Origin of the sequence: Streptomyces sp. NPDC021225 (assembly GCF_044332865.1) — a bacterium.
In the GTDB taxonomy this organism is placed as follows: domain Bacteria; phylum Actinomycetota; class Actinomycetes; order Streptomycetales; family Streptomycetaceae; genus Streptomyces.
Window position 1 is genome coordinate 1 of sequence record NZ_JBIRPV010000019.1, and the last position, 180,431, is coordinate 180,431.

The 180,431-nt window shown below is 70.0% G+C and carries 144 protein-coding genes and 13 pseudogenes; 87 read left to right on the plus strand and 70 right to left on the minus strand.

What is annotated here, in order from left to right; all coding sequences use genetic code 11:
* The 5 genes from ACH4S9_RS43920 to tal form a co-directional block, all read right to left on the minus strand.
* Window positions 1-548 (minus strand): NAD(P)-binding domain-containing protein (locus tag ACH4S9_RS43920; RefSeq protein WP_398377161.1); only part of this gene is annotated, 548 nt, incomplete at its 3' end.
* A gap of 1 nt (window position 549) precedes the next feature.
* Window positions 550-2,214 (minus strand): glucose-6-phosphate isomerase, encoded by a 1,665-nt coding sequence (pgi, locus tag ACH4S9_RS43925; protein ID WP_311728102.1) that lies wholly within the window; start codon window positions 2,212-2,214, stop codon window positions 550-552.
* Entirely contained in the window at window positions 2,207-3,172 is a 966-nt protein-coding gene (gene opcA, locus ACH4S9_RS43930; RefSeq protein WP_311728101.1) for a glucose-6-phosphate dehydrogenase assembly protein OpcA, read from the minus strand. Before opcA ends, pgi begins: the two co-directional genes overlap by 8 nt.
* Entirely contained in the window at window positions 3,169-4,710 is a 1,542-nt protein-coding gene (zwf, locus tag ACH4S9_RS43935; protein ID WP_311728100.1) for a glucose-6-phosphate dehydrogenase, read from the minus strand. Before zwf ends, opcA begins: the two co-directional genes overlap by 4 nt.
* Before the next feature lie 3 nt (window positions 4,711-4,713).
* Window positions 4,714-5,832, minus strand: coding sequence for a transaldolase (tal, locus tag ACH4S9_RS43940; RefSeq protein ID WP_398377164.1), 1,119 nt, complete (start codon window positions 5,830-5,832; stop codon window positions 4,714-4,716).
* Between the two features lie 221 nt (window positions 5,833-6,053).
* On the opposite strand from tal, the gene ACH4S9_RS43945 reads away from it, so the two are divergent.
* Together ACH4S9_RS43945 and ACH4S9_RS43950 are read left to right on the plus strand one after the other, a co-directional pair.
* On the plus strand, window positions 6,054-7,274 hold the full coding sequence (locus tag ACH4S9_RS43945; RefSeq protein WP_385342868.1) for a serpin family protein: 1,221 nt from the start codon (window positions 6,054-6,056) through the stop codon (window positions 7,272-7,274).
* 59 nt (window positions 7,275-7,333) lie between these two features.
* Window positions 7,334-8,026 (plus strand): ribonuclease H, encoded by a 693-nt coding sequence (locus ACH4S9_RS43950; RefSeq protein WP_398377165.1) that lies wholly within the window; start codon window positions 7,334-7,336, stop codon window positions 8,024-8,026.
* A gap of 66 nt (window positions 8,027-8,092) precedes the next feature.
* Here ACH4S9_RS43950 and ACH4S9_RS43955 read toward each other — a convergent pair whose 3' ends face one another.
* The gene (locus ACH4S9_RS43955; RefSeq protein WP_311728096.1) at window positions 8,093-8,533 is read right to left on the minus strand and encodes an Lrp/AsnC family transcriptional regulator; all 441 of its coding nucleotides are present in this window, start codon (window positions 8,531-8,533) and stop codon (window positions 8,093-8,095) included.
* Between the two features lie 228 nt (window positions 8,534-8,761).
* Between ACH4S9_RS43955 and ACH4S9_RS43960 the strand changes: the two genes are divergently transcribed.
* From ACH4S9_RS43960 to ACH4S9_RS43975, 4 genes are all read left to right on the plus strand, one after another.
* Window positions 8,762-9,901 carry an acyl-CoA dehydrogenase family protein gene (locus tag ACH4S9_RS43960; protein ID WP_311728095.1) on the plus strand — a complete coding sequence of 380 codons (1,140 nt, stop codon included), beginning with the start codon at window positions 8,762-8,764 and terminating at the stop codon, window positions 9,899-9,901.
* Between the two features lie 83 nt (window positions 9,902-9,984).
* A complete protein-coding gene (locus tag ACH4S9_RS43965; RefSeq protein WP_311728094.1) occupies window positions 9,985-11,082 on the plus strand; it encodes a branched-chain amino acid aminotransferase in 1,098 nt (365 codons plus the stop codon).
* Window positions 11,083-11,157: 75 nt separating this feature from the next.
* Window positions 11,158-12,216, plus strand: a complete 1,059-nt coding sequence (locus ACH4S9_RS43970; RefSeq protein ID WP_311728093.1) for an NAD(+)/NADH kinase — start codon at window positions 11,158-11,160, stop codon at window positions 12,214-12,216.
* Window positions 12,217-12,300: 84 nt separating this feature from the next.
* Complete coding sequence (locus ACH4S9_RS43975) at window positions 12,301-14,151, plus strand: glycoside hydrolase family 15 protein (protein ID WP_398377168.1); 1,851 nt, start codon at window positions 12,301-12,303, stop codon at window positions 14,149-14,151.
* Window positions 14,152-14,168: 17 nt separating this feature from the next.
* On the opposite strand, the gene ACH4S9_RS43980 is transcribed toward ACH4S9_RS43975, so the two are convergent.
* From ACH4S9_RS43980 to ACH4S9_RS43995, 4 genes are all read right to left on the minus strand, one after another.
* Window positions 14,169-14,462 carry a hypothetical protein gene (locus tag ACH4S9_RS43980; protein WP_311728091.1) on the minus strand — a complete coding sequence of 98 codons (294 nt, stop codon included), beginning with the start codon at window positions 14,460-14,462 and terminating at the stop codon, window positions 14,169-14,171.
* Window positions 14,459-14,743, minus strand: a complete 285-nt coding sequence (locus ACH4S9_RS43985) for a hypothetical protein (protein ID WP_358845579.1) — start codon at window positions 14,741-14,743, stop codon at window positions 14,459-14,461. The genes ACH4S9_RS43980 and ACH4S9_RS43985 overlap by 4 nt, the downstream gene beginning before the upstream one ends.
* A 113-nt stretch (window positions 14,744-14,856) precedes the next feature.
* Complete coding sequence (locus tag ACH4S9_RS43990) at window positions 14,857-15,735, minus strand: S1 family peptidase (RefSeq protein WP_311728089.1); 879 nt, start codon at window positions 15,733-15,735, stop codon at window positions 14,857-14,859.
* 51 nt (window positions 15,736-15,786) lie between these two features.
* Entirely contained in the window at window positions 15,787-18,027 is a 2,241-nt protein-coding gene (locus ACH4S9_RS43995) for an NUDIX domain-containing protein (protein WP_398377169.1), read from the minus strand.
* Between the two features lie 139 nt (window positions 18,028-18,166).
* On the opposite strand from ACH4S9_RS43995, the pseudogene ACH4S9_RS44000 reads away from it, so the two are divergent.
* Window positions 18,167-18,238 (plus strand): annotated as a pseudogene (locus ACH4S9_RS44000) (kinase); the annotation flags it as partial.
* A 47-nt stretch (window positions 18,239-18,285) separates the two neighbouring features.
* Here the strand turns inward: ACH4S9_RS44000 and ACH4S9_RS44005 are convergent.
* Both ACH4S9_RS44005 and ACH4S9_RS44010 read right to left on the minus strand, forming a co-directional pair.
* Entirely contained in the window at window positions 18,286-18,807 is a 522-nt protein-coding gene (locus tag ACH4S9_RS44005; RefSeq protein WP_311728086.1) for a hypothetical protein, read from the minus strand.
* An 86-nt stretch (window positions 18,808-18,893) separates the two neighbouring features.
* Window positions 18,894-19,397, minus strand: coding sequence for a hypothetical protein (locus tag ACH4S9_RS44010; RefSeq protein WP_398377170.1), 504 nt, complete (start codon window positions 19,395-19,397; stop codon window positions 18,894-18,896).
* 147 nt (window positions 19,398-19,544) lie between these two features.
* Here ACH4S9_RS44010 and ACH4S9_RS44015 point away from each other — a divergent pair, with 147 nt between their 5' ends.
* Window positions 19,545-20,393: a hypothetical protein gene (locus tag ACH4S9_RS44015; protein WP_398377172.1), complete on the plus strand. Its 849-nt coding sequence runs from the start codon at window positions 19,545-19,547 to the stop codon at window positions 20,391-20,393.
* Between the two features lie 97 nt (window positions 20,394-20,490).
* Window positions 20,491-21,081 (plus strand): class I SAM-dependent methyltransferase, encoded by a 591-nt coding sequence (locus tag ACH4S9_RS44020; protein WP_385343084.1) that lies wholly within the window; start codon window positions 20,491-20,493, stop codon window positions 21,079-21,081.
* 78 nt (window positions 21,082-21,159) lie between these two features.
* Here the strand turns inward: ACH4S9_RS44020 and ACH4S9_RS44025 are convergent, their stop codons facing one another.
* Window positions 21,160-21,645: a hypothetical protein gene (locus tag ACH4S9_RS44025; RefSeq protein ID WP_398377173.1), complete on the minus strand. Its 486-nt coding sequence runs from the start codon at window positions 21,643-21,645 to the stop codon at window positions 21,160-21,162.
* Window positions 21,646-21,773: 128 nt separating this feature from the next.
* On the opposite strand from ACH4S9_RS44025, the gene ACH4S9_RS44030 reads away from it, so the two are divergent.
* Window positions 21,774-24,017 carry an MMPL family transporter gene (locus ACH4S9_RS44030; RefSeq protein ID WP_398377175.1) on the plus strand — a complete coding sequence of 748 codons (2,244 nt, stop codon included), beginning with the start codon at window positions 21,774-21,776 and terminating at the stop codon, window positions 24,015-24,017.
* Window positions 24,018-24,093: 76 nt separating this feature from the next.
* On the opposite strand, the gene ACH4S9_RS44035 is transcribed toward ACH4S9_RS44030, so the two are convergent.
* The 3 genes from ACH4S9_RS44035 to ACH4S9_RS44045 form a co-directional block, all read right to left on the minus strand.
* On the minus strand, window positions 24,094-24,591 hold the full coding sequence (locus ACH4S9_RS44035) for a hypothetical protein (RefSeq protein WP_398377177.1): 498 nt from the start codon (window positions 24,589-24,591) through the stop codon (window positions 24,094-24,096).
* A 94-nt stretch (window positions 24,592-24,685) separates the two neighbouring features.
* The gene (locus ACH4S9_RS44040) at window positions 24,686-25,339 is read right to left on the minus strand and encodes a class I SAM-dependent methyltransferase (RefSeq protein WP_398377179.1); all 654 of its coding nucleotides are present in this window, start codon (window positions 25,337-25,339) and stop codon (window positions 24,686-24,688) included.
* Between the two features lie 313 nt (window positions 25,340-25,652).
* A complete protein-coding gene (locus ACH4S9_RS44045; protein WP_311728079.1) occupies window positions 25,653-26,402 on the minus strand; it encodes a maleylpyruvate isomerase family mycothiol-dependent enzyme in 750 nt (249 codons plus the stop codon).
* Between the two features lie 39 nt (window positions 26,403-26,441).
* Between ACH4S9_RS44045 and ACH4S9_RS44050 the strand changes: the two genes are divergently transcribed.
* Complete coding sequence (locus ACH4S9_RS44050) at window positions 26,442-27,350, plus strand: MerR family transcriptional regulator (RefSeq protein ID WP_398377181.1); 909 nt, start codon at window positions 26,442-26,444, stop codon at window positions 27,348-27,350.
* Between the two features lie 19 nt (window positions 27,351-27,369).
* Here the strand turns inward: ACH4S9_RS44050 and ACH4S9_RS44055 are convergent, their stop codons facing one another.
* On the minus strand, window positions 27,370-27,681 hold the full coding sequence (locus tag ACH4S9_RS44055; protein ID WP_385342897.1) for a hypothetical protein: 312 nt from the start codon (window positions 27,679-27,681) through the stop codon (window positions 27,370-27,372).
* Between the two features lie 429 nt (window positions 27,682-28,110).
* Here ACH4S9_RS44055 and ACH4S9_RS44060 point away from each other — a divergent pair, with 429 nt between their 5' ends.
* The 13 genes from ACH4S9_RS44060 (at window position 28,111) to ACH4S9_RS44120 (ending at window position 55,434) form a co-directional block, all read left to right on the plus strand.
* Window positions 28,111-28,860, plus strand: a complete 750-nt coding sequence (locus ACH4S9_RS44060; RefSeq protein ID WP_398377183.1) for a M20/M25/M40 family metallo-hydrolase — start codon at window positions 28,111-28,113, stop codon at window positions 28,858-28,860.
* 52 nt (window positions 28,861-28,912) lie between these two features.
* Window positions 28,913-30,355, plus strand: a complete 1,443-nt coding sequence (locus tag ACH4S9_RS44065; RefSeq protein ID WP_398377185.1) for a M1 family metallopeptidase — start codon at window positions 28,913-28,915, stop codon at window positions 30,353-30,355.
* Window positions 30,356-31,003: 648 nt separating this feature from the next.
* Entirely contained in the window at window positions 31,004-34,141 is a 3,138-nt protein-coding gene (locus ACH4S9_RS44070) for an amino acid adenylation domain-containing protein (protein ID WP_398377187.1), read from the plus strand.
* Entirely contained in the window at window positions 34,138-36,783 is a 2,646-nt protein-coding gene (locus ACH4S9_RS44075; RefSeq protein WP_398377189.1) for a beta-ketoacyl synthase N-terminal-like domain-containing protein, read from the plus strand. Before ACH4S9_RS44070 ends, ACH4S9_RS44075 begins: the two co-directional genes overlap by 4 nt.
* Window positions 36,780-40,247: an amino acid adenylation domain-containing protein gene (locus ACH4S9_RS44080; RefSeq protein WP_398377190.1), complete on the plus strand. Its 3,468-nt coding sequence runs from the start codon at window positions 36,780-36,782 to the stop codon at window positions 40,245-40,247. Before ACH4S9_RS44075 ends, ACH4S9_RS44080 begins: the two co-directional genes overlap by 4 nt.
* Before the next feature lie 56 nt (window positions 40,248-40,303).
* Window positions 40,304-47,437 (plus strand): amino acid adenylation domain-containing protein, encoded by a 7,134-nt coding sequence (locus tag ACH4S9_RS44085; RefSeq protein ID WP_398377191.1) that lies wholly within the window; start codon window positions 40,304-40,306, stop codon window positions 47,435-47,437.
* On the plus strand, window positions 47,434-48,465 hold the full coding sequence (locus ACH4S9_RS44090) for a MupA/Atu3671 family FMN-dependent luciferase-like monooxygenase (RefSeq protein WP_311728069.1): 1,032 nt from the start codon (window positions 47,434-47,436) through the stop codon (window positions 48,463-48,465). The genes ACH4S9_RS44085 and ACH4S9_RS44090 overlap by 4 nt, the downstream gene beginning before the upstream one ends.
* On the plus strand, window positions 48,462-49,280 hold the full coding sequence (locus ACH4S9_RS44095) for a thioesterase II family protein (RefSeq protein WP_398377193.1): 819 nt from the start codon (window positions 48,462-48,464) through the stop codon (window positions 49,278-49,280). The genes ACH4S9_RS44090 and ACH4S9_RS44095 overlap by 4 nt, the downstream gene beginning before the upstream one ends.
* A gap of 10 nt (window positions 49,281-49,290) precedes the next feature.
* Window positions 49,291-50,667 (plus strand): MATE family efflux transporter, encoded by a 1,377-nt coding sequence (locus tag ACH4S9_RS44100; protein ID WP_398377195.1) that lies wholly within the window; start codon window positions 49,291-49,293, stop codon window positions 50,665-50,667.
* Between the two features lie 119 nt (window positions 50,668-50,786).
* Window positions 50,787-52,532, plus strand: coding sequence for a non-ribosomal peptide synthetase (locus ACH4S9_RS44105; RefSeq protein ID WP_398377196.1), 1,746 nt, complete (start codon window positions 50,787-50,789; stop codon window positions 52,530-52,532).
* 41 nt (window positions 52,533-52,573) lie between these two features.
* Window positions 52,574-53,770: an acetyl-CoA carboxylase biotin carboxylase subunit family protein gene (locus tag ACH4S9_RS44110; protein WP_398377198.1), complete on the plus strand. Its 1,197-nt coding sequence runs from the start codon at window positions 52,574-52,576 to the stop codon at window positions 53,768-53,770.
* A gap of 20 nt (window positions 53,771-53,790) precedes the next feature.
* Window positions 53,791-54,969 carry an argininosuccinate synthase-related protein gene (locus ACH4S9_RS44115; protein ID WP_398377200.1) on the plus strand — a complete coding sequence of 393 codons (1,179 nt, stop codon included), beginning with the start codon at window positions 53,791-53,793 and terminating at the stop codon, window positions 54,967-54,969.
* A gap of 33 nt (window positions 54,970-55,002) precedes the next feature.
* The gene (locus tag ACH4S9_RS44120; protein WP_311728063.1) at window positions 55,003-55,434 is read left to right on the plus strand and encodes a VOC family protein; all 432 of its coding nucleotides are present in this window, start codon (window positions 55,003-55,005) and stop codon (window positions 55,432-55,434) included.
* An 18-nt stretch (window positions 55,435-55,452) separates the two neighbouring features.
* On the opposite strand, the gene ACH4S9_RS44125 is transcribed toward ACH4S9_RS44120, so the two are convergent.
* Complete coding sequence (locus tag ACH4S9_RS44125; protein ID WP_358845599.1) at window positions 55,453-56,205, minus strand: helix-turn-helix domain-containing protein; 753 nt, start codon at window positions 56,203-56,205, stop codon at window positions 55,453-55,455.
* A gap of 87 nt (window positions 56,206-56,292) precedes the next feature.
* Between ACH4S9_RS44125 and ACH4S9_RS44130 the strand changes: the two genes are divergently transcribed.
* The gene (locus tag ACH4S9_RS44130) at window positions 56,293-57,207 is read left to right on the plus strand and encodes an NmrA family NAD(P)-binding protein (RefSeq protein ID WP_398377201.1); all 915 of its coding nucleotides are present in this window, start codon (window positions 56,293-56,295) and stop codon (window positions 57,205-57,207) included.
* A gap of 131 nt (window positions 57,208-57,338) precedes the next feature.
* Entirely contained in the window at window positions 57,339-58,073 is a 735-nt protein-coding gene (locus ACH4S9_RS44135) for an alpha/beta fold hydrolase (protein ID WP_398377202.1), read from the plus strand.
* A gap of 42 nt (window positions 58,074-58,115) precedes the next feature.
* Here ACH4S9_RS44135 and ACH4S9_RS44140 read toward each other — a convergent pair whose 3' ends face one another.
* Complete coding sequence (locus ACH4S9_RS44140) at window positions 58,116-58,634, minus strand: GNAT family N-acetyltransferase (protein ID WP_398377204.1); 519 nt, start codon at window positions 58,632-58,634, stop codon at window positions 58,116-58,118.
* Here ACH4S9_RS44140 and ACH4S9_RS44145 point away from each other — a divergent pair.
* The 6 genes from ACH4S9_RS44145 to ACH4S9_RS44170 all read left to right on the plus strand — a co-directional run bounded on the left by ACH4S9_RS44145 (window position 58,633) and on the right by ACH4S9_RS44170 (window position 65,905).
* Window positions 58,633-59,223: an XRE family transcriptional regulator gene (locus ACH4S9_RS44145; RefSeq protein ID WP_311728058.1), complete on the plus strand. Its 591-nt coding sequence runs from the start codon at window positions 58,633-58,635 to the stop codon at window positions 59,221-59,223. The genes ACH4S9_RS44140 and ACH4S9_RS44145 overlap by 2 nt on opposite strands.
* Complete coding sequence (locus tag ACH4S9_RS44150) at window positions 59,220-60,641, plus strand: MFS transporter (protein ID WP_398377205.1); 1,422 nt, start codon at window positions 59,220-59,222, stop codon at window positions 60,639-60,641. Before ACH4S9_RS44145 ends, ACH4S9_RS44150 begins: the two co-directional genes overlap by 4 nt.
* A complete protein-coding gene (locus ACH4S9_RS44155) occupies window positions 60,547-61,602 on the plus strand; it encodes an alpha/beta fold hydrolase (protein ID WP_385342927.1) in 1,056 nt (351 codons plus the stop codon). Before ACH4S9_RS44150 ends, ACH4S9_RS44155 begins: the two co-directional genes overlap by 95 nt.
* Window positions 61,603-61,706: 104 nt before the next feature.
* The gene (locus tag ACH4S9_RS44160; RefSeq protein ID WP_385342929.1) at window positions 61,707-63,380 is read left to right on the plus strand and encodes an NAD-dependent malic enzyme; all 1,674 of its coding nucleotides are present in this window, start codon (window positions 61,707-61,709) and stop codon (window positions 63,378-63,380) included.
* A complete protein-coding gene (fumC, locus tag ACH4S9_RS44165) occupies window positions 63,377-64,837 on the plus strand; it encodes a class II fumarate hydratase (protein ID WP_385342931.1) in 1,461 nt (486 codons plus the stop codon). The genes ACH4S9_RS44160 and fumC overlap by 4 nt, the downstream gene beginning before the upstream one ends.
* A 114-nt stretch (window positions 64,838-64,951) precedes the next feature.
* Window positions 64,952-65,905: a DUF5996 family protein gene (locus ACH4S9_RS44170; protein ID WP_398377207.1), complete on the plus strand. Its 954-nt coding sequence runs from the start codon at window positions 64,952-64,954 to the stop codon at window positions 65,903-65,905.
* Here ACH4S9_RS44170 and ACH4S9_RS44175 read toward each other — a convergent pair.
* From ACH4S9_RS44175 to ACH4S9_RS44205, 7 genes are all read right to left on the minus strand, one after another.
* The gene (locus ACH4S9_RS44175) at window positions 65,893-68,577 is read right to left on the minus strand and encodes a family 78 glycoside hydrolase catalytic domain (protein ID WP_398377208.1); all 2,685 of its coding nucleotides are present in this window, start codon (window positions 68,575-68,577) and stop codon (window positions 65,893-65,895) included. The genes ACH4S9_RS44170 and ACH4S9_RS44175 overlap by 13 nt on opposite strands.
* Before the next feature lie 36 nt (window positions 68,578-68,613).
* On the minus strand, window positions 68,614-69,963 hold the full coding sequence (locus ACH4S9_RS44180) for an MFS transporter (RefSeq protein WP_398377209.1): 1,350 nt from the start codon (window positions 69,961-69,963) through the stop codon (window positions 68,614-68,616).
* Window positions 69,964-70,108: 145 nt separating this feature from the next.
* Entirely contained in the window at window positions 70,109-71,134 is a 1,026-nt protein-coding gene (locus ACH4S9_RS44185) for an SDR family oxidoreductase (protein WP_311728050.1), read from the minus strand.
* Between the two features lie 80 nt (window positions 71,135-71,214).
* Window positions 71,215-73,041 carry a beta-glucuronidase gene (gene uidA, locus ACH4S9_RS44190; RefSeq protein ID WP_311728049.1) on the minus strand — a complete coding sequence of 609 codons (1,827 nt, stop codon included), beginning with the start codon at window positions 73,039-73,041 and terminating at the stop codon, window positions 71,215-71,217.
* Window positions 73,042-73,109: 68 nt separating this feature from the next.
* The gene (locus ACH4S9_RS44195) at window positions 73,110-73,934 is read right to left on the minus strand and encodes an SDR family NAD(P)-dependent oxidoreductase (protein ID WP_398377211.1); all 825 of its coding nucleotides are present in this window, start codon (window positions 73,932-73,934) and stop codon (window positions 73,110-73,112) included.
* 32 nt (window positions 73,935-73,966) lie between these two features.
* On the minus strand, window positions 73,967-75,169 hold the full coding sequence (locus ACH4S9_RS44200; protein ID WP_385342944.1) for a glycoside hydrolase family 1 protein: 1,203 nt from the start codon (window positions 75,167-75,169) through the stop codon (window positions 73,967-73,969).
* Window positions 75,170-75,516: 347 nt separating this feature from the next.
* Entirely contained in the window at window positions 75,517-76,119 is a 603-nt protein-coding gene (locus ACH4S9_RS44205) for a TetR/AcrR family transcriptional regulator (RefSeq protein ID WP_358845613.1), read from the minus strand.
* A gap of 286 nt (window positions 76,120-76,405) precedes the next feature.
* Between ACH4S9_RS44205 and ACH4S9_RS44210 the strand changes: the two genes are divergently transcribed.
* From ACH4S9_RS44210 to ACH4S9_RS44260, 11 genes and pseudogenes are all read left to right on the plus strand, one after another.
* Entirely contained in the window at window positions 76,406-80,038 is a 3,633-nt protein-coding gene (locus ACH4S9_RS44210; RefSeq protein WP_398377213.1) for a family 78 glycoside hydrolase catalytic domain, read from the plus strand.
* Between the two features lie 185 nt (window positions 80,039-80,223).
* Window positions 80,224-81,393: a mandelate racemase/muconate lactonizing enzyme family protein gene (locus tag ACH4S9_RS44215; protein WP_398377216.1), complete on the plus strand. Its 1,170-nt coding sequence runs from the start codon at window positions 80,224-80,226 to the stop codon at window positions 81,391-81,393.
* Window position 81,394: 1 nt separating this feature from the next.
* Window positions 81,395-82,441 (plus strand): LacI family DNA-binding transcriptional regulator, encoded by a 1,047-nt coding sequence (locus ACH4S9_RS44220; protein WP_398377218.1) that lies wholly within the window; start codon window positions 81,395-81,397, stop codon window positions 82,439-82,441.
* Between the two features lie 55 nt (window positions 82,442-82,496).
* A complete protein-coding gene (locus ACH4S9_RS44225; RefSeq protein WP_398377221.1) occupies window positions 82,497-83,867 on the plus strand; it encodes an MFS transporter in 1,371 nt (456 codons plus the stop codon).
* 46 nt (window positions 83,868-83,913) lie between these two features.
* Window positions 83,914-84,210, plus strand: a pseudogene (locus tag ACH4S9_RS44230) (aldehyde dehydrogenase family protein); the annotation flags it as partial.
* 25 nt (window positions 84,211-84,235) lie between these two features.
* A pseudogene (locus ACH4S9_RS44235) lies at window positions 84,236-85,132 on the plus strand (aldehyde dehydrogenase family protein); the annotation flags it as partial.
* A 42-nt stretch (window positions 85,133-85,174) separates the two neighbouring features.
* The gene (locus ACH4S9_RS44240) at window positions 85,175-86,086 is read left to right on the plus strand and encodes a transketolase (RefSeq protein WP_398377222.1); all 912 of its coding nucleotides are present in this window, start codon (window positions 85,175-85,177) and stop codon (window positions 86,084-86,086) included.
* Window positions 86,087-86,103: 17 nt separating this feature from the next.
* A pseudogene (locus ACH4S9_RS44245) lies at window positions 86,104-86,346 on the plus strand (transketolase family protein); the annotation flags it as partial.
* A gap of 121 nt (window positions 86,347-86,467) precedes the next feature.
* A complete protein-coding gene (locus tag ACH4S9_RS44250; protein ID WP_398377223.1) occupies window positions 86,468-87,526 on the plus strand; it encodes a cytochrome P450 in 1,059 nt (352 codons plus the stop codon).
* A 34-nt stretch (window positions 87,527-87,560) separates the two neighbouring features.
* On the plus strand, window positions 87,561-88,757 hold the full coding sequence (locus ACH4S9_RS44255) for a cytochrome P450 (protein ID WP_398377225.1): 1,197 nt from the start codon (window positions 87,561-87,563) through the stop codon (window positions 88,755-88,757).
* A gap of 229 nt (window positions 88,758-88,986) precedes the next feature.
* Window positions 88,987-89,313 (plus strand): helix-turn-helix transcriptional regulator, encoded by a 327-nt coding sequence (locus ACH4S9_RS44260; RefSeq protein ID WP_311728036.1) that lies wholly within the window; start codon window positions 88,987-88,989, stop codon window positions 89,311-89,313.
* Here ACH4S9_RS44260 and ACH4S9_RS44265 read toward each other — a convergent pair.
* Window positions 89,303-90,679 carry an FAD-binding oxidoreductase gene (locus tag ACH4S9_RS44265; protein WP_398377227.1) on the minus strand — a complete coding sequence of 459 codons (1,377 nt, stop codon included), beginning with the start codon at window positions 90,677-90,679 and terminating at the stop codon, window positions 89,303-89,305. The genes ACH4S9_RS44260 and ACH4S9_RS44265 overlap by 11 nt on opposite strands.
* A gap of 160 nt (window positions 90,680-90,839) precedes the next feature.
* Between ACH4S9_RS44265 and ACH4S9_RS44270 the strand changes: the two genes are divergently transcribed.
* From ACH4S9_RS44270 to fabG, 9 genes are all read left to right on the plus strand, one after another.
* Window positions 90,840-91,859, plus strand: a complete 1,020-nt coding sequence (locus tag ACH4S9_RS44270) for a beta-ketoacyl-ACP synthase III (protein ID WP_311728034.1) — start codon at window positions 90,840-90,842, stop codon at window positions 91,857-91,859.
* A 43-nt stretch (window positions 91,860-91,902) separates the two neighbouring features.
* Window positions 91,903-92,145, plus strand: a complete 243-nt coding sequence (locus tag ACH4S9_RS44275; protein ID WP_311728033.1) for an acyl carrier protein — start codon at window positions 91,903-91,905, stop codon at window positions 92,143-92,145.
* Window positions 92,142-93,365 (plus strand): beta-ketoacyl-ACP synthase II, encoded by a 1,224-nt coding sequence (locus tag ACH4S9_RS44280; protein WP_311728032.1) that lies wholly within the window; start codon window positions 92,142-92,144, stop codon window positions 93,363-93,365. Before ACH4S9_RS44275 ends, ACH4S9_RS44280 begins: the two co-directional genes overlap by 4 nt.
* 61 nt (window positions 93,366-93,426) lie before the next feature.
* Window positions 93,427-95,268 carry an acyl-CoA dehydrogenase gene (locus tag ACH4S9_RS44285; protein WP_398377231.1) on the plus strand — a complete coding sequence of 614 codons (1,842 nt, stop codon included), beginning with the start codon at window positions 93,427-93,429 and terminating at the stop codon, window positions 95,266-95,268.
* 5 nt (window positions 95,269-95,273) lie between these two features.
* Window positions 95,274-95,696, plus strand: a complete 423-nt coding sequence (locus ACH4S9_RS44290; RefSeq protein ID WP_311728030.1) for a thioesterase family protein — start codon at window positions 95,274-95,276, stop codon at window positions 95,694-95,696.
* A gap of 1 nt (window position 95,697) precedes the next feature.
* Window positions 95,698-96,612 (plus strand): fumarylacetoacetate hydrolase family protein, encoded by a 915-nt coding sequence (locus tag ACH4S9_RS44295; protein ID WP_398377233.1) that lies wholly within the window; start codon window positions 95,698-95,700, stop codon window positions 96,610-96,612.
* Window positions 96,609-98,207 carry an acyl-CoA carboxylase subunit beta gene (locus tag ACH4S9_RS44300; protein ID WP_398377235.1) on the plus strand — a complete coding sequence of 533 codons (1,599 nt, stop codon included), beginning with the start codon at window positions 96,609-96,611 and terminating at the stop codon, window positions 98,205-98,207. Before ACH4S9_RS44295 ends, ACH4S9_RS44300 begins: the two co-directional genes overlap by 4 nt.
* 34 nt (window positions 98,208-98,241) lie before the next feature.
* The gene (locus ACH4S9_RS44305) at window positions 98,242-99,324 is read left to right on the plus strand and encodes a branched-chain amino acid aminotransferase (protein ID WP_311728027.1); all 1,083 of its coding nucleotides are present in this window, start codon (window positions 98,242-98,244) and stop codon (window positions 99,322-99,324) included.
* 52 nt (window positions 99,325-99,376) lie between these two features.
* A complete protein-coding gene (gene fabG / locus ACH4S9_RS44310) occupies window positions 99,377-100,096 on the plus strand; it encodes a 3-oxoacyl-[acyl-carrier-protein] reductase (RefSeq protein WP_311728026.1) in 720 nt (239 codons plus the stop codon).
* A gap of 3 nt (window positions 100,097-100,099) precedes the next feature.
* Here fabG and ACH4S9_RS44315 read toward each other — a convergent pair whose 3' ends face one another.
* Window positions 100,100-100,678 carry an XRE family transcriptional regulator gene (locus ACH4S9_RS44315; RefSeq protein WP_311728025.1) on the minus strand — a complete coding sequence of 193 codons (579 nt, stop codon included), beginning with the start codon at window positions 100,676-100,678 and terminating at the stop codon, window positions 100,100-100,102.
* A gap of 68 nt (window positions 100,679-100,746) precedes the next feature.
* On the opposite strand from ACH4S9_RS44315, the gene ACH4S9_RS44320 reads away from it, so the two are divergent.
* Genes ACH4S9_RS44320 through ACH4S9_RS44330 form a run of 3 tightly spaced genes read left to right on the plus strand, consistent with a single transcriptional unit; the run spans window position 100,747 to window position 102,381 of the window.
* A complete protein-coding gene (locus ACH4S9_RS44320; protein WP_311728024.1) occupies window positions 100,747-101,430 on the plus strand; it encodes an AzlC family ABC transporter permease in 684 nt (227 codons plus the stop codon).
* Between the two features lie 26 nt (window positions 101,431-101,456).
* On the plus strand, window positions 101,457-101,750 hold the full coding sequence (locus ACH4S9_RS44325; protein ID WP_311728140.1) for an AzlD domain-containing protein: 294 nt from the start codon (window positions 101,457-101,459) through the stop codon (window positions 101,748-101,750).
* 52 nt (window positions 101,751-101,802) lie between these two features.
* A complete protein-coding gene (locus ACH4S9_RS44330; protein WP_358846781.1) occupies window positions 101,803-102,381 on the plus strand; it encodes a YceI family protein in 579 nt (192 codons plus the stop codon).
* A gap of 50 nt (window positions 102,382-102,431) precedes the next feature.
* Here ACH4S9_RS44330 and ACH4S9_RS44335 read toward each other — a convergent pair whose 3' ends face one another.
* Genes ACH4S9_RS44335 through ACH4S9_RS44345 form a run of 3 tightly spaced genes read right to left on the minus strand, consistent with a single transcriptional unit; the run spans window position 102,432 to window position 106,043 of the window.
* A complete protein-coding gene (locus ACH4S9_RS44335) occupies window positions 102,432-103,325 on the minus strand; it encodes a geranyl diphosphate 2-C-methyltransferase (protein ID WP_385342976.1) in 894 nt (297 codons plus the stop codon).
* A gap of 17 nt (window positions 103,326-103,342) precedes the next feature.
* Window positions 103,343-104,581 (minus strand): family 2 encapsulin nanocompartment cargo protein terpene cyclase, encoded by a 1,239-nt coding sequence (locus tag ACH4S9_RS44340; RefSeq protein ID WP_398377237.1) that lies wholly within the window; start codon window positions 104,579-104,581, stop codon window positions 103,343-103,345.
* The gene (locus ACH4S9_RS44345) at window positions 104,568-106,043 is read right to left on the minus strand and encodes a family 2B encapsulin nanocompartment shell protein (RefSeq protein ID WP_398377239.1); all 1,476 of its coding nucleotides are present in this window, start codon (window positions 106,041-106,043) and stop codon (window positions 104,568-104,570) included. Before ACH4S9_RS44345 ends, ACH4S9_RS44340 begins: the two co-directional genes overlap by 14 nt.
* A 260-nt stretch (window positions 106,044-106,303) precedes the next feature.
* On the opposite strand from ACH4S9_RS44345, the pseudogene ACH4S9_RS44350 reads away from it, so the two are divergent.
* The 3 genes and pseudogenes from ACH4S9_RS44350 to ACH4S9_RS44360 all read left to right on the plus strand — a co-directional run.
* Window positions 106,304-106,453, plus strand: a pseudogene (locus ACH4S9_RS44350) (oxidoreductase); the annotation flags it as partial.
* 110 nt (window positions 106,454-106,563) lie between these two features.
* Window positions 106,564-107,577, plus strand: coding sequence for a BtrH N-terminal domain-containing protein (locus ACH4S9_RS44355; protein ID WP_398377241.1), 1,014 nt, complete (start codon window positions 106,564-106,566; stop codon window positions 107,575-107,577).
* A 50-nt stretch (window positions 107,578-107,627) separates the two neighbouring features.
* Window positions 107,628-108,041, plus strand: coding sequence for a hypothetical protein (locus ACH4S9_RS44360; RefSeq protein ID WP_311728019.1), 414 nt, complete (start codon window positions 107,628-107,630; stop codon window positions 108,039-108,041).
* A 341-nt stretch (window positions 108,042-108,382) separates the two neighbouring features.
* Here ACH4S9_RS44360 and ACH4S9_RS44365 read toward each other — a convergent pair whose 3' ends face one another.
* The 3 genes from ACH4S9_RS44365 to abc-f all read right to left on the minus strand — a co-directional run bounded on the left by ACH4S9_RS44365 (window position 108,383) and on the right by abc-f (window position 112,090).
* Complete coding sequence (locus ACH4S9_RS44365; protein ID WP_398377243.1) at window positions 108,383-109,681, minus strand: erythromycin esterase family protein; 1,299 nt, start codon at window positions 109,679-109,681, stop codon at window positions 108,383-108,385.
* Between the two features lie 86 nt (window positions 109,682-109,767).
* Complete coding sequence (locus tag ACH4S9_RS44370) at window positions 109,768-110,421, minus strand: CatB-related O-acetyltransferase (RefSeq protein WP_385342986.1); 654 nt, start codon at window positions 110,419-110,421, stop codon at window positions 109,768-109,770.
* Window positions 110,422-110,470: 49 nt separating this feature from the next.
* Window positions 110,471-112,090, minus strand: a complete 1,620-nt coding sequence (abc-f, locus tag ACH4S9_RS44375; protein WP_398377245.1) for a ribosomal protection-like ABC-F family protein — start codon at window positions 112,088-112,090, stop codon at window positions 110,471-110,473.
* A 153-nt stretch (window positions 112,091-112,243) separates the two neighbouring features.
* On the opposite strand from abc-f, the gene ACH4S9_RS44380 reads away from it, so the two are divergent.
* A complete protein-coding gene (locus ACH4S9_RS44380) occupies window positions 112,244-112,894 on the plus strand; it encodes a TetR/AcrR family transcriptional regulator (RefSeq protein WP_385342990.1) in 651 nt (216 codons plus the stop codon).
* 424 nt (window positions 112,895-113,318) lie between these two features.
* The gene (locus ACH4S9_RS44385; RefSeq protein ID WP_398377247.1) at window positions 113,319-114,212 is read left to right on the plus strand and encodes a virginiamycin B lyase; all 894 of its coding nucleotides are present in this window, start codon (window positions 113,319-113,321) and stop codon (window positions 114,210-114,212) included.
* Between the two features lie 656 nt (window positions 114,213-114,868).
* On the opposite strand, the pseudogene ACH4S9_RS44390 reads toward ACH4S9_RS44385, so the two are convergent.
* Window positions 114,869-114,988: pseudogene (locus ACH4S9_RS44390) on the minus strand (IS5/IS1182 family transposase); the annotation flags it as partial.
* 40 nt (window positions 114,989-115,028) lie between these two features.
* The gene (locus ACH4S9_RS44395) at window positions 115,029-115,214 is read right to left on the minus strand and encodes a hypothetical protein (protein ID WP_311728014.1); all 186 of its coding nucleotides are present in this window, start codon (window positions 115,212-115,214) and stop codon (window positions 115,029-115,031) included.
* Between the two features lie 469 nt (window positions 115,215-115,683).
* On the opposite strand from ACH4S9_RS44395, the gene ACH4S9_RS44400 reads away from it, so the two are divergent.
* On the plus strand, window positions 115,684-116,814 hold the full coding sequence (locus ACH4S9_RS44400) for an NAD(P)/FAD-dependent oxidoreductase (protein ID WP_311728013.1): 1,131 nt from the start codon (window positions 115,684-115,686) through the stop codon (window positions 116,812-116,814).
* A gap of 15 nt (window positions 116,815-116,829) precedes the next feature.
* On the opposite strand, the gene ACH4S9_RS44405 is transcribed toward ACH4S9_RS44400, so the two are convergent.
* Window positions 116,830-117,762: a LysR family transcriptional regulator gene (locus ACH4S9_RS44405; RefSeq protein WP_398377249.1), complete on the minus strand. Its 933-nt coding sequence runs from the start codon at window positions 117,760-117,762 to the stop codon at window positions 116,830-116,832.
* A 50-nt stretch (window positions 117,763-117,812) separates the two neighbouring features.
* On the opposite strand from ACH4S9_RS44405, the gene ACH4S9_RS44410 reads away from it, so the two are divergent.
* The 4 genes from ACH4S9_RS44410 (at window position 117,813) to ACH4S9_RS44425 (ending at window position 120,552) form a co-directional block, all read left to right on the plus strand.
* Complete coding sequence (locus tag ACH4S9_RS44410; protein ID WP_398377251.1) at window positions 117,813-118,781, plus strand: nitrilase-related carbon-nitrogen hydrolase; 969 nt, start codon at window positions 117,813-117,815, stop codon at window positions 118,779-118,781.
* 77 nt (window positions 118,782-118,858) lie between these two features.
* A complete protein-coding gene (locus ACH4S9_RS44415) occupies window positions 118,859-119,383 on the plus strand; it encodes a hypothetical protein (RefSeq protein WP_361184609.1) in 525 nt (174 codons plus the stop codon).
* Between the two features lie 280 nt (window positions 119,384-119,663).
* A complete protein-coding gene (locus ACH4S9_RS44420) occupies window positions 119,664-120,062 on the plus strand; it encodes a helix-turn-helix domain-containing protein (RefSeq protein WP_398377252.1) in 399 nt (132 codons plus the stop codon).
* On the plus strand, window positions 120,007-120,552 hold the full coding sequence (locus ACH4S9_RS44425) for a hypothetical protein (RefSeq protein WP_398377254.1): 546 nt from the start codon (window positions 120,007-120,009) through the stop codon (window positions 120,550-120,552). Before ACH4S9_RS44420 ends, ACH4S9_RS44425 begins: the two co-directional genes overlap by 56 nt.
* A 156-nt stretch (window positions 120,553-120,708) precedes the next feature.
* Here the strand turns inward: ACH4S9_RS44425 and ACH4S9_RS44430 are convergent, their stop codons facing one another.
* From ACH4S9_RS44430 to ACH4S9_RS44455, 6 genes are all read right to left on the minus strand, one after another.
* Complete coding sequence (locus ACH4S9_RS44430; protein WP_398377256.1) at window positions 120,709-121,491, minus strand: DUF899 domain-containing protein; 783 nt, start codon at window positions 121,489-121,491, stop codon at window positions 120,709-120,711.
* Between the two features lie 216 nt (window positions 121,492-121,707).
* The gene (locus tag ACH4S9_RS44435; protein ID WP_398377258.1) at window positions 121,708-122,922 is read right to left on the minus strand and encodes a hypothetical protein; all 1,215 of its coding nucleotides are present in this window, start codon (window positions 122,920-122,922) and stop codon (window positions 121,708-121,710) included.
* The gene (locus tag ACH4S9_RS44440) at window positions 122,919-124,115 is read right to left on the minus strand and encodes a hypothetical protein (RefSeq protein WP_398377260.1); all 1,197 of its coding nucleotides are present in this window, start codon (window positions 124,113-124,115) and stop codon (window positions 122,919-122,921) included. Before ACH4S9_RS44440 ends, ACH4S9_RS44435 begins: the two co-directional genes overlap by 4 nt.
* A gap of 2 nt (window positions 124,116-124,117) precedes the next feature.
* Window positions 124,118-127,957, minus strand: a complete 3,840-nt coding sequence (locus ACH4S9_RS44445) for a hypothetical protein (RefSeq protein ID WP_398377262.1) — start codon at window positions 127,955-127,957, stop codon at window positions 124,118-124,120.
* A 28-nt stretch (window positions 127,958-127,985) separates the two neighbouring features.
* The gene (locus tag ACH4S9_RS44450; protein ID WP_385343011.1) at window positions 127,986-130,298 is read right to left on the minus strand and encodes a hypothetical protein; all 2,313 of its coding nucleotides are present in this window, start codon (window positions 130,296-130,298) and stop codon (window positions 127,986-127,988) included.
* A 42-nt stretch (window positions 130,299-130,340) separates the two neighbouring features.
* The gene (locus ACH4S9_RS44455) at window positions 130,341-133,736 is read right to left on the minus strand and encodes a DUF6603 domain-containing protein (RefSeq protein ID WP_398377265.1); all 3,396 of its coding nucleotides are present in this window, start codon (window positions 133,734-133,736) and stop codon (window positions 130,341-130,343) included.
* 328 nt (window positions 133,737-134,064) lie between these two features.
* Between ACH4S9_RS44455 and ACH4S9_RS44460 the strand changes: the two genes are divergently transcribed.
* Complete coding sequence (locus tag ACH4S9_RS44460; RefSeq protein WP_398377267.1) at window positions 134,065-135,777, plus strand: hypothetical protein; 1,713 nt, start codon at window positions 134,065-134,067, stop codon at window positions 135,775-135,777.
* A 349-nt stretch (window positions 135,778-136,126) separates the two neighbouring features.
* Here the strand turns inward: ACH4S9_RS44460 and ACH4S9_RS44465 are convergent, their stop codons facing one another.
* On the minus strand, window positions 136,127-136,468 hold the full coding sequence (locus ACH4S9_RS44465) for a MazG nucleotide pyrophosphohydrolase domain-containing protein (protein WP_361184585.1): 342 nt from the start codon (window positions 136,466-136,468) through the stop codon (window positions 136,127-136,129).
* Window positions 136,469-136,714: 246 nt separating this feature from the next.
* Between ACH4S9_RS44465 and ACH4S9_RS44470 the strand changes: the two genes are divergently transcribed.
* A complete protein-coding gene (locus ACH4S9_RS44470; RefSeq protein WP_398377268.1) occupies window positions 136,715-137,299 on the plus strand; it encodes a class I SAM-dependent methyltransferase in 585 nt (194 codons plus the stop codon).
* Window positions 137,300-137,468: 169 nt separating this feature from the next.
* Here the strand turns inward: ACH4S9_RS44470 and ACH4S9_RS44475 are convergent, their stop codons facing one another.
* The 4 genes from ACH4S9_RS44475 to ACH4S9_RS44490 all read right to left on the minus strand — a co-directional run bounded on the left by ACH4S9_RS44475 (window position 137,469) and on the right by ACH4S9_RS44490 (window position 140,814).
* Window positions 137,469-138,053, minus strand: coding sequence for a GNAT family N-acetyltransferase (locus ACH4S9_RS44475; RefSeq protein WP_311728000.1), 585 nt, complete (start codon window positions 138,051-138,053; stop codon window positions 137,469-137,471).
* A 162-nt stretch (window positions 138,054-138,215) separates the two neighbouring features.
* Window positions 138,216-139,346, minus strand: coding sequence for a sensor histidine kinase (locus ACH4S9_RS44480; RefSeq protein ID WP_398377270.1), 1,131 nt, complete (start codon window positions 139,344-139,346; stop codon window positions 138,216-138,218).
* Window positions 139,339-140,034, minus strand: a complete 696-nt coding sequence (locus ACH4S9_RS44485; RefSeq protein ID WP_398377272.1) for a response regulator transcription factor — start codon at window positions 140,032-140,034, stop codon at window positions 139,339-139,341. The genes ACH4S9_RS44480 and ACH4S9_RS44485 overlap by 8 nt, the downstream gene beginning before the upstream one ends.
* 75 nt (window positions 140,035-140,109) lie before the next feature.
* Window positions 140,110-140,814 (minus strand): VanZ family protein, encoded by a 705-nt coding sequence (locus ACH4S9_RS44490; protein WP_311727997.1) that lies wholly within the window; start codon window positions 140,812-140,814, stop codon window positions 140,110-140,112.
* Window positions 140,815-141,189: 375 nt separating this feature from the next.
* On the opposite strand from ACH4S9_RS44490, the gene ACH4S9_RS44495 reads away from it, so the two are divergent.
* From ACH4S9_RS44495 to ACH4S9_RS44505, 3 genes and pseudogenes are all read left to right on the plus strand, one after another.
* Entirely contained in the window at window positions 141,190-141,423 is a 234-nt protein-coding gene (locus tag ACH4S9_RS44495) for a DinB family protein (protein ID WP_398377273.1), read from the plus strand.
* 44 nt (window positions 141,424-141,467) lie between these two features.
* Window positions 141,468-141,827 (plus strand): OsmC family protein, encoded by a 360-nt coding sequence (locus ACH4S9_RS44500; RefSeq protein ID WP_398377274.1) that lies wholly within the window; start codon window positions 141,468-141,470, stop codon window positions 141,825-141,827.
* Window positions 141,828-141,873: 46 nt separating this feature from the next.
* Window positions 141,874-141,990: pseudogene (locus ACH4S9_RS44505) on the plus strand (FAD-dependent oxidoreductase); the annotation flags it as partial.
* A 361-nt stretch (window positions 141,991-142,351) separates the two neighbouring features.
* Here ACH4S9_RS44505 and ACH4S9_RS44510 read toward each other — a convergent pair.
* Window positions 142,352-143,224 carry an aldo/keto reductase family oxidoreductase gene (locus ACH4S9_RS44510; RefSeq protein ID WP_385343038.1) on the minus strand — a complete coding sequence of 291 codons (873 nt, stop codon included), beginning with the start codon at window positions 143,222-143,224 and terminating at the stop codon, window positions 142,352-142,354.
* 212 nt (window positions 143,225-143,436) lie between these two features.
* On the opposite strand from ACH4S9_RS44510, the gene ACH4S9_RS44515 reads away from it, so the two are divergent.
* The gene (locus ACH4S9_RS44515; protein ID WP_358848936.1) at window positions 143,437-144,300 is read left to right on the plus strand and encodes a LysR family transcriptional regulator; all 864 of its coding nucleotides are present in this window, start codon (window positions 143,437-143,439) and stop codon (window positions 144,298-144,300) included.
* A gap of 178 nt (window positions 144,301-144,478) precedes the next feature.
* Here the strand turns inward: ACH4S9_RS44515 and ACH4S9_RS44520 are convergent.
* A pseudogene (locus ACH4S9_RS44520) lies at window positions 144,479-144,702 on the minus strand (hypothetical protein); the annotation flags it as partial.
* A 90-nt stretch (window positions 144,703-144,792) separates the two neighbouring features.
* Entirely contained in the window at window positions 144,793-145,488 is a 696-nt protein-coding gene (locus ACH4S9_RS44525) for a class I SAM-dependent methyltransferase (protein ID WP_398377276.1), read from the minus strand.
* Between the two features lie 263 nt (window positions 145,489-145,751).
* Here ACH4S9_RS44525 and ACH4S9_RS44530 point away from each other — a divergent pair.
* Window positions 145,752-145,939, plus strand: a pseudogene (locus ACH4S9_RS44530) (MBL fold metallo-hydrolase); the annotation flags it as partial.
* A gap of 135 nt (window positions 145,940-146,074) precedes the next feature.
* Here ACH4S9_RS44530 and ACH4S9_RS44535 read toward each other — a convergent pair.
* Window positions 146,075-146,332: pseudogene (locus ACH4S9_RS44535) on the minus strand (hypothetical protein); the annotation flags it as partial.
* Between the two features lie 26 nt (window positions 146,333-146,358).
* On the minus strand, window positions 146,359-147,156 hold the full coding sequence (locus ACH4S9_RS44540) for a thymidylate synthase (protein WP_385343047.1): 798 nt from the start codon (window positions 147,154-147,156) through the stop codon (window positions 146,359-146,361).
* 329 nt (window positions 147,157-147,485) lie between these two features.
* Here ACH4S9_RS44540 and ACH4S9_RS44545 point away from each other — a divergent pair, with 329 nt between their 5' ends.
* The 3 genes and pseudogenes from ACH4S9_RS44545 to ACH4S9_RS44555 all read left to right on the plus strand — a co-directional run.
* Entirely contained in the window at window positions 147,486-147,836 is a 351-nt protein-coding gene (locus ACH4S9_RS44545; protein WP_398377278.1) for a hypothetical protein, read from the plus strand.
* 27 nt (window positions 147,837-147,863) lie between these two features.
* On the plus strand, window positions 147,864-148,415 hold the full coding sequence (locus tag ACH4S9_RS44550) for a YciI family protein (protein ID WP_311730844.1): 552 nt from the start codon (window positions 147,864-147,866) through the stop codon (window positions 148,413-148,415).
* Between the two features lie 326 nt (window positions 148,416-148,741).
* Window positions 148,742-148,927: pseudogene (locus ACH4S9_RS44555) on the plus strand (IS701 family transposase); the annotation flags it as partial.
* Here the strand turns inward: ACH4S9_RS44555 and ACH4S9_RS44560 are convergent.
* Window positions 148,912-149,196 (minus strand): YciI family protein, encoded by a 285-nt coding sequence (locus tag ACH4S9_RS44560; RefSeq protein WP_311730843.1) that lies wholly within the window; start codon window positions 149,194-149,196, stop codon window positions 148,912-148,914. The pseudogene ACH4S9_RS44555 and the gene ACH4S9_RS44560 overlap by 16 nt on opposite strands.
* 23 nt (window positions 149,197-149,219) lie before the next feature.
* On the opposite strand from ACH4S9_RS44560, the gene ACH4S9_RS44565 reads away from it, so the two are divergent.
* Window positions 149,220-149,921 (plus strand): Crp/Fnr family transcriptional regulator, encoded by a 702-nt coding sequence (locus ACH4S9_RS44565; RefSeq protein ID WP_398377280.1) that lies wholly within the window; start codon window positions 149,220-149,222, stop codon window positions 149,919-149,921.
* A 982-nt stretch (window positions 149,922-150,903) separates the two neighbouring features.
* Here ACH4S9_RS44565 and ACH4S9_RS44570 read toward each other — a convergent pair.
* The 7 genes from ACH4S9_RS44570 to ACH4S9_RS44600 all read right to left on the minus strand — a co-directional run bounded on the left by ACH4S9_RS44570 (window position 150,904) and on the right by ACH4S9_RS44600 (window position 157,078).
* Window positions 150,904-151,764 carry a hypothetical protein gene (locus ACH4S9_RS44570; protein WP_398377282.1) on the minus strand — a complete coding sequence of 287 codons (861 nt, stop codon included), beginning with the start codon at window positions 151,762-151,764 and terminating at the stop codon, window positions 150,904-150,906.
* A gap of 14 nt (window positions 151,765-151,778) precedes the next feature.
* Window positions 151,779-153,275 carry an alkaline phosphatase D family protein gene (locus tag ACH4S9_RS44575; protein ID WP_398377284.1) on the minus strand — a complete coding sequence of 499 codons (1,497 nt, stop codon included), beginning with the start codon at window positions 153,273-153,275 and terminating at the stop codon, window positions 151,779-151,781.
* Between the two features lie 713 nt (window positions 153,276-153,988).
* Complete coding sequence (locus ACH4S9_RS44580) at window positions 153,989-154,183, minus strand: hypothetical protein (RefSeq protein ID WP_398377286.1); 195 nt, start codon at window positions 154,181-154,183, stop codon at window positions 153,989-153,991.
* A gap of 270 nt (window positions 154,184-154,453) precedes the next feature.
* The gene (locus ACH4S9_RS44585; RefSeq protein ID WP_398377288.1) at window positions 154,454-154,813 is read right to left on the minus strand and encodes a hypothetical protein; all 360 of its coding nucleotides are present in this window, start codon (window positions 154,811-154,813) and stop codon (window positions 154,454-154,456) included.
* Window positions 154,810-155,094 carry a hypothetical protein gene (locus tag ACH4S9_RS44590; RefSeq protein ID WP_398377289.1) on the minus strand — a complete coding sequence of 95 codons (285 nt, stop codon included), beginning with the start codon at window positions 155,092-155,094 and terminating at the stop codon, window positions 154,810-154,812. Before ACH4S9_RS44590 ends, ACH4S9_RS44585 begins: the two co-directional genes overlap by 4 nt.
* A 464-nt stretch (window positions 155,095-155,558) precedes the next feature.
* A complete protein-coding gene (locus ACH4S9_RS44595; RefSeq protein ID WP_311730837.1) occupies window positions 155,559-156,653 on the minus strand; it encodes a hypothetical protein in 1,095 nt (364 codons plus the stop codon).
* A gap of 155 nt (window positions 156,654-156,808) precedes the next feature.
* Complete coding sequence (locus ACH4S9_RS44600) at window positions 156,809-157,078, minus strand: hypothetical protein (RefSeq protein ID WP_398377291.1); 270 nt, start codon at window positions 157,076-157,078, stop codon at window positions 156,809-156,811.
* Window positions 157,079-157,181: 103 nt separating this feature from the next.
* Between ACH4S9_RS44600 and ACH4S9_RS44605 the strand changes: the two are divergent.
* Window positions 157,182-157,313: pseudogene (locus ACH4S9_RS44605) on the plus strand (IS5/IS1182 family transposase); the annotation flags it as partial.
* A gap of 67 nt (window positions 157,314-157,380) precedes the next feature.
* Here the strand turns inward: ACH4S9_RS44605 and ACH4S9_RS44610 are convergent.
* The 3 genes from ACH4S9_RS44610 to ACH4S9_RS44620 all read right to left on the minus strand — a co-directional run bounded on the left by ACH4S9_RS44610 (window position 157,381) and on the right by ACH4S9_RS44620 (window position 159,189).
* Window positions 157,381-157,722 (minus strand): transposase, encoded by a 342-nt coding sequence (locus tag ACH4S9_RS44610; RefSeq protein WP_398377322.1) that lies wholly within the window; start codon window positions 157,720-157,722, stop codon window positions 157,381-157,383.
* A complete protein-coding gene (locus ACH4S9_RS44615; protein ID WP_398377293.1) occupies window positions 157,616-158,509 on the minus strand; it encodes a hypothetical protein in 894 nt (297 codons plus the stop codon). The genes ACH4S9_RS44610 and ACH4S9_RS44615 overlap by 107 nt, the downstream gene beginning before the upstream one ends.
* Before the next feature lie 329 nt (window positions 158,510-158,838).
* Window positions 158,839-159,189, minus strand: a complete 351-nt coding sequence (locus ACH4S9_RS44620; RefSeq protein WP_398377295.1) for a hypothetical protein — start codon at window positions 159,187-159,189, stop codon at window positions 158,839-158,841.
* An 867-nt stretch (window positions 159,190-160,056) separates the two neighbouring features.
* Between ACH4S9_RS44620 and ACH4S9_RS44625 the strand changes: the two genes are divergently transcribed.
* Complete coding sequence (locus ACH4S9_RS44625) at window positions 160,057-163,308, plus strand: DUF4132 domain-containing protein (RefSeq protein WP_398377299.1); 3,252 nt, start codon at window positions 160,057-160,059, stop codon at window positions 163,306-163,308.
* Window positions 163,309-163,754: 446 nt separating this feature from the next.
* On the opposite strand, the gene ACH4S9_RS44630 is transcribed toward ACH4S9_RS44625, so the two are convergent.
* Entirely contained in the window at window positions 163,755-164,096 is a 342-nt protein-coding gene (locus ACH4S9_RS44630) for an ankyrin repeat domain-containing protein (protein WP_398377301.1), read from the minus strand.
* A 409-nt stretch (window positions 164,097-164,505) separates the two neighbouring features.
* Between ACH4S9_RS44630 and ACH4S9_RS44635 the strand changes: the two are divergent.
* Window positions 164,506-164,877, plus strand: a pseudogene (locus ACH4S9_RS44635) (DUF6879 family protein); the annotation flags it as partial.
* A gap of 797 nt (window positions 164,878-165,674) precedes the next feature.
* Window positions 165,675-166,346, plus strand: coding sequence for a hypothetical protein (locus ACH4S9_RS44640; RefSeq protein ID WP_358842865.1), 672 nt, complete (start codon window positions 165,675-165,677; stop codon window positions 166,344-166,346).
* Here ACH4S9_RS44640 and ACH4S9_RS44645 read toward each other — a convergent pair.
* A complete protein-coding gene (locus ACH4S9_RS44645; protein ID WP_398377303.1) occupies window positions 166,343-166,651 on the minus strand; it encodes a hypothetical protein in 309 nt (102 codons plus the stop codon). The two genes, ACH4S9_RS44640 and ACH4S9_RS44645, sit on opposite strands and share 4 nt — an antisense overlap.
* Before the next feature lie 108 nt (window positions 166,652-166,759).
* Here ACH4S9_RS44645 and ACH4S9_RS44650 point away from each other — a divergent pair, with 108 nt between their 5' ends.
* The 4 genes from ACH4S9_RS44650 to ACH4S9_RS44665 all read left to right on the plus strand — a co-directional run bounded on the left by ACH4S9_RS44650 (window position 166,760) and on the right by ACH4S9_RS44665 (window position 171,840).
* The gene (locus ACH4S9_RS44650) at window positions 166,760-168,085 is read left to right on the plus strand and encodes an AAA family ATPase (protein ID WP_398377305.1); all 1,326 of its coding nucleotides are present in this window, start codon (window positions 166,760-166,762) and stop codon (window positions 168,083-168,085) included.
* Window positions 168,086-168,273: 188 nt separating this feature from the next.
* Window positions 168,274-169,983 (plus strand): Mu transposase C-terminal domain-containing protein, encoded by a 1,710-nt coding sequence (locus ACH4S9_RS44655; protein ID WP_398377324.1) that lies wholly within the window; start codon window positions 168,274-168,276, stop codon window positions 169,981-169,983.
* The gene (locus ACH4S9_RS44660; protein WP_398377307.1) at window positions 169,980-170,726 is read left to right on the plus strand and encodes an AAA family ATPase; all 747 of its coding nucleotides are present in this window, start codon (window positions 169,980-169,982) and stop codon (window positions 170,724-170,726) included. Before ACH4S9_RS44655 ends, ACH4S9_RS44660 begins: the two co-directional genes overlap by 4 nt.
* 13 nt (window positions 170,727-170,739) lie before the next feature.
* The gene (locus tag ACH4S9_RS44665) at window positions 170,740-171,840 is read left to right on the plus strand and encodes a hypothetical protein (RefSeq protein ID WP_398377309.1); all 1,101 of its coding nucleotides are present in this window, start codon (window positions 170,740-170,742) and stop codon (window positions 171,838-171,840) included.
* A 20-nt stretch (window positions 171,841-171,860) separates the two neighbouring features.
* Here ACH4S9_RS44665 and tpg (ACH4S9_RS44670) read toward each other — a convergent pair whose 3' ends face one another.
* Window positions 171,861-172,415, minus strand: coding sequence for a telomere-protecting terminal protein Tpg (gene tpg / locus ACH4S9_RS44670; protein WP_398377311.1), 555 nt, complete (start codon window positions 172,413-172,415; stop codon window positions 171,861-171,863).
* Between the two features lie 279 nt (window positions 172,416-172,694).
* Here tpg (ACH4S9_RS44670) and tap point away from each other — a divergent pair, with 279 nt between their 5' ends.
* The 3 genes from tap (at window position 172,695) to ACH4S9_RS44685 (ending at window position 176,499) form a co-directional block, all read left to right on the plus strand.
* A complete protein-coding gene (tap, locus tag ACH4S9_RS44675) occupies window positions 172,695-174,917 on the plus strand; it encodes a telomere-associated protein Tap (RefSeq protein WP_385351142.1) in 2,223 nt (740 codons plus the stop codon).
* Window positions 174,918-174,927: 10 nt separating this feature from the next.
* Window positions 174,928-175,485, plus strand: coding sequence for a telomere-protecting terminal protein Tpg (gene tpg / locus ACH4S9_RS44680; RefSeq protein ID WP_385351139.1), 558 nt, complete (start codon window positions 174,928-174,930; stop codon window positions 175,483-175,485).
* A 234-nt stretch (window positions 175,486-175,719) separates the two neighbouring features.
* A complete protein-coding gene (locus tag ACH4S9_RS44685) occupies window positions 175,720-176,499 on the plus strand; it encodes a hypothetical protein (protein ID WP_398377314.1) in 780 nt (259 codons plus the stop codon).
* Between the two features lie 77 nt (window positions 176,500-176,576).
* On the opposite strand, the gene ACH4S9_RS44690 is transcribed toward ACH4S9_RS44685, so the two are convergent.
* The 3 genes from ACH4S9_RS44690 to ACH4S9_RS44700 are packed head-to-tail and all read right to left on the minus strand — an operon-like array spanning window position 176,577 to window position 179,972.
* Window positions 176,577-179,252 carry a Helicase associated domain protein gene (locus ACH4S9_RS44690; RefSeq protein WP_398377316.1) on the minus strand — a complete coding sequence of 892 codons (2,676 nt, stop codon included), beginning with the start codon at window positions 179,250-179,252 and terminating at the stop codon, window positions 176,577-176,579.
* Window positions 179,253-179,289: 37 nt separating this feature from the next.
* On the minus strand, window positions 179,290-179,601 hold the full coding sequence (locus tag ACH4S9_RS44695) for a hypothetical protein (protein WP_385351130.1): 312 nt from the start codon (window positions 179,599-179,601) through the stop codon (window positions 179,290-179,292).
* Between the two features lie 17 nt (window positions 179,602-179,618).
* Window positions 179,619-179,972 carry a hypothetical protein gene (locus ACH4S9_RS44700; RefSeq protein WP_398377320.1) on the minus strand — a complete coding sequence of 118 codons (354 nt, stop codon included), beginning with the start codon at window positions 179,970-179,972 and terminating at the stop codon, window positions 179,619-179,621.
* Between the last annotated feature and the right edge of the window lie 459 nt (window positions 179,973-180,431).

Genomic DNA, 180,431 nt, shown 5'->3' on the forward strand with positions numbered 1-180,431 from the left:
TCCCAGCCCTCGGCGTAGGCCTGCATCATCGCGTACTCGATGCCGTTGTGGACCATCTTCGCGAAGTGGCCGGCACCGACCTTCCCGGCGTGGACGTAGCCGAAGTCGCCCTCGGGCTTGAGCGCGTCGAAGACGGGCTTGACGACGGCGATGTGCTCGGGATCGCCGCCCACCATCAGGGCGTAACCGTTCTCCAGGCCCCAGACGCCGCCGGAGACGCCCGCGTCGACGAAGCCTATGCCGCGCGTGGCCAGCTCCTCCGCGTGCTTCTCGTCGTCGGTCCAGCGGGAGTTGCCGCCGTCGACCACGATGTCGCCCGGGGACAGAAGGCCGGCGAGCTCGTCGATGACGGCCTGGGTGGGACCGCCGGCGGGGACCATCACCCACACCACGCGCGGGCCTTCGAGCGCGCCGACGAGCTCGGCGAGGCCGGAGACATCGGAGAGGCCGGGGTCGCGGTCGTAGCCGATGACGGTGTGGCCCGCGCGGCGGATGCGCTCGCGCATGTTGCCGCCCATCTTGCCCAGGCCGATGAGTCCAAGCTCCATGTCAGCTGTTCCTTTGCTGTGCTCGCAGCGAGCGGTAGGCGGCGACCAGGGCGGCGGTGGAGGCGTCCAGGCCGGGCACGGCGGCGCCCTCGGTGAGCGCGGGCTCGACCCGCTTGGCCAGGACCTTGCCGAGCTCGACGCCCCACTGGTCGAAGGAGTCGATGTTCCAGATCGCGCCCTGTACGAACACCTTGTGCTCGTACAGCGCGATCAGCTGGCCGAGCACCGAGGGAGTGAGCTCGGCGGCCAGGATCGTGGTGGTGGGCTTGTTGCCGTGGAAGGTGCGGTGCGCCACCTGCTCCTCGGCGATGCCCTCGGCGCGCACCTCCTCCCCGGTCTTGCCGAAGGCCAGCGCCTGGCCCTGGGCGAAGAGGTTGGCCATCAGCAGGTCGTGCTGGGCGGCCAGTTCGGGGCCGAGTTCCGCGACCGGACGGGCGAAGCCGATCAGATCGGCCGGGATCACCTTGGTGCCCTGGTGCAGCAGCTGGTAGTAGGCGTGCTGGCCGTTGGTGCCCGGGGTGCCCCACACGACCGGGCCGGTCTGCCAGCCGACCGGATTGCCCTCGCGGTCCACCGACTTGCCGTTGGACTCCATGTCCAGCTGTTGCAGATACGCGGTGAACTTCGACAGATAATGGCTGTACGGCAGTACCGCGTGCGACTGGGCGTCGAAGAACGCGCCGTACCACACCCCCAGCAGCCCCAGCAGCAGCGGCACGTTGGCCTCGGCGGGGGCGGTGCGGAAGTGCTCGTCGACCAGGTGGAAACCGTCGAGCAGCTCGCGGAACCGCTCCGGGCCGATCGCGATCATCAGCGACAGACCGATGGCGGAGTCGAAGGAGTAGCGGCCGCCGACCCAGTCCCAGAACTCGAACATGTTGGCGGGGTCGATGCCGAACTCCGCCACCTTCTCCGCGTTGGTGGACAGCGCGACGAAGTGCCTGGCCACCGCCTCCTCACCGGCGTCGGCGCCGAGCCCGGCCAGCAGCCAGCCGCGGGCGGAGGTGGCGTTGGTGATGGTCTCGATCGTGGTGAAGGTCTTCGACGCGACGATGAACAGCGTCTCGGCCGGATCCAGGCCCCGCACGGCCTCGTGCAGATCGGCGCCGTCCACATTGGACACGAAGCGGACGTCCAACTCCCGCGCGGAGTACGGGCGCAGCGCGTCGTACGCCATCGCGGGGCCCAGATCCGAGCCGCCGATGCCGATGTTGACGACAGTCCGGATGCGCTTGCCGGTGGCGCCGGTCCACTCGCCCGAGCGGACCCGCCGCGCGAAGGCGGCCATTTTGTCCAGCACCGCGTGCACGGCCGGGACCACGTTCTCGCCGTCGACCTCGATCACCGCGTCGCGCGGGGCGCGCAGCGCGGTGTGCAGCACCGCCCGCTTCTCGGTGACATTGATCTTCTCGCCGCGGAACATCGCGTCCCGCAGCTCCGCGACGCCGCGCGCCTTCGCCAGCTCCCGGAACAGCCGCAGCGTCTCGTCGGTCACCAGGTGCTTGGAGTAGTCGAGGTGCAGGTCCCCGACGCGCAGCACATAGCGGTCGGCGCGCTCGGCGTCGGCCGCGAACAGGTCGCGCAGATGGACCCCCGCGAACTCCTCGCGGTGCTTCGCCAGCGCGGCCCACTCGGGCAGCCGGTCGAGGCGGACGGGGTCAGACATCCTTCTGCTCCTTCTTCGCGGAGACCTTCTCGGCGACCGCAGGGGCCGTGACCCGGGCGCGGAGGGCGGCGGCGTACGCCTCGTCGGGGTCGAGCCGGCGCAGTTCCTCGGCGATCAGCTCGGCGGTGCTGCGCACCTTCAGCGCGAGGGTGCGGGTGGGCTGCCCCGGGATGGACAGCGTGGCCACCGGGCCCTCCGGCCGGTCGATGTGGATCTCTCCGGCGGCGGTGCGCAGCCGGACCGCGGTGACCACCGGGCCGTCCGTGACGACCTGCTCGACGGGCACCTTCAGCCGGTTCGCGAACCAGCGGGCCAGCAGCTCGGCGCTCGGATTGTCCGCCTCGCTCTCCACCACCGCCGAGGTGACCTCCGTGCGGGCCTGGTCCAGCGCGGCCGCGAGCATGGCCCGCCACGGGGTGAGCCGGGTCCAGGCCAGGTCGGTGTCGCCGGGGGCGTACGAGGCGGCGCGGGCGGCCAGTTGTTCCAGCGGCTGCTCGACGGCGTACGTGTCGGTGATCCGCCGCTGCGCGAGCGCGCCCAGCGGGTCCTGTGCGGGCCGGGCCGGGGCGTCGACCGGCCACCAGACCACGACCGGGGCGTCGGGCAGCAGCAGCGGCAGCACCACCGAGTCCGCGTAGTCCGCGAGTTCGCCGTGCAGCCGCAGGACGACGGTCTCGCCGCCTCCGGCGTCACCACCGACGCGCACCTCGGCGTCGAGGCGGGCGCCGCGGCGGTCGCGCGGCGAGCGGCCGGGCCGCTTGATGACCGCCAGGATGCGCGAGGGGTGCTCCCGGGAGGCGTCGGCGGCGGCCTTGAGCGCGTCGTAGTGGTTGCCCTCATCGGTGACGATCACCAGTGTGAGCACCATGCCGACGGCGGGGCTGCCCGCGGCCCGGCGGGCCTCCACCAGGGCCGCGTTGATCTTGCTGGATGTGGTGTTGGTCAGATCGATGTTCATGGCCGGCGCCAGTTCCGTCCGTCTCGTGCGAGCATGTCGTCCGCGGCCTTGGGGCCCCAGGTCCCGGCGGTGTACTGCTCGGGCCTGCCGTGGGTGTCCCAGTAGTCCTCCACGGGGTCGAGGATCTTCCAGGACTCCTCGACCTCCTCGGTGCGCGGGAACAGGTTGGCGTCGCCGAGCAGCACATCGAGGATCAGCCGCTCGTACGCCTCCGGGCTTTCTTCCGTGAACGACTCGCCGTAGGCGAAGTCCATCGTCACGTCCCGGATCTCCATGGAGGTGCCGGGCACCTTGGAGCCGAACCGGACGGTGATGCCCTCGTCCGGCTGCACCCGGATGACCAGGGCGTTCTGACCCAGCTCCTGGGTGTCGGTGGTGTCGAAGGGGGAGTGCGGGGCGCGCTGGAAGACCACCGCGATCTCGGTGACCCGCCGCCCGAGCCGCTTGCCGGTCCGCAGATAGAAGGGCACGCCGGCCCAGCGGCGGTTGTCGACCTCCAGCTTGATGGCCGCGTAGGTGTCGGTCCCGGACGTCGGGGCGATCCCCGCTTCCTCCAGATAGCCCGGCACCAGCTCGCCGCCCTGCCAGCCGGCCGCGTACTGCCCGCGCACCGTGTGCGCGCCGAGGTCGGCGGGGAGCTTGACGGCCCCCAGGACCTTCAGCTTCTCGGTCACCAGCGACTGGGCGTCGAACCCGGCGGGCTCCTCCATCGCGGTCAGCGCGAGGAGCTGGAGGAGGTGGTTCTGGATGACGTCCCGGGCCGCGCCGATGCCGTCGTAGTACCCGGCGCGCCCGCCGATGCCGATGTCCTCGGCCATGGTGATCTGCACATGGTCGACATACGACCGGTTCCAGATCGGCTCGAACATCTGGTTCGCGAAGCGCAGCGCCAGGATGTTCTGGACGGTCTCCTTGCCCAGGTAGTGGTCGATGCGGAACACCTGGTCGGGCGCGAACACCTCGTGGACGACCTGGTTCAGCTCCTCGGCGGAGGCCAGGTCGTGTCCGAAGGGCTTCTCGATGACCGCGCGCCGCCAGGAGCCGCCGGGCGCGTCGGACAGGCCGTGCTTCTTGAGCTGCCGTACGACGGTGGGGAAGAACTTGGGCGGCACGGAGAGGTAGAAGGCGAAGTTGCCGCTGGTGCCGCGCGCCGCGTCGAGCTCGTCGACGGTCTCGCGGAGCGTCCTGAACGCCTTGTCGTCGTCGAACTCACCGGGTACGAACCGCATGCCCTCGGCGAGCTGCCGCCAGACCTCCTCGCGGAACGGCGTCCTGGCGTGCTCCCTGACCGCGTCGTGCACGACCTGGGCGAAGTCCTCGTCCTCCCAGTCGCGGCGGGCGAAGCCCACGAGGGAGAAGCCCGGCGGCAGCAGGCCGCGGTTGGCCAGGTCGTAGACGGCCGGCATCAGCTTCTTGCGCGACAGGTCGCCGGTGACACCGAAGATGACCAGGCCGGACGGGCCCGCGATGCGCGGCAGACGGCGGTCCTCCGGGTCGAGCAGCGGGTTGGTCCACCGGCCGGGTGTGGCGGTCGACATGGCTCAGACCTCCTCGGGCGCCAGGCGCCGGAGCTCGTGTTCGGTGGAGGTGAGCAGGTCCATCCAGGCCTGCTCGAACTTCGCCACGCCCTCGTCCTCCAGCAGCTGGACCACCTCGTCGTACGAGATACCCAGTTCGGCCAGCCGGTCGAGGACGGCCCGGGCCTCCTCGTAGGTGCCGTGGACGGTGTCGCCGGTGATCTCGCCGTGGTCGCCGGTGGCGGCCAGGGTGGCCTCGGGCATGGTGTTGACCGTGTCGGGGGCGACCAGCTCGGTGACGTAGAGGGTGTCGGGAAGGGCGGGGTCCTTGACGCCGGTCGAGGCCCACAGCGGACGCTGCCGGTTGGCACCCGCCTGCTCCAGGGACCGCCACCGGTCGCTGTCGAAGGCCTCCTCGTACGCCTGGTAGGCGAGGCGGGCGTTGGCGAGGGCGGCCCGGCTCTTGAGGGCCCGGGCGGCGTCGGTGCCCAGCGCGTCGAGGCGCTTGTCGATCTCGGTGTCCACGCGGGAGACGAAGAAGGACGCCACCGAGTGGATCCCCGACAGGTCGATCCCCGCCGCCCGGGCCTTCTCCAGGCCCGCCATATAGGCGTCGATCACGGCCCGGTACCGGTCGAGGGAGAAGATCAGCGTGACGTTCACACTGATGCCCGCGCCGATGACCTCGGTGATCGCGGGGAGTCCGGCCTCGGTGGCCGGGATCTTGATCAGGGTGTTGGGGCGGTCGACCAGCCAGGCGAGCTGCTTGGCCTCGGCGACGGTGGCGGCGGTGCGGTGGGCGAGCCGCGGGTCGACCTCGATGGAGACCCGGCCGTCCCGGCCGCCCGTGGACGCGAAGACCGGGCGCAGGATGTCCGCGGCGTCGCGCACATCGGCGGTGGTGACCATGCGGATGGCCTCGTCCACGGTCACCCCGCGGGTGGCCAGATCGCGGAGCTGGTCCTGATAGCCGTCGCCGCCGGAGATCGCCTTCTGGAAGATCGATGGATTGGTGGTGACCCCGACCACATGGTCCCGGTCGATCAGCTCGGCCAGATTCCCGGAGGCGATGCGCTTGCGCGACAGGTCGTCGAGCCAGATCGCTACGCCTTCGTCGGCCAGGCGCTTGAGTGCGTCAGTCATTGTTTTCGGTCCGCTTCTCCCGCAGGATCGCGTGCATGTGGGCCCGATCCCTTTATGTTCAGCTATGAAACAATCACCTGAACGTGAGGCCCTCCGCCCCTATTCCGGGGGCCCGTGTGATCTGGCGCACGGCCCCCTGGGCGGCCCCCAGGAGATCGTTAAGCTGCTCCCGCAAGGCGGTCGCGAGCCGCCGTTCCGCAGCACAGCACACGGGGGAGCACATGGTCACCGAGGACACCACGGCGGTGCGGGCCGTCAACGCGATGACGGCGAACTGGGCCCGGGAGGCCGTGGGCGAGCGCGGCACCGTCCTCACCGCGGCCGGCGTCTGGCCGGCCCTCGCCCTGCTCGCCGACGCCGCCGACGGCACGGCCCGGCGGGAGCTGGAGCGGGCGCTGGGCATCGGCGCGGACTCCGCGCTCGCCCAGGGCCGGCACCTGCTCACCGCGCTGGGCGAGCTGCCGGGCGTCGACTCGGCGCTCGGGCTGTGGACACGTCAGGAACTGCCGCTGCGCCCCGAGTGGCTGAACCGGCTGCCCCTGGACACCCACGGAGCCCTCACCGGCGACGTGGACGCCGACCTCGCGCGGATGAACGCCTGGGCGGCCCGCCACACCGACGGCATGATCGAGAAAATGCCCCCCGTGGTCGACCCGGACACGCTGCTGGTGCTGGCCACCGCCCTGGTCGTACGGACCACCTGGCGCCGGCCCTTCGACCCCTCCCTGACGGCCCCGCGCCACGGCCCCTGGGCCGGGCGCACGCTGGCCGGACTGTCCAGGACCGGCCCGCTGTCCGAGGACATCGGCGTCGCGCACACCCCCGACGGCCCGCTGACCACGCTGCGGGTCGCGGGAGACAACGGCCTGGACGTCCATCTGCTCCTCGGTGCGGAGGGCGCCCCGGGCGGGCAGGTGCTGCACACGGGCGTGGCCGCGCTCGCCGGGACGTACCCGGCCACCGCGGTCGAGGCGCTCCCGCCCGGCACCCCCGCCCCCGGCCTGACCGTCGAGACCGTGCAGAGCTGGGACCAGACGCCCGTACTCCGCGTCACCGCGGTGCCCTTCACCGTGAACGGCGAGCACAATCTGCTCGACCACGCGCCGCTGTTCGGGCTCGGCTCCGCGCGCAACGCCTCGCACGGCCACTTCCCCGGCATCAGCGGGGCGCCGCTGGCGATCTCGGCGGCGCGGCAGAGCGCGACGGCGACCTTCGGCGCCCTCGGCTTCCGGGCCGCCGCCGTCACCGCGCTGGCCGCGGCGCCCGGGGGCGTCCCGATGGCGCCCCCGCACCGGGCCAAGCTGGTCCACGCGCGCTTTGACCGGCCCTTCGGCTTCCTGGCGGTGCACCGGGCGTCCGGCCTGGTCCTCATGGCCGGGTGGGTCGGGGAGCCGGAGGAGTACGGGGCGCCGCCCCGGCCCGGGATGCACATCAGCCGCTGACCACCCGCCGGGGTGCGCGAGGTTCGGGACGCGTCCGCCGGGGTGGCAGTATCGGGGGAATGACAACACGGATCATCGCCGCGTGCGACGGCGCCTCGAAGGGCAACCCCGGGCCCGCGGCCTGGGCATGGGTCATCGCGGGCGCCGACGGCACGGTGGCGCGGTGGGAGGCCGGGCCGCTCGGCACCGCCACCAACAACGTGGCCGAACTGACCGCGCTGCTGCGCCTGTTGGAGGCCACCGACCCGGCCGCGCCGCTCGAGGTGCGGATGGACTCCCAGTACGCGATGAAGGCGGTCACCACCTGGCTGCCGGGATGGCGCAGAAAGGGCTGGAAGACGGCCTCGGGCTCACCGGTGGCCAACCGCGATCTCGTGGTGAGCATCGACGAACTGCTGGGCGGCCGGGACGTGGAGTTCGTCCACGTGGCGGCGCACCAGGTGGGCGGCGACCCGTTCAACGCGGCCGCGGACCAGGCGGCCAGCGACACGGCCCGCACCCAGCAGGCCATCGGCAGCTCCCTCGGCTCGGCCCTGCCCGAGCCACAGGCCCCCACCGGGCCCGCCCGCCCGGCGGGGCGCGGCGGCAAGCAGGCGGCCAAGCGGGGGAGCGGGGCGCGCTCGGGCGGCTCCATCACGGCGAAGTTCCCCGGCCGCTGCCGCTGCGGAGCGCCGTACGCGAAGGGGGAGACCATCAAGAAGAACCCCGACGGCTGGGGCCACCCCGCCTGCGCCATCGCCGCCACCACCTGACCGGGGGCCGGGGGCCGGGCGGCCCCACCCCACGAGCCCGCGGCCCGCGGGGCCGGTAGCGCCTCCTCAGGCGTTTCTCGTCCAGGAGCCCAGCACCATCAGCGTCTTGGTGCCGGTGACCTGCCCCGCGCGGCGCAGCCCGTCGATGGTCTGCTGTAGATGCTCGATGTCCCGCACCCGGACATGAACCAGCGCGTCGGGGTCGCCCGCGATCGTGAAGACCGCCTGGACCTCGGGCACCTTGTACGCCGTGCGGACGATCTCCCCGACGGGGGTGGTGCCCGTGTACGACAGCTCCACGAACGCCTCGATCCCCCAGCCCAGCTTGGCGTGATCGACCTGCACCGTGAAGCCCGTGATCACGCCGCTGTTCCGCATCCGGTCCACCCGGCGCTTGACCGCGGCCACCGACAGCCCCACCTCGGGCGCCATCTCGGAGTAGGTGCGCCGCCCGTCCTCGCGCAGCATCCGCAGCAACTGGCGGTCCACATCGTCGATCTCGGTCATGCCGACCCCCTGCCTCCCGGCCCCTGCCGCGGCCGATAAAACAACCCCTCGCGCGCAATCGAACCTACCTGAGCGGCCCGCTCGTAGAAATGCTTTGCGTCTTCCACCCGACATCTCGCAAGGTCCTTGTGCCCCACGGCACCATATTGACGCCGCACCGAGCTCCTCGATCCCGTCGCCGCCCGACCTCGTTCACCCGCCCGCACGCACGCACCCTGGAGCACCGCCATGCCCGTCGATCGCCTGCTGCCCACCCGGGAGGCCGAGGACCTGCTGGACCTCGTCCGCGACATCGCCGACAAGGAGCTCGCCCCCCGGGTCGACGAACACGAACGCGCCGAAACCTATCCCGAGGGGCTGTTCGCCCTGCTCGGAGAGGCGGGCCTGCTGGGCCTGCCGTACCCGGAGCAGCACGGCGGCGGCGACCAGCCGTACGAGGTCTACCTCCAGGCCCTCGAGGAGCTGGCGGCGCGCTGGGCGGCCGTCGCCGTCGCCGTGAGCGTCCACACCCTCGCCACCTTCCCCCTCCTCACCTTCGGCACCGCCGCTCAGCTCGGCCGCTGGGCCGAGGACACCCTCAGCGGCCGTCTCATCGGCGGCTACAGCCTCTCCGAACCACAGGCCGGCTCGGACGCCGCGGCCCTGACCTGCCGGGCCGACAAGGACGCCGACGGCTACCGGATCAACGGCGCCAAGGCCTGGATCACCCACGGCGGCAAGGCCGGGTTCTACGCCCTCTTCGCCCGCACCGCCCCGGGCGGCGACGGCATCTCCTGCTTCCTCGCCCCCGGCCACGCCGACGGCCTCACCTTCGGCCGGCCCGAGGAGAAGATGGGCCTGCACGCCATCCCCACCACGGCCGCCTACTGGGACGGCGCCCTGCTCGACCCCGACCGGCTCATCGGACGGGAGGGCCAGGGCCTCCAGATCGCCTTCAGCGCCCTGGACTCCGGCCGGCTGGGCATCGCCGCCTGCGCCACCGGGCTGGCCCAGGCCGCCCTGGACGCCGCCGTCGCGTACGCCGGTGAGCGCACCGCCTTCGGCCGCAAGATCATCGACCACCAGGGGCTCGGCTTTCTGCTGGCGGACATGGCCGCCGCCGTCGACTCCGCACGGGCCACCTACCTCGACGCCGCCCGCCGCCGTGACGCGGGACGTCCGTACAGCCGGCAGGCCAGCGTCGCCAAACTCATCGCCACCGACGCCGCCATGAAGGTCACCACCGACGCGGTCCAGGTCTTCGGCGGCTACGGATACACCCGCGACTACCCCGTCGAGCGCTATATGCGCGAAGCGAAGATCATGCAGATATTCGAGGGCACCAACCAGATCCAGCGGCTGGTCATCAGCCGCCGGCTCGCCGACTGACGCGCGACGGCGGGGCCGCCCGCGCGGACCGGACGCTCCGCGCGGACGGCCCCGCCGACCGACCCCGCCTGTGAGGACCGCCCATGACACACCTCGCCTTCGAGCGGCTGCCGCACCCCTCACCCCGCCCCGCCGCCGACCGCCAGGCGATCCTGGCCGACCCCGGCTTCGGCCGCCACTTCACCGATCACATGGTGACCATCGGCTGGACCGCGGACCGCGGCTGGCACGACGCCCGGCTGGGCCCGTACGCCCCACTCGCCATGGACCCGGCCAACATGACGCTGCATTACGGGCAGGCGATCTTCGAAGGGCTCAAGGCCTATCCGCAGCCCGACGACACCGTCGCCCTCTTCCGGCCCGAGGCCAACGCCCGCCGCTTCCAGCACAGCGCCCGCCGGCTGGCCATGCCCGAACTGCCGGTGGACACCTTCGTCCAGGCATGCGAACTGCTGGTCCGCCAGGACCGGGCGTGGGTCCCCCGCGGCGCCGAACGCTCCCTCTACCTGCGACCGTTCATGATCGCCACCGAGAACGCCCTCGGGGTCAAGCCGGCCTCCTCCTACCTCTTCGTGGTCATCGCCTCCCCGGCCGGCGCCTTCTTCCCCGGCGGCGTCGAGCCGGTGTCCGTCTGGGTGACCCAGCGATATGTGCGCGCCGCCCCCGGCGGCACCGGCGCGGCCAAGTGCGCCGGAAACTACGCCGGTTCGCTGATCGCACAGGCCGAGGCCGCGGAACACGGCTGCGACCAGGTCGTGTGGCTCGACGCGCTGGAGCGCCGGTGGATCGAGGAAGTCGGCGTCACCAACCTGTGCTTCGTCCACGGCACCGGCAGCGAGGCCCGCGTCGTCACCCCACGGCTGACCGACACCCTGCTGGCCGGCGTCACCCGCGACTCCCTGCTCACGATCGCGGACGAACTCGGCTACCCGACCCACGAGACCCGCATCAGCCTCCAGGAGTGGCAGGAGGGCTGTGCCGACGGCTCCATCAGCGAGGTCTTCGCCTGCGGCACGGCCGCCGTCATCACTCCCGTCGGCCACGCCCGGACCGAGGACACCGCCTGGACTGTCGCCGACGGACGCCCCGGCCCCGTCTCGATGCGCCTCCGGGAAGCCCTGCTCCAGCGGCAGACCGGCCTGACCGCCGACCCCCACGGCTGGCTGCGCCCCTGCGCCTGACCGCCGTGGTACGCCGTCGGGCCCCGCGCCACCGCGACCTGCGGCACCGACAGGCGCGGGCTACCGTGGGAATCGATGCCTCTGACCCGGCTCGGACTCGTCGTCCACCAGGGCCGTCCCGCCGCCGTCGCGGCGGCGCAGACCGCCCGGGCGTGGTGTGCCGCGCACGATGTCGTGTGCGCCGACATCGACGTGTGGCGGGAAGGGGTGCCCCGGCGCGGCGGCCAGGACGAGGCGGTGGCCGCGGGCCACCCGGGGGCGGTCATGACCTTCGGCGGCGACGGCACCTTCCTCCGCGGGGCGCGGATCGCCGCCAAGGACGGGGCGGCGGTGCTGGGGGTCAACGTGGGCCGGGTCGGCTTCCTCACCGAGATCGCCACCGACCAGGTCGAGGGCGCCCTGGACATCCTCCACCGGGGCCAGGCGGTCATTGAGGAGCGGATGGTGCTCACCCTCCGGGCGTCGCGCCCGCTGGAGACGCCCGTCGGCCTGGAGGAGCCGCTGTGCTACGGGCGCGGCCCCGCGCTGCCCGCCCCCACCGTGCGCCCCGGCGTCGTCACGGAGTCCGGCTGGGGCATCGCCCTGGACGTCACCGCGGTGAACGACGTGGTCTTCGAGAAACTCGCCCGGAACCGGCAGGCGAGCCTGGCCGTGTATCTGGCCGGACAGCTGCTGGCCTGCTACTCGGCCGACGCCGTCATCGTGGCGACCCCCACCGGCTCCACCGCCTACAGCTTCGCCGCCGGAGGCCCCGTCCTGGCCCCCGAGACCGACGCGATCGTCTTCACGCCGGTCGCTCCGCACATGGCCTTCGACCGCACCGTGATCGCCGGGGCCGACGAGATGGTCGCGGTCCGCGTCCTTCCGCACTCCGGGCGCGTGGCCGTCAGCATCGACGGGCAGCTGCGCGGGGTGCTGGACCCCGGCGACTGGATGGCGGCCTACCGGGCCCCGTACCGCCTGCGCCTGGCGCGGCTGGCGCCGCTCCAGTTCTACCGGCTCCTGCGCGGCCGCTTCCAGCTGGCCGACGCCCCCGCGACCGCCGTCGACCAGACCCCGCCCGTCTACCGACCCGGCACCCCGCCCCCCGACGACCTGGCCCATCTGCACCGGCCCTGGCCAATTGCGGGGTGATTTACTCTGTTATAGGAGCATTCGCCGCGCGCTGGCGGAGGCGCTGCTCCGATAGCAGGGAGGCCCGGCACAGGGAGGCCCGGCATGGTGTTCGACATCACCGAATACGGACAGCAGACGGGCTGCCCGACGGCCTCCTCGCGCTATCTGCCGATCGCCGATCACGGACTGATCGGCGACCTGCGCACCGTCGCCCTGGTCGGCACCAACGGCACGATCGACTGGTACTGCTGCCCGCGCTTCGACGCGCCCAGCGTGTTCGGCTCGATCCTCGACGCGGAACGGGGCGGATCCTTCGAGCTGGCCACCGACGTCCCCGCGCGGACCCGCCAGTTCTACTTCCCCGACACCAACGTGCTGATCACCCGCTTCTCCTCCGCCGACGGCGCGGGGGAGATCCAGGACTTCATGCCCGTCGTCGACGAGTCCCGCGACTCCGTCCGGCACCGGCTGATCAGACGGGTGCGCTGCGTACGAGGCACCCTCCCGTTCACCGCGCGGGTGGCGCCCCGCTTCGGCTACGGGGCCGAGCCGCACACCGCGAGCCTCCAGGGCGACCGGGTGCTCTTCGAGTCCCGCTCCCTGTCCCTGGCCCTGACCTCCACCGTGCCGCTGGAGTGCGACGGCCAGGACGTGCGGTCACGCTTCAAACTGCTCGAAGGCGAGTCCGCGGTCTTCGCCCTCGACCGGGTCGGCGACGAGATCGCCCTCCTCGGCTGCGCCCGGCGCGAGGCCGGGGCCGAGTTCGAGGCCACGGTGCGCTTCTGGCGCACATGGCTGAGCGCCTCGCGCTACCACGGACGGTGGCGCGAAATGGTCCAGCGCTCCGCGCTCACCCTCAAACTCCTCACCTACGCGCCCACCGGCGCCATCGTGGCCGCCGCCACCACCAGCCTGCCGGAGGCGATCGGCCGCGAGCGCAACTGGGACTACCGCTACATGTGGGTCCGCGACGCCGCCTTCTGCGTCTACGCCCTGCTCCGCCTGGGCTTCACCTCGGAGGCCGAGGCGTTCATGGGCTTTCTGTCCGAGCACTGCATCATGTGCGAGGACGGCCCCGCCGGGCCCCTTCAGATCATGTACGGCATCGACGGGCGCCGCGAGCTCGCCGAGCGCGAACTGACCCATCTTGAAGGCTACTTGGGGTCGTCCCCGGTCCGGGTGGGAAACGGCGCCGTGAACCAGCTCCAGCTGGACATCTACGGAGCGCTCATCGACTCGGTCTATCTGTACGACAAGTGGGGACACCCCATCAGCAGCGACCACTGGGACGAGGTGGGCTACCTGGTCAACTGGGTCTGCGATCACTGGGACCAGCCCGACGAGGGCATCTGGGAGATCCGCGCCGGACGGCAGAACTTCCTGTACTCGCGCCTCATGTGCTGGGTGGCCATCGAGCGCGCCATACGCGTGGCCAACCGCCGTGGCCTGCCCGCCGACCTTCCGCGCTGGCGGAGCAGCCGCGACGCCATCTACCGGCAGATCATGACACGCGGCTGGTCCCAGCAGCGCGGGGCCTTCGCCCAGCAACTGGACCACGACGCCCTGGACGCCTCGGTGCTGATGATGCCGCTCGCCAAGTTCGTCTCCCCGGTCGACCCCAAGTGGCTCGCGACGCTGGACGCCCTGACGGCGGAGCTCGTCTCCGACTCCCTGGTCTACCGCTACGACCCCTTCCTCAGCTCGGACGGCCTGCCCGGCACCGAGGGCACCTTCTCGATCTGCTCCTTCTGGTACGTCGAGGCCCTCACCCGGGCCGGCCGCCTGGAAGAGGCCCGGCTGGCCTTCGAGAAGATGCTCACCTACTCCAACCACCTGGGCCTGTACGCCGAGGAGATCGGCCCCACCGGCGAACAGCTCGGCAACTTCCCCCAGGCCTTCACCCATCTCTCCCTCATCAGCGCCGCCTTCAACCTCGACCGCGCCCTGGGCTGACCCGCCCCACCGCCCGGTCAGTCGATCCAGACCACGACCGGAATCCGGATCGCCCGGACGTCGTGGTGGACGCTGTACTCGATGATGACGGGCTCGCCCGCGACCTGGATGCTGAACCGCGTGCCGTGGTCGTCCATCGGGTCGCCGGGCGGCTGCCTGAGCCGGTCGAGCGCGCCGCCCGCTTCGAGCGCCAGAGCGGCGATGTAGTTGGCGACCTTCTTGGCCAGATCCGAGGGCATCGCCAAGATGGCGGCGGCCGGAGTCTCCTCGATATAGGCAGCCCAGCCCGGCCGGGGGCGCTCACGGTTCACCCGTGGGCTCCCTCGAGCCGGGTCAGGAGGTCGTCGATGCTGACGAGATTCCGCCCGGCGGCGGCATTCGCGCGGCTGTGCTCGGCGGACGGGGCCTTCGCGAGCATCGCGATCTTCCACCACGAGCGCATCACCGCGGGAACGACGGCCTCCTCGGCGGCCAGGACCTCCCCGTAGAAGCGGGCCCGCTGCTCGCCGCTCAAGGCCTCACCGATGGCGTTGATCGTGTGGGGAATGGCGGCGACCTTGCGGTCGACGGAGTGGTCGGGCTGTGCGCTCATGCGCACCTCCTCGAGGTCGGGGCCAGGGCCTGCCGATGACGGTACCCCGCGGCGCGCCGTCGATGGCACCGCTCGCGGCACCCGGCCCCGACGTCTCCTCCGGCGCGGTCCGGTCAGTAGACGGTGAGGCCGTAGGCGCTCAGCACTTCCTGGATGGGCTGGTAGTAGGTGCTGCCCCCCGTGGCGCAGTCCCCGGTGCCGCCGGACAGAATGCCGATGATCTTGTCGCCCGCGTAGAGCGGGCCACCGCTGTCACCGGGCTCCGCGCAGATGTTGGTCTGGATCAGGCCGTAGACGATGTCACCGCCGCCGTAGTTGACGGTGGCGTTGAGCCCCGTCACCCGGCCGCAGCGGACGCCGGTCGTGGCACCCCGAGTGCAGACCTGCTGGCCGACGTAGGCGGTCGCGGTTCCGGTGATGTCGACGGTGCCGACGGTCCCGGGGTGCGGCACGGCCGTGTTGGCATAGCGGACCACGCCGTAGTCGTCGCCGGGGAAACTGGTCGCGGTCGTCGGGCCGACGGCGGTGGCCAGATCGGAGCCCGTGTACCAGGTCGGCAGGGTGTCGGTGCAGTGGCCGGCCGTGATGAAGTAGTACGTGGAGCCGCTCTGGACATTGACCCCGACCGAGCAGCGCGCGCCCCCGGAGGAATAGACGCCGTCGCCTCCCGAGAGGAAGGTCCGCAGCGTGCCGCCGAGCCGTTCCACGGCCACGGCGCCGCCGAAGCGCTCGGCAGTACGGTCGAGCCTCGCCAGGTCGTCGCCGGAGACGCTGGAGCCGGCGAACACACGCAGCGTCCCGGTGCGTTCGTCCACGGTCCAGGCGGTGCCCGCGACGTCCAGGGACTCGACGGCCGAGGCGGCGGCGGTGGCGGAGGCCGATGAGGGAGCGGCCGCGCTCGTCCCGACCGTGGCGAGGGCAGCCGCGGTGAACAGGCCGGACACCGCGGCGATCAGCCGGAAGCGTCTCCAGGTACGGCGTACGGTCTTCACCCGAACCTCCTTGAGCGGCCGCCGATGCCCGGCGGATGTGGTCCAGCCGCTTCATTGTGCCGTTGGTTCGGCCGATGCGGTACCCAACTCCCCAGCCGCCAAAGGGAGAAGAGGCGTTCGAGGCAGGCGCCACGTCAGCGGATGCGCCCCCGCGCCGCCGTACACCCGCTGGACAGCGGGATCGGCGAGGTCGAGACGGTAGTGGTCCGGTCGGCCGGCCCGGAGCCAGCGGCGGTGGACGCTCTCCACCTCGGCCCAGATGTCCCGGGGGCCCGTGCGCTCGACGCACCAGGAGTCGCCGTCGGAGCGGACGACGACACACGACTCCTCGGCCGGGGCGTACAGGGTCAGCCGGTCGGCGCCGACGACCCGTACCAGACCGGGCACGAGATGGCCGACGGCGAGCCAGAACCCGGCCTCCTCGGGCGGGGCGGGGCGATCGCGGTGAACGGTGACCGGGCCGACGGGCATCCGGTCGGGCGCGACGACCAGGTCCACGCCCAGGCCCGGCCGATACCCCGTGGGGACCGGCCGCAGCACGGCGTCGAGCGCGTCGCCGGTGCGCCGGACCACGGCCTGGGCCGGCCAGCCGACCGCGCCGGTGGTGACCGGCGCCAGCAGCGTCCCGCCGTCGGCCAGCTGCGCCGTCAGGGCGGGCGGCAGACCGCGCGCCGCGAACGACACCAAGATCTTGTCGAAGAGCTCACCGCGACAGCCGTCCAGCCCATCACCCCGCACCACCCTGGGCCGATACCCGAGGGCGGCCAGGCGCGAGCGGGCGGCGGCGGCCTGATGAGGATCGACCTCGATCGTGGTGACCGAGGCGTCACCGAGGATCTCGCACAGCGCGGCCGTCACCAGCCCCGGGCCGGTGCCCGACTCCAGCACCCGGTCCCCGGCCGTCAGGCCCAGCGCCTGAAGGCCCTTGACCACGGCGGCCATGCCGGTGGACATCCCGGTGAACCCGCCGCCCGTGACGATCTGGCCGCGCCGAGGGGCGTCCAGCGGCTCACCGCGGTGCTGGACCATCACCGAGTCCCCGTCGTGGATCCAGGCCAGCCACTCGTCCCGGTCGCGGGGGTCCGCGCCGTCCAGCAGCTGCCAGGCCTTCGGCTGCCCGGCGGCGGTGGGGCGTCGGATGTAGCAGCGGGGGAGCAGGACTTCACGCCGCACCGCGAGCAGGGCCTGTCGGACGCCGGGGTCGGTCAGTACCCCGTCGGCCGTCAGCCGGTCGACCATCGCCGCGCGGGCCTGGGCCGCCCGCTCCTCAACGGCCGCCTCGGCCGACGGGGCGGCCGGCTCGCCCCGCTCCAGGTGGATGACGCCGCCCGCCGCCAGGGCGTCAAGACCGGCCGACACCCGGGCGGCCAGCCGGGCGGGCAACCGCCGCGCGGCCGCACCGCGGTCCAGCCAGTACGCGGCGCGGATCTCCCCGTCCGGGAAGCTCAGTCGCTCGGCCCGGTCGGGACTCAACGGCGGCGCGGCGAAGACCATGCAGGTGAGGGCGCGGCCATGCCGGCCGGCCGCCGCGGAGGTGTCCACCGCCAGCAGCCGCCCGACCGGAACGGTCAGCCCCAGCTCCTCCGCCAGCTCGCGGGCGGCCGCCTGCGCGGGCGACTCGTCGGCCTCGACCATCCCCCCGGGCAGCTCCAAGTGGTCCTTGTAGGTCGGCTCGAGCACCAGGACGCGCCCGGCCGTGTCGGTGACGAGCACGGTGGCCGCCATCATCGGCGCGGGCAGCAGCGCGTAGTGGTCGCGCCGCCGAGGTGGCGGCCGATGGCCGTCGCGCAACACCGCCGTGTGCGAGCCGCGCTCGGCGGCGAGCGCGGCGGCCAGGCGGCGGCGCAGCGGCGGCGGCAGCAGCTCCAGTGCCTTCCCTTCGGGGAGGAATTCGGCCGTACGGATCTCACCGTCCTGTGGGACCAACGCCGTCGGGGCCTGGTCGTCGGGCAGGTGGCCGGCGTAGACGAAGGCCAGAACGGTGCGCCCGTACACCGAGGCGGGGATGCTGTCGACGGCCAGCAGCCGGCCGACGTCCACCCCGAGGCCGAGCTCCTCACCCAGCTCCCGGACCAGCGCGGAAGCCGGTTCCTCGTCCTCGAGCATCCCGCCGGGCAGGTCCCACCCGTCCTTGTACACCGGGTCGACCAGCAGGATCCGCCCCTGGCCGTCGCGGATCAGCGCGTCGGCACAGACGGCCGGGGCCGCGTGCTCGGCCATATAGCGCGCCAGCTGAGGATCCACGAGCGGAGCCCCGGCATCGAGGGAGGAGACCGGAGTGGAATCGGACAAGGACGACCTCCCGCGACGGACAGCGTGACCAGCCCATTGTGAGGTGCGCAAAAGGGCTTCAACAGGGCGCGTTGGCGCGTAACGGCCCGCCCTCGGGCCGCCTCGACGGCCGGCCACCACCGGTAGCGTGACGCGGGTGATGGTGGGCAATGGAGCAACCCGGCTGGTCGTTCTGCGCGGCAACAGCGCCTCGGGCAAGTCGAGTGTCGCGGGATGCTCGACACCGGCCTGAACGCGCTTTTTGAACCGGATGGCCAGTCAGTGGTGGAGCGAGACCTTGAGGACCACGATGACGAGCCCGAGGAGAAGATTGACCGTGCCCGCGAGCATGGTGAGGCGGACTGAGGCGCCTGCCCGGACGGCGGCGAGGCTCGCCCAGCCGACCTGCTCGGCCAGGGCGACGGCGAGCGCCAGCCATGCCGCTCCGGGGACCCCCAGTCCGAGGAGCGGACTGATCGCCACGGCAGCGGCCGGTGGCACGGCCGCCTCGACGATCGGCCGCTCGTCGGCACACACGCGGCGGACCTGCTTCCAGCTCAGCGACTGACGCACCATCCGCGCCCCGAAGAGCCGGGAGAAGACGTGCGCGGCCCAGAACACCACCCCGGTACACAACAGCAGCAAGGCGAGTTCCAGCCGCGGGAACGAGCCGAGCGTTCCGGCGCCGGCCACCACGGAGGCGGCGAGCAGCGAGCCGTAGACGGCGCCGCTGTAGTCGGCATGCGCGGCACCCGTGGGCGGCCGGGGCTGCGAGTCCTGCGGGCTGGTCCGGTGTGTCATGCCTCCAGGGTTGCCGAGCGGACCGCGCTCCGCGTGGTTCCGGCATGCGGCGCCCGGGGGAAAAAGCGCCGACGCGACGTGCGCGCTCAGACATCGGCCTCCGGGAGTTCTTCGGCACAGATCGTGAGGAGTCCGGTCGCCGCGCGTTCGAGCTCGGCGCGTGGCATCGGCTGGCAGTCCAGTGGCGCGCACACTTCGAAGGCGAGGTGGCGCACCGGCGTCTCGCCGAACAGCAGCACCTGAAGGAACTCGGGCCCGCCGGGTTGTTCGCGGCCCATCAGCAGCTCGACCGTCAGCAGGGTGCCCTCCGCGATCTGCCGCGTTCCGGCCTGTGGCTCGCCGCGAACGAGCACGAACTCCGTCTCGTACGGGCCATCGGGCGGGGCTGCCAGCAGCCACCGGGCGAACGCGGCAGCCCGTGCCACGCCACCGCGCAACGGCACGCGTCCGATGAAATACGCGTCGAACCACCACACCCCGTCCAACGTCTTGAGGACGGCCAGCCACATGTCGTCGACGGGCGTGCCGGAATAGTGGTTGCCGCGCCAGGCGAGCCGGAAACCCGGTACGGGTGTGTCGATCGTGTCCACGGATCTATAGTCCCCGGCATGGCGTCACGAGTTCCCCTGTTGTCCACCACGTGTCCGCACGGCTCTGTAGAGGATTTCGATGTTGTCCATGTCTCCGGCCGCCCCCTGGCGGTCTGTGCCTGCGGCCACTCGGCGGCCATGTGGTCCTTGCTCGATGACCGGTGGACCGAACACCAGTTGACGGATGAGGTGGAGGTGACCACGGTCGGCGCCACCGTCGCCGGAGGACGGATCGTGGTCGGTGGCGGAGGGGAACATCAGGGTTTCGCGCAGTGGTATCTCGACAGCGGCGCTGTGCGGGCCTCGGAGCGGGACGACCTGGCCGGCGTGGCCTCGACGACCACGGTGGAGCTTGACGGCCGCACCTGGTTCGCCGGCGGCGGCACGGGCTCGGTGATCCTCCTGTCCGACCCCGTGGAAGAGGTCGACCCTGAAGAAGGCGAGCCGGAGTCCATGGAGCTGTCCCTGTCGGACCACGGCTCGTATGCCGGCGTCGGTGCCGTCGCGGCGGGGAGGCTCGGGGATCGCTCCCTCCTCGTGTCCGGCAGCTGGGACGGCGAGGTGTGGCTGTGGGACCTCCGCGAAGAGGCCCCGGTGATGACGTTCGAAGAGCTCGACAGCGTCGTCGAGGGAGTCGCCGTGGTGTCCGTGGACGGCCGCCCGTGCGTCCTGGCCGCCGGCGGCACGACCCTGCGACTGGGCGACCTCGGCACGGGCCGGTGGGAGGATCCTCTCCCCGTGCCAGGGGGCGACATCAGCTGCATGGACGTCGCGTGGCTGAAGGGCCGCCAGGTGGCCGTGGTCGGCGCCGAGGACGGCACCGTCCACACCTGGGATCTCGAGAACCGGCGCCCGTTGGCAGAGCCCTTCACAGCCCACACCGGCGACAGCCGGCAGCGCCGCATTCCGGCCATCCGCATCATCGAACTGCACGGTCGCCCCGCCTTCGTCACATCGGGCGGCGACGGCCTCCGAGTCTGGCCCCTGGGCGGGTAGTCGACGCGAGGCGGCCCGCTGTCTCCGAGGACTCGGTAGGGTCCGCCGTGTGTCTGCATCCTCGTATCTGAGTGTTACGGCGTCGGCCTACGATGCCATGGCCGTTCCGTATGCCGAATTCGTTCGAAATGAACTCGACGATCTCCCCTTGGATCGCGCGGTACTCGCCGCGTTCGCCGACTCCGTGCGGCCCGACGACGCCGGGCTCGTCGCGGAGCTCGGATGTGGCCCGGGCCGTGTGACGGCGCACCTGCGGAACCTGGGGCTGAACATCTTTGGCGTCGATCTGTCGCCCGTGATGATCGACCTTGCCCGCGAGGCATACCCCGACCTGCGTTTCGAGGTCGGTTCGATGGACGCCCTGGACCTGGCCGACGGTGCGCTGGCCGGCATCGTGTCCTGGTATTCGCTCATCCACACCCCGCCCCGGGAAATACCGTCGTACTTCGAGGAGTTCCGCCGGGTGCTGGCCCCGGGCGGCTACCTCCTGCTCGGCTTCTTCGAGTCCGAGGGCGGCCCGGTGGAGGAGTTCGACCACAAGGTGGCGCCGGCCTATCAGTGGCCGATCGATGAGCTTGCCGGCCTGGCTCGCGCGGCGGAGTTCACCGAAGTCGGCCGGATGCTGCGCGAGCCGCGTGAGGGAGAGAGGCGCCGCAGGGGGCATCTGCTGATGCGCGGCAAGCTGTAGGTCCGGACGCAGTCGGCCGGGCGGGTCCGCGCGGAGGGCCTGCCCGGTCCGGGGCGCGGGACGGCACAAGGCCGGCCATCAGGCCGGGCGGCAGGACGCACAGACGTGGCCGTCGATCGCGGCCGCCAGACCGCGAGCCGCCACCCGCACCGCGGGATCCTCGTCACCGGTCAGCACGCCCGCCGTGCTCCTTCCGTCGAGCACGGCACGGTGAGCCGCGTGCTGGACCTCGATCTGGGCAGCGTTCGCGTGTTCGAGGATCGCCTGAAGCAGTTCGATCACCCCAGGCCGATCGGTGACGCCATCGGCCACCGCGAGATCCCACAGGAACGGAACCGCCGCGACGGTCGCGTCGAAGACCGCCAGCTCACCCAGCCACAGGCCGAGATCGCTCAGCGCCTCAGCGCTCGTCCTGGCGTCACCCCACGCCACCCGCGACAGCCGGCCCGGAACGTCTTCCGCGGATCCGTACGCATGTGTCAACTCATGCCACCGAACGCGGTGCATCCCCTTGAGGATCGTCCCCATCACACTCCCGACCCCAGCGCTGTCCGGGCCGGTCAACGTATCAGCCACCGACGACGAGCGATCCCGGTCGGCTGCCGGGGACCCGTGATGTCACATCCGGGGCGGCCCGGTCCGTCCAGAGGGCGGTAGTGCTCCACATACCGAGTTCTGGAAAGGACAGAAAAATGTTTGACGGACTGGCCGGACTGGTCATCCGGCGCCGAGTGGCGGTTCTCGTCGTCAGTCTTCTGCTCGCCGTGGCCGGGGGAGCGGCGAGTACCACCCTCTTCGGCAAATTGGCCGCCGGAGGGTTCGACGACCCGAACTCGGAGTCCGGGCGCGCTGTCAGGACGCTCTCGAGCACATTTGGCCAAGGTCAGCCCAACCTCACCGTGCTCGTCGCCGTCGACGGCAGTGTGGACGATCCCGCCGTCGAGGCCACGGCCGGCAAGCTCACCCGGGAGCTGAGCGAGGAGCCCGGAGTCGAGAACGTCACCTCCTATTGGGCGGCGGGCAAACCGCCCCGGATGAAGAGCCGAAAGGGCGACAAGGCCCTGATCACCGGCATGGTGACCGGCGATGATTCCACGGCGCAGAAGCGCGTGGCCGAGCTGGCCGATGCCTATGAGGGCGAGCGAGCCGGTCTCGACGTGACGTTCGGCGGCAATACGAAGTTCCAGGTCGAGTTTCTGGAGCAGGGGCAGAAGGACGCCCAGACCGGCGAGGCCATCGCCATCCCCCTCACCCTGGTCGTGCTGGTCTTCGTCTTCGGAAGCCTGATGGCCGCCGCCCTGCCGCTGATCGTCGCCATTGTCGCCATGGCGCTCTCCATGGGGCTGATGTGGATCCTGGCCGAGGTGACAACCATCGGGGCCCTCTCCGCGAGCATCGTGACCCTGCTGGGGCTGGGGCTCGCGATCGACTACAGCCTGCTCTTCGTCAACCGCTACCGGGAGGAGCTGGCCTCCGGGAAACAGACCGAGGAGGCGCTGCGGGCGACGATGGCGTCGGCCGGCCGGACGGTGCTCTTCTCGACGCTCACGGTCGCGGTGGCCTCCAGCACCATGGTGTGGTTCCCGCTCATGGCCGTGCGGTCCATGGGCTATGCGGGTGTGCTGACCGCGGTGGTGTCCGGCGCGGCCGCGCTGCTCGTGCTTCCCGCGGTGCTCGTCATCCTGGGTGACCGGATCGAGCGCGGCCGGGTCTTCGGCCGCAAGAAGCGCGCCGCCGGGGCCGCGGACGGTGAGGGTGCCGCCGCCTCGAACGGCTTCTGGCACCGCCTGGCGACACTGGTGATGCGGCGTCCCCTGCCGATCGCCACGATGGCCACGCTCTTTCTGCTGCTGCTCGGCGCGCCGTTCCTCGGTATCAACATCGGCATGCCGGACGAGCGCGTGATGCCGGAGTCGTCATCCGCTCGCCAGGTCGCGACCGCCGTCAAGGAGGACTTCGTCGGCAGCGGACAGAACGCGCTGGTGGTCGTCGCGCCCGAGAGCGGATCGGACGGGAAGGCCGTCGAGGGGTACGCGAAGCGGTTGTCGTCGCTGCCCGGTGTTGCCGCGGTGCGCACATCCACCGGCGGCTACGCGGAAGGAGCCCTTGTCACGCCCCCGGACGAGCGGTCACGAGGCTTCGCGGCCAAGGGCGCCGTCTACTTCTCGGTGACACCGGCGTCGGACAGCCCGGACGAGGCACGGCAGCTCGTCGGCGAGATCAGGGACACCGAGGCGCCGTTCGAGGTCCTGGTGGGCGGCATGGCGGCGACCAACAAGGACGCGTCGGCCGCCTTGATGGAGTCGCTGCCGTACGCGCTGGGCACGCTGATGCTCGCGATGCTGGTGCTGCTGTTCCTGGTCACCGGAAGTGTCCTGCTGCCCTTCCTGGCCGTGGTGCTCAGCCTGCTCAGCCTGACGGCGACGTTCGGCGCCCTGGTGTGGGTGTTCCAGGACGGCCATCTGGCCGGGCTGTTCGGCGACTTCACTACGACCGGCAACATCGCGGCGACGATCCCGGTGATCCTCTTCGGCCTCGCCTTCGGCCTGGCCATGGACTACCAGGTGTTCCTGCTGTCCCGCATGCGGGAGGAGTACGAGCTGACGGGTTCCCCGACGAAGGCCGTGACCCACGCTCTGGAGCGCACGGGGCGGATCGTGACCGCCGCCGCCGTGGCCATCTCGATCGTCTTCCTCGCGTTCACGGCGTCGGACATCTCCCTGGTGAAGGCGTACGGCGTCGGGCTGCCGCTCGCCGTCCTGATGGACGCGACACTCATCCGCGGTGTGCTGCTCCCCGCCGCGATGCGACTGGGCGGCAAGGCCACGTGGTGGGCGCCCCCGGGGCTACAGCGGCTGTACACCCGCTTCGGCCTGCGGGAGGAGGCGAACCCGCAGTCGCAGCGGAAGGAGCGCGAGCGGACGCCGACCGGCTGACCGCCGGCCGCGTGTCCGCAGGCGGTGCTGCCCCGGCCGGTCGGGGCAGCACCGGGTCACTTCGACGCGGGGAGTGCTATGCGCCGGCACCGGGCGCGGAGGCCCGCGCGGCGGTGTCCCGCCGGTCGATGGCCTCGGCCACCTGATCGATGGCCTCGCGAAGAAGGTCACCGTAGGAGTCCTGGGGGAGGTTCGGCGCATGCTCCTTGGCCGCGTCGATGTGCTCGATGGCGGCCTCGAAGGACCCGAGCCGGCGGTGGTTGTCGGCGAGGTTGAGATGCAGGGACGGGTAGAAACCGGCGATATGAAGGCCGGCGTGGTGCTCCTGGACGCGCTGCTCGGTCACGGCGTCGGCAGCGTCCAAGGCCCGAATGTCCCAGATCAGAGCCTGGGCGGGGTCTTGGTGGAGATCTGCCAGATGGTGCGCGATGGTGCAGCGGTGCAGTGGGTCGCCGGTGACACCGGTCGCGGACCACAGGTCCAGGAGTTTCCGGCGGGCGGAAGCGGTGTCGCCGGCTCGGCCTTCGGCGACGGCTTGGCCGATGGCGTCCATAGTCGGGTCGGGGGTCGGCATGTGTTCGGAATGTGGCACCCGGCGATCATTGAGCTTCAACCAACTCGAAGGTCAAGTCCGACCTGTACGGCTCGGGCGCCGCGGCCGCGGCTTCTCAGCCGGCGGTGGCCGGCGGTTCCGCGATGCCGATGAAGTTCCCGGCCACGGGCCGGATGCGGACCGACCAGCCCAGCGCCGTGAGGTCGTCCGTGAGCGTCCGGACATCGTGGAACACCTTCACGATGCGGTACTGACTGCCGTCATCGAGCCGGCGCAGCGCCGCGGGGGCGGGCTGGTTCGCGAGAACCTCCTCCTCCGCGGCAGCGGCGGGGCCGTCGTCGATGAAGATCGCTCTGCCGCCCGGCGCGAGCGCGGCGGCGACGGTGTTCCAGAAGTCGGGCAACCGCGTCGGCGGGACGTGCGAGAGCCAGAAGGCGAAGAACACCGTGTCGTAGCGCCGTGGTGGCCGCCACGTGAACAGGTCGGCCTCAAGGAACCGGACAGTGGGGGACGCGGTGCGCGCCCGGGCGAGGGCCAGCACCTCGGCCGCCGCGTCGACAGCCGTCACCGACCGCGCCCGCGCGGCGAGCCTCGGAGTCCACTGGCCCGTTCCGCAGGCCAGCTCCAGCACATCCCCGGCGATCGGGAGTTCATCGACGGCAGCCAGCAACCGCTTCAGCTCTTCGCGCTCCGCGTAGGGCCGGTCGTATTCGGCCGCGCCCGCCCTGTAGTAGGCCATTTGCTCTGCCAGGAGAGCGTCGTCATCCATATGCGGGTTCCTCTCATCCGGGTTCGGCCGGAGCCGAGCGGGCTCAGCTCGCGGCCTGGTTGCCACGGACACTGTCGGCCTTCACCTTCGGGCAAGGTCAAGTGGCTCCGCGGGCGTTCCACCCGCACCGTGCAGGGCCGCGAGGAGTGGTCACCGCTGTGGCGGCTGGGACGTGTGAGGCCCAAGTGATGGATATATGCGAGATTTACTGCCCGGATCGGGTACTTCGGTGCTTATTCTGTGCCACACTGAGTATGGCTCTCACCGCATCCCCCGTCGGTGAGAGCCATACTCTGTTCAGCCGGACTGCCGCCTACAGCGCCGAATGGGCTAGCCAGTGGTCGAACAGCCGCTCGTCCCCATCGATCGCCACGCGTTGTGGCGGCAGGCGTCGCATCAGCACCAACAGCAGGTCTTCCACCGCCCCCGTCACGGTGACGTCCGTCGACCCCGGGCCCCGTCGCCACGACACCCCCGTCGGGGTGCATGTGATCACCCACCCCTCGATCGACTCTTCGGAAGGCCGCAGCCCGATCGAGCCCGCACCCCACAACAAGGCCACCGCGGGCTTCAATGTCGCGGCCGCCGGCGAGGACAGCAGCTCCAGGTACTGGGTCACCGCGTCGGCCGCCAGGTCGGGCTCGAGGGCGTACGGCACACCGGCGGGCAACGCGGCATCGACGGCGTGCACCGAGGTGTCGTGTGTCGCCTGCCGCAGCCAGAACGACGCCGGTCCCGGCCCGACGAGCGTCCATACCGGTGTGTCAGGACCGACCGCCAGCACTGCCTCGACAAGCTCCGAAGCCCCCGCGAGCAGCCATGTCCGCCAGTCCTGCGGGGGCATCGCTTCATGCGGATCAGGGATGCCATCGGCCGAGCCGCCGCGTACGATTCCCGCCGCCCAGCGCGGTGCCTGCCCGAGGTGTCCGACGAGGACCCGAAGGCGCCACTCGGGGCACGTCGGTACGAAGGCGTCCCAGTCGGCGCCGTCCACGGCATCCGCGAACGCCGCTGTCTGTGCGAGCAGGCCCGAGGCCAGTCGGTCGATATCCGTCTGTGTCATGCGGCGTAGGGTAGGAACTCCACCCGGGTGGAGGTTCAAGTGCGCGAGGACACCCTGTCCATCGGCGAGCTCTCACAGCTGACCGGTGTGCCCGTGCGCACGATCCGCTTCTACTGCGACGAGGGCTACGTCGAGTCGGTCCGCAGCACCGGTGGGCACCGTCGCTTCCCCGCGGATGTGGTCGACCGGCTGGCGCTGCTGCGTCGGCTGCGCGCACTCGGGCTCGGGCTGACGGCGATCGACGCCGTGCTCAGCGGCCGCAGATCCGTCGCCGAAGCCGCCGCACAGGAACGCGCCGAGATCGATGTCGAGTTGGCGACGCTGGCCTGGCGCCGCGCCTCGCTCCGCGCCGTCGAGGAAGCGGCACCGGCCGAGCGGGCCGCGAGGTTGGAGCTGCTGGCCACGGTCGCCGACGGCCGGGCGGCACAGCACGTGCTCGAGGTGTTCTGGAGCCGCCTCGCCCTGCCCGCGATGCCCGAGGACGGCGCCAGCATGTTCATCTCCGTCAGCGTCCCCGAGCCACCGAACGACCCCACCCCCGAGCAGGTGGTCGCCTACGCCACGCTGGTCGCGATCGTCGACGACCACCGGCTCCGGCAACAGATCTGGGCACGCACACGTACCGGCACAGAGTTCGTCGCCTACCAGAACGCCTTGCTCGACGGGGGAATCGGCGAGGCGTGCGAACTCGCCCGCCCACTTGTGCGAGCGGGCGAGCAGCCGGGCCCCGGACCGTTGCTCGACCGGTTCGTCGAGGCGCACGCGACGAGGCAGGGCACGCCTGACAGCCCGACGTTCCGGCGCGCCCTGCTACGCGTCGCGGCGGTCGATCGAGGCCCGAGCATGCGCCGCTACTGGGAGCTCGTCGGCGACATCACGGGCGAGGACGTCACCGTCGGCGAGGCGCACTCCTGGTTGCTGGACTCGCTCGACCGCGCGGTGGCGTAGACGCCACCCCGAGGTTTCATCAATCGACCCAGACGGCTCGGCCCAGAACGGCGATGGGGCCCTCCGCGGAGCGACCGCCGGGCGGGATCACATCGATGACCGGTCCGGTGCAGGTGATGTTCTGGTAGGCGAGGGCGTATTCGTTGGTGGAGTTGTACACGTGGAACCTGTTGTCTTCCAGCGGTACCACGACACAGCCGCTGGGGTTGACGATGTGCCAGGTGCTGTTGCGGAGGTCGCCGTGGGCGGCGGAGGCCGAGGTGGCCATGGAGAGGGTGAGGACTCCTGCGGCGGCCAGAATCCCGGCAGTGGTGGTGATGCGTCGCATCATGCCTGACTCCTTCGGAGCGCTGCGGTCGGTGTGGCAGTTCCAGACCGGCTGACGGCCCTCTGGGTACCCGTGCGCACAGGAATTTCGGTGGAGCCGTACGGGAGGGGCGGGGTACGGGCTCCGGCACTTTGTGATCTCTTTACAACCGACGTCGGGGGCACCCCGTCTCTCCGTCTGGGCGCCAGGCCACCGCAACCGCCCTGGCGCACTCGCCATCGCCCCATCACGGAGAGGCCCATACCGATGGACCCGATCAGCACACCTGGTCGCCGTACAGCCGGCCCTCGCACATCCCGATCGCGCGCGTCGTCCCGGATCCGCCACGCGGCCGTGGCCCTCGGCCTGTGCGCCGCGCTCGTGGGTGCCTCAGCCGCAGCGGCCGAACCGCGCGCGGATCTGGTTCCGCCTGTCGTCACCGCGGACCAGGTCATGCCGCACCTCGACGCCCTCCAGCGGATCGCGGACCGCGACGGGGGCAACCGCGCGCACGGCACCCGGGGCTACCGCGACTCGGTCGCCTATGTGAAGGCCGCGCTGGACAAGGCGGGTTTCCGTACCACCCTGCACCGCTTCACGCACGACGGCGCCACCGGCTACAACCTCGTCGCGGACTGGCCCGGTGGCGATCCCGGGCATGTCGTGTTCGCCGGGGCGCACCTCGACAGCGTGGCGGCCGGTCCCGGCATCAACGACAACGGCTCCGGCTCCGCCGCCCTGCTCGCCACCGCCCTCGAGGTGTCCAGGGCGGGTCTCACGCCGGACCGCCGTCTGCGGTTCGCCTGGTGGGGCGCCGAGGAGGCCGGCATGGTGGGGTCCACCGCCTATGTGCGGGATCTGTCCGCCGCCGAACGCGACCGGATCGACGTCTACCTGAACGTGGACATGGCCGGCGCGAAGGACATCCGGCAGTGGCTCGTCGTCCACGACGACCCCGCGGCGGCCGCGGCGTTCGAGGGCTGGTTCGCGGCCCGGAACCTTCCTACGTTCGAGATCGGCATCGGCGGCAGCGACCATGTGTCGTTCGGCGACGCCGGCATCCCGGTGGGCGGCTTCGCCACGGGGATCGACGACTGCACTCACGACGCGTGCGACCGCGTCGCGAACGTGGACCCGCAGACCGAGACCCTCAGCACCAACGCGTTCATCAGCGCGGTCTGGCAGCTCGCCGCGCGCCGCTGACCCCCGCCCCTCCTCCCGGCCCCTCGACGACCCGCCCCCGAAGGAGCAGACCATGCCCGCCCGCTGGAAACGGCAACGCCGCACCACCACCCTGGCCACGGCTGTGGCCGCCGGCATCGTGCTCACCACGCTGCCCGCCTCCGCCGCCCCGGGCGGCCCCGGCGTCGGTGACCCGTACTACCCCGACGACGGGAACTCCGGCTACGACGTCACGCAGTACGACGTGCGCGTGAACTACGACCCGGCCCGCCCCCGCCACCTGGAGGGCGACACCACGGTGCAGGCCGTCGCGGCGCAGGACCTGGACCGGTTCCACCTCGACCTGGAAGGCTTCCAGGTCACCTCCGTCACCGTGGACGGCACACCCGCACGCGCCGTCTCCCGCGAGGGCGCGCATGAGCTCGTCATCACCCCCGCCCGGCCGCTCGCGGAAAACGCGCGCTTCTCCGTCCGCGTCCGCTACTCCGGCGAACCGGTCGGCGAGGGCTGGCACACCCTCGCCGACGGCGGCGCGAACGTGTCGGGCGAGCCGCACGCCGCCACGGCCTGGTACCCGGCCAACGACCACCCCTCGGACAAGGCGACCTTCCGGCTCACGGCCACGGTCCCCGACGGCTGGACGGTGGTCGGCAACGGGAGGCCGGGCGCCACCACCACCGGCCGGGGCACGACCACGTTCCGCTGGTACGAGGACCGGCCGATGGCCACGTTCCTCAGCACCATCGCCATCGACAAGTTCACGCTGCACACCTCGGAGCTCTCGGACGGCACCCCCGTCGTCCACGCCTACAGTCCCGGGGCCACCGCCGACCCGGAGACGGAGGACCTGCTGCCCGACGTCATCGACTTCCTGGCCTCGAAGTTCGGCCCGTACCCGTTCTCCTCGGCAGGCGCGATCGTCATCGCCGGCGACGACGGCAGCGGCCCGTTCGCCCTGGAGACGCAGAGCCGCCCGACGTACCACGGGGGGTTCTTCGACGTCTCCATGGTCCACGAGAACACCCACCAGTGGTTCGGCGACAGCGTCTCCCTCTCCGACTGGCGCGACGGCTGCCTGGCCGAGTGCTTCGCCCAGTACGCCGTCCAGCTGTGGTACGAGGAGAAGTCCGGAGACGACCTGGACACCGGCTTCTACCGCTCCATGGTGGAGGAGAGCGGGGAGGACCCCGACTTCTGGACGACGAGGCTGTACGACCCCGGTCAGGGCAGCGAACTGGCCAGTGCCCTGTACAGCAAGGGGTCCATGATGCTGCACGCCCTGCGCCGCACGGTCGGGGATCGGGCGTTCTTCGGCACCCTCAAGCGGTGGCAGCGCGACCACCGCTACAACAACGCGTCCTGGCCGCAGTTCGAGGCGCTCGTCGAGGAGGTCTCCGGCGAGGACCTCACCGGCTTCTTCGGCGCCTGGGCACACGGCACCACCACCCCGGCGAGGAAATACCTCTTCCCGGGGTCCCTCGGGTCGCTCGACCCGGACGGCGCCACGGCACGCTGAACGCATCCCGGGCGCCCTCCTCGGGAGGGGGCCCGGGGTCGGCGGGCATCCCTCGACAGGAAGGTGCCATCGGTCGTCACACCGGCAGTTTCCAAATTGCCCCTGCTCCTCAGATCGAGCCTCCGGGGGTTCGGGCCCGTCCCCCTTGAGGATGTCCGCGAAGAAGGCGTTCAGCAGCCCCGGAATGATCACGGCCAGAGCGCGGACAGGCCTCCTGATCAGCCATTGCGTGCGCGGTCGAGCTGGTAATCGAGCCGGTTGGCCGCGGCCTATCCGCTCGTACGTCACGGGACTCACCGCATTTCCCGTCCCGCGCACCTTCGGACCAGAGTGACTGAACAGGGCGATGCGCGATATCCGGGGATCATCGCGCCCTATCGGACGGTGGGCCATCCAATCCAAAGGCTTGGCGTGATTTAGGTCACTTGCCATTTGTGGTCGTTGCTGCTGTCCTTGTTACCGCTTGGAACGGATGAGATTTCAGATTTGCTGACTGACCTTCGCATCTGAATCAGCCGCCTTTCGGAGCGGCTTGGCGGGGGTTGTCCGGTTGAGCGGGGGCAAGCTGATGACGCACGTTCTGATTGATGATGATCTTTCCTTTCGGTTTGTTGAGCAGCGATTCTCGATGATTCCCGGAGTTTCGCCGTGACCGGCCCCTGGGCCCCGCTCAGTCAACAGCAGCGAGCGGTGTGGGCGGCGCAGCAGCTGAATCAGGGCAGCGACCTCTATAACGTGCCAGTGGCATTCCGTCTCAACGGGCCAATTTCCCAGGCGGCGCTGGAGGAATCCGTCCGGCAGGTGATGGAGCGCCATCCGTTGTTACGGGTGTCCATGGGGGAATCCGAGGACGGCGTCCCGCGTCAGCAGGTCTGCGGCCTTCCTGCCGAGGTGCTGAGCGTGCACGACGTGCCCACGGAGGAACTCGACGAGCGCATCGCCGAGGCGGCCCGGGCGCCCTTCGGGCCGGACGCCGAGCGCCGGCTGCGCGCTCACCTGTTCCGCACCGCGCCTTGTGAGGCCGTGCTGCTGCTGGTCTTCGACCATGTGGCGGTGGATGCCGCCTCCATCCCCCTGATCACGCAGGATCTGGCGCGTGGATACTCGGCCGGTCCGCAGGGCGCCGGTCGGCTCGGTCGGCCGACATCCACGGCGGAGTACTTCGACTACATCGCGGAACAGCAGGAGCGCTTTGCCTCCCCGGCGGGGCATCAGCAGGCGGAATTCTGGGGCAAGTATCTCGACGGGATGAACGGCATCGCCGCCCCCGTGCGCAACCCCGGCCTTTCCCAGGCGGGTTTACTCCGCACTTCCTCGGTCCCGGTCGAGCTGCCCGGCGATCTCGCGGCGGCCGGTGAACGATTAAGGGTCACCCCTTTCTCCCTTCTGCTGTCCGCTCTCTCGGTGACGCTGCAACATTTTCTGCGGTCTGAGGACGTGGCGATCGCCTATCCGGCCGTGGACTGGCGAAGAGGTGAATACGGCCAGACGGTCGGCCTGTTCACCGATATGCTCCTCTTCCGTTGCCTCCCTCAGGAGGAACTGAGCCTACAGAGATATGTGCGGGCGGTTCAGGATTCACTTTTCGAGTGTTTCGATCATCAGGAAGCCCCCTTGGGCCAGTTATGGGCGTGCATGCGTACGCTCCAGGCCAGGGGAGGCCATTCGGGTATACCCGTGATGCTGTCCCTGAACGATGCGCCCGAGTCGGAACTTCGACTTCCGGACATCGAGGTCGAGCGAATCCCGCTGGCTCCCCGTGACGGCAAGGCGGATCTCCTGCTCTCCGTCAACATGATCGGCTCCGAGATCAGCGGTCGGCTCGACTTCAAGACCCAGCTCTATGACACCGACACGGCACGGCGTATGGCCCGGGCCTTTCATGAGGTGCTCACGCGAATTCTCGCTGGATGGGACGGTCCCGTCCGCGCCGTAGAGCTGGCCCCGGAGGAGGACCGTTCCCAGGTGCTCGACACCTGGAATGCCCGTATCACATCGGAGCCCGACCAGTTGGTTCCCGCGATGTTCGCGCGGCAGGTGAAGCGATCCCCCCAGACGATCGCCCTGATCGAGCAGGGACGCGAGATCACCTACCGGGAACTGGACGAGACCAGCCGGAACCTCGCCGCTCGCATCGCCCGCCTCGGGCTGCGCCCGGGCAGTCCGGTGGCGCTGTGTCTGCCCAGGTCGGCCCGGTTCGTCGCCGCGGCGCTGGCCGTGATGCGCTGTGGCCTCGCCTTTCTGCCCGTGGACCTGGAGCAGCCCGCGCGCCGACGCGCGTTCGTGGTCTCCGAGGCGGGAGCCGCCGCGGCAGTGGTCCAAGGAGCCACAGGGGACCACGGGCTACCGGGGACCCTCCCATTGGTCGACACCGCCACCGACACCGACGCCGAGTCGGTCGGTCCCGGACTCGCGTTCGACGACGTCCCCGTCTCGGGCGGGGATCCGGCCTACCTCATCACCACCTCGGGCAGCACGGGTCTGCCCAAGGCCGTGGCGGTTCCGCACCGGGCCCTCGCGAACAACCTGAACTGGAAACGCCGCGACTTCGGCTTCCATGGCCAGGACCGTTTCTACTTCAAGACGCCACCCGTCTTCGACGCCTCCCTGTGGGAGTACCTGGCTCCGCTCACCGTGGGGGCGCTCGCCGTGGTCGCACCGCCTTCCGCGCACCGCGACCCGGCGTACCTGCTGCGGGAGATGCGTCAACACGCGGTGTCCGTGGTGCAGTTCGTCCCCACGCTGCTCAAGGCCGTGCTGGCGGAGGACGGGCTGGGCGAGTGCGCCGCCCTGCGCCGGGTGTTCTCCGGTGGCGAGCAGCTGGAGCAATGGGTGGTCGACGCCGTCCACCGCGCGTGCGGCGCCCGGACGGTCAATCTTTACGGCCCCACCGAAGCGGGCATCGAGGCCACCTTCCACGAGGCTTCCCCGGCCACAGACATGGTCACGGGCACAGTACCCATCGGCCGCCCGATCCCGGGCGCCCAGGCGTATGTGCTCGGACCGGGCGGCCAGGTACTGCCGCCGGGCTTCGCGGGGGAGCTCTACCTGGGCGGACTGCCGCTCGCCCTCGGGTACGCCAACCGGGACCAGCTCACCCGCGAGCGCTTCATCCCGCATCCGTTCGTCGACGGCGCGGGCGCGCGGCTGTACCGGACCGGGGACCTGGCCCGGTTCCGTGAGGACGGCGTCCTGGAATTCCTCGGCCGTGAGGACGCCCAGGTGAAGGTGCGGGGTCTGCGCGTCGAACTGGACGGTGTCCGCAGCCTCGTCCTCCAGCACCCCGGCGTGAACGACGCGGTGGTCACCATCAGCGCCGAGCGCGACGACTCGCTGCTCGTCCACTTCGTGTCATCGGGGGACATCGGCTCGGACGAGCTGCGCGCTCACCTCGCCGACCGCCTCCCCGCCGAGCTCATGCCCACCCACCTCCTCCGCCTGGCGGAACTGCCCGTGACCGCCACCGGCAAAGTGGACACCCGAGCCCTGCCCCGGCCCCAGGAAGGACAGGACGTCTCGGCACACGCCACCCCGCGCACCGCGCTGGAACAGCGGCTCGCCGGGCTGTGGGCCGAGGTGCTCGGAGTGGGCGGTGAACGGGTGCCGCGCGACGCCAGCCTGTTCGAGCTGGGCGGCACCTCGCTCACCCTGATCCGCCTTCACCGCCTCCTCCGGCAGCGGATCTCGGCCGACATCCCCATCACGGACCTGTTCAAGTACCCGACCGTGGCGGCCGTCGCTCGCTCGCTGAGCCGCCGCTCCGAGGACGACAAGGGACGCGTATGACGGTTCAGCAGGAAGATCAGTCCATCGCCGTGATCGGTATGGCCTGCCGTTTCCCCGGAGCCGACGACACGGAACGCTACTGGGCCCGCCTGGTCGGAGCCGAGACCTCCGTGGTCAGGCTCACCGACGGGCAACTGCGGGCCAGGGGCGTACCCGAGGACACGCTCTCGAACCCGCGCTATGTGCCCGTCGCCGGGCTCCTCGACGGGATCGACCTCTTCGACGCCGAGTACTTCGGCATCGCCCCCGCTGAAGCGGCCGCGATGGATCCGCAACACCGGCTGTTCCTCCAGGAGTCCGTACACGCGCTGGAACACGCGGGCCTTGCCGGATACGGACCGGACCGGCGCGTCGGAGTCTTCTGCGGGGCCGGCGAAAACCGTTACGCGGCCCTCCTCCCGAGCCCGGAAAGCGGCGCGAGGACGCACCGCAGCATGTCGGACACTCCCGCCGCGCTGCCGCTGCGCGTGTCCTACCACCTGGACCTGCGCGGTCCCAGCGTGTACGTCAACAGTCTGTGCTCCACGGCGCTGACCGCGGTCCACCTGGCCAGGCGCAGCCTGCTGGCCGGAGAGTGCGACATCGCCCTGGCCGGGGCCGTGTCGCTCCAGCTCCCCCAGCAGCACGGCTACCAGGCCGTCGACGGGAGCGCGATGTCACCGGACGGGGAGCTGCGCCCCTTCGACCGGTCGGCCACGGGCACCGTGCCCGGCAGCGGCGTCGGCGTCGTCGTCCTCAAAGGCCTGGCACAGGCCCTCCGCGACGGCGACACCGTGCACGCCGTCCTGCGCGGATCCGCGCTCAACAACGACGGCGCGGAGCGGCAGAGCTTCGCCGCGCCCAGCGTGCGGGGACAGCGGGACGTGGTCCTCGCGGCGCTGGCCGACGCCGGGATCGACCCCGCGACCGTGGGCTATGTGGAGGCCCACGGCACCGGTACGCCGCTGGGCGACCCGATCGAGCTGGCCGCGCTCCGGGAGGCACGCGAACACCTCGGCGTCACCGCCCCCTGCGCCGTGGGCGCGGTGAAGTCCTCGGTGGGACACCTGGACACCGCGGCCGGCATGGCCGGGATCATCAAAGCCGTGCTGGCCGTCCGCGAGGGCGTGGTGCCCGCCACCGTGGGGCACGGCGAGCTGAACCCCGACATCCAGCTGGACGGCAGCGGCCTCTACATCAGCACCCGCACACACCCGTGGCCCCTGACCTCCCACCCCCGGCGCGCGGCGGTCACCGCCCTGGGCATGGGCGGCAGCAATGCCCACATCGTGCTTGAGCAGCCACCGGCCACTGCGTCCACGCCACGGCACACCGGGCACGACTCCGGCGCCGAGCCGTGGACGCCGCAGATCTTCCCCCTGTCGGCCCACACGCCCGCATCCTTCGACCGCCTCCGTGAACAGCTCGCGCAGGCCGTCACGGCGGCGCCGCACCCGCCGTCGCATGCCGACGTGGCCCTGACGCTTCAGCGGTCCCGGAACCACCGGCGGCTGCGCCGGGCCTGGGTGGCCCCGACCCTGGGAGCACTGGACTCGGCCCTGCGCGAGGACTCCGCGCCACTGCCGCGCGGGCCCGTGGTCCTGGGGATCGGCTTCCGGGACAAGGCCCCGCAGACCGCGGGTGCGTCGCCCGCCGCCCTGCTTCCGCGGTTGCGCGCCGCCCGGGAACGCCCGGGCCCCGGCGCGCTCGAGGAGCGGGCGGCATGGACCGGGGAGGAGTTCCGCACCGCTTGCGGCGCGCTCGAGTCCCTGGCCGCCCTGGGGGCCGTGCCCGATGCGCTGGCGGCGCTGGACGCCGGCGAGTACGCGGCGTTCGCCGCCGCCGGGGCGCTGCCCTGGGAGGTGGCGCTGCGCTGCGCGCTGTACCACGCACAGGCCGTGGAGGCGGCGCTGGACGGCGGGGATCTCGACGCCTGCGAGGAACTGCTGGGAGAGATCCAGGCGGAACTCGCCGCGGTGCGGATGTCGCCGCCCGCGTACGAACTGCGCTCCCTGACCCTCGGCAGTACGCTGCCGGCCGGCGCGGCGCCGCCCCCCGGCCACCTCCTGGAGGTGACCCGCTCCGCGGTCATGGGACCGGCCGAGGCCGGGCTCCCCGCGGGCGTCCCGAACGTCGCCGACGCGGTCGCCACCTGGGAGGACTGGCTGACACTGGTCGCCCACTGCTGGGAGCGGGGCTGCGAGGTGTCCTGGGAACTCCTGCCCGGCCCCGAGACGGCTCGCCGCACCTCCCTGCCGCTGTACCCCTTCGACGCGGTACGCCACTGGGGCGTCGCCGCGGCGCCGGCCCCTGTCCCCGAAAGCCCCCCTCCGTCGGCCGTCCCCGAAAGCCCCGCGCCGTCGGCCGCCCCGACCGGCGACACCATGACCGAACTCGCCGCCATGTGGCGGGCCGTTCTGGGCGTACCCGAGGTCCGGCCCGACGACAGCTTCTTCGCCCTGGGCGGCCACTCGCTGGTGGCCTCGCAGGTCATGGTGAGGATCCGGGAGCGCTTCGACGTCAGAGTGTCCCTCGGCGACCTGCTGGAGGCCGAGACCCTGGCCGGGATGGCCGAGCTCGTGGACGAGGGACTCACCTCCATGCGTGTCTACGCGGCCCTCACCTCGACCGCCGACGACCGGATGGGAACCGTTGAGCTGTGAACGTCACGAGCCTGCTCGAAAGGTTGCTGCTGAAGGGCATCCGGATCACCGCCAACGGCGACCGGCTGGCCGTCTCCGCTCCCCAGGGCGTCCTGAGCGACGAACTGAAGAAGACCATCAGGGCCAACCGGGACGACATCCTTCAATTCCTGCGCGAATCCCAGGAGGAGGCCGCCCGCCGCGAGGTGCGCATCGAGCGCGTGGACCGCGGCGCCCCCATTCCGGCCTCCTACGCCCAGCAGCGGCTGTGGCTGATCGAGCAGACGGCCACCGACCTCCCCGTCTACAACATGTACTTCGCCCTCGAGCTGCGCGGCGACCTGGACATCGCGGCCCTGCGAGGCGCCGCCCAGGACCTCGTGGACCGCCATGAGATTCTGCGCACCGCGCTCGCGGAGACCGGCTCGGAGCTTGTGCAGCGGATCCAGGACCGGTGTCCTGTCGTCTTCGCGGAACACGAGGCGGGCCCGGACACGCGTGACGACGTGATGTTCTCGATCGTCTCCACCCGCTTCGAGCTCTCCTCGGCCCCGCTGATCCGCTTCGACCTGGTGCGCACCGACGACTCGTGCCGGACCTTCGTCGTCACTCAGCACCACGTCATCTCCGACGGATGGTCGACCGGAATCCTCAAGAAGGAGATCTCCGAGCTGTACACGGCGAGGGTGGAAGGCCGCCGTCCCCAGCTGCCCGAACTCTCCGTCCAGTACGCCGACTACGCCGTCTGGGAACGCGAGTGGCTCGAAGGCGAACTGGCCGAACGGCAGCGCGACCACTGGCGCAACGCCCTGGCGGATCTGCCGCCGCTGCTCGAACTCGTCCCGTCCCGCCGGCGCGAGACGATCCAGAGCTACCGTGGCTCGGCACTGACCTTCCGGTACGACACCGACCTGCTGGAGCACGCCCGCCGGCTGTGCTCCGCAACCGGAAACACCCTCTACGCCGTCCTGATCTCGGCATACACCCTGCTGCTGTCGCGGATGACCCGTGAGGACGACATCGCGGTCGGAAGCCCGCTGGCGAACCGGCCCTACCCCGCGCTGGAGCAGACCCCCGGACTCTTCTTCAACTCCATCACCGTCCGCACCCGGGTCGACGAGCGACAGACGGTCCGTGACTTCCTCGCGGCGGTACGGCGCACCACATTCGAGGCGTTCGCGAACCAGGACCTTCCCTTCGACCAGGTCGTGCGGGCCGTGGCGCCCGAGCGCAGCAGCTCCCACTCACCGGTGTTCCAGAACATCTTCATTCTCCAGACGTATCCGGGGGAGCGGTTCGCACTGCCCGGCGTCGAGGCCGCGCCGGCGCCGACGCCCTTCTATTCCGCTCAGTACGACCTGATGTTCAAGCTCCGCGAGGACGAGGACGGGCTCCAGGGACTGATCGTCCACAACGACGCCCTGCTGGACGGGGACGACGCGCGGCGCATCGCCGACAGTTTCCGGCGGCTCGTGGAGAGCATGTGCGCCATGCCCGACGCGCCGCTCGCCGAACTCTCCCTCATGGACCCGCAGAGCGCGGCGCTGATCGAGCGGTGGAACACGCGGACGCGGCGCCCCGTCCCGCCCGAGCCGGTGCACGAGCTGATCCGCCACCGTCTCGCCGAGAACCCGGAGACACCGGCCCTGACCTTCCGCGGGCAGAGCCTGACCCGCGGCGAGCTGGCCCGCGAAGCCGACGCGGTGACGGCGGGACTCCAGGCCGCCGGGCTGCGCCCGGGGCAGCGGATCGGTGTCATGGTGCCGCGCTCGGCCGAGCTGGTGGCCGTGCTGCTCGGAATCATGTCCGCCGGAATGGTCTACGTACCCCTGGACGGCGCGGCCCCGCGGGCCCGCACCGACGCGATGCTCGAGTCGGCGGACTGCTCCGCGCTCGTCCTGGGGGCCGAATACGCCCACAGGTGCCCGGACTTCGCCGGGCCGCGCCTGTCCGCGCGGGACCTGGCGCACACCACCGCGAACGCCGAGCGGCCGACCGCCACGGAGGAGTCGGCGTACCTCATCTTCACCTCGGGGTCGACGGGCCGGCCCAAGGGGGTCGAGGTCACCCACCGCAATCTGGCCAACCTCTTCGTGGCGCTGGACGAGGCGGTCCGGCTGCCGTCGGACCCGGTCTGGCTGTCCGTCACGGCCGTCACCTTCGACATCGCCGTCGTCGAACTGCTCTGGACCCTGGCGCGAGGCGCCCGCGTCGTGCTCGCGGAGACCTCCGAGAGCCTGCGGCTGATGACGCCGGCCGACGGACGGTCCGACCCCCTCACCGTGCCGGAACTCATCCTGGCCGAAGGCGTGACGGCGCTCCAGGCCACCCCGACCATGCTGCGGGGCGTCCTCGCGCTGCCCGACGCCGAAAGAGCGCTGCGCCGTCTGGAGCTCCTGATGGTCGGCGGCGAAGCCCTCGACAGCACACTCGCCAGGAGGCTCAAGGACCTGGGCATCCCCTGTGTGCTGAACATGTACGGGCCCACCGAGACGACCGTGTGGTCCACCTGCTGGGAGGTCCCCGCCGTCCCGCCCGACCGGATCCTCGTCGGCAAGCCGCTCGCCAACACCGCGGCCCATGTGGTCGACGCCCGGCTCAACCCCGTTCCGGTCGGGATGTACGGGGAGCTCGTGCTGACCGGCGCGGGCGTGGCCAGCGGATACGCCGGGAGCCGGGACCTCACCGACGAGCGGTTCCCCGCCCTCCCCGCCCTGGGCGACCAGGGGCGGGCGTACCGGACGGGCGATGTCGCCCGCTGGCTGCCGAGCGGGGACCTCGAACTCCTCGGCCGCATCGACAACCAGGTGAAGGTCAACGGATACCGGATCGAGCTGGAGGAGATCGAGCGGGCCCTCAACTCGCTCCAGGGCGTGGCCGATTCGGCCGTGGTCGTCCAGCGCGAGGGAGCGCGCGCCGCGCTCGTGGCCCACTGCGTGCCGCGGCCCGGGGCCGTGCTCGACGAGGCCGCCCTGCGGACCGCGCTCGCGGACCTGCTGCCCGACCAGATGCTGCCGGCCGCCATGGTGAGCGCCACCGCCCTGCCGACGACGTCGAGCGGCAAGACCGACCGCAGAGCCCTGCCGCCCGTGCCTCTCGGCGACACCGAGCGCGCCGTGACGGAGCCCGCGAACGACATGGAGAAGCGGCTGCTGGAGGTCTGGCGCGAGGTGCTCGGCAGCGATGCGGTGGGCCCCGCCGACGACTTCTTCCGGTCCGGCGGCACCTCGATCCTGGTGGCCCACCTGCTGACCAAGGTACGGACGCGGGTGCACGCCGACGCCCGGATCGTGGATCTCTTCCGCTACCCCAGCGTCCAGGCCTACGCGGCCCACCTGGGCGGCCGGGCGGATTCCGCCGCGCCCTCCGGCCACCACAGGACCGCCGAAACGCAGGCCCGGCACGCCGCACGGCTACAGCGCAGGCAGCAGGTGTCCCGCAAACAGCGGCTGCGGGCCGCGGAGGGCGCGGCCGACAGCGACTGATGCCCGCCCCGCCGCCCCTGTTCCGAGGACCGACCGGACCGAGCGGAGTTCGCACCATGACCGCCGAACTGCCCGAGACCGCCGACATGCCCGAAGACGCCCATCCGGCCGTCGCCGTGACCGGAATGGCGTGCCGCTTCCCCGGCGCCGACTCGCCGGCCGAGTTCTGGGAGCTGCTGCGCGACGGGGTCGACCCCCATGAGGACGTCCCGGACGAGGAACTGCGCCGGGCCGGGCTGCTGGACCGGGCGCTGCGGGACCCGGCCTACGTCGCCGCCCGCAAACGCTTCGCCGACGTGTCCCTCTTCGACGCGGAGTACTTCGGCATGACCCCCGCGGAGGCCGCCGTCACCGACCCGCAGCAGCGCTTTCTGCTGGAGGCGGCGGTCCACGCCCTCGAGGACGCGGGGCTCGGACGGGCGGGACGGGCCGGAAGGACCGGCGTCTACATCGGCCTGAACCACTCGGACTACCTGTTGCGCAATGTGCTCGACCACCCCGAGGTGGTGGAGACCCTCGGCTGGCACCGGGTGCTGATGGGCAACGACCGGGGCCACACCGCGACCAGCCTGTCCTACCGCCTCGGCCTCACCGGGCCCAGCGTGGCGGTGGACTGCGCCTGCTCGTCCAGCCTGGCCGCGGTGCACCAGGCGTGCCGGGCCCTGCTGGACTACGAGACGGACGCGGCCATCGCGGGCGGAGCCGGCATCAAACCGGCGGACCTCGGCTATCCCTACACCGAGGGCGGCATCGGATCCCCCGACGGCCGCTGCCGGCCCTTCTCCGCCGACGCCCAGGGCACCGCCTTCGCCAGCGGCGTCGGCCTGGTCGTGCTGCGAAGGCTGGAGGACGCACTGGCCGACGGCGACCGGATCCTGGCGGTCGTCCGGGCCAGCGACATGAACAACGACGGCGATCGCAAGAGCGGCTACACCGCCCCCAGCCCCACGGGCCAGGCCGAGCTGATCGCCTCGGTGCACCAACTGGCGGGTGTCACCGCCGACCGGATCTCCTATGTGGAGGCCCATGGCACGGCCACCGCGCTGGGCGACCCGATCGAGGTGAGCGCCCTCACCGAGGCCTTCCGCGAGACGACCGACGCCACCGGCTTCTGCGCCATCGGATCGGTGAAGAGCAACATCGGGCACCTCGACTCGGCATCCGGCATCGCCGGACTGATCAAGGTGATCCTGGCGCTCCGGCACCGCACCCTGCCGCCGACCCTCGGCTGCGAACGGACCAACCCCCACATCGACTTCGACAACTCACCGTTCCGGGTGAACACCGCCTTGCGGCCGTGGACGGCACCGGGACGGCTGCTCGCCGGGGTGAGCTCCTTCGGCGTCGGCGGCACCAATGTGCACGTACTCGTGGAAGAGGCTCCGCCACAACCCGGGCCCTCGCCCCGCGAGCCCGCCGGGAGCGAGAAGCCCGCCGAGAGCGAGCCCACTCTCACCCCGCTGCCGTTCACCGCGAGGACCCCGGCGGCCCTGGACGCCGTCGAGGCACTGCTGCGCACCCGACTGGCCACGATGGAACCGCGGGACGTGCCCGGAGCGGCGGGCACGCTGCTCGCCGGGCGCCGGGCCCACCCGCTCCGGCGGGCCCTGCTGTGGCACCCGGACCGCGAGCCCGTGACGCTCCACGGCACAGCCGGGGGAGAGGACGTGACGGACCGGCCGGTGGCCTTCGCGCTCCACCACCGCGAGCCGGACCACGAGACGTACCGGTCGCTGCTGCACCATCAGCCGGCCTTCCGCCGCACGGCCGAGCGGCTGGCGGACGCCCTCCCGCCGCACCACTCCGCCCTGATGGTCGCGCTCGGCTGCGCCGCCGTCTGGGCCGGGCACGGCATCCGCCCCGCGGCGGTCGTCGCCGACCGGGAGAGCCGGGCGGCCGCGGCCGTACTGAGCGGAGTGCTCGACGAGCAGGACGTCGCCAAGGTGCTGGGAGCCCTGGCCGAGGGGCAGCGCCTGGAACGGGCCCTGCTCGAGGTGCGCGCCCGCCCGGCCCGCGTCCCCTGGTACGACGCCGACGGCTCGGAGCTGTGCCCGGCGGGCCGGCGCCCGGATCTGGCGGACGTGTTCAGCGGCGCCCCGGCGGCGCCCGGAAGACGCACCCTGCCGCCGCGCGTGGCCGCGGTGGTGGCCCTGGCTCCGACCCCGGTTCCGGCCCGGGACCGCTCCGTACCCGGGGTCTTCGAGGGCGCCTGCCTCGTGGCCGCCGCCGAGGACACCCGGCCCGGCGATGAGGCCCTGCGCGCCGCCCTCGCCCAGGCCTGGGCCATGGGACTGCGGATCGACGAGGCATGCGTCACCCCTCCCGGCCCCCGACACCACGTCGACCTGCCCCCCTACCCGTTCGACCGGCAGCGGCACTGGCTCGACCCGGTGCGGGACCGCGACGAGCCGCGGGTGCCCGCGCCGGCCGAGGCCCAGGCGGCCGGATCCGCCCCGGACATCGAGGAAACGGCCCGCCGGATCTTCGCCCAGGCCCTCGGCGTCCCCGAAATCTCACCCGAGGACAACCTGTTCACCCTGGGCGGGGACTCGCTCCTGGCCACCCGGATCATCAGCCTGGCGAGGGGGCAGTGGTCGCAGGCCGTGCCGCTCGGCTCATTTCTGCGGGACCCGTCGCCCGGCAACCTGGCCCGGCTCGTACGCGCGGCCGCCCCCGCGCCCCCCACGGCCCCCGCCCCGGCCGACACCGGCGCCCCCGACGGGTCCGGTGGCCGGGTGCTGCCCGCGACACCCCTCCAGGAGCGCTTCCTCTTCCTCAGCGAGATCGAGGGCGCCGCCGAGGCGTACAACGTCCCGGTGCTCGCCGACCTGTCCGGACCGCTGGACGTGGCGGCGCTGCGCGCCGCGCTCGCCGATGTGGTGGCGCGCCACGAGAGCCTGCGGGTGGTCTTCCGGATGTCCGAGGACGGGCCGGAGCAGGTGATCCTTCCCGATGCGCCCGTCGATGTGCCCCTGGTCGACGTCCCCGACGAGGCCACCCTGCGGCGCGAGATCGCCGAGCTCCTCGACCGCCGCATCCCCCTGGACCGCGCACCCGTCCTCGCCGCGCGGATCTTCCGGACGGCGCCGGACCGGCATGTGCTCGCCCTCGCGGTCCACCACATCGGCGCGGACGCCCGGTCCACCGGCATCCTGCTCCGCGACCTCTACGTCGGTTACGAGCGGCGCACCGGCGGCGCGGCCCGCACACTGCCACCCGTCGACGGCCTGCTCGCGGCGCACGTCCGGGCCGAGGCCGACTGGCTGCGCTCACCCGAAGCCGACCGCCAACTGCGTTTCTGGCAGCAGCAGTTGGCGGACCTGCCGGAACGGCTGGAGCTGCCGGGCGACCGGCCGCATGGTGCCAGGCGCGGCTACGCGGGCGGCAAGCTGGACTTCACCGTGCTGGCCGACCTCGCCCGGCGCGTCCGGCGGCTCGCCGAAGCCGAGCGCACGACTCCGTTCGCGGTCGTGCTCAGCGCCTTCCTGCTGCTGCTCGGCAAGGTCGGCAACCGCGGCGACTTCGTGGTGGGCACTCCGGTGTCGGGCCGTCACCGGCCCGGGACCGAGGATCTGATCGCCAACCTGGTCAACACCCTCCCGCTGCGCGCGCGGATCGACACCGACGGGGACTTCCGCGCCCTGCTGCGCGAAACCTCCGGGCGCGTCATGGCGGCCCTCGACCACCAGGACCTGCCCTTCGAAGTGCTCGCCCGTGAACTCACCCCAGGAGGCCGACTCGACACCGCCCCCGTCTTCCAGGTGCTGTTCAACATGCTCAGCCTCGACGCAGGCGTGCCGCCGGGGCCGCCGGGCCTCCGGACGGGCCCGCTGCCCTTCGACCGTGCCACCAGCCCGTACGAGCTGTCGCTCGACTGGTGGTTCGACCGGGACGGCGCCATCGCGGGCCGCTTCGTCTACGACACCCTCAGGTTCGAGCAGGCCACGATCGCCGGCTGGCAGGAGACCTTCGTGCACCTGCTCGACACCGTGACCCGGGCTCCGGACGCCACCCTGGCGAGCGTGGCGGCGGAACCCGAGGCGGTGGCCGAGCGCACCCGGCACGCGCTGACCGGGCCCGTCGTCGCCGTCCCGGAGCGCGCCGTGCACGCGGTCTTCGCACGGTGGGCGGCCCGCGAGCCCGAACGGCTCGCGGTGACCGACGGACGGCTTTCGCTGACGTACGGCCGACTGGCAGGCCTCTCGGCCGGGCTCGCCGAACTGCTCGGCTCGCACGGCGTGAAACCCGGGGACACCGTCGGCATCGCGATGGAGCGCGGTGTTCCCGTCGTGGCCGCCGTGCTCGGTGTGCTGCGCGCGGGGGCGACACCCGTCCCGTTCGACCTCACCCACCCGCGACGCCGGCTCGCGACGATGGCACAGGACTGCGGTGCCGCGGTCGTGCTGTGCGCGCGCAAGGAGGACGCGGACTTCGCCACCGACGCGCAGGCGGTGGCGATCGATGTCGCCACGCTCCCGGCCCGGGACGCGGCCGCGGCGGGCGACGAGGTGGACCTGGACACGGCCGCGTACCTGACCTACACCAGCGGCACCACGGGCGTACCGAAGGGCATCGAGTTTCCGCATCGGGCACTCGCCAACCTCATCCACTGGGAAACGGCGGGCTACACCACCGGCCGTCGCTGGCTTCAACTCGCGTCGTTCGGGTTCGACGCCTCCTTCCACGAGACGTTCGCCGCACTGTGCTCGGGCGGATCGCTGCATATCGCGGACGAGGAGACCAAGCACGATCACGACGCGCTGGCCGCGTTCATCGCGGACCAGCGGGTGGCGAAGACGATCCTTCCGGTCTCCCTCCTGCACGCGCTCGCGGCCCGGTTCGAACACGACGCCTCCGCCTTCCCGTCACTCCGGGAGATCGCCTCCACCGGCGAGCAACTACGGCTGAGCGCGGCACTCGTGTCGTTCCTCGAAGCGCTCGGCGACTGCCGGCTGCTCAACAACTACGGCCCCGCCGAGACCCATGTCGTGACGTCTTACCGGTTCTCCGGGCCACCGGACACCTGGCCGCAGCACGCCCCCATCGGCGTGCCCATCCAGAACGTCACGCTGCGCGTTCTCGGCGCGGACGGGCAGGACCTGCCGCGGGGGTCGGTGGGCGAGCTGGCCATCGGCGGCGTGTGCGTGGCCACGGGCTACCTGGGCAAGCCCGAGCTGACCGGCGAGAGGTTCCTCGAGGCGGACGGCGGCGGCCGCGTCTACCGCAGCGGCGACCGTGCGCGCCTGCTGCGATCCGGCGATGTCGCGTTCCTCGGCCGGGGAGATCAGCAGGTCAAGATCCGCGGCTTCCGGGTGGAGCTCGGGGAACTGGAGGTCGTACTCCGCAAGGACCCGCGGATCCGCGATGTCGCCCTGATCGTGAACGGGCCCGAGGGCGACCGGCGGATCGACGCCTATCTGGTCGCCGCAGCGGACAGCGCGCAGGTGGTCGAACAGACCCGGATCCGGCTGCGCGAGGAACTGCCGGCGGCCATGGTGCCGTCCTCGTTCACCCTCGTGGACCGCCTGCCGGTGAACGTCAACGGCAAGGTGGAGCCGACGAGACTGCCCGCGCCAGGGGGCGGCGTCGGCGAGCGCGTCGAGGTCCTGGACGGGGTCCTGGCCGGCGACGAGGTCCTGGCCGGGGTCCTGGCCCTGTTCCGGCGTGTCCTGGACCGCCCGGACCTCGGGCCGGAGGAGGACTTCTTCGACGCGGGCGGGCACTCGCTGCTCGCGACCCGGCTGATCCATGCCGTGCGGGACCGCTTCGGCGTCCGTCTGACCGTCCCCGAGTTCTACCGCCGCGGCACGGCGTGGGCCGTGACCGAGGTGGTGGCGCGGCGCGGCGGCGCGGCCGACGCGGACACCGAGGAAGAACTGCCGCCCGCGCCCACCGCCCCCGCCCCGCTGCCGCCCGGCCTGCGGAGGCCGGCCGGGTCACCATCGGCCGCCACGCAGAAGACGTTCGTGTTCGACACCGGACAGCGGCTGGACACCGCACGCCTGCGGGCCGCCGTCGGCGCGGTGCTCGACCTCCACCCCGCGCTGCGGCTGCGGGTCGGGGGCGATGGCCTGGCCACGGTCGGAAAGCCGGATCCGGCCGCCGAGACCGTGTACAGCCTGGTGTGCCCGGATACGGTCACGGCGCAGGACGCCCCGGCGTGGCTGTACGACAGGGCGCAGGCCGTCGCCATCGACCCGCGCCGTGATCCGCTGCTGCGCGTCGCGGTGGCGGATGTGCCCGGGCGGCACACGCTGCTCTCCCTCACCGTGCACCTCCTGGCGCTCGACGGGCGCGGGCTGCTGCGGCTGTGTCAGGCCCTCGTCGAGGCGTACCGGGACCCCGGGGCCCGGCGGCGGCCGGACGACGGGTTCCTGAGATACCTCGCGTGGCGGAGCACGCTGACCGGCGGTGAGCGCGCGGCCGAGGCGGCGGCCCTGTGGCGGCGGCTGCTGCCGTCGACTGCGGCGGGCGGCACCGTGCGGCCGCCGACGCCCGACGGCCCGGTCCGCCGTCAGAGCTGGGTCCCGGGGGAGGCATTGCACCAGGTGCTCCGCGCCCGGTGTACGGAACACCGGGTCACCCCCTTCGTCCTGCATCTCACCGCCTTCGCCGCGGCCTTGTCATGGGCCCAGGGCAGCGAGCGCGTGTGCCCGGCGGTGCCGCTGGACGGACGGCCCGGCCCTTCGCTGGACACCTCGGTCGGCGGCTTCGCCAATGTCGTGCCCCTGCCGCTGAACGTGCGGGCCACGCAGCCACTGATCCGGACACTGGACGCCGTGCGCGAGGTGTTCGACCAGGTGCACAGCGTGCGCACCCTGCCGTACGCCGATCTGGCCGCGGACGATCCGGGCCTCACCGGCTTCGACGACCTGCCCGTGGTGTTCAACTACGCCAGGGACGACGAGGAGACCATCCGCCTGGAGGGACACCCCCTGCGGGCGGTGGGCCCCGATCCGCTCATGCTCGGCCAACGGCTGCACTTCACCGTCGTGGACTCCTCCGCCGCGTTCCGGGCCCTGGTCAAGTACCGGCACGGCACGGCCGAGCCGGACGACTCCCGACTGCTGGGCCTCTACCGCCATGCCCTGTACGCACTCGCCTTCGAGCCCGACGCGACCCCCGCGGTACTCGGCGGGATGGCACAGACGCCGGTCGCGGAATCCGACAGCGTCATGGAGCGGATATGAGATTCAGCCTCTTCTTCTTCGCCAACGGCGACGACGCCGCCGAGCAGTACCGGCTGCTGCTGGAAGCGGCCAGATTCGCCGACGCCGAGGGCTTCTCGGCGGTGTGGACCCCCGAGCGGCACTTTCACGACTTCGGGGCCCCCTTCCCCAACCCCGCCGTGACCGGCGCGGCGGTCGCGGCCGTCACCTCCCGCGTGGGCGTCCGGGCGGGGAGCGTGGTGCTCCCGCTGCACGACACCCTGCGCGTCGCCGAGGAATGGGCCGTCGTGGACCAGATCTCCGGCGGCCGGGCCGGCGTCGCGATCGCCTCGGGGTGGAACCCTCAGGACTTCGTCCTCGCCCCCGACAACTTCGCCGACAACAAGCGCGCCATGCGGGAAGGACTGGCGGAACTGCGGGCCCTGTGGGCCGGGGAGGCGGTGGAGCGCCAGGGGCCGCAGGGGCGGGCGCGACAGGTCCGCACCCATCCCGGGCCGCGCCAGGCGGACATCCCGCTGTGGATCACCGCGGCGGGCTCCGAGGAGACCTTCACCTGGGCGGGCAGCCAGGGCTGCGGCGTGCTGACCCATCTGCTCGGCCAGTCCTGGGAGCGCCTGGAGGACAACCTCGTCGCGTACAGCGAGGCGCTGGAGGCCGCGGGACACGGCATCGCACGGGAGAGGGTCAGCGTCATGCTGCACACCCTCGTCGCCGCTGACCAGCAGGGAGCGCTGGCCACCGCGCGGGGACCGCTGACCGAGTACATGCGGTCCTCCATGAGCCTGTTCGGGCTCAAGTCGCCCGAAAGCGCGCCGGGGGAGGTGGCGCCGGAGGCGCTCGCGGAACTGCTGGACCACGCCTATCAGGAATACGCGCGGACCCGCTGCCTCATCGGTTCCGTCGACAGCTGTGTGCCGCTGGTCGAGTCGCTCGCGGAACTGGGTGTCGACGAGATCGCCTGTCTCATCGACTTCGGGGTCGGCACGGACCAGGTCCTCGACGGGCTGCGGACGCTGAGCCGGCTCAGGGCGAGGTGCGCGGAACTGTGAATCCCCGGTCTCCGTTCAGAGAGCTGAGCGCTCGGCCCGGGAGGACCCGGGTCCGGACGTCGCGGCCGGACGTCACGTGCTTCCTCGTTCATCACGCGGGGGGCTCCTCGGCCGGTTTCGTCGATTTCGCCCAGTTCTTCCCGCCGTCGTGGCGGCTGTGCGCCGTCGAACTCCCCGGCCGGGGGCTGAGCGCCGGCGACCCGCCGTGCCGGAGCGCGGCCGCGGCGGTTCAGGCGCTGGCGCCCGCCTTCCTGGACGAGTTCATGGACGAGGAGATCCGGCCCTATGCCGTCTTCGGGCACAGCATGGGCGGTCTCGTCGCCTATGAACTGGCCCGCGAACTGGAGCGATCCGGCACACCGCCGGTCTGGCTCGGCGTCTCCGGAATCCCCGCCCCGCGGCTGGTGAGCGACTGCTTCAACGAGCGCCGTGATCTGTGGTCACCAGAGCGGCTGGTCGCCTTCATGCGACGGCTGGGCGGCACTCCGGAGGAGTTGCTGGAGAGCCCTGACGTCGTCGAGTACATGGTGGAGGTCCTGCGCGGCGACCTGGCCATCGTGGACACGTACGCATACGCGGACGGCCCCCCTCTGAGATTTCCGCTGTCCGTGTACGCGGGCGAACAGGATCCGCTGGCGACACACGACATGCTCGAAGGCTGGCGCGCGCAGACCACCGCGCAGGTGGAATTCCACTCCTGGCCGGGCGGCCACTTCTACCTGTACGACAGGACCGAAAGCGTCGCTCGGCGCATGGCAATGGACATCGATACGGCACTCACCGGAGATCGTGACCCGGCGGGAAGAAAGGCATGAGTGAGCAGCTGTGACTGAGGGAAAATCCGCTCCACGCGAGGGCGACGGCAACGGCGAAGGCGGCGGCAAGGCAAGGAAGATCGCGGGCGCCGCCCTTCCGCTCTATCTGACGATGATCGCGTCATCCGCCGGCTCTCTGGTGGACACCGCGTTGCTCGGGCGGCAGGGGGCGACCTCGCTCGCGGCGTTCGCGGTGACCGTGGCGGTCTTCAGCCCCGCCGTCGCCGCCATCTCCGGCGCCATGCGCGGGGTGATGCCGTTCGTGGCCGCCAAGGACGACGATCCGGACGGCCTGTTGCCCGTGGTGCGCAACGGCATGTGGCTGGGGATCTGCGTGGGGCTGCTCGGAGCCCTCGCCGTGGCCTCGGTGCCCTTGATCAGCAGGCTCAGCGGTGTGCCCGACTCCACGCTCGACGCGCTGGGCGGCTTCCCCTACATCCTCGCTTGCAGCGCGCTGGTCACCTCCATCGGTGCCACGGCCACCTCGACACTGGTCGGCCTGGGGCAGGGGAAGCTGGTGATGCGGGCCGGCCTGACCGGCACCGCCGCCGCGGTCGTGCTGTCCCTGATCCTGGTCGGCGGCATCGGGTCGTTCGATGGCCTGGGCCTGCCGGGCGCCGGCATTGCGATGGTGGCATCCAGCCTGACCAACGCCACACTGGCGCATATCGCCCTGCGCCGGTCCACGGTGCTGGCCGGCCGGTCGCTGCGCATCGGACGGCCCCATCTGCGCGAGGTGATCAGGCTCGCGCGGGTGGGCATCCCGCTCGCGGCGACCGTGCTCATCAAGTTCGCGGTGCTGGGAGTCCTGTCCATCGCCGTGGCCCGGATCAGCAGCGACGACGCGGCGGTCCACAGCATCTCGGTGTCGCTGGTCAACCTGATGTTCACCGCCGCCGTCGCGGTGGGGCAGGCGACGGTGCCCCTGGCGGCCAAGTACGTCAAGACCGGTGATGTGCCCGAGGTGCGGCGTGGCGTGCTCGCGGGCGTCTGGGTGACGTTCTGTGCGGTGTTCGCCCTCGGCACCCTCCTCGTGGTGCTGCGGGACCCCGTGACCTCCCTGTTCACCAAGAACGCCGGCCTCCAGGACGACGTGCTGGCGATGCTTCCGTTGGTGCTCCTCGTGGTGGTGACCGACGCTTTTCAAGCGGTCTTCGGGTTCGGCCTCATCGCGATCAAGCGGACGGTGCCGAGCCTGGTCACCTTCGCGGCGTGCTACGGAGTGCTGGCCCTGGCCGCCGTACCCGTTGCCACCGCAGGCGGAATCCACGCCCTCTGGGCCACGCTGGCCGGTGCCAACGCCCTGCTCGTCGTGGGCCAGGCGTTCTTCTTCCACCAGCGCAGCGGCAGGCTGCGCGCGGTGGAGCCGGAACCGGTGAACGCCTGACCGGACACCGCGCCGTATCCGTCCCGTCATCCGTCACGTCATCCGTCACGTCACGAACCCGGGAGAACCCAGTGCCGGACACCGCCCATGCCCTTGAAGCGCCACGCAGCCTCGTCGACATGTTCGAGGCAACGGCAGCACGCCACCCCGATCGGCCCGCGGTCAGCGACGTCGAACAGACCCTCACCTACCGTGAGTTGAGCGAGCGGTCCGACGCCCTCGCCGCGTATCTCAGCGAACGCGGGGTGACGAACGAGGACCGTGTGGCGGTGTACCGCCCCCGGTCGGCGGAGCTGTTCGTCGCGCTCCTGGGCATTCTCAAGGCCCGTGCCGCCTATGTGGCGGTGGACATCCGATACCCCGACAAGCGCCGCGACCTGATGATCGAGCGGTCCGGCGCGAAGGCGGTCGTCACCGCCCCCGGCTGGGCCGGCCGCCTGGCACACCTCGGCGCCGACGTCATCGAGTGGAACAGCGAGCCGGGCAGCCCCTCCCGGCCACCCGGCGCGCGGCCCGCGCCCGACAACGCCGCCTGTGTGCTGTTCACCTCGGGATCCACCGGGATACCGAAGGCCTTCATACTCGAACACGGGAACCTGCTGGCCTTCGCGCGCAACCCCGTCATGCCGGAGCTCCTGCCCACCGACCGGACCAGCCAGATAGCCAGCGTCTCCTTCGACGCCTTCCACTTCGAGACCTGGTGCAGCTTCGCCTACGGAGCGCAGATCACCGTGATGCCCTCCATGCCGGAGCTGCTCGCCTCCGATGTGCGGCAGGAACTGGAGAGCCGCGGCATCAGCGTCATGATCGCCCCGACGATGGCGTTCAACCATGTGGGGCGCGAGAACCCCGAGACCTTCTCCTCGCTGCGTGTCCTCCAGGTCGGCGGTGGCGTCATGCACGCCTCCGCCTGCCGTGATGTGCTGGGCGGGGGCTTTCGGGGGTCGCTGTGGAATCTCTACGGACCGGCCGAGACCACCACCGGGTGCAGCGTCCACCATGTGGAGACGGTCGGTCCCGACGAGGACTCGGTGCCGATCGGGCGCGCGCTGGAGGGCTTCGACCTCTATGTGCTCGACTCCGCCCGCCGCCCGGTGCCGACCGGAGCGGCGGGGGAGCTGTACGTCGGCGGCCCCGGCGTCTCGCGCGGCTACATCGATCAGCCGGACCTGACCGAGCAGCGCTATCACCTGGACCCGTTCGCGGCCGACGGCAGCCGGATGTACGCGACCGGGGACCTGGTGCGCGAACGGTCGAACGGAGTGTTCGAGTACATCGGACGCGAGGACGACCAGGTGAAGATCCGGGGCTACCGGGTGGAACCCGCCGATGTGGAGCGCACGCTGTCGAACCACCCCGCCGTCAAGGAGGCCGTGGTCGTCGTCATCGGCACCGGCCTGGATCTGAGCCTGGTCGCCTTCGCGGCGGCCGAGGACGGGGTCACGCCGCAGGAGCTCACCCGGTACGCGGAGCGGGAACTGCCGGACTTCATGGTGCCCAGCCGCGTCCTGGTGCTGCCGATGCTCCCCGCCAACGAGAACGGCAAGCGGGACGTGGCCGTACTGGAGCGGCTGCTCGCCGAGGACCTGCACCGGCGTACGGACATGAGCCCTCCGGCCGAGGGGACCCAGCGCTATCTCGCCGATCTGTGGCAGGAGTTGCTGGGGGTCGAAGGGGTCGGCGCGCAGGACGACTTCTTCGGCGTGGGAGGGAACTCCTTGCTCGCCTACCGGACCCGCCAGCGCGTCCAGCGGGATCTGGGGATCTCGATCGGCTTCCGCGAGATCATCAACCACCCGGTCCTGAGCGACCTGGCCGGACGCATCGATGCGGCGGGCGCCGACGGTACCGGCCGGGGGGCGTAATGCGACGCGTCGCAGTCGTCCACGACATGGGTGCCGCGAGTGTGCTCGACGTCGCCGCGGCCTTCGAGGGATTCGCGATTCCGGTGTTCGTGTGCCCGGAATCGCGGAACCTGGAACAGCCGAGGGAGCTCATGGACGAGTTCGGCGTCCTGTGCGATATCGCGGGGCTGGACCTGGGCGACGCGGTCGCCCGGCTGAGAGCATGCGCCCCGGACGCCATCGTGACCTACAACGATTACCAGCTGGAGACGACGGCTGTGCTGGCCGCGGAGTTGGGGCTGCCCTTCCACTCCCTCGACGTCGTACGGGGCCTCACGCGGAAACACCTCCAGCGTGAACTGCTCAATGCGTGCGGAGCCTCCGCGATTCCGACGCGATTGGTCGGTGACCGGGCATCGGCCATGCGCGCCTTCGCTGAGATCGGCGGCCCGGCGGTACTGAAGCCGAACGTGGGCACGGGCAGCCGCAGCACCTACCGGATTCGCGACCCGGAGGAATTACGAGAGGCCTGCGCGGAGATCTTTCCACAGGGGGAAGGGGCCACGCACGAGGACTTCGTTCTGGAGCGGGAGATCCCCGGCGACCGCGGAAGCGGCCCGTGGGGAGACTATGTATCGGTGGAATCCGCGATCCAGGGCGGGCGGATCGAACACATGGCGGTGATAGGGAAATTCCCCCTGGCGAAGCCCTTCCGGGAATCCGGATCCTTCCTTCCCGCGGCACTCGCGGAGCGGGATCGGAAAGCGGTGCTGGACATCGCGACGCTCGCCCTCCAGGGCCTGGGCGTGAGTGTCGGAGTGTGCCACACGGAAATAAAGCTCTCTCCTCAGGGTCCGCAGGTGATCGAGGTCAACGGGCGGCTCGGGGGCCTCGTCAACGATCTGCTGACGCGCACCGGTGAGCTGAACGCCGTGGAGATCGCCGCTCGTCTGGCCCTGGGCGACGAAGACGCGTCGACCGGCATCGACGCGTGGGAACCGAACCAGGTCTCTTTCGTCTTCGCGAAGGCCCCGCCGGTGGAGGCGACACAGCTGCTGAGTCTGCGCGGAGCGGACGATCTCCAGGCCATGCCGGAGATCTCACGAGTGATGGTCCAGCAGGAACCCGGGGCGCGCATCGACTGGAGACAGGGGAGGCTGGCACACACCTATGTGTGCTACGGAGCGACGCGCACACATGATGATCTGGCCCGATTGCTGACGACAATGGATAACACGGTGCAGGTGGCATACAAGTGACGGGTGGAGAGCTTCAGCCGATGCGCGGCAAGGTCGTGAGATCGTTCTCGGGAATATTCCCGGAGGGTGCCGATCCGGCCCTGCCGGTGGTGACGTTGTTCAGTGGCGGCCTGGACAGCACATATCTACTGAACCGCCTGGTCGCGATGGGCGCGCCCCATGTCCACGCGGTCACCGTCGAGCTCGGTGAAGGAGAATCGCACGAGGCCAAGCAGGAGATCGCGGACCGGTTGGGAGTCCGGCTGCACGTCATGGACGGCAGACAGGAATTTGTTGATGAATTCATTCGGCCCGCGATAGCCGCCCAGGCGGTCTATCTCGACACTCACCCCATCAGTTCCTCGCTGAGCAGGCCGCTGATCGCCAGGCTGGCCATGGGCCTGGCCGAGGAGCTGGGTGCCCGGACGATACTCCACACCGCGAACCGGTCGCAGAACACGCTGCGCCGCCTCAACGGCGCTTTCGAGCTGCTCGGGTTCCCCGGACGGTACGGCAGCCCCTACGACCTGGACCCGGTGGACCGGGAACAGAAGATCCGAGAGCTCAAGGATGTCGGACTGGCACACATGGGAGAGCGCGTGGTCAGCGGCGACTCGAACCTTTGGTGCCGCGAATTCGAGTCGGGATTCCTGGACGACCCCGAGGACTACGAGGTGCCCGAGGACCTCTACCAGTGGAGCAGGCCCGGCGACACCGATGGGCGGGAGCGCCTGGAGATCGGCTTCGCCGGTGGCGCCCCGGTCTCCGTCGACGGAAACCCCCTCCCGCTGGCGGAGCTGATCGCGGCGCTGAACCTGCGCGTGGGAGCCCATGGCCTGGGGCGCTACACCGGCCTTGAACACCTCGACAGCGGAGTGAAGGTCCTGGAGATTCGCGAGATGCCGGCGGCATGGCTGCTGCTGCGCTCGTATCGGCATCTGGAGAGCGCTGTTCTGCGAGCCGAGACGATCCGCGAGAAGATGCATATCGAACAGCTGTGGGTGCGCGAGGCCATAGAAGGCCGTTGGTACGGTGAATTGCGGCGCAGCGCCCAGTCGTTCATCAACACCTGCGCGGTGGAGGTGACCGGAACCGTTCGGTGGCGGCTGAACGGCGCCCGCGTGGAAACGGACGCCATCATCGCGAAGCGGCCGCTGTATCTGCGAAACCGCGAGGACTGGGAGAAGGCTTCGGTTTCGTGTGAGCGATCCGAAACATAGGTCAATCCGGGCCGACCAAGGAGAACACCCGCCATGACAACCTCGACCACCGGACCGGCGGACCCCGCCGCCGATGTTCCGCAGTTGTTCAGGCTCAGCGTGGAAGTCGGTGATCTCGAAGAGGCCGTCGCCTTCTACGGCAGGCTGCTGGGCCTGGAGGGGCGCAGACAGCCCGGGGCGCGCTGCTACTTCCCGTGCGGACCGGTCACCCTCTCCATCCAGGACGTGTCCGCCCTGGCAGCGCCGCCGCATCCGGCGGCGAAGGCCCTGTACTTCACCGTCACGGACCTCGATGTCGTCTTCGGACGAGCCGAGGCGCTGGACTGCCTGTCCACGGAACTGGTCCACGATGCCCCGGCGGGCGCCATCGCCGTCCGCCCGTGGGGCGAACGATCGTTCTACGTCCAGGACCCCTGGGACAACCCGCTGTGCTTCGTGGAGAACGACACCGTCTACCCCGGCTAGGCACCTCCGCTGATGCGCCTAGTCGACGAGACGGCGTCGGCGGGCGCGCTGGCGGCAGGTCGGACCGCAGTAGCGGGGTGGCCGCCCGGTGGCGCGGACACGCAGCCGCGTGCCGCATTCCACGCAGTACCTCAGGGCGGTGTTTTCGTGACGCGGCAGGGGAGACGTGTCACGGAACACTTCGGATTTCGTGACGGCCTGCGTGCGCAATCCGTTCAGCAGCAGCCGCACCAGCCATGTCCCGCGTGTCGGGTCCCGGTGTGCCGAGCGCAGTGCGACACCGCCGAAGGCCAGCGCGGACAGATCGTCGGCCCGTATGTCGGCGCGTATCGCACCGGCCAGTTTCGCGTCGCGCAGCAAGCGCTCCAGCGCCTCGCGGAACCGCTGCGCCGCGGCGGTCAGCACGGCGCGCGGCCAGCCCTGGTCGGCGTTGAGCACCTCGCAGAAGCGCTGGCGGTCCACCGACCTCTCGGCCACTTCGAGCAGGAACCCGAACAACGCGTCGCCAGGCGCGGCGCGGGCGGCCCACCGGTCGGCAGCGGCCACCAACCGCTCGATGTGTTCGGCGAGCACCGCCTCGACGAGGATCTCTTTGCTCGGGAAGTGCCGGTAGACCGTCCCGGCGCCGACCCCGGCGCGCTGTGCGATCCGGCCGAGTGACACCTCCAACCCCTCCTCGGCGAACACACGCATCGCCGTGCTCAGCACGATCTCGCGGTTGCGGCGGGCATCGGCGCGCCCGGCAGGTGCCGCATCTGGTGCTGCTGTCATGTCACGAAATCCTTGTCCGCGGCCTTGAAACGGGTGGAGCATCCCGGATCACGTCCAGGATCCTCCATCAACCCCGGAAAGGGCACCATGACCACCGAGACACGCCCCAACCCCGACTCCCCGATCCTCGTCACCGGCGCCACCGGAAAGCAGGGCGGCGCCACCGCCCGGCGGCTGCTTGCCGGAGGGTGGCCGGTGCGAGCCCTGGTGCGCGATCTGACCGCGCCCGCCGCTGCCGAGCTGGCCGCCGCGGGCGCCCAACTCGTGCGCGGCGACTTCGACGATCCGGCGAGCCTGCCGCCCGCGCTCGACGGCGCCGCCGCCGTGTTCGGCATCCCGCCCCTGACCTTCGGTCCGGCCGGACCCGAAACAGCTCTCGAAGTGGCCCGCGGCCGGGTGCTGATCGACGCCGCGGCCGCGGCGGGGATCCAGCAGGTCGTGTTCAGCACCGTCGCCTCGGCAGCGGCCGCATCACGGGGCTCGGAGGGGAAAGTGCTGATCGAGGAGTATCTGCGCGACCACATCGCGCTGCCCACCGTGCTGCGCCCGGTCCGGTTCATGACCAACTATCTCGGCGCCGGGGTGACCGGCATCGACGGGATTTCCCACGGCGTACACCGGCATATCTTCCCTCCGCACGAGCCCATGCAGATCATCGCGCTGGAGGACATCGCGGAGTTCGCCGCCCTCGCGTTCGCCGATCCGCCCCGGTTCGCCGGGCGAACCCTGGAACTGGCCGGCGACGAGCCGACCCCGGTGGCGGCCGCCGCCACGATCGCCGAGGCCACCGGCCTTCCGACCCGGTACGAGCAGCTCACCGACGGCGAGGCCGCCGCGCTCAGCCCGGAGATCGCCGAGACCAGAAAGCGCTGGCAGGCCGGTGGCCGCTGGCAGGCCGACATCGAGGCACTGCGCGTCATCCACCCCGGCCTGCGCACGCTCGGCGACTGGCTCACCGCATCCGGCGCCGCCGCCATCCGCGGCCGGTTCGCCACTTCCTGATCTCCGCGCTGGTTCAGGTGGTGCGGCGAGTACGTGTGCCATGCCGTCCAGCCGTCACTCGACATTTCCGGACGGGATCTGTCCTGTATCGGCTCTACGCTCCCCGCAGCACCTCACTTCAGGGAGATCACATGGCCACCTTCGTACTCGTTCCCGGCGCCTGGCTCGGGGCATGGGCCTGGGACGACACCGCCCGCGCTCTGCGGGAGCGCGGTCACACGGCGCTGCCGTTGACGCTGACGGGCCTGGGCGAGCACGTGGACGGGGGCGGACCTCGGACGGACCTGGACACGCACATCGCGGACATCACCGGGTTCGTCGAGCGCCGCGATCTGCGCGATGTCACGCTGGTCGCCCACAGCTATGCGGCTGCCCCGGTGACCGGGGCAGCCGGACGTCTCGGCAACCGGCTGGAGCGCGTGGTCTACGTGGACAGCGCCCCGTTCACCGCGGGCATGTGCATGCTCGACCTCATGCCACCGCAGGCGGCGGACCAACTGCGCCACCAGGTCGCCGCTTCCGGTGACGGGTGGCGGCTGCCGATGCCGCCCTTCGAGGTCCTGGCCTCGTCCAGCAGCCTCGACGGGCTCGACGAGGCCAAGCGGGACGTTCTGCGCGCGCGTGCCACCCCTCAGCCATTCGGCACCTACACTCAGCGCCTCGCCGGCCCGGCCGAGCCCGTTCCCGGTGCGGACCGAGTCCTGGTCGCCTGTCATGACTTCATGGGCCTGCTGGACGCCGGGGTGCCGATGTTGGCCTCACTGAGCATGCCGCCGTGGCGGCGCTTCGACCTGCCGACCGGCCACTGGCCGATGCTGTCGGCGCCCACGCAACTCGCCGACGTCCTCGACACCGCCGTCTCCTGACCTCGCGTCGCAAGGTCCCGCAGGGCCGGCCGACGCGGCGGCTCAGGTCAGGGGCAGCCGCATGATCGTCAGGTCGAGCCATCGGCCGAACTTGGTACCGACCTCCGGAACCGTCCCGACGTGGTGAAACCCGAACCGTTCATGCAGCCGGATGGAGGGGGTGTTCTCGGCCTCGATATCGGCGATCACGACATGGTGGCCGGCCTCGCGCGCCGAGGCGATGAGGGTGGCCAGCAGTGCCGAGCCGATGCCGAGGCCGTGCCGGCCCTCGCGGACGTAGACCGAGTCCTCCACCGTGTGCCGGTATCCGTCCAGGTTCCGCCACGGGCTGTAGACCGCGAACCCGGCCGGCTCGCCCTCCACCTCGGCCACGAACGCCGATCCGCGCTCCAGGTGCGCGGCCAGCCAGGCGGCCCCCTCGGCAGGGGACTGCGGGGTCTGTGTCCACAGGGCCGTGGAGTGCTCGATCGCGTGGTTGCGGATCGCGCGTATGGCCTCCGCGTCGTCGGGGCGGGCCGGGCGCACCGCCACGGCCCGGTTTCTCTCGTATATTAGATTCATGTCCAACATAGTAGATCCTCTGGTGAGGCAGATCGCGGCCCGTATCCGCACCGAACGCGAACGCCGCAGGTGGACCCTGGCCCAGCTCGCGGATGCCTCCGGGGTCTCCCGCGCCATGATCAACCGGATCGAGCGCGGCGAGAGCAGCCCCACCGCCGTCGTCCTCGGCAAACTGTCCGCCGCCTTCCAGCTCAGTGTCGCCTCCCTGCTCGCCCTCGCCGAAGGGACCCCGGACGACACGGACGGAACCGCGGGAGTGCGCCGACAGACCGACGCGGCCGAGTGGTCCGACCCCGCCACCGGCTACCGCCGCCGCCAGATCACCGGCCCCCACTTCCCCGCGGAGATCGCCGAGATCCGCCTGCCCCCCGGGGCCCGGGTGCCGTATCCGGCCGCCGCCTTCGCCTTCATCCGCCAGGTCGTCTGGGTCCTCGACGGCCGCCTGACCTTCCACGACGGCGACACCGTCCACGAACTCGAACCCGGAGACACCATCGAACTCGGCGATCCCACCGAGCGCGTCTTCGCCAACACCACCGACACCGAGTGCCGCTACGCCGTCGTCCTCACCCGTGGCACGACACCGTGACCCGCCCCCTCACCCGGGGCGGCACGTTCCTCCTCGCCTCCATAGCCGGAACGGCGATCGCGAACAACTACGCCATCCAGCCGGCGCTCGCCGAGGTCGCCACCGACCTGGGCGTCCCGCTCTCCGTGATCGGCCTCGTTCCGACCGCCGCGCTCGCCGGCAGCATGGCCGGGTTCGCCCTCCTGCTGCCCCTCACCGACCACCTTGCCGCCAACCGCCTGGTGGCCGCACAGCTCACCGCCCTGGCCGCCGCCCTCGCCCTCGGCGCGGCCGCACCCGGCGCGGGCGTGCTCCTGGCCGCCTACCTGCTCATCGGCGCGGCCGCCGGCGTCGCGGCCCAGGCCGGCAGCATCGCGGGCCGCCACGCCCCGCCCGGGCGCCGTGGAACCGGCGTCGCCACGGTGGCCGCCGGCATGTCGGCCGGCATCCTGCTCAGCCGCCTGGCGGGAGGAGCACTCACCACCGTGCTCGGGTGGCGGCGGATGCTCCTGGTCTTCGCCGCTCTCGCCCTGCTCGGCGCGATCGCCGCCGCCACGCTCCTGCCCCGGCAGCGGCCGCACGCCCGCCGCAGTTACCGCGCCACCCTCACCGCACTTCCCCCGCTCCTGCGCCACCATCCGGAGCTGCGCCGCGCGGTGGCCACCGGTGGGCTGTGGTACTTCGCCTTCAACCTCATATGGGTCGCCCTCGCGCTGGCCCTGGCGCGGCCGCCCCACTCCCTCGACCCGACCGCCATCGGCCTGTACAGCCTGGCCGGACTCCTCGGCCTCGCCGCACTCCCGCTCACCGGACGCCTCACCGACCGGTACACCCCCCACACCGTGATCACCGCCGGCATGCTGGCGGCCGCGGCCGGAGCCGCCCTGCTGGCCACCGGTCTCGACACCCCGCCGGCCACGGCGTTCGGGCTCGCCCTCTTCGACGCCGGCTGCTTCGTCGCCCAGGCCGCCAACCAGAGCCGCATCATCGCCCTCAACCCCCGGCGCTCCGGCAGCCTCAGCAGCGTCTACCTGGTGCTGTACTTCACCATCGGCGCCATCGGCACCGCCCTCGCGGCCCCCCTCCTCAACACCCTCGGCTGGCAGGGCACCACCCTCACCGCCCTCGCCGCGCTACTCCTCGCCGCGGCCCTCGGGCGCACCGGCGCGGAACCACCCGGGTGGAGCAGCTTACGGCTCGCCAGTGTTGCGCCGTCACTCCGACGGATGTTGAGTGGCGGCGAGAAGCCCGAGCTCGGACGTCGGGCGAACGCGATTCCCCACGCTTTCATTGAGCCACGTCATTCAGGGTCTGCCGTGTCGCCTCGAACGAGGAGATTCGCCGATGGAAACATCCGAGGGAATCACACACAGCCGTCGCCACTTCCTCGGCGCCGCTGCCGCGGCTGCCGTGGCGGCCCAATTCGGCATGACTGGTGACACGCAAACGCAGTCCGAAACGGGAAGACCTGTGGCGCCTCTCGGGATCAAACCCGGGACTGGCACATCCTTCGGTCCGGTGAAGCAAATCGATGCCGGTGACCTGAACGTGGGATACGTCGAAGCCGGACCCGTGAACGGGCGGCCGGTCATACTGCTCCACGGTTGGCCCTACGACATCCACAGCTATGTTGCGGTCACGCCCTTGCTCGCCGCGCAGGGATACAGAGTTGTCGTCCCCTATCTGCGCGGCCACGGCACAACGCGATTCCTTTCGAGTAAAACACCCAGGAACGCCCAGCAATCGGCGTTCGCTCTCGACATCATCGCCCTGATGGATGCCCTCAAGATCGAGAGGGCCGTCCTCGCCGGGTACGACTGGGGGTCACGGACGGCCGACATCATCGCGGCTCTCTGGCCGGAGCGCTGCAAGGCGCTGATCTCGGTCACCGGGTATCTGATCGTCAATGTCGAAGCCAACAAGACGCCGACGCCACCGAAGAGTGAATGGGCATGGTGGTACCAGTATTACTTCGCAACGGAAAGAGGCGTGCTGGGCCTCAAGAAGTACCGCCACGATTTGGCCGAGCTGGTATGGAGGTTCAACTCTCCGACGTGGAAGTTCGACAGGGCGACCTTCGACCGCACGGCAGCGGCCTTCGACAATCCCGATTATGTCAGCATCGTGATCGACAATTATCGCTGGCGGCTCGGCCTGGCCAAGGGGGAACCCAAGTACGCGGCCATCGAGAAGCGCCTTGCTGCGGCCCCGGTCATCAAAGTGCCGACGATCACCATTGACGGAGCGTACGATCCATTCACGCCCCCGGGACATGGCTCGGCCTATCGCAAGAAGTTCACGGGCAAATACGCGCACCAGACCCTCAAGGTGGGACACAATGTTCCGCAGGAGGCTCCGCGGGCCTTCGCGAAGGCCGTCGTCACGGTCGATGGATTCTGATCGCGTTCCGCTTCGGCTGAAGTCGCAGGCCGGGCTGCCGGTGGTTAACCTGAAGTCATACCCCGCACCGGACATGAGACGGAATTCGCACTGAGGAGAATCTCATGACCGAGAGCAACTCGCGGACCCCGGCCACCCCCGCCGCGCTGGCCGATCCGCTGCGCAACCGCGGTGTCGCCTTCACCCGGGGGCAGCGAGCGGCCCTCGGGCTCACCGGACGGCTGCCGCCCGGAGTACTCACCCTCGACCAGCAGGCTCAGCGCGCCTACCAGCAGTTGAATGCCCAGGGCAGCGACCTCGCCAAGAACGTCTATCTGGAACAGCTCCACGACCGCAACGAAACCCTGTACTTCAAGGTTCTCGCCGAGCATCTCGTGGAGCTGCTGCCCATCGTCTACGACCCCACCGTGGGCGAGGCCATCGAGAAGTACTCCCACGAGTACCGCCACCCTCGAGGCATCTACCTGTCCATCGAGCATCCGGACGACATGGAAAGGGCCTTCGCCACGCTCGAACTCGGGCCCGAGGACGTCGACCTGATCGTGTGCACCGACGCGGAGGAGATCCTGGGCATCGGTGACTGGGGCGTCGGGGGAATCCAGATCTCGGTCGGCAAGCTGGCGGTGTACACGGCGGCCGCCGGCGTGGACCCGCGCCGGGTCGTACCCGTGTCGCTGGATGTGGGCACGGACCGGAAGTCGCTGTTGGACGACCCGCTGTACCTGGGCAACCGGCGCCCTCGCGCCCGCGGCGCCGACTACGACGCGTTCGTGGAGAAGTACCTGGAGACCGCATCGTCCATGTTCCCCAACGCGTTGCTGCACTTCGAGGACTTCGGCCCCAGCAACGCGCGACGGATCCTGGAGCAGTACGGCGGACGCTACCGGATCTTCAACGACGACATGCAGGGCACGGGCGCCATCACGCTCGCTGCCGTGCTGTCGGCCGTCGAAGTGAGCGGTGTGCGAATGCGGGACCAGACATTGGTCGTCTTCGGGGCCGGTACCGCGGGGGTGGGCATCGCCGACCAGCTGCGTGACGCCATGATCCGCGACGGCGCGGACCCGGAGTCGGCCGCCGCCCATGTGTGGCTGATCGACAAGCAGGGGCTGCTCACCCGGGACATGGACGACCTGCGTGACTTCCAGCGGCCCTACGCGCACGATCCTGCCCGGGTCGCGGACTGGGCGAGGGACGACGGCGCGATCTCGCTGCTGGAAACCGTGCGCCGGGTCAAACCCACGATCCTGCTGGGCACTTCCACCGTGCACGGGGCGTTCACACGCGAGGTCGTCGAGGCCATGTCCGAGGGCACCGAGCGGCCGATCATCTTTCCGATCTCCAACCCCACCTCCCGGATCGAGGCCATGCCCGCCGATGTCATCGCCTGGTCCGAGGGCAAGGCACTGGTGGCCACCGGCATCCCCGTTCCGCCCGTGGAGTACGACGGCGTGACCTACCACATCGGGCAGGCGAACAACGCCCTGCTCTACCCGGGGCTGGGCCTGGGCACGATCGTCTCCGGAGCGTCCCAGGTGACCCCGGGCATGCTGCTCGCGGCGGCACGCGCGGTCGCGGACCAGGTCGACGCGACCGGGAGGGGTGCCTCACTGCTGCCACCCGTGGAGAACCTCCGCGAGTCCTCGGCGATCACCGCGACCGCCGTGGTCGAGGCGGCGCTCGACGAGGGCGTGGCCACCTGCAAGCCGACCGACCCCGCGGAAACCGTCCGCGATGCCATGTGGCAGCCCGTCTACACCGACGGAGTGCGCTCATGACCACCCGTCAGGACGGCGACAGCAAGGCCCCGAAGATCCTCGACATCCCCGTCGGCCTGGCCGCGACCGGCACCCGGCGGGAGACCGACTCGATGGGCGCCATCGACGTTCCCGCCGATCGCTACTGGGGTGCGCAGACCCAACGGTCCCTGATCCACTTCTCCATCGGCGACGACCGGATGCCCACAGCGGTCTACCACGCCTACGGCCACGTCAAGAAGGCCGCCGCCGTCGTCAACGGACGCGCCGGACGACTGCCGGCCTGGAAGAGCGGCGTGATCCAGCGGGTGGCCGACGAAGTCATCGCGGGCGAGCTGGACCAGCACTTCCCGCTGTATGTGTGGCAGACGGGCTCCGGGACCCAGTCCAACATGAACACCAACGAGGTGATCAGCAACCGCGCCATTCAACTGGTCGGCGGCGAACTGGGCAGCAAGTCCCCCGTCCACCCCAACGACCACGTCAACATGGGGCAGTCATCCAATGACACCTTCCCCACCGCCATGCACATCGCCGCGGTCAAGGAGATCCACGAGCACCTGCTGCCCAGCGTGCGGGCGCTGCACCAGGCCATCGAGGCCAAAGCCCGGCAGTGGCACGACGTGGTGAAGATCGGCCGCACCCACCTGGAGGACGCGGTCCCGCTCACCGTGGGGCAGGAGTGGTCCGGCTACGCCCACCAGCTCAAACAGGCGATCGACCGGGTCACCGGATCCGCCGAGGGACTGTACGAGCTGGCCATGGGCGGCACCGCGGTCGGCACCGGGCTCAACGCCCCGCCCGGATTCGGCGAGCAGGTCGCCGCCGAGATCGCCTCCGCGACCGGCTTCCCGTTCACCACGGCCGCGAACAAGTTCGCGGCCCAGGGCGGTCTGGACGCCGTGGTCGGCGCCTCCGCCGGGCTGAGGGCGCTTGCCGTGCCGCTGATGAAGATTGCCAACGACATCCGCTGGCTGGCCTCCGGACCCCGCTGCGGCCTGGCTGAACTGGACCTCCCGGCGAACGAGCCCGGCTCCTCGATCATGCCGGGCAAGGTCAATCCGACCCAGTGCGAGGCGATGGTCATGGTCTGCATCCAGGCGCTGTCCGAGGACTCCGCCATCGCTTTCGCCGGCTCACAAGGCAACTTCGAGCTCAACGCCATGCGCCCGGTCATCATCAACAATTTCCTGCACGCGGCCACGATCCTCGCCGATGCCTGCACCAAGATGCGGGAGTACTGCGTCGAGGACGCCGAACTCAACCGGGACCGGATCGACAGCTATGTCGACCGGTCACTCATGCTGGTCACCGCGCTCTCTCCGGTGATCGGCTACGACAAGGCCTCGGCGATCGCCCACAAGGCCGACGACGAGGCCACCACCCTGCGCGACGCGGCGCTGGCCTCCGGCTACATCAGCGCCGAGGACTTCGACCAGATCGTCAGACCCGCCACCATGGTCGGCCAGGAACCCTGAGGCGCCGCCTGAGCGAGCAGGAGAAAACGCGGTCGGCGTACAAGAATGGGGAGAAGGCATCACGGTGTTTCCAAGCGCGCCCGCTGTTCCCATCGACAGGCTGGGAGGTTCGTCGTGAGCACGTCTCTCCACGTGTGGCCAAGGCTGGTCTACGAGGACCTGGCTCCCATGGTCGCTTACGTCAACCGGTTTGTGCAGGTCGGAGGCAAGTACACACTCGACGAGCCTTTCGAGGTCGGCTGGGGGAACATCGTCCTCGAAGTCACGCCCCGTGGGCTCAGGACGCCGACGCTGCGGAAGCGGGACGTGACCTTCACCGTGCACTACCGACTCCTCGACGGCGACGTGGTCATCGAAGCGGACTCGGGCTCACGGACCGTGCCGCTGTTCGACGAATCACTGGCCGCGTTCTACACATCGTTCTGCACCGCGGTGAGCGAACTCGGCATTCGCAGGCCGGGCTCCTCGCTGATCTGCGAGATTCCCGATGCCCCGACGACCTTCGGAGACGATCGCGTCGAACGCCACTGGGATCGCCAGGCCGCACGGCTGATGTGGAGCGCGCTGAACCTCGCCGCAGGCGGGCTCGAGGAGTGGCAGGCGCCGTTCCAGGGTCACCGGCCCCGGGTCGGAGTGATGTGGGGCGGCTTCGACCTCTCCGCCACGCGGCATCGCGCACGGCCCACCGCCCCGCCGGCCCACGTTCCGGCGTTCATGCAGAACGCCCAGCTCGAAGAGTATGTGGCGGTGGGATTCACCTTCGGCAGTCCCGAGGCGCCGGATGTGAGCATGTACGCCTACATCTGGCCTCAGCCGGACGGCCTCGAGGGCCGGTCCTGGGGGGTCGACGGAGCGGCCTGGAACCCTGATGCCGGTCTGGTTCTGCTGCCGTGGGCCGCGCTCAGGCAGACAGCAGACCCGCACCAGGCCATCGTCGCGTTCGGTGACGCCGTCTACGACGCCGCCGTGGAGACGGCGGGCTGGCCGTCGGACCTCATGGGGCCCCGCTGCGACGGCTGGTACATGAGCAGGACACCGCCTTCCCCGGTCCACGCTCAGCAGCGCTGATCGCCGGAGGCCTTCCCTGTACGGCGGGTGGCACGGAACCTGCCTGCCGTGGCGGTCTCGGTGGCGCCGTCGGGAAAGACGACACGTGCGGTCGTGGCCGGCGGCACGTCCACGGTGAGGGTCAGCTCGTCGCCGGTCCTCCGCCACTCGACGGTGATCGTGCCCTGCGGGGAGTCGTGGGTGCCCCGGGCCCATGTCAGCGACGGGTGCGGGACGGGCGCGACCTCGAAGGACTCCCAGGCGACCGACCCCGGGGCCTGCCGCAGCCCCAGCGTGTGGGTGTGCAGGAAGCGGATCACGGCGCCCTTGCTGTAGTGGTTCAGGGAGTCGTGCGCGTCCCCGTTCTCGTCGACGCCCTCCCAGTCCTCCCAGATGGTCGTCGCGCCGCGGTCGAGCATGTACAGCCAGGACGGTGCGGTGCGCCGGAAGAGCAGCTCGTAGGCGGTATCGGCGTGGCCGGTGTCGCAGAGCACGGGGAGCAGGTCGCCGGTGGCGAGGAAGCCGGTGCCCAGGTGGGTGCCGGCGGCGCGGATCAGCTCGACGAGGCGTGCGGCGGCGGCCGGGCACAGCTCGTCGGGGACGAGTCCGAGGGAGAGCGCGCGCACATAGGCGGCCTGCGTGTCGCCGGTGGTGCGTCCGTCGGAGGTGAGGAACTCGGTGCGCCAGGCGTCGCGGACGCGCTCGGCGGTCTCGGCATAGCGGGCCGCGTCCTCGGCGCGGCCGAGCACCTTCGCGGCGCGGGCGAGGGTCGATGTCGACCGGTACAGGAACGCCGTGCCGACCTCGCCCTTGTCGGCCGTGAACCAGGCGATCGGGTCGTCCCTGATCGGGTCGGCGCGGGTGCCGTCGGCCGCCTTCGCCTTCGGCTCGGTCCACTCGCCCCAGTGGAAGGAGCCGTCCCAGAGGTACCGCTCGTGCGGCAGCGGCACGGCCGAGCGCTCGATCCGGGACCGGTGACGGGCGGTGCGGGCGGTCCGCAGTGCCCACTCGACCCAGCGGACCATCGCCTCCCAGTTCTCGGCGAGCACCTCCTGGTCGCCGTAGGACCGGTACAGCTCCCAGGGGACGGCGACGATCGCGTCGCCCCAGCCCGCCGAGCCGGTCATCATGGCGAACTGGTCGTCGAGGTGGTGCTTGATGCGGCGGCCGTCGGGCGAGAAGTTGGCGATCCGGCCGTCGGGCAACTGGTCGTCGCGGACGGAGCGGAGCCATTTGCGGCTGAAGCCGAGGACGTCGTACAAACGCGTGGCGGTCGGCGCGAAGACCTGGTAGTCGCCGGTCCAGGCGAGCCGTTCGCGGGTCGGGCAGTCCGTCGGGACATCGACGGCGTTGCCGCGGAAGCTCCAGTCAGCGATCTCATGGAGGCGGTTGAGGTCGTCGTCACTGCACGCGAAGGTGCCGGTGCGGCGCAGATCGGTGTGGACGACGCGCATCGTGAGGCTCGCGGGGTCGAGCGGGGCGCCGTCGCGGCGAAGGCGGGCGTACCGGAAGCCGTGCACGGTGTGGCGTGGCTCGAACACCTCGCCCCGGCCGGCGGAGACGGCCTCGTCGCGCTGGACGAAGGGGACCGGCTCCTCACCGGGGCGGACGGAGTCCAGGTGGGCGGTGGTCAGGTCGCCGTCGGCGCCGATGTGCTCGCCGTAGTCGACGACGGTGCGGGTGCCGGCCGGGCCGAGGTCGCTCAGGGCCGTCCGGCCGGAGGCGTTCTGGCCGAAGTCGGCGATCCAGAGCCCGTCCGCGAGCTGTGTGACGGACCGCGCCGGGCGGGAGCCGACGACGCGTACGGGAGGTGCGGGCGACCAGTCGATCGCGGGAGCCTCGATCTGATCGACGAGGACCGGCCGTTCGGCGCGCGGCCCGGCGCGGAAGTCGGTGGTCTGCCCGTCCATGAGGTCGGCCCGGGTGATGGCCGACCCGGCGCTCGTCCAGGTCTCATCGCTGAGGACGACCTGGTGTGAGCCGTCCTCGTATCTGATGTGCAGTTCGGCGCGTGCGCCGAGCATCGTTCCCCAGCCGGCCGGCAGGCGGAACGCGCCGACCTGGCCCCGGTACCAGCCGTCCGAGAGGACGATCTCGATCCGGTTGCCGCCCGCCCGCACGGCGGCCGTGACGTCGGAGGCCTGGGCGTAGAGGGTGCGGTCGTAGGAGGTGGCGCCGGGGGAGAGCTCGGCGGTGCCGGCCCGCTCGCCGTTCACATACGCCTCGTACACACCGAGCGCCGTCGCGTACAGCCGTGCCGAGCGCACCCCGGGCCGCGCCTCGAACCGGGTCGTCAGGGTGTGGGCCGGACGCTTGCCGTAGCCGGGGTCGCCGGATTCGGCCGGCGATATCCAGCGCGCCCGCCAGTCCTTGTCGAGGAGGCCGACCTCGAAGGTGCTCCACTTCGACCACGGCGACAGGCCGTCGGCGCTGTCGGCGCCGGTGGCTCGGACCCGCCAGGCCACCTGGCGGCCGCTGCACAGCGCCGCCCAGGGCCAGGGGAGGAACCGGTGCCTGCCGGGCGCGACCGCCACCGCGGGCCGCGCCTCGCCGTCGACGGCGCATTGCAGCTCGTATCCCGCCGGGCGCCCCGTGCCCGATGGCGGCTTCCACGACAGGCGGGGCGCGGGGCCCGACACGGCGAACTGATCACCGCCGCTGTCGATGCGCAGGTCATACGGTGCGTTGTTCATGCTCTGCTCTCTCGGGAAGTTGACGAACGTGTCGTGTTACCGGACCGACTTGACCTTGAACTTGATGATCAGGCCGCCGACCAGCGCGAGGACCGCGCCGCCCAGATAGAGCTGCGTGTAGTTCTTGTCGCCGCCGCCGGAGACGCCGATGGTGATGATCAGCGGGGCGATCAGTGGGGCGATGGCGCTGGGAATCTTCTGAGCGAACGCGACGACCGCGAGATAGCGACCCGCCTGCGCCCGGTCCGGGAGGACGGCGAACACGATCGCCTGGTCGACGGCGCTGAACACCGCGATGGCGAGCTGCATCAGCACCGCACCGATGACGAGTTGGGGCAGCGCCTGGGCGAACGCCTCGGTGACGGCCCCGGCGACGAAGATCGCGGACCCGATCAGGGTGAACAGCTTGCGCCGGCCGAGCTTGTCGGAGAGGAAGCCGCCCCCGATGGCGCCCCCGGCCGCTGCCAGCACCCCGATCGTCCCGATCGCCGCCACGACGCCGGCGACCTCCTTGACGGGCAGGTCGAGCCGCTGGGCGTAGAAGAAGGTGCCGAAGGTGGTGTTGAAGTACAGGCCCATGAAGAAGACGAAGCGGCCGAGCCAGTTCCAGCCGAAGTCGGGGTACTTCCGCGGATTGAATCCATAGCTGGCCACCAGGTCCCTGATGGTCACATCGCCGGTGTGGACGAGTTCACGGGAGTCCCCTTCCGGCTTCAAGAGGGGGAACAGGACCAGCATGGTGGCTCCGAGGAGGCCCGGGACCAGAAAGACGAGGAGGGTGCTGGAGGCCACCGCGTACGCGATGCCGATGCCGATCACCGGCGCGATCTGGCTCGTGACGCTGGTCCATGCCGCGATACGGCCGCGCTGCTCCTCGGGGACACGGTCGGCCTGGACGTTCTGGATGGCCTGACTGGCCGTGGACCAGCCGACCATGCCGACGACCCACGACAGGCCCACCAGGAACACCGTCGGTGCGGCGGCGATACCGAAGAGCGCGACGAAACCCAGGACCGTCCCGACGATCATGAACGGGGTTCTGCGACCGAAGCGGGACCGCGTCCGGTCGCTCCAGAAACCGATCAGAGGGCTGAGGACCAGGTAGACGAACTGGGCGGAACCGGTGACGTACCCGAGCAACTCCTCGCGCCCGGGGGCGAGGTCGGAGATCCGCAGCGCCAGCGAGTAGGAGAGCGGAACCATCAGGGCCAGCGAGGAGCCGAAGTTGGCGATCATCATCCAGATGATGTAGCCCGTGTCGATCTTCTTCAGCGGCGGGGCCTCGATCTCGGAGGCCGAGGTCTCGGCCGACGCCTCACCGTCACGCCCGGCCGGCTCGGTCGGCGGTGGTCCTGCCACGCTGATGTCGCGGTCGTTCTGAGGCATGAGGACTCCTTCGTCTCACGATTGCCAGGCGACGCGGCAGCCGGCGGAGGCCGGCACACGCGCTCGTGGGTGAACTGGTGGGGTGACTGCGGAGCGGCACGTAACCGGGCCCGCTCGACGCTCGGCTGCCACCGGCGTTTGCGCATTACTGGACCGACCAGCCCCCGTCGGACGGGAGGACGGCGCCGTTGATGTTGATGCCGTCGTCGCTGAGCAGAAAGGTGATGGAGGCCGCCAGCTGTTCGGCGGTGGCCAGGCTCGGGATCGCCTGCTGGAAGGGGGCGAGGCGGGCGGAACCCGACTGCGACACCTGCGCGGGCATCGGGATGCCGGTCGCCACGCCGCCGGGCGCGACCGCGTTGACCCGGATGCCGTGCGGGCCGTACATGAAGGCGGCAGACCTGGTCAGGCCGATGACACCGTGTTTGGAGACGGTGTACGCGGTGCCCGAGGAGTTGCCGCGCAGCGCCGCCTCCGAGGCGACGTTGACGATCGAGCCTGCACCCGCGGCCATCATGACCGGCAGGACCGCGCGGGACAGTTTGAAGCCGCCGGTGAGATTGATGCCGATGACGCGGTCCCAGATCTCGTCGGAGGTCTCATGGACCGGCGAGAAGTCGTCGTTCACACCGGCCACGTTGGCGAGGGCGTCGATACGGCCGTCGGCCGCAGCGACGATACGGTCGATGTCGTCCTGGCGCGTGATGTCGCCGACGACGGCGGCGATCGCGCCATCGGGGAGGGAGGTGACGAGGTCCTGGAGGCGCGCGGCCGAGACGTCCACACCGATCACGCGGCCGCCTTCCCGGGCGATGCGCGAGGCGGTCGCCCGGCCGATGCCGGAGGCCGCGCCCGTGACGATGACGGTCTTGCCGTCGAACCGTCCGGCCGTGACGCGCTCGGTCCACCGGCTCGGGCCGCTCTCCTCGGCGGGCATGACGCCGTCGTTGACCTGGAGCACGAGTTCGTCGACGACCGCCTGAGGCAGCTGTCCCTGGCTGACGGCGACAAGTTGCTGGAGCGGCAGCGTGCGCACCGGGGCGAGCATCTCCTGCGGTACCCCCGCCTGTTCCAGCAGCGCCTCGATGAGCGGCGCGCCTTTCGGGTGGGTCAGCCATGCGTCGATGGTGCTGTGCGCGGTGAGTGGCGGTGGGGGAGGGGGAGTGGGCATGTGGTTCGACTCCTTTTGGAACGATTCAGAAGTGCGTTTCGCGGCGGATCACGGAGAACGGAGCGGGAGGGGGAGGAGCGTCAGCCGCCCGTGGCCCGGCCCGGCTTCCGCCCGCTCAGACCGTGCCAGCGGCGGCGGAGGGAGAACGCGGCCGTCTTCGGCCTGCGGTCGCGGGTGAACACGCCCTTCTTGTTGCCGTCCACGCGGTGGATGCCGGGGGAGGTCTGGAAGTCGGCGAAGTTCCAGACGTGTTCGCCGACGAACTCGGGGATGCGGTCGAAGACGCGGTGGTACATGGCGAGGTAGTCGCTCTGGTACTCCTCGCTCCACGGGGTGTCCCAGACGGAGTGCAGGCCGGGCTGGGTGTCGGCGCCGTACTCGGACATCATGACCGGCTTGCCGAAGCGCGCCGCCCAGCCGCGCAGATCCTGCTCCAGGGCCTGTTCGGCGGTCGCGAGGTCGCCGGTGAAGAGGTACCAGCCGTAGTAGCGGTTGATGCTCAGCACATCGAACAGGTCGCCGATCAGGTCGTTCCGCGGCGTCGCGAACATGACCGCGGCGTAGGTGAGGGGGCGGGTCGGGTCGAGCTCGCGGGCCAGCTCGACCAGCGGCTCGAAGTATTCGCGGGCGCCGTCCTCGTTGGAGGCCGGTTCATTGGCCAGGCACCACATCACCACGCTCGGGTGGTTCTTGTCCCGTGCGACCAGCTCGCGCAGGTGCTGGGCGTGCGTGTCGCGCGTGGTCCCGCCGAAGTTCTCCGGCGCGAAGGTCGGGGTGGGCGGAACGCCGGTGAGCCCGCCCTGGACTCCCAGGTTCAGGCCGACGGCGGCGGTCTCGTCGATGACGACGATGCCGTGCCGGTCGGCGAATTCGAGCACTTCCTCCGCGTACGGGTAGTGCGCGGTGCGGAAGGAGTTGGCGCCGGTCCACTGAAGGAGCTGAAAGTCGTGGACGAGGTAGGCGTCGTCGTGGCCCTTGCCCCGGACGGGGATGTCCTCGTGTTTGCCGAAACCGGTGAAGTAGAACGGTTCGCCGTTGATGAGGAACTCGGTGCCCCGCACTTCGACGGTGCGGACGCCGAAGGGCTGGGTGTAGCTGTCGACCGGTTCCCCCTCACCGGTCCCGCCGTCGGCGATCAGCTCCACCACGAGGTCGTACAGGTAGGCGGCGCCGGGCTGCCAGAGGGTGACATCCTCGATGCGGAAGGTGCCCTCGGGTCCGTGCGCCTCGGCCACGGTCTCGCCCGTCTCGTCGACCGCGCGCACCCGGACGATCGGCGCGTCGGCGGTCTCGCCGCCGGTCTCCACGCGGTAGTCGACGATGCCGGCCGTGCCGTCCCGTCCGGTGACGACCGTGACGTCCTCCACGAACGTCCGCGGCGTGCTGCACAGGCGGACCGGGCGTGCGATGCCCGCGTAGTTGTAGAAGTCGTGCAGGTAGGACTGGCGTTCGCGGCTGTCGGGGCCCGTCGTGAGGGTGCCCGGTGGAATCGTCTCGTTCGTCAGCCGGTTGTCCACGCCGACGGTGAGCCGGAACTCGGTGCCAGGGCGGACGATCCCGGTCAGGTCCGCCTCGAACGGGGTGTAGCCGCCAGCGTGTTCGGCCACGAGTCGGTCGTCCGCGTAGACCTGTGCGGCGTGGGTGACGGAGCCGAAGCGGAGGACCACCCGCTGCCCCGCCCAGCCGCGCGGCACGCGCACATCGCGCTGGTACCAGGCGACGCCGACATGGTCACGGATCTCCGCGTCCGTGAACAGGTCGTTGTAGCTGGCGGGGACGGGGGCTTCGAGAGGCGAGGCGAGCCGCGACGTCCACGGGGTGGCGGCGGCGCGGGTGCCGAGAGCGAACCGCCACAGGCCGTCGAGGCTGACGATGTCGCGGGTGGGGCTGGTGCGGGGCGAGAGCATGGCGTTCCTACGCGTCGTTGCGGGCGGAGAGGCCCGAGGGGGATGGGGGACTGGTGCGGCGCCGCCGGTTAAATCGTTTCACCGGCGTCGGCGAGGAGCGTGCTCCCCGTCATGAAGGCCGAGAGGTCGCTCGCGCAGAACAGCACCACGCGGGCGATGTCGTCGGGCACGCCGAGCCGGCCGAGCAGGCTCGGCTGCATCACGGACAAGATGTCCCCGGCGTCCGCGCGGGCACCGGCCGCCGCGGCGGCCGCCGCCATGTTCCCCTCGGTCGGCACGTATGTCGGAGCGACGCCCAGGACGCGGATGCCGAACGGTGCGAATTCGAGGGCGAGTTGCCGGGTGATGCCACGCGCCGCGTGCTTGGAGCCGACGTAGGCGGCGAGCCCGGGGGCCGTCCCCCGGAACCCGGCCGTGGAGACGACGTTGACGATGACACCACCGCTCCCGGCCCCGCTCATCCGGCGCGCCGCCTCCCGGGATCCGAGGAAGACACCGCGCGTGTTCACGGCGAACACCTCGTCCCAGGTCCGGTCGGACATCTCCAGTGCGGAAACGCTGGGGAAGATCCCGGCGTTGTTGACCCAGATGTCGACCCCGCCGAACTCCCGGACCGCGAGGTCGGCGGCCGCGACGATGCTCTCGGTGTCGGTGACATCCAGGTGGGCGGCCAGCGCACGGCCCTGGCCGCGGGCGTCGAGGTCCTCGGCGACAGCGGTGGCGAGCCCTTGCTCGATGTCCGTGACGAGTACGTCCGCTCCTGCTTCGACCAGGCGCTCGGCGATGGCCCGGCCCAGTCCGCGGCCGGCGCCGGTCACGACGGCGTGCCGCCCGGACAGTGAGACCAGTTCGGCCAGGGGCCGGGACGAGACGTCGGGTACGGATACCTGCACGATGTGTCCTTCCGGGGTGCGGTGCGGTGCGGTCAGTTGCGCGCGCGGCGGGCGGTCTCGCCCAGCCAGGCCAGGCTGGGCTTGGGGCGGCGCTCGAAGGTCTCGCGGTCCACCTCGACCAGTCCGAAGGTCGGCGCCCAGTGGCCCCACTCGTAGTTGTCGAGGAGGCTCCAGTGCAGATAGCCGCGGACGTCCGCGCCGTCGGCGATCGCCGCCTGGAGGTGCTTGAGCGCGTCGGCGGTGTAGTCGATCCGGCGGGTGTCGTCGTGGGTGGCGATGCCGTTCTCGGTGATCAGGATCGGCATGCCACCGGTGACCTCGGCGGTGTGCCGCACGGCGATACCCAGGGCGTCGGGCCGGTAGGCGGTTCCCACGAGCGTGTTGTCCGGGTGCTGCGGGTGGGGCTCGATGCCGTCCGGGCGGACCCACTGGCTGGAGTACGACTGCACGCCGACGAAGTCGTCGCCGCGCGCTCCCTCCAGGTAGAGGTCCTCCCAGACGTACTCCAGCTCCCGCTTCTTCTCGTCGGCCCCCGGGCGGGCGACGAAGGCGCGGTTGGCGACCGTCCAGCCGACCTTGGCGCCGGTGCGCTCGCGCAGCACGTCCCGTACGGCGTGGTGTGCCTCGATCAACCGCTCGCCGATCTTCACATCGGGGGCCGGCAGCGGTGGGCGCGGGCCCTCGTTGTCGACGGTGGGGCTCTGCCACTCCCCGGCCGCCTGCTGGTTCCGCATGGCCTGGGCCATGCCGACCATGATGGCCAGCATGTTCGGCTCGTTCATCGTGACGACCCACTCGACGCCGTCGAGAATCGGTGAGACCGCCTCGGCGTACGCCTTGAACCGCTCGGCGGCGCGGTCGCCGAGCCAGCCGCCCTCCTGCGCGAACCAGAGCGGGCTGGTGAAGTGGTGCAGTGTCACGACCGGGGTCAGGCCGAGCTCGAATGCCGTCTCGATCATGCGCCGGTAGTGGGCCAGTTCCGCCCGCGAGATCAGGCCGGGGACCGGCTCGATCCGGGCCCACTCGATTCCGAAGCGGTAGGCGTTGAGCCCGGCGTCGGCGAGCAGTCGCATGTCCTCGCGGTACCGGTGGTAGCTGTCGCACGCGTCGCCGCTGCGCTCCATGCCGGGCACGCGCCCCTCGCTCGCCCAGAAGTCGCTGTTGAGGTTGTTGCCCTCGATCTGGTGCGGTGCGGTGGAGGCTCCCCAGAGGAACCCGGGGGCGAGTTCGGTCATCGTCGACTGCCTTTCTGAGCGTCGGTGGTGACGGGCCTGATGGCGCTTGCGCTGCGACGGCAGTCGCGCGGGGAGGCGGATGCCTTCGTCAGTGCGCCGCTGCGCTGGTACGCCGACGTGTGAGCGTCAACTTTTACCAGGTGGTTGGTTTTCGTGATCGGACGCTAGACCGGGATCGCGAGTGCGGGAAGTTGCCGTTCGGCTTCGTGATCAGAGCGTTATCCGGCCGCGGATCGCATGAGCGCGGAGAGCGGGCGCGCGAAAAGTGGCGGTACGGCTTGTCGCAGGTGAGGGGTGTGGGCGCGGGCATCCTGCCCGGCGGCCGGCCGGACCGGGTGGCGCTCCGCCTACTGGTCGTCCTGGTCGAGAAGCAGGCGCACGAAGTCGCTGATGGGTCCGACGATGTCGAGATCCTGGTCGAGCACCCACTGCAACTGGAGCCCGTTGAGCACGGCATGGAAGAGGACCGCGGCGCTCTCGGGGCTGAGGTCCCCGCGCAGCTTGCCGCGGGCCGCCTCGTCGTGGAGTCCCTCGGCGAACTGCCTGCGCCCGCGTTCGTAGCGCTCGGCGAAGTACGCGTGGGCGGGGTGGTCCGGGCGTGAGGCCGCGGCGGCGAGCTCGATCCACAGGCGCATCAGCTCGGGGGCCTTCTGGTGGTGGCGGATGAGCTCGCCGAGGTAGGGCGCGAGCTGGTCCGGGCTCTCGACCTGCGCGAGGCCCTGCTGCCACTCTTGGGAGTCCCGCTCGGCCAGAACCTCGGCAAGGAGCTCGTCCTTGTTGCGGAAGTGGTGGAGGAGGCCGGCGTGGGTGATGCCGGCCCTTTCCGCGATGTCGCGCAGGGAGGCCTTGGCGTAGCCGTTCTCGGCGAAGCTGTCGCGTGCCGCCCGTACGATCTCCGCTCTGCGGGCCGGCGTCTTGGCGTACGGCCCACGTGCCTTGGCCTGGCCCACGGTGCGCTCACTTTCCCCAACGAAGCCGGTCCGGATCGGTCGTGCGCATCAGCTGAGCGTCAAAATCTACCACAAGGTTGGGATTCGCTGGGCGTGTCGTGACGCCAGACCATTGTGCTCCCCCTCGGGTTGTCCCTAAGCTTTCCACTTGGAAGGTATTGAATCGTTTCAAGCCTCAGCCCATTTCAAGCCCTGCCGTTTCAAGTGCAGTGCGCTGACGAAAGGAATCCGAGCCATGGCCGAGGAGAGCAGAAGTGCGCTGAGCCGTCGACACATGCTGGGCGTCATGACGGCGGCCGCAGCCGGGGCCTCCCTCCCGCTCGCGGCCGCGCCGAACACCCTGGCGTCGACCGGCGGCGGACACCGCTCCGCCCCCGCGAACCTCCAGGTCAACTCCCAGGTCGCACCGCTGGGCACGGAGACCGCCCCGGCCTTCGGCTGGGTGCCTCCGGTGGCCCGCCAGACCGCGTACGAGATCCAGGTCGGCACCGCGCCCGGCAAGGCGGATATCTGGAGCAGCGGCAAGGTGGCCGGCTCGAACAGCACCGAGGTGCCCTACGGGGGCGCGAGTCTCCGGTCGGAGCAGGCGTACTTCTGGCGGGTGCGGACCTGGGACGAGAAGGGCGCCCCCGGCGCCTGGAGCGAGTCCGCGGTATGGGAGACCGGCCTGCTGAAGGGGGAGAAGGACTGGTCGGGCGCCCGGTGGATCGGTGGCCGTACGGCGCAGGACCACGACTGGCGGGACCTCACCGCGACCGTCGTCTTCCGCGGCGGCTCCGACCCCGCGAGCGGGCTCTCCCTGCTGCTGCGGGCCGAGCCCATCGGCAAGACCTGGGGCGAGGGGCTCGTCTGGACCCTCCAGCAGAGCGGCGACACCATGCGGCTGGCGATGAAGACCAGCCACTACGCGGGCAACACCTGGGTGGACGACGGCACCTCCGAGCCCGACTGGGGCGTCAACCGGTACGACCCCCAGAGCGAGACCAACCCCACCACCGCGGGTACCCGCGGTGTCCCCGTCGGCACGGTCGCCCTCCCCGCCTCGACCGGGCTGACCAAGGACACCTGGGCCACCCGCGACCACACGGTGGTGGTCTCCGTCCGCGGCCTCACCGTGACCACCAGGGTCAACGACATCGAGGTCGACAGCCGCACACTCACCGGGGACCAGATCCGCCGCCACGGCAGCTTCGGTTTCGCCGGTGGCACCGACGCCACCGTGCGCAGCGTCAAGGTGACCGGTACCGGCGCCCCCGACTTCTCCGTGGACCTGACCACGGGCGCCAACCCGTTCGAGAGCGGCATCGGCACCCTCGCGGGCCTGACCTTCCCGCCCAAGAACCCGTACCTTCCGGCCAAGAACGCCGTGCTGCCCATCGCCAACCCCGCGCCGCTGCTGCGCCGCGCGTTCACGCTGCCCCGTGGCCGGCGCATAGCCAGGGCACGCCTGCACCTGAGCGCCGCGGGCAACGTCACCTTCACCGTCAACGGCGAGCCGATCACCGTCGACGGCAAGCGGGCGGCCCGGGACCGCGCCAACGTGCCCCGGCTGCTCACCGACCAGAGCACCTACGACCGTACGGTGCTCTATGACACCTTCGACGTCACCGGGCTGCTCGACGCGGGCCGGGAGAACGCCGTCGCCGCCGAGCTCGGGCGCGGCTGGTACGGAGTGACGACACCCCAGGAGTGGTACTGGCAGCTCGCGCCCTACGCCGGCCAGCCCCGCATGCGGGCGAAGCTCGTCGTGACCTACACCGACGGCTCGGCCACCACACTGGTCACGGACGAGGACTGGCTCGGCGCGGACGGCCCCACCACGTTCGACTCGGTCTACTCGGGGGAGAAGTACGACGCCCGCCGCGCCGAGGAACTGGGCGACTGGCGCTCGGCCGGCTACCGCACCGGCCGCGACTGGCGCCCGGCCACCGCGCTGATCCCGCCGGGCAGCTGCGCGGCCCCCGAGCCGAAGTACCACGGCCTGCTCCCGGCCACCACGGTCCCCGAGGGCTTCAAGCCCGCCGCCGTACGGGCCCACGAGGCGGAGCCGGTGCTGGTCAACCGGACGCTGCGCCCGGTGTCGATCACCGAGTCCGCCCCCGGCTCGGGCATCTGGATCCTGGACTACGGCCAGATCCTGACCGGCTTCGTCCGCCTCGGCCTCAGCGGCGTACGCCCCGACAAGCAGGGCCTCACCCTGCGGCTGCGCGGAGGCAACCGCATCACCACCGGCGACTCCACGACGGCCTCGCCGTTCTCCGTCGAGGAGGAGAACTTCCAGCACGACGCCAACCTCCAGACCCACTACTACACCGTCGGCAAGCGGTCCACTCAGGGCTGGGAACAGCAGTTCAGCCACTTCGGCTTCCGCTACCTGGAGGTCATGAACCTCGAAGCCGTCCTCGGCCGGGCGCCCGACCTGGGGCGGGACGCCGACGTGCTGACGGTGGAGGTCGCCCGCTCCGGCTTCGCCCGCACCGGCACGTTCACCACGGACAACGCCCTGCTCAACCGGGTCCGGCGCAACCTGGAGTGGGCCGAGCAGAACAACCTGGTGCAGAAGCCCACCGACACCCCGTCGCGGGAGAAGAACGGCTGGACCGGCGACGCCATGGCCAGCTCCGAGTCCCAGTCCCTCACCTGGGACGTCAACGCCCTCCTCACCAACTATCTGCGCCACTTCCCCGACACCCAGATCTCCACCGGCCAGCTGCCCATGTTCGTCCCCCTGGCCAAGGGCGGCTACGGCTACGACCACACCCCCGGCTGGAACGCCGCGTGGAAGGCGGTGCCGGCCTGGGACTCGGCGTACTTCGTCATCCCGAGGGAACTGCACACGTACTACGGCAACAGCAGCTTGTTCGCCGAGCTCTACGACCACCAGGACACGCTCCTGAAGTACTACGAGACGCTGTTCACCGCCGAGAACGACTACAGGTTCGAAGCCTCCCTCGGCGCCTACTCCGGTGCCGAGCCGCCCGGCAGCAACGCCGTCATCAGCCTCGCCTTCTACATCCACTTCTGCGACTACATGGACGAGGTGGGACGCCGACTCGGCCGCACCGAGCGCGCCGCCCACTACACGAAGCTGGCGCGCACCCTGCGCAAGGCGTTCATCGCCAACTACTGGGACACGTCTCAAGGCCACTTCACCCAGGGCAGCATCTCCAGCGAGAACACCATCGCCATCGCCTTCGACCTGGTCCCAGGCTCGGACCTGAGCCCCGACGACCCCCGCCACCTGGCCGGCACCAAGACACTCGCCGAGAACAAGAGGGCCCTCGCGAAGCTGCTCGCCGACCGCATCGCCGCGGCGGATCACCACATCCAGAACGACATGTACGGGTCGCGCTACGAGTTCAACATCCTCAGCGAGTACGGCTACACCGACATCGCCCTCAAGGCCGTCACCCAGACCGGCGCTCCCGGCTACGTCCACCAGATCGCCAAGGGCGCCACCTCGCTGTGGGAGCAGTGGACCGACCGGCTCTCGGTCAACCACCACTACCGCTCCAACGTGGCCACCTGGTTCTACCAGAGCCTGGCCGGCATCAGGCCGACCGCCACCGCCTACGAATCGCTGCGCATCCGCCCGTACATCCCGGCGGCCGAGGTCAACAGCCGGGTTCCGAAGGACACACAGGACACCGACCTGGCGCCCGCGACCCTCGGCCACGTCAGCGCCTCCATCGACACCGTGCGCGGCACGGTGTCCTCGGAATGGCGGCGCCGCCCGGACGGCAGGATCGACCTCGCGGTGACCATCCCGCACAACACCGAGGCCGAGATCTGGGTCCCCACCCAGGGCAAGCCCGTCACCGTGCCCCGAGGTGTCGCCTTCGTCCGCGACGACACCTCGGGAGGAGCCCGCTACGGGGTCTACCGGGCCCGCGCGGGTTCGTACCGCTTCAACGCCTGATGGCCTGACCCCGTGCGAGCGGGGTCACCACCAGATGGTGCGGGCGACGTCGTGCGCACGTCCGAACCGCCCCTCGGCCGGCCTCAAGAGCCCCTCGACTCACTCTTGACACGAGGCTGCGCGTGGGCCGATATTTCCTGGAATCGGTTCCGGAACCGATTCCGGAACCGATTCCAGGAGCCAGGATGACCCTCCCGAGCACCGTCAGCGAACAAGCCCCGTGGGCCAGTGGCGCCTCTGGGCTGACCATCACCGGCGTTGACGTCGTGGCGGTGCGTGCCCCGCTGGCCCGCGAGTTCAAGGGCAGCTTCTACCGGATGACCCATCGGGCGACGCTGATCACTCGGGTCCGCACTGAGGAGGGCATCGTCGGGGAGGCCTACGTGGGCGACGAGGACGGCGCCCTCGCCGAGATCGCCGCGATCACCACGCGCGAGATCGCCCCGCGCCTGATCGGCGAGGACGCCTTCGCCACCGAACGCTGCTGGGACCTCGCCTATCCGGTCACCTATGACATCCTGCGGGACCGCCGTCACGGCCTGGTGGCGCTGGCCGGTGTCGACACCGCCATATGGGACGCCGTCGGCAAGGCGCTGCGGCTGCCGCTGCACCGGCTGTGGGGCGGCTACCACCGCGAGATCCCCCTGATGGCGATCGGCGGATACTACGGAGAACCGCTGGGCGCCATCGAGGACGAGATCGCCTTCTACAAGGACCGCGGGCTGGCCGGTATGAAGTTCAAGGTCGGCGGCGCCTCGCCCGAGGTCGATGCCAAGCGGGTCGCGGCCGCGCGGGAGGCGGCCGGCGACGACTTCGTCATCACGGTGGACGCCAATCAGGGCTACACCGTGGCCGAGGCGCTGGAGTTCGCCTGGCGCGTCGAGGATCTCGGTATCCGCTGGTTCGAGGAGCCGGTGCGCTGGCACAACGACCGCCGTTCGCTGCGTGACGTCCGTATGCGCACCCGCATTCCGGTCGCCGCGGGCCAGAGCGAGTACAGCGCCAGCGGCTGCCGGGACCTGATGGAGGCCGGGGCCATCGATGTCTGCAACTTCGACGCCTCCTGGTCCGGGGGGCCGACGGCGTGGCGCCGTGCCGCCGCCATCGCCACCTCGTACGACGTCCAGATGGGACACCACGAGGAGCCGCAGGTCGCCGCCCATCTGCTGGCCAGCCAGTCACACGGCACCTATGCCGAGTGTTTTCATCCCGACCGGGATCCGTTCTGGTGGCATCTGATAGCCACGGAGCGGCGGCTGGTGGACGGCAAGCTCCAGCTCTCCGACGCCCCCGGCCTCGGCTGGGAGCTGGACGAGGACTACATCGCCGGGCACCGCCTCGAGCTGGGGGCGTGACATGCCGAACGATCCCAGCTCCGGGATGCGTGGCAGCCGGCCGCACCGCGTGGCGATCCGCGAGGTCGCCGAGTACGCCGGAGTGGCGGTGTCCTCCGTCTCCCGCGTCATCTCCGGGCATCCCGACGTCAGCGAGAAGATGCGCCGGAAGGTGCTGAAGGCCATCGACGAGCTGGGCTTCGTCCCGGATCTGGCGGCGCAGAGCATCCGCACCGGCGCGACGAAGACCATCGGCTTCGTCATCAGCGACATACGCAACCCGCTGCTCGCCGAGATCGCGCACGCGGCCGAGACCCGCCTGCGCGAACGCGGTTACACGCTGTTCATGATGAGCTCACTGCACGACCCCGAGCTGGAGGCCGAGCATCTGCGCCGACTCGCCCAGCATCGGGTGGACGGGCTGCTGGTGTCGGTCACCGACGAGAAGAACCAGGAAACCGTCGAGTTGCTCTCCAAGGCCGGCGTCCCCATCGTGCTGATCGACCGCGACATCCCCGACCTGCCCGCCGCCTCCGCCGCCCGCTTCGACCACGCCAGCGGACTGACCGCCGCGGTGCGGCACCTCGTCGAGCTCGGCCACCGTTCGATCGGCCTGGTCAGCGGCTCGGCCAACACCCGTCCCTCCCGGGAGCGCGAGCAGGCGCTGTACCGGATCGCGGCACAGCTGGGTGTCACGGCCCACGCCCACAGCGGGGACTTCGCCATGGAACACGGGGCCAAGGCCACCCACGCGCTGCTGAGCGGCGAGGACCGACCGACGGCGCTGATCGCGGGCTCCAACCAGATTCTGGTCGGCGTGCTCTCGGCCCTCGCCGGGCTCCCGTACCAGGTTCCCCGGGATCTCTCGCTCGTCACCTGTGACGACGCGCCGATGGCGGCCTTCCTCCAGCCCCGGCTGGCGACGATCCGCCGGGACGTCGCCCAGATCGGGCGCGTCAGCGCCGATCTGCTGCTGGAAGCCCTGGCCGGCGACGCGGCCCGGTCCGTCGAGCTGCCGACCCGATTCGACCACGCGGAGTCCTGCGCGGCTCCGTCCCCGAACCGGTGACCGCCACCGGTCACCTCAACGAGCCGCCGCTTCAATGAAGAAGCAAGGAGAAGCCATGTCCTCCCCCTCGGCACCGGGCGCCACCACAGGCGCCGCAACCACACCCTCCTCCGCCGCCGAAGACCGCGCCAATCTGCGCCGCGCCCGCTGGGGCGGCCTGGTGGGCACCGCCCTCGAGCAGTACGACTTCGTGATCTACGGGACCGCGTCCGCGCTGGTCTTCAACTCGGTGTTCTTCCCCGACCTGAGCCCGGCCGTGGGCTACCTCGGCAGCTTCGGGGCGTATGCCGTCGGCTTTCTCGCCCGGCCGCTGGGCGGTCTGTTCTTCTCCCGCTTCGGGGACCGGCTCGGCCGCAAGTGGGTGCTGGTCACCACGCTGTATCTGATGGGCATCGCCACCTTTCTGATCGGCCTGCTGCCGACGTACGAGACCATCGGGTTCTTCGCGCCCCTGCTGCTGGTTCTGCTGCGCTGTCTCCAGGGCTTCGGAGCCGGCGCCGAAATGGCCGGTGGCACCGTGCTGTTGACCGAGGCGGCGCCACCCGGCAGACGCGGCTACACCGCCTCGCTGGTGTGGGTCGGGGCCTCGGGGGGCACCGCGCTGGGCGCTGTGGTCTGGCTGGCGGTCCAGCAACTGCCCGAGGACGCGATGCTGAGTTACGGCTGGCGGCTGGTGTTCCTCAGCTCCATCGTCGTCACAGGCATGGCGTACCTGCTGCGGCGCAAGCTCCAGGACTCCCATGTCTTCACCGAAACCGCGAAGGAGAAGGCCAAGGAGGACGCGGCGGACCCACGGCCCTCGCCGATCAAGGACGTGTGGACCAACAGCCGCCGGAACGTGCTGCGGGTTTTTCTGATGGTGGCCGGGGTCAGCCTCAACTCGTACACCTACCAGGTGTTCATGGGCAGCTACCTGGTGTCGAACGTCGACGTGGACAAGGCCGTGTTCACCCGCGCGCTGCTGATCGGCGCGATCTGCGGAATGGGCGCGGCGGTGTTCTTCGGCCGGCTGTCGGACCGGCTCGGCCGGAGGCCCGCGTACACGGTCGCGGCCCTGGGGATGATGATCCTTCCGGTCCCGGCCTTCGCGATGCTGAACACCGGGAGCCCCGTGCTGATCACGATAGTGATCATTCTGGGCTTCATCTTCGCGGCCGAGGGCTCGGTGAGCGCCCAGGCGGCGTTTCTGCCGGAGATCTTCGGCAGCCGCTATCGCTACGCCGGGGTCACCATGGGGCGCGAGCTGGCCTCCATGGTCGGCGGCGCCGGGCCGCTGGTCTGCTCGGCCCTGATCACCTGGGCGAGCGGCAGCTGGATCCCGGTGGCGGTGTTGATGATCGCCACCGTCGCGGTCAGCCTGGCCGTCACCCTGCGCACACCGGAGACCCGGGACCGGGACCTGTACTCCGAGGCCGACGCGGCCTGACCACAGAACCACCACAGCCGAAGGACCCCTCCTCGCTCTCACCCGCCTCGCCGATGCCATCACCGCGGACTCCGAGAACCTGGCCCGGCTGGAGAGCGAGGACACCGGCAAGCCGATCGGCCAGGCCCGTGCCGACGCGGCCGTCTGCGCCCGCTACTTCCAGTTCTACGGCCATGCCATCGACACCTACTACGGCGACACCATTCCGGTGCGACCCGATATCCAGGCGTACACCACGCGCGAACCGTTCGGTGTCACCGGACACATCGTCGCCTGGAACTACCCCATGCAGCTGTTCGCCCGCGGGGTCGCACCGGCCATCGCCACCGGCAACTGCGCGGTAGTCAAACCGGCCGGACGAGACCCCGCGCACCTCCGTACGGCTGGCGGAACTGGCGGTGGCGGCCGGCATCCCCGACGGGGTGGTCAACGTCGTGCCCGGCATCGGCGCCGAGGCCGGCGCCGCGCTCACCGCCCATCCGGACATACGCCAGATCGGCTTCGTCGGCTCGACGGCCGTCGGCGCCCGGGTCGCGCACGCCGCCGCCCACCGGGTCGTGCCCACCACGCTCGAACTGGGCGGCAAGTCCGCGCACGTGGTCTTCCCCGACGCCGACCTCGAAGCCGCCGCCGAGGCCGTCACCAAGGGGATCCTCCAGAATGCCGGTCAGACCTGCTCGGCCGGATCCCGGCTGATCGTGCACCGCGACGCGCACACCGAGATGGTGGCTCGGCTGACCGCGGCCTTCTCTGCGGTCCGCATCGGCCCTGGTGCCACCGATCCCGACCTGGGGCCCCTGGTGTCGAGGAAACAGCAGTCCAGGGTCGCCGACTTCATCGACACCCTCACCTCGGGCGAGGTCCTGGTCGGCGGCACGGCCCCGGCCGACCCGGAGCTCGGCTCCGGCGCGTACTACGCACCCACCCTCGTCGACGGCGTGGACCCGGGCAGCCGGATCGCTCAGGAGGAGGTCTTCGGCCCCGTGCTGGCGGTGATGAGCTTCGACCGCCCCGAGGAAGCGGTGCGGCTGGCCAACTGCACGCCGTACGCGCTCATGGGCGCCGTCTGGACGTCGGACATCACCCGGGCCCTGACCGTCGCCCGTGGCATCGAGGCCGGACAGGTGTACATCAACGCGTTCGGCGCCCGCGGCGGCGTGGAGCTGCCGTTCGGTGGTTTCCGCGGATCCGGCTACGGACGGGAAAAGGGGGTGGCGGCGCTGGACGCCTGCACCCAGAGCAAGACCTTCATCATCAAGCTCTGATCGGCCGGCGGTCGTACGCCGGAAAGGACCATGCGAGCAACCATGACCGTCGCCCCCTGTACGGCGCCGCCGACCGACCGGCAGCGCCCGACCGACGAACAACTCGGCCACCTGGCCACCCGGGCCCGAGAGCTCATCCTGCGCACCGCTCACCAGGCCGGAGCCGGCCACGTCGGCGGCTCCCTGTCCGCCGCCGACCTGCTGGTGACCCTCTACTTCGACGAGCTGCGGATCGACCCGGCCCGGCCCGCCGCGCCGGAGCGGGACCGTTTCGTCCTCTCCAAGGGGCACTGCGCACTCGGCCTCTACGCCGTCCTCGCGATGCGGGGCTACTTCGACGTCGCCGAACTCGCCGACTTCGACAAGGGCGGTTCACGGCTCCAGATGCACCCTGACATGACCAGGCTGCCCGGGGTCGAGATGTCGACCGGATCGCTCGGCCAGGGCCTGTCCGCCGGCGTGGGCATGGCGCTGGGCGCGCGGCTGGGCGGCTCCGCCTCGGCCCCGGACTCACGTACGTATGTGCTGCTCGGAGACGGGGAGCTCCAGGAGGGCATGACCTGGGAGGCGGCGCATGTGGCACCCCGCTACCGGCTCGGCCACCTGGTCGCGGTGCTCGACCACAACGGCCTTCAGCAGTACGGCTGGCCGCGCGGCGCCGACGACCGCGGCGACCGGCGCGACCCGTGGGCGGGCGTCGACCTGCGCGCCACCTTCACCGGTCTCGGCTGGCGGGTGCTGGAGATCGACGGCAACGACATCGCCGCGATCCGGGCCGCGTTCGCCGAGGCCGGGCAGGCCGAAGCCATCGACCGGCCCACGATGATCCTCGCCACCACCCGCAAGGGCCACGGCGTCTCCTTCGCGGAGATGACCATCAAGTGGCACACCGGTGCGCCGAATGACGAGCAACTCGCGGCGGCGCTCGCCGAGTTGGGTGGGGTAGCCGAATGACCACACCGACGACATCGATGCGTCAGACATCGGACGCCACCCTGGTCGCGCTCGGCGACGAGGACCCGCGGACCGTGGTGCTCGACGGCGATCTGGCCACCAGCACCAAGGCCGACGCCTTCGCCCAGGCGCACCCGGAGCGGTTCCTCCAGATGGGCATCGCCGAGCAGAACCTGGTCGGCGTCGCCGTGGGGCTGGTGACCACCGGACTGGTGCCGTGGCTGTCCTCCTTCGGGGTGTTCTTCTCCCACCGCGCCGTGGACCCGATCCGGATGCTCGTCGCGCAGACCGACGCCAATGTGCGGCTGATGGTCGAACGCAGCCGGATCATCACCGCGCGGCTGTCCGGCCGGGGGGCGATGGCGCTGCTGGCCGTGACCGTTGACGACGGACGAGCCGCGCCTGAAGGGGCTGGCCCTGCTGGACCGGGACCCCTCGGACCACACCCGGCTGCGGAAGCTGGTCTCCAAGGCGTTCACCGCGCGGGCCATCAACGCCATGGAGCCGCAGATCCGCTCGCTCGTCGGCGACGCGCTCGACGCCATCGCCGAAGCCGGCAGCGTCGACCTGGTCGAGGCACTGGCGTTCCCGCTGCCGTTCACCGTGGTCTCGCGGATGCTCGGCATGCCGCCGACCGACAACGAACGGCTGCGCATGCTCTCCCACACCCTGATGCGCTCCGTCGAACCCACCACCGACCCCGTGGTGATGAGGGCCGTCGAGGCGGCCGACGCGGAGCTGTTCGACCTGGTCGGCGAGGCCGTCTCCTGGAAGCGGGACCACCCCGCCGACGACCTGCTCACCGCACTGATCACCGCCGAGGACAACGGGGACGCGCTCACCCACGACGAGCTGGTCGCCCAGGTCGCCATGTTGTACGTCGCGGGTCACGAGACGACCGTGAACCTGCTCTCTGGTGGAACTCTCGCGCTGCTGCGCAACCCGGACCAACTGAAGCTCCTGCGCGACACGCCGGACCTCATCGGGAACGCCGTCGAGGAGCTGCTGCGCTACGACGCGCCCGTGCACAACAGCAGGCGGGTGACGCTGGAGACCTACCACGTCGGCGGTTACGAGATCCCGCCCGGGTCGTTCATCCTCGCCAACCTGGCCGGGGCCAACCGCGACGAGACGTTCTGGGGTTCCGACGCGGAGGAGCTCCGGCTGGACCGGGAGAACGCCCGCCGCCATCTGTCCTTCGGCGCCGGCATCCACCACTGCCTCGGCGCGGCGCTGGCCCGCATCGAAGGCAGGGTGGCCATCGGCGAGCTGGTGCGGCGGTTCCCCGCGCTGAGCCTGGACGGCGACGTCGAGTGGAACGGTCTGCTCAGCCTGCGAGCGCGGCCCGGATGCCGGTCCGGGTGTGAGCCGTGGGAACACCGGCCCGGCCCGGACGCGAGCCGCCGGACCGGCACCCCCGCACGACCTCCACCTCCATGAACAGCGAGAGCGACCAAGAACGGATCCATTGCCCATGACCAGTGTTGACCGCGACACCGTGCGCGCCGTCAGTGACCTCCCGGTGGCCGAGCGGCGGGACGACGCCTGGCGGATGCTGATGGCCGGCCCGGAGCCGGCGCGCATGGCCGACGGCCTGGCGGTGACCAGCCTCGCCGCCGTCAAGGCGGTGCTCAGAGAACCGAACCGGTTCTCCGCCAAGAAGGCGTTCGACGCCGTGGAGACCGGTTACCCCCTCATCCCCCTGGCCTTCGATCCCCCCGAGCAGACCCGCTACCGGCGGATCCTGCAACCCTTCTTCGGCCCGCGCCGGATCCGGGCCCTGGAGGAGTCGCTGCGGGCCCAGGCCATCGATCTCGTCGAGGCCGTGAAGGCCCGTGGCGGCTGCGACTTCGTCGCGGACATCGCCGTTCCCTTCCCGGTGCAGGCGCTGCTGACCCTGCTGGGACTGCCGCTGGAGGACCGCGACCGCTTCATCGAGTCGAAGAACGCAGCCCTCGAACTCACCGCCGACGCCGTCGGCGAGCTGACCCTCACCGACGAGGAGCGCGTCGCCAGGGTGGCACAGACCATGGCCCTGGGCGGCTATCTGACGAAGCTGATAGAGACCCGTCGCACCCGTCCGGGCGACGATGTCCTCAGCGAGATCCTGGCCATCGACGGCGACGACCGCCTCTCCGACACGGAAGCCATGGGCGTGTGCCTCATGCTCGTGCTCGCCGGTCTGGAGACCGTCACCGACGCGCTGAGCCTCGGGATGGAGCGGCTGGCCACCCATCCCGAGCGGCGCCGGGAGCTGGCGGACGACCCCTCTCTCGTGCCGGCCGCCGTGGAGGAACTGCTGCGGCTCGACCCACCGGCCCCGTTCCTGCCCCGGGTCACCACCGAGGACGTCGAGATCGCGGGCTGCCCCGTCCAAGCCGGGACCCTGGTCAACACCCATCTGACCACGGCCAACCGGGACGAGACCTGCTGGCCGCGCCCCCATGACATCGACTTCCACCGCCCGGACAACCCGCACACCAGCTTCGGCGTCGGCGTGCACCGCTGCCTGGGCACACACCTGGCGCGTCTGGAGATGCAGCTCCTCTTCGAGGAGTGGCACCGCCGGGTCCCTGAGTACGCCATCGCCGAGGGCACCTCGCACCGGGCCAGGCTGGTACGCGCGAACATCGGGATGGAGTCGCTTCGGCTGACGATCCCGACGGCGTGACCGCAGCGTCGAAAAGGCCGCTCCCGAGTGCAGGGAGCGGCCTTTCGCCATTCGCCAGTCGGAATGGGGAAAGAATCTCAAAAATTTCGGCGCGCACTACTGTTTCGACATCACAAGGACACACGCACACCATGGGCATCTCTTCCCCGGGGCGCGATTAGATTGACATAAGCCGTCCAGCCTTTGCTTTATCCGGGGTCAGGGCTATCGGCGTGCTGTGGAGGGGATCATGATGTCCTTGACGGGAATTCATGGTAAGAGCTGGGATGCTGTCCTGGCCGCTATTACGCTGCTTTCCCAGCGTGAGCTGGAGGTGTTCGGCCTGCTGGGGGAGGGTGCCTCCAACCGCACCATTTCCAGCGTGCTCGCGATCAGCGAGCGCACCGCCAAAGCCCATGTGGCACAGATCCTGGCCAAACTCGACGTGGAATCCAGACTCCAGGCCGGCATCGTCGCCTTCGCCTGGGAAGTGGTCACGCACAACGGCGATGCGCGAGCGCTCCCCTCCTGGAGATCCGTCCCGCGATGCGGACCGGCGGCCGTCGTCAGACCGTGAAGACCTTTCCCGGGTTGAGGATCCCCGCCGGATCCCACACGCGCTTGATACCGCGGTGCAGGTCCAGCACGGCCGGGCTGAGCTCCCTGGCCAGGCCGCGCATCTTCAGCAGGCCCACCCCGTGCTCGCCGGTGACCGTGCCGCCCAGCGCTATCGCCTCGTCGACCACCTCCTCGAAGACCTCCCGGCCCCGGGCCAGTTCCCGCTCGTCGCCGCGCGGCACGACCAGCATCGGGTGCAGATTGCCGTCCCCGGCGTGGGCGATGCTCGCGATGCGTACGCCGTGCCGCTCGGCGGTGCGCTCCAGACGGGCGAACATCTCGGGGACGAGGGTGCGCGGCACGCAGATGTCCTCGCTGAGCACCATGCCCAGACGTTCCAGCGCGGGGTAGACCAGGCGGCGGGCGGCGAACAGGGCGTCCGCCTCGGCCGGGTCGCCGGAGCGGGCGCTCCAGGCGGCGCCGGCGGCTTCGAAGCAGGCCAGCACCGTGTCGGCCTCCTGCGCACCGGCGGCTCCGGGCGCGTCGCAGCGGGCCAGCAGCAGCACGTTGCCGCCGTCGGTGAGACCCATGTTCTTCCACTCGTCGACGGCGCGCAGGCAAAAGCGATCGACGAGTTCGAGGGCGCTGGGGACGACGCCGGAGGCCACCACATGGGCGACGGCCCGACCGGCGCTCGGCAGATCGTCGAAGTAGCCGACGACGGTCTGCTCCTGGGCGCGCTCGCCGCGCAGCCGCAGGGTGACCTCGGTGACCAGGCCCAGGGTGCCCTCGGAACCCACCAGCAGGCCGGCCAGTTCGAAACCGGCCGAGCTCTTGGCGGTCCGCCGGCCCAGCCGGACCACCTCGCCCCGGCCGGTGACCACCTCAAGGCCGAGCACGTAGTCGCGGGTCACGCCGTACTTCACGCAGCACAGGCCGCCCGCGTTGGTGGCGACGTTCCCGCCGATGGTGGACCAGGGCGCGCTGGCCGGGTCGGGCGGGTACCAGAGGCCCTTGGCGGCACACGCGGCCCGCAGGTCGTCGTTCACGACGCCGGGCTGCACCACGGTCAGACGCTCGTCCGGGTCGATGCGCAGGATGCGGTCCATCGCGGCGAAGGAGACGACCACGCAGCCGTCGACGGCGTTGGCGCCGCCGGACAGGCCGGTGCCGGCACCGCGGGCCACCACGGGCACGCCTCGTTCGGCGCAGTACGCCACGACCGCCGCGACCTCGGCGGAGTCACGTGGCCGCACCACGGCCGCCGGGAGGGCGTAGGGCGCGCCGGCGGCCTCGTCGTGGGCGAAGGACGCCAGCCGGGCCGGGTCGGTGAGCACCTGTCCGGCCGGGAGGAGCCCTGCGAGTTCAGAAGGTGTCGAGGTCATCTTCGCGAGGTTCGCACCGGGCGGGGAGAGCGGGCAATTGGCCCTTGGTACACGCCCCGCCGGGTGTACCAAGGGCCAATTGCCCGGCCGTCCGGCCATCGGAAAACCTGACTCAACGCCGGCTTCAGGGCGTGGACGCGGCCATCAGGAGGGCGAGTCAATGACGGCGGTACTCACGGGAATCGGAGGCTTCCTCCCGCCCCGGGCAGTCACCAACGACGACCTTTCGCGCACGCTGGACACCACGGACGACTGGATCCGCACCAGGACCGGGATCCGGGAACGCCGGGTCGTCTCCGACGGCCTGTCGACGGGGAGCATGGCCGTGGCGGCCGGCGCCCGGGCCATGCGGTCGGCGGGGGTGACCCGGGTGGACGCGGTGGTCGTGGCGACCACCTCGCCCGAGCGGCTCTGCCCGGCGGTGGCGCCCGAGGTCGCGTTCCGGCTGGGCCTCGGCACCGTGGCCGCCTTCGATCTGACCTCGGCGTGCAGTGGGTTCCTGTACGGGCTCGCCACCGTGTCCGGCCTGATCGGCTCCGGCACCGCCGACACCGTCCTGTTCATCGGGTCGGAGGCGTTCACCACGCTGGTGAACCAGGAGGACCGGACCACGGCACCGATCTTCGGCGACGGCGCGGGCGCGGTGGTGCTGCGCCGCGGCGAGCCGGACGAGCCCGGAGCGCTGGGCCCGTTCGACCTCGGCAGCGACGGCGCGCTGGCCGATCTGCTCGCCATCCCGGCCGGCGGTTCGCGGCAGCGTTCCGCCGACGACGGGCTCGGGCACGGCACGGTGCCGACGGCGGACTGGTACCTGCGGATGGACGGCCGCCCGCTGTACGCGCAGGCCGTCGAGCGGATGACGCAGTCGGCGCAGACGGTCCTCAAGCGCGCCGACTGGTCGGTGGCGGACGTCGACTGGTTCGTCGGTCACCAGGCCAACATCCGCATCGTGCGGGCGGTCGCGGAGGAGCTGGAGCTTCCCGGGGAGCGGGTCGCGGTGAACATCGACCGGGTGGGCAACACCCTGGCGGCGTCGGTGCCCCTGCTGCTCAACGACTACGCCGCCCGGGGTGACCTGGAGGCGGGCCAGCGGGTGCTGCTCTCCGCCTTCGGGGCCGGCCTGTCCTGGGGCTCGACCACTCTGCACTGGCCGGACATCCAGGCCCAGCCCGTCAACTGATCGTCAGATCTTCGTCCCTTCACCCGATCCAGGAGGAAACACCATGAGCTCCACCCACGACTCCGTCGTCGAGGTCTTCGTCACCCGCTTCGGTCTCGACCCGGAGGAAGTGGTGCCCGAGGCCACCTTCGACGACCTCGGCCTCGACTCACTGTCACAGATCGAGCTGGCCACCGCCCTGAAGAAGCGCCTGGGCATTGTGATCAGCGACGAGGAGCTGTCCGAGATCTCCGTCGTCGCGGACATCGTCGCCATGGTGGAGCAGAAGGGCGCCGCCGTCCGATGACCGGTTTCGCCGCCGCGATCACCGGGATCGGGCTGGTCACGCCCGCCGGTATCGGGATCAAGGAGAACTGGGACCGCGTGGTCGAGGGCCGGCCCGCGGCGGCGCACCACGCCGACCTGGACGGCCTGCCGGTGACCATGGCCTGCAAGGTGCCCGGCTTCGACCCGGACGGCCTCGGGCTGCGCGGCGCCTGGCAGTGGGACCGCTACGCCCGGTTCGCCATCGTCGCCGCGCGCGAGGCCCTGGAACAGGCCGGACTCAGCCCCGGCGCGTGGGCGGACAGTGCGCGGGTGGCCGTGATCCTCGGCTCGGGTGCCGGCGGTACCGCGACCCTGGAGGAGCAGCACCGGGTGATGATCGAGGAGGGGCCGTCGGAGGTGTCCCCGATGACCCTGCCGATGGGGCTGCTCAACATGGCGGCGGGCCAGGTGGCGATCGACATCGGCGCCAACGGGCCCTGCATGGCCCCGTGCACGGCGTGCGCCGCCGGGGCGAGCGCGATCGGGCTGGGCCGGGAGCTGATCCGGTCGGGGGCGGCCGACATCGTCGTGGCCGGCGGAGCCGAGGCGCCGATCACCCCGCTGTACATGTCCTCGTTCGCCAGGATGCGGGCCCTGTCGCGGCGGCTGGATTCCCCGCGGACCGCGTCCCGCCCGTTCGACGCGGCCCGTGACGGGTTCGTGCTCGGCGAGGGAGCCGGGGTCGTCGTCCTGGAGTCCGAGGAGCACGCACGCGCCCGGGGAGCGCGGCCGGTGGCCCGGGTGATCGGGTACGGCGCCTCCGCGGACGCACACCATGTCACCTCCCCTCACCCCGAGGGCAGGGGCGCCGAGCTGGCGGTCCGTGCGGCCCTCGAGGACGCCGGGCTGACCGGCCGGGACATCGGGTACGTCAACGCCCACGGCACCTCCACCCCGCTCAACGACGTCGTCGAGGCCGGGGTGATCCACCGCGTCGCCGGGACGGACGTCCAGGTCAGCTCCACCAAGGGGGTCACCGGACATCCGCTGGGCGCGGCCGGGGCCATCGAGGCCGCGTTCGCGGCGCTCACCGTGCACCACGGTGTGCTCCCGCCGACGGCGAGCACCACCGAGGTCGACCCCAGGGTGGAGGTGGACGTCGTGCACGGCGCGGCGCGCCGCGGCCGCGTGGACGTGGCGCTGAGCAACTCCTTCGGCTTCGGCGGCCAGAACGCCGCCCTGCTGCTCGCGTCCGCCTGACCGCGGCGGCCCACCCCTTCTGCCGGTCTTCACGATCCGAACCGCGGGAAAGGACCCACAGATGACCCCGTCGGCCTCCGCCGACCTGTCCCGGCTGCTCTTCGACGGCAGGTACGAGCAGACGCACCAGGACCTCCATGAGCTGCTGCTGGACCCCTTGTTCGACCCCCGCGAGGGGCTGAACATGGACGAGGCCGGGAAGCTGGCCTACGAGCGGTCGCGGGCCGTGCACGCCGGGCTGGAGCGCCCGCGGGAGATCCTGGCGGACCCGTGGCGGCTGTTCGCGCTGGCCGAGTGGCCGTCACTGGTGGACGTCTCCACGTTCTCGCTGCTGATGGTGCACTACAACCTCGCCTTCGGCACCGTCGTGGAGCACGGCGCCCGGGACGACCTGAAGGACCTGTTCGACGAACTGGACCGGCTGGACTCGTTCAGCCCGTACATGGCCACCGAGCTGGGCTACGGCAACAACGTGGCCGCGCTGCGCACCGAGGCCGTGTACGACGCCGCGAGCGAGACGTTCGTGCTGAACACCCCCGACGCGCTCGCGCAGAAGTACATGTCGTACAGCGGGTTCCAGGACATCCCGAAGCTGGCCGTGGTGATGGCCCGGCTGAAGGCGGACGGCAAGGACCACGGCGTGTTCCCGTTCCTGGTCCGGATCAGCGACCGCGACGGGCTGTGCGCGGGCGTGCACGCGGCGCCGTGCCCGGAGAAACCGGTGCAGGGCCTGGACAACGGCCTCACCTGGTTCGACCATGTGCGGGTCCCGCGCCGCAACCTGCTCCACGGCGACATGGGCGGCTTCGACGAGAACGGCACCTTCCGCCCGGCCTCCGGCAACCAGCGCAGGCGGTTCCTGCGCGCGATGAGCCGGATCCTGCCCGGGCGGCTGTGCGTCTCCAGCGCGGCGACAGGCGCGGGCCGGGCCGGTGTGTACATCGCCCTGCGGTACGCGGCACGGCGGCTCACCAACGCGCCCGGCCGCAACGACCTTCCGGTCATCGAGTACCGCAGCCACCAGCTCGCGCTGTTCACCGCGCTGGCCAAGACGTACGCGATGACCCTGCTGCTCAACCACGCCAAGCGGGAGTTCACAGGGGCGCCGCGGGACTCCGCGCCGGCCGAGCTCAACCATCTGGTGTCGATCACCAAGGCGCTGACCACCTGGGAGATGACCGAGACCATCGCCACCTGCCGGGAGCGCTGCGGGGCCCAGGGCATCTTCAGCGTCAACCGGATCGCGGACTACGGGTCGCTGCTCCAGGGCCTGGTCACCGCGGAGGGCGACAACCAGGTCCTGCTGGCCACCACAGCCGGACAGATCATCGCGCAGAGCGGCGACGTCGAAGAGCCGGGCGCGGCCCCCGACCCGCGGGGCCGGAGCCTGCGCGACCCGGCGTTCCTGGTGGCCGTCCTGCGCCACCGGGAACAGGAACTGCTCCGGGCGGCTCGGGCGGCCATGACGGACGACTCCCAGGACCGGACGTACTTCGAGGCGTGGAACGGCACCATCAACACCGGCCTCGAGATGGCCCGGGCGCGCGGGGTGCGCACGGCGCTGGAGTGCCTCGCCGCCGCGGTGGACGCGGCGCGGGACGAGACGGCGAGGGCGGCGCTCGCCTTGCTGGCCGCGCTGTACGGGCTGACCGAGGTGCGGCGGGACGCCGGCTGGTTCCTGGCGCGCGGCGCGCTGACGGCCGAGCAGGTGGAGCGGCTGCCACGGGAGGCGGACGCCCTGTGCGCGGAACTCCAGCCGTACGCCGACACACTGACCGGTGGGTTCAACCTGTCCCCGGAACTGCTGCGGGCGCCGATCGCGGCGGACGACTACGTGGCCGCCTTCCAGTGGCGGACCGGCGCCCTGGGCCCGGCCGCCGCCCGCACCGCCGAGGGAAGCTGAACGGGATGGCGCGGCACAGCTACTACTGCCCGATCCGCTGGTCCGACATGGACATCTACGGGATCGTCAACAACGTCTCCTACCTGCGCTATCTGGAGGAGGCCCGGGTCGACTTCATCTTCCGGATGGCGCCGACCGAGGGCGACGCCTTCTTCCGGGACGGCTCGGTGGTGGTGGAGCACAGGATCCGCTACCGGCGGCAGTTGGCGCACCGGCACGAGCCGGTCGAGATCGAGATGTGGGTCTCCGACCTTCAGTCGGCGACGGTGGCCATCGACTACGCGGTCAAGGACGGCGACACCGTGTACGCCACCGCCTCGACGGTGATGGCGCCGTTCGACTACCAGGCGGGCCGACCCCGACGGCTGACCGACGACGAAACCCGCTTCTTCGAGAAGTACCTCGACGACCCCCAGGGGGGCGGCTGACATGCGGCTGCTGCGGATCGGCCCGCCGGGCGGGGAGCGGCCCTGCGCCGTGGGCCCCGGCGGGATCGTCCGGGATCTGTCGGCGTGGGTGACCGACTGGACGGGCGCGGCCCTGGACCCGGACGCGCTGCGGGAGCTGGGGGCACGGCTGGAGCGGGAGGCCGCCGGGCGGCCGGCGGTCGACCCGGCCGCCGAGCGGGTCGGGCCGCCCGTCCGTCCGGGCGGGCATCTGCTGTCGATCGGGCTCAACTACCGGATGCACGCCGCCGAGGCGGGCCTGGCGCTGCCGGACGAGCCGATCGTCTCCAGCAAGGCGCCGTCCACCCTGGTCGGCCCATATGACGATCTGCTGCTGCCCCCCGGCGGAGAGAAGACCGACTGGGAGGTCGAGCTGGCCGTGGTGATCGGGCGGCGCGCCCAGTATCTGCCGGACCGCGCCGCCGCGCGGGCCCATGTCGCGGGATTCGCCACCGGTGACGACGTGTCCGAGCGGAGCTGGCTGCTGGAGCGCGGCGGCCAGTGGGTGAAGGGCAAGTCGTTCGAGTCCTTCAGCCCGCTGGGCCCGTATCTGGTCACCCCGGACGAAGCCGGTGATCCGCAGCGGCTGCGGCTGACCTGCCGGGTCAACGGCCGGCTGATGCAGGACGGGACCACCGCCGACATGGTCTTCGACGTGGCCCATCTGGTCTGGTACCTGAGCCAGTTCATGGTGCTGCACCCGGGTGACGTGGTGCTGACCGGGACGCCCGGCGGGGTCGCCCTGGGCCGCCCGGACCAGCCGTATCTGCGGGCCGGTGACGTGGTGGAGGCGGAGGTGGCGGGACTGGGCGCGCACCGGCAGCGCTGCCGCGCGGCCCCAGCCGTACGGGCCGTCGTACCGGCCGGCCGGTCCCGGAAGGAGAGGGAGAGCAGATGACGACCGTTCAGCGGGAACTCATCGGCCGGGCGCCGCGCGTGTCCCCTGACACCCGGGCGCGGGTGGCCGAGCTGCACGCCGCCAAGGAGCAGGCCCGTCGTGGCCCGAGCGACCGCGCGACCCGGGCGCAGCACGCCAAGGGCAAGCTGACCGCCCGCGAGCGTATCGACCTGCTGCTGGACCCGGGGTCGTTCGCCGAGGTGGAACCGTTGCGCCGACACCGGGCGGTCGGCTTCGGGATCGAGGAACGCAGACCGCACACGGACGGTGTGATCACAGGCTGGGGCACGGTCGAGGGCCGCACCGTGTTCGTCTACGCGCATGACTTCCGGATCTTCGGCGGGGCGCTCGGGGAGGCGCACGCCGAGAAGATCCACAAGATCATGGACATGGCCATCGCGGCCGGTGCGCCGCTGGTTTCGCTCAACGACGGGGCCGGGGCCAGGATCCAGGAAGGCGTGTCGGCCCTCGCCGGCTACGGCGGGATCTTCCAGCGCAATGTGCGGGCCTCCGGGGTGATACCGCAGATATCGGTGATCCTGGGGCCGTGCGCGGGCGGCGCGGCGTACTCCCCGGCGCTGACCGACTTCGTGTTCATGGTGCGCGGCACCTCGCAGATGTTCATCACCGGGCCGGACGTGGTGAAGGCCGTGACCGGTGAGGACGTCACCCAGGAGCGGCTCGGCGGCGCCGATGTGCACGCGGAGCTGTCGGGCGTGTCCCACTTCGTGTACGAGGACGAGCCGACCTGCCTGAGCGAGGTCCGTTACCTGCTCTCCCTGTTGCCGTCCAACAACCAGCAGGACCCGCCCTTCGCACCGTGCACGGCCGCCGCCGACCGGCGCGGCGAGGCGCTGCTCGGCCTGGTTCCGGCCGAGGGCAGGCTGCCGTACGACATGCGCCGGGTGATCGAGGAGATCGTCGACCACGGCGACTTTCTGGAGGTCCATGAGCGGTGGGCCCCCAACATCCTGTGCGGTCTTGCCCGGCTCGGCGGGCAGGTGGTCGGCATCGTCGCCAATCAGCCGATCGCGCTGGCCGGGGTGCTGGACATCAAGGCCAGCGAAAAGGCCGCCCGCTTCGTGCGCATGTGCGACGCGTTCAACATTCCGCTGCTGTCCCTGGTGGATGTGCCGGGCTTTCTGCCGGGGGTGGACCAGGAGCACGGCGGGGTGATCCGGCACGGCGCGAAGCTGCTGTACGCGTTCTGTGAGGCTACGGTGCCGCGAGTACAGCTGATCCTGCGCAAGGCGTACGGCGGGGCGTACATCGTGATGGACTCCCGCTCGATCGGCACTGATCTTTCCTACGCCTGGCCGACCAACGAGATCGCGGTCATGGGCGCCGAGGGCGCCGCGAACGTTATCTTCCGTAAACAGATCGCGGAGGCGGCCGACCCGGAGACCGTGCGGGCCCGGATGGTCAAGGACTACCGGTCGGAGCTGATGCACCCCTACTACGCGGCCGAGCGCGGGCTGGTCGACGACGTGATCGACCCCGCCGAGACCCGGTCGGTGCTGGTACGCGCCTTCCGGATGCTGCGGACCAAGCATGCGGAGCAGCCGTCCCGCAAGCACGCCAACACCCCCCTGTGACCTGTACGCCGCAATCCCCTGCCTCGGAGCGCCCATGACCATCACCTTCACCACCGAGACGGCCGTCCCGCTGCCCGCCGCGGAGCGGGCGGCGCTGCTGGAGGCCCCCGCCTTCGGCGAGGTGTTCACCGACCACATGATCAGCATCGACTGGGACCGGGGGCGGGACTGGCACAGCGCCCGGCTGCATCCCTACGGACCGCTGGTGCTCGACCCGTCGGCCCAGGTCTTCCACTACGGCCAGGAGGTGTTCGAGGGCATGAAGGCGTACCGGCGCCCGGACGGCACGGTGGTGACCTTCCGCCCGTACGCCAACGCGGCCCGGTTCAACCGCTCCAGCGCGCGGATGGCGATGCCGCAGCTGCCCGAGGAAACCTTCGTCGAGGCCCTGGAGATCCTGGTCACCGCCGACCGGGACTGGGTCCCGGAACGGCCCGGGCACAGCCTGTACTTACGGCCGTTCATGATCGCCACGCAGCACACGATCGGCTTCTACGGGCCGTCCGCCGCCTACCGGTTCATGGTGATCGCCTCGCCGGCGGCCGCCTACTTCAAGGCCGGGGCGAAACCGCTCACGGTGTGGCTCTCACAGGACTACACACGGGCGGCTCCCGGGGGCACGGGCGAGGCCAAGTGCGGCGGCAACTACGCGGGCACCCTGGTGGCCCAGGCGCAGGCCCAGGAGATGGGCTGCGACCAGGTGGTGTGGCTGGACTCGGTGGAGCGCCGGTGGGTGGACGAGATGGGCACCAGCAACCTGTTCTTCGTCTACGGCACGAGGCTGGTCACGCCGGAGCTGTCCGGGACGCTGCTGGCCGGGGTCACCCGGGACTCGGTGCTGGCGCTGGCGGCGGAACTCGGCTACCGGACCGAGGAGGGGAGGATCAGCGTGGAGCAGTGGCGGGCCGACGCCGAGTCGGGGGCGCTGACCGAGATGTTCTCCTGCGGCACCTCGTCGATGGTCACACCGGTCGGCTTCGTCAAGAGCGCGGACGGCGACTGGACGATCGGCGGCGGAACGCCCGGCCCGGTCACCTCGCGGCTGCACGCGGAGCTGACGGGAATCCAGACCGGCGCGCGGCCGGACCCGTTCGGCTGGGTTCACAAGATCGCCTGACCGGCCTGACGCCAGGTCCTTGTCCACCGTGGGGAAAGGGTGCGTGGGAATCATGAGCCGTTCGGTCCTGGTGACCGGAGGGAATCGGGGCATCGGCCTCGCGGTCGCCCATGCCTTCGCGGAGGCCGGCGACAGGGTCGCGCTGACCTACCGGACGGGCGAGCCGCCGCAGGCCGCGACCCGGCTCGGCTGCCTCGCCGTCACATGTGACGTCACCGACGCCGATCAGGTGGAGCGGGCGTACAAGGAGGTGGAGGCGGCGCACGGCCCGGTGGAGGTACTGGTGGCGAACGCCGGCATCACCCGGGACCGGCTCCTGATGCGGATGGCCGACCAGGACTTCGCGGAGGTGCTGGACACCAACGTGATGGGGGTCTTCCGAGTGGTCAAGCGGGCCGCCGGGGAGATGGTCGAGGCGCGGCGGGGGCGGATCGTGCTGATCTCCTCGGTGGTCGGTCTGCTCGGCGCGGCCGGGCAGGCCAACTACGCGGCCTCGAAGGCCGGCCTGGTCGGTTTCGCCCGGTCCGTGGCCCGCGAGCTCGGCTCACGGGGCGTCACCTGCAATGTGGTCGCGCCGGGATTCGTCGAGACGGACATGACCAAGGCGCTGAACGACAAACAGCGGGCCGCCATGCTGAGCAAGGTGCCCCTGGGACGCAGTGCACAGGCGGCGGAGGTGGCGGCGGCGGTACGGTTCCTGGCCTCCGAGGACGCCGCCTACATCTCCGGGGCCGTCCTGCCGGTGGACGGCGGCCTGGGCATGGGGCACTGAAGGTCAGAGATGCTCCGAGACGAGCACCGCGCGGGTGGCGGGCTCCAGCGCCTGGAAGACGTGCGGGACATCGGCCGGGTAGCAGATGTAGTCGCCCGGGTGGAGTTCCACCGGCTCGTCGGCGGTGCCCACCAGGGCCCGGCCCGCGCTGATCACCACATGCTCCACGACTCCGGGCAGGTGCGGGGCGGAGGAGCGCTGCGGGCCGGGCTCGGCGGCGATGCTGTAGACGTCCCGCCGGGCCCCGGGCGGGGAGGCGGCGAGGAGGGTGGCCCGGTAGTCGCTCTGGGCGGCGCCTATGCCCGGTCCCTCTCCCGCGCGGATCACCTGGACCTGCGGCCGGGGAACGGCCAACAGCCGGGAGAAGGGGATCTCCAGGGCCACGCAGAGCGCCCACAGCGTCTCCAGGCTGGGGTTTCCGGTGCCGGACTCCAACTGCGAGAGCGTGGACTTGGCAAGCCCGGCCCGGCGGGCCACCTCGGTGAGGGACAGCCCTGCCCGGACGCGTGCCGCCCGCAGGGATGCGGCGATCACTTCGAGCGGCGGCTTGAGCGCGGGGTCGGCGGGGTCGGCATCGGACACGCGGGTTCGCTCCAATGGTCGGTGGTTCTCCTTGACGAACACGGCAGGGGATGTTCAGTATAAACTCCATGCGTTCGTTATGGAGAACACTGGGTGGAAGGCTGCTGCGCGACATCGCGCTCGTCTGCCTGGCCGTCGGGGTCATCGGCGTTTCCTACGGCGCCACCGCGGTCACCTCAGGGTTCGCATGGTGGTTCCCGGTCCTGATGGGGGCGCTCGTCCTGGCCGCGTCGTCCGAGTTCCTGTTCGTCGGCATCATCGCCGCCGGGGGCAGCCCGATCGCCGCGCTGCTGGCCGGGCTCCTCGTCAACGCCCGTCACCTGCCGTTCGGACTGGCGGTCCCCGATGTGCTCGGGCGGGGCTGGCGCGGACTGCTCGGCACCCATCTGATGAACGACGAGACGGTCGTCTTCGCCATGGCCCAGGACGGACTGCCACGCAAGCGGGCCGCGTACTGGGCCTGCGGACTGGGCATCCTGGTCTGCTGGCCGGCCGGCGCCGCACTGGGCGCGCTCCTCGGCAGCGTCGTGGAGGACACCGCGGCCCTCGGCCTGGACGCCATGTTCCCCGCGGTGATCCTCGCCCTGATCCTCCCCGCGATGAAGGAACGGCCAGTACGGCGAACGGCACTGGCCGGCGCCGCGCTGGCACTGGCCGTCAGCGCGTTTCTGCCGGCCGGGCTCCCGGTACTGGTCGCCCTGGCCGCGCTGCCGCTGTTCGCCGCCAAGGCCGCGGAAGGAGCCGTGCGTTGAGTCACGCCGTAGCGCTGCTGGCGGCGATGCTGGCCCTGGCAGCCGGGACCTTCCTGCTCCGCCTCGCGGGACCGGCCCTGCGGGCCAAGGTCACCTTCCCGAAACGGGCCGAGAAGCTGCTGGAAGTCTCGGCGGTGGTCCTGCTCACCGCACTGACGGCCACAGCGGCGCTCACCGAGAGCGGCGGCTTCGCCGGCCCCGCCCGCCCGATCGGGGTCATGGTCGGCGGAGCGCTCGCCTGGCGCAAAGCGCCGTTCCTCGTCGTGGTGCTCGCGGCAGCGGGCACGGCGGCGCTGCTTCGGCTCGCCGGCGTTCCCTGACGCGGCCGTCCGCGCGCCCGTCGGTCCCTGTTCGTCACGTACAGTCAGATCCGTGACATTGAGTGATGGGGCATACGGGTTCGGGCCGCCGACGGGCCGCTTGCTGATCAAGACCAGCCGCGCCGGGCTCGGCCGGAAGGCGGGGCACGACCTCACCATCGAGGCCACCCGCTGGTCGGGGAGCGCGGTGGTCGTCGCCGACGATCCCGGGCGGTCATCGGTGACCGTGACGGTCGAGACGGGTTCCCTGACTGTCCGGGAGGGGATCGGCGGGCTCAAACCCCTCACCGACGCCGACCGGGCCGAGATCAAAAGGACGCTGGAGGGGGAGGCCCTGTTGCACACCGCGCGGCACCCCACGATCACCTTTCGCTCCACGAGCATCACGGGAACGCTTCCGTCCTTCGAGATCACCGGGGACCTCACCATCAAGGGCCGGACACACCCGGCGACCGTGCACGGTGGCAGCGACGGCGATGGAATGGTGTGCGGCTGGGCGACGGTCCCCCAGTCCACCTGGGGGATCAAGCCGTATACCGCTTTCCTCGGCGCGCTGAAGCTGGCCGACGAGGTTCGGGTCGAGTACGCGGTGACCGAACTCGAACCGCTGCCCGACCTCGGGTTGCGCTGAAAGGGCTGGGTCCGTCAGGGACGGGCCCAGCCCTTTCAGCCGTCAGGTGGTCAGACGCGGTCGGATGCGATCAGGAGGTACTGGAAGGAGCCGTCCTTGTAGGAGTTGATAAACGCTTCCTCGATGCCCGTGACCAGCGAGGACGTGGCCCGCAGCTCCCAGTAGGGCAGCGTCGCGGGAGTGAGGTCGATGACGGCCTGTGGCACGAGGCGATTGTCGGCCATGGCGCGCATGTACTCCCGGCGGGAGTGGATGTTGCATTCGAAGTGCGCGTTGATCTGGGAGACCCACTTCGAGGGCTGACCATAACGCGGGTTCCAGCAGCCGGTGATGGTCACGTAGCGGCCGCCGACCGCGAGGATCCGGGAGTGCTCGGCGAAGAGGTCGTGCAGGTCGACGTACATGCTCGACTCGTTGTTCCACGAGGCCGCGGCCCGCCCGGTCTCGAAGGGCGTGTCGAGCATGTTGCAGACGCGGGCGTGGACGTGGTCCTCGATGCCGAGTTCGCGGGCACGCTGGTTGGCGAAATCGGCCTGCTTGGCCGACAGGGTGACGCCCTCGACCTTGCACCCGAAGCGCTGGTGGGCCATGACCATCGAGCCGCCACGGCCACAGCCGGCGTCCACGAGGGTGTCGTCGCGCCCCATGGGGCCGAGATGGTTCAGGAGGAGTTCGGCCTGCGCCGACTCCAGGCGGTGGAGCTCGGCGATCAGCTTCTTCTCGTATGAGCTGTCGTCCGCGTCGCGGAGCGCGGCGTGATCGACGTCGCCGATGCCGTAGTGGTGGTGATAAAGGCCGTCGACATCGCCGAGACGCAGGTTCACGGGCCTGGCCTCGTGGTCCCAGTAGCGGGCGATGTCCCCCTGGTAGGGCGTCACCGGGGCGGGGATGAACAAGGAGGCGTTGGTGGGGGTGGCGTCGGTGGTGAGCTCGGTGCTGGTCACGGACAGGTCCATTCTTCTTACCAGAAGTCGGGCAGGGTGTAGCGGTAGGTGTTGGTCTGGTGCCAGTGGTGGTTGCCGTCGACCCATACGGCCACGCCACGCAGGAAGCGCTGCACGCTGGGGACGGGGCAGGCGGTGGCGAGAGCGGTGGCTTGGGCCTCGAAGTCGTGCATGAGGTCGTTGTGGACCTCGATCGCCTTCAGGTAGGCCTCGCGGTCCGGGAGGCCTTCGCGTTCGGCGATCACCACGGGGAGGTTGAGGTGGCGGCCGGGGGAGGCGAGTTCCTTGGTGTAGGAGTAGAGGTCGTTGACGATGGTGGTGGCGTTGCCGGCGAGCGCGATGACCCGTTGCATGGCGGGCAGGGCGTGCAGGTCCGCGGGCAGTTCGTAGCCGCCGACGGAGTCGGTGATGGTGGGGCAGGGGCGGAAGTTGTTGAACTGGCGCATCGCCAGGTACTCCCACACCTCGGGTACGTGGTCCGTCTGGGCCCAGGCGGCCTCGGCCAGGTACCCCATGTGCAGCCGGGCCATGTCGTGCCGGAACCGGTCGGCCTGGGAAGGGCTGGCCACTTGGAGGAAGTACTCCATGGCGGAGCGGTAGGCACGCCGGGGCGCGTCCGCGTGGAGGGACTCCGTCCATTGGGGCTGGTATTCCCTGGTGGTGTGCAGGGGGTCGAGAGCGGTGTGCGCCAGCAGAAGGCGTCCGCCCAGGCCGATGGGCGAGCCTCCGTGGTCCTCGCAGTAGCAGTCGTCCACCGCGTTCTCCGCGACCATCAGCCGCGTGGCGAGCATCAGGTGATCGACGGTCGGGGCGTCCGGATGGCAGACGACCATGTAGCGCCCCACGGAGAAGCCGTCGAACTCCTCCTCCCACTCCTCGGGGTACAGATCGACCTCGTCCAGCGCCCATGCCTTGATCCTGCGGCCGACTTCCTCCACCCGCACGGGATCGGGCTCCGCCACCGGGTGGTAGTACAGGCCCGGAATCGGGTTCCCTTCGGCCGCAGCCGCAGCCGCCGGAGGCTCCGGGAGCGTTGGCGGCGTCGGCGGCTCCTCCCGTCGGACCAGACGCAGACCCGCCGTGCCCAGGCCACTGGGACCACCCAGGATCCGGTCCAGACCCGCGCCCGGCGTCCGCACCTCGGCGGCGGAGACATCGACGGCAGACGGGATGGGCGGGGACGGCACAAGGGGGCGGCCGCCGCTGGCGGCCGCGGGCAGACTCGACTGCGGAGGGGAAGGCTCAGGGTCGGGCATCGATGGCTCCTTGGCGGGATGGGTGGCTGCCCCGGGAGGTCTGGGCCGTCTCGTCGGGCGTGCGGGCGATCTGCACGTTCTCCAGCACGCCGAGCGCGTCCGGCACAAGGACGGCGGCGGAGTAGTAGGTGGTGACGAGGTAGGAGGTGATCGCCTTTTCGTCGGTGCCCATGAAACGCACCGACAGGCCCGGTTCGTACTCCTCCGGCAGACCGGTCTGGCGCAGGCCGACGACGCCCTGGTCGTCCTCGCCGGTACGCATGACGAGGATCGAGCTGGTGTTCTCCTTGGTGATGGGGATCTTGTTGCAGGGCAGGATCGGGACACCACGCCAGGCCGGGACCTGCTGCCCGCCGAGGTCGACGTGGTTCGGATAGAGCCCGCGGGAGTTGAACTCACGCCCGATCGCCGCGATCGTCCTGGGGTGGGCGAGGAAGAACTTGGAGCCTCGGCGGCGGCAGAGCAGCTCGTCGAGGTCGTCCGGGGTGGGCGGGCCGGAGTGGGTCTGGATGCGCTGCTTGAAGTCGGCGTTGTGGAGCAGTCCGAACTCCCGGTTGTTGATCAGCTCGTGCTCCTGGCGCTCGCGCAACGCCTCGATGACGAGCCTGAGCTGCTCCTCGGTTTGGTTCATCGGCCCGTTGTAAAGGTCGGCGACCCTCGTGTGGACCCGCAGAACGGTCTGCGCGACGGAGAGTTCGTACTCCCGCGGCTTCAGCTCGTAGTCCACGAACGTGCTGGGCAGTTCGGGCTCACCGGTGTGGCCGGCCGACATCGCGATCTCGGCCTCGCCATGACGGTTCTGCCGTTCGCGGAGAAGTGAGCCGTACCGCTGAATGTGCGCCTGGAGGCCCGGCGCCGCGGACACCACGGCGGCGAAGTCGGCGCGGGACAGGGTGAGCAAGATGCCGACGGTCTCAGCGGTGGCGGTGTAGCCCCACCGGGCCTCCGCGTCCAACAGGGCTTCCTCACCGAACCGGTCGCCATCGGCAAGCACGGCGACGGCGACCTCATCGCCGTACGTGCCGACGGAAGTCTGGCTGACGCGGCCGTGTGCGATCAGATGGAGCTGCTCGGCGGGCGTTCCGCGCTCGACCAGCACCTCGCCGGCCCGGAGGTCGCGCTGCACGCACCGGTCGGCGATCGCGGTCAGCAGCTCCACATCCTCGAATCCGCGCAGCACGGCCAGTTCGCCGAGCTCGCGGGGGATCACCCGGACGTGGGCACCGTCCTGCACGAACTCGACGCGCCCGTCGCCGACGGTGTAGCTCAGCCGGCGGTTCACCCGGTAGGTACCGCCCCTGGCCTCCACCCAGGGGAGCGTCCGCAGCAGCCAGCGAGAGGTGATCCCCTGCATCTGCGGGGCGGACTTGGTCGTGGTGGCAAGGTTGCGGGCGGCCGCCGTGGACAGGCTGGACTGCCGAGGCGGCACCGGCTGTGCTTCCCGACCGGTCTCAACAGTCATCGGGCGAGCTCTCCTTCATCAGGGCATGGCCGGCGTGCGCGCGTCACCGGGAAAGAGGAAAAAGAAGGGGCAAACATCCGGGAATGCGTCCAGATCCCGGGGAACAGTAACGGCCGCTGCGCCCGGACGGCCGCGAGAAGCCGTTGGTATTAACTCGATACGATGATCCTGCTCGTACAAGGTTTGCCCGGGCGGCCGGACGACGGTATACAGGCGCGCTCGCCAGCGCCCCCCGCTGTCCGTACATCACACGGGGTCCTTACACCGCACAGGGCTGGGAGTGGCAGTTCGCCACCAACCGTCTCGGCCACTTCGCACTCGCCACGGGCCTGCACGACGCGCTCGCCGCCGACGGCGCCGCCCGCATCGTCGCCGTCAGCTCCCCGGCGAAGAGGAGCAGGGGGCTGGTGGACTCTCCCACCGTGGGAGAGTCCACCATGATGGCGTGCAAGACGAAGCGCCGTACGTGAGGCCTCTCGCGTCGGGTCGGCAGAGGCCTCTACATCCAGGGAAGCATGGCATGACCACGGTGATAGACATTGATGTCCGCGGTACGCAGCACTGCGAGACGACGGCTCTGGGGGTGCTGTTGCGGCACCAGGGGCTCGATCTGTCCGAACCCATGCTCTTCGGCCTCGGTTCCGGTCTGTCCTTCATCTACTGGGACAGCAAGAACATGGGCTTCCCCTTCCTCGGGGGACGGGTCAAGCCCTTCGACCTCACCAGAAACCTGGCCACCACACTCGGGCTGGAACTCCTGGTCCAGGAGACGACCTCCCCTCGCAGGGCATGGGAGAACGTGGTGGCCCCCATCGACGCCGGCCACCCGGTGGGACTACAGCTCGACAGCTACCACTTGGACTACTTCGGGTCGAAGGTGCACTTCGGCGGTCATGTCGTCGCCATGTACGGCTACGACGACCGCGACGCCTATCTGGTGGACACCGGCCAGCAGGGCGGAGCCGTATCCACCAGCCTGGCGAGCCTGGCCGAGGCAAGGGCCGCACGTGGACCGATGGCCGCCAAACACCGGTCCTTCACCCTCACCGCTCCGGGGAACCCGCCCTCCCCACAGGACCGGATCGTTCCCGCCATCACCGCCTGCGCCGACGCCTTCCTCAACCCGCCCATCGCCAACCTCGGCCACCGAGGCATCGAAAAGGCCGGCAAGCTGGTACGCACCTGGCTCCAGCGGACCGACGCCCCGCAGCGGGACCTACCGCAGGCTGCCCTCTTGATGGAGAAGGCCGGCACCGGCGGCGCCCTGTTCCGTAACCTCTACCGCGACTTTCTCGCCGAATGCTCCCAACAGCTCGACAGCGGCCACCTGCGCACCGGCCACAGGCTGTACACCGAGGCAGCCACTCTGTGGACGGAAGTCGCGGCACTGATCACAAAGGCCGGTGAATCAGGCGATGCGCAGTCCCTCGTACAGGCAGGCACCATCCTCCGCGAACTTTCACGCATTGAGCGTGAGGCCATGCAGGCGCTGCGCTGCCTGGGGAGTGTAAGCCCACACCCAAACCAGTCCTGACTAGTGCCGCATCAGGCAACGTTCGCCCTGTCGATGGCTACTCTGACGACGTGGCCGATGAAAAGGACAGTGGGAGCGGCTCGATCCGACGCCCCTCGTGGGACCCGGTAGTGTCCACCGTCGCGCTGGAACTGGTCGGCCTCGCTTTCTCCGGGTTGGTCGCTCTGGTGGGGTGGCCGTTCGGGTGGCTGCCCGACACCAGTCTCGTCGGCCTCGTGACGGGCCTGATCGCGATCGGGCCTGCGGCTGAGTTGTACCGCGGGGCGGGCCCGCCGCGTCGGCTTGCTGTTGTCGCCGCTCTCCTTGCGCTGGCAACGGTGAGACTGCTCGTGGCTGCAGCAGTGAACTGGGCCTTTCCTGCGCTGGCTGATCCGGGCGTCGGTATCCTCGTCGGCTACCTAGTTGCGTTACCCATCGGCGTGGCTGTGTTGGCTTGGTTCCTCATCAGGGCGAACGTTGCCTGATGTGGCACTAGTGCCCTGACCGGGAAGGTTCACGGCTTACGATCCTGCGGGCCCACGGCATCACGGTCGAGGCACCGACCGGAGCCGAAGCGTCGCAGCTCGTCCGCGATCTCTTCCTGCGACTCGTCCTCGTCCGCCAGAGCGGGCCGAACGCCGACACCAATTCCGCGTGTGTGACTATTGTGGGCTCCTTAGCCGGCTGCCAACCCGGTTTACCGCGGGGCTGAACATAGCGAGCTCGGCCACGGACACTCGCCGACGCAGAGAGAGCGCTGATCGCCTGACGCGGTGTCGTTTTCACGGTATGCCAAACCAGCCGAGGAACACCGCGTGATGGTGTCTCACATGTTGTCGAGGTTGTCGGCCACGGTGGAGGTCGGGGTGTTGAGGATGGCGTCGAACGCCTTGAGGATGGGGGTGTGCAGGTAGGCGCTTTGTATCCGGATGCGGTCGGGGCCCGGGGCAAGGTCGGAGCTGCCGGGGGCCTCGTGGCGTGCCTGCTGAAGGTCGGCGATGCTGAGCCCGAGCCCGGCATCGGCGAAGGCCGCTTCGATGCTTCCCCGCTCGGGCGGCTCCAGCGCGGTGGCGTCGATGGTGAAACCGAAGCGTGCGTTCTCGTCCCGGCGCATGTCCGCGGTGTGTCCCGTGGTGCTCGTCAGGCCGAGGGCGACGTACTCATCGCCGAGCGCGCGGCGCAGGTGATGTCCCATCGGGAGCCCCGTCAGGTGGCCGTTGAAGGAGACAGGCGTTTTCTGGATGTGGGCGTTGTGAGCCACCAGCACGACGCGGGTACCGGGTTCGAAGCGCTTCAGGTGCCATAGGACCGACTCGGCCATGTAGACGTCCCGGGCCGAGGTGTCGGCTGTCAGCCCTGTGCCGGCGAAGAGGCCGGCCATGGCACGGAAGGTGTAGTCGCCGTGGCAGGCGCCTTCGAGGCGTCGCAAGGCGATGTCGTAGCTCTGCTGGTCGCCGCGGGAGACATACAGAGGCTCGAGGGCGCGGAACCGGATGAGCAGGCGTGTCAGGGTCGCGCTGAGGGCGTCCTGTTCGGCGGTGGCCAGGCGTGCCCACGCGGGCGCGGCGTCGGCCGCGGAGCCACCGGCGAACGGTTCGGCGATCCGCATCGCCGTCTCGACCGCCGGCAGGGTCTCGGGATCGATGTGGCGCAGGTAGTCGGCGACCGGGGCCAGGGCGGGGAGCAGGGACCCACCGGCCGCCGGGATGTCGACGCCGGCGAAACGCACCGATGGTGAGGCTGTGCGGTTGTGCCCGCGCATCCAGCGCAGCGGCCCACCGACTCCCACGGGAATCGCTCCGGCGACGTGGGCCGAAAGGTCGTCGTCCGCCCCCTCGCCCTGGGCCCATGCGTCAAGGGGGAAGCCTTCGCTGAAGCCGTGTTCGAAGGCCAGGACGGTGAAGCCGCAGCGTTCGACCAGGAACCGCAGGATGCGCTCGCGCAGGAGCGCGAACTCGCTGATGAAGTGGGAATTCTCGCCGATCGCGACGACGCGGGCGTCGCCGATGATGTCGCGCAGTGGCTCGAGATCGTCGAGCGGCGCCTCACGGTCGAGGTGGGTGAGGGGGACGGCATGGGCCCGAAGCCAGTCGGCGAACGGGTTGTGGTGGGACGAATCAGGCATGCTGATGGCTCGATCCTCGGTGCTGGAGTGCGGATGGACTGCGGGGGAGTGGTCGCCGCACGGCATGGCGGTGCAGCCGCCCGGCCTCACCGCTGTGTGTGCCCGGGCGCGGCGTTTTCCAGGTCGTCGATGCCGCCGGACATGATCGTGCGGATGTGTTCGGTGATGTGCTGGAGCGGCCAGTCCCACCAGGCCAGGGCCACGAGGCGGTTGACGTCCTCATCGCTGTAGCGGCGGCGGATGAGACGGGCGGGGTTGCCGCCGACGATGCCGTAGTCGGGGACGTCGTCGACGACGACGGAGCCGGAAGCGATGACCGCTCCGTGGCCGATGCGGACACCGGGCATCACCATGGCCCGGTAGCCGAGCCAGACGTCGTGGCCCACGACGGTGTCACCCCGTCCGGGCAGGCCGGCGATGAGGTCGAAGTGCTCGGTCCAGGAGCCGCCCATGATCGGGAAAGGGAACGTCGAGGGACCGTCCATGCGGTGGTTGGCGCCGTTCATGATGAACCGCACCCCCTCGCCCAGCGCGCAGTACTTCCCGATGACCAGCTTTTCCGGCCCGTAGTGGTACAGCACGTTGCGGGTTTCGAAGGCGGTCGGATCATCGGGATCGTCGTAGTAGGAGAACTCCCCGACCTCGATCAGCGGCGAGGTGATCAGTGGCTTCAACAGCACCACCCGCGGCTGCTCGGGCATCGGATGCACCAGGGTCGGGTCGGCGGGAACAGGCGGCATCACGAGTGGCTTCCTCTCAGATAAGGGGTGTCTGCGGGGCCGGAGGACCTCAGCACTCGGCGGCGGACGTCGCAGTCGCCTGTATGGCCAGGTGGGAGCCCTGCCAGCGCCGGAGCAGCCGGCGATCGTGGCTGACGATGACGAGGGTGCCGTGGTACCCGGTCAGCGCGGTCTCCAGGTCCTCGACGAGGGCGGGCGACAAATGGTTGGTGGGTTCGTCGAGCAACAGGACGTCTGACGGCTCGCTGAGCAGTCGCGCCAGGGCGAGACGCTGCAACTGCCCGGTGGACAGCCGGCCGACCGGCACCGTGAGCTGGTCGCGGTCGAACAGGCCGAGGGACAGCAGCCGTTCGCCGTGTCCGGCGGCCTCTCCTTTCCGTCCGCGGGCGAAGGCGGCCAGCACGGTCTCGGCCGGTTCCCCGGGGCGCGGCTCTTGGGAGAGGTAGCCGATCCTGCCGTGGCGGGTGACGCTCCCGCTGTCGGGAGCGACATTGCCGGCCAGGACCCGGAGGAGGGTGCTCTTGCCCGCTCCGTTCGGCCCCGTGATCAGCAGGCGCTCGCCCGCCGTGACGGCGAGGCTCGTGCGGTCGAGCCGGCCCGTGACGGCGATGTCGGTGGCGTCGAGTACGGCGCCCTCCAGGCGGCGGGCCCGCAGTACGGGGGTGAAGCGCAGCGGCTCCGGCGGGGGTGGGACCGGGGAGGCGAGGAGGCGGCGCAGCCGTTCCTCGGCGTTGCGCACCCGGCTGGCCAGCGATTGCTGCACCCGGCCGCCCGCCCGGTCGTAGGCCATCTTGTTGCCGTCCTTCATCGGACGGCCGGGGGCCACCTGGCGGGCGGTGGTCGCGGCGGCCTCGCGGAGCCGGTCGATGTCGGCCCGCCACTGGTCGTGCGCCTGGGCCCAGCGCTGCCGGGCGGCCGCCTTCTCGGCGACGTAGCCGGTGTAGCCGTTGCCGTACCGGACGACGCGGCGCCGGTCGGCGTCCACCTCCAGCAGGCTGGTGGCGACACGTTCGAGGAAGACGCGGTCGTGGGAGACCGCCACCGTGGTGCCCCGCAGGGTGCGCAGGTGTTCTTCCAGCCAGTTCAGGGCGCCGTCGTCGAGATGGTTGGTCGGCTCGTCCAGCAGCAGCACCTCCGGCGCCGCCGCCAGGACGGCCGCCAGCCGCAACCTGACCCGTTCTCCGCCGGACAGGCTGCCCACGGTGCGGTCACGGCCCACCAGCCCCAGGCCGAGACCGTGCAGAGCACGTTCCACGCGGGCGTCGGCGTCGTAGCCGCCGCGCAGTTCGAAGACCGTCATCAGTTCGCCGTACTCGGCCATGCCCGACTCGTCACCGTCGGCCATCGCGGCCTCCAGACGGCGCATTCGCTGCTCGACGCCGCGTAGATCACTCAGAGCCCGGTCGATGATCTGCTGGACGGTCGCCCGCGGCTCCATCCGCTCGTCCTGGGCGAGATAGCCGACGCCACCGGTGGCCTGGACGACGACCTCGCCCTGATCGGGCCGTTCCTGCCCGGCGAGCAGGCGCAGCAGGGTGGTCTTGCCGGATCCGTTCTCACCGATGATCCCGGTGCGCTCGCCCGCGGCGAGCGAGCAGGTCACCGAGTCAAGGACGAGCCTGCCGTTGAAGGACTTGCTGACGGCGAGCGCGGTGATCTGTGTAGGCATGCGGAGACTCCAAAGCATTCGGGAACGAGGCGGCCATCGAGGGCCGCGCGGCCGGGCAAACGCTTTGGAAGAGCATTGATCACTCCACTAGTGCGACAACTGATGCATTAAGATGCTGCCACAACGCCGTCCCCATGAGCAAACGGACTTTCAGTGATCACTCCCACAGACCCAGAACCAGAAGGCACCCGGCCGCCGCCCACCCGAAGCCGTCCCGGGGGCCGCACCGCCCGTATCCGTACGCAGGTACTCGACGCGGTCCGCGCGGAGCTCGGCGAACACGGTTATGACGGGCTCACGATGGACGCCGTCGCCGCCCGCTCCGGGGTGCATCGCACCACGGTGTACCGGCGCTGGGGGGACATCGGCGGCCTGCTCGCCGACGTTCTCGACGCGGCGAGCGACGACGACTGGCAGCCACCGGACACCGGCTCGCTGGAAGGCGACCTGGCAGCGCTGAACCAGGAGATCCAGACAGCCATGGCCGCAGAGCCGCCGATCATGGCGGCCCTGATCGCCGCCTCGTTCCGCTCGGAGAAAGCCGCCCACGCCCAACAGCGGCTCTGGGAGGACCGGTACGCCCGCTGCGAGATCGTCGTCAGCCGCGCCGTCCGGCGCGGCGAACTCCCGCCGCGAACCGACGCTCGGCGACTGCTCATCGCCGCCACCGCGCCGCTCTACCACCAGCTGGTACTCCTCCGCACACCACCCGACCCGCAACTGCCCGGCCATGCGGCCAGAACCGCCGCCCTCGCCGCGGCCGCCGGTGCCTTCGCCGAGTCCCAGCCCGAGGACGACACATAAGTGGGACCGCGCCACTCCCGCACCCCTCGAAGACCGGCACGGGTCCGATTCATCTGACCTCGCTGTGGTTCGACACGGAACTTGATCTCGTCGGCTGTGCCACCCGTCCGTGCGGAGGGATCCGTCACGGACGGGTGGCAGGCGACAGGCGGTCTCGGTCTCCAGGGGTCGCCCTGCCATCCGCCTGACGCCCCGCGGAAAAGCGGTTGCGCCCGCTGTCCTCTCACCGGCAGGGTGCGGTGGTGATCGGCACAGAGATCAAACTTCCGTCGCCGTCGACCTGCGTGGCCATGGGCGGACCCGGCTTGTCTCCACCGATCCGGAGCTGCACTGGCGGGATATCGGAAGCGTCGTCTCAGTACTGTCCTGGGACCGCGCCATAGGCCTGAAATGCTGACTGACACTTACTTGGTAAGGAGTTGCCGTGCCCCGTCCTGATGCCTCAGCCGCCACGGAGATCCGCGTGGCAGATCAGGAGGCCGGGCCTTACGGCATCACAACCGGCCCCGATGGCGCCCTGTGGCTCACCTTCGTGCACAACGGTCGCATCGCGCGTCTCACTCTCGACGGCGAGCTCAAGGAATACCCCCTGGACTCGCCGACATGCCGTCCTGCGATCATCACCCCCGGGCCGGACGGGGCACTGTGGTTCACCCGGTCTCAGGACCACCGCATCGGCCGCATCACCACTGATGGTGAAGTGGACTCCTTCCGCCTGCCAACGCCCGACAGCGGCCCCTTCGGCATCACCGCGGGCCCGGACGACGCGGTGTGGTTCACGCAGATGAACGCCGACCGTATCGGCCGTATCGCCAATAAGGGAGAGATCTCCGAGTTCGCCCTTCCGGTCGCGGGCGGCTTTCCCTCGGCGATCACCACGGGCCCTGATGGAGCCCTGTGGTTCACCCTCAACCAGGCGAACGCGATCGGCCGCATCACCACCGAGGGTGACACCGCCATCCACCCACTGCCCACCCCGAACGCGGCACCCGTGGGCATCGCCAGTGATGGCACGGCTCTGTGGTTCGTCGAGATTGCCGCAGGCCAGATCGGCAGGATCTCGGTGGATGGTGAGATCAGGGAGTTTCCGCTCCCCGACCGCACGGCCAAACCACACGCCATTGTCGCGGTGTCCACGGGAGACTGCTGGTTCACCGAATGGGGGGCCAACCGCATCGGCCACATCACCGCGGGTGGCGAGATCACCGAGTATGACCTGCCCTCACCGGCATCCGAGCCACACGGCATCGCCCTGGGCCCCGACGGTGCCCTCTGGGCGGCCCTCGAGACGGGCGGAGTCGCGCGGGTGGCGCCGTAGGCCTCGACGGCAAGAACCGGGAGCTGTCATGCGGGCTGTTTGCGCGTGTGCAGGAACTCCAGGATGTTCGCGGAAGCCGATGCCGTACCGGTCGAAACGGATGGTCCGGTACCCGGCCCGGGCCAGCCGTTCGAACAGCCCGTCCCACACCCAAAGCGACAGGGGCGCTCCGGAAACGAACAGGATCGGCTCTCAGTCTGCCTCCCGGCAGGGACCTGTACGACGACCCGCCCTCGGGGCGGAGGTCGGGCAGGAACTGCCTCACCTTCGGCATGCCGAGCGAGACGACGCCTGACTCGCGGACACGGTTGACGAGGACGTGTCCGGTCGATCATGCTCTCGGCCGCCTCGGGACCTGAATCACCTGGCCTCAGCGGTTGGCCTGTTGGTCAGATGGCGGCAGGTTTTACGATCTGCCCATGGTTGATCCTCCGCAGCATTGGACCGCGCGTCATTTCTCGCAGGCCAACCCCGCTGGCCCAGGCTGCGATAGCGTTCCGGCCCTTTTTCGGCGGTTGGCCGAAACCATCGAGGAGTTGGGCCCTATTGAGATCCGGCACGTGGTGTTCGAGTCAGAGATGACCGAGCACGGTCCCTGGTGGTCGGGGACCGTCTACTTCCACCTGCCCGAAGACAGATAAGCGCTGATCTGACGCTCACGAGCGGAGCCAGATCGTCAGTGCCGCAGCAGTGGCGGTGCCGAGGTAGACGTCGCGGCGCTTGCCGTATCGGGTGGCCACGGCGCGGTGACGTTTGAGCCGGTTGATCGCTCGCGGGCCGTTGTTGCACGGCTTGTCAGCCGCCACGCTGCTGGGCTTATTGCCCGGTCCAGGCTTCGGGACTCGGATCTTCTGCGGTACCGCTCGGGTGCTCGTCGCCCGACGGCATCGCCTTGCCCTTGGCCCAGCCGTCGGCGTCGGTGAACGCAGCCAGGCGCTCGTCGTTGCGCAGGAGATCTGCCAGATACCGACGCAGCGGAACCGGACCGGGCAGTCGTGGCACGGCGAGGAGCCGGAAGGCTGACCTTGGCCGCGCCCGCCGGGCCGGTGGAGACGTAGGAGGCGTCCTTGGACGGTTACCGGTGAGCCCCCCGCCACTCCAAGGCCACGACCGCGCCCCGGGCACGCTCCGCATCCACCAGGAACAGGCCCCGAACGCGATCGCCCCGAGCGCGATCCACCGGCGGGCGCCCAGCCCACGCACCTGAACCCTCACGACGCCCCCTCACTCGTCCGGAGTGAGCGGGACGCTGTCCCAGATATCCCGGTCGCCGTGCTCCCGCCCCCGGCGACCCGGCACCGGGCCGCCCCTGGACCGCTGAGATTGATCTTGTGTGTCGGGACTGATCTGCGGTGTCGGTCACCTGTCGGGGGCTGTCGGTCGGATGTCGGCGGCCGGTCGGCGGGGTCCGGCACCTTTCCGGAGACGGCCGGCCGGAGTTCGCCGGGCGGCCCGATCCTGAGGAGTCATCATGCACACGCCCGTCACGATCATCGGCGCCGGACTCGGCGGACTCACGCTGGCCCGCGTCCTGCACGTCCACGGAATCCCGGTCACGGTCTACGAGGCCGACCCCTCCCCGTCGGCGCGCACGCAGGGCGGAATGCTCGACATCCACGACTACAACGGGCAACTCGCACTCAAGGCAGCCGGCCTGATGGACGAGTTCCACGCCATCGTCCTGGAGGGACGCCAGGCGATGCGGGTCCTCGACCGGGACGGGACCGTCCTGCTCGACAAATCCGACGACGGCACGGGCGGACGACCCGAGGTGCAGCGCGGCGAGCTGCGACAGATCCTGCTCGACTCGCTCCCGGCCGGCGCCGTCCGGTGGGGGCACAAGGTCACCAGCGCCCGTGCCCTCGGCGAGGGCCGCCACGAGGTGACGTTCGCCGACGGAACCACCGTCGTCACGAGCCTGCTGGTCGGCGCGGACGGCGCGTGGTCACGAGTCCGGCCGCTGCTCTCCTCCGCCACACCCGAGTACGCAGGCACGTCGTTCGTCGAGACCTACCTGTTCGAGGCCGACACCCGGCACCCGGCCGCCGCGAAAGCGGTCGGCGGCGGGTCGATGATGGCGCCCGCGCCGGGCAAGGAGATCTTCGCTCACCGGGAAAGCGGCGACACCCTGCACACCTACGTGGCGCTGTCCAAGCCGCAGGACTGGTTCGCCGCCATCGATTTCACCGATGCCGCCGCGGCCGCGGCGCGGATCGCGCAGGAGTTCGACGGCTGGGCGCCGGAACTCACCGTGCTGATCACCGACGGCGACACCGCGCCGGCCCTGCGCCCCCATTACGCTCTGCCGATCGAGCACCGGTGGGATCGGGTGCCGGGGGTGACCCTGCTCGGCGACGCCGCCCACCTCGCGGCCCCGAACGGCGAAGGCGCCAACCTGGCCATGCTCGACGGCGCCGAACTCGGCAAGGCCCTCGCCGCGCACCCCGACGACATCGAGGCCGCGCTCACCGAGTACGAACAGGACATGTTCCCCCGCAGTACCGAGGTCGCCACTTTTGAAGGTGCCGAGGTCCACAGGATCGACTCCGACGACAACACAGCCCACGGCCTGATCAACATGATGGCCGGGAAAGAGATATGACCCCGGATCACGGCTTCATTTCTGCGAGCGAGGCATGGACCTCTCGGCTCCGCCGACGAGGTGGCGGAGCCAGGTGTGGGCGGGGTCGTCGGCCACGGTGGTGTGCCAGATCGCGCTGACGGTGTACTGGGGCATGGGCAAGGGGGGCTCGGTGGCCGTCAGGCCCAGGGTGTCGGCGTAGACGGTGGCTGCGTGGGAGGGGAGGGTGGCCAGGGCGGGCAGGGTGGTGAGTTGGAGGGCGGCGCCCGCGAAGTGGGTGGTGGAGGCGACGATCCGGCGGGTCAGTCCGCGTGCCTCCAGGAGGTCGTCGACGATGCCTCGGCGCCCGTCGTAGGAGATCAGCAGGTGGGGGTGGGTGAGATAGTCGTCCAGGATCAGCGGGGTCGGCAGCGGCAGCAGGCGGGGGTTGAACAGGCAGGTGTAGCCGGAGGCGAACAAATCCCGGGTGCGGTGGTCAGGGCCGTGTGCGGGAGCGGCGGCGATGCCGAGGTCGATCTCGCCGTGGTCGAGCATGTCGGCGACGGTGTTGCGGTTGGCCTGCCGGACGGCGATCCGGATGCCTGGAAGGCCGGCCGCGGCGGCCAGCAGCCGGGGCAGCAGCGCGGCCTCCAGGTCGTCGGACATCCCCAGAGTGAACACGTGCCGGGCGGCGGCCGGGTCGAAGTGGTCCCGGCCGGTGACGGCAGCCTGGATCAGCCCGAGGGCCGGTTCGATGCGGCGGGCCAGTTCGACCGCGCGGCGCGTGGGCTCGATGCCCGCGCGGGTACGGGTGAACAACTCGTCGTCGAACAGCCTGCGCAGGCGGCCGAGCGCGGCGCTGACCGCGCCCTGGCTCAGACGCAGGGCGGCGGCGGCCCGGGTGACGCTGCCCTCGCGCATCAGGGCGGCGAAGACCACCAGCAGATTCAGGTCCGCCTTCCTGAATTCACTGTCATAAATGTCGATCATCACGGACATTAGCTTGCTCGATGATTCAGGGGATTCCTAATCTCAGTGCCATGACCTCCCCGAGCCCTGCCGCTGCCGCGGCCCCCGAGCCCCGCCGTTCCGTGACCGCTGCCGTCGTCCAGGCGGCCGCCCCGCTGTTCGACACGCAGGCCGCGCTGACCCGCGCCGAAGAACTCATCCGGGAGGCCGTCGCCGACCGAGGCGCGGAGGTGGTCGTCCTCCCCGAGGCATTCCTGGGCGGCTACCCCAAAGGCCTGGACTTCGACACCACCGTCGGCAGCCGCACCCCGGCCGGCCGCGAGCTGTTCCGCCGCTACCACGCCGCCGCCATCGACGTCCCCGGCGCCGAGGTCGACACCCTGGCCGCGCTCACCCGGGAACTCGGCTGCCACGCCGTCGTCGGCGCGGTCGAACGCCAGGGCGGCACCCTGTACTGCGTGGCGCTGTTCTTCGGTCCCGGCGGCTATCTGGGCCTGCACCGCAAGCTCATGCCGACCGCTGCCGAACGCTATCTGTGGGGCCAGGGCGACGGTTCCACCCTCCCCGTCATCGACACTGGCACCGCCCGCCTCGGGGCGGGCATCTGCTGGGAGAACTACATGCCGCTGTTCCGCACCGCCATGTACGCCAAAGGCGTCGACCTGTGGTGCGCGCCGACCGTGGACGACCGCGACGCCTGGCAGGCCACCATGCGGCACATCGCCCTGGAAGGCCGCTGCTTCGTCCTCAGCGCCAACCAGTACCTGCGCCGCGACGCCGTGCCCGCCGACCTCGACCCCGTCCAGGGCGACGCCCCCGACACCGTCCTGATCGGCGGCGGCTCCGTCATCGTCTCCCCGCTCGGTGAGGTCCTCGCCGGCCCGCTGCGCGACGGCGAGGGCATCCTGACCGCCGAACTCGACCTCGACGACCTCACGCGCGCCCGCTTCGACTTCGACCCCACCGGCCACTACGCGCGGCCCGACATCTTCACCCTCCACATCGACGAGTCCGCCCGCACCACCGTCACCAGTAGTTGACCGGCAATCACTGGAGAGGCCTTGGCGCGCCAAAAACACATGTCGCAGACGTCCACGCGCTGCCAAGCTGGCCGACCATGACTGCTTACCAACTGTTGCTCATCGGCGGTGGTGCGGGCGTCGGGAAGACGACCGTCGGATGGGAGATTTCCGCAGCGCTACAGGCGCGAGGAACCGCCCACTGTCTGATCGAGGGCGACTATATGGACCAGATCCATCCGGCCCCCGTCGACGACCCCGACCGCGCAGCGATAACGGAGCGGAATACCGCCGCAATCTGGTCGAACTACGTCGCCCTTGGCCAGCGTCGCCTCATCTACACGAACACGGTGAGCATCCTCGAGGAGCCGATGATCAGGCGAGCCATGGGGGGCGGCCCGATCAGGGCCACCTGTGTCCTGCTCACAGCCGAGGAGGCCACCGTGAGAGATCGGCTCACCCAACGGGAAATCGGGTCCCAGCTTGACGCTCACATCGAGCGGAGCCTGCGAATGGCGCGAGACCTGAGTGAGAAGGCACCTGCTGGAACGGTGCGTATCCCGACGGACGGTCGCACGGTCCAGGAAATCGCCCTTGATGTGATTCAGGCAGCTGCTTGGTGACATGGGCGGTGACCGCGAGTGCTGCCGCGGCTACGGCGAAGGTGCTGTGCCGCTTCCGTTCCCGTGTGCTGTGCGAGCGCGGTGCCGCCGGGGACGCCGACGATGGTGGCTACGCTCAGTCCCGAGACGACCACTGTCATGGCCCGCATGCCGATGCCGAAGGCGGACACCAGCATTCCGGCGGATTCCAGGACGCGCGGTGCGCGCCCTGCTGAACCTAGGTCTGGGTGGTCCACCTTCGTCGGACCCGCCGCGCCACCGCGGTGGTAACACTGGATGCATGGACCAGAACGGTGAACTAGGCGACTTTCTGCGCTCGCGGCGGGCTCGGCTACGCCCCGAGGATGCGGGGGTCGCCTTCAGCGGCGGCGCGCGCCGGGTGCCGGGGCTGCGGCGTGAAGAGGTCGCGCACCTGGCCGGGGTGAGTACGGACTATTACGCCCGCCTCGAACAGGGCCGGCACCCCCATGTCTCGGAGACGGTGCTGGAGGCCGTGGCTCGTGCCCTGCGCCTGGACGACACCGAGCGCGGCTACCTCTTCGAGCTCGTCCGGCGCGGGACGCCCGGCCCGGGCCGGGCGGCGTCCGGCCGGTGGACCGCGCATGCGGCCGGCGGTCCACCGCATGCTGGACGTCCTGAACGACGTCTCGCCGGCCCTCGTCGTCAACCACCGCAGTGACGTCCTGGCGGCCAACCACCTCGCCAAGGCGCTGATCACCGATTTCGACGCGCTGCCGTACCGTGACCGCAACCTCGCCCGCTTCGCCCTGCTCCACCCCGCCGCCCGTGAGTTGTACGCGGACTGGGACAAAGTCGCCGAGACGTTCGTCGCCAGCCTCCGCCTGGCTACCGGAAGCCACCCCGACGACCGGCAGCTGAACGAACTGGTCGGGGAACTGTCCATCAAGGTCCCCGAGTTCCGCACCTGGTGGGCCGGCCACCGCGTGGACCAGTGCGCCCACGGCACCCAGCGCCTCGACCACCCCGTGGTCGGCCAACTCACCCTCTCCTACGAAACGCTGGCCCTTCCCGCCGACCCCGACCAGAGCATCTGCCTCTACACCGCCGAACCCGGCTCCCCTTCCGCACAGACGCTGCGTCTGCTCGCCAGTTGGAGCGCGCCGGCGGGCGCACGCGAGGCCGCCTCCTCCGACGCGCCGTCCAGCTGACTGCGGGATCGCCACGGCCAGGGCTGCAACGAGGCGGTCGTGACCACGACGCGGGTCCGCCGGCGCAACAGGGCATCGCCGGTCCGGTGCGGCGGGAGCGCTCGTCGGCCATTGGGCGAGCCGTTGGGAGGCTCCGCCCGGCACCTGGACACCTTGTCAGTGGTGGTGGCCGTGTCGGCCGAGGGTGTTCACGGGGGTCGCGCCGGGGCGGGTCCACTGCGGCACGGGGCGGCTGGTCGGGCCCCAGGTGGCGTTCCCGTCCGCGTCCGAGCGCCAGGACCAGCACGGGCTGTGCCCCTCGGGCCAGCCCTCGGGGTTGTCCTCCCATACCTCGCCGCGGCCGTAGGGCGTCATGTCGAGCAGGCCGAGGGACCCGTTGATCCGCTCGTTGCCACGGCCCGTCGTGGAGTAGGTGAGGAACACGCGGTCGCCGTCGCGCAGGAAACAGGTGATGTAACCCATGCTGCCGCCGACCGGCGCGTCCACGTCGCGCACCGAGTACCACGGCTGGGTGTAGCCCATGAACCCGACGTAGGAGGCCACCTCGTCCCAACGGCCCGTGGTCAGAATGGCGAACGACACGCCGCGGGCGCTGAGATAGACCGCGTCCTTGATGTGCCAGGCCGTGGTGGTGCAGCCCTCGCACTGCCCCTGGTGCGGCGCGCCGTCGTACCACATGTGCTTGTAGACCACGAGTTCGTCGCGGTCCTGGAACAGGTCCAGGAACGGGACCGGGCCGTCGGGTCCGACGACCTCGACCGTCCCGTCGAACTCCACCATCGGCAGCCGGCGGCGGGCCGCGGCGAGGGCGTCGCCCTCGCGGGTGTGGGCCTTCTCGCGGACCAGAAGCTCGTCACGGGCCCGCTGCCAGGTGTCCAGGTCGACCACGGGCGGGCGGCCGGGCTGCGCGGGGGTCGGGTCGTTCGGCATGGTCGTCATGGTGTCCTCCGTGCTGTCTCATGCAGGGCGGCGTCGTACGCGCTCTGTGCCGGTCACCAGAACAGACTCGCGAGGCGGCCGGAACTCATCGCGACTCACGACTACGGCCTTCGCGCCGTTCCTCTGCCTCTGTGATGGAGCAAAGGATCAGACGAAGGCCGCCTTCGCTTCGGCGCCAGGCCTGAATGCAAGCTGACGGAATCGCCACTCCGATCATCAGGTGACCGGGATGAGTACCCCGGCGCCTAGGGGGTGCCAATCCACTTGGTAGGTTCCTTTATCAGCGGTGGAGGGGCGATATACATCGGTGTAGGATCCATGAGCCACCGGCAGGAGAATGCTGGCGGCGCAGCCCGGATCATTGGATGAGTTACTGCCGGATGGCTTGGTTGAAATGATGTTGTAAGAGCGGGCGCTGCTCTCATCGGCGGAGCCGAGCTTGATACTGAGTCCGGACGGAGATCCGTCCGGAGCCGCTTGGACTCTACAGTGAAGGAATCCGTCGGTCGTGGCGATAAACCTGCCTTGGCCGGTGGGGGAAGCGGTTCGCAGGAGGCTGGCATGGCCGCTGATGTTGAGTGTGGCGAAGTTGGCGTCGGAGGGAGCAACTGCAATGAGCCTCCGGAGGGAGTAAGAACGCTCGAGTTCGCTGCTTGCCTTGTACAGGCTGAGCGTCAGGGTGAAAATGGTGGAATGGGAAAGCGGCCGGGTGGGGTATTCGGCAGCCCCTGTGACATCGACGACATCGACGGGAGTATCGCCGAGCTGGTCGTACCCCAGAGTGGTGATGTAATAGGGGGCGGGACTCTTCTGCTCTCCGGCCGAGTAATGCGGAACGTTGACGTCCCAGACGAGTCGGACGGAAGTGCCCCGACCGACGAGAATCTGGTCCGGATGATACGGTCTGAAGTTTTCGAAGACCGTACCCGCGTCACATTTCTTGATCGCGAATTCTTTGCCGCGTGTCAGATACTCGCTGCCACTGCTGATAGCGGTTGCTTCGCTGATCTTGACAACCGCATCCGTGCCGCTTTCGCTGACGGTAATGTGGTCGATCGTGAACGTCAGCGAATTCTTTGCCGTCCCATCACCGTTGTATTCAGTTCTGGGGAATAGATAGGAACCGGCTTTGGGGACGATGTCGATGACGCTGCCGTGCTTGTGTGCGGTCCACTTTGACTTGCGGGGTGGGGCCTGCGTGATGTGTGTCAGCGCATCGTCGGTGTCCTCAGTGAAGTACTGGGAGCTGTCGACATCGGGCGGCTGGAGGTCGACAGAGATTTTCTCGCAGGGTACAGGGCCATCGCTTGTATTCGTTACCTCGAAGGTAATGGAACCGTTCTTGCCGATCTGCGGTGGCGCCGGATCTGTTGTCGGCTCCCGGTATTGGAGCAGGGGGGATTCGTCTCGCGATGAGGTCATGGCAGTCACGTCCCTTCCTGTTCTCCGTCTAGTCCGGTTCCTATGTCGGTCCCCAAGGGGTGCCATAAGAGCTCGCATACGCGATCATCCGCCGGCCCGTCGAAGATGATTTCACTTCCGGCGGCCACCGGAATGGTGACGTTGCTGTTGTGTGATTCGCGTTCGCCGGATACGAGGTGAAAGTAGCTGCAGTCGGTCGCGTCTGGCGCGTTGACCTGGATCTGGAGCTCATTTGTGACGTATTCCTGCCCCGTGGTGGCGGTTCCCTGGGCGCTCATGGAGTCGGATTCCTTGACCCAGCCGACAAGGAATCCGTCGGTGCTCGCCCGGTAAACCGTGGAGGAATCCCTGAGAGGATGGGCGGTACGGTTGAGAACGGTGGTGGCTCCACTCACGCCGACGTTGTAGAATTCACCGTCCGCACGAGTTGTCTGTACATAGGTGACGTAGCTTTTCACGTCGCCTTGATAGATCGCGTTGAGAGCGAAGATGACGGTAGGATTGGTCATACCGTCTTTGTCTTTCGTAGTGTAATCGACGTCGTAGCGCTGTGAGTTTACGTCGTAGGTGCCGCGGAGATCCTCGTCCGGGATTGGCTCCGGTCCGCCATCCCTTCCGATGGGGAGTTGACCATCCGTGTGCGGGTAATAGTAGAGGGCGTATGTGATCGCGCTTTCTTTGATGCGGTTCCATTTCAGGGTCACCTGCTCACCGCGTTGGACGTTGAGCGAGGTGGGGTGGAAGTCATCGACGATGGGACCCGAGGGCCACACCACAACACGCAGGGGCGTCGGGTCCTGGCTGGTGGGATGGAGCCCGTCGGAGAGGAAGAGGGTTGCGGCGCCGGGATCGGCAGAGGCGGTGACTCTGTTGAGGGTGAGAGTGATGCGTTTCCCGGGAGCGAGGTCAGTGGTGGCCGCGGGGGGCGCCGCCGCGTAAACGCCGTGCTCAGGGCTGGTGATGTGCCAGCCACTGTCGGCGGCGGCGTTGATGGTTTCGGGGTGTGAGGTGAGGACGGTGGTGTCATGGGTGGGGAGTTCGAGGGGGAAGGTGAGGGTGAAGCCGGAGCAGGCGATGGGCTGATCGGTCGGGTTGGTGATCGTCAGCGTGAGGGTGGCTTCCTCCGAGACGGCGAGATGGGTGGGGCTGGTGGCGAGGCTGTAGCGCAGTCCGCTGGTGTTGTCGACGGTGCATGTCGTCATGACTATGACTCCGGGGAAGGTGACGGGGTGTCGTCCTCGGGCGGCTTCGTCTGCCCGAGCGCCGTGGTGAGGGTGAGGTAGCCGGTGCGTGCGGTCGGTGTTTCCTGGTCGAGGTGGGCGGTGGGATCGGTGTGAGCGATGGCGTACGTCTCCCAGTCATGGCGCCCGGCTTGCCGCCCGCGCTGGGACCAGTTCCAGGTGCCGGCCCAGGCGGAGATGGACGGCATGGTGACCGCTGTGGTCGGAGCGTCATCGCCTCCCTGAGTGCTGCTGATCGCTCCGCTCTCGGGGGACGGGTCGGGTGCGGGGCGGGTGGAGGCGAGGAGAGGGCCCATACGAAAGGCGAGCCGGAGGTTGGACAGGGCATCGCGCACGAATTCGTCGGGCAGGCGCAGGGTGACCGCGGGGACGATGTCAGTGGTGGCCTGGAAGGTCCGTCGTGGGTCGGCGAGCAGAGTGACGTAGGCGGCGGTCGGGGTGGAGCCGTCGCGAGGAAGCACGTCGGGGACGGGGCCTGGGTTGACGGGCAGGGCCAGGTCGCGGGCGTCGATGTGCTGCGTGTAGGGGCTCTCCGCGTCCTGCGCGGTGGACTGGAGGACGGTTCGGAGAACGGAATAGTCGGTGCTCTTGGTGGTGTCGACGGGGTTGCCGGACTTGTCGTCGAGCGGGGGATGGGTGTAGTAGCCGATCAGCCCGTCGGCGTACTGGGTCTCGGCGCCAAGGAGGATGTTCCACCGCCACGTGTGCGAGACATCGAGGTAAGGAGGGGTGGGGAAATGCTCGACGCTCTTCCAACTGGTGTCGGTGAAGGGGTAGGGGGAGTCGGTCTCCAGGGTGAGGCGGGCGCGTAGCAGGGCGATGGGCTTGCCGACGAGCGGTGCCATCATGTCGCCGTCGTCGCCGGAGGGCTTGGTGCTCTGCGCGGACCTGTCGATGTGCTCCATCAGGCTTTTGAATGCCGTGACCGGATCACATCCCGGGCGGTCCGGCCCGCCCCTGAGCCCCTGGAGGAAACCGGAGAGTTCAGGCCACGCGTCGGTGAAGCCCTCGTCCTGAGTGTCCAGTGGGTGGTAGCGGCAGTCGGGCAGCGAGTCCCAGTCCACCTTCTGGGATCCGTCCGGGGCGAGGCCGAGGCGGCCTTCGACGACGCCGTGGCCTTCCGGGTCGTAGACGAGCAGGGAGCCGGTGAGGTGGTTGGCCAGCAGCCAGCCGACTACCGGGCTGGGAGCGCGTTCGCCGGCCGTGCCGATCACGGGCGGATCACCGACGATGAGGTCGCGGTTGAGGGCGTCGACGAAGTCGAACCGTAACTGGGTCGGCTGGAGGATGCGGGGCGGCAGTTGGATGTAGAGGTTGGGGTCCGTCTGGTCGCTCCCGCCGACGGTGATGTCGTTGTCGGGAGTCACATGGATGGACCGCGAGAATGCGCCATGGGACGGGTTGAATTCCAGACTGCGGCCGAAGGCATCGACGATGACGAACTCAGTGAAGACGAACTGGCCTGCTCGTACGGGGTTGAACCGCAACGGGGCGACCTGGCCGTGACTCCCGCGCCGGTCCGGGTCGGAGCCTTCGCGTTGGTCGGGATCGGGCAGGGGGAGACCGTGGCCGGGCGCGGTGAGCCCAAGGTCGGAGCGTCGCCTGAGGAGATCATTCAGGTCGTGTCTGCCGTCGGGGGTCATGTCCCGAGGCCGGGGGAGGGCGTCCGCGGCGGCGGTCCGCTGCTGAAGTGAGAGGTTGAAGTCCTCCAGCGTCTGGGAGAGCTGGCCCAGTTCGCCCCTCTCGGCCAAGGCTTCCAGAGCCTGGCCGGGCGCGTCGGGATACCTGCGGGCGTGCTGTTCGGCCCGGGCCCGGGTGATGAAGACGGGCAGCGATGTCACAGCGCACCGCCCGGTGAGCTGTTGGGGCTGCACGGGTGACGGTCGGCCTCGAGTATGCAGACGGTAGCGGCCCGTGTCGGCGTCGAACTGCCAGCAGTAGCAGTTGTCATGGTCCTCGCCGGGAACGACGAAGGGGATGGGGTAGTAGTGCATCCGCCACTCCACGAAGACCGGCGCCCAGGGCTGGCGCCAGCGTGAGGTGAAGGGTGCGGGTGTGCCCATGAAGGTGACCGGGATCCTGTCCGGATCGGCCAGGTCCTGCGTCAGGGCGTCGTCATCGGGCGCGTTTCCGGTGGCAGCGGCCAGAGAGAGCAGGGAACATTCCGTGATCAGACCCTCGACGGTCTCGCGTATCTCTTCGGGCAGGCGGCCCAGAGCATCCTGGTACCAGGTGGGCGCGGCGAGGTATGAGCCCCGCATGACGCCGTCGATGCGGATCTGGCTGACCAGTTGGTCGGCGGTGCGGCAGCGCAGGGCCGCGCCGCCGTCCTTGGGCGGTGCCTCGGCATTGAGTCCGCCGAAGAGGATGACGGGGTCGGCCGGAGTGTAGAAGGAGGGCAGCGCCGAACACTTGAGTCGCCGGTAAGCGGGTAGCTTCCTGGCCGCCGCGTACTGCTCGACGCTGCGATTGAGTTCGTCCGTGGTATCGCCGGTGGGCAGACCGCCGTCGGTGCTGAGGATGTTCTGCATCTCCTCCAGCAACGCCTGTACATGGTCGCCGAGTTGGTTGATCTTCTCGTCAGGGTTGAAGTCGGCAGCCTGCTGAGCGGCCTCGGGGGTGTGCTTCAGCCGCCACAGGTCATAGAGACGCTGACGCAGGGCGGCCGCGGAGCGTGCCGCGATGTCGTAACGGCGTTGCTTGTCGTTGAGCTCGGCGAGCCAGCCGCGTTCGATCTCCAGTTCCGCCTGGTCCGGTTGCCCGGACGCGTCGGGGGCGTTGGTGATCTCCCACACGTGGCCGGCGGCGCGCGTGTGGAACCAGGTGCGGTGGACGACGTCGTCGAGCCCGTCGGGATCCTCGTCCAGTTGCTCGAAGTTGTCGGTCAAGAACGCGTGGAACAGCCGCCCCAGCGCGGCGTCTCTGTCGCTCATCAATGCCTGTTGGGCGTCGGCGGTGTTGTTTCCCACCGCGAGGAAGACGCTCCCCGGGTCGTCGGGACGGTCCGAGGCAGGGGGGCCGTCGCCGTGCGATTCCACGCGCAGGGCCGTGCCCGTGTAGAGCGACTTCTCGTCCGGCTCCTGCCCGCCCGGTTCCGGTTCCCAGCCGAGGTCCTTCAGCAGATCGGCCAGGGGCGTGTCCCCGGGGTTCGCGAGGATGTCCTTGTCGCCCCGGGAATACCAGCCCACGACGAGGTAGTCCAGTGTCAGCTCGTCGATGCTGTCTGTCAGGTCGCCGAGATCGTCATGGTAGGAGAAGACGTTCTCGTGGTAGGGCTGGTAGCCGGCGAAGGCCAGGAGACCCGGGCCCACGCCGCTCAGGAACAGTTCATCCCCGCTCTCGGCCCACTGTTGCGGCTCCGCCCCCGTGATGTCGCGGGCCCGGCCGATCCATCGTCCCTCGAGCCGGTTGTCCGGAGTGGTGACGAGGTAGGGGGACTCTCCGACATCGCCGTCATCCAAGAAGTCGCTGTCCACGACCCATGCGGCAGTGAGACTCGCCTCCGGCGTGCCCTTGGGGCGGCTGAAACGGGCGACCAGCCATCGATTGGGAACCAGTGGGAAGGTTGCCTCGCCGTCGGACTGGTCCCGCATGGCCCGCAGGGCGTCGGGCAGTGACCACTGCACATACACACCTGGGTCCGGTGAATCCGCTTCGACCAGTGGAGAGGGCTCGATGGGCGTCGAGAGGTAGTCCTCAGGTCTGGAATTGTCCAGGGACCAGCGTCGATGGTCCGACCCGTACTCGCCTTCGTTGACGAGGTACGCCTTGATCTGGACGGGAACGATCAGTGGAGTGGTCACAATTGGCTCCGGGTCTTCAAGACTGGTGTTACCGCGGTTGTGTGAAAGCTTGGCGAACAGACGAAACGAACAGCTGGACCGCGAAGCCCGCCGCTTTCACCGTGGTGCCCAACGCCGAGCCGAGGTCCGGTATCAGCGCGGCGATGTCCATCACCTCGGCTTGCCGAGCACCGGGGACCATGGGTCGGAAGTAGGAGGTTTCCAGGCCCGGTCCAGCGGACGGGAACTCCTGGTGTATCGGCTCGCCGACCGGGTCCTTCCCCTCACCCAGGTTGCGCAGCATGATGCGGTAGCCATCCGCATCCTCGACGCCGAGGGTGAGGTCCTGGTGGGCCTCGCTGAACGTCACCGTCTCGGGAACATCGCCGAACAGGCACAGCATCACGTCCGGGGCCAGCATCTCCCGCCGGATCATCTCCACCGGCGCCCCATCCTCGTCCTGTACGGCAATGGACAGGTTCGGCCAGTCCCGGGCGAGCCGTGACCGCATGACCATGCCTGCGTGCGCGCTTGGGCCGCCGCCCTCGCGCGACGCGAGCCGTTCCGCGACGGCGTTGGTCACGATGCCGGCCAGAGCCTGGTCCTGAGAGGTGCTCACTCCTGTGCTCATCGCTCCGTCGACCAGAGCGGTCACCCACGCCTGATCGATGAAGAAGAACCGCACGCTCTCCGCTGGCAGCATCCGCGCATCGGGGACCAGGTGGTCGAAGGGGATCATTTCCAGCGCCCGCAGTGCTTCGACGACGTCCGCGGCCGGCTCGATGTGCTCATCCAGGGACCGGGCCAGCGTCGCACGAACCTCACTCCGTTCCAGGAAGTCCAGCGTTCGCCGCGCTCCGGCGCTCCTCCCTCCGGCCGGGGAGCGTACGGTCCGGCTCGTTGACGGTGCGTCGGCTGCCATGAGGCCAGTCGGCTGCTCGGGCAGCCCGTCGGCCAGGAGCTGATGGAAGTGATGGACGGCCGGACGGTCCCTGGCCAGCGCTGCCGTCGTGGTCAGAGTTCCGGGGTCGAATCCGCTGACCTCGGCAGGGGTGGTGATCCTGCGCAGAGCCTTGAACGCGGTGATACGGGCCTGCCGCCAGAGTCGCTGCACCGCGATGCGGCTCTCCGCATGGGACAGCGCCACCAGCCGTCCCATGCTCCAGGCCACGGCATAGGACAGGTCATAGACTCCCCAGTCCTTCACATAGATCAGCAGCCCGTCAGCCGAGGCATGGTCGTTGCTCTCGGATTCCAGACCTGGTACCGGCGGGACCGGCACCGCGGAGCACGGGCCCCGGTACCAGCCGAAGGTGCTCTCTCCTGTGGCCGTCTCATGGCGTACAGGGGTGTACCCCCACGTCAGCCGGTTGCTCGCCTCGATCGCCTGCTCCGACTGAACAGTGTCGTGCGGGGGCGGCAGCCGCAGCGACTGCCGAAACGGATCCCCTGGGTGTCGTGGGTCCGGGTCCGCCGCCAAGTGGCTGACCACATCGGAGAAGTGCCCCTTCGCGTCGGGCTGTTGAATGAACGCCCATGAGTGGAGGGAGACCAGCCGAAGCGGCTTGGGGGCCCGAGCATCAGGCTTCAGGTAATCCGCGAAGCCTTCCAGTGAGACCAGGTGGGCGGCGTAGGGGCCTGGGGTACGGGGGAAGCGATTGGCGAGCACGACACCGTATCGGCCCAGGTCCTTGAAGTCCTGCCTGACCGAGTTGCCCGTCCGCCGTGTCTGCTGGGGTGTGACGTCACGTACGTGCGTCAGGTATGCCAGCTCGTCGATGCGGGGTGCGACGGCCTTGAACACATCGGCCGGCACATCGATGGTGCGGCAGGTGGTCTTCTTCACCGCATCGAGCACGGAGTTCTTGTCGATGTCCGGGCCGAGCACAGGAGCGTTGGGAATGTCGTTCAGATCGAGCAGGTCCTGGACGGTGCAGGCGGTGCCGACGGAGCCCTGCGCATACGGGTCGGTGTCCGGAAGCTCCCCTGGAGCGAAGAGCAACAAGGCCAGCCATGGGATGCGGTCCGTTTGGCCGCTCTGCACATGCTCGTCCAGCATCTGCTCCCACGGGAGGATCGGGCGGGTCAGGCTCACATGCGCCAGTTGGGTGTCAAAGTCGCTCGTCGCTCCAGGGGGTGGAAATACCGCATGCACGGACCCTGGCGGCAAGGCGAACCTTGGAGCCATCACCTGGAATTCCTGACCGTCGAACGGAAAATCAGACTCGCTGCTGAGCGCATGGCCCAGGCTGTCGGACACCGAGTGGTCGATCTTGATGGTGTAGTCGCCGCCGGTCAGGAAAGGTGTATAGGAGTCGTAGAAAGTCAGCTCGCGTGAGGAGTCGTCGTCCTTCGTCGTCATGGCGGGTCACCTGGTCCTGGTGGCTGGGGCGGGCGGGGAGCGTCACGGGGAAAGAACGAGGGGCTGGGAGTTGTACAGTCCGCTTTCGAGGCGATCTTGGTAATCGCTGAGAGAGTCGTTGGTGTGCGGGCCGTAGCCGAGGGAGTCGAGAGCGTTGTAGAGGTTGCTGCGAGCGGCGGCTGTGGAATTGCTGCCGAGGTCGGTGGCGATGTCGGTGATGGCGCGCTGGTCCACGGCGGGGGCGGGCTGCTGAATGTGAGGGCCTGCAACGGGAGGAATGCATCCGTCGGGTGAAAGCGGCTCGGTTTCCTCGAGGACGGACGAACCGACGGGGGGAAGACCGCCTTTGAGCGTGGAATCAGGGACGGCGACGCGGATACCGGTGATGTACGTATCCTCGGTGAGAGCGGGTTCTTTCGGGTCGGGCTCGCCGTCGACGGGGGTGCCCCAAAGAGCGCTGGTGACTTGCTCGGTGAGGCATTCCACCCTCCATCCCTGGCCCTGCCAGTCGATCTGTGTGTCGCCTCGGGCGATGGTGACGCTGTGGGTGGCCTGGTTTCCCTTCCCGGCCTCGGGGCCCATGGGGCGGATGCTCAGCGTGGGGGCGACAGCGCTGTCGGAGAGGGTGACGCCGTTGACGCAGGCGCTGGTGGCGGGGACGGCACAGTGGGTGGTGAAACTGAACCCATGCGTGGACACGGCCCACGGTGGACGCGATCCGGCGTCCTGCGGAGAGGACTCGGTGTCGCTGCCGGAGGGCAGCAGGCCATCGCCCGCGGTGGCGTGCAGCCGGTCCTCGGCGGCCGGCAGCATCGCGGTGACGTGTTCCCAGCTCGCCCATGCGGGCTTCGTGCGTTCTTCCTGACCGATGGGGATGGCCCACCTGATACTAAAAGGAAGATTGATGATGACGTTTCCGCCGAACGGCGGAGCCCACGCATCCAAAGTGAGCTCGCATTCGAATCTCTTCGTGAATACAAGCTTGATCTCGACCCCTACGGACAGCCCGATCCGCGCCCTGACATGGAACGGATGCCACTGGATGAGGGCGTCGAACCCAGCCGTGCAGAACAGGATGACATGCCCGATCTTGAAGTCTGCCTTTGCGTCCAGCTCCATTTTGCAGCCGAACATGTACGCGGCAGGAGTCAAAGTGCAGTAGACCGACGCGGTCATGGAGACTGTTTTTGAGAGCGTCCAGCCGACCTTCACCCTGTCAAGATTCGACGGATAGTAGGACGGCATGGTGATGCCATGGGGGTATCCTCCCGCGGTCAGTACGAACTGACCGCGGTGGCCGCCGGTGAGCCAGATGTTGAGTGCCAAAGCTCCGGTAATTCGCGCTTCGTTCGCGAAGAAGAATGCTTTCGCATCGATGGCGGCAGCGATGGCAAACAGTCCGGTCGCCGACTGATATGTCGCGTCCAGTACCAGTTGGATCCTCACGAATGGATCCCAGCCCCCCAGCATCGCGAAGGACTGACTCGAAGACGGCACCTCGAAGGCGGCCAGGCCTATCAGCGCCGCCGACCAGCCGATCTTGTCGATCGCAACCGCGACCACGGCCTGGGCATCGACTTGCCCGCAAATACTTGCACTTACCCCCAGCACGCCCCAGAACGCCCCGCCCTGAGGCCGTATCCACGGAGGATTGGTGGCCGAGAGTGCTCTCAGCGCAGACAACGGGCCGTCCGGCGGGTTGGGCTCCGCATCCTCCTCGGTCGGGTTCTTGTCCACCGGATGCGTGCTCTTCACCATCAGGGGGAAGGAAAGCACCTCCGTCGGCCCTGGCGTCCGCAGCTGATTGTTGTACCCGAAGCCGATACAGAATCCATCGATGATGACGGGTCCGATCGGTATTCCGCGCCCCGTCCCCGCGTTCACCCGCCCGAACAGGAACCCGGTGGTGTATTCAGGGTCCTTGGTTTTCCCGAGAGCGCCCATGAGCTGGAAGCCTGTGACGTCGGATCCTTGCGGGTTTCCGAACTGCAGGATGACGTCACCTTCTACCAGATAGTAGAAGTGCGAATCCTTCTTGAATATCAAACCCCCGGCGATCCGGAAATCGGGGAGCTGTACGTCGAGGCCAAGGCCCTCGATGAGCGGCAACGGGAAGTCCGGCGCATTCAACGGTATCCCGACCTTGGCCCCGGCGAGCTCGAGACGGACTCCCGCTCCTTTCAGACTGCCGCCCACAGAGCCGTCCACCAGGACCCATACGTTGGGATCGTCGTAGTCCAGCCCGATACGGCCCAGATACAGAGGGCCGAGCTGTTCGGATACGTCGAACCACACGGGCTCGACCCCTGCGCCCAGGATCTGCGGCAGGGCCATGGTCGTCGGCACATCCTCCTTCTCGTACTCCGCCATGGCGAACCATGACCCGTCCCCTTCGAAGTACTTGTCCGGGAATATCGGCAACCGGGCTGCGACCTGTTTCTCGATCTCACCGATCGACTCGTTCAAAGCATTCAACTGCTCTGCTTCGAAAGTGCCGGTGCACACTCCGGCGCCCAGGTGATTCAGGGTCATTCCCCGAGCGGGCGTCATGTCTATCAGCTTCGAAAAACTCCAAGGCATCCCGATCCCGCAGGCGGATTCCACGATATAGATGAAATCCTCGCCCCCCGGCACATGGGCCTTCACAGATCCGAGGGAGAAGCGCCAGTTGCCGTCCGTCGACTGGCCGCACAGCGTAAGAACGTCTGACTGCGGGTCGTACACCACCCAGACTTCAGTCAGTTTCGGTGCCAGCGCCCCCGCTGGTATCCCACCAGAACTGATCTTGAATGCCTTCAGGAGATTCCCGACCGTCACCTCTCCCTGGCCGTCCATGGAAACATCGAAAGGCGTCACAAACACAGCTGTACTGAGCGCATCCGGTGACGTACTGTCCGGGCTGGGGAGCGCACGCCTGGCGTGGTTCCCATCCTTGGCCGCAACCTTGCCCGCGGAAGCCATGCGCAGATGAATATTCTGACCGAAAGTCAATTCAGCAGCTACGCCCGCGAAAGGCGCCAGGGCGCGCCCGTCCGTACGTGTCTCCAGGAGCAGCTGCATCTCCGTGAAGCCAAGGTTGGGAAGAAAGCCGATGTCGAGGTGGAGCCCCCCGGAATTGATGTCCTTGAGATCGCGGGGGAGCGAGATCTCAACTTCGACGCCAGCCACCTCACCGTCGGCCATCGGGAATCTGGCCTTTACCCGTTGACCATCCCACCGAGCTCCGGGCAGTCGCAATTTTCCGGCGAGAACCACGGTGTCGTCGGTTTCAGGATTCCCCTGGAAACCGGCTCCCGGGTTGGTTCCGAGACTGCCTTTCAGGTGATTCTGGAACAGTTCCTGTGCTGCGGGAATATCTAATCTACTGCCCGACAAGGCGAACGTATCCGTGCTTTGGTCGAGGCAATTCAAGAGATCTTCACGGGACAGACCGGTCATGGCACACCACCTCTGGGACGCGTCAAATCGGCTCCTGGTCGAGCGCCAGGCGAAGGCAGAAACGATCGCTCGGTCGAGCCTGTAGCAGTACTGCGTCCTAAGTCCCCCCGGAACGTACCTCCCTCGCCTGATAGTCCGCTCCGTTTGGGCGGTTGTTGTGGTGCGGGAGGGGGGTCGGGTCTGAGGCGACGTATGACCAGGCGAATAGCGCGTGGGCGAGCCGCGGTTGTGACGTCAGATGGTGTGGGCACGGCCGGTGTGCTGGTGGTTGGTTCGGCGGCGCGTGCCGGAGATTCCGGCGATCTTGTTACCGACGGGAGCGTATGTCATGTCAGTGAAGCTTTTTGATGCCGCGTTCTCCGCTCCACCGCACGGAGACGCGGCCGTGGCCAGCGGATATTTCCTCATCGGCAACCAGTACTACCGCTTTGCGTGGAACAGTTCCAGGAGTAAGCAGAAGGTCACCTACCAGGGTTTCGGCGCCACCAGATATCTGCTCGACATTCCCCAGGCGGCCGCGTCGTTCGGCGAGGGAGTGGACGCCGTCTGCTGCCTGGACCTGAGCACCATCTACCTGTTCAAGGGCGACCAGTGCCTGTGGGCCCGGATGGCCGGAGATGCCGATACCGCCGCCAAGCCGATCAGCACCGTCTTCAAAGGCCTTCCCGTTCCCTTCACCAGCAAGATCGATGCGGCATTGCCGTTCCGGGACGGCAACACCGTCAAGATCTGGTTCTTCTCCGGCAGCCAGTGCTGCCTCTACAACCGGGAGTCCCTGGCCCAGCACGTCGAGCTCTCCGGCGATACCAGCACGCTGTGGGGCCTGGCCGGTGACTTCGCCGCCGGCATCGACTTCGCCGTACCCGAACTCGGTTCCGGCGGTGACTTCCAGGACAGCGGCTACCTCTTCCACGGCAACCAGTGGATCGCCTGCACCCCCGGCACCCACAGCGTCGTCGGCACCCGCCAGACCGTCAGCGAAACCGACTGGCCCGGACTCGGCTCCATCGGCGCACGGGTCTTCGACCAGCCCGGCACCCACTCCTGGACCGTCCCCAGCGGCGTGAACCAGATCACCGCGAGGATATGGGGTGCCGGCGGCAGCGGCGGCACTGGAGGCGCCGGCGACGGCACGAGCGGAACAGGCGGCACCGGGGGCGACGGAGGCCTCGGCGCCTACTACGCCGGCACCTGCGCCGTTACCCCCGGGCACACACTCACCTTCACCGTCGACGGGCCCGGCAACACCACCAACTGCCCCACCGGCCTTCACGAAGGCGATTACGCCGGCGTCTGGGTCGGCAGCGGTGGCAACGGAGGCGATGGCGGCAATGCCTGGCAGGACCACCACGGCGGTGGTGGGGGCGGTGGAGGCGCGGGCGGTGGAGGCGCGGACACCGGCGGCAAAGGCGGCCAGGGCACCGAAGGCGGCCACGACGGCACCGACGGCAACGCGTCGTCCTTCAACTTCCTGGGCACGGTCATGGGCGGCCACGGTGGAGGCGGTGGCGGCACCGCCGGCGCGGGCGGAGGGGGTACCGCATTTGCCTACTCTGCGAACCACAGCATCTGCGCCGGCGGCGACGGCGCCAACGGCACCAAGGGCGGCTACTTAGGTCTCAGAACCAGCGGAGGAGAAGGCCCCGGTGGCAACGGTCAATGCGGGCAGAATCAGGGCGCATATAGGCCTGGTGCCGGCGGTGGTCATGGCCCCGGTGCGGGCGGTGCGGGCGGTGTCGGTGGCACGGGCGGTGTCAGCAGCGCCACCGGCGGCGGCTACTGCGGTGGGGGTGGGGGTGCCGGCAACGCCGTCGGCGGTGGCGCGGGCGGCGGTGGCGGAGACGGCGGATACAGCCACCCCCTGATGGACGTCACGGAAAACCAGCGCGGCCAGGGGAGCAGGCCGGGCGGCAACCCACCCGCCAACGTCGCCACCGGCGGCAAGGGCGGAACGGGCGGAACCGGCAGAGGCACCCGCGGCACCCCCGGCCAACCCGGCGGCCCCGGCCTCATCACCATCACCTGGGGACCCGCCCGCTGACCGCCCCACAGCACCCTGCCACCGGCTGAGGTTGTTCCTTGAGGGTGGACGGGACGCATGCGAGGGCGACCCTGGCACCACCCGCGCCGCCAACCGCGAGCTGACGGCTCGGCTCAACGTCACACCGACTGATCGCTCAGCCCGTGACCAGCCGAAACGCGGGCGCCCCGGTTCCCGGCCACTGCTCGGCCGGGAGCCGGCGCGGACGGTCTACTGGTATGGGGGCCTACTCCGCAGGAAATTCACGGTCAGGGTGTGGCCGCCGCGGCCCGGCTCGTCGCGTGCCCGGTCGTCGTCGTAATGCCCCGTAGAGCTGGGATCACGCTGACGTGTTCGCGGCGGTCGTCCGTCACGGCAGTTCCTTGCCGTCGGTGAGTTGGGCACTGATCGACTCATCGAGTTCGGTCATGGTGCGTCGGAAGGCATCCTCCAGATCCACCTCGTAGCGGTGCGCAAGAATCAATACCGACCACAGGCAGTCGGCGAGTTCATGCTCCAGCGCCGCCCGGCCGCCCGGGACATCTCGGGCACCTTCCTGAGCCATGATGAGCTTGGCCAGATCACCGACGTCTCCCATGAAGCCGAGCATGAACTCGTCTCGCGTCCACGCCCGTCCGCGCTCACGGCGGTTCAGTTCGTCGTAGAGGTCATGGATCCGAATCGCCTGCTTTTTCAGCTCGCCGAGGTCCACGGAGCCCGCCCTTCCGTTTCAACGTGTGGAGGTGATGGAGGATTGACCCTCTCGCTGGGAGCCTTGATCGTCAACGGGTGGCGATCACTCGCGCTCCCGGAACAGGTCGGGAACCCAGCGCCGTTGCAACTGGTCAGACGTGCAGTTCTCTCGTGCGTCACACACCACTCGGCCCGTGGACTGCCTTGCGCCGCACGGGCGCTTGACGAGTTTCCGGTTCGCCACCGCCCGAAAGGTAGAGTCCTGATGACGATCGCGCCCGCCACCTACTGGGAGCGGCTCTGGCACGACGGCCGCCGGTACCGCAAGGTCACCGGTGCCGAGACCACGCTCCTGGCCAGGCATCTCGGCCCCGGCCGCGGACGCCCGGCCCTCGACATCGGCAGCGGGGACGGCGCGCTCGCCCGCCACCTCCACCACCAGCTGGGCTACCGCACCACCGGCGTGGACTGCGCTCCCACGGCCGTCGCCCTCGCGGCCGCTGAGGACGTCGAGGACGTGGAGGACGAATCCGGTCCGGCTTGGCGGCTGATGGACTTCACAAGCGACGACCTCGGCAAACTGCCGGAGCCCGCGTACGCCGCCGTCACCTGCCGCCTTGTCTACCGGTGGGTGGACGACAAGCCGGCCTTCCTCGATCGCGTCCGCCACGTGCTCGCACCCGGTGGAATCCTGTGGGTCGTCACGGAGCTTGCCGAACGCCGCGAGGACACCGACCCCCTCAAGAAGCTGGGGATCACCGCCGCCGACGTCGAGTTCCTCACCGCGGGCTGGTCTGTCGTACGGACCGCCGACCTCGACCTGCTCCGCTGCTACGCCCTCCGCCTCTGAAAGCCTCCCTCGTGTGGCCACGCCCGCGCGCGGTGCAGCCATTGCTGGCGCGGCGACGTCGGCCAGCAGCCGCGAGGTTGTGGGGGAGGAGGTGACTGGTCTACACCGACATCAATCGCCTCAAAAGACACCGCGCCGTGGCCAGGAGGGACGACAAGCTGGCGGCCCGCTACGAGGCGACCGTCCTCGTCGCGGCCATCGATGAATGGCTGTGACCAGCGTCGTTGAGAGTGATCCAGTAGCGGCGCTTGACCCCGGCTTCGGTGCTGCGCACATCTTCGAGGACGCCGCCGTTGCTTTCGATGGTGCGCGCCGAGCCGAGGTTGCCGTCGTCACAGGTGAGGAGGACCCGGTCCAGACCGAGCGCCGGCGCCTTGAGCAGAACCGCGCCCAGCGCCCACGAGGCCAGTCCGCGTCTCCTGGCGGAAGGCCGAACGCTGTAGCCGATGTGTCCGCCGCCTTCCAACAGAAAGGCGTTCAGATAATGCCGGAGGTCGATGGCCCCGAGGTACGTCTCGCCGTCGACAATCCACCAGTGGGTAGCGTGGACGCGTCCTTCCCCGACAGGCAGCGACCGGTCCGCTTGCTGCCGCAGTCGCTCGGCCCATGCGGCGAACCCTTCCGGGCTGTCGAGGTCATCGTCACCAACCAGACGCAGGCCGGCCCCGTCCTGGTGAGCACCAGGCTGCCACTCGTCACGCGCCGTGAGCCACGAGGAATGCAGCTGTCTTGTGGGAGCGATCAGTTCAGCCATGCGAGGGACCATAACACCCGCACCCCCTGGGTGATCAGGCGCTTTCTACCAGATCGGGAGCCCGGCCCGTCGGGTGGGGGCAGGTGAGCCGGACCGGGGCGAGATCGCCTCATTCCGCCGCGACTGCTCACCCACTACCTCGATCCACTTTCGGTGCACGCCTTAGTGGGCCCCGCTCGGGGAGGACGCGTGCGGCGTGCCGGGGAGTCGAATCGTGACGAGGAGGCCGCCGGAGGGGCGGGGGGTGAGGTCGAGGGTGCCGTCGTGTGCTCGGACGAGGCTGTGCACGATGGCCAGCCCGAGGCCGACGCCGGCATGCTCGTCGGTGCGTATGCGTTCTGTTCCGCGTTGGAAGGGTTCGGTGAGGGTCGGTATCAGTTCCGGTGGGAGCGGACGGCCGGTGTTCTCGACCCGCAGCACGCTCGTGTCGTGCTGCGGTTCGGTGTGGACCGTTACGGTGCCGCCGGCGGGGAGGTTGTGGACGATGGCGTTCTGGACGAGGTTCGTCACCATCCGCAGTATGAGCGCCGTGGAGCCGACGGTCTGCGTTGTCTCGCCGGTGATGTCGAGCGTGATCTGGCGCTTCTCGGCGAGGGGAAGCAGCGTTTCGGCGGCTTCTTCAGCAATGAGGGAGAGGTCGACGGCCTCGCGGGTGAAGCCCCTGCGGTCGGCGCGGCTGAGCAGCAGGAGGGCCTCGGTGAGGTCGATCGCCCGCGTGTTGACAGTGCGGAGGCGTTCAATGAGTTCGCCCTGGTCCCGCGTGGGGTCGTTGCGGGCGGCGTCGAGGAGTGTCTTGGAGATCGCCAGCGGGGTGCGCAGTTCGTGGGAGGCGTTCGCGGCGAACCTCTGCTGTTCGGTGACGTGGGATTCGAGTTGTTCCAGCATGGTGTCGAACACGTCGGCGAGTTCGCGGAATTCGTCTTTGGGGCCTTTCATGCGGATCCGGTGGGACAGCGATCCGTTCGCGGCCATCCGTGCCGCGTACGCGATCCGTGTGAGTGGTGCGAGCATCCGGCCGGCGAGGATCCATCCTCCCAGGAGGCCGAACACGAGGAGGAAGGCCAGTGCTGTGGCCGCGGCGGGGGCGAAGCCGCGCAGGAGGTCGGAGCGGTTGGGCCCGGTGATGATCACGGCGCCGAACGTCCTCTGGAGGGATCTGCGGTCGTCGTCCGGCAGCCAGCGCAGCACGAATACCCATACCACGGCCAGCATGAGAGCGCCGGCGAGGAGGAGGAATCCGGCGTAGCTGATGGTGAGTTTCAGCCGGGTGCTGAGCCCTGGGCGTCTATTCATGAGTGCTGCCGGGTTGGGCGGTGTCCATGCCGGTGTCGATTCGGTAGCCGACGCCGGGCACCGTGGCGATGAGCCATGGTTCGCCGAGTCGTTTGCGCAGTGCGGAGACGGTGATGCGGACGGCGTTGGTGAAGGGGTCGGCGTTGTTGTCCCAGGCCCGTTCCAGTAGCTCTTCGGCGCTGACGACACCGCCTTCGGCGGCGACGAGGACTTCGAGCACGGCGAACTGTTTGCGGGTGAGCGCGACGTAGCGTCCGTCGCGGAAGACCTCCCGGCGGAAGGGGTCCAGCCGCAGGCCCGCGATCTCGCGGACCGGGGGCCGGGCGTATGCGCGTCTGCGGTCGAGCGCCCTCAGCCGCATGACGAGCTCCCGCAGCTCGAACGGTTTGGTGAGGTAGTCGTCGGCGCCGAGCTCGAACCCGGAAGCCTTGTCCTCGATCCGGTCGGCAGCGGTGAGCATGAGGATCGGGATGCCGCTGCCGGAGGCGACGATGCGCCGGGCGATCTCGTCGCCGGAGGGGCCGGGGATGTCGCGGTCGAGGACCGCGAGGTCGTAGGAGTTGACGCTGAGCAGTTCCAGGGCGGAGTCGCCGTCGCCGGCGATGTCGGCGGCGATCGCCTCCAGCTGTAGACCGTCACGGACGGCTTCGGCCAGGTAGGGCTCGTCCTCCACGATCAGTACGCGCATGTCCGAAGCCTAAGCAGCACAACATATCGCCGACGTATGCAAAGACGTGTGCACTCCCGACACCCGACACGCGACTCAGCCCGCTGGTGCCCGCGCGGGGCGAGGCTGGTCCGACGGTGCTTCCGCCGTAGTGCGCCACCAGCGGCGCGACGCCAGCGCGGCCAGCACGGCGCCGGCGGCGTTGACCAGTACGTCGTCCACGGAAGACACCCGGTCCAGCCACAGGACGTACTGTGCGGTTTCGACCAGGACCGAGCAGCCCGCCCCGAGCGCCAGGATCCGCGGCACGGACGCGAGCGCCGCGAACCGCATGGGGGCGAAGAACCCCAGCGCCGCGAAGATCAGCAGGTTGCCGACGATCCCGCCCGGCCCCATCGTGACCAGGTCCCGCAGCGGTACCAGGCTCACCCGGCGTGGAGCGGTGCCGACCCCGGCGCCCGGCATCATGGTCATCCATAGGAACGGCACCGTCCCATGGACCATGCCCACCTCGGCCAGCGACATCCGCCACGCCGATGTGACGCCAACGGCACGCCGACGGCACGCCAGAGCCCACACCACCAGCGCGGCCAACGGCAGCGCGATCAATGTCATGAGCACCACGCCGTTGAACGTATCGAAGCAGCCGTGCCACCGCCCGGCCATGCACATCGGAGCGGACATCATGAGCGGCCGCCGCACGACGAACGTGGCGCTCGCCATGCCGAGGATCGCCAGGCTGAGGAGCACGATCCTGCGCGTGCGGCGGGGCGGTGCCGACAGGGATGCGTTGTGGTTCATGCCCCCATTGGAGACGGAGGGCCGTTGTGGTGACGTATGCGATTTTCGATACGCCCGCGATATACGGAATCCCCTCCATGGCTTTCAGAAGGTGGCCGACGCGAAGGCGTACCTGGCGAGCGACCTGTTCACCCGCGATGTGGTCGGCGGCCTGTCCCCGTTGCTGAAGGCGGCACCCGAGGTGCGCCTCTACGACACCGTCTGACCCTCCCAGAGCCATCCGGGCAGACCCCGCGCACCAGGCTTCGCCCAGCCCGTCATCGGCCCCGCGCAGCTCGCCGGAGCGATCGCGCCGCGGCGCCTGGCGAAGAAGACCGCCCGCACCTGACTCGGCATCGATCCCTTCCCCTCACCCCAACACCGACAGGTGGAGTCATGCGCGAACTCGAAGCGCTGCTACGCGAGTACGACCGTGCCCGCGCGTGCACCGACGAGCTGTGGAAAGACCTCACCCCGGACGAGGTGACCTGGCGCCCGCACGAGAACTCCAGTGCCATCGGCTGGCACCTCGGCCACCAGGCCCACGTCGCGAGCTCGGCCAGGCCACGTTCTCGGTCAACGGTTCGTGGCAGGGCGGCTGTCGGCTCACCGCGCAGACCGGCCCGCTGACCGCGGGCGGCGAGCGTGACGACAAGCGCGTCGCGCGTTACGTGATGAGGAGCGACGAACCCGCCCCGCTGCTGGGCACCGACACGGCCGTCTCACCCGCGGAGTACCTGTTGCAGGCACTCGCCGGCTGCTGCACCGTCACGCTCGCCGCCAACGCCGCCGCCAAGGGTGTGGAGCTGAAGAGTTTCCGCCTCGAGCTCGAAGGCGATGTCGACCTCCGCGGATTCCTCGGCATCGACCCCACAGTCCGCCCGGGCCTGCAACAGGCGCGCGTCCGCCTCCACATCGACGCCCCGGACACTCCCCGCGAGCAACTCGAGGAACTCGTCGCCCTCGTCGAGAGCCGCTCGCCCATCCGAGACACCCTGGTCAGCCCCATCGACGTCGTCACCATGCTCGCCTGATCGCGCCAACAGAGCGGGAGCTGAACCGATGGAAGAGGAACGACCGATGGTCGAGCAGGACGAGCGATTCGACGTGGTCGTACTCGGTGCCGGGCCCGGTGGCTACGTCGCCGCCGTCCGCGCCGCCCAACTGGGTCAGCGCGTCGCAGCCGTCGAGGAGAAGCAGGGGGCGTCTGCTGCTTCCATCCCTCGGCGGAGGTGATCGCCGAGGTCACGGGCCTGCTCGCGCCCGGCGACAGCCGACGCTGACCACACGACCGGGTGGTCGGCGCACTGGCGCCGGGCCGGAGTCGTCTCGTTCCTGCGCGACCGACTGAAAAGCCTCACCACCGACCGCGACCACAGCCCGGCGAGTGGATCCCGTCTCTCACGCAGAACTTCAACCCTGGCGCGGTGGAGCCGCCTTCGATGGCGCCACCGCGCAGCAGCATGTGTGAACACGCCCCTCGGTCACCAGCAATGAGACCCGCACCACATCATTCGCCACCGCCCCTTGGCCTTGCTGGGGGCCGGGCTGCGTCCTGCTAGTGGCCGATGTTGTCCAACTCGGCGAGTTCCTCGTCGGAGAATGAGAGTCCCGCGCCGACGACGTTCTCGCGCAGATGCGCCACCGACGAGGTGCCGGGGATGAGCAGGATGTTCGGCGACCGCCGCAGCAGCCAGGCCAGGGCGACCGACATCGGGGTCGCATCCAGCCGGGTGGCCACGGCGGAAAGCGCCGTGGACTGCAGCGGGGTGAAGCCGCCGAGCGGGAAGAAGGGCACGTAGGCGATGCCCTTCTCGGCGAGATCGTCGATCAGCTCGTCGTCCTGGCGGTAGGCGAGGTTGTACATGTTCTGGACGCACACGATCGGCGCGATCGTCTGCGCCTCGGCGACCTGTTCCGCCGTCGCGTTGCTCACTCCAAGGTGTCGGATCAGGCCCTGCCGCTGGAGTTCGACCAGGGCCTCGAAGGGCTCGGCGAGCGAGCCGGGCCGGGTGCCCTGGGCGTCGCCGAGCCGGAGGTTGACCACGTCGAGCGAATCGAGGCCGAGGTCCTCAAGGTTCTCACGGACGGCGCGGCGCAGGTCCTCGGGCTGCCGGGCGGGAAACCAGCCGCCCTGCTGATCGCGGACCGCGCCGACCTTGGTCACGATGTGCAGCGACGCGGGATAGGGGTGCAGCGCTTCACGGATCAGATGATTGGTGACGCGTGGTCCGTACGCGCCGGCGGTGTCGATATGGGTGATCCCGAGGGCGGCGGCCTCGCGCAGGACGGCGAGCGCACCGTCGTGGTCGGCGGGCGGGCCCATGACCCCGGGGCCGGCGAGCTGCATGGCGCCGTAGCCGAAGCGGGTGACGGTCAGATCGCCCAGGGGCCAGGTGCCGCCGGGCAGTGGAGCGGAGAGTGTGTTCATGCCTGTGTCTTTCCTGCTGAGCCGGATACTGCAAGAGGGCTGTCTTCCACGTGGTGCGCCGTTCGCCAACGGCACTCCACGTCCGCGCCGGCCACCGACGCGGACTTCGCTTCGCCCATGCCGTCGATGTTCGCTTGCCGACGAGCGGCGCATCCAATACCGACACGGTGCCCTGTCATACCCGGCAGGTATCACCGGGCTATGCTGTGTCCGTGGACACCTTGGAGACCCGCGAGCTGAGGTACTTCATCGCCGTCGCCGAGGAACTGCACTTCGGCCGCGCCGCCGAGCGCCTCGGTATGGCCCAGCCACCGTTGTCCCGGGCGATCCAGCAGCTCGAGCGGCGCCTCGGCGTCCGCCTGCTGGAACGCAACCGCCGCGGCGTCGCCCTGACCGGCGCCGGAGAGATGCTGCTGCACGAGGGCCGCGCAGCCCTCGACGCGACCACCGCCGCCGCTCGCCGCACCCGCCGCGCCGGTGGCGCCGACAGCCCGGGCGGCGCCCGCAACCGCCTGGTGCTGGCGGTGAAGGCCGCCGCGTCCCACGAGCTGCTGCACAAGCTCCTCGACGCCTACGCGGCCGAGCCCGACGCCGCCGAGATCGAGGTGCTGCCGAGCGGCACGTGCGAGCAGGGAGAGATGCTGCGCGATGGCCGCGCCGATGTGGCGCTCATGCACGCGCCGTTCAACTCACTCGCCGGGTTCGACAGCGAGGAACTGATGACCGAGGGCCAGATCGCTATTCTGCCCGCCGGGCACCCCCTCGCCGCGCACAAGACTCTGTCCCTGGCCGACGTCGGCGACATCCCCGATCTTCCGCTCGCCCGTTGGTCCCGCGACGGCACGTACCCACCCGGCCCGGGCCCCGAGATCCACGACCAGACGCAGCTGGCCCAGCTGATCGCCCTCGGACGCACCGTGGCCGTCTTCCCCGACTCCGCCCGCGCCTGGCTGTGGGCCGAGCACACCGCCGTCCCCCTGACCGACGCGCCCCCCGTCGTCACCCACATCGCCTGGCCCGCGCACAGCCGCTCCCTCGCCCTCGCGGGGCTGATCCGCACAGCCACGCGGCTATGACCCTCTCGTGCCTTTCATCGTCGCCGTCACCCTGATGACACATCGCCTGACCGCCTGCCTCCACACCCCACCGTCGCCCGCCCACGGGACGGGCGGGGCCGCGAAGCCGTCACGGCCCCGGCGGGCGAGGCGGCTCCCGGAACCCCTTCTGGGCCGCTGACCAGCAGGTATGCCTTGGTCAAGTTGGCCACGGCCACGACGAGCCGATGATGCCGTACGGCATTGCCGCATCACCCGTCGTCGATGCGTCCTTGTTGCGCAACGGGCGCAGGCCGCCGGCCGGCTCGGGGAGCTGGAACGAATGGCACCCGAGCATGTTGATGTGGTGCCGTACAAACAGTGAGAGGCGGGCACGTCCTCGTCGCGGACATCGGAGTCGTCAGCGCGCAGCTGGTTCAGCGCGGTGCCCATATGCCTGTGTCTCCAGTTCTGGCGCTTGGGAGATGGAGTCGTGACTGTGCGCGTTCGCCGGGAGGCAGGGACTGCGTGAGGTCAGGGCCGCAGGAGCCTGACCGCAAGGAAGCACGGAGCCTGGTGGAGTTTGTTGTAGGCCGTTTCGTCGAGTTCTTGCAGGCCAGGCTTCGGGCGAGGCTCGATGAGTCTTTCAAGCATGAATCCTGCGGCCAGCAGCTCGTTCAGGAACGTTTCCAGCGGCATGCGTTGGTAGTGGATTGCCAATGGGCCTCCGGCGAGAGGGCGGTCAACCCAGTCGTCGGCGTAGTACGAACCACCGAATTTCCGCCAGTCAGCCGTCGGGTGGGTCGTCGAGACCAGCAGCCACCCGCCTGGGCGCAGGACGCGTCGTAGCTCGCCGAGGAGACGTGGCCGGTCGGCGATATGGTGGAGCGTCAACGCGCACATGACTCCGTCGAACGATGCGTCGTCGATGAAGTCCAACGGCTTCTCAGCATCGTGCATGCGCAGTTCGGCCCGGTCGCCCAATCGCTCCCGCGCGTGACTCAGCAGAGTCGCGCTACCGTCGATTCCGACTACCTCGGCACCACCCGCCAGGAGTTCGGCCGCGTAGTGCCCGGCCCCGCAGCCGACGTCGAGAACCTTTGGCCCGGCAACGTCCCCCGCAAGTGCGAGCATCGCGGGCCGGTCGGTGTGCGCGTTGTAGGGGCTGGTGTCGGCGTTCTTCGCGAAGTAGTCGCCGAGTTCGTCGTGGTAAGCGGTCTCTGCAGGCATCGTGACAGCATCGTGCCGTTGGCTGCCAACTGCGAGCGGTTTTGTGCAACCGGAGGGCGCGTCCCATCAACGGCTGCCTCGACTTGGGGTCCGACAGTGGTGGGCTTGTTTTCAGCTGTCGGCGGCTCCCCGAGGACCCCAGCCTGTTGTTGACCTTGTGTGATTCCCCGGGGCGCATCGGCTCGATGTCCACCCGGTCTCGTTGCGGACCCCGGTGGTGGTCTTGTCGTGGTAGTCGAGAGCGTCCGCGACGACGGGGGTCGGGCGATCTGATCGCCCTGGACAGCGCGCAGGCCGCCGAGGCCGCCCGGATCCTCGGCGCCTGCCGCGTCGTCGCGGTTCACCACGACGCCGGGCCCACTTCACCGAAGGCCGCGACGAACTGGAGGCCGCCTTCACCGCCGCCCGCCTGGCTGACCGCTTGGACGCGCACTGGGCGCAGCGCGCCTGAGCCTGAACCGTCGTTCAGGAACCGATACCTCGTGCTGCCCCTGGCCTTCGCCGATCACCTCGCCCCGAGAACGCCGTCCCCGCTGTCGAGCTGTATCACGAGCGGCTCCGCCCCCTCACCCGCTCTCGCCGAGCCTTACGTCATGGTCAGCGTCGGCGTCCTCGCGGCCGACGATGAGAACAAGGCCTGCGCCTTCTCCCACGCCACGCTCCGCATGTTCACCAGCTGCTCCTTGGCAGGGGCAGCCGCCGGCTCCGACGGCTCGGCGGCAAGTTCCAGGGCCTGGGCGATGTACCCGGCTAGGCGCTGTTGGCCGCCCACTTGTGGGGCACGGGTCACCACGATGTTGCGTCTGCCGGACAGCGGGCCGGATCGCGGAGGCAGCGAATTCCACGTTCTGCGCCCAGATCAGGCCGACTTCACACGGCGACCGGGGCTTTGATGGCCGGGTGGTGCTGGTAGTCGAGCACTTCCACGTCGGAGTAGACGTATTCGAAAAGCGAGTCGGCTTGGCGCAGACGCAGCCGCGGGAACTCGAACGGGGTGCGCGAGAGCTGCTCGGTCACCTGCTCGACATGGTTGTCATAGATGTGGCAGTCACCGCCGGTCCAGATGAAGTCACCCGGTTCGAGGCCGACCTGCTGCGCCACCATGTGCGTGAGCAGGGCATAGCTGGCGAAGTTGAACGGGACGCCGAGGAACAGGTCCGCACTGCGCTGGTACAACTGGCAGGAGAGCTTGCCGTCGGCGACGTAGAACTGGAAGAAGGCGTGACACGGCGCGAGAGCCATATTGGTCAGCTCGGCGACGTTCCAGGCGGAGACGATCATCCGGCGGGAGTCCGGGTCCCGGCGCAGAGTGTCGAGAACCTTGCTGACCTGGTCGATGTGCCTACCGTCCGGGGCGGGCCAAGAACGCCACTGTGCGCCGTAAACCGGACCGAGCTCGCCGTTCGCGTCGGCCCATTCGTCCCAGATGGTGATGCCGTGCTCATGCAGCCAGCCGACGTTCGAGTCGCCTCGCAGGAACCACAGCAGTTCGTACACGATGGATCTGAGATGCACCTTTTTGGTGGTGATCAGTGGGAACCCCTGCGAGAGGTCGTAGCGCAGTTGGTGCCCGAAGACACTTCGGGTGCCAGTGCCCGTCCGGTCGGCTTTGGCCGTCCCGGAGGTGAGTACCAGCCGCAACAGGTCTTCGTACTGGGTGTCCGCCACAGCCGTCGAGTCTACTGGCCGCTCACAAGGCGCACTCGACTGCCGTGTCTCCCCGTGTGCCGGGGCACGCGGGAGCCAGACCCACCCCCTTCACATCTCGGCGCCACCGAAGTCGCAAGGAAGCCCGGTCCTGGGGATCAACCGGGACCAGCGGCGACCACGCAATGAGACATCGCGGTGTACGCCGCTCCGGGCAGGTCTGTCCCGTGGCTCTTCAACCTGACCTCGAAGGCCGGACAACCATGCGCTGGACGATCCCACCCCCGCGCTCCGGACCGCGACCAACACTGACAGCACCAGCGGCGACTCACGGTGAGCAAAGTTCGGCGGTGTGGTGCGGCCTGATCCGCCCCGTTCGACGAACCTACCCGCCGTGCTGTCCCGGACTGGCTCGACTGCCCGCCGCAGCCGTCAGCCGGGCACAGCCAGCCCGCCTGCTGATCACCCAGAAGACCGCCGCCTCGCTCGGCCCGGCAGGCATGCCGTGGACCACCCGGGTCACCCGCAACCTCACCGCCACCCTCGAACGGCTCCGAGCCGACCGCCAGCCTGAAGAAGCCCTCGCCCCCGTCACCGGCATCGACGAGACGTCAGCCATCAGCTACTCGGCATCGGCACGGCACGCGTGCTTCCGGATGGTGCTGCGGAACAGTCATCACAGTGAAACTCGCTCGCTCTGATGATCTCCTTGAAGAGATCCTATAGACATGGAGTTCCTCTGCTACCACCGCGACCGGCCCGGCTCCCTGCCACTGCGCGACGAGCTACTGGAAGAGCATTGGTCATATATGGACCAGTACGCGAAGGAGATGATCGCCCGGGGCCCGACCCTCGCCGAGGACGGCGACACCCCCACCGGAAGCGTGCACATGCTCGACCTGCCCGATCCAGCCGCTGCCCGCGCCTTCGCTTTTGACGAGCCGAACTACCAGGCCGGCGTCTACCGGGACGTACTCCTGCGACGGTGGCGCAACACCCTGGGCCGCACCATGTGGGACTTCCCTGGCGGCCGGGCCGGCGGCAACCGGTACCTGGTGATCGGCCTCGGCACGGGGCAGGCCGCTGACCTCGCCGCACCGCCCGTCCGGGATGACCTGATCGCCTACGGGCCGCTGCTGTCCGACGACGGCGCCACCTGGCTCGGCACGGCGGCACTGGTCCGGGCGCCGGACCCGGACACGGCCCGCGCCATCCTGACCGCGGGCCGGTACGCCGACATTGAGGTGCACAACTGGCAGTTCGGCGGGCGACCGTCATAACCCGAGAATGTCCGACCGACATCAGCGCCGAAGCCCGAGGGTGGCGTCCCGGGCGGCAAAGGCGGCGTTGCGTTGAGCGGGTTCACGCCGCAAGGGCCGACTCCAGCCTCCCGCCCCGCTGCGCGCAGGGACGGGAGGCCGCCCCTCGGCTCCGCTGTACGGCTCCGCCGAGAACGTCCCGAGGGGGCGATTGCCTGGACAGCGGACGATCCGGCCGGCCCGAGACTGTCCCTTACCTCGGGCACGACGGTGAGAAGAACACCCGAATCGGCATCAGCCACAGGAGCCGGCAGTCGGCGCCTGCACAAGTGACCAGCCGGGCCGGCCCCGCCCAGGACGGAGTGGTCCCGCTCACCTGCAACGAGATCCAGCGGCTGTTCACGGCGTTCGTCGTGTGGCCCGTGCGCGACGCGGCCCACCGGCTCGGCTGGTCCGTCTGGCGACGCCGTCATCAGGCCCGGGCCCAGGCCAGCCGTTACCGGCCACAAGCCGCCGCTCAAGCGTGGTCGTGAATCAGCCGTTCCCGACCGACCACCGGCGCCCACTCGCGGACGCCGAGCACCTCGACTCCGGGCGTGCGGTAGTACGGATCGGTTTCAAGCAGGCGGTCCAGCTCCCCACGTTCCGTATCGAAAACAAGTAGCGCACCTGTGTCGTCTGCCCACGGACCTGCGGTGACGAGAAGGCCCTCTTCATGAAGGCGCTGGAGGAGTACACGATGCGCGGGGCGTGCCGCGAGGCGCTCTGAGGTGGCGGTGAATACAAGTTCGACGATCAGCATGCGCCCGAGGGTAGGTTCTGAGGATGCCGGGATCTGTATCAGGCGATACTGCAGCTGCGGCGGAGTGGCGCTCACTGAGCGAGATTCCGCTGTTGGCCGGGTTGTCGGACAACCAGTTGCGCACCCTCTGGGATGATTCGCTTGCACGCGGCTACCCAGCCGGACATGCGCTGCGCAATGCAGGTGATCCTGCGTCGCATCTCGTGCTGCTGCTGCGTGGTCGGGTGGCCGCCACCGCTACCACGCGTTCGGGTCGGGTCGTCCGCTTCGGCCAGTGGGCCGGCCCTTGCGCGCTCGACAAGGTTGCCGTGATCGATGGCCACGGACACACCGCCACCCTCACCTCGCTCACGCCGTGTTCGGTACGGATGCTGCCGCGTGACCGCTTCCTGAACGTAATTGACGATGCACCTTCTGTCCGTAGGCATGTACTGCGCGTTCTCGCCAGCCAAGCGCGAAGTCACCAAGAAAAGATCACCATCACTGCGACAATGCCCGCAGAGGCCAGGCTGGCGGTTTGGCTGCTGAACGAGGCCGCATCAGATGCAAGGGGATGCATCTCCTTGCCAGGTACCCAGAAGGTCTTGGCCGACCTCCTGGGTGTCACCAGGGTGACGGTCAACCGTGCACTCTCCCGGCTCCGCCGGGACGGCCTGATCGAGGTCAATCGCCACACGATCACCATCCTTGCCCCGGAGCTTCTCGAATTGCGAACCCATGGTTAAGGGACGCGCGGCGGGGAGCCGTAGCAGTGGAAGGGAAGCTTGTGGATGGTGCGGATGCAGCGGCCCGATCAGCAAGATCACGTTCTACGGCTGGAGTATTGGGCGCACTCATCGCGATAAGGGCCGGGCAGTGCCGTTTCGGCGTGGGGGAGGGGGAGCCGTGGGCGCGCCATTGTTCGTAACGGCCACCATCACCGGGCCGGCGGTGTATGTGAGCCGTATCTCTGCTCTGTCTGCGGAGGTGTGCTTGGTGACAGTGGTGAGCGTCTCTTGCATGATGCGGTACGTCGCGAAATCCGCGCCCGAGCTGAGCGCTCTGGGTTTGCCCTCGCTGGCGACGGTCACCCTGATTTCCGCGTTCTGAGCGAGGTTGCGGATAAGGCTGCGTCGGGTTGTGGCGAACGGTTCGGGGTCCTTTTGCCACGGGCCAGAAGCGTGCCCAGGGCGATCAGTCCGCCTGCCCCCAGGGCGTCGATGACGACCCAGGTCACCCGCCAGTGTGCGGCAGCCGAACTGGTCGGCAGTTCCGTCGCGATCAGGCACAACCAGGGTACGAGGAAGACACCGCACGCGATCAGGAACCGGCCGATCCGCCGAGTCCCTGCTCGACCCGACCTCACATGAGCTCCGATGCCGGTACGTTGCTCCACGGGTACCTCGCCGTGGAGAGGCATCAGTGCCTCTCGCCACTCGGGCATCTGCTCCGTCAGTAGCGGGGCGATGCGCCCGGAGAACTGGCTCCTGATCGTCTTGAACGCAGACTCGACCTGCGGCACCCCTGTCCCGGTCTCTCGGGGGAGGCCCCAGGTCGCTCGATAACGCGCTTCCCGGACTCGCGCGGTCTGCAGCGGGTGATGCCGGAGTGATGAGGGGATCCGAGTTCTCTGGTTCCGCCTCCTGGGGAAGACGCCGAGTACGGGCGCCGGGACGCCCCAGCCCGTTGGGCCAACAGACGGGACGCCCCGGCGTCGTGCTCGGATTTCTACTGCGGGCCGTAGACCTCGAGTTCGACGAGACGCGAGTAGTTGCTGCGGGCGAAGTGGATCAAGACGCGTACCGCGTCGGTCTGTTCGGCGGGGAACTTGGTGACGACATGCTCCTCGGCGTTGCCCACGACCTGCGCGACGGTGCGCCAGGTGTCGCCGTCACGGACCTGGATGTCGAAGTCCCGGATGCCGTTCGTGGCGGCGGGCGTCTTGGTCCAGAGTTCGGCCCGGTCGACCGTCTGGACCGTCGGCCACTCCACGCCGTACCAGTCGGGGAAGACGTCCCGGGTACCGTCGTTCCAGCCGGTCAGGGTGTCCCAATGGCTCTGGTCCTTGTCACCGTCGACGGCGCCGCAGAGCGTGAAGTTGCCATGCGTGGAGGAGGCGATGGCCTGCTCGCCGTAGGCGAGGTTGGCCCCGGGCCCGCGCTCGGGCATCGGCTGGACCGTGACCGGGACGACCTCCTTCTGCTTGCCGCTGGTCACGGTGACGTCGTACGTCCCCGGTTTCGTCCCGCGCGGAACGAGAACGCCGAACGACTTGGTCACCGCTTGGGCCGGGTTGTTGGGCGGCAGGTATGTCTGGAAGAGCGTGTCGGAGAGGACGAGCGGCGCCTCGGCTTTGAGAGTGGCGTCCGCGAAGACGGGTTCGGTGCCGGTGTTGGTCAGGGTCACCGAGATCGAGGTGGGCAGGCACGGCAGTTCGCTGGCGGACACCGCGGCGGGCGAGGCCCACATCACGACGTTCGAGCGGGCCTTGCCGACCGGGGCGGCGACGGCGCTCTCCGCGGGAGTGGCGAGGGTCACGCCGGCGGTCAGCACGCCCGCGACCGCGGCGGCGGTCAGGGTCTTGTTCATGGTCGTTCCTCTTCTCAGGCCTGCTGAACGGCGGCGACGCCGCTCTCGACGGCGAGCTTGGTGCGGGTGCTCATGGTGCCTTCGGGCACCGTGACCCGGTCGCAGACCCGGAACTCGGATATCCAGCGGTCCGGCGTGATCTCGCAACTCACGTAGCCCCGCTGGAAGTTGCCGAACTTCATGTGCGGGTTCTCCTCGAGCAGCACCCGCCCGCCGGCGTCCAGGTCCTCGCCGTCCCGCGCCGAGGAGATGGAGGTGCCGACGAACTCGGTGGCGACGACCTTCGAGTCCGGGTCGGTGAAGTCGAGCGCGAGGTCGCTGACCACCGTGCGGTGCAGGTCGCCGGCGAGGCTCACCACGTTCTGGATGCCGCGCTCGTCGATGCCGCCGAGGAGGCGGTCGCGCGATGCGCTGTACCCGTCCCAGGCGTCCATCGGGACGCCCACGCCGGGGCCGGAGACCGTGTCGAGGAGAGTGATGGCGGTCTGGTGGCCGAGGACGTTCCAGGTGGACTGCGACGCGGTGAGGCCGTCGAGCAGCCATCTCTCCTGGGGGAAGCCGAGGATGGAGCGGGTGGGGTCGGCCGTGGCCTCGTTGGGCGCCTTGATGCCGTCGCCGTTCACCTGGTCGTTGCGGTACTGGCGGGTGTCGAGCATGGAGAACTCAGCCAGCCGCCCGTACCGCAGGCGGCGGTAGAGCTGCATCTCGGGGCCGGTCGGGAACTGCGGTGCACGCAGCGGCAGGTTCTCCCAGTAGGCGCGGAACGCGTTGGCCCGCCGGACCAGGAACTCGTCGGGGGGCGTGCTGCCGGCGTACCGGTCGGCCCAGTTGTCGACGACCTCGTGGTCGTCGAAGACCGCGATCCACGGGGCGGTGTGGTGCGCCGCCTGCAGGTCCGGGTCGGTCTTGTAGTACGCGTAACGCTGGCGGTACTCGTCCAGGGTGACGGTCTGACGGGTCCGCAGCGGGTCGTCGTCGCCGGGGCGGACGCCGCGGTCGTTGCCGAACTCGTAGATGTAGTCGCCGAGGAACAGCACCACGTCGTGGTGGCGGGCGGCCAGGTCGCGGTGGGCGGTGAACCAGCCCTCCCAGATGGCCTGGCAGGAGGCGAAGGCGAGAGTCATGCTCGGCAGCAGCTGGTCCGGCGCCGGAGCCGTCTTCGTCCGGGCGGCCGGGCTGACGAACCCGCCGGTGCGGAAGCGGTAGTAGTAGTCGCGGGCAGGCTGGAGGCCGCGGACGTCCACATGGACGGAGTGGCCGTACTCGGGTGAGGCCTTCGCCGTACCGCGCTGGACCACCCGGCTGAAGCGCTCGTCGGCAGCGATCTCCCACTGGACCGAGTAGGTCCGCCGATCCATGCCGCCGAAGGGCGCCAGCGGGTCAGGGGCGAGACGGGTCCACAGCACGACACCGTCCGGCAGCGGGTCGCCGGAGGCGACTCCGAGCGTGAACGGGTCCTGCTTGGTGGCGGAGGTGGTCGCGGCGGTGGCGGGGCTGATCCCGGGCAGCATGCCGGAAAGAGCGAGCCCGGCGGCGGCACCCGTGACTGTGAGGAAGCGTCGACGCGTCGCCGCGCTCAGCGCTGGAGGAAGAAAAGGGGAGTGTTCCACGTGCGTGGACGTTGGCGGCGCCAGATGAACAACTGAGAAACTTATGGTGACGGTACTGTCAGGACTTCAACACGAACTGGCGCCGGAGAGGATGTCCTCTTCCGGAGGCGCCTCTCCGTCAGGAGCGGGCGGTGGTCGGCAGTACCGTTGGCGCGATACGTGGCCGGCCGAGTCTGTCCATGGCAGATGTTCAGGTGGGAGGGGGAGACCGCGCCTTGGACCCCGGCCTCCACCGATCCGCGTCGGTCCGCCGGGCCGCACCGCCTGTTCAGCGTGCCCATTCGAGTCCGAGGTCGGCCAAGGCATGGAGTTTGTCGGGAGTGAGCTCCCACAGCGGCTCTTGGCGTTGGACAGGAAGGCCAAGCCGGTGCCTTTGAATTGGGCGGTCGCGCTCTGGCTGTCGGGCAGGGCGACCCACTCCGGCGGGCCAGGCCTGTCCGGCTCCGGATCGTCGGGGCCGACGGTGTCTGTGACCGTTATGCGACGGGTGTGTCGCGGGCGTGCTTGATCATCATCCGTGCCGTGACGCGGGCCGGTCCCTCCAGCGTGGTCCAGAAGGCGTGCGTCGACACGCTGCTGGCCAGCTCCAGCTCCAGCTCCAGCTGCCGCTGTACTTATGCCTGGTCTTCCTGGGGCCAGCCCTCGCTCGCGGGAGGTTCCCGCGGGCGCCAGATGTCCGGGTCCTTGAAGCCGCCGTGTGCTTCGACCGACCTGGTCAGGCGGTCGTACAGGGTCGACCGTGCGGGGGTGGTTTCGTGGAGTTCTTGCTGTGCGGCGAGCAGGGCTGCGGGGAAGTCAGGTCTGACCATGGCTGAAATGATGTGTCTGTTCGAATTCGTGGGCTGAGCCGGCGCCCGGAGTGTCGCCCGGAGGTGTGACTGAGCGCCGTAGTCGGAGGGTTCCGAGAGTCGTACTTGGCGGGGGCCCGAGCCGACGCGCGATAGGCGCCACATAGGCAAGCCTGTTGTCACTCGGATTGGGCGCCCGGCAGAGCTCGTCTGCACGATGGCGAAGGCCTGACCGGTAGACCATGGCCAGGCCCTCACCCCTTCAGGTTTCGGGGGTGAGGGCCCTGGTGCTCAGTGGACTGGCGTCCAGTGCTTGAAAGCGTCGTCCAGGCCCGGGCTTTCGGGGTCGTCCCAGATCAGGCAGCCCCACACGACGCCGGGCACATCGGGGCCCATCAGGTCTGCGGGGCCTTCGGTCAGGGTGCGGTGGACGGCTTCGAGGTAGGCCGTGACCGACGGGTACTCGGGCTTCGACACCGGTTCGTCCACCAGGTTCCACCGTCCGACGCCGTCGTCACCGGCGTAGTGGCCGTGCAAGGGTTCTGCCTCGTCCCGGGTGAGCCACGGGACCACCTGGGCTCCGCCCCACCCGTCGCGCCGGCCGTCTGCGGGGAGCCTCAGGCCCAGCGCCTCGGCGGGGGAGAAGATCACTCCGCCGGGCAGGAACGCGCCGGATCGACCTCGCCCTCCTCGTCCGCCTCGATGAACTGGTGCCGCACACCGCCGCACAGCCGCCACAGTGCGGCTGGCTCCGCGGGCAGCCCGTAGCCGAGGCGACGGTGCAGCCGGGAGTCGGCGGTGGCTATCTCCTCCTCCGTCCCGGGCGGCAGGAGGGAGGCGTGGGAGACTGGGGCGTTCTCGGTGAGCCACGCGGTCAGGGCCTGCCAGGCCGCTGCGACCCGCTCCGTTTCACCATGGGGTTGAACAGACATGGGGCCAGTCTGAGGGGTCACCTGGACAACTGGCACCGACCGACGTCATGACGCTCGCCACTGCTCAGGGCGCTGCCGCCAAGCCGCCTTCCGTCGACGCGCAGCGGTCGAAGACGACTGACGGACAACATCAAGTGAGACAACCTTGTGGAAGTGCTGCTGAGAGACAACACCAGCTGAGACTCCGTCGAAGATCCGTCTCAGCCCTCTTTGCATCACCCCTGATCACAGTCTCGGCCACGGGCAAGATCAAATGAGACGGGACAGGTGCTGCGTACTGGACGTGGCTGACTCGGCGCAGCTCGATCACGATTGGCGTCGTCTGCTGGCTGGCGCTCGTGTATGTCGCTGCCCGGCTGCGCACGGTGCTTGGCCGACCGGCCTGGCGTCGGCGCTGGGAGCGGATCGGCGGCTGGATGTTCATAGCCCTGGGGGTTGGGGTGGCCGCCACCGAGTGCCGCCCGCTAGGACCGGGTCGCCCTCGCGCACTCGTCCCCAGAGGACTCGGCCCGCCCGACCGGCGCGCTGCGGTCGTACGGGTCGACCTCCGTGCCGGCCTCGTCCGCCTGGCGGTCCGTGCCGAAGGGCGGGGTGAAGTAGCCCGTGGGGGCGCCGCAGCCGCCGTTGGTCATGTCGTACTTGTACGAGACGATCGAGAACGTGCCCGGCTCGGTGATCACCTTGTCAGGGTCGTCCCAGCTCAGGATCAGCTCGCGCCGGACGATCGTGCGCACGATCTCGTCGTCGCCGCCCGCGTCCGCGCGGGTGACCGGGTAGACGAAGGTGACGTCGGCGGTCACCTGGAGCGCGCCGCGCTCACCCTCCCGGTAGGTGAGCCGGCCCCGGGTCTTCACGACGTCGCCGACCAGTTGGGTGCGGGAGGGCTGGAAGCGGCTGAAGAGGAGGAGGGGGTCGTTCTTCTCGCTCGGGGTTCGGAAAGCGGTTTTCAGAAGGTCTTGGACGTCCTTCTGGTGCGGGTTGATCAGTGCAATCGCCTTCTCGGGGCGCTCGCCCCGCAGCACCCCGCGGTCCAGGCCGGACGCCACGAGGAAGTCTCGGCTGCGGGCGAGGGCCCGCTCGACCTCGGCCGCGCTCATCCAGCCGACCGCCCCGGCCTTCGGCACGGTGATCCCCGCCGCTCCGCTCGCCCAGCGCGCCGCCGGCGAGCCGCGGAACGGCTCCTCCAGGGTGGGCTGTTGGGCCGCCTCCGCCGGGGGTGCCTGGGTCGGGCGGGCGGTCTCGGCCGCCAGCGGCTGGGAGTCAGTGCCGGCGAACAGGTCCACGATCTTCCCCGGCGCGAGCGCCACCACGAGCAGCACCAGCAAGGCCAGCAGCCCGACCACGTACCAGCCCGTGCGCCGCTTGGGCCGCGCGGGCGTGTAGCTGCGCCAGCCCTCTACGCCGCGGCCGGGATCCGCGCGCAGCCGCTTTGCCACGTCGCGGGCCCGCGCCGACGGCTCCTTGGGCGCGTCGGCGACACCCGCCACCGACTCGCGCAGAAACCGCTCCCACTCCTCGTCGGACCTGGACGAGCCGTCCGGCTCCGTACCCGTGCCCATCCCCAACCCCCTGGCAATCAGTAGAGCGCGGCCCACTCACCTGGGACGCGCCCGAAATAATGACACAGAGCGCTGACAACGAGGTCGGCTGGGCAGGCGGATGTCCATGCACGTGGTGCCGTGCCCAACGACGCTGCTGTGTCCGGGGCACCCGCTCAGCGGGGCAGCGGCAGGACGCCCTGGAGGACCAGCTGCCGCTCGTACAGGGTGGGCATGGCCTTCATCTGGACGCCGGTGCGCAGCGGCTTCACAGAGAAGCGGAAGCCCTTGATCGGGCCGTGGCAGATGAATCCCGTGGGCATGGGGATCCCGATGCCGTCGGGAGACACGGTGAAGCCCAGCCTGGTGTAGAAGTCCGTCAGCTCCGCCTCGTGCGTGGCGAGCCGTACAACACATCCCGGCTTCCCCGCCAGGTGCGAGCCCACCGCCTGCTCCGCATCCGCCTCGATCTCGTCGTCTCTTCCTGCCCCGTTGCGGGGCCGCCTGGATGGTGGCCGGCCCGCGGCAATGCCCGGAGGGCAAACTGCCATGCGTCATCGCCGCTATCCCTCGCACACCACGAACACCGAATGGGCCCTGATCGAGCCCCTGCTGCCGACTCCGGCGGCCGAGACCCGCCGCGGCGGCCGGCCGGAGAAGTGGCCGCGGCGCGAGATCGTGTTTACCGACCGCTCAAACGTCCATGATGACTTTGACCTTGGACAATGCGTGGCGGACGGCGAGCTTGTCATATCTCGTTGCCACGGCCCGGTGCCTCTTGAGGCGATTGATCCCACACTCGACCACGTGACGCTCGCAGTAGTCGGTCTTGTCGAACTTCGGGGGGGCGTCCACCTCGGGAGCCAAGCCTCCGCTGGTTCCGGACGCGGTCTGCGAGGACCGGGGTGGTTGCCTTGATTCCGCGTCTGCGCAGATAGGAACGGTTCCGGCGGGAGTCGTACGCCTTGTCAGCACGAATTCGGTCAGGTCGCTTGCGTGGTCTTCCGGGCCCCAGACGGGGCACTTGGATCGCCTCCATAACGGGCTCGAACTGCGGTGAGTCGCCACGGTGCCCCGCAGTGATCAGGATCGATAGAGGTTTCTGTCTCTGCTCCACTGCGAGGTGGTCCTTGGTGGTCAGTCCGGTGTGGGAGTGGTCGTCGGTGGGTGGTGGCGTTGCTCGGATTGCGCAGCCGCGTCGTGACTGAGTCGATGAACTTCTGTCTCTGCTTGAGAAGAACCCGATAAGCCTCCGCTGCGCGGTCGTACCGCGTGTCGAACTCGTTGCGGGCTTTGGCATTCCCGATTGCTGTTCGCACCGTGTCCACATCGGAGAAGACTCCGGGAGGGGCGGCCTTGGCGAGTTCCGCGACACGATCGGCGATATGCGGCGCGGGGGCCCCTGCCTTGAGCGCTTCGTCCTGTAGCGCCTGGATCTCCTTGACCCCTTCGAGGACGGCCCGGTATTGCCGGTGCTGGGCGCGATCGCGGTCGCTGTCGTCGGCGTCACCGTCCGCCCGCTCCTCCAGCAGCTCGAAAGTCCTGAAGCTGGCGGGGACGTCGGTGCGAGTGGCGGCGCGCAGCGCGGCACAGGTGTTGGTGATCGCCTCAGCGCACGTGACGGGGTCGTCTTCGGAGAAGAACACCAGGCGCACGTTCTGGTATGGAATGCGGACGGTGGCCGGGGCGGTGCCCTGCGGGTCCTTCGCGAAGGCGTCCACGGCCTCCAGGAAGGTGGTGACGGCGTCCAGACGTGGGCTGGTGTAGGCCGTGTGCCAGGACATGCGGGCGGTGCGATGGCCGGTCCACAGGGCGAACACGGACGTGACGAAGCTGGCTGCGACTGTGGCCAGCGGTACGTATTCGGAGGCGGTCATGGGATGAGCGTTGCGAGTCCAAGGCCAGGTGCCGTGGAGTTTGAGTGAATTCAGAGGTTCCCGGCACCGGTTGGATGCCTCGGAACCATGGTCGTGCTCGGCGCGACGAGGGGGCCTGGGTGCTGCCGAGGTCCGAGGTCGATCTGTACGCGGCGATCCGCCGCGATGCCAGGACCGGTATGTCGACGCGCGTTGTCATGCGGAAGTGCTGCGTCGGCTATGGGGTTGTGCAGAGGCCTCTGGTGTCGGCCCTGCTGGAGCCGCGGAAAGTTGAGGCCGCGGGCGAGGCCTGGCGGACGGGGGCCTCGTGGTCAGCGATTGTGGTTGAGTCAGCAGCGCGGGATCAGATCGTGAACGCGGTCGAGGTTTTCGGCCGTCCGACCGCGGGCGAGGACGGCCATGCCGCCGTCGTCGCGCAGAAGGACGTCCTGGCGCAGAAACCATCGGATCCCGCCCTCCTCCTCACCGATGGGATACGCCGCAAACGGCAGCCGAACGGCGTGTTGCGCCAGCAGTTCGATGCTGTCGTCGTCCGGGTCGAGGAGGTCGCAGAACTCGTCATCGGCCTGTGCAGGGACTCGGATAGAACGATCTCGATGAGTTACGGGAGCTTTGCCTGTTCTTGGATCAAGGGTATCGCTAGCCGCTGTCCGTGTGGGTGGGTTGTTGGGTGTGGTCATGTGTGGAGTGGTGGTGGGGAGGAACGTGGCTGCGCAACTGGGTTTTGTTGCCTGGTGTCTTGGTGGCGGTGCGGGAGGTGTTGGGGGTTTGTATGGCGGGTGAACGGTGTTTGTGCTTCGAGGCGGTGGGCTGTGCCATACACCGGGCCAGATCCCGTGCTCGTGCTCGCGGTGGCGTTGGGGGGGCTGGTGGTGGTGCCGGAGGGCTGGCGGGTTTCGGGGCTGGCGGGTTTCGGGGCTGGCCGGGCTGGTACGAAGGGCGGTACCTCGTGGCTCACGGGGGAGCCGTTGTGGCTTTTGGCCTGACCTTGGCTGGACCCCGGTGCACGGCTGTCGGCGGCGGTTGTCAGTGACCGGATCTACTGTGAGGCCCGTCTTGCCCGTGTCGGGGGCGGGTTCGTCACAGGAGCGCCGGCCTGGGGTCGGCGTGGGTCCGAGGAAGGGGCGGCCGTGCGGCGCTGGGAGCTGGCTGGCGGGGGAGAAGACAGCCCGGTCATGTTCTGGGAGGTCGGGTCGGAGGGCGCGGTGGTGACTGTCCGTCAGGGGGAGGCCGGTGTGCCGGGGTGTACGCGGGTCGAGGACTGCGGCTCTGCGGCGGCCGCGGAGGCGTATGTGGCCGAGGCAGTGCGGGAGAAGGAACACGAGGGGTACGTGCTCCTGGGTGCCGGTCACACGCCGGGCGCCGGGGACGCGGGGGGTGCTGGGGGCGAGGGGAAAGCCGAAGTCGCTGTGGCGGCACCCGGCGAGGACTCTTTCACGCTGCCCGCTGCTTGGCGGCAGAGGCTCCGGCCGCGTTGGGGCGGTATCGCCGGGTACTCGCATGCCCCGCACGAGTCGGCTCTCGATTCCTGGGACAGGCGGCTCGCGGTGGCGAGGGAGGAGTGGACCGGTACGGTCCTGGGCGGGGCTGTCCCGGGCATTGCCCCTCAGCTGGCAGCCGCCGCACGCCGCTATCTGGAGGGGGTGGCGGATCCGGTCGGTGCGGCGGTTGTGGCGGTGGTCACCGACCGGAGGAAGTTGCTGTACGACGTGGTTGCCGATGCCTGGTATCTGCGGCACGGGCTGGTCTTCGCGGCCCGTGCCGCGGTGGAGCTGTTCGGGCTCGATCTCGAGGATGACCGGGGCCGGACCACCGGGCTGGCCGTCCTGGCCGAGGGCGACTCGACGCAGGGGCTGTGGTTGCGCCGGGGTGCCGCCGACCGGGTGCGGGCGCTGCTGTCGATGGCTGGTGAGGGCCGGTACCGGGAGGTGGTGGCGGCTCTGGCCGCGCACCGCGGCGGTGCGCGGCGCCGGATTGTGGTGTCGTATCTGGTTCCGGGCGAGACCGGCTGGGTCGCGGAGTGCTGCGCCGATCCGGGGGAGAGCGGCCGGGAGGACCGTGTCGTGCGGGCCATGCTGTTTGAGTCGCTGAACGACGGGGAGCAGTTGCGGGCTCTGCTGCGGGCGGGCGGTGTGTGCGCCTACGATGGCCGGCTCGCCACCGCGGCCACCGTCGCCGAGGGCGTGGGTCCGGCTGTTGCTGCGCTGGTGGCGGAGATCTGGCGGTACCGTACGCCTTCCTGCGGGGCATCGGCGGAAGAACAGGCGGGCATCCTGTTGGAGCTGCCGACGGACGAGGCGTTCGAGCTGTTGATGGCGCACGCGGACGACAAGCAGGTGCGTCCGGCGCTGCTGGAGGCGGTGCGCCGGTATCCGGTGCGCGCGGCCCGTCTGCTGGCGGGCCGGGCGGCGCCCGCACCGGGCCGCAATTCCTTTCTGCTGGGCCAGTTGCTGCTTGCGCATGTCGCCACGCACGGTGAGCTGCTGGAGTCGCGGCTCGCGCGGTTCCCGCCCAGGGCTGCCGGGGTGGTGGGGGAGCTTCTGGGCCCGGCCGCTGCCGACGCCTCCGCTGATGCGCTGCCCGGGCTGCTGGTGAGCCCGCCGTGGACGGGCAGGCGGGCGGTGCCGGAGCCGGGAACGGTCAAGGGGCTCGTGGCCGGGGAGGAGACCTGCATGCTGTGGCAGCCGGGCGAGCGCGGGGCGTGGGCTGCCGCGGTCAGGGAGCCCGGGCGGCGGGTGCGGCGCCGGCGACACGAGCCGTATCCCGACGTCCGGACCCTGCGGGAGCAGTTCACCGGCCTTGACAACTATCGTCTGGCCGCCCTGTTTGCCGACGGCCCGGACACGTACCGGCCGCTGCTGGTGCTGTGGACTCCTGAGCACATGTGGGAGCTTGTCAGGGAGCTGAAGCCGGTGGCCGCCCGATGGGAGGAGGACGCGCTGCCGGCGCTGCTGCACGCCGCGGCGCGGCAGCCCGCTGTGGCCGGCGGGCTGCTCCTGCCCTATCGGCAGCTGGAGGTCGCGCGGCTGATGGCCGACTGGTTCGTGCGGCTGAAGTCCGTGGCGGCCACGGCCCGCGCCTGGTTCGCCCGGCACGGCGCGGACGCCGCCGTGCTGCTGGTGCCCGATGCCGCCGGTCCGGCGGGTGCTGCCCGCCACGGCGCGGAGCACGCGCTGCGGGCCATCGCCGCCACGCACGGCAAGGACGCCGTGCTCGAGGCGGCGGCCGGTTATGGTCCCAGGGCGGTCGCGGTCGTCCGTGACCTGCTGTCGGCTGATCGTCTGGAGCTCGCGCTGCCGTCGAGGATGCCGGAGCCCGCTGCCTGGGCGGCTCCCCGGTTGCTGCCGCGGGTGCTGCTGCGCGGCCGGGCCTCGGCGCTGCCGGCCGAGTCCGTGCGCCATGTGCTGACCATGCTGGCGATCTCCCGGCCGGGCGCGGTTTATACGGGTGTGGAGGTGGTGAAGGAGGCGTGCGATCCCGAGTCGCTGGCCGCGTTCGCGTGGTCCTTGTTCGAGCAGTGGCGGCTGTCGGGGATGCCGGCCGGGGGAAGCTGGGCGCTGCATGCCCTGGGGTGGTTCGGCGACGATGAGACGGTGCGCCGGCTGGCGCCGGTCCTGCGGAACTGGCCCGGTGAGGGAGCGCACCAGCGGGCCGTGGAGGGCCTGGACGTGCTGGCGGCCATTGGCAGTGACGTGGCCCTGATGCATTTGCACGGGGTGTCCGAGCGGGTGAGATTCAAGGCGCTCAAGACGCGCGCCAAGGAGAAGGTGGAGCAGGTGGCGGCCGATCTGGGGCTGTCCGGCGAGGAGCTCGCCGACCGGCTGGTGCCGGACTTCGGGCTGGATGCCGGCGGCTCGGCCGTCGTGGACTACGGGCCCCGGCGCTTCACCGTGGGCTTCGACGAGCAATTGCGGCCGTACGTCCTGGACCGGGAGGGCAAGCGGCGCAAGGACTTGCCCAAGCCGGGTGCCGGCGACGACGCCGAGCTGGCGCCGGCGGAACGCAAGCGGTTCATGGCGCTGAAGAAGGATGTGCGGACGGTGGCCTCGGACCAGGTGCGCCGGCTGGAGGGCGCGATGGTCGCGGGCCGCAGCTGGACGGCCGGCGAGTTCCGCGAGCTGTTCGTCTCCCATCCCCTGCTGTGGCATCTGGTGCGGCGGCTGGTGTGGCTGTGCATCCCGACCGGGGCTTCGGAGAGGGCTTTGTACGGGACCCCGGCCGTCAGTGGCGCTGGTGCGGTGACGGCGTTCCGGGTGGCGGAGGACCGCACCTTCGCCGACGTACGGGACGAGGAGTTCTCGTTGCCCAGGGACGCCTCGGTGCGGCTGGCGCACCCGCTCCACCTCGGCGAGGAGCTGACGGGGTGGGAGGAGCTGTTCGCCGGCCACGAGATCCTGCAGCCTTTCCCGCAGCTCGGCCGCGCCGTGCACCGGCTCACGGAGGACGAGGCGGCCGGTGACCGGTTGGAGCGGTTCGAGAACGTCACCGTGCCGACCGCCAGACTGCTCGGCTTGGAACGGCGTGGCTGGGAGCGCGACGAGCCGATGTTCGCGGGTGTGCAGTGCTGGCTGTCCAAGCGAGTCGCGAAGGACCGCTGGATCATCGTCAGTCCGTCGGAGGGGTTCACGATCGGCGCCGTCGACGTGTCCACCGAGCAGTCGCTGGAATTCATAGGGCTGTCCGAGCAGCCCAGTGCGTGGAACCCGCCCGGGGAGCCGTCCAGGCTCGCCTTCGCGGAACTCGACCCGGTGACCGCGTCCGAGCTGCTCGCCGACCTCACGGAGCTGGTGGCCCGGTGACGACGACGCACCACACCGCACGGCACAGCTCGGGGACGGCGCGGCCGGTACGGCGCGGGAGGACGTAGCCGGTGCGTGCGTACGCCGGCCCTCACACCTGCGACGTCCGTCCGCTTCGGCGCAGGGGCCGCGGACCAGAGGGACTTCCTCTGTCGTCCCGCGCGGCACTCCACCGGCGCGGGCGCGCGATGGTCCCCGGCGTCGCTGCCCGGCCAGGTTTCACGCGGGCAGGGGATACGGCTTTGATCACTTGCGTTACTGGCTGCGCCGTCGCCAGGTCGTCCCGCGCGTCGCCCGCCGCGGCGTCGATACCTGTGGCCGACTCGGTCGGCACCGCTGGGTGATCGGGCGCACTTTGGCCTGGCTCACCGGCTGCCGCTGCCTGCACGGCCGCTATGAGCGGAAGGCCGAGTACTTCCTCGCCTTCACCGGTATCGCCGCAGCCCTCATCTGCTGCCGCCGCCAGGCAGATTGATGTGCTCTGAGAGCAGCTTGATCGCAGGCTGGTGGTCGTAGCGCTCTGCGACGTCCATGGGAGTGTCCCCATACGGGTCGTGCAGCTCAGGGTCGGCCCCGAAAGCAAGCAGGATCGCCGTGGTGTGCACGGTCAGCGGCTGACGGCTCTGCAGGGCACCGTCCCCCTCCACATCGAGTGCATGGGTGAGGAGCGTCGCCTGTCCGAAGACCTTGTTGGGATCGGCTCCGTCCGCGAGCAGGCGGGCAAGGGTCTCGGCATCTTCGAGTTCAACCGCACGATGTGCCGGAGTCCGGAAGAAGTCGTCGTCCATCGCGTCATCCAAGCGCGTGGTTCGGCTTGCCGGCCACCAGCTTTCTCAGGCGCATCCAACGCCAATCGAGACACCCTTTTCACCGCCGATTCAGAACCTCGACTGCTGGCAGCGGCGCGCGGGACGGTCGTCTGCAACTGTGCGCAGTCGACTCGGCGGGGGAGGCCGCGATGACGTTGCGGTTCGTCGGGACGGACCCGAACACGGGTGGCGAGGGATCACCCGCCGTGTGGGCGGCGGAGGAGACCGCGCACGTGATCCTCCAGGGAGAGGAGGCCGCCGTCCTCCTCAATGCGGTCGGTACCACCGAGCGGGGGCCCGGGGCACGGGGCGGGGATTCCCCTGCACGGACGAGTGATCGGTATCCCGGCCCGTATGGTGCCGGTCCTGTGGGAGGCGTGCGGTGCCGCTGAGCACCGTGACCTTCGCTGAGCTGCTGGCCGCCACCCGGCGAAGGCGCCGTCCATCTGGAGACGCGCGACTCCTGCGCGGTGGGCGACGAGAAGGAGGACTACGGGGAATTCCTGCGCACCGGCGTCGCCGGACCCGACCCGTCCCCTGTCGTTCTGGCCGCGGTGGGTACGGCTGGTCACCGGCGCGGTCGCTCGCGGGGTGATGATGCGCCGTGCTCGGATTGTCTCCGAGCCGGTCACCGGCTGCATCCGCTACGAGCACGCCATTACTCCCGTGAACCTCCAGGGCGGCGAGGACGTCCGCTGGCTTCCAGTTCTGGCTCCCGGGCGGGCGGATCGTGCAGTTCCGCCACTTCACTGGCACCGGCACCGGCGACGCCCCGAGTGTCCCAGTAGGGGTTGTGTGCCGGTACTGGTTTGCCGCCGTGTCGTTCGAGGCTTTCCGCCAGGAGGTCCGGCTCCGGTTCGTCGAGGTGGATCACCAAGGGGTCGTCGCGTGCCGGACGCGGGTCCGTGGGGGGAGGGGGTGTGGGGCCGCGGGTCAGCTCGAAGTGCCACGCGGCGTGGGGCCGGCCGGCCATCAGGGGCGGGTGGTCACCAGGGGTACCGTCCGGGGTATGCCGGTACAGGATGCCGAGGCCGGAGACCCGGAGCCTCTCCGCCGCTTCCAGGTCATGTGACGGGCAGGCGATGCGCACACGCGCGGTGGCGTTGGCCGGCATCCTGCCGCCTCCTGCCGCCTCCTGCTGGGGCTGCTGTGTGGTGAGAAGAGAACCGTCGCACCAAAGCGTGGTGAGCGGCGATCACGTGCCCATCGGGCGCTGGCCTCAGGTCTTCGTGCGGAGGGGCCCGGCACGGTGATCACGGTTGTCCGGTACGGCCCGGTGGCGCTGATTTCGGACGGGCATTGCCCGATTTTGACCGTACCTGGCCGGTATCGGCCTTACTGCTTGTCCTGATGTGCCCTGGATAATTTGGCGTCGTCGCCGCGCCGTCGGTGCGGCGCCTCGGTTTGGAGGGGCCCATTCTGCCCTCCCTTTCTCTCCGTACCTCTCTGTTCCTCTCCGCTCCATCGCACCAACGGGAATTCACTGATGGTCATTCACGCTCGTGGCACGGTTCGGCATCTTTTCCGGATCAACCGAAGACATCGTGGGAGACACACGTGAGAAAGCAGAAGCTGGGCAGCAGATCGGCCCGACGGGCGGTCGTGCTGGCGGTCGGCTTACTGATGGTGAGCGGCCTGTCGGCCACATCGGCCGACGCGGCGCCGTCCTCGGCCAACGCCGCGCCCGAACTGGGCGTCCGGTTCTACCCCGACGGAGACGGCCAGTGCGACGGGCCGACGAATCCGCCGGAGCGGTGGGTCACCGCGCCCGACTGGACCTCCACCATCCGCCTGGACACCGACAACCGCGCGGGCGGCTGCCAGCTGGCCTTCGGCATCTACGACCCGTCGAACACTCTCGCGGGCCTGAACGTCACCTACACCTGGATGGTGGAGCCCGGCAGCGACGAGAGCCAGTGCGAGAACGAGGGCACGCACACGATCCCGATCAAGACGTACAAGACATTCGGCGACAGCATCCGGGTGGACACCGACAACCGCGCGGGCTGGTGCAACCTCACCTTCGCCCTGTCCGGCCGCTCGGACATTCGGCTCGACGTGCAGTGGTACGGCGATGGCGGGCGCGATGCCTCGGGGCAGTGCAGGGGGTACATTCCGCAGGGCGGCTGGGACACGGTCGATGAGACCAAATCTGTGACGGTGGGCGACGACACGGACGGCCGCGCCGGCGGCTGCTACCTGTCACTCCGCCTGAGCCGCTCGTTCTAGGGTGCCGCGGACGGCCCGGGGTGCATGGGGGTCCGCCCCCGGGCCGTGTGGAGTTCGCCGCGGAGCAGGGCGGTCATCGGTTCATTGGTGCGGAGGCCTTCTGCCTCTGCGATGACCAGCACACCGTGGTCGAAACCCTCACCGGTGCACGGCGATGCCGCCCGCGCCCTGATCCGGTCCGCGATCGACGCCGCGGGGGTGAATCCGTGTGAGTGGGCGGTGGGGTGGCAGCGGGTGGGCGTCAGCGGGATCGCGGTGTGGATGTCCTGGTAGCGGGTGCAGGACGGGGTTGTGGTCGCTGTCATGGGGTGACCAAGCGGATGTTGTGGTGCGGCTAGCAGGTTGGTTCCTGGCTGTCATGGCTTTCGCTGTTCCTATGTGAGGGATGTGTGGGGTCGGGTGGGCTGGGCCGTGTGACGGTTCAGGGTGGTTCGGCGGGTGGGGCCGAGGTGGGATCGGCCGGGGGTGCGCCGTTGGCGCGGGGTGTGGTGGTGCGGCGGCTTCTTGCGGTGGATGGGGGAGGGGCGCTGTCGGGGTTGCATGTGCGGATCGCGGCGGAACTGGCGGGAGTGTCGGAGCGGACGGTATGGCGGTGGCTGGCCGATGGGCGCCGGGGCCATGTCGAGGCGCGGCCGCGGCAGGACGGGTTTTCGCTGAGTGACGCGTTGTGGGAGGTCCTCGCGGAGGCGGGCGGGAATGTCGCGGAGTTGCGGCGCAGGATGCTCCGGGCCCAGGAAGAGGGCGTGTTGGAGGGGTGGGGCGCGGAGTGTGTGCCCTCGTTGCCGACGTTGCACCGTGTGATCAAGCGGGATCTGGGTGCGGGCCGGGTTCTTGAGGTGGCCCGTCCGGCAGGGGCCCGGGCCGGGCTGGAGCCGAGCCGGTATGACCTGGCACTGGCGGATTTGGGGCTCGTGGACAGGGCGGGTGGTCCGCTTGTTGTCGACGGGCCGCCCGCCGACGTGCCGGTGCCGGAGGGCGCCGCGGATACGGGGGTGCGGGGCGGCGGTGTGCGGTTGTACGTGCCGGGGGCCCGGCTGGTGTCGACGCGGCAGGTGGCCGGTGTGGTGGAGGCGGTGGGGCATACGGTCGCGGCCCGGGGGATGTGCTGTGTGTACGGGGACACGGGCCTGGGGAAGACGGTCGCCGTCGAGCAGGCGTTGCATCTTCTGCCTGGCCGGGTGCCGGTGTGGCGGGCGGTGGCCGGGGTGGCGCCCGGTCTGCCGCAGCTGCGGGCCTCGCTGTGCGAAGCGCTCGGGCTGCCGGCGGGGGCGCTGCCGCACCGGGCCGGGCCGGCCAGCCAGGCTCTGATGCGGGCCCTGGCCGAGCCGGGTGTGCTGTTTCTCGATGACGCCCAGCGTCTGACGCCGCCGTTGCTGGACTATCTGCGGCAGTTGTGGGACGCGCCGGGCTGTGCGGCGGCGCTGGTGCTGTGCGGGGCGGGAAGTGAACGGGCTCTTGCCCGCGCTTCGGCGCTGCGCTCGCGGGTGTTGACCTGGCATCAGGTTGGCCGGCTGGATGCGTCTGGGGTGCCGCAGACGCTGAGCCTGTTCCATCCGGTGTGGGCGCAGGCGGATGCGGACGACGTTGCGCGGGTGGACGAGCAGATGGCACGCGGCAATTTCCGTACCTGGGCGAAGATCACGTCGCACGTCTACGCGGCCCGCGAGCGCGACCCCGCAAGGAGTGTGGACCGGGAGCTGATCGAGCAGGCCTGCGCGCGTCTTGGGCCCTATTCATGACGATCCGGGCGGCTCGAAGGGCTCGTGTACGGGGGCCTTCACCCGTTTGGACGAGGTGAGCGAATGCGGGCTCCATGGAAGCGGATGAGACGAAGGGGCATGGGGTGGACGGACAGCCGCTGGCGCCGCCGCAGGATCCGGCCGGTGTGCTGAGGGAGAAGTCGTTGACGGCGTTGCGGGCGCCGGCGGTGCGTCGTCTGTTGGCGCTGCGCGCCGAGCGGCGGCTGTCGCGGGAGCATGTGCGCCTGGCCGGGGAGTGCCTGGGCGTGTCGGAGCGGACGGTGTGGCGGTGGCTGGCTGAGGCCTCACGGTCACCCCGGGCCGCGGTCCGTCCCGGGGAACGCAGCGTTGACCGGTTCGAGATCACCAGGGAGATCCGGGTACTGCTGGCGTACTGGCGCGGCAACGCATCCGCGGTCCACCGCCAGTTGGTGGCCCGGGCCGAGACGCGCGGCCGTGACGGTCAGCCGACGACGGCGTCTGAATCCGCAGCCTCTCCCGCGGGCGCCCCGCCGGCTGCGGTGCCGTTGCTGGACCCGGTGCCGTCGCTGTCGACGTTCTTGCGCGCGGTGCGTCGTGATCTCACTGCGGGGGAGCGGGCCGGTCTTGCCGCGGGACCGGACGCGGCACGCGCGCACGACGTCTTCGGCAAACGGGCGGCCTCCTGGCGCAATCACGTGTGGGAGACCGATCACGTCCAGGCACCGCTGCTGGTCGATGCCGACGGCGACCTGGTGCGCCCGTGGGTGACCTGGTTCATCGACACCGCCACCAAAGTCATCACCGGCACCGCGATCACTCCTGGCGTTCCTTCCCGCGCCTCCGTGCTGGTCGCGCTGCGCGCCGCTGTTTTGCGTGAAGAGCCCTATGGCCCCGCGGGAGGGACACCGGAGCAGGTGCGGGTGGACCGGGGCAAGGACTTCCTGTCGACCACCGTCACTGCCGCGTTCGGCACGATGGGCGTGACGGTGAAGGACCTGCCCGCCTACAGCCCCCATCTCAAGGGCACAGTGGAAAACCTCAACCGGGCCGTCGACCGGATGCTGTTCGCGGCCCTGCCCGGCTACACCCTCACCTCCGCCAAGCCCCGCTCCGGCCGGCGAAGCAAAGGCGCGGGCCGCAAGCCGGAGACGTCCGATGCCATGTCGTTTCAGGACTTCACAGCGGAAGTGCTGGCCTGGACACACTGGTGGAACACCGAGCACCGGCCGCAGGCGCTGTCCGGCCGTACGCCGCTCGAGGCATGGCAGGCCGATCCGACTCCCGTCACGGACGTCCCCGCCACCGACCTGTGGACGTTCACCCTCGAAGACGACGGCCGCCCGCGGAAGCTGACCAGCCATGGCGTGCGGTGGCGCGGGCGCACCTACATCGCCCCATGGATGACCGGCCAGGCCGGCCGTCCCGTCACAGTGCGCTACATGCCGCACCACGATCACGAGATCGACATCTGTGACGCGAACGGCGGGTATCTCGGGCCCGCGCACCTCGCGGACGCGGCCACCCCCGAACAACTCGAGGCCCTGCGCACAGCCCGTGCGGAGCGTGCCCGACGTCTGCGCGCCGAGGTGAAAGCCGCCGAGGCACTGCGCCGACAGCGCTTCGCCCCGGCCACCACGGCCGGGCCGGCCCAGCGGCTGGGAGCCCTCACCTCCGCTCAAGCCGGGCGTGAACTAGCCGCCGTCGAGCACACCGACGCCTCGAAGCTGGCGCTGCCGGACCTCATCCCGCCCGCCGCACCACCGGCGGGGTGGCGCACACCCGCTTCCCTCGCCGCGCTCACCACCTCCGACCAGCCCGCACCGGCTCCGCCCGGCCGCGATCCTGCCCCCGCCCCGGACGGCCCGCCCGAGCCGGCTGAACACCCCGCCACCGACGCAGACGGAGATGCCTCGTGACCGCCGCGGCCACCTACCAGTACGTCGACCTCCCGGACGCGTCAGTGGTCACCACCCGCGCCCTGCTCACCGCTCGGGAGAACATCGGCGACACCGTCGCCGCCCGCGCCATGATGTGCATCCACGGCGGCGCCGGCTTCGGCAAGACCCTTGCCGTCAACACCTGCCTGCGCGAACTCGAACCCGGCGAGGACGTCCGCAAGATCACCTTCCGGGCCCGTCCCACCGCCCGTGCGGTGCGCTATGAACTGTTCACCGCGCTCGACCTGGCCGGTGAACCACCGCGCCACCCCAGCGAGTTCGACCGCCTGCTGAAGACCGCCCTGGCCGAACGCCCCCGCACCTTCCTCGTGGACGAGGCCCAGTGGCTCAACGGGGAGGCGTTCGAATACTTCCGCTACCTGTGGGACGAACCCTCAACCCAGCTCGCGATCATCTTCGTCGGCGGGGAGGGCTGCCACACCGTGCTGCGCCGTGAACCGATGCTCTCCTCCCGCATCTTCATCTGGCAGCACTTCACCCGCCTCACCCCCAGCGAAGTTCTCGAGGCCATCCCCCTGTTTCACCCCGTCTGGGCCGACGCCGACCCCGACGACATCACCTTCGCCGACCAGCACGCCGCACACGGCAACTTCCGCGCCTGGGCCCAGCTGACCGCCCACACCCGCACCGCCCTGACCCGCACCGGCCGCCCCCGCGTCGACCAGGAACTGCTGCGCTGGGCCTTCAGCCGCCTCGCCTGACCACCACGCCGCGATGCCGTCCGCCGCGCCACCGCCGGTCGCCGTGGTCATCGACCCGGGCGACGATGCGGTTCACACGCACACCGCCCTGGCCGCCCACCATCCGCCGTCCGGCCGGATCACCCTGCACCCCGGCCCGGGCACCACCAGTGAAACCGGCCTCGCCCACGACCTTCTCGCCGCCCTGGGTAAACCGCCCCTCCTCCCGGGGCGTTTCCCCGCCGGCCGTCAGCCCGCCTGGGAAGCCGCTGCCGCCTGGATGACCGCCCTGCCCGTGAACCGGCTGACCGTCCTGCGCGCCCACCGCCTCACCGCCCGCCGCACGATGAGCCTCCTGCAGTTGCGCGCCCTAACGGGTATCCACCTGACCCTGGTCTGCCACCGCCCCCACCTGCCCGCTGCCCTGCACCAAGCTCTGGAAAGGGCCGACTACGCCATCACCGCCGACTTCCAGGCCGCCCGACGCCACTACTACGGCACGACCGCTCCCGTACCCCAGCCTGCCGACGAGCCCGCCCAGCCGACAGATCGGTGGCTCACTCTGCCCGCACTGGAGCGCCTGGTCTCCTACGACAGCCCCATCCCCTGCACCGCCCCGTGCGCACCGCCGCCGATCGTCTTCCGGCACCGCCCGCCACCCGCACCTCTCACCCGGCGGACATCCCGGGAAGCCGCCCGGCGCCTGGCCGCCGCGACCGCCCATCCCCGCCTGGCCGCCGCCGTCGCCGCCTCGCTCTTCACCGGCGCTTCCTTCCATCAGCTCGCCACCGCCTGCCCCGGCGACTACGACGACGCCGCAGCCACCTTGACCCTGCACGACCGCGCCCGCTACACCGACGGCTGCGCCACCTACCGGGTGCCGCCGTGGGCGCGCGTCTTCCTGAAGGCCGCCGTGTGCTTTGCCCGGCTCGAGCCCGGCCAGGACCCACATCTGCTGGCAGGCCCCCACGACCGCACCCACCTGCTGCGCGTGGCCGAGGGCGCTAGGCTCCGACCGCCCCAGCCGCCCGCCGACCAGCGCACCGGCCGTATCGAGTGGGACTGGCGCGAACGCAAGGAAGCACAGCACTACGACGCGATGCTGACACGGCACCAGACCCCGCCCTCGCGCTGAGCCCGAACCCTGGTGCACGGTCAGCCGATGGAGAACTCGGCGAACTCCACATCGGTGAAGGCGATCCCGAGACCGTGGGCACGCAGGCCTCCGTCCCGGAAGTAGGCATGCCCCAAAGCACGGGCGAGGACCACCATCTGCTGCTGCTCGCCCCCGCCGGCGTCCCGGGCGGCGAACAGCTCGCGGGCCACTTCTCCCGACAGATACTGGGTGATCAGCCGTACTCGCGGATCGTCCGACGATCCTGCCGGAGCGGCGAATCCGAACCGCGCCCTGGTGTGGAAGACAAAGCCGTCGGCCTCGGCCCGGGCTCGCTGGCGGGCGCGTACCAGAGGCTGCCATCGTGCCCTGACGGCCTCGTCGATCAGCCCCGCATGCACAGCACTGGGGCGGCGGCGCATTCCCGGCCGGGTGGTGACCCACCTCTGTACCGTGCGCTGGGAGATCCCCAGGAGGACAGCTACGTTCTTTGTGGAGCCCTTCTGCGTCTTGAGTAGGAAACGTACAGCGGCGTCACTCGTGGGCACGGGACGGGTCAGCAACGCTCGTTCGAGTCCTTTGACGATCTCACCCATTCCCGCCCCCGAGCGTTCTGCCCCCGCGATGGCTGGTGCACGGCCGTCTGCTCCTCCAGATCTCTCACGCCATGCCGCTCCCTCCGGCCAGTTCAGGCAAAGCCAAGACGCCACCGCAAACCCTCGGCTAAAGACGGCTGAAGAGCTCGCAGCAACCGAAGCCCGAAGGCGCCGCCCTTCCAGGGCAACCGTGCCACCAACCGCCGTTTACGGAATCCGTACGTGTTTGGTACGCGAAACGTGCGCTTCACGCTAGGGTTGCGGGACAGGAGGTGCTGCATGTCCGAGCTGTTCGACGCGGTCGACGCGCTCATCGCGTCCCGCTCCCCGCTGCCGCCCCCGGCGGAACGCAAGCGGCTGCGCCAGGCGCACGGGCTGACGCTGGACGAGGTGGCTGCCGCACTGCAGGTGCGGCGGGCGACGGTCAGCGGCTGGGAGGCCGGCAAGACCGAGCCGCGGCCGCCGGAGCGCGACGCATACGCCCGCATGCTCAAGCAGCTCGCCCAGCTCTACCCCGCCAACGCTCCGGTGCCCCCTGAGGACAGGGCGGTCCCCGGAACGCCTGCCGTTCCGGCCGCTCCTGCGCCACCGGCAGCCGAACCGGCCCAAGCCCGCACCGCACCCACAGGCCCCGCTGCGGAGCCTGCGAACACCGCACTCCGCCCCGCCGCCCCTGCCGCTGTACCGCGCCCGGCGGCCACGACCAGGCCGACGCCGCGCGGTCCGGCCGCGAAGAAGGCCGCCCCCGCAGGCACCCCGGCGGGCGGCGCCGATCCGCGTTTCGAGAACGGTCCGCTCGCCATCGTCGACGTCGACGCAGATGGTCAGGTGCTGGCGTACTGCGTCGGCGGCCTGGTCCTGGACGTACCGGCGAAGTCGATTGCGGCCCTGGTGGAGTGGACGCTGCGCGAAGGGCTGCTCGGCCAGCCGAAGTTGTCCGGGCCGGGCAAGGACGCCGACCCGCTGATCGTGCTGACCGAGGCCGCGTGCGAGCACTACGGCCTGCCCGTCACGCTCACACAGCAGGAGCGCCTGGCCGGACGGATCCCGGAGGGCCACAAGGTCATCAGGCAGCTGACGCGCGCCGACTGGCAGCTGACCAAGCGCGGGTTCGGGCCGTGGGCGAGGATCTACCGCCCCGCGCAGGGCGCGGAGCGGGCATGCGTGCAGCTGTGCATCCCATCGTGGGACGCGCTCGACACCCGGCACTGGGCGAATGCGGGGCAGCTGCCACCGGCGGAACTCGCCCGGCTGCTGGGCACGTATGCGGCCCGCGTGATGACACCGCGCGGCTCCACCGCCGTGACCGGCCTGGAGCTGATGACCGCCCTGCACCCGCCCACCCGCGCCTCCGAACCGGATGCGACGGGCAAGCGACACTCCGAGCACAACCCCGGCTCGCTGGGCAAGGACCCGGTGGACTGCGCGCCATGCGAGGCACCCGACGGGCACCCGCTGCTGAAGGACCTGCCGCGCTTCCACCACCGCACCCCAGCCGAGGTCCTGGTGGAGGAGGCGTACGACTGGGCGCGCCCGCTCACCGACGCCGAATGCCTTCGCCCTCACCTGGTGGGCATCGACGTGAACATGGCCTTCGCCGCCGGCGCGAACGGCCTCACGGTCGGCCTTGGGGCGCCGACGCACATCAAGAACCCCGTCTTCGATCCGAAACTGCCCGGCTCCTGGCTGGTCGACCTGAGCCACGTCGACCTGTCCCGCGTGAAGCTCGCAAGGCAGTGGACGGACCTGGACGGCGAGCTGCTGCCGAGCCCGTTCACCCCGAAGGGCGAGGGCCCGGAGGGGCCAGCCTGGTACGCCACGCCGACCGTGGCCTACGCGGTGGAGCTCGGCTACGACGTGCGCCCGATCGAGGCGTACGTCCGCCACGACAACGGCCGTTACCTGGACGCCTGGTACAACCGGCTGCGCGACGCCTACCTCGCCACGATGGCCGACCTCGGCGTGCACGCGGACCTGCCGTCGGCCGACTTCCTCACGGCGATGGACGGCTACCGGCAGCGTGACCCTCAGCTGGCGGTCGTGGTGTCCGCGATCAAGGCGACGGTCAAGGGCGGCATCGGCAAGCTGCGTGAGCGCCCGCGCGGGGAGGGCTGGAAGCCCGGGCAGCCGTGGCGGGCCCTTGCCCGGCCCACCTGGCGCCCGGACATCCGCGCCGCCGTCATCTCCCGCACCCGCATCAACATGCACCGCAAGATCGTCAAGCACGCAGCCTTCACCGGGCAGTATCCGGTGGCCGTCCTCTCGGACTGCGCCGTCTACGCCTCCGACGGGCCGTCGCCGCTGGACTTCCTGCCCTACCGGGACGGCAAGCCGCTGCCGGGCGGCTTCAAGCTCGGTGTGAACCCGGGCCTGGTGAAGTGGGAGGGAACCCAGAGCGTGCTGTGGGGCGAGGGCGTCCGCGAGCAGTTCAACGCCCCGGAGCTCAATCTCGCTCGGTACATCAAGGACGGCACCGTCACCGCCCAGGACACCGGGGAGTAGGTAGAGCGCGATGAGCCTGTTCGGCAACGGCCTGGACGCCGCGGTGCACAAGGCGTTCACCCGTCCGGTGCCCAAGACTGCGGGCGCGCAGATGCGGTACCTGGTCAAGCAGCTCAAGGGCACCAAGCCGGTCGCCCAGATGCTGCGGATCTCCCAGCGCACCGTGGAGCGGTACGTGAAGGACCAGATCAAAAAGCCCCGGCCGGACCTCGCCGCACGCCTGGAGCGGGAGGTGAAGAAGCGGTGGCAGCCGCAGATCCGTGCCAAGGCGCGTCAGAAGGCGGCGACCACCGGCGGCATCGTCATCGACACCCGCGCTCGGATCGGCTACACCGCGCCGATCGGGACGACGGACGAGGACCGCCTCCGGCACTTGACCGTGGCGCTGCCGCCGCAGTACGCCGCCCGCCTCTTCGACGCCCAGGAGCAGGGCGCTACCGACCAGCAGCTCCAGCAGATCGCCGCCGAAGCGCTCAAGGAGGTGTACTTCCAGGACAACAGCCGCCGCGCTGGCCAGCTGGAGGAGGTCCGCTTCACCGGTATTGAGCACCTCGAGTTCGACCTGTAGATCCCGAACAGCCGCGGGCCCGTCGACCGCGTCATGCTCGGTACCGGCCTGGCCCACCCTGCCCGCACTGGACCGCTGACCGGCGCACCGTTGCAGGACGCTGTTGGGGACCGGGGCGCGCTCCCTGCTGTTGAGCGTCGGCAGGGGACGCCGCGCTGTGCGTTGGCAGCCCCACATCAGTGGGGAGGATAAAACTGCAGGCGATGCATCTCACAGGCGGCGTACGGTGAAGCCATGAGCGCGTCCGCTACGGGGCGAGAAGACGTCTCCTACCTCGTACCACTCTTCAGCGCCGCCGCAGCATACCGAGGCGACAACCACTTCTTCCTGCTGCCTGACCCTGTGCCGGGCAGCAGCCTGATCAAAGACGATGAACCCCTGAAGGCATGGGGCGCCGCCAAGTTCATCCAGTCCTCGTTTTCCGCTGGCCCGATTCAGGTTGAAGCCCTGACGAAACTCGTGGCCGTCGCAGGTCAGATCGATCCGTACAGCCCTTGGACTCTGCTGCGTGCTGCTCTGGAGAACTTCGCCACGGCTGTATGGCTCCTGCACGGCAAGGATCGGGACCAGCGCCGCCACCGAGTGCTCTCACTGTGGGCCGAAGACTTTCGTAACCGTGCGCAGCACGAGTCCGACACCAACCACGTCGCGGGCCCCAGAGGCAGGACGGGCCAAGAGCGCCGGGCGGAGGTCCAGCAACTGGCCGACAGCCTCGGTCTTCCCAAGCTGATGAAGCCCGAGGCCACAGGCATCATCAGTGAAGCCGCTGCGAGCGCTGGACTCGATCCCACCTCGACTCAGGCGCTGTGGCGTGTGGCCTCCGGCTTTGCTCATGGTCGCTTCTGGCCTAACCTCCGTGCTTCGGAAGTCCGCGGGGCGATGCCCACCACGAATGGTGGGTTCGTGCTGAACGTTGTCATCGATGACGAGCAGCTCAAGGACATGGCAGAGGCCTGCCGAAAGCTCTTGGAGCACACGGCCAAGCGGTACAAGGCACGCAGCAACTCGCTATGACACTGCAGCGCGAGACCCCGGGTGTTGCCATGACGGACCGGCGCCTCGTGCGGTCCGGTTAAAGGTTCGGCCACTTGCTATGTCCATTCGACGCCCAGTTCCGTGAGCGCTGCCCGCTGCTCCTGGGTGAGCTTGTCGCGGCGGGTCTTGGTGTTCGAGACCCACACGCCCAGCTTCACGACGACCGGCTCCGTCTCGCCGTCGACCGCGATCTGTTCACCGTGGCCGCGCGGCACCGGCCGCTCCGCGCCTTCCCGTTCCACCCACTGCGCGAGGGCCGCCAGGCCGCGCTGGAACGCCTGCTGCGCCTTGCTCGGGCCCTTCGTCGCACGGGGCGTCGTCGGGGCGGGAGACGGGGCCGCAGGGGCGTTGATGCCGAGCGCGGTCAGCTGCTCCTGCTGCTCGGGGAGGAGCTGCGCCCAGGTGCCCGGTTCCTGCTGCCGCCACCGCCACTTGCCCACGTCGTCGCCGTCGAAGACGACGCCCGGCGCGATGTAGGGCAGGACGCCGTCGGCGTCGACCAGGTCGGCGAGCACCCGGTAGTGGCGCTGCCAGTCCAGCGGCCACGGGCAGTCCCAGTCCGGGTCGATCTCCGTCAGCTGCGCCGCGCGCACGGCGGCCCGCTCCGGGTCCTTGCCCAGGCCGTTCTTCGCACCCTTCCGCCGGAGGTTGGCCATGTGCTGCCCGACGGGCACCATCGCCTCGCCCTCGCCCCACACCGCGTCCTGACGCGGCGCGAGGTGCCCGGTGGCCCGCCGGTACGACCGGAGCGCGGCGAGCTTGGCCTCCCACGCTTCCTCGCCCGGCTCCCAGACCATCCCGGCCTCCGGCGCGTCCAAGAGGACCTTGCGCCGGTCCTCCAGCTCACCCGCCCGCAGTGCCTTGCGCTGCTGGTGCACCCACCGCCCGAGGGGGAAGTCCTTCGTGACCCCGACCTCGACCTCCACGTCATAGGGCACGGCGTAGACGCCGGTGATCTCGTTCTCCGCCCGCCAGCGCAGCAGGGCCTGGTAGCCCTCCAGCCACACCAGCGACTCCGGCCGGTAGACCCGGGTGCGCAGGAACGCCGCGATCGTCGCCGCGTCGCGCGGGCTGGAGAAGTGCAGCAGCGCCGCTTCGGCGGCGGCCTGAGTGTCGTCCTGCTCCTGGTCCTCGCAGTCGCCCTCCCCGCCGGCCCCGACGATCTGCCCGTCCTCGTCACGCCGGACGTGCACCTTGCGCTTGCCGCTGGTGAGCGCGCGGGAAGCGAGCTGCTCGACCAGGCGCTCATCGTGGCTGCGCAGTCCCTGGAGCACGGCCACGAGCGGCTTGAAGCTGGCGGAGGCGACCATGTCGGTCGGGTCCTCGCCCGGCTCCAGGAACACCGGCACGATGATCCTGGCGACCTTGGTGGAGCCGTCCTTGTTGAGCCGGAGCGCGCGGCCGATGTTCTGCACGATCTCCACCTGCGAACCGCGAGTGTCGGCGAAGCAGACGGCTTCCACGCCCCGCTCGCCGGTGATGTCCACGCCCTCCCCGAGCACCCGCACGGACGCGAGGAAGGCGCGGTGCACCCGGCGCCCGGCCGCGTCGATGCCGTTGGCGAACTGCCTGAGCACTTCCCGGCGTTCGGCCACGAGGTGGTCGCCACACAGCCACGCCGACCACACCCGGTCCGGCGGGACATGGCGGCCGGCCTCGAGTTCGTAGAACTCCGCGTCGATGGAGGATTTCGGCAGCTTGTCTGCGGCGGCCAGGTCCTCGTCTGAGGCGTTGTTGAGGTACAGCTCGGCAGCGGTCTCCGGCAGCTTCTCCGCGAACGCCGCGGCTTCCTCCACCTTCTGGTGGAAGGTCATGACCGTACGGAGGTTGTATGCGGCTGCGTGCTCTAGGAGCGCCGTCTGCAACAGGGCCAGACGCCGGCCCCGCCGCGCCTCCTCCGACTCCCCGAGGACCGGCGAGGGGTCGCGGATCTCCAGGACGTCGATCTCGAACCCGGCGAGGATCTCGCGTTCGATCGCCTCGCTCAGACCGAGTTCTGCAAGCCACGCGCCGTACGTGCCCTCCGGGTCGTCGGCCATGGTCGCGATCTCCACCTCCTGGCCGTCCGCTCCCTTCTGTGGCCGGGCTGCGGCGAGGATGCGCGGGGTCGCGGTGAGGTAGAGCCGGAAGTCGGCGGGGATCCTCTGGTTGTCGTGGATCGCGGCCCATGGCCGTCCGAGGCCACCGGCGGTGCCGTGCGCCTCATCCACGATCGCGAGGTCGAAGCCCGCCATGCGCTGGCCGTACAGCCGGTCTCCGCCCGCCAGGGCGGCCTCCAGCGGACCGCGAACCTTCCGCTGGCCCGTCGGGTCGTCGAAGTCCTCGCGGTCCACGAGAGAGGCGTATGTGGCGAACATGATGACGGGCCCGTGCCCGGCCCACAGGGAGAGCCGGATCGGGTTGGTGGTGGTCCGCACCCCCAGCGACTTGAGGACCGCGTCGTTCTCCAGCGAGCACACCGCGACCATCGGGGCCCGGTGGCCCACCAGGCGCCACGCCTGAGCGGTCTGCGCGAGCAGGTCCAGGGTCGGGACGGTGACGAGGATCCGGCCGTCCGCGAACGACTCCAGCGCGCACGCGGCGGCCGTGATCGTCTTGCCCGAACCGGTCGCTGACACGATCGTGCCCCGGGCACCCTGCGGGGGCACAGATGACCTTGCAGGGAATCCCACCCACCTGCGAAACGCGGAGCGCTGATCTACCTGGTGTTCCTTGAGCTGAATCGCTGACATTTCTATGCCTCCCCGAGCGCTGAACTCTTGTGGTCTTTCAGAGGGCCGCGTGCGGAATGCAGGCCGCACCCAAGTCGTTCCAGATCGACGCATCCGCCTTGTGCCAGCCGCCCGGCTTTCCGTCCTTGAAAGGCGGCTTGTTGTCCGGGTCGTAGTGCCCGGCATCGAGCGTGCAGACGACGACATCCCCGTCCGCGTTCCGCGTCCGGGCCGTGCACAGACCGCCGGCCTCGCCCAGCGCCTCCAGCACCCGGCGCCGCGCCGTGGTGTGCGGGTTGGTACGCGGCAGCACGGTCTCCCGGACGAACCTCTCCAGCCGCACCAGGTCCGCCCGCTCACGCTGCCTCACATCTGCGATGTGTACGGTCAGTTCAGCGTCCCGGCAGACCGGCCGCCGCGCCGCCCCCAGACGCGGTCCGCGATGTCCACCAGGACCATGCTCACGGCCATCACGCCGTCATCCCACGCGTCTGCGGACACCTCGCCCTGAGAGGCCGGCGCCATACGGTCCAGCTCTTCTACCTCGCGCTGCGCCCCGGCGAGCGCTCCGGCCTCCAGCGCGGCCATCAGGTCGTCGGCCTCGCCCGCGGGCACGCCCTGCGCCTCCAGGAGCGCGATCAGCTTCAACCGGGCGTTCGCGCCCGCTGTCTGGTACTGCGTCACCCGGCGCACAAAATCGCTGCTCAGCCCAGGATCAGGTCCGGTAGATTCGTAGGTCATCTACGGTCGTTCCTCTCGGAATTCCGGGGAGGTTCCCGGGTGGTTGGGGGGTGTCCCATGTTTCCGCCAACGGTACATGCTGCATCAACCTGATGCACGCGGTACACTAGAACCCACACGAACGAGCGACCCCCACCCCCGTAGCCGGCCCGGCCCGGGCCAGCGGGCCCCAAGGTTCTGGAGGCGCAGCCGGAAGGACCGTCAGGCAGGGGAGCGCAGCGGACCCGTCCAGGAGCGCGAAGCGCTCCCCAACTCCCTTACTGGAGGCCCAACTAGCCGCACCTGACACCCCGCCAACCACGGCCGCGCGCTACGCGGCCAGCCGGGAGCGCAGCGACCGGCCCCACCAGTCCCCGAAGCGCAGCGCAGGGGACCCGCCCTCGCATCGCGAGGGCCAGCGGGAGCGCAGCGACCGCCCCGCTTGCACATCGCGCAGCGATGTGGTACCCGCTCCGCGGG

What these genes read in the sequence shown, in the direction of transcription:
- pgi (WP_311728102.1), bottom strand. Translation starts at nt 2,214, where the DNA reads ATGTCTGACCCCGTCCGCCTCGACCGGCTGCCCGAGTGGGCCGCGCTG.
- opcA (WP_311728101.1), bottom strand. Translation starts at nt 3,172, where the DNA reads ATGAACATCGATCTGACCAACACCACATCCAGCAAGATCAACGCGGCC.
- zwf (WP_311728100.1), bottom strand. Translation starts at nt 4,710, where the DNA reads ATGTCGACCGCCACACCCGGCCGGTGGACCAACCCGCTGCTCGACCCG.
- tal (WP_398377164.1), bottom strand. Translation starts at nt 5,832, where the DNA reads ATGACTGACGCACTCAAGCGCCTGGCCGACGAAGGCGTAGCGATCTGG.
- ACH4S9_RS43945 (WP_385342868.1), top strand. Translation starts at nt 6,054, where the DNA reads ATGGTCACCGAGGACACCACGGCGGTGCGGGCCGTCAACGCGATGACG.
- ACH4S9_RS43950 (WP_398377165.1), top strand. Translation starts at nt 7,334, where the DNA reads ATGACAACACGGATCATCGCCGCGTGCGACGGCGCCTCGAAGGGCAAC.
- ACH4S9_RS43955 (WP_311728096.1), bottom strand. Translation starts at nt 8,533, where the DNA reads ATGACCGAGATCGACGATGTGGACCGCCAGTTGCTGCGGATGCTGCGC.
- ACH4S9_RS43960 (WP_311728095.1), top strand. Translation starts at nt 8,762, where the DNA reads ATGCCCGTCGATCGCCTGCTGCCCACCCGGGAGGCCGAGGACCTGCTG.
- ACH4S9_RS43965 (WP_311728094.1), top strand. Translation starts at nt 9,985, where the DNA reads ATGACACACCTCGCCTTCGAGCGGCTGCCGCACCCCTCACCCCGCCCC.
- ACH4S9_RS43970 (WP_311728093.1), top strand. Translation starts at nt 11,158, where the DNA reads ATGCCTCTGACCCGGCTCGGACTCGTCGTCCACCAGGGCCGTCCCGCC.
- ACH4S9_RS43975 (WP_398377168.1), top strand. Translation starts at nt 12,301, where the DNA reads ATGGTGTTCGACATCACCGAATACGGACAGCAGACGGGCTGCCCGACG.
- ACH4S9_RS43985 (WP_358845579.1), bottom strand. Translation starts at nt 14,743, where the DNA reads ATGAGCGCACAGCCCGACCACTCCGTCGACCGCAAGGTCGCCGCCATT.
- ACH4S9_RS44005 (WP_311728086.1), bottom strand. Translation starts at nt 18,807, where the DNA reads ATGACACACCGGACCAGCCCGCAGGACTCGCAGCCCCGGCCGCCCACG.
- ACH4S9_RS44020 (WP_385343084.1), top strand. Translation starts at nt 20,491, where the DNA reads ATGGCCGTTCCGTATGCCGAATTCGTTCGAAATGAACTCGACGATCTC.
- ACH4S9_RS44030 (WP_398377175.1), top strand. Translation starts at nt 21,774, where the DNA reads ATGTTTGACGGACTGGCCGGACTGGTCATCCGGCGCCGAGTGGCGGTT.
- ACH4S9_RS44035 (WP_398377177.1), bottom strand. Translation starts at nt 24,591, where the DNA reads ATGCCGACCCCCGACCCGACTATGGACGCCATCGGCCAAGCCGTCGCC.
- ACH4S9_RS44040 (WP_398377179.1), bottom strand. Translation starts at nt 25,339, where the DNA reads ATGGATGACGACGCTCTCCTGGCAGAGCAAATGGCCTACTACAGGGCG.
- ACH4S9_RS44045 (WP_311728079.1), bottom strand. Translation starts at nt 26,402, where the DNA reads ATGACACAGACGGATATCGACCGACTGGCCTCGGGCCTGCTCGCACAG.
- ACH4S9_RS44055 (WP_385342897.1), bottom strand. Translation starts at nt 27,681, where the DNA reads ATGATGCGACGCATCACCACCACTGCCGGGATTCTGGCCGCCGCAGGA.
- ACH4S9_RS44060 (WP_398377183.1), top strand. Translation starts at nt 28,111, where the DNA reads ATGCCGCACCTCGACGCCCTCCAGCGGATCGCGGACCGCGACGGGGGC.
- ACH4S9_RS44065 (WP_398377185.1), top strand. Translation starts at nt 28,913, where the DNA reads ATGCCCGCCCGCTGGAAACGGCAACGCCGCACCACCACCCTGGCCACG.
- ACH4S9_RS44075 (WP_398377189.1), top strand. Translation starts at nt 34,138, where the DNA reads ATGACGGTTCAGCAGGAAGATCAGTCCATCGCCGTGATCGGTATGGCC.
- ACH4S9_RS44085 (WP_398377191.1), top strand. Translation starts at nt 40,304, where the DNA reads ATGACCGCCGAACTGCCCGAGACCGCCGACATGCCCGAAGACGCCCAT.
- ACH4S9_RS44090 (WP_311728069.1), top strand. Translation starts at nt 47,434, where the DNA reads ATGAGATTCAGCCTCTTCTTCTTCGCCAACGGCGACGACGCCGCCGAG.
- ACH4S9_RS44105 (WP_398377196.1), top strand. Translation starts at nt 50,787, where the DNA reads ATGTTCGAGGCAACGGCAGCACGCCACCCCGATCGGCCCGCGGTCAGC.
- ACH4S9_RS44115 (WP_398377200.1), top strand. Translation starts at nt 53,791, where the DNA reads ATGCGCGGCAAGGTCGTGAGATCGTTCTCGGGAATATTCCCGGAGGGT.
- ACH4S9_RS44120 (WP_311728063.1), top strand. Translation starts at nt 55,003, where the DNA reads ATGACAACCTCGACCACCGGACCGGCGGACCCCGCCGCCGATGTTCCG.
- ACH4S9_RS44125 (WP_358845599.1), bottom strand. Translation starts at nt 56,205, where the DNA reads ATGACAGCAGCACCAGATGCGGCACCTGCCGGGCGCGCCGATGCCCGC.
- ACH4S9_RS44130 (WP_398377201.1), top strand. Translation starts at nt 56,293, where the DNA reads ATGACCACCGAGACACGCCCCAACCCCGACTCCCCGATCCTCGTCACC.
- ACH4S9_RS44135 (WP_398377202.1), top strand. Translation starts at nt 57,339, where the DNA reads ATGGCCACCTTCGTACTCGTTCCCGGCGCCTGGCTCGGGGCATGGGCC.
- ACH4S9_RS44145 (WP_311728058.1), top strand. Translation starts at nt 58,633, where the DNA reads ATGTCCAACATAGTAGATCCTCTGGTGAGGCAGATCGCGGCCCGTATC.
- ACH4S9_RS44140 (WP_398377204.1), bottom strand. Translation starts at nt 58,634, where the DNA reads ATGAATCTAATATACGAGAGAAACCGGGCCGTGGCGGTGCGCCCGGCC.
- ACH4S9_RS44155 (WP_385342927.1), top strand. Translation starts at nt 60,547, where the DNA reads ATGGAAACATCCGAGGGAATCACACACAGCCGTCGCCACTTCCTCGGC.
- ACH4S9_RS44160 (WP_385342929.1), top strand. Translation starts at nt 61,707, where the DNA reads ATGACCGAGAGCAACTCGCGGACCCCGGCCACCCCCGCCGCGCTGGCC.
- fumC (WP_385342931.1), top strand. Translation starts at nt 63,377, where the DNA reads ATGACCACCCGTCAGGACGGCGACAGCAAGGCCCCGAAGATCCTCGAC.
- ACH4S9_RS44175 (WP_398377208.1), bottom strand. Translation starts at nt 68,577, where the DNA reads ATGAACAACGCACCGTATGACCTGCGCATCGACAGCGGCGGTGATCAG.
- ACH4S9_RS44180 (WP_398377209.1), bottom strand. Translation starts at nt 69,963, where the DNA reads ATGCCTCAGAACGACCGCGACATCAGCGTGGCAGGACCACCGCCGACC.
- ACH4S9_RS44185 (WP_311728050.1), bottom strand. Translation starts at nt 71,134, where the DNA reads ATGCCCACTCCCCCTCCCCCACCGCCACTCACCGCGCACAGCACCATC.
- uidA (WP_311728049.1), bottom strand. Translation starts at nt 73,041, where the DNA reads ATGCTCTCGCCCCGCACCAGCCCCACCCGCGACATCGTCAGCCTCGAC.
- ACH4S9_RS44200 (WP_385342944.1), bottom strand. Translation starts at nt 75,169, where the DNA reads ATGACCGAACTCGCCCCCGGGTTCCTCTGGGGAGCCTCCACCGCACCG.
- ACH4S9_RS44210 (WP_398377213.1), top strand. Translation starts at nt 76,406, where the DNA reads ATGACGGCGGCCGCAGCCGGGGCCTCCCTCCCGCTCGCGGCCGCGCCG.
- ACH4S9_RS44215 (WP_398377216.1), top strand. Translation starts at nt 80,224, where the DNA reads ATGACCCTCCCGAGCACCGTCAGCGAACAAGCCCCGTGGGCCAGTGGC.
- ACH4S9_RS44220 (WP_398377218.1), top strand. Translation starts at nt 81,395, where the DNA reads ATGCCGAACGATCCCAGCTCCGGGATGCGTGGCAGCCGGCCGCACCGC.
- ACH4S9_RS44225 (WP_398377221.1), top strand. Translation starts at nt 82,497, where the DNA reads ATGTCCTCCCCCTCGGCACCGGGCGCCACCACAGGCGCCGCAACCACA.
- ACH4S9_RS44240 (WP_398377222.1), top strand. Translation starts at nt 85,175, where the DNA reads ATGACCGTCGCCCCCTGTACGGCGCCGCCGACCGACCGGCAGCGCCCG.
- ACH4S9_RS44255 (WP_398377225.1), top strand. Translation starts at nt 87,561, where the DNA reads ATGACCAGTGTTGACCGCGACACCGTGCGCGCCGTCAGTGACCTCCCG.
- ACH4S9_RS44260 (WP_311728036.1), top strand. Translation starts at nt 88,987, where the DNA reads ATGATGTCCTTGACGGGAATTCATGGTAAGAGCTGGGATGCTGTCCTG.
- ACH4S9_RS44265 (WP_398377227.1), bottom strand. Translation starts at nt 90,679, where the DNA reads ATGACCTCGACACCTTCTGAACTCGCAGGGCTCCTCCCGGCCGGACAG.
- ACH4S9_RS44270 (WP_311728034.1), top strand. Translation starts at nt 90,840, where the DNA reads ATGACGGCGGTACTCACGGGAATCGGAGGCTTCCTCCCGCCCCGGGCA.
- ACH4S9_RS44275 (WP_311728033.1), top strand. Translation starts at nt 91,903, where the DNA reads ATGAGCTCCACCCACGACTCCGTCGTCGAGGTCTTCGTCACCCGCTTC.
- ACH4S9_RS44280 (WP_311728032.1), top strand. Translation starts at nt 92,142, where the DNA reads ATGACCGGTTTCGCCGCCGCGATCACCGGGATCGGGCTGGTCACGCCC.
- ACH4S9_RS44285 (WP_398377231.1), top strand. Translation starts at nt 93,427, where the DNA reads ATGACCCCGTCGGCCTCCGCCGACCTGTCCCGGCTGCTCTTCGACGGC.
- ACH4S9_RS44290 (WP_311728030.1), top strand. Translation starts at nt 95,274, where the DNA reads ATGGCGCGGCACAGCTACTACTGCCCGATCCGCTGGTCCGACATGGAC.
- ACH4S9_RS44295 (WP_398377233.1), top strand. Translation starts at nt 95,698, where the DNA reads ATGCGGCTGCTGCGGATCGGCCCGCCGGGCGGGGAGCGGCCCTGCGCC.
- ACH4S9_RS44300 (WP_398377235.1), top strand. Translation starts at nt 96,609, where the DNA reads ATGACGACCGTTCAGCGGGAACTCATCGGCCGGGCGCCGCGCGTGTCC.
- ACH4S9_RS44305 (WP_311728027.1), top strand. Translation starts at nt 98,242, where the DNA reads ATGACCATCACCTTCACCACCGAGACGGCCGTCCCGCTGCCCGCCGCG.
- fabG (WP_311728026.1), top strand. Translation starts at nt 99,377, where the DNA reads ATGAGCCGTTCGGTCCTGGTGACCGGAGGGAATCGGGGCATCGGCCTC.
- ACH4S9_RS44320 (WP_311728024.1), top strand. Translation starts at nt 100,747, where the DNA reads ATGCGTTCGTTATGGAGAACACTGGGTGGAAGGCTGCTGCGCGACATC.
- ACH4S9_RS44325 (WP_311728140.1), top strand. Translation starts at nt 101,457, where the DNA reads ATGCTGGCCCTGGCAGCCGGGACCTTCCTGCTCCGCCTCGCGGGACCG.
- ACH4S9_RS44340 (WP_398377237.1), bottom strand. Translation starts at nt 104,581, where the DNA reads ATGCCCGACCCTGAGCCTTCCCCTCCGCAGTCGAGTCTGCCCGCGGCC.
- ACH4S9_RS44345 (WP_398377239.1), bottom strand. Translation starts at nt 106,043, where the DNA reads ATGACTGTTGAGACCGGTCGGGAAGCACAGCCGGTGCCGCCTCGGCAG.
- ACH4S9_RS44355 (WP_398377241.1), top strand. Translation starts at nt 106,564, where the DNA reads ATGACCACGGTGATAGACATTGATGTCCGCGGTACGCAGCACTGCGAG.
- ACH4S9_RS44365 (WP_398377243.1), bottom strand. Translation starts at nt 109,681, where the DNA reads ATGCCTGATTCGTCCCACCACAACCCGTTCGCCGACTGGCTTCGGGCC.
- ACH4S9_RS44370 (WP_385342986.1), bottom strand. Translation starts at nt 110,421, where the DNA reads ATGCCGCCTGTTCCCGCCGACCCGACCCTGGTGCATCCGATGCCCGAG.
- abc-f (WP_398377245.1), bottom strand. Translation starts at nt 112,090, where the DNA reads ATGCCTACACAGATCACCGCGCTCGCCGTCAGCAAGTCCTTCAACGGC.
- ACH4S9_RS44400 (WP_311728013.1), top strand. Translation starts at nt 115,684, where the DNA reads ATGCACACGCCCGTCACGATCATCGGCGCCGGACTCGGCGGACTCACG.
- ACH4S9_RS44405 (WP_398377249.1), bottom strand. Translation starts at nt 117,762, where the DNA reads ATGATCGACATTTATGACAGTGAATTCAGGAAGGCGGACCTGAATCTG.
- ACH4S9_RS44410 (WP_398377251.1), top strand. Translation starts at nt 117,813, where the DNA reads ATGACCTCCCCGAGCCCTGCCGCTGCCGCGGCCCCCGAGCCCCGCCGT.
- ACH4S9_RS44415 (WP_361184609.1), top strand. Translation starts at nt 118,859, where the DNA reads ATGACTGCTTACCAACTGTTGCTCATCGGCGGTGGTGCGGGCGTCGGG.
- ACH4S9_RS44420 (WP_398377252.1), top strand. Translation starts at nt 119,664, where the DNA reads ATGGACCAGAACGGTGAACTAGGCGACTTTCTGCGCTCGCGGCGGGCT.
- ACH4S9_RS44425 (WP_398377254.1), top strand. Translation starts at nt 120,007, where the DNA reads ATGCTGGACGTCCTGAACGACGTCTCGCCGGCCCTCGTCGTCAACCAC.
- ACH4S9_RS44430 (WP_398377256.1), bottom strand. Translation starts at nt 121,491, where the DNA reads ATGACGACCATGCCGAACGACCCGACCCCCGCGCAGCCCGGCCGCCCG.
- ACH4S9_RS44440 (WP_398377260.1), bottom strand. Translation starts at nt 124,115, where the DNA reads ATGACGACATGCACCGTCGACAACACCAGCGGACTGCGCTACAGCCTC.
- ACH4S9_RS44450 (WP_385343011.1), bottom strand. Translation starts at nt 130,298, where the DNA reads ATGACGACGAAGGACGACGACTCCTCACGCGAGCTGACTTTCTACGAC.
- ACH4S9_RS44455 (WP_398377265.1), bottom strand. Translation starts at nt 133,736, where the DNA reads ATGACCGGTCTGTCCCGTGAAGATCTCTTGAATTGCCTCGACCAAAGC.
- ACH4S9_RS44460 (WP_398377267.1), top strand. Translation starts at nt 134,065, where the DNA reads ATGTCAGTGAAGCTTTTTGATGCCGCGTTCTCCGCTCCACCGCACGGA.
- ACH4S9_RS44470 (WP_398377268.1), top strand. Translation starts at nt 136,715, where the DNA reads ATGACGATCGCGCCCGCCACCTACTGGGAGCGGCTCTGGCACGACGGC.
- ACH4S9_RS44475 (WP_311728000.1), bottom strand. Translation starts at nt 138,053, where the DNA reads ATGGCTGAACTGATCGCTCCCACAAGACAGCTGCATTCCTCGTGGCTC.
- ACH4S9_RS44480 (WP_398377270.1), bottom strand. Translation starts at nt 139,346, where the DNA reads ATGAATAGACGCCCAGGGCTCAGCACCCGGCTGAAACTCACCATCAGC.
- ACH4S9_RS44485 (WP_398377272.1), bottom strand. Translation starts at nt 140,034, where the DNA reads ATGCGCGTACTGATCGTGGAGGACGAGCCCTACCTGGCCGAAGCCGTC.
- ACH4S9_RS44490 (WP_311727997.1), bottom strand. Translation starts at nt 140,814, where the DNA reads ATGAACCACAACGCATCCCTGTCGGCACCGCCCCGCCGCACGCGCAGG.
- ACH4S9_RS44495 (WP_398377273.1), top strand. Translation starts at nt 141,190, where the DNA reads ATGCGCGAACTCGAAGCGCTGCTACGCGAGTACGACCGTGCCCGCGCG.
- ACH4S9_RS44500 (WP_398377274.1), top strand. Translation starts at nt 141,468, where the DNA reads ATGAGGAGCGACGAACCCGCCCCGCTGCTGGGCACCGACACGGCCGTC.
- ACH4S9_RS44510 (WP_385343038.1), bottom strand. Translation starts at nt 143,224, where the DNA reads ATGAACACACTCTCCGCTCCACTGCCCGGCGGCACCTGGCCCCTGGGC.
- ACH4S9_RS44525 (WP_398377276.1), bottom strand. Translation starts at nt 145,488, where the DNA reads ATGCCTGCAGAGACCGCTTACCACGACGAACTCGGCGACTACTTCGCG.
- ACH4S9_RS44550 (WP_311730844.1), top strand. Translation starts at nt 147,864, where the DNA reads ATGGAGTTCCTCTGCTACCACCGCGACCGGCCCGGCTCCCTGCCACTG.
- ACH4S9_RS44560 (WP_311730843.1), bottom strand. Translation starts at nt 149,196, where the DNA reads ATGCTGATCGTCGAACTTGTATTCACCGCCACCTCAGAGCGCCTCGCG.
- ACH4S9_RS44565 (WP_398377280.1), top strand. Translation starts at nt 149,220, where the DNA reads ATGCCGGGATCTGTATCAGGCGATACTGCAGCTGCGGCGGAGTGGCGC.
- ACH4S9_RS44570 (WP_398377282.1), bottom strand. Translation starts at nt 151,764, where the DNA reads ATGAACAAGACCCTGACCGCCGCCGCGGTCGCGGGCGTGCTGACCGCC.
- ACH4S9_RS44575 (WP_398377284.1), bottom strand. Translation starts at nt 153,275, where the DNA reads ATGCTGCCCGGGATCAGCCCCGCCACCGCCGCGACCACCTCCGCCACC.
- ACH4S9_RS44580 (WP_398377286.1), bottom strand. Translation starts at nt 154,183, where the DNA reads ATGGTCAGACCTGACTTCCCCGCAGCCCTGCTCGCCGCACAGCAAGAA.
- ACH4S9_RS44590 (WP_398377289.1), bottom strand. Translation starts at nt 155,094, where the DNA reads ATGTCTGTTCAACCCCATGGTGAAACGGAGCGGGTCGCAGCGGCCTGG.
- ACH4S9_RS44595 (WP_311730837.1), bottom strand. Translation starts at nt 156,653, where the DNA reads ATGGGCACGGGTACGGAGCCGGACGGCTCGTCCAGGTCCGACGAGGAG.
- ACH4S9_RS44615 (WP_398377293.1), bottom strand. Translation starts at nt 158,509, where the DNA reads ATGACCGCCTCCGAATACGTACCGCTGGCCACAGTCGCAGCCAGCTTC.
- ACH4S9_RS44620 (WP_398377295.1), bottom strand. Translation starts at nt 159,189, where the DNA reads ATGACCACACCCAACAACCCACCCACACGGACAGCGGCTAGCGATACC.
- ACH4S9_RS44630 (WP_398377301.1), bottom strand. Translation starts at nt 164,096, where the DNA reads ATGGACGACGACTTCTTCCGGACTCCGGCACATCGTGCGGTTGAACTC.
- ACH4S9_RS44645 (WP_398377303.1), bottom strand. Translation starts at nt 166,651, where the DNA reads ATGACAGCGACCACAACCCCGTCCTGCACCCGCTACCAGGACATCCAC.
- ACH4S9_RS44665 (WP_398377309.1), top strand. Translation starts at nt 170,740, where the DNA reads ATGCCGTCCGCCGCGCCACCGCCGGTCGCCGTGGTCATCGACCCGGGC.
- tpg (WP_398377311.1), bottom strand. Translation starts at nt 172,415, where the DNA reads ATGGGTGAGATCGTCAAAGGACTCGAACGAGCGTTGCTGACCCGTCCC.
- tap (WP_385351142.1), top strand. Translation starts at nt 172,695, where the DNA reads ATGTCCGAGCTGTTCGACGCGGTCGACGCGCTCATCGCGTCCCGCTCC.
- tpg (WP_385351139.1), top strand. Translation starts at nt 174,928, where the DNA reads ATGAGCCTGTTCGGCAACGGCCTGGACGCCGCGGTGCACAAGGCGTTC.
- ACH4S9_RS44685 (WP_398377314.1), top strand. Translation starts at nt 175,720, where the DNA reads ATGAGCGCGTCCGCTACGGGGCGAGAAGACGTCTCCTACCTCGTACCA.
- ACH4S9_RS44690 (WP_398377316.1), bottom strand. Translation starts at nt 179,252, where the DNA reads ATGTCAGCGATTCAGCTCAAGGAACACCAGGTAGATCAGCGCTCCGCG.
- ACH4S9_RS44700 (WP_398377320.1), bottom strand. Translation starts at nt 179,972, where the DNA reads ATGACCTACGAATCTACCGGACCTGATCCTGGGCTGAGCAGCGATTTT.